Raw genomic sequence first — 230686 nt, 5'->3', positions numbered from 1 at the left:
GGCTGGCGAAGGACCTCGTAATCAACCGTGTGACGGAGATCACGAAGCGCGGTCTCCACTTCGTGGAGCTCTTTCCGCCATTCGATGTCCGGGTCGTCGGGATCGCAGCCCACGACGACGAGGACCCGGATTGGCCACTCCGGGGTGGGCGTGGGCCTTTCGAAGTCAATCGTGCCCAGCGCCAACGGATGAGCGTCGCTTGCGAACAGGCGCCGCGCATTGTCCCGCATGATCTCCCAGGGCACCACCTCGAGCTCTACCGGCCGGACATCGAGGATGGTGCGAATCCTCTCCGGGCGCTTTCGCAGCTCTCGCCAGGTTGCACCGATTCCGCTCCTGTCCAGAAGCAGGTGGATGTACTCACCGATCTTCTCGAACACCGCCTCGGGCGTCGTGTTCGGATCCGGCAGCGTGTTCAGCGCCGGTGGGGGGAGCGGGCCGTCCTCCAGCATTAGGGTCTTCGGCAGCCGACCTTGCGCGGTGGACTGGGTCCGCCAGTCCTGCCGGCCGTCGTCGAAGAGCAGCTCCACCGGGTAGTCCGACGAAGCGTCGCTCGCTTCTCCGATCCGGATAACCAGTGTCTTCATCTCCGCTCCCCGGTGGCCCTCGAGCGTCTGGTGCCGTTCGTCATTATGTTCATGTACGCGAGGATCCTTGCCGGAGCGCGCCGACGACGTTCGCGAGCCCGCGCAGTGAAGCATCCATTCCGAACCCCCAGAGGAACGCTCCAGCGTAATCGCCGAAGGTGCCGAAGAGCTTGCCGTTGTAATACGTCGTCGTGAGGGCCGAGAGGGTCGCGATTCCCAGTGCGAGCGTCGAGACCCCGAGATCCACCCACTTCATGCGCCGGTCGAACTGCACCATCGCTCGGTCGCGGGCGGACGGCGCCACGGAGATCGACGTCTCGACCTTGGCAACTTCGGCGCCCCCAGCGAGCACAGAGACCTTCACCGCAAAGCGGCCAGGGCGTCCGTACTCGTGTGTCGCCCGCGGCCTGGATGTCGTTTCCCTTGCACCATCACCGAACTCCCACGCGAACTGGTCGCCCGCGATCTGGGTGGCATCGCTCGCCGCAAGCACGAACGAGAGCCGCGAGCCTACGACACGCGACGCGTGCGAGTCCTTCACGTCCAGGGTCGGGCCCTGCTCGCGGGGAGTTGCCGCTCCCGACTCGGGTGCGCGCCCGAACCGCGGTCCGCCCGCCGGTGCCGCCGCCGCGAGGTCCTCGCATTTTTTCACGGACTCCTCGGCGGGGTCGACCCGTTCGGCGAGAAGGAACTCGCGTGCCTTCTTCGTCTCGTCGACGAATTCCGGCATGCTGGCGAGCGTTGCTGCGGATCTCCCGAGCACGTCGAGCCGGTTCCACAGATCAAGGATTTTGTCGTGCTGCTGCGTTTGCAACGCCGACAGCCGGTTCTCGATCTCGTCGAGCTCTTCGCCCGACTTGCTCGAATCAGCCTGCGTCTCGATTCTGGAGAGCCGTTCGGCGAGCGCGGTGAGCTCGGTGGTGTTGGGAGGTTTTTCGACCAAGCGCCGCAAGCGCTCTAGCTGGGTCGAGAGGCGCAGGATCCGGAGCATCGTCTCCTGCGCCGGACGCCAGCGCTTGTTCAGATAATCGAGCCCGAAGGCTGCCCCGACGCCCAGGGTGATGACGGCGAGCGGTGCCCAGACGTCGTCGGTCACTTCGATCAAGAGCGGAATCCGGGTCGGTCCCCGGCCAAGCGCGGGGGCTTCGAGTACGGCGGCGCTGGCGAACTCGCCGGTGCGGTCGAATCCCTCGAACACGAGCTTCAACGTACCTGCCTTGCATGCGCTGGAATCTGCATCGACCCGCACCGTCCCTGGACCGAGGAGCCGCTCTCCCTTGTCGAACCGAGTCCGCTCGTAGACCGATTCGAGGGTTGCCGCGCACGGTTCGATTGTCGTCCCCCGTTTTGAGCGCACCTGCCAAGAGATTGTCGTGGCGGCGGAGGAGAACGGCGTCGGGCGCAGGAGCCGGACCACAAGCGGGCTCGCTGATTCGAGTGTCTCGGGACGCTTCAGGGTTACGGTCGTGGCGATGCTCTCGGATGCCGAGGGCATGCCGGCATCCGAGGGAGCGCTGGCGTCCATGGCGACACCAGACAAACGGAGGGTTACCTGGTAATTGCCCGGCGATGCGAACACGTTGTCGTCGGTGACGAGCTTGATCATCCAACTCGTTTCACGGTCGGAGGCACGCCTCTCCGCGGTCGCGACGATGCCCGCCGGCGAAGCTAGCGATTTCCCATCGGGGCCATAGATCTCCTCGACGAGGACCTCGAAGTCCTTGATCTTCCCTTCGGCAGAGACGACGAATGCCAAAGGCTCGGCGGGCGCCCCGAGCGGCCCGAGGTTGAACGCAAGCCCTTCCCTCACGCGAAGCTTCGAAGAAGGCGCCGCGGCTGCCGGGTTCGCCAACGCGGCGATGAGCAGCACAGCTCCGGCGGGAACGAAGGACCATGAGCGGACCATTCGCTGACGATGCACTGGGAGGAGCATGCAGATCAAGCTGAACGGAGCCGTCGCCGGCCAGCTTCACGCCCGGCTCGACGGTGTTCTCCACACCGGGGACGCCTCGTACAGGATCTGCAGCGCCTAGAGTAGGTGCGGGCCGGGCTTGGTACGTTGCCGGAGGGCCTGGAGCGTAGGCAGACCTAAACTGGGGCCCGTCGGAGCGCAAGGCCCGGGGGCGAGCGTACCAAGCCCGGCCTGCACCCGCTTGCATATTATTGAAATCATTGCGAATTTTGCGGAATAAGAATTGCGGAAGGTCGCTCCCTCCCAGGAGTACGATGTATGTGAACGGCCCCTAGACTTGGCTCAAGGCCCTCGCATCGCCGCCGTCCTCATGACGATCGCCGAGGTGATCGCCGCCTGCGTGGGGTGGCCGCCCGCCGTCCCCGCGGCGCATCCGTGCCTGCGGGGTTCATCTTCGTTCCCCCACTTGTTCCCGTTTCCCGCGCCAATCGGGCGCCAAGGAGATCCCATGCCCACCCCGTCCGTCTCGTCTCCCACCCCGTCCAACGCCGTCCCCACCACGCCCTTCATCATCCGCGTGATCAGCGCCGACTCAACCAAGAAGGGCGCCGCCGCTGCCATGGCCGGCCTCCTGGTCGCGGCCGTCTCGGAGGCAATCTGGCCGTCGCGGTGAGCGAGCTGATCGGCGAGGCCCTGCTGGAGCTGTTCCGGCAGGGGCTGCCCCGGCGCGTGCCCACGGCCGCGGAGATGCTCGACTGGCTCCGGGAGGCGGCGACCCCGCCCCCGGGCGTCGAGCTCTTCAGCGCCGACGGCGCAGCGTTCACCGGCCTCCTGATCGTCGACCGGAACCGGCCCATCGTCATGCTGGCGGCACGGCAGGCTCCGGCCCGGCGGATGCCCGCGAGCCCGCCCGCGCCGCCTAGCTCACCGTGCTGCGATTCGCCATACGGCCAGCGGTCCCTGTTCGACGAGGACGACGAGCCCTACTGGCGTGATGGCCATGCCGGCCGGCCGCGGTGAGGCTGGCCTCGGGGCTGAACACCCAGCCGTTCCGCTCGGGGGCCAGCTCGCGGCCCCGGAGGCCGAGCTGCTCCGCACCGTCCTGCGGAGCCAGCGCATCGCGGACCGGCTCGCCCGCGCCCCTGGCGGCTGGCGAGACCTGAGCGAGCACGAGCTGGAGCAGCTCCGGCTCACGAAGGTCCAGCGCCGCGCCGTCCTGGCGTTGCAGCAGCTCGTCCGCAGCGGCTACCCCGCGCTGCCGAAGCACAAGTTCTCGTGCTCGGCGGACGTCGCCCGCATCTATGCCGACCGGCTGGGCGGGCTCGTCTACGAGGTGATGCTTGGCCTCGCGCTCAACGGCCGGAACGAGTTCATGGCCGAGCTCGAGCTGGCGCGGGGCGGGAGGCACGGCGCCGCGCTGACCGTGGCCGATGCGCTGCGGCCGATCGTCCGTGCCGGTGCCAGCGCGTTCGTCCTCGTGCACAACCACCCGAGCGGGGATCCGATGCCCAGCCCGGAGGACATCGCGCTCACGACGGCGATGAAGAGCGCGGCTGACCTCGTGAGCATTCCTCTGGTCGACCACATCATCATTGGCGGTCGCGGCGGAGGGTTCAGCTCCATGCTCGACCTCGGCATCATCCAGTAAGCAGACTGCCGACAAAACGTATCGACTGCATCGTCGTGCTGCGCTGGACCACAGCAGCGCTGACGCCCCCTCTTGCAAACCCTGCCCCCACAGGGCGCCCGCTGGCACGAGCTCTCGTGCTCCGGGCGCCTTTCCATTTTCAGAGAAAGGAACATCTCATGCGCATCAACGGTCGTACGCTCCGCCCCTCGACCCTCGCCGAACGCCGTCTGCTCCTGTCGCTCGGCACCGCCTCCCTGCGCGTGCCGCGCAGCATGAATCCGTTCGCCGTCGCCCGGCGGCTGCGCCGCGCTGCGCTGGGCAACAGCCCCGATCACGACTTCGCCCGCGACCTGGTCAAGGCGAAGAAGCGGACCGACCAGCTTCCGGTGCCCTCGCCGGACCTGGATCTTCCCGAGCCCACGAACCCCGACGAGGGCGTGATCGTCCATGGCCGGGCGGCGTAGCGGCCTGGCTGGCTTGGAGCGCGTTCTTCGCGCGTTCGAGCCCGGGTCGCACAACATCGGGGATTACGTCGCCGAGCACGACGAGGAGCTCGCGGTGCTGCTCGGCGTCGACGCCAGCGAGCTCCGGGCGCTGGCCGGCCGGCTCGACGAAGAAACGGCTCCACGGGTCCGCGCGCTCCTCCAGCAACGAGCTGAAGCCCGCACGCTGCGCCATCAGGCAGCCCGTCGCGATGCCGTCCTGGCAGCAGCCCAGCGGCTTGCTATGACCGCAGTCTGGCGGGAAAGCGCGGCTCTGCTGGACATGAGTCTCCTCGGTGACCTGCTCGCGGATGTGACGGTCCAGCACATCAGCCTGGTGAGCCGTGTCTTCGCGGTACATCTGCCCCGCAAGAAGCTGGTCGAGGTGGCAGAGGTGCTTCCAAGGCAGTTCGCGGATCTGGTGAGTTGGGTGGACCGGGCTGGGCTCCACTTCCGCTGGCATCAGGGGCGGGGCGGGCTGAGCCTCTACTCGCAGGTGGTGCCAGCCAGCGAGTCCGCCCACGTCCTTCACGTCAGCATCCCGGCTCCTGGCATCAGGAAGCACCGGCCAGCTCCAGCTTCAGCTTCCCCGGCGCATCGCAGCCAGGACGCCCCTCGCCCGGGGCCCGCGAATGCAGCGCCCGCTGCGGCTCGCACCACGGGATGGCTCGCCGAGGCTCTCACCGAAGCTGCGTTCTCGGCCTAGCAATCATCGCGGTCCATCATCTTCTGGTGGGCCGCAGCTCTGGGCAGCGTGCGGGTCGAGCCGCGCAGCGCCCGCTTCTTCTCCGACACCACACACTCACTCTCCACGACAAGGAGTCGACACCATGAACAGCGCACCGGCGACGCTCGAGCGCGCCCAGCGGCGGCTCGCTGCCGCGGGAGGTCGCCACATCGGCGATCTCATCTCCTGGAACACCGACCGCATCGATGTGACGCGCGAGGCCGCGCGCCGCGTCTTCGCGACCGAGGGGCTCGGCCACCTCATCCCGGACATGGATCCGGCCACAGCGCTCTCGCGCGCCGCGGCCGAGGTGAAGCGCCCCTCCGGCATCCTCGTCCGGCCCTTCGCGCGGCCCAAGGGCGACACGAGCGCCGCGGTGGGCATCTACGTGCAGAAAACCCGCGAGGGCGAGGCCGGTGATGAGTACGTCTGCGGTGCGCGCTGCCGGGTCGACCGGCACACGGGCACCATCGTGGGCCTGCCGCCCGACGGCGCGTCGCCCATTACTGAGGCGCTCGCGCACGCCGAGGCCATGGCCGCCCACGGAAACCACCTCGTCACGCACGCCGAGACGCGGGACATCTCCTTCGCCATGGTCGCGACGGCCAAGGCGCTCTCCGGCGTGCCGCTACGGGATCGAGGTGGGTTCTACCTGCTGCCGCCGTCGACATGCGGTGCCTGGCTCCGGCTCCGGCCGGGCATCGAGCAGCTCGGGGTGAAGCCGATCCGGATTGAGATGCACGACGCGCCCGACAACGTCGCCGTCGCCAGGGCGGCGGCGCAGGGCGCGCTGGAGGCGGACGTCGCGGAGCTCATCGCCGACCTCGACAAAGCGGCGTCCGAGGGCATGCGCCAGAACGCCCTCGCGCGGCGGGTCGAGCTCTGCAAGGAGCTCACGGCCAAGGCCGAGCTCTACCGCGGCGTGCTGGCCGGTGTCGCCGACCGGATCACTGCGCGGGTCAAAGAGCTCCAGCACAGCTTCCAGCTCCAGCTCGACGGCGGAGATGGCGTGTCGTTCACCATCCCCGTGGTCAACGACTGAGAAGGCCGAGTTCACCAAAGGGGTCGCCTCGCCGTGGGTGACGCCGCGGCGAGGCACCGGCGCAGCATACCCGCTGCGCAGATACACGAGGTGATGATGAAGTCGACAACCAACAACTCGGTGGATATGACGTCTGTGCGGCACAGGTTCCGGACCGCGCGCGACAGTTTGCTTGCCGCTTTCCGAGAGCGCGAGAATGCGGTCGAGTGCATCCTGCTCGCTGCTCTCTCGGGCAATCACGCGCTGCTGGTGGGCCCTCCGGGCACGGCGAAGAGCGCCTTGTTCTTCGGGTTCCTGTCGTGCTTTCCGGACGCGCGGAAGTTCCAGACGCTGGTGACCAAGTTCGGGACCGAGGACGAGTACTTCGGCCCGGTGAAGCTCAGCGCCCTGAAGAACGACCTCTGGGAGCGCAACCTCGACGGCCGGCTCGCCGGGGTCGAGTGCGCCTTCCTCGACGAGGTGTTCAAGGGGTCCGACTCGGTGCTCAACGCCTTCCTGTCAGCGATGAACGAGCGGCTCTACAAAGGCCGGCCCATCCCGCTGCGGATGCTCGTCGGCGCGTCGAACGAGCTGCCCGAGGAGGAGAACCTGGCGGCGGTGTACGACCGCTTTTTGCTGCGGGACTTGGTCGAGTACGTGCAGGCGGACGCCACCTGGATGCAGCTCGTCGCGACGCCGCCCACCTACACGGCGTCGGCCCAGATCAAGCTCGCCGAGTGGGACGCGGCTCGGACGGACGTCGGCCGGGTGGCGCTGCCCGAGCGCATAGTGCAGGAGCTCCTCCGCATCCGGAACGAGCTCAAGGCCAACGGGATCGTCGTCTCCGACCGGCGCTGGATCGCGCTCACCCGCGTGCTCCGCGCCGCCGCCTGGCTCGACGACTGCGCCGAGGTCGAGCTGGATCACCTCGCCGTGCTCCGGTACGGGCTCTGGCAGAAGCCCGACGATCGCGCTCGCGTCGTCGCCGTGCTGGACACGGTGGACAGGAGCGCGGTGGCAAAGGCGATCACGGTCGTGGACGAAGCCCTGCGCGCCTACGCCCACCGGCCCACGGAGGCGGCGGCCTACCTGGAGGCGCTCCCCAAGCTCGCTGCCGACGTCACCGATGCGGCCAAGCGAGTGCAGGAGCAGCTCAAGGAGGGCGTGTCCCGTCGGGCGCAGGCGCGTATCCAGCCGAAGCTCGACGAGCTGAAGAAGGTCCACGACGCGCTCAAGGCCGACCTGGCGAAGCGCTACGCCCTGTAGGAGGTCGCGATGGGGACCTTCCTCCAGGCTCGGCGCGCACACCGCGCCGTGGCGGTCGCAGCGGACCAGGATGCCGCGCTCGCCGGGGACCTCTGGAACGCGATCGTCGGGGCCGGAAGCGAGCCGCTCGCGGGTTCCTTCGCCGAGGCGGTGCAGGACACCGCACCGGTGGAGCACGCCGCGCTGCTCGCGTCCGACGACGTGGCGGCGGCGTATGCCTTCGAGCGGCTGTGGGCCTGCCTCCCTGCCCTGCCCCCCAGGGCGTCGCCCTTCGAACTGCGCGGCGTCGCCCGGGAGAGGTGGGCAGCTTTCGATGCGCAGGCCCGGCGCACCGAGCACCTGGCCGGGGGGTTTGGCTGGGACGTCAGCGCGGCGTGGACCCACGCGCGCGATGTCGAGCTCGCCCACGGGGACCTCCACCAGATCGAGCGCATCGCACGCCTCGCTGGCCGCATGTACGCGGCACTGCGAGGGGCCCGAGCCAGCCGGGTCCACGGTGTGCCCGCGGAAGTCTACTCGGTCGAGCAGGGCAACGACGTGTCCCGTCTGTTGCCGGCCGAGCAGGTCCTGCTCATGGATCCCGTCCTGGAGACGGTCGTCCTGGAGCGGATCGCCTCCCGCCGGGCAGCGCAGTACGCCGTCCGAGGAGAGGCGAAGAAGTCGAAGGGGCCGCTCGTGATCGCACTCGACGAGTCCGGGAGCATGCATGCTGCCCGGAACGAGTGGGCGAAAGCCGCGACGGTCGCGCTCTGCCGGGTCGCGTTCGACGAGAAGCGGCCGGTCGCCGTGGTCCACTACTCGACCTCCACCGTGGTCCAGGCCATCAAGCCCGGCGACACGGAGGCGGTACTGCGGATGGTGCGTCACTTCCTCGGCGGGGGGACGGCCATCGGCCTCGCGCTCGGCATGGCCGTGCAGCAGGTCCGACAGCTCGCCCAGCGGGGCCACCAGGGCGCCGACATCATCCTCGTCACTGATGGCGTGGACGGGGACCAGGCGGCTCAGGAAGCGGCCCTCCGCGAGGGGCTGGCGCTCGGGGTGCGGCTCTGGACGGTGGCCATCGAGTGCGAGGTGGCCGAAACCTCACCGCTCCGGGCCAAGGCCGCGCACTACATGCGCCTCGGCGGCGCAGAGCTCGCGAAAGGCGAGAGCGTCTCTCTCCTGGCCGGCGCCACGTAATCCCAACCGGAGGAAAACAAGATGCCGGACAACGACGAGCTCGAGTTCGAGGTCATCGAGGCGTACACGCGCGCCCAGGCCATCGCGGACGGCACCCTGATGGATGTGACGTCAACGGCCCGGGAGATGGGGATCAAGCTTCCCGTCGCCGTGACGCACTCCGTCTGGGACCGCTACGTGATGCTGACGCCGGCTGCGCTGCGGGCCCGCAACGACGAGCGCGGCAGACTCTGGGATGTTCTCTGGATGTTCCGCGCGGCGGCCCAGCGCGCACCGGAAGCAAACGAGATCATCTTCTCGTTGTACGTGGTCACCGACTCCACCAAGCCGTCGCTTGTGGAGCTCAAGGCGGTCTGCGGTCCCGGTGACAATGCCGAGCCCGTGATCACCATCATGCTACCTGAGGAGGACTGAGACTACGCAGCTTCGGGCTGGTCCCGGAGCTGCACTCTTGCTGCTCGTGCGGTTCTTGCGGGCTGCAGTCTCCCTGTGAGGTAGCAGCGTGCTCATCTCCGCTTGAAGTAGTGCAGCCCGCGGCGACGCCAATCGCCCGGGCTGCGTGGCCGAAACCTCAAGGACCGAGGTTGCGACATGCTGATTGTAATCCGCCCGCTGTCCGCGGGCCAAGGGGGCCGTGCGCCATCGCGCCGGTGCCCTCGTTCCCGTCCGCCTTCCCTGACCGACACCGAAGCGATCCGGCTGCCCGCCGCACCCCGCAACCTGCTGGGGCTGTACGGCTACCGCTCCTCGCCCGCCGGACCTATGGGCGTCCGTGCGCGAAACTGCCGGCACACTGCTGCCGACCCGCACCGCTCGTCGCCAGCCATGGCCAGCCGCGCGGCCCAGGCGACCGGCACCACGGGATGCAGCCGGTTGAGCGCGCCCGGAGCGGCTGACCGCCACCGCACCTCCGAGAGGGGTAGGTGAGCCGCGGGCGGAAAGGGGCCCACCGCCCGCCCGCCGCGCCACATCCCCCGGCCCGACCGAGCATCGCTGCGGTCATGGCGGAGCGGACCTTCATCGTGGCCACGCTCATCTCCTGCGGCGTCCCCGCGCGTGACAGCGCCGACGTCGCGCAGGCTGTCGTCCTGGGCGCGTGGAAGGCCATCGAGGCGGGTCGGTATCGGCCCGACCCAGCCGCGAACGCTCGGCAGGTGCTCCGCCGGTGGCTCCGCGGTGTCGCGTGGCGGCAGGCGACCCACTACCTCGGCAGCGCGTACGTGCGTCACGAGGTCCTGCACCAGGAGCCGCTCGGCCTTCTGCACCAGGTCGTGGGCCTGAATCTCGAGGCGCAACTCCAGGCGCGCGCCGAGATGGAGGCGCTCCTCGCGCTCTGGCAGATGCCGTTCTGGGCGCGAGAAGTGATCGCCCTGGCGGCTCTGGGCCACGGAGGCGCCGAGATCGCGAGCGTGCTGCACTTGCACCTCGGAACCGCCGCCAGCCGGCTCCGCCGGGCTCGCAAGCTGCTCGCTCGCATGCACAGGCGAAAGGGGAGCCGATGAACCTCCGAGATCCCAAGCACCGCATGAGTGTCACGTTCCCCGGCAAGCCAGTCACACGGTGCGTATCTCCACACGACATTGAGACCTACCTGGAGTCGAAGGGCTACCAGTCGGCTCTCTCGGTAGAGCGCAACTGGCCCAGGGACATCCCCTACGCCTGGTTGCCGCCCAGGTGGCCGCACCCGCAGACCCCGCCGATCCACATCCAGCCCCGTGTGGTCGTGGGCGCGCGTCTCTGCTCGCAGCCGCTGGATAAGGTCATTGAGGCCATCGCGCACAACGAGGGGCGCACGCCCGGCGAGGTGCTGCGCGAGATCGCCGTGCACGCCCAGCTGGAGAAGGGCGAGTAGCTTCCTCCGCCCCGCCATCTCGATACACAGGGCGCCCTCCTTCTGAGCCTCGACTCCCATGCCGAGACCCAGAAGGATCGGAGAACCCCCAGCTCTCAACCATCTGCAACGTCAGATTCCGCCTCGGCGCACAGGAATACTGTGCGCCGTTCTCATCTCGCTCAGGTCAACCTGGAGGCGAACCACCATGACAGAGACTCGCCAGTACCCGGCGGACGACGACACGTGGGACGGCCGTACCGAACGACCGCCACCGAACGACGCCATTCGACTCGACGATCCCAGCTACACGCGCAGGTGGCTCACCGCGCTTCGGGAGCAGGTGGACCAGGGCCTCAACGCGGCCGAAGACGCCACGCGCCCCGTCCAGGAGCGCGTTCTCTCCAGGCACGAGGCGCGCCGCCGCATCGAGAAGGCGACGGAGACCATCTACAACCTGCTCGACGCTGCTGAGCGCGGTCTCCCCTGACGACCGCTCACGCAAGGCGCTCGCTTGCGCAGGCATTGCCTGCTGCGCGGCGCTCTCCTGTCTCGGCACCCCCTCTTCAGCAAAGGACCTTCCCCATGAACGCTCACGTCAGCAAGGCCCGCGCCGTCCAATCCGTGGTCGGCGCCATCGAGAAGCAATTCGGAAAGGGAGCCCTCATGGCCCTCGGAAGTGGTGACAGCATCCCCGAAGTCCGGGTCATCCGCACCGGCTCGCTCGCGCTCGACGCCGCCCTCGGCGTCGGCGGGTACCCCCGCGGCCGCGTCGTCGAGATCTACGGCCCGGAGTCGTCCGGCAAGACCACCCTCACGCTGCACGCCATGCGCGAGGCCCAGCGGACGGGTGGCGTCGCGGCGTTCATCGACGCCGAGCACGCCTTCGACGTCGCGTACGCGCGGTCGATCGGCGTCGACACCGACCGGCTCCTCGTCTCCCAGCCGGACAACGGCGAGCAGGCGCTCGAGATCGCGGAGATGCTGACCCGCTCCTCGGCCGTCGACATCATCGTCATCGACTCCGTCGCCGCGCTCACGCCGAGGGCTGAGATCGAGGGGGACATGGGCGACCAGCACCTCGGGCTGCAGGCGCGGCTGATGAGCCAGGCCCTCCGCAAGCTCACGGGCATCGCGCACCGCACCGAGACCACCCTGATCTTCATCAACCAGCTCCGCCACAAGATCGGCGTCGTCTTCGGCAGCCCCGAGACGACCACGGGCGGCAACGCGCTCAAGTTCTACGCGAGCGTGCGCCTCGACGTGCGCCGGATCGGGACCGTGAAGGCGGGCGAGGACACGGTCGGAGCCCGCACACGGGCGAAGATCGTCAAGAACAAGCTGGCGCCGCCCTTCAAGGAGGCGGAGTTCGACATCCGCTGGGGCAAGGGGATCGACGCCGCCGGCGACCTCGTCGATCACGGCCTCACGACCGGGGTGATCCAGAAGAACGGCGCGCACCTGGCCTTCCGCGGCGAGCACATAGGCCACGGGCGCGATCGAGCTCGCGAGGCGCTGCTCGCGAACGGGACGCTGGCCGCGGCTGTGCGCGCCGGCGTCGAGGCGGTCGGGCACGAGCCCCAGGCGCGCCAGCGGGTGGAAGCCGCGGGAGGCTGAGCCCTCAGGCGCGACGCTCGAGAGGAAGTGGACAGCCCGCGGCGCTCGGCGGCGGGCTGTCTCCCAGCCCCCGAGGTCCCGCCCGCGATCATCGCCCGGCGCGAGAGGGCTCCTGCCGGGTGGACTGCACCTCGCTGGAGTTCCCAGCGACGGCCGCCGATCCCGTCGCGCGGCGCAGGCCGCGCTTTCCCATCAGCAACCGAGGAGAAATCATGCTCCAGAAAGTCCGAATCCGCGGCTTCAAGACGATCGTGGACGTCACGTTGGAGCTCGGGAAGTTCAACGTGTTCATCGGGCCGAACGGCGCCGGGAAGACCAACCTGCTCGAGGGAATCGCGCTGCTCGGCGCGGCTGCGCAAGGCCAGGTGGAGCCGGACGTCTTGAACGCACGCGGGGTGCGGGTGACGCGGACCCAGCAACGCACCCTCCTCAGGACGTCAGAGCGCCAGCGGACCAAAATGATCATCGAGGCGTGGGCTGAGGGCGCGTTCTACGAAGCCAGGCTCCAGGAACCCAAGACGTGGTCGTGGTCGTGGAACTTCGCCCGAGAGCGACTGATGGAGAACGGTGAGGAACTTGCCGCCCGAGAGCACAACGCGGGGCGCCTGGTGCTGGGGCGAAAGACCGGGGATCTGGTCACGATCAGGCCGGAGCACGATCGCGGGATCGCTCCGTTGGTGTGCGCGACGCGTGGTGAGGGGCCGCTCAGCAGGCTGCTCCGTGCCCTGGATCTGTTCGCCATCTACAGTCCGCACGGATCCTCCCCTGAGTCGATGAAAGGCGTGCTGTTCGAGTGCGCCCCCGAGCTGCAACGGGAGCGTGTCGTCTGGCGACGGATCGTCGACGAGGTGCGCAGGTTCGCGGAGTGGGCCGAAGATGTGTCGGACGAGGGCGTCAGCTTCGCTGATCGTCATCTGCGCCGCGATGCGCGATGGACCTCTACCGGCGCCGCGGACGACGGCACGCGCCTCATCCTGTACACGATCATGCTGCTACTGCTCCCCGAAGGCCCGTCCGTCTTGGCCCTCGAGAACGCTGACCACGCGCTGAGCCCGCGTCTGGCGCTCCGGGTTGCAGAACGGGTGCAACGTATCTTGCTGGACGAGCCCGGACGGCCGCAGGCGCTCATAGTCACGCAGCGGCCGGAGGTGCTCGACGCGCTCGATCTCGGGGACGACCGCGTGCGCCTCTTCATCGTGAATCGTAACAAGAGCGGGGAGACGGAGGTGGGCCGGGTCGGGTACAGCGACGCGCTCGCCAGGTGCACGAAGAGGGGGATGACTCTCTCGCGACTGTGGCTCTCCGGTGCGCTCGGCGGGATGCCCAACCTGTAAGCACAGACACTCGTACCGCACGCTACGTGGAGCACGTCCACGCTGCCACGCTGCAGTCGGCTGCGTGATCCCAGGCGTAGGGCGTAGGAGGACCCGGAGGTGACTTCCGCCGTTCTCCTTTAACCCCTTGTTGCGGTGTGCTTCGGGAACCAGAAGGAACTATGGCCGGCCCCCTGCTCTGATAGCCCAATCTGGGCCACCTCACATTCTGGTTATGAGCAGGACGCGATCGCCGCGTCTTTCATCGCGGTGAGCAATGAGCCGCGAAATATAGGAATAAGAGCCATGAAGGAGAGCCCCTCCACAGAGGCACTGCACCCATGAACAACACCAAGTTTTTCATCAAGGCGCTGCGCATCGCGGCGGCCGTTCTGACGATGCTCGCGCAGGTGATCCTCGCCTGCATGGGCTGAGCTCAATCGCCTCGCGGGCTGCCCCACGCGCCCGCGCTCTGTCTTTCATCCACCCGGTCCTTGTTTCACTGCGCCCGCTCGAGCGCCCAGGAGTCGTCATGCCCAACGTGTCCACTTTCACCCCTCAGAGCCCCGACCCCGCTGTCCCCTACATCATCCGCGTGCTCACCGCGGAGGCGACGAAGAAGGGCACCGCCACGGCAGTCGCCGGCCTGCTTGTGGCGGCCATCTCGGAGGCAATCTGGCCGTCGTCGTAGCGACATCCGTCGTCGTCGCCCTTGCAGAGGTCGCCTCAAGGGCGTTCCGACGCACGCCCAGTCTTCACGCGTAAACCACAACCAGAGAAACAACTGAAGGCGGCGTGCGGGACTTCCGTGCGCCGCCTTCGCTTTTCCAGAGTCATGACATGAAGCAGTCCAAGAACGCGCTGCGTGCTGGCGCGTTTTCAGTGTCACTGACCGGGCTCGACGCGCATCTCGTCCGCATCGAGACGACGATCACGCACGCGCCGGCCTCCTTCGAGATCATCGGCCTCAGCGAGGCGCGCCAGAGGGAGACCCGCATCCGGGTGTGCGCCGCGCTGCAGCAGCTCAACGTGGATCACCACCAGCACGGGGTCTCCGTCCGTGTTGGGCCGGAGGAGGTCGCGAGCAGCGGCACCTTCGACGTGCCGATGGCGCTCACGATTCTCGCCGTGCTGGAGCGGATCGCCACCGCGTCGTTGGAGAACATGGTGCTCCTCGGTGAGCTCTCGCTCGGCGGCGCGATCCGGCCCGTGCGCGGCGTGCTCCCGAGCCTGCGCGGGGCCATCGCCCACGGCATCACCCGGGCCATCGTCCCCAAGGCGAATGCCCGGGAGGCCGCGAGCGTGCCCGGGAGCCGGGTGCTCGTGGCGGACCAACTGGTCGAGCTCGCGCGCTACTTCCGCGAGGGCGTCCCGCTGGAGAGCGCGGGGGAGCCTCCGCCGTTCCCTGTCGTGCCCCCGGCGGCGGCGCCGGACCTGGCCGACCTCCGTGGGATGCATGCCGCGCGGCGGGCGATGGAGATCGCCGCGGCGGGCGGACATCACCTCCTGCTCATGGGGCCGCCCGGGGCCGGGAAGACGACGCTCGCGCGGCGCATGCCGGGGATCTTGCCGCCGCTCTCGCTCGAGGAGGCGGCCGAGGTCACCTCGGTCTACTCCGTTGCCGGGCTCCTCATGCCGGACGTTGGGTTCGTGGGCACACGTCCGTTCCGCGCGCCCCACCACACGGTGAGCGGGGCTGGCCTCGTCGGCGGCGGTGAGCCGGTGCGCCCCGGCGAGGTCTCGCTGGCGCACCACGGCGTGCTCCTCCTCGATGAGCTGCTCGAGTTCCGGAGCAGCGTGCTGGAGATCCTACGGCAGCCCCTGGATGAGGGCCGCGTCACCCTCGTCCGGGGGCGCACGCACACGACCTTCCCGGCGCAGACGCTCGTCGTCGCCGCCATGAACCCGTGCCTCTGCGGTTTCGCGGGGGATCGCATGCGGCGCTGCGTCTGCTCCCCGGAGCGCCTGCGCGTCTACCGGGCGAGGCTGAGCGATCTGCTGTTCGACCGCTTCGATGTCCAGGTGGCACTTCCACCGGTCGACGTTGCCGCGCTCCAGAGCAGCTCGAAGGTCGAGCCCTCGTGCGAGGTGCAGAAGCGCGTCATCGCGGCTCGCGCTGCGCAGGACGAGCGAGCACGAGCAGGCGCGACAGCCCGGACCAACGCCCAGCTCTCCCCCCGGGAGCTCGATCAGTTCGCGACGCCGGACGCGGCCGGGGCTCGTGATCTCGCCGAGGCCACCGCGCGGCTGGGCTTCTCCGCGGCGGCCTACAGCCGCGTGCTCCGGGTCGCGCGCACGATCGCGGACCTCGACGGCAGCGACGGCGTTCACGCCCGGCACGTCGCCGAGGCCGTGCATGCAGTGCTGCTCCCGCCTCGGGAAACCGCGGCCACGCCCCCGGGCTGATCGCCGAGCACGTCGGCGTCCGGAGGGAACCGGACCGCGACAGCAGCGCAGCTCGCTTTCCTTGTTGAGCAACAAGAACACGAGAGCGGCGCGTAGGCACTCCTGCGCGCCGTCCTCTTCGTTGGAGGATTGAATGCTGAGACTCGCGAAGAAGAAGACCGTAACCCCACCAGTCCTGGATCGCGTCCGCCGTCGTCTCACCCGGAGGCTCCTTCGGGCATGCACGGCCGCGGACCCGCAGTGGCGCTACTACCACCAGTTCGCGATCGCGATGATGAAGTCCTACCAGGACCTGCTCGCTGACCTCGGCCTCGTCGGCTACTGGGTGGTGCCGCTCGCCGAGACGGATCACTGGATCGACACCCTGATGCTCGGCTGCCCAGACGGGCGCGTGCTCGACATCCCAGACCCGTTCGAGGAGATCGGCCCGCTACCCTCCCCCTTGCTCCACGAGGTCGTGGACTTCTTCCTGTCGCTCGCACAAGCCGTTTCGCAGAAGTCCCGGATCACGCCCACGGGACTGTCGTCGTGAACCGGAAAGTCGCACAGGCGCCGTTCGCCGTGGGATCGGATGGGGCGGTCTTCGTCAACCTGGCGCACGTGCGCGGTGACGTCGCCATGGTGAAGCTCATCCGAGAGGCTCGACGGATGGCCGGGGTGCTGTTCCTCGGCATCTCCGTCACCGGAGCAGAGAAGGACGTGCTCATCCAGGCCATCGACAACGCGGGCGCCGAGGCGGTCGCGAAGATGGTCGGCCGGCGCCTGCACGAGCAGAAGCAACGAGGCCGGCGCTCTTCGTCGAGGAGGTTGCGGTGAAGGTACTGCGCGTCATCCGCATCGAGACGGCACCGGGCGGCGCGGTGCACCTCATCACGGAAGCGGGCGAACGCGTCATCGTCCGCCGCAAGGAGGCGGAGGGCTACAGCACCGCCCGGGTCGTCAGCGTAGCCGAAGAAGAAGTCGCCGCTCCGCATCTGCTCACCGTCGAGGCTCTCCCTCGGCGCGGAGCGGAGCCGGCGCTCTTCTGAAGCATCAACGTGGCGCGCCTGGGGAGCTTCCCTCGGGCGCGCTTCCACACGCGTCGCTCCGCGGCGCGATGGGAGAGGTCCATGTTCACGGAGAAGAAGCCGGGCGCCCCGCGGGTCGCGCTCGTGGGCTGCTCGGCCTCGAAGCAGAAGCACCCGGCGCCGGCGCGCGAGCTGTACACGTCGGCGCTCTTCCGGGCCGCGTACGACTACGCCGAGAGGACCTGCGACGCGGTGCTCATCGTGTCAGCGTTCTACGGCGCGGTCGCACCGAAGGCGGTGCTCCGCCCGTACGACCGGAGCCTGCGCCTGTACAACAAGCGCGAGCGCGAGGACTGGGGCGTGCGCACGGTTGGCCAGATCCTGCCGTCGTTCGAGCTGCCGCCCCAGCTCGTGGTTCTCGCCGGTACGTTGTACGCCGGCGCGCTCGCGCACGGAGCGCACTGGCACAACCTGCCACGGCCGGAGGAGCCCCTGCGGGGCATCGCCGGCTGCGGCTCGCGGGTAAACTGGCTCAGGGCGAACACCCCGGCCAACCGAACCGACGAGCGGGGCTCGGGAGGTGCGCGGTGATGCCAAGAGACCGCGCGAACGAGCTCGCCGCGTTGGCGGCGCGGGTGCAGCAGCTCTCCGACCGCACGAACACGTCCGAGGCGCTCCGGTGCACCGGGCCGGTCTCGTGCATCAAGAAAGAGCAGGTGCGGAAGCACCGGAAGAACATGCGCCCGCTCCGGGCCTACGACACCGGTCGGCTCCGCCAAGGCTGCCGGGCGCACTGGTACATCACCTTGGCGTCGGTCGACCTCGACTCGCTCGAGGGCGCTGCGGCGGAGCGAGCGCGTCCTGCACGCCCGCGGAGATCGCGATGATCGAGGGAGCCCGGGTCATCGAGTTCGACACGTTCGACAACGCCGTGATGTGCGCCCGCGAGCACGCCGGGAGCATCTGGCAGGGGGACGACGACGGGCGCGTCCTCTGGTTCAACCCGCGCGTAAGCATGTTCGTGATCCTGGCCCACGTCCTCTGCAAGGGCCGCGGGTTCGTCGGGTCGTGGCGTGAGTCCATCGAGCGCCGCCATCAGCGGCTGGCGCTCCACTGATCCGCGCTCCTGGTGGGCTCGAGGAAGCTCGGGCCCGCCAGCTGGCCCGACAAAGACGACAGCAAGAGGCATGCGATGAAGAAGCCGTCGAAGAAGACGACCGGTGTCGCGAGACGCGTACTGCCCGTGGCCGGCGCTGCCGAGGCGCCGCAGCCGGCCGGGCTTTCCACGAATGATGAGCCGTCCGACGACTGGGTGCTGCCCGCCATCCGCGGCGTCCAGGCCAGGCACGAGCACTACGTCATGCTGGTCAAGCCGCGCGCGATGCCCCGGCTCTTGCGTCCGTCGACGCGAAGGTACCGCCCGAACTTCGGGCTCAGCGGGCGCTGAACAAGGCACGGGTGCCGAGGATGGCGGAGTACATCCTCGGCAACCCGAACGACTACCCTTCTCCTCCCTGGTCGCCGTCGTCGACCGGCAGCCACGACGATCTCGACCAACTCGCGGAGCTTGCGGGCGGGCGGTGGGAGACGCCGTCGGAGTCTTCAGGGCTCGGATGCTCAGCTCTCGGGGCAGAGCGCCGAGAGGCAGCCCCTGGAGGTCGCGAACGTCACGCTGCCTAGCCCCAACTCGGTCTGCATCCTTCTGGAGTCTATGATTGATGAGCTCGCCAGCACCGTCGTTCGGCGCCATCCACGGCATTTGCTCATCCAGCCGCATTGCAAACACCATGATTTCGGTGAGAGCCCCGCCGACTCCGCGAGCGAAGAACCACCCTGGCGCGCACCTCGATCGTGCACCGAACGAGCAGAAATGACGACCTTTCTCCAGCACACCGCCTCCCAGGCAACTCCATTCAGGAGTGGTCCTTGGGGACGTTCCGGATGGTGGTTGCCGGCAGTGTGTCGTGGCGCAACTCGATGTTGGTCGGCCAAAAGAACGCCCCGATCTGCATGCCACGTCGCAGGGTCATGGGGCCACCCCTTTGCAAGGTCATGGGGCCAGGGGGAGACGACGTGATCGGCCTCGACCATGCCCGAGACCGCGAAGCGTGTCGAGGTCCCCGGAGCCGGGCGCGAAGCGACCGGCGACGTCCCTCTTTTTTGCAGGGTCATGGGGCCACCCGGGCTCCCTGGTAGGTCCGGCGCAGGAGCCGCGATGCGCAGGAGCAGGAACGTCCACCCCGCCCCCGGTGCCCCTCGCGGTCACGTTGACGAAGTGGGCGAGGCGCGCCGAGTGGAGCGAGAGGGTCAGCGGCGCGGCCCCGGGATCGACGTGCTCGCCGGGGCCGCAGCGGTCATCGCCGCTTGTTGCGTGGATGGGTGGGCGGCTTGCTGCGCGCGGGCACTGGCGCGGCCGTGTTGCTCTCGTCGAGCTTCGGCTTGAGCCGTGGCCTGTACGACTCGCCCTCGACGATGAAGTCGAACGCCGCGTTCTTGAACCGATCGACGGCGCTCTGCGCGAGCAGCACGTCGTCGAACATCGCGAGCCACTCGGCCGTGTCGCGATTGCTCGTGACGATCATCGACGCGTGACCCGTGCGCTCGAGGAAGAGCTGGTAGACGTCGCGGCTCTCTTCCTTGCTCATCGCCTCGAGCGCGAAGTCGTCGAGGATGAGCAGGTCGACGGTCGTGAGCGCGACCATCTCGGCGTCGCGTGAGTTGTCGAGCCTGCTCTGGCGCAGCCTGCGCAGCATCGCGTCGGCGCGCAGGAAGCGCACGCTGTAGCCGTGCTGGCACGCGAGGTGTCCGAGCGCGTTCGCGAGGAAGGTCTTGCCCACGCCGACGGAGCCAAGGATGACGATGTGCTTGTGCTCTTCGAGAAAGCGCAGGCTCGTGAACCCACCGAGCAGACGCTTGTCGAAGCTGACCTTCGCGGTCTTGTCCCAGAGCTCCAGGCGCATGTTGGGATCGAGCCCGGCGTCACGTACGCGGCTCTCCGTCGCGCTCGCCTCGCGGCGCGCGATCTCGTCGGTCAGCAGCATGAGCAACATCTCCTCGTGCCCCATCGACTGCTTCTCGGCCAGCAGCAGCCGCTCACGCAACGTCGCTGCGATGCGGCCGAGGCGCAGTCGCTTGAGCGCCGTGACGAGCGCAGGGTCGACTTCGCTCGAGCTCATCACGCTTCCTCCTTCGTCGCGGCAGCCGCCAGCGTGCGCGTCGCGAAGTGCTCGGTGCTGCGCGCGAACCGCGGCGTGGGGAGCGCGACGACCTTGCGCTCATCCGTGGGCGGTGATGCGGGCGTCTTCGCCGTCTCGAGCATGCGCGCCACGCGCTGCACGTCGACGACATCGAACGCCAGCGCACTCTGGCAGATCGCCTCGACACGCCCGTTGCCGAACTTGTTGCACAGCCGCAGGAGCGCATAGACGAGCCGCATGCGCGTCCACGGGAGCGGCACATCGAGCAGCCGCTCGGCGTAGATGCCGACGTGCACGCCGCACTTCTTCGCGCTCGCGATGAGCGAAACCACATCGCGCTCGGCCGCGATGTCCTTGCCCACGGGGTAGTCGCTCGGGTCGGTGGAGCGCTTGCCCGGCGCAACGCGCGCGTGCACCTTCACGAGCTGCGTGCCGGCGTAGATCCTCACTGACACGCTGTCGGCGCGAACGCGCACCGTGCTGCCGACGTAGCGCGTCGGCACGCTGTAGAGCGACCGGAGGACCTGCACGTGGTGGTCGGGGTGCACCTTCGCGTCAGTCCAGTGCGGTACGTCGAACGGCGCCGTCGGCGCCGGCTTCATGGCGCTCCTCTCGCGCGCCTCGAACACCTCGCGCGGCACTTCGCGCGTCGTGCCGTGGACGCGCACACCGGCGACGTCGCGACACCACTGCTCAGCGGACGCGCGCGCCTCATCGAGGCTGGCGAACAACTCGCCGTCGAACCAGCTCTCGCGCACGTACGCGACCTGATTCTCGACACGCGCCTTGTCTTTGGGCGACCTGACACGCGCGGCATCCACCAACAGCCCGCGTGTCTGCGCGTAGTCGAGGAACGCCGGCACGAGCACGGGGGCGAGCTCGTCAGCGCGCAGCACGATGGCCTTCATATTATCCGGGAGGATCACGCGCGCCATCGCGCCGAAGAACCTCCACGCCGCATCCAGGCCCGCGCATACCGCCGCCGTGGTCTGCTCGAACGACGGCCACACGAACTGGTAGCGGCTGTACGCGAGCGTCACCACGAGCACCCACAGATTTCGAACCCGCTGCGTCGCTGGGTCGAACAGCTTACCCATCAGGCCGAAGTCGATCTGCGCGACCTCGCCGGGCTCGGTGTCCGCGACGCGAACCGTCGGCGTCTTCTTGCGCCACGCGAGCTCCTCCATGGCGAAGCGCCGGAGCGTGTCGTAGCTCGCGCTGAGGCCGTAGTCGCGCTTGAGCAGCGTGTGGATCTTCGTCAGCTTCAGCGGCCGAGGCTGGGCGAGCCAGGCCTTGATGCGTGCGCGATGGGCGCCGATCTCTTTCCACTCCTCGCTCGCGTCGGGCACCGGGCGCGCCTGCACGCGCTGGGCGATCGCGTGGATCTCCTCGTCCGTCGGCTCGCGACCGGGCGGCAGTGGCAACGTCGCAGCGGCCTCGAAGTACCTGCCGACCGTCTTGCGATCGAACCCCGTCTCGCGCGCCACGTGACGCGCGCTCTGCCCCGCCGCACGACGGCGGAGCATTTCCTTGATGTCAACCATGATCAGCTCTCGGTAGGGCATCGGCCTCCTTCCGACGGCGACCCGCGCCGTCGTCGGAAGGAGCCCGTCTCAGATCCCGACCGCGGCGTCCCGAGCTGGCCCCATGAGGCTGCAAAAAACCTCGGAAGGTGGCCCCATGACCCTGCGAAAAACTGGGTCACGCCCCCGCGCGGGTGGCCCCATCCTCCTGCGTTTGGGGTGGCCCCATGACCCTGCAAAAAACGCCGTCAGGTGGCCCCATGAGGCTGCAAACCGGCAATCTGCAGCGAAGAGAACGCGTCATCTCGCTACGTCCTTCTGCGTACACCGGCTCAGCACGTCAGGTCGTCCTGCACCGCGCGTACGCGGCCTCCCATCCCCGATCTCAAGCAGCCGATCAACGTCTTCCATGCACCCTTATCCGGGCTCGCGCGCGTCGTGTTGTTGAGCGAGCCTCGCTGCTGCTGGGCTTCCTGCACGCCAAAGGGGTGTGCATAATACACACCCCTTGGCGATCACTGCGTACCCTGACGGTCGAGCGCGCCTCGCTGCAAGCTGGCTATCGGTACGCCCAAGGGGTGTCCATGACGGACACCCCCTGGCACCTATCGACTGCCTTCGCGCGCGACCAGACGCACTCCTCTAGCCGGTCTGTTATCCAGCGCTCAGGCGAATGTCGTTGGGTCGGGGCATGGTATCGAGGCATAGCATCCGTTGTCCGCCTCGTCCGCGAAGCCCTCCGAGATGATCGCCGGTTGGCCAGGAACCGCCTCTGCGCCCGGAAGTCCGCGGCGACGCCGAGCGCTCCCAAGACGCGCTTGGAGATCGAGTCCGTCACGAGGACCACGTCGCGGAGGACCTTCGAGATGCCGGCCATTTGTTTGTGGTCAGCGATGAAGAAGGAGAGCCGGGCGGCGAGCTGGGCCTGGGTCGCCAGCAGCGCCGAGACGATGGCGACCTCATCGGCGACCGGCTGGCACAAGAGTCGCTCCTCGGGGCCTGCGTCGAGCGAGGCGGCGTTAAGCTCCTTCAGCACGGCTTCTCCACGCGCGACGAACGCGGGATGGAGGGGCACGCTGAGCGGTGGACGTGGCTCGGTCGGCCTCACGGCGGCAGGGATGTGGTCCTGCACCGCCAGATCGTCGGGCCTCGAGGGCGGGAGAGGCCGCTGTTGCACGCTGTCCGCGCCCGTCTCCCGCTCCTGGAGCCGCTCGGACCGCTCGGACGGAGGCGCGCCGATGTTCTTGTCCTGCTCTCTCATGGCAACCCTCTCGATCCCGTTCTGGTGGCTCACGCCGAGCCGACCCACGGCGCTCACGTCCGTGATCTACATCCCCCAGCGCGACATGACCTTCGGCTCGACCACGATCGGCACCGAATCCACGTACTTCTTCATCCCAGCGATCATGCAGTTGCGCATGAGCTCCTTGACCTCCTCGGCGTGCTCCTCGGGCGCTTCCACGAGCAGCTCGTCATGCACGGCGAGGATCATCCGCGCCCCGAGCCGCTGGATGTACGGGGCCAGGAGCACCATCGCCTGCTTCATGCCGTCGGCGGCGGTGCCCTGGACCGGGAAGGCCAAGCGGGCGTTGTACTCCTCATCGGGATCGAAGTAGTAAGAAATCCGGCCGCTCTTGGTGCGCATCTTGGTTGGCATCTGCTCGGCGATCTCCTTCTGCCATGCGGCGACGCCAGAGTAGTTCTGGAAGAACTTCTGCCTGAACTGCTCGGCCTCGTCGATCGTGAGCTCGACACCGTAGTTCTTTCGCGCGTACGCGATGAGCTTGTCCTTGCCCATGGCGAACGAGAAGCCGAAGTTCAACGGCTTCGCGCGGCGCCGTTGTTCTTCCGTTACCTGCTCCTCGGGTACACCCATCACCAGCGACGCTGTGTGCCGGTGCGGATCACCGTTCTTCCGGAAGACCGCCTTGAGCTGCTCGTCTCCCGTCTGGTCGGCGACGACGCGCAGCTCGATCGTGCTGTAGTCCCCCGTGATGAGCTTCTGCCGGGCGAGGCGGTGATGCAGCGGCGGATCATCTTGTCCCGTGGCAGACCGAGGACGTTCGGCTGCTCGGCGGACATGCGGCCGGTGGTGGCCCCGATCTGGTTTATGGTTGCATGTAGCCGCCCATCTTCCGAGCGCTTGAGAGCACGGAGAACACCTTCGCCAGCTCCAGCCACGAAACTGCGCTCGCGCCGGTAGCGGATGAGCTGCCGGACAACGGGCAGATGCATGTAGGGCGCGAGCGCCTCGCCGTTGGTGCGCTCGACCTGAAGACCAAGCCGCCGAAGCGCGGCGAGTACGTCGTCGTTGCTGTCAACGTTCTGCACGCCTATCGCGGCGACCAGGTTCTTCTTGAGCTCGGCGGCCTCGGCGGTCCACAAGTTGACGATCCGCTCCCATCGGCCTCGGTCGACGGGAACACCATTCACCTCCATCTCTGCGATGATGGGGAGCACCTTGCACTCGAGTTCGGCGATGGCTTCCAGGTGCTCCTCAGCGATGTCCTTCTGAAAGATGTTCGCGAGCCGCAGCACATCCCGTGCCTCTTGCGCCAATTCGTCCTGTAGCTCGGGGCTCGGCTCGGTCCACCAGTCAATGTTCTTTCTGCTCCTCTTACCGCCCAAGGTGCGTTCGCACGCGCGCTCGAAGGAGAAGGCCTCCTTGTTCTTTAGGTTCTCGCCGCCGTCGAGCAGCCGCAATGCGATGGCTGTATCGCTGACCACGCGCGGCATGAAGCCGAGGTGATACTGGAGATGTGTCAGCGCGCGTTTGAGATCGTGTCCGACGACGGTGACCTCGCAAAGGGCCTCTGCCACGGGGCCGAGCGGCTCGCCGCCGAATGTATAAAACACACGCGCCTCGCCACCTGGCAGGGCGACGGTGACGATCACGGGACCGTCATCGATGAGGTCGGGCCCGGTCGAGTGGACGACCAGACCCACCCTCCCGGCGCGGAGGATGGCCGTCGCGAAGCGCTCCAGGTCATCGAGCCCCGTTTCGTGCAGGACTCCGCCCCCGTTCTGGGGCGCTTCGGGGCCCGTGTCGGGGCCGGGATCTTGAAGCTGGTCAGAGCGAAAACACGAGCCACTGCGAACATTTACGCTGGCAGGTGCGCGTGGGAGTGGAGTCCTCGCCGCGCGGAGCCCCGAAGCCCCGCAGCGCTCGGGGGAGGGCGCCGAGCCATACAGGCGCTCTGCATCGACATGGCCAGCGTCCACGTCATTCTGCGGCGCATAGGCGTGAGCACTCACCCCTCGAACGATCGGGGCTTCGGGGCTCTGTGAGATTTCGTTGCTATTTAGCCTACTATGACACTCTCTGACGTCCTGGAATTGGTCGGTTTCGTGCGGAGGGAGCGAGACGCGGATGAGCCCCGTTCTGGGCCCCGCTCGGTCTTGAGGAACGGGGCTCCGGGGCGCAGTTCCGGGGCCCGAGGCCAACCCCGTGGGTTCGGGCGAACGGAGGACCGGGAAGCGGAAGCCGAAGTGTGAGCCGAATCCCTGCCCGTCCCCGTCGGCCGCCCCGCCGCCTCCCTGGCTGCCGCCGCCACCGGGATCGTCGTCAGGGTCGTCCTCGTCCTCTCGGGCGGCCTCGTCGACGAGGTCAGCGATCTCGTCGCGCAGCTGGATCGCATCCCGGCGAAGCCACAGCACGCGCTCACGATTGCCTTTCACACCGCCGATGTGCTTCTTGCGAGTCGAGCGCCCTCCGGGCTCCCCGTCGACGAACCCCTCGTCGACCAGCCGCGACCAGAGCATGCGCGCTCCGATGGGCATCGCCTGTCCCCGTGCACGCAGGGCCTCGACCACGGCCGAGTAGGCCGCGTCGGGGACCAGGTACAGGTAGTCCTTGTCCTGCCAGCCGATGCCATGGGCCTCGGCCGTGTCGAGCGCGAACGCGACGTCCACCGTCTTGACCTTGCCCTGCAAGAGGAGCGTACGGAGCACGTCGATGAAACGGTGGACGGGGTTCGCGTCGACAGCGGCACGGCTCTGTTCGGCGGCGTTGGCGAGCAGCGAGGCGCGGGCCCTCTGGACGAGTGTCGCAGCTTCCTCGTCGTCGAGGACGCCGACGTCCTTCGCGAACCCACAGAAGTACTCTATGCCGAGGAGCAGGTGCGCAATCGCTGCAGGAGCGCGCAGGTGCTGGCCCTCCTGGTGTAGCTCCGTGCGCAGTTCGATGAAGCGCGTCTCCATGCGCGCGTGCAGGCCCGGCATCTGCGCCTTCAACCACATGAGGTAGCCCAGCATCGTGTGCGGCAGGCGCCGGCGGCTCTTCTGAAGCTCGGTGAGCTTCGCGAGATCGACGTCGCCCGGCTTCATCCGGACCGTGACGAGGCGCGCCTGGATCGATTCCCCGCTCGGGACATCCTCTCCCGTGCTCAACACGAGCGCCCGCGGCGGGCGGTCCGGGCGCGCCGAGCAGTCGGACTGGAGCCGGCTACGGCTATTGGCATTGCCGATCGCACGCAGGAGCTGCGCCGCCTTGCGGTGCAGGTCATCCCCGGCCTCCGCCTTCGTCGGCGCGAAGTCGTCGACGGCGAGGAGCACGTCCTTGGCCAGGAACGCCATCCGCTCGAGGGCGTTCGCCGTCGACGACCAGCTCGCAGGCAGGTGCTCCGCGTCGAAGTCGCCGAAGTGGCTCATGGCCAGCGCGCTGAGGGTGGTCTTCAGGCTGCCCGTGGTGCCGCACAGCGCGACCGTCGCGTCACAGTACAGGGCATGCTGCAGGGGAGCGCGGAACACCGCGCAGAAGAGCGGGACCGTGATTTGTGGATCGGCCAGAGCAAGGAAGGAGAGCGAGAGCTTCACGGCGCCTGGAAGGTCCTCCGGCACGGGCGGGAGCTTGTACCGGCTGAGCCCGCCATCCAGCTGAACCGCAACGTCTTGGCCTCCGACGGCGCCGTCGGCGTGGAGGAACGTCGCCTCGCCGTTGAGCTCGCGCCAGCCGGTGTGCGTGAACATGTGGGTCTGCGCCGGGTTGGACACCGCCTGGATCGCCGCGAGGAGATGCGCCGGCGCTCGAGCTACTGCGGCGACTCTGGCCGACGCGCCCCAGTGGATCCGCGGCCACATGTCGCTGCTGAGCTCCGAGGTGTTACCGCGCCCTTCCAATAGTGGACTTCCCGCCGATCTCGATCCCCGTTCGTGATGGATATCCGCCGATCGCCCCGTGCCCCTCCATCATGGAATCGGTTCGGACCCGAGAGCAGGAGCCGGGGTGGGCGCAGCGGTCCGCCGCCCGCCAGCGATCATCGGCAACACTTTCCGGTCACGCATCCGTGATTCTCACAAAACCTCGCATCCCCGACCTCCGCGCCTCAGTGGCTGAGCTTTCCTGCTTCACGCCCGAAATTACCACTGCACTTCGCACCACGTCCGCGCCGCCGCTGACCTAAGGCCGGCATCGACGGAGCGGAGCATCGGCGCGGAGCCGGCCACAAAATAGGCGACGAGGGGATGCGTGTTGTGGCGACCCGTCCTCCCCTCGTCGTGCTCCGATCACCTTGGAGGAGCGGAGCCCGTGCAGGATCGTTCAAGCCGATGTCGACATCAAGCGTTGGATGACGGTGCTCCCGATGGTTCAGCACGTGCGGCCGGCCCGCTGCCCCTGCTGCGACGCGGCCAGCCGTCCCGTCAACGGCCCGCTGGGGATGCGCGGTCACGGCCTGCGCGCGCGCCAGGTGTACGGCCCACACGATGCGGGCGACGCGCCCCAGCAGGTTACGGTGCAGGCTCGGCGCTACCGCTGCACCGCCTGCGGCGCGGTCGTGGTGGTCGTGCCCCGCGGGCTGCTGCCGCGGCGGCGCTACTCCGCGGCGGCGATCGGCTGGGTGCTGGCCCGCGTCGGACTCGAGGGCGCCACCACACCGGTCGTCCGCGCCGAGGTCTGCAGCGCCGTGGTCCTGGGCGTCGCGGCGGCCGAGCGGTGGCTGGCGCCGTCGCGATGGATCGACGCCAGTCGCCGTGGCCAGCTCTTCCCCCGGCTCGGACGTCACGGCGCCGACAGCACGCGCGCGCAGGTCGCCGAGCGCACGGCGATGCAGCTCGTGGCGCTGTCGGCTCGGGGCAGCGCCGGCACGCCTGCCCCTCACCTGGCGTTCCACGGCGCCGCGCTCGCAGCGTGATGGCCATTCGCAGGCAAACGCGAGGTCCGGCGACGCCACCCCGTAGGATCGGGCACGACGGCACGGATCCGGGGCACTGGGTTTCCACGGGGCGCCGAAACGCACCCGTGGAAAGGACCGTTCGTGGACCTCCTCAAACCCAGAGATCACGCGGAGGAAATCGCCCTCTTCCGCCACGGCATCATTGGCCAGCTCTGCGCTCGCGACCTCGAGCATGGCGATCTGGTCGAAGCGTTGCGCGCCCTCGCCAAGGAGCGCGTGCGCCCGCCCGGTAGCGCGTGCACGCGCTCCTTCGCGGTGCCGACCCTCGAGCGCTGGCTCTATGCCTACCGCCAGCGGGGGCTCGAAGGCCTCTGCCCTCGCGCCCGTCGGGATCGCGGTCGCGGCCGCGAGCTCGACCCCGTGTTGAGACAGCTGCTGTGCGACATCCGGCGGGAGCACCCCGGGGCCTCGGTGCCGCTCATCCTGCGCACGCTGCGCGAAGACGGACGCCTGAGCGCCACGGTCAGCGCCTCGACCGTGCGTCGCCTCTACCGTCAAGAGGGACTCGACAAGATCCCGCAGCGCGATGGCAAGGGGCCGACGACCCGGCTCAAGTGGCAGGCCGAGCGCCCTGACGCGCTCTGGCACGGCGACGTCTGTCACGGCCCGACGCTTCATCTCGACAGGCGAAGGATCCCCGTGCGGATCCACGCCCTGCTCGACGACGCATCGCGCTTCCTCGTCGCCATCTCGGTCGAGAGCGACGAGAAGGAAGATACCATGTTGCGGCTGCTCGTCCGTGCCGTCCGGCTCTACGGCGTGCCCGACGCGCTGTACCTGGACAACGGCGCAACCTATCGCGGTGACGCCTTGCGCCTCTTCTGCTCGCGCCTCGGGATCACGCTACTGCACGCGCGCCCCTACGACCCGCAGGCGCGCGGCAAGATGGAGAGATTCTGGCGCACGCTTCGGGAGGGGGTGCTCGACCACCTGGGCGCGATCACGTCGCTGGACGATATCTCCTCTCGTATCCAGGCCTTCATCGATGTCCACTACCACGCGTCCCCGCACGCCGGCCTGATGGGGCGCGCGCCGGGGCTTGTTTACGCGCCCGGGCAGCGCGAGATCGACGCGCTCTCCGAGACTCGCCTGCGCGACGCGCTCACGATCCGGCAGCGTCGGCGCGTGCACCGCGACACGACCGTCTCGGTCCGCGGGCAGCTCTTCGAGCTCGACCACGGCTACCTCGCCGGCCGCATCGTGACCGTCGCCTATTGCTTGCTCGACGAGCCAGTCGCCCCGGTCGTCGAGATCGAGGGGCAGCGGATCCCCCTTCGCCCCGTCGACCCGGTGCACAACGCGCACGTCAAACGGCCGCCACGTCGTTCCACGACGAGCGGCGCGTTGCCCACCGAGCAGCAGGTCGCCTTCGACCCAGGCGGCGTGCTGCGCGACAAGGCGGTGCGCGAGGCGGCCCGGGCGGCCGACGCGAAGGACCCCGATGGAGAGGAGGACCTCGATGCGATCTTCTGAGCTTAGCTTCTTCGGCCTTCGCACCGCGCCCTTCTCCAAAGAGCTCGAGGATGCCGAGCTGTGGTTGCCGACGTCGAAGCAGGTGCTCGTCGACGATCTCGAAGCCGCGCTCCTCGAGCGTGCCAGTGTGCTCCTCGTCGGGGAGCCCGGCGTCGGGAAGACGTGTGTGTTGAGGGCCTTACGGCATCGGCTACCCCAGGCAGGATTCCGTCTGACTTACTGCCACAATGCGACGCTCGGCCGCCGCGACTTCTACCGGTATCTATGCCATGCGCTCGGCCTGCAGCCGACATCTAGCGCCGCCAACCTGTTCCTCGCGGTCGAGCGGCATGTCCACGAGCTGCGAAGAGATCAGGTGCATCCGGTGTTTCTCCTCGATGAGGCCCATCTGTTGCACCCGGACATGATGGCGCATTTGCATATCCTCTTGAATCACGAGTGGGACAGCCGCGCCCTCCTGTCGATCATCCTTGTCGGCCTTCCGGAGCTCGAGGGCCGCATGGCCCTGCGGTCGCACCGCTCGCTGCTTACGCGCATCCATCACCGCTTCATGATCGAGCCGGCGACGGTGGAGGACACGGCGGAGTATGTCGCCTTCCGGCTGAAGGGCGCCGGCGCCGAGCACGAGCTCTTCTCGCGGGAGTCGCTCGCCGCTCTGCACGAGGTCGCGTCGGGCTCGCTGCGGGAGATCGACCGCATCGCCTCGGCGGCGATGCGGGAATCGGCGCGCCGGAAGCGGAAGCTGGTCGACCGTGACGCGGTAGCCCGCGTCGCGGAGGCACTCACGCTCTCCTCGGCGCTCGGCTGAACGGCAGCGCGCGGCCCGCGAGGCTCGTCGGCCTCGCGGGCCGTGTCGCGCCAGGCCCACGATGGCCATCGCCTCGCCGCGCCGACGGTGGCCGGCAGGATGCCCATCGCGCCGCCTGGCGCCGGGGGCAACGTCCACGATGGCCATCGGCGGAAAGAGACACTGCCGAGCAGCCGTGAGATGGCCATCGGCCAGGCGGGGCACGGCGCCATCAACGGGGCGGCTCGGTAACACGAGGGGTCGAGCCGCACCGGAGGCAGCGCCCGACCATCCTCGAGCGTCCCCGAGATGATGAACCTGCGCCTCTTCTCCGCGCCGTCGTCGAGGAGCTCGTCCCGATCGATCTGTGCGGTGAAGTTCGTGAGCGGCTGGCAATCCTCCATCACGCCGTCCGGCGAGGTCACCACGCACAGCTTTCGCTCGCGAATCGCATAGGAGGAGCGGGGCTGCGTCTGATCCGCTTCGGCCCTCCGGTTTCGGCTCTTCTCCTCGGCCTCTTTCAACGCACTGCGGAGATCGCTCTCCTTGATGCTGTGCTTGCGCAGCATCAGGGTGACCTGCTTCTGTATGGCGACGCCTCGCTCCTTGAGTGACCACAAGAACGGCAGGTCACCGAGGAGCGGGATGGCTTGCTCGGCGGAGACGCTCTTCGCGCGAGCGACTGGATCTGCGGCCACGGCGGCGTCGAGCACCTTGCGCAGTTCCGAGTTCCCGCTGGCGGCGAGGAGGTCGTCCGGCCCCTGGTCGCCACCGCCTTCGCGCGGCGGCAACGCCGCGAGCCTCACCTTCGCCCCCGCCAGCTCGAGGGCCATCGCCAGCCTGGCCTCGGCCCGCGCCACGTCCGCATTCCATGCCCGACCGGCGTCGGAGACGATGACGACCTCGCGCCGGAAGAGCGCCACCACGTTCCAGGACTCGTTGAGCTTGTAGTCCTTCTTCGTGAGCGTCGTCTGGACCCCGCCCAGGCCGACGGCGTCCCAGCCGTGGTGCTGGAGCGCGAGCGCCTTGCCCGGCGACTCGACCACATGGATCGGTGCGGAGCCCTCCACCTGGCAGCCCGGCGGGATGTAGATAGGGATTTCTCGACCCGCAGGTGCGAGGTAGCGGGGGTATATCTGATCGAGCCGGATTCGTGCATAACCTGGCGCGTTGGCGTACGGGATCGCGATGCCACCACAGGACAGAGGCTGCTCTCGGCCGAGCAGCTTCGCGCCCTCCTCCGCAGTAACCGATCGCCATCCGGCGGAGGCGGCACTTTCGGGATCGACGGCGCGTTCCCGGAGGTACGCGATGTGATGGGACTCAAAAGGTAGTCCGTGCTGCGTGGTGTTCCCGGCATTGGGGTCTTCGACCTGACATGCTACACTCATGATTCCTCCTTAATGGCTCCCTCTGCTTGGCGGCGACGGGAGCCGTTGTTCTTCTGGCTCAGCACAAAATCTTTATTGCCACAACATCCTGCGTCCCGATCCGTTGCGAATTCCGAGCGAGCCGCTGGATCCCGTGGCGCACATGGCGAGCGGTCGCACCGAGGTCGACGATGTTGTTCACCCCAGAGCAACAAGGTCACGCTCAACGAAGCTCCGGGCTGTGCTGCGTCCGTGCGCGGCAGCGCCGCTGGGTCGAAGCCTACGATTTCGAATGTCGCTGTCGAGCTGCCGGCATGACAGCTCAGTTATCCAGGTGACATTTCCTACCTGGTCCGCATGAGCCGCACAGGCGGAACGCCATTCGCTATCCCAGCAAAATAAGTCGCCCTGCGCCACTCCGGCCATTCTCCGGTGCGCCTAACCCGGGCGGGCGACGCAAGACCGCCCGTTTACGCTGGGCCAGCGCGCCCTTCCGCGAGGGCCGAGCTCACGAGAGGCTCGTTATGTTGGTATCAGACTACTCGTCTTTCGCCAGCAACTCTGTAGCCATTTTGCATCTTAATTGGTCGCGCGCAGAACCGAGTCAATCACGCGCACGACGCCCTCGACACCTTCGTTCTCGAACGCGCGTCGCAGCCGATCGCCTCCGAATGTGCCGACGAGCACCTCGTCCACCGAGCGCGGCTTGGGCTTCACGCGCTCCGCCTCGATGGCAGCAATAGCCCTTGCCCGGGCAAGGCGGACCCGCTCGGTGGGCCACCCAGCATTGGTATCTTGGAGGTCAGCTCCGCAGAGTACCTTGATGACTCCAGCGAGGGAGATCTCGTATGCATCGAACCCTGGAAGCTGCTGCACGTCGAATCCTGGGATCAGCTCGAAGTCGTTGGGGACCAGAACGGCTTCGTGAAAGCCGAGGAGGCGGCCATACACCAGTACAATGGGCACTCGCGCTCCATCCCTCGGCGCCTGCAACCGATCGAGCATTGTCAGCAGGTCCGGCGTCCGCTCGAAGTGTTCGAGGTACCGCAGAACGGTCTCTGTCGGAAGCAACGCCGCAAGAGGCTTTCGTTCCGCATATGCCATGAACTCGAGTTTGTCATCGAACGGAATCTGTTCTGCGAGCGGCTCCGTCGGATCGCACACCAGAATCGTGAAACCCGGACCGGTCTCGACGCTCTTGACCATGAGTTCCTTGATTCGATCATCCATCTGGCGCAACATGTGCTCGATGTTCGCGCGCACAACAGGACCCACATGGGTAGATAGGGGGATCCGCTCTTCGGACTTGCTACGAGGGGAATCTGATGGAATCCATCTGCCGTACCGAGGATCGCCGATGATGCCGAGCCCTTCGGCGATCGTCATCACCTCGTCGGCCGTGATGCCATACGTGGTCCCGACCTCCTCGGCGGTATAGACCCCCTCGTCCGCGGATCCGACGGGTTCTCGTGGAGCACCGGCTCTCTCCACCGAGGGGGCTGGACCATCGTTAGCGCGCATACACACAGAACGTGACTCGGTGGTGCAAGTTTCCGCACTCTTGTTCTCCTTGGAATCATCCTTCTTAGACATAAAGATCTCCATGAACAATACGACGTTAGCAGCGTCGTAGCTGTTGGTTACGCACTCCCGCCGTTCACTGTGATAGCGGCGGTCTGTGTTATTGCATTCCAAAGCTAATGTGCGCACTGGCGTTACTTAAGACGGGAGAACCAATACTCCGCAGCAGCACTCGGACCGGAATGGGCCCTACCGGATCCGACGGGGTACCCAGCCAACTTCATCCTTGCCGACGAACACCGGACTCCGCGGCCACGGCGTCCTCAATGTCTAAATCAACGTTACAGAGGTAGAGCTCAGGAACGTGGCCATGGCACTTGAACCAAACCGTTTGACACATCTCGATCCAGCTCCTGATCCAGATGCGGCCATCTCGCGCCGGATCCATCGTCGAGCGGAACTCGGACGCGTCTGGACGCCGCGAAGGGGAAGACGGCGAACGGCTCTACCCGCCGAGCTTGGAGTCGAGCGGACGTCTATGGTCGCCACGGTCAGGTCAGCCATGGACGGCCTCATGGGCTTGCAGAGCCAACTGAACCTTCTCGAGGCGCTCACGGATCGACAGTAGGATATCGGCCTGGATCTCGCCGGGCGTCACCTGGTTCAAAGCTTGCGCCACCTCGGCTAGTGCGCGGATCACCTTAGCCAATGAGCTCTGCTCGACGACATCCAAAGCATCGTTGTTCGCGGGCGAGGCAGAGCGAAGCGCGGTGGTGGTCGGCGACTCCTGTACGTCCACCTGCATCACTGTCGCGTCTGTCAGCGCCTCAGGCTGGATGGCGCTGCAGCCCGTATCCGCCGCCGCTCCGGCTGCCGACGCAGTTGGAGAAGGCCGCTCGCGGCGGCCGGCGGCCGCCAAGGCATCTTTGATCAGCCGAGCGGCCGGCTCGCCTTCCCGGCTCCGCGCGACGATGCGGTCGCGGATCGGCGAGTCGAGCTTGAGGAGCCGGCCAACATCGGTACGCGAGATCTTCGCGTCGCGCGCGAGCACCGCGTGCTTGATGTCCGGGCCGACCGCCTCGGCGAGCTGGTCGAGCTGCTCGGCGAACTGGGCATCCCGTCGAATCGTCTTCTCGCCGACATGATGCGCGGCGGCGAGCTGCCCCGCCGTCGTCAACCTCTGGTCAGAGTGACCAGCAGGCAGGTCCGTCCGGGCCCCCTGGTGCTTGTAGCTACTATAGAGCTTCCCCCGCAGATACGCCAGAGCCTCGGGCGTGAGATTGCGACGGCCCAGCTGGTGTTCCAGAATCCACGTGCGCGCCGTGTCCCGGTCCGACAGATGGATAGTCCGCACGGTGTAGCGGATGCGATGGCGCCGGCAGATTTGGTACCGGTTGTGCCCGTCCATCAAGATCCGCTGCTGCCCGTCGTCCCAGACAAGGAGGGGATCATGACACCCCTCGGTAAGGAGGTGCCGCTCGAGCTGAGCAAGTTCCTCCGGCGAGAGTGGAGGGATGAGCTTCGAGAACTCCTCGTCGACGGTGATCTCGATCTGCGGAACGCTACCCTCGGCCTCATCGGCGCTCTGCCCAGTCGCTGCACCCCAAGGGGGCGAGATAGCCTCGACGTCGGCGCGCACCGGATGTAGACAGCTGGGACACTCGATCATCTCGATCGCCTTCGCCGACGTGCCGCAGCGGGTGCATGTGTGCTCACGAGCAGCCTCGGCCCGGAGGTCCGCTTCCGATGCCGTCGTATTCTCGAGGAGCGCCTCACCGCAGTCCCGTTTCGGGCAGAGCAACGCGATGGTGCGGAGACCGAGCACACCGCAGTTTGCGCAGCGTTGGCTGCCGTCGTGCCCGTCGATCGCGTCTGCCGTTCGAGGCGCTCTGGCGTCGCATCCGTCGACCATCGGCGTCCTCATCGGGCAGTCCCCGAGAGCGAGCGGCCCGACTCGTCAAAGCGATGCGGGGGCGACGGTTGACGGACGATGCCCTGACGCAGGGTCGCCCTTGGCGCTGCACAGATGTTCAAGCTCACCTCCATCGTCGGCTGCTCCTACCGGACCACTATCTGGTGTCGCGTGGTGTTCCACGCTGGCGGGGGAGCGTTGCCGTAAACGGAGCGGTACAAGTTGCGGTACTTCTAGCTGGAGGAAGCCACTCAATGACGACGGGTAGAGGGAACGGCGAGACGACGAGGACGACCCCGCAGGGCTCTGGCCGGCCCCGGCGCCCGACGCGCGAGCACGCGGAGCATTCCTACGAGCTATCGTCGGAAACGCTCAGGGAGGCGGTCCTGGAGCTGCTTCGACTCGCGGTGGAGTACGAGACGCCACACGCACCGATCGACCCGCACCTGGCCGTCAGCGACCGCGCGATCCGTGTGGCAGTCGGGAAGCTCAGCGGCACGCCCACCGTCTTGAAGAAGGTGGTCCAGACCGTCCTTCGCCACCGTGATGAGCGCCGAAAGCTGGTCAAACAGGTGCGAACCGCGCAGGCGTTGCGCGAGGTCGCCGACCTTGTCCGGAAACGCAGGCAGAAATGGAACTCGGAGCAAGCTGACAGAAAAAGGAAAGGCTTGCCGAGCCGCTCCCTGAATCACAATGAACCGTTCCGGCGGGAGCTGACCGACTTCGTGCGGAGCCGCTTTGCTTGGTGGGAGGTGCCCCTGCCCAGCACGCTGCTCACGCGCGTGGTCGATGCGGCCGTCCCGCGCTCCACGTTCGATTTGGCCGACAAGGACGAGGGCTTGTTGCGACGACTGGCCAACGTGGTGGGCCACGAGGTGACTGACGTCGGTCCTGAGACGCTCGAAAAAACCTCCGCAGCGCTCGGCGGCCGTAAGCAGCGTGCAGGCCATTTCAAGCGGCCGTTGGACGCCAGGTGCATGCTCGACGACGAGCCGGTCGGTGGCTCGGAGATGCTCGGCTACTTGCTGCGCTTGCTCGCATCAAGAGGCCTCCCGGAACGACTCGTGGACGCGGTCATGAAGGTATGGAACGAGGAACTGCTCGCGATCGTGCGCCGCTACGACGCAGGGGCGCCCCCTTCGCGCGAGAGCCCGACCGATCCGTCCTGACATCCACCGTAAAGGCCGGACGCGCATTTGCGGCAAGAGCGGTAAGCGCCCGAGGTAACACGCGGGCATGCACGACGACGGTAGCTCGAGCAGCCAAGCACCGCTCGGCATGTACCCGCCGCATGCGGCGCCGCGGAGCGGCCGATGAGCAAGCGCCCCTCCGCCCCCGTCCCCCGACGCCCACGCGGCTGGCTCTCCTTGAAGACCGCCGCCGGGTACCTCGACATGCCGCCCGACGCGCTCCAACGCGCGCTCGAGTGCCGCGCCGTTCGTACGGCCGACGGCGACATCGAGGCGAACATCGGAGGCATCCGCGCCGGGAAGCTCGGGCCCTTCATGAGCAACCCCTCCTCCGAGCGCTGGCTTGCCACGGAGGGCATATGACCCGCGACATCCGCGGCGATGCTCGTCCAGTCGACGCGCCGGACGCGCCGGCGCCGCCGCCTACCGGCAGGCGAGCGATGACAGGCCCGACCACTCGGGATGAGCTGCCGCTGCTCCTCACCGCCGACGAGGTCGCGACCCTCCTCCGCACCACCCGGAAGGCCGTCTACGCGATGGCCGAGCGCGCCGCCCTCCCCGGCGCCGTCCGCATCGGCCGGCGCCTCCTCGTCCACCGCGACGACCTGCTACGCTGGCTCGACGAGAGGCGAGCGCCATCGCCGGGGAGAACCCGACGATGACGGTGAAAGTACGGCCGTACACGCGGTCGAAGAGGGAAGGCTGGGAGGTGGACATCTGCGTCACGATGCCGGGCGGCAGGGAGGTGCGCGAGCGCCGACGGGCCCCGGTGTCGACGAAGCAGCAGGCCCAGCGCTGGGGCGAGGCGAGGGAGCGGGAGCTTCTGCTCGAAGCCCTCACGAAGCCCGAAACCGAGGCCACGACGAAGGAGGTGCCCACGCTCAGCGAGTTCGCCCCGCGGTTCATCGAGGGCTACGCGGAGGCGAACCGGCAGAAGCCGAGCGGGATCGATGCGAAGAAGCGGATCCTGAGGCTCTACCTGGAGCCCGCCCTCGGATCGAGGCGGCTCGACGCCATCAAGAGCGAGGACGTGCAGCGGCTCAAGGCGCGGCTCGGCAGGCTCTCGGCGAAGACCGTCAACAACATCCTGTGCGTCCTGGGCAAGATGCTCCGCGTCGCGGTCGAGTGGGAGGTCATCCCCGCCATGCCGTGCCGCGTCGCGCTGCTCAAGGCCCCGAAGCCCGACAAGGGCTTCCTCGAGTTCGACGAGCTCGACCGGCTCGTCGAGGGCGCCCGGAAGGTCGGCTGGGGCGCGCACTTGATGGTGCTGCTCGGCGCCGAGGCGGGGCTCCGCCGGGGCGAGATGATCTCGCTCCGCTGGGGCGACGTCGACCTGGTTCGCGCCCAGGTCCACATCCGCCGGGCGGACTGGAACGGCATCGAGTCCACCCCGAAGGGCGGGCGCGGCCGCATCGTCGACCTGACGCAGCGGCTCGCGGCGGCCCTCAAGGCGCACCGGCACCTCCGCGGCGACCGCGTGCTCTGCGAGGACGACGGCTCGCCCATCACGGGGCGGACGGTCGCGCGCTGGATGCGGCAGGCGACGCGCCGAGCCGGGCTCGCCGTGCTGGAGGGCCCGCACATCCTCCGCCACACGTTCTGCTCGCACCTCGCGATGCGGGGGGCGCCCGTGATGGCGATCAAGGAGCTCGCCGGGCACCGCGACGTCTCGACGACCATGGGCTACATGCACCTGTCGCCGAGCGCGAAGCGGAGCGCGATCGCGCTGCTCGACGGGCCGCCCGCCGGGGCGGTCCGTGGAGAAATACTGGAACAGGCGGGGGTGCTGGTCGGAAAGGTCAGCAGTTCCGCGTAGTTACGTAGTGGGTCGACAGGGACTCGAACCCTGGACCTACGGATTAAAAGTCCGCAGCTCTACCGACTGAGCTATCGACCCGATTCAGCGGCCGGCGAAGCTAGCAGAAGGCCCTGGTAGGTTCCACCTTTCCTTTCCCGCCACGCCCGCCCGGCGTCTGCTTCCTGCCGGCTCCGCCTGAACTCGCCGCGGCCGGCGGGTGCGCTCTACGCGCACCCCCAGGCACAACGCTGCCCCTTCCGTCCCGTCCCGGCCCACCTCGTCCTCCCGCGCCTCCGCCCGCCCTCGGCTCCCCGGCTCCTCTCCCATCCCCCAACAGCCCGTCCTCGCCCATCCGCCCGTCCTTCCCCTCGCTTCCCCTCACGCCCCGCCTTCCTCACGCCCTCGCCTCGCGCTATGAGGTGCCGCCATGTCGCCGCCGCGTCCTTCCGCCGCCTCCAAGGAATCGTTCGCATCGCTCTTCGAGCAGTCCGAGGGGGCTGGCAAGCAGCGTCGCCGCCAGTACCACACGGGCGAGACCGTCGAGGTGACCGTCGTGGCGATCGCTCGCGAGGCCGTCTTCGCGGATCTCGGTGGCAAGCAGGAGGGCATGTTCGAGCGGCCGGCCCTGAGCGACGGCGATGGCAAGCTCCGGGTCGCGGTCGGCTCGCGCGTCTCGGCGGTGGTCTCGGGGGTCGATTCAGGCACCGGCCAGGTGCGCCTCACGCCGGTCGTCGTGCGCGCAAACGACGACGGCGACAGCGGGGCCTCGCTCGCTATCTCGGCTCCGGCCGCCGGCGGTGCGCCGCTGCTCGTCGAGGGAGCGCGGGTCAAGGGCAAGGTGACGGGCATCGAGCGCTACGGCGTCTTCGTCCAGATCGCTGGCACGTCGGGCCGCTCGGGTCGCGGCCTCGTCCCGACGGCCGAGACGGGGACGCCTCGCGCGGCCGACCTGAAGAAGCACTTCACCGTGGGCCAGGACGTCGAGGCGAAGATCCTCAACGTGGACGAGTCCGGCAAGATCCGCCTGTCGATCGCCGCGCTTCGCGTCGACGAGGAGCGCGGGCAGTTCGAGTCGTACGCCAAGGCCGAGCGCTCCGGCGGCAGCGCCGGCGGCGGCAACGACAAGGGCGCCAAGCCTGCCCCTCGCAACTTCGGCACCCTGGGCGACCTGCTGGCGAAGAAGGTCAAGCGCTAGGCGGACGCGTCAAGCGCCAGGCGGACGCATCAAGCGCCAGCCGAACGCGCCCCTTCGCGCGCTCGTCCCCCGTCCCGCGGCAGGAGATTGCATCGCCCCCGCCGTTGGGCGTACACCTCGGCCGCTCGGCTGCTCCGGGCTCTCGCTCCAGCTTTTCATGGCTCGCTGATCGCGCTCTCGCGCTCTCGCGCCTTCGCGTCCTCGCGTCAGTGCTCTCGCGATCGCGGTCTCGCTTCGCCCTCTCCGCCTCCGCCTCCGCCTCCGTTTCGCGTCGATGCCTTCCCTCGCTCGCACCTCCGCCCCCGGGTCCCTTCTCGCCGCTGGCTCCACGCTCGCTCTCCTGGCCGCCGCCTGCTCCCCAGCCCAGGACCCGCCCGGCAGGGCGACCGACGATCGCAACCTCGCTAACTCCGCTCCCCCTGCGGCCGCCGCCTCCCTCTCCTCCCCCGCTTCCTCCGCTGCGCCCGCCGTCCCGGCGCTCCCCTCCGCCGCTCCCGGCTCCTCGTCCACCGGTTCCGCCTCCCTCGCTTCCTTCGCCTCCGGCGCCTCCTCCGCGTCGCCCAAGGAGGCCACCCTCCCCGGCCAGGGCGCCAAGATCGCCAGCATCGCGATGCGCACCTGGATCTACGTCGCCCCCGACGAGCGCTCGACGAAGCTCGGCTACCTGCGCGCCGGCGCGGTCGTCGACCGCGCCGAGCTCCCGGCGGGCACCGAGGGCTGCGCTGGCGGCTGGTACCGGATCGCGCCGCGCGGCTACGTCTGTGTCGGCAAGGGCGCGTCGCTCGCGCTCGAGCACCAGGTGGTCGCCGCCGCGGTGCGCGGCCCGCGCCGGGGCGCGCCCGTGCCGTACCACTACGTCATGTCGGGCTCGCCCCCGCCGCACCTCTATTTCCGGCTCCCGACCGTCGAGGACCAGCGGCGCGTCGAGGGCTCCACGCTCAACGTCCACCTCGCCCGCGCCGCGATCGCGCCCTCGTCCTTGCCGCTCGACCCAGTGCCGGCCTTCCTGCTCGCTGGCCGGGATCTCCCGAAGCCGTATGGCGCCGAGGAGAAGCTCCACTACTCCGTGCACACGGGCCGCGCCAAGGAGAGCTCCGCCTTCGGTCTCATCACCACCTTCGAGTGGACCAACCGCCGCTTCGGCCTCACGACCGAGCTCGACCTCATCCCGCTCGATCGCACCCGCCCGGCGCGCCTCAGCGCGCTGCGCGGCATCGTGATCAAGGATCTCGACGCCGAGGCCCCCGCGAGCGCCTCGGACGCCGCCCCGCCGTCCGATCCCTCCTCCGCCGCCTCCGCGTCTGCCCCCCCCAGCGCCACCGCGCCCGCCGCCAGCTCTGCCGCCGCCGAGCCGCCGACCGACGGCGCGCCTCCCTCACCTCCACCGCCCCCTCCGCCGGGCACCGATCCGCGCATCGACCCCGCCCTGAAGGGCGCCCCTGCGTTCGTCCGCGTCCATGGCACGTCCCGGCATCGCCCCTCCGCGTCGGGCGGCTCGCTCGTCGACGCGGGCGTCGCGCCGTTCCGGTCGGGCTGGGTGCTCACCGGGCGCACGCGCGGGGGCGCGAAGGGGCTGCTCGAGACGACCGAGGGCTCGTGGCTCGCCGGCGACCACCTCGTCATCGCCGAGCTGCGCAAGGACCCGCAGGGGTTCGCGCGCGACGGCAAGAAGTGGATCGACATCTCGATCCGCCGCCAGATGCTCGTCGCGTACGAGGGCACGCGCCCGGTGTTCGCGGCGCTGATCTCCAGCGGGCGCAGCGGCATGGCGGATCCCGAGGAGACCGACGCCACCGTGCGCGGCTCGTTCTACATCCACGCCAAGCACGTCTCGACGACCATGGACGGCGACGACGAGGCGTCCGAGGCGTTCGACCTGCGAGATGTGCCCTACACGCAGTACTTCCACGAGGGATACGCGCTACACGGCGCCTACTGGCACGACGAGTTCGGCAAGGCGCGCAGCCACGGCTGCATCAACCTGGCCCCCGCCGACGCTGCCTGGCTCTTCGAGTGGACCGAGCCCGCCGTCCCGCCCGAGTGGCACGGCGCCGTCAACATCGAGGGCGGCGGCACGCTCGTCTACGTGCACGGCTGAGCTCCCTCGTGCGCGCCTGACGCCGCTCGTGCGGCCGAGATCCCTCGTGCGCATCTGACGGCGCTCGTACGACCGCTCCCTCGTACGCGCCTGACCGAACCCGATCCAGGGCTCCCGGCCAGGTTCCGCTCCGCCGGCGCGTCCGGCGGAGCGGCCAGCGCCCGCTCTCCCGCTGCTGTCTTGCCGTTCGCCCTGCCGTTACTGACAGGAGGCCGGCATCTGCGCGCCGAGCAGGAGGCCGCGCAGCGTCGAGAGCGCCTGCCGGCCCTGCGGCGAGTTCGCCAGACCGTCGCACGCCGAGGCCGCCGCGAGGTACCCGCCCTGCTGCTCCGGGGGCGCCGACTTCGCGTTCTGGCGCAGCGCCGCGCAGCACTTGCGGATGCCGCTCGGGTCGCCGGTTCCGACCACCTTCTTCCCGGCGTCTGCGTCCGCGACATCGGCGTCGGCCGCGTCCGCCCCGGCGTCCTCCTCGGGCACGATCTGCGTGGTGGGGGTCGGCGTCGGCGCCGGCGTCGGCACGGCCGGAGCCGAGGGCACCGGCGGAAGCTCGTCCTCCTCCTTCTTGCACCCGTTGCTGACCAGAGCCACCGCGAGGGGGAACGCCAGCGCCCCCAGAACCGTGAAGAGCCGTGTAGGTTTCATCTCACCTCAAGTATCCGATCCGCGTTTGCGTGGGAACTTCTGTTCGACGAGGGACGCCCCGATCGCAACCAACTTCCCCGAGCGCACGCGGTCATGATACCCGCCGACTGCACGCCCTCGGCGATCCGAGCGCTGGAAGTATGGGCGGCGCGAGTCCGCTCGCAAGACGGCGAACGCCGCCGACGGCGCTCGCCTCAGGCGCGCCCCGATCTCGTCTACGGGCGCGTCCGTCGCAGCGTACGACGGCGCGCGCAGCAAGCGCGGCGCGGAGCGGAGCGACGTGTGACCGCCGTCGCACCGCGCGCGCGCCTCTGGCCCAAGCGCCTGCGCGTGCGCATGTCCAATTCATGAAAGGACACGCCGACCGGCCGGCTGAGGGTCACGACTCCAGCGCTCGACCGATACGGCTGAAACAGAAGCAACCATGAAGAGCACGCAGCACAAGGAGTGGAGGAACGAACATCGATCCGCCGTCACCAGCCCCGCTGAAGACACCTCGGTCGCTTTCGCGCTGGACGCGCAGCCGCCCACCGAGAACGCCGTCGCCGCGCCCTCGCCCGCGGCGGCCGCCTCGGACGACGATCGCGGCCCGCCCTCGGGGCTCATCGACCTGATCGCGCTGAGGCCCAGCGACGAGAGCGCTCAGCCCCGGGTCCTCGACCTCTTGCCGGTCTTCCCGTTCGGCGAGCCGCCCCCGTCGGCCCGCGCGCCCGTCTCGGCCAGCGCGCCCGTCTCGGCCAGCGCGCCCGCGACGCCGTCGCACGACGCCCCGCGGCGCGCGTGGCACGCCCGCTCGACCGCCGCCCTGCTCGTGGCTGCCGCCGCGGTCGTGGCCGTCACCGCGGGCCTCGCGGCGACGCGCGCCGCCGACCCCGGGCCGCCTGCGACGGCCGGGCTCGCCGCTGCGGCGCGCGACGCCGAGGCGCGGCTGCCGCGCCTCGCGGCGCCCGCTGCCGAGCCCGAGGAGCGCGCGCAGATCGCGCCTCAGGCCGAGCGCACGATCGCCAGCGTCGCCGGCGACGAGCCGGACTCCGCCGTCGCCGCGCGGCGCACGCCTGAAGGCCGCACGCGTGTCACCGGCACGGCGGCCCCGCAGAACGGCAAGAGCGGCCCCGCCGCGCCGGACGCCGCCGACCGCCGCGCCCCCGCCGACCCTTGCCGCGGCGACCTCATGTGCGCCATGCGCCGCGCAGCAGGCGGCTGATCCCACGTCGCTCCGCGGCGGCTCCACCGCCGCCGCGGAGCGCCCGCCCCCTCACCGCTCCGCTCGGCATCCTCCACCGCACTCTCGCCGCGGAGCGCCCGCCCCCTCACCGCCCCGCTCGCCATCCTCCACCGCGCTTTCGCCGCGGAGCGCCCGCTCCCTCACCGTTCAGCCCGCCACCCTCCACCGCGCTCTCGCCGCGGCGCGACCGCCCGCTCATTCACGCGGAGGCGGGGCTCGATCCGGTCGCGGAGCCGGCGTGCACGGCGATCGAGTCGAGCAGGCGGTTCAGGTCGAACGGCTTCGCGACCGACGCGCACGCGCCGACCTCGCGGGCCCAGGTGCCGGCGTCCACCGCCGCCGTCATGACGAGGATCGGCGCGCGCGGACCGGGGCTCGACGCGTACGCGCGCGCGAACCCCCAGCCGTCCATCACCGGCATCCGCATGTCGAGCAGGATGAGGTTCGGCCTGTTGCGCTCGAGCAGCGCGAGCGCGGCCTCGCCGTCGCTCGCCGAGAGGACCTCGTAGCCCTCCTCGATCAGCGTGATCTCGAGCATCTCCCGGATCTCCTGGTCGTCGTCCACGATCAGGATCTGCTTGCGCCGTTTCACGCGGCTCCTTTCGGTTTGCAGCTTGGCTCGGGGCTCGTCGTTCGCCGTCCCCTCCACCCCGGTTCCACAGTACCCGTCTGCCACGTTAACCCCCCACACGGGCGCTTCCCCTGCGATCGTCACCCCACGCAAACGATGTCACGCCCGCGTCCCACGTCGCACGTGACAAGCGCAATCTCGACCGCGGAACCCGTTCGGGTCAGAAGCTCACGAACGTGGACGCGCGATCGTGGGCGCGGACGGCGCGGACGACGCGGCCTCGCCGTGAGCCTCCATCCTGGGCAGAAGCGACGCGTCGAGCTCGGTCCTCCCTTCGCTCGCGAGCCGCTCGATCGCGCTCGCCGCGCGCGCGACGTCGTCCAGGAGCAGCCCGATCGCCACGCCGCCCGTGCCATCCGGCACGCCCGCGAGCCGAGCGTGCGCCTTCCTGAGCAGGCGCACCGCCCCGGACGGGCTCCGCATCCTCGTGAGCTTGTGCATGGCCGCGGCGACGAGGATGAGCCCCTGGAGGAACGCCTTCCGCACCGGGTGCGGCTCATCGCGCCACCCGACCTCCCACAGCTCGTGCGCCTCGAAGAAAAGCCCGGCGCGATACGCTCCGAGCCCGCGCTGGACGATCGCTTCGAGCTCGACGTCGGCGGATGTCATGGCGCGGGGCAGCGGGAGGCGCGGGGAAGATAGCACGCCGATCCGCGGGCACCGCGCCGCGCTCCGTCCCCGCGGTGCTAGGCTCGGCGCGTGCAACGGTGGATCCTCGTCGCGGTGATCGCTGGGCTCCACCTGCTGGCGTTCTCGATCGGCATGTTCCTGCGCCGCCGCCGGCGCCGGCGCCGCCCGCCGCGCTGACGCGCCGCGCGCGCTCAGCGCGCGAGCAGGCTGCGCAGCCGATCGAGCGCCGCGGGGTGGACCCGCACCGACAGCCGGCCGCCCTCGTCGCCGTACTCCTCCGAGACCACGCGCGCGTTCTCGTAGATCTCGCCGATGAGGCTCTGCTTCGCGTACGGCAGGAGCAGCTCGGCCTCCACCATCGACTCCTCGAAGAAGGCGATGATCGACTCGCGCAGCGCCGCCACGTCGGCCGGGATCTTCGCCGAGAGCAGCGTCGCCTCCGGGAACTCGAGGCGCAGCGCGTCCCGCTCCTCCTCCGACAGCCGGTCCACCTTGTTGAGCAGGAGCCGGCTCGGCACCTCGCTCGCGCCGATCTCGGAGAGCACGCCGCGCGTCACCCCGAGCTGATCGCGGAACGTCGGGTCCGACGCGTCGGCCACGTAGAGCAGCAGCGACGCCTCGAGCGCCTCGTCCAGGGTCGAGCGGAAGCTCGCCACGAGATCGTGCGGCAGCTTCTTGATGAAGCCCACCGTGTCCGAGACGAGGATGCGCGGCCGCACCTCCGGGTGGAGCGCGCGCACCGTCGTGTCGAGCGTCGCGAACAGCTTGTCCGCGACGAGCACCTCGCTGCCCGTCAGCGCCCGCATCAGCGACGACTTGCCGGCGTTCGTGTAGCCGACCAGCGCGACGCGGCGCTGGCCCTGCCGCAGCGCGCGGCGCGTCGACTGCTCGCGCTGGACCGAGGCGAGCTCGTGCTTCAGCTCCGCGATGCGATCGCGGATCTTGCGGCGATCGAGCTCGAGCGCGCTCTCGCCGGCGCCCTTGCCGCCGATGCCGCCGCGCTGCCGGTCCCCGCCGCCGCCCGTCTCGCGCAGCCGCGGCGCGACGTAGTTGAGGCGCGCGATCTCCACCTCGAGCTTCGCCTCGCGGCTCCGCGCGTGGCGGTGGAAGATCTCGATGATCACGCCGGCCCGGTCGAGCACCTGCGCGCCCGTCGCGCGCTCCAGGTTGCGCGCCTGGCTCGGCGAGATGTCGTGGTCGACCGCCACGATCGTCGCCCGGCGCGCCGCCGCCTGCTCGGCGCCGCCCGCGCCCGGCGCCGCATCGCCGTCGTCGTCGTCCGCTGCGTCGGCGTCGTCTCCGCCGAGCTCGCCGTCGCCCTCGTCCTCGCCGCTCTCGGCGGCCCGGCGCGCGCGCGCCTTGTTCTTCCGCTCCGGCGCGCCCGAGGGGACGACGCCGCTGCCGCCCGTGAGCTCGGCGAGCTCCTTCAGCTTCCCCTCCCCGAGCACCGCGGCCGCCGCGAGCGCGCTGCGGCGCTGCGACACGGTCGCGATCACGTCGAAGCCGAGCGTGTGCACGAGGCGGCCCAGCTCGGCCAGATCAGCGGCGTGCTCGACATCGTCGACGCCGGGGAGCTGCACCCCGACGAGCACAGCGAGAGGACGTTCCTGGTTGGTCGTGGTCATAGATTGCGTAGGAGCGCGGGAGCTTCGCCCCATCCGGCCCCGCGACGCAAGCCGCCGCGCGCGCCAGAGAGCGCCCTACGGCGATCCTCGGAGCTCACCTCGGCGCCGATCACGAGCTCGCGAAGGCCCACCCCGACGCCGGGTCGTCACGCCCGCGGGACGCGCGCTCGCCCGCGCTCGCCGTCACCCCCGCGGGGCGCGCGCTCGCCCGCGCTTGCCGTCACCCCCACGAGCGCGCGCTCGCCCGGGGCGGCTCACCTCGACCGCGCCGCCTCGCGGTGGAGGCGCGCTGTCTCGATCGCCAGCGACGCGAGGCGCCCGAGCTCCGCGGCGACGTCCGTGTCGTCCTGCCGGAGCTCGCGGTCGACCGTCCAGAGGCTCAGGAGGCCGAGCTTGCGGCCGCGCGCCGCGAGCGGCACGAGGATCGCCGAGCGGGCGCCGAGCTCCCGCAGCGCCGACAGGTGCTCCGGCCCGCGGGCGACGCGCTGCAGCCACGGGTCGGTGACCAGCGGGACCAGGGTGACCTCCTTGCGGGCCAGCGCCTCGGCCAGCGGGCCGGTCTCGCCGAGCAGCAGCGGCGGGTGCTTGAGGAGCCGCGGCAGGAGCGCCCGCGCCTCGGGCAGGCGCGCGGACGCCACGAGCCGCGGCAGGCCGCCGCCGTCGTCCAGGTCGAGCGCGCAGAGGTCCGCGAAGCGCTCGCCGCCGAGCCGCACCACCTGCTCGACCGTCCCGTCGTGGTCGAGCGACTCCGCCATCAGCGCGCTCGCCTCGACCAGGAGCTCGCGCGCGCGCTCCGCCTTCCGGAGCTCGGTCACGTCCTCGACCACCATCACCGCCGCGGTGATCCGCCCCTCGCCGTCGCGCACCGGCGTGGCGCTGAAGCTCCCCCGCCGGGGCTCCCCGTCGCCCCGGATGAACTCGAGCTCCTCGCGGACGACCGTCTCGCCGCCGTGCAGCGCCCGGAAGAGCAGCCAGCGCGCGCGCTGGTCGTCGTCCGCCTCGCTGAGCAGCGTCCGCAGCGGGGCGTTGCTCGGCGTCTCCTCGGGGCCGCGGACGATCTCCGCGAACCGCCGGTTGCTGAGCGCGATCGCGCCCGACGCCCCCTCCGCGACGGCGATGCCGACCGGGAGCCGCTGGATCGCCGTCTCGAACCGGCCGCGCTCCGAGGCGAGCTGCTCGCGCAGCTGCGCCTGGGTCGCGAGCGCGGCCGCGCGCTCGGCCGCCTTCCGGAAGAGCAGCCGGTCCCCCTCGGAGAACTCCCCCACGCGGCGGGAGCTCACGACCGCCACGCCGACGAGGCGCCCCTCCGCGAGCATCGGCACGCCGTAGAGCGCGTGGAGCGCGTCGCTCGGGCGCTCGCCCTGCGCGCCCGACTCGGGCCCCGCGGCGCCGCCCCCGGCGTCGGTGGCCAGCGGGTCCGGCGCCGCCGAGCGCAGCGCCACCGGGCGGCGCTCGCGGACGACGCGGCCGATGAAGCCCTCGGCGAGCCGGAAGGCGCGCAGGCCCCACAGCGCCTCGTCGACGCCCATCGCCGCGCGCATGCGCAGCACCTCGCCCTCGAGCAGCAGCATCACCGCCCAGTCGACCGACCGCGCCGACTCGAGGAGCACCTCGAGCAGCCGCCGCAGGAGCCGGTCGATGTGCGCGTTGCCCATGCCCTCGGCCGAGACCCGATCGAGCGCGCCGAGCGCGCGCTCGCGCGCCGCCGCGCTCCGCGTGGCCGGATCGATGATCACCTGATCGAGCGCCTCGTGCAGGACGGTCATCTCGAGCCACGACGGCTGCGTGCCGGTCCGCTCGATCGCCCGCAGCACGCAGCGGCGCAGCACCGAGTAGTGCGCGGTCACGTCCTCCAGATCGAACCCATCGCGGAGCCGGTCGAGCACGCGGAAGCCGAGCAGCGGCTCGGGGAACTCGGCCGACAGCGACTCGACGCCGGTCCACGAGTCGCGCGCCTCGTCGCCCTGCGGCACCACCGCCGCGGACACGGCCGCGTCGAGGCGCTCGGCGATGCGCTCGAAGACGGCGGGCAGCTCCTCGCGCAGCGCGAGGTAGCCCGGGGATTGCTCGCCCGGCGCGCGGCGTCGCTCAGCCCGCTCCCACGCCTCCAGGATCCCCGCGCTGTGGTTGCGGAGGAAGGCGGCGAGCGGCGACTTGGGAAGGTCTCTAGGGGCCATTCACGCGCTGGCCGGAGCCGAGGCACCCTCAGTCTACGTCAGCCTGCGATGACGTAGATCCAGAAACGAACGTGATCGCGTCCCGTCCGCCGGCTCTCCCGGGGACGGCTGGCCGCCGCCGCGGCGCGCCTCGTCCGGCGCTCGGCCGGATCCCTCCGCCAGCGCTCGCGGGCGCCCTTGCATAAGCGGTTATGAAGCGCTCATCGAGCGCGCTCCGGCGCGCCGGCCTGCGTGCGCTGGCGCGCCGCACGTCGGCGCACCCACGCGTCCGTTCGCGCCGCCTCAGGGGCCGCCCCACGCCGGGTCCCCGAGCGCGCGCTCAGGCGGCGCCCGCCCGCGCGCCCGCGTTCGCCCGCCGCCGCCCGATCGCGAACGCGCCGGCGACCGCGAGCGCGAGCCAGATCGCGCCGCCCCTGCCGGGCGGCGCCGCGGCCTGGGCGCCCGCCGCGCCGAGCTTGCACCCGCACCCGCCCGGCTCCTCCGCGGGCGGCGGGCCGGATCCTCCGCCGCTGCCCCCGCTGCCGCCGGTCCCGGCGCCGCCGTCGCACTGCTGCGAGCCGATGGTGAGCTCCGTCGCGCCCCAGAGGGCGGTGCAGGTCGACGCCACGCCGCTCTCGGGCGCGCACTCGAGCGGGCCGCAGAGCCCGTCGAGGTGCATGAGGGCGGTGAAGCTCTCGCCCTCGTCGCTCGACCTGCCCACGGTGAAGCCGTCGGTGAACTCGTCGCCGCAGGCGAAGACGCCCTCGGCGGTCCAGGTCAGGCACCGCGCGCCGACGTCCGAGATCTTCTCGAACTCGAGCGAGCTCGTCGACGCGCGCCAGATCCCGTCCTGGGGGCCGCCCACGATCACGCTCGCGCCATCCGGCGACAGCGCGAAGCCGAGGAGGTTGCCCTGGCCCTCGAAGATCGTGGTGAAGGTCTGCCCGCCGTCGCGCGTGACGAGCAGCGCGTCGCTCGGCTCGCCGTCGAGCCGCACGTAGACCGTGTCGGGGTCGGCGGGATCGATCGCGCCGAGGTAAGGCAGGCGCGTGTCGTCGCTCTCCGGGATGTTGAGCCGCTCCCATGTCTCGCCGCGATCGTCGGTCCGCTGGAGCGCTCCGGCGTAGTCGGGCGCGCCGAAGCGGCCGCTCACGTACACGCGCTCGCGGCGCGACGGGGCCGCGTCAACGGTGTGCGCGAGGAAGTCCTCGGGCAGGTCGACGCCCGCCTTCGTCCAGGTGTCGGCGTTGTCGCGGGTCTCCCAGAGCTGCGTCAGGAACCGCCCCGACCCGAGCCCCGTGCTGACGACGAGCACGGCCCGCGAGGGGTCCGCGCGGTCGGCCGAGAGGTCGATCACGTAGCGGTCCAGGAGGTCGCCCGGCGCGAACGACCAGTCGCAGCCGCCGTTCTTCGAGGCGCTGAGCCCGTCGAAGACGCCGGCGATGATCGTCCCGTCGGCGAGGAAGGCCAGCATCGGGTCCTCGTTGTCGCCGAAGCCCACGACCGGCTCGCAGATCCAGCGCCAGCGCTCGCCGCCGTCCTGCGATGAGAGCAGGCCGTAGGTGGCGCGCACGATGAGGCGCGACGGGTCGCTCGGGTGGGTCGCGATCTGGCCTGCGGCCGGGAAGCGGCCGTTGGCCGAGGCGGGCGCCGCGAGGGCGGCGACCGAGAGCAGCGCCGCGGCCGAGAGCGCGCGGCGCCGCGACGCGCGACGCGCGCGGGGGTCCTTCTCTGCAGGGATGAGCACGGCGCGCAAGCGTAGTAGAACCGCCGCGCGGCCGCACCCGAGCCCCGCGCGGCCGCGAAGCGGACGCTGGGGTTCGGGGCGAAGCCCCGAGGAAACAAAGCTAGGGCCGCCCGCGCGAAGCCGCCGCGAAGCGGCGCAGAAGTCCGGCCATCTATGGCCGGACTTCTGGCGGGCGGAACTAGGGCACCTCGTACTCGAACGCCGTCTCGTCGATGAGGGAGGAGTCGAGGGCGCGGAACTGCACGTCCCAGAGGCCTCCCATCGAGAACGGGACGTCGGCCACCTCGTAGAGCCCGGGCTCGATCTCCTTGCCCTCGTGCGTCGACGACCCGTGGGCCATGCCCAGCATCATCGCGAGGGCGCGCAGCCTGATCCGCTTCACCGGGTTGCGGGAGTCGGTCCAGGTGAGCCGCACATAGAACGTGTTCTTGCCCCGGCCGATCGGCGCGATCGGCTCCACCGCGAACTCGACGCGACCGTTCCGGCCGACGCCCGCCCGGCTCCCGGAGTCCTCGCCCTGGTCCGCGTGCGGCGCCCCGCAGCCCTGCGCCAGGCCGAGCACCAGGAGGGCGATCACGGCGCGGCGCGCTCGCGCCGCGGTGCTCGCCGGGGACGATCCTGCCGGCGGCCGATCATGAGGCTCAGTCATGTCTCCCCCACACGTGACGGAGGCCGGCGGACAGGGCGACGAACGCGCCCTCGTTGCGGCCGATGCCCGAGATGGGCAGGTCCACCTCGACGTTGCCCACCGCGGTCCAGCGCGCGCTGAGGTCGTGGGCCAGCACGGCGAGCACCGCCGTTCGCTCGCGCGCCTTGCCCCGGAGGAGGTGGCCGCCCTCGCGCGGCGGCCCCTCGCGCTCGTAGAGCGCGCCCGCGGCGAGCGAGGTCCCGGACGACCACACGGGCCCCGCCGCCGCGAGCAGCTGCGCGCGCTCCCCGGGCGTGATCTCCTCGCCGCCCGGGAGGTGGTAGCTGGTGCGGACGCTGGCCGAGGCGGAGAGCAGCGCCTGGAACGAGCCCCACGACTTCTCGAACAGCATCCCCGGCCGGAACTCGGCCACGCCGAGGCCCGTCGCGTCGACGCCGAGCGGATCGAGCGCGGCGTCCTGGATGCGCCCGGTCGGGATCGACACGCCGAGCGTGAACGCGGCGGCCGGGATCCACGGGGACGCTCGATCGCCGACGAGCGTGATCCGGCCCGCGACGTTGACGTCGCCCAGGCCGCCGCCCGACGGGTTCCCGCCACCGGGCGCGCCGGCCCACGCGACCCTCAGCGGCACGGCGACGCCGAGCTGGACGTGCTCCTTGACCCGCACCATCCACCCGACGTCGGCCCTCAGCTCGCGGTGGTAGATGCCCTCGCCGGAGGGCTCGAAGCCCCGGTCCACCGTCCACGCCCCGATCTGCTCCGTGAGCCGGAGAGAGAAGCTCGCGGCGGCGCGCTCCGACGGGGCGAGCCACTGCGCCGCCCCGTGGCCCGTCCCGCAGCAGGCGGACGCGCGCGCCGCCGTCGGAGAGACCGCGAGCGACAGCAGCACCGCGGCACAAGCGAGGGCTCTGGGCAGCACGGCGCTGCTATAGGCGACGCCGCCGCCCGTCGCCAATGCGTCATGTTGTCGCGCCGGAGCTGCCTGATCAGGCCTCAGGCGCCCCCCGCAGCGCGCCGTCCAGGCTGCGCGGCCTCAGCCCCCGAGGGTTTGCCGGTAGACCTGGACGTAGCGGCGCGCGGGCCGATCCCAGCCGAGGTCGAGGCGCATGATGCGGCGCTGGACCGCGGGCCAGCGGGGCGACGTCCACGCGCCGAGCGCCCGCTGCACGCCCCCGAGCAGCGAGGTGGCCGTCGGCTTGTCGAAGAGGAACCCCGTGCCCGTCTCGAGCTCGGCGTCCAGGTCGACGATCGTGTCGATGAGGCCTCCGGTCCGGCACGCGATCGGGGCGGCGCCGTAGCGCTGCGCGTAGAGCTGCACGAGGCCGCACGGCTCGAAGCGCGACGGCACGAGCACGAGGTCCGCCGCGGCCATGAGCCGGTGCACGACGGCCTCGCTCACGCCGCCGAGGAACTTCGCCCGCTCCGGCGCCTTGGCCGCGGCGGCGGTGAGCTTCTCCATGAGCTCGGGGTCGCCCTCGCCGGCCACGACGACGCTGACGTCGCCCTTCAGGATCTTCGGCATGGCGCTCGCGAGCAGGTCGCTGCCCTTCTGCGCGACGACCCTGCCGATGGAGACGAGCAGCGGGCGCTCCGGCCGGATCTCGAGCCCGAGCTCCTGGAGGAGCGCGCTCTTGCAGCGGCCCTTGTTGCTCACGTCCTCGGCGTCGTAGCGCGCGATGATGGCCGGGTCGGTCATCGGGTTCCAGACCGCGTAGTCGATGCCGTTCACGATGCCGGTCAGCTGGCTCGCCCGGGTGCGGAGGACGCCGTCGAGCCGCTCGCCCTGCTTCGGCGTGAGGATCTCGTTCGCGTAGGTGGTCGAGACGGTGGTGAGCGAGTCGGCCGCGAGGATGCCGCCCTTCAGGAAGTTGAGCTGGCCGTAGAACTCGAGCCGGTCCGGCCGGAAGTGGTCGTTGTCGAGGCCGAGGTACGGGAGCGTCTCCTTCGGGAAGAGGCCCTGGTGCGCGGCGTTGTGGAGGGTCAGCACGGTCCGGCCGGGGCCGGGGACGGGCTGCTGGTGGCGCAGCAGGTACGCGACCATGGCGGTGGGCCAGTCGTGGACGTGCACGATGTCGAACGGCGACCCGGACCGGGCGCGCTGGCGGACGAGCTCGACGACGGCGCGGGAGAACAGCGAGAAGCGGCGCCCGTTGTCCTCGTAGTCGCGCCCGTCCTCTCCGTAGATGCCGGACCGATCGTGGAAGCCTGGCACGTCCAGGACGACGAGCTCCACGCCGGTGCTGAGCCGCCCGTCGAGGAGCGTCACCTGGATCGGCCCGGGCGCGACCTGCGGGTCGACCTCGAGCGGCATCGGGGTGAGGCGGCGCGCCATCATCAGGCCGCTCGACTCGAGCGCCCGGTAGCGCGGCAGCGCGATCGTCACCTTGTGGCCGAGCAGCCGGAGCGCCTTCGAGAGCGACGACACGACGTCCGCGAGCCCGCCGACCTTGATGATGGGCGCGATCTCGGAAGCAGCGAAGAGGATGTCCATGCGGGCGCCGTGTGTAGCACGAACCGGGGGGCGTACGGGGCGGGTTCCGCACATGCGGGCGGGGGGTTCTCGCGGGCGGACGAGCCAGATCATGAGCCCGCGGGCGCACGAGGGGGAGGCCTCGCCGAGCTGCCCGGCCCGAGGAGGCCCTGCTCGCCGCGGGGGACGTGCCCGGCCGAGACACGCCGCCCCGGCCTGTGTATCTTTTTCTTGTGAGAAGCACGCTTATCTTCCCCAGACTCTCTCTGCTCCTCGCCCTCCTGGCCGCCGGCATCGCCGTGAGCTGCGGCGGCAAGGGCGACGGCGACAGCAGCTCGTCCCAGGGCTCCGGCGCATCCGACGGCGACGGCGGCGGCGGCGGCGCGACGGGCAGCAGCAGCAGCGCCAACACCGGCGGCTCCGAGCCGATCTTCGTCGGCAGCGGCGGCGGCCTGATCACCACCAGCGGCGGCGGCGGGGCCGGCGGCAGCTGCCAGCAGCTCGACATCGCGTTCGAACCGCAGACGCCGACCGTGATGATCGTCGTCGATCGCTCCGGCAGCATGTACGACAGCGGCTACTGGGATCCGCTCCAGACCGCCGTGCTCAACGTCGTCGAGGCCCTGCAGGCGAAGGTGCGCTTCGGCTTCCTCACGTTCACGGGGATCGCTCCGACCCAGTGCCCCCTGCTCACGGGGACCGACGTCATCGCCCTCAACAGCCACGCCGACATCGCGGCCGCGTACGAGGAGGCCTCCATGCGGCCGGGCCAGAAGCTCGAGACGCCCACCGGCATGACCTTCAACGAGACGATCATCCCCGATCTCGTCGCCTTCGGAGAGCCCGGCCCCAAGTACATCCTCTTCGTCACCGACGGGGAGCCCGATCGCTGCGACGACGGTCCCGCCGTGTGCGCGCGCGACGACGTTGTAGCCGCGGTGCAGTCCGCGTACGCGCAGGGCATCGGGACGTTCGTCTTCGGCCTGGGCGAGGGCGCGTTCGCGGAGCACCTCCAGGACGTGGCGAACGCCGGCGCCGGTCAGCCCGTCCGGCGACCCCAGAACACGACGCAGGACTGCTTCGACGGCGCCGGCACCTACGCCGACGTCGGCGGCTCGGCGATGTACTACACGCCGGACCCGACCAACGCGACCGCCCTGGAGAACGAGCTCAACGCGGCCATCTCCGGCGCCAAGAGCTGCACGTTCGACCTCCAGGGCTCGATCGCGGTCGATCTCGATCACGCGTCGGAAGGCCAGGTGCTCATCGACGGCACGCCCGTGCCCTACGACGCGCAGAACGGCTGGACCATGGAGAGCCCGACCCAGCTCGTCCTCGTCGGCGACGCCTGCGAGCAGCTCAAGAGCGCGACGCAGGGCATCTCGTTCAACTTCCCCTGCGAGATCATCGACCCGCTGTGAGCAGCGGCCGCCTTTTCCGCGCGCCCGGCCGGCGCTTTTGCTAAAGGCGTACGGCAACCTCGACCCATGACCAGGATCAGCGCGCGGGAGCTCGCCGGCACGAGCGGCCCCTTCGGCCGCGGCACCCCGGTGGTGCGGCCCGAGGAGGTGCCGGAAGGGTCGGTCGTCACCGTGCTCCGCGTGCCGCCCGAGTCGGCGGGCATGCGGCTCGACCGGTTCGTGCAGACCCAGCTCAAGCGGACGAGCCGCACGCGCGCCGCCGAGATCGTCGCGCGCGGCGCCTACTCCCCCGAGGCGCGGCGCCTGCGCGGCAGCGACCGCGTGCGGCCGGAGCAGTGCATCCTGCTCTGGCGCGAGCCGTGGGACGAGCAGGCGCCCGACACCCCGATCCCTGTCGTCCACGAGGACGAGGCGCTGCTCGCCGTCAACAAGCCGCCGGGCCTGCCGGTGCACCCCACGGCGCGGTACCACAAGAGCACCGTCATCAAGATGATGGAGGCCGCGCGCCCCGGCGAGCGGCTGTTCCTCGCCCACCGGATCGACCGCGAGACGAGCGGCGTGCTCCTCCTCTGCCGCACGCCCGAGGCCGACCGGAAGGTGAAGGCGCAGTTCGAGGAGCGCACCGCCGTCACGAAGCGCTACGCCGCGATCGCGTGGGGCTGGCCAGAGCACGACACCTTCCGCGTCGAGCTGCCGCTCGAGCTCGACACATCGAGCCGCTACAAGGTCAAGATGCGCGTCGCGCCGCCAGGCCGCGGCCTCGCCTCGGCGACCGCGTGCGAGGTGCTGGGCCGCCGCGCCGATCCCCTCACCGGCCGCCGCTACGCGCTGATCGGCTGCACGCTCGAGACCGGCCGGCAGCACCAGATCCGGGTCCACCTCGCGTCGAACGGCCTGCCGCTCGTGGGCGACAAGCTCTACGGGCCGGACGAGGGCATGTTCGCGCGCGGCGCCGACGGCGTGCTCACCGACGAGGACCGCCGCGCGCTCGAGCTCGACCGCCACGCCCTCCACGCCGCGCTGCTGGAGCTCACGCATCCGGTGACAGGCGAGCGCGTGCGCATCGAGGCGCCCCTCTCGGACGATCTGCGCACCTTCTGGGATGCGCTCCACGCGTGATCCACGCGTAAATCACGCGTAACTACGCGCCAAACGCGGCCCCCGGGCCGCGCGCCGCGGCGCCAGCGCGCGGGGGTGGTCCCGGCGCGCCGGATGACGACACCTGCGCGCAAGCTCGCGCAAGCTCGCGCAAACTGACACCCGCGGGCCGGATCAGGCTCGTGTGGCGAAACGGTGGAGCGGCGAGAGCCCCTCGCCAGCGGCTCCGGATCTTGTGCCGCCTCGCCGACTTACGTACGATGACCCGGATGACGCGTGCGCGAGACGACCTCGAGGCGCTGCGGGATCCAGCGCTTCGGTCCACACCGCTCGAGGCCGAGAGCTCCGCCCAGAGCACGGCATCCGGGCCGATGGATCCAGGTCCGGAACAGACGAGCGGCGCCCCCGAGGCGCCCTCTCCAGCAGAGCGCCAGGGCGCCGACGAGCCGCAGCAGGCGGGCTCGGAGCGGCCGGACGCGGCCGAGCTGCCCGCGCCCTCGGTCGGAGAGCCGCCGCAGGCCGACCCGCGCGCCCGGGGCGACGAGAGCCTGGATCGCGAGCGCTACGAGCGGTACGCGATGCCGGCGAGCGACCTGCCCGCGGCCAACGTGCAGGCCTTCCGCGGGGACGCGGCCGGGGTGCTCGCGATCGTGCGGCGCGCGGTGCAGTCGGTGACGCGCGATCCGGCGCGCCACCGGCGCCGGCTGCCGAAGTCCCGCTTCGACACGATCCGCAGCTTGCCGGAGCTCGCGATGGCGCTCGACCACGCGGTGACGCGCATGCAGCCCGAGAGCGCGCCGCCGCCCGAGGTCGCGGAGCGGCTCGACCAGATCTACGAGGCGCTGCGTCCGACCCTCGCCGCGGCCGAGGTGTGCTTCCCGCGCGGCATCGTCCCGGAGACGTACGGCATCGTCCGGCGCGCGCTCGTCGCCGGCGACCCCGCGAGCGCGGCGGCCACGATCACGAACCTCATCCTGGACCGGTGGGGCCACGTGCAGAACCGGATCTCGATCACCAGGGACGAGGTGACCCGGCTGAACAGCACCGCGAAGTGGCTGCTCAGCAACACCCGGCCGCCCGAGCGCCTCGACTCGAGGGACATCCGCGACCGGCTCTGGTCGCTCCTGCGCGAGCGCTACGAGCAGCTCCGGGCGATCGCCCAGGAGGTCTCGGGCGACGACTCGCGGGAGTACGCGCCCGAGCGGCTCGCCGCGGACTAGCCCCGCCCGCCAGAAGCCGGCGGGCGTACCGCCGCGCGCGCGCCCGGTCTAGGCTGCCGCCATGCAGGAGATCCGCAAGACCGTCTGCAACCGCGACTGCCCCGACGCCTGCAGCATCGTGGCCACCGTGGAGGACGGCCGCGTCGTGCGCCTCGGCGGCGACCCGGCCCACCCGATCACGAGGGGCTTTCTCTGCCACCGGACGTCGCGCTTCCTGGAGACGCAGTACTCGCCCGAGCGCCTCACGGCGCCGCTGCTCCGCAAGGGCGGCGAGCTCACGCCCGTCTCGTGGGAGGAAGCGCTCGACACGGCGGCCGAGCAACTGCTCCGCATCCGGAGCGAGTCGGGCCCCGCCGCGATCTTCCACTACCGCAGCGGCGGCTCGCTCGGGATGCTCACGGGGATCACCGACGCGTTCTTCGCGCGGTTCGGGCCGGTCACGGTCAAGCGCGGCGACATCTGCTCGGGCGCGGGCGACGCCGCGCAGCTGACCGACTTCGGCGAGGAGGACAGCCACGACCTCGCCGACCTGAAGAACGCCCGCCACATCCTCCTCTGGGGCAAGAACGTCTTCACCTCGAGCCCGCACACCCTCCCGGTGCTCCGCGAGGCGAGGGCGCGCGGCGCGGAGCTCGCGCTCATCGATCCGGTGCACCACCGGACCGCCTCGGTGTGCGGGGCGTTCTACCAGCCCCGCCCGGGCGGCGACTTCGCGCTCGCGATGGCCGTCGCCCGCGTGCTGTTCGACGAGGGGTGGGCCGATCCGCGCGCCGCGGACTACTGCGATCACCTCGACGCCTTCCGCGCCCTCGCGCGCAGCCGCTCCGTGGCGGCCTGGTGCCGCGACGCCGACGTGCCCGAGGCCGCCGCCCTGGACCTCGCGCGCCGCCTCGGCCCCGAGAAGCCAACGGCCATCCTCGTGGGCTGGGGCATGGGCCGCCGCACCTCGGGCGGGGCGATCGTGCGCGCGCTCGACGCGCTCGCGGCCGTGAGCGGGAACCTCGGCATCCCCGGCGGCGGCGTCTCGTTCTATTTCAAGCGGCGCGGCGCGTTCGACCTCTCGCCGTTCCAGGGCGATCGCCCCGCGCCCCGCACCGTCTGCGAGCCCCTCTTCGGGGAGGAGGTGCTCCGGATGAGCGACCCGCCCATCCGCGCGGTGTGGGTCACCGCCGGCAACCCGGTCGCGATGCTGCCCGACTCGGGCGCCGTCGCGGAGGCGCTCGCGACGCGCGACTTCGTCGTGGTCGCCGACGCCTTCCTGACGGACACGGCGCGGCTCGCCCACCTCGTGCTGCCCACGACGACGCTCCTCGAGGCCGACGATGTGATCGGCGCCTACGGCCACCACTACCTCGGCGTCGCCACGCCCGTGGTCCCGCCCCCGGACGGCGTGAAGAGCGATCTCGAGATCATGCAGGCGCTCGCTGAGCGCGCGGGGCTCGGCGGCGCGCTCGACGGCAGCGCCCGCGACTGGAAGCGGCGGGTAACCGAGCCGCGGCTCGCGCCGCTCGGCATCACCCTCGAGACGCTGGAGCGCGAGCCGGTGCGCAACCCGCTGGCGCCGGAGGTGCTGTTCGCGGATCGCAAGTTCCCCACCCCGAGCGGGCGGGTCAACCTCATCACCGAGGCGCCGGCGGAGCGCGAGGATCCGGGCGCGGACGGGTTCCCGCTGCTGCTGATGGCGCTCTCCACCGAGAAGTCGCAGTCGTCGCAGTGGGCGCGACCCCAGCGAGGCCCGGCGGTCGTCACGGTCCACCCGGACGCGGCCGGCGGCGTCGCTGACGGCGAGCTCTGTCGGATCGCGTCGCGCGTCGGCGCGATGACGGTGCGCCTCCGCCACGATCCCGCCCAGCGCCGCGACGTGGCGCTCATCCCGAAGGGCGGCCACCTCCGGGACGGCCGCTGCGCCAACGCGCTGATCCGCGCCCGCACCACGGACATCGGCGAGGGCGGCGCGCTCTACGAGGAGCGGGTGCGCGTCGAGCCGCTCGCGCAGGACGAGCGCCCCGCGCCCGCGCCGTGAGCCCGCCGCGGTGAACCCGCGCGGTGGACGCGGTCCGGGGCGCATGTATCCTCGCAGCCGGCAGGTCACAGCTCATGTCGATCGCACTCCAGGAGGGCACCGTCTTCGCCGGGCGCTACGAGGTCGTCCGCTGCATCGCCACGGGCGGCATGGGGGCGGTCTACGAGGTCACGCACATCGAGACGCAGCGGCGGCGCGCGCTCAAGGTGATGCTCCCGCACCTGCTCCGCAGCGCCGAGCTGCGCGAGCGCTTCAAGCGCGAGGCCCGCATCGCCGCGCAGGTCGACAGCGAGTTCATCGTCGACGTCTTCGACGCCGGCATCGACGACGCGACCGAGATGCCGTTCCTCGTCATGGAGCTGCTCCGGGGCGAGGAGCTCGGCAGGCGGCTCGCGCGCCTCGGGCGGCTGCCGGCGCACGAGGTCGTCGCGTGCCTCCACCAGACCGCGCTCGCGCTCGACAAGACGCACCGGGCGGCGATCGTCCACCGCGATCTCAAGCCCGAGAACCTGTTCCTCGTCCACCGGGAGCAGGGCATCTCCCAGATCAAGGTCCTCGATTTCGGCGTCGCCAAGTTCATGGCGGAGAACGCGACGCAGGCGAACGCCACGCTGAGCGTCGGCACGCCTTACTACATGGCCCCGGAGCAGTTCCGCGCCGGCCCCGTCTCGCCGGCGGCCGACCTCTATGCGCTCGGGATGATCGCCTACACCCTCCTCGTCGGCGAGCCTTACTGGGTGACCGAGGGCCGCCAGATCACGAGCGTCGTCTCGTTCGCGATGATCGCCGTCGACGGGCCGAAGGAGCCCGCGACGGCGCGCGCCGCGCGGCTCGGCGTGGAGCTGCCCCCGGCGTTCGACGCCTGGTTTTTCAGGGCGACGGCGAGCGACCCCGCCGCGCGCTTCCAGACGGCGACGGCGGCCGTCGAGGGGCTGGCCGAGGCGCTCGGGGTCGGAGCGGCCGGGAGGAACCTCCTCCCCTCGAGGGAGGCGCAGAGCTCGCCGCCCCACGCCGCCGCGCCGAGGTCGCCGAGCGAGCCCCGGGGGACCCGCGGCGTCACGCCCGCGGAGCCCTCGGCCGAGAAGCGCCACCCCTCTGGCCAGGAGGTGCTCGCCCTCGGGGCGACGGTGCTGGGGCCCTCGATCAAGCGGAGGGTCCTCGGCGGGGCCGCCCTCGTCCTGGCGCTCGGCGCGGCCGGCGGGGCGCTCTCCTATGCCCTGCGCGCGCTCGACGCCCCCGTGCCTCCCGGCGCCCCGACGCCGTCCACGGCCGGCGAGCGCGGCGTCGCCTCGCCCCCGGGGAGCGGCGCGGCACGCGCGGGGGAGCCCGCCCCGCAGCTCGACACGACCGTGAGGGTCGAGCCTGCCCCGACCGGCGGCGTGCCTTCCGCCGAGCCGACCGCGGTGCCCTCGACCGCGCCTTCCGCCAGCGCCTCCGCGCGGCCGGCGCGACGGCCGGGCAGCGGCGCCCCGCGCCGCTCGCCGGCGCCGCCGCCGGAGCCGGAGTACACCCGCGACTGACCTGGATCGCCGACGCGCGCGGCCGGATCGCCGGCGCGCGGCGCCGGGCTCATCAGAGTTCGCAGCGGCGGCCGAGACGGCTACCGTACCCGGGATGAGACGCTATCGATTCGCGCTCGCCTGCGGCCTGGGCGCAATGACGCTCGCCGCGCGCGCCGCGCCGGCGCGGGCGCAGGACGTCGCGGCGGCGGAGGCGCTCTTCAACCGCGGGCTCGCGGAGATGCAGGCCGGCCGGTACGAGTCGGGCTGCCCTGCCCTGAGCGAGAGCTACCGCCTCGATCCGCGCCCCGGAACGTTGTTCACGGTCGCCGAGTGCGAGGCCAGGCGCGGCCGGGTCGCGACAGCGGCCACCCGGTACGGCGACTACCTCGCCCTCTACGCGCGCCTGACCCCCGACGCGCAGGCGAAGCAGAAAGGGCGGAACAAGATCGCGACCCAGCGAAAGGCCGCGCTCACCCCCGACATCCCCGAGCTCACGCTCTCGCTCCCGGAGGGCGCGCCGCCGGGCACGGTGGTGAAGCGCGACGAGCTCGAGCTGGGGGCGCCGATGCTGGGCGTGCCGCTGCCGACCGATCCGGGCGATCACGTCGTGACGACGCAGGCCCCGGGAGGGCCGCTGACCGAGGCGCGCATCTCCATCGCCAAGGGCGAGAAGAAGCAGATCACCCTCGAGGTGAAGGCCGCGCCGCCGGAGACCCCAGCGGCCGCCGCTCCTCCGGGAGCGCAGCCGCCGCCCGTGACTCCGCCGCCGCCGCCAGCCACCGACACGGCGCGCCGCGGGAGCTGGCAGACAACCACCGCGTTCGTCGTGGGCGGCGTCGGGATCGCTGGGCTGGCCCTGGGCGGGGTCATGGGCGGGCTCGCGCTGAGCAAGAAGGCGACCGTCGACGACAACTGCGACGGGACGATCTGCAACCACGAGGGCAAGCTCGCCGCGGACAGCAGCAGGACGTTCGCGCTGGTGAGCACGATCGGCGTCGGCGTCGGCGTGGTGGGGGTCGGCGCCGCCCTCGTGCTGCTGCTCGCGGCGCCCTCGCCTCCGGCCAGCAGCGCGAGCGCGAGCCTGCCCCGCGCGGCGCCCGCGCCGCGGGTGAGCGCGGGAGCGTGGTCGACCGGAGACGGCGGGGGGATGATCGGGCTCCAAGGAGCGTGGTGATGAGAACGAGAACGATGCTGGTCGGAGCGGGTCTGCTCGCGGTTTCCTCGGTGACGACCGCTGGCTGCGCCAAGATCATCGGCCTCGAGGACGAGTACCAGGAGGCCGGAGGCACGAGCAGCGCGACGGGCACGGGCGGCGGCGGCGCCGCCGGCTCCGGCGGCGGCGGCGGCGGCGGCGGCGGCAACGGCGGCGGCGGCGCCGCGGGCACGGGCGGCGACGGCGGCGGCGGCGCTTCCGGCTCGGGCGGCAGCGCCCCGTACGTGGGCCCGCCGAGCTGCGCGGAGCTCGCGGCGACCTGCGGCGCGAACGCCGACGAGGACTGCTGCGCGGCGGGGCTCGTCGAGGGCGGCACCTTCCACCGCGACAACCACAACGACGACGAGGCCTACGCCGCGACGGTGAGCTCGTTCCACCTCGATCGCTTCGAGATCACCGTCGGCAGGTTCCGCAAGTTCGTGGAGGCCTACCCGGGCAGCAAGCCGGCGGCCGGCGACGGCGCCCACCCGAAGATCCCGGACAGCGGCTGGCTGCAGATCTGGAACACGCTCTTGCCGGCCACCCAGGAGGAGCTGATCGCCTCGCTGTCGGAGCCGTGCGGCGAGACGCCGATGAGGACCTGGACCGACACGCCCGGCGCGCAGGAGCGCAAGCCGATGAACTGCATCAAGTGGTTCGAGGCGTTCGCTTTCTGCGCCTGGGACGGGGGTCGGCTCCCGACGGAGGCGGAGTGGAACCTCGCCGCGGCGGCCGGCAGCGAGCAGCGCGTGTATCCGTGGGGCACGAACGAGGACGAGATCGACTCGACCTACGCCGTCTACAACTGCGTCGGCGACGGCTCGACCGCGGACAACTGCCAGTTCTCGGACATCCTCCCCGTGGGCTCGCGCTCACCGAAGGGCGACGGCAAGTGGGGGCAAGCGGACCTGGCGGGCAGCGTCTGGGAGTTCGTGCGCGACTCCAGCGACAGCGACTACCCGGTGCCGTGCAACGACTGCGCGCTCATCGAGATCGACGGCGCCCGGCGCGCCCGAGGCGGCGCCTGGAACGCGATCCAGTACAACGTCACCACCGACTACTACACGTGGATCGATCCCGCGGGCCGCTTCTTCGACGTCGGGGCCCGCTGCGCGCGGGACGTCTCGCCTTGAGCTCGCGCGGCCCGTGACGCCGCCGCGCGGGCCCGGGGCTGCGCGCGCCGACCGGCACGACGGCGTCGTGAGCAGCCCCTGGCTCGCGCCGTCGGCGTTCACGTAACCTCGCGGCATGGCCAGAGAGCTGCCTGCTCGCTTCGGGATCACCCCTCACGCCGTGCGCCGCATCGCCCACCGGCACATCCTGGTGGGCGGCGTGATGGCGCTGACGGGCGCCGCGGTGAGCGCGTCCGGCGTCGGCAGCGCCGCCGCCGGGGTTCCGCTCGGGATGGCCGGCGCGCTCGTGATCGCGCTCGGGCTCCGCACCCGCGCGATGGGCGTCTCCGTGCAGGTCGTGAACAAGGCCCACAACCTCGCCGCCGCCGGCCAGCGCGAGGCGGCCTCCGAGCTGCTCGACCACGCCGAGGAGACGGCCCGCTCGAGCTACATCCGGCGCGTCATCGACGTCCAGCGCGCGCTCGCCGCCATGCAGCGCGGCGATCTCGCGGGCGCGCTCCGCCGCGCCGACGCCGCGGTCACCCGCCGCGCCGACGTGCTCGCCTGGCACCTGGAGCAGGCGACGATCGTCGCGGCGCACGCGCTGAGGGCCTTGATCCGCGCGTCGATCGGAGAGCGCGACGGCGCCGCGGCGGACATCGCGCTCGTCCGGAGCAGCGCGTTCGCGCCGCCCGAGGCGCTCGCCCGCGCGGAGCTCGCGGCCGCGGTCCTCCTGGAGCGGGCGGGCGATCGCGAGGCGCTGCGGGCGCACCTGCTCCGCGAGCGACGGCTCCTGCTCGAGCACACGCGCCCGCGCGAGCGCGCCCTCGTCCGCGCCTACCAGCGCATGCTCAAGGCGAAGCCGAGCTCGGTCTACCGCACCGGCGCGAAGCGCGACGTGGAGCCCTCCGGAGAGCTCTCGGCGGCGGACTGGGCGGCGCGCGTCTCGCCCGAGGCGGCGCCGTTCATGCGCGCGCCCCCGCCGGACGCGGGCGGGGTGGAGGAGCTGTCGCGCGCGGCGATCGAGCAGGCAGACGCGTCCGCGCGCGCCGCGGCGGAAGGGCGCGCCCGGATCGACCGCCGGCCGGCGGCGAAGGCGGCCGGCCGCAGGCTGCTCCTCTGGGTGGTCCTGGTGATGATGTTCGTGGTGGCGTGGCAGTTCTTGAGCCCCGGGCATGCGCCGGAGGCTCCCCGCGTCGAGCGCGCGCGGGCGGAGCCGCTCTTCGACTTGTTCGCCCTTGTCTGGCTGTCCCCACTCGCGTTCATCGCGATGTTCGTCGGCATCGCGCTCGCCAGCGTGGCGCGCATGCGGAAGGTCTCGCGGCGCTTCGTGGCCGCCCAGGTCGCCCTCGCGCGGGGGGAAGAGCAGCGCGGGAGGCGTGAGCTCGAGGGCCTGACCGCGAGCAGGGCTCCCGTGGTCGCGGCGCAGGCCCACCTCACGGTGGCCGAGCTGTCGGAGCGGCAGGGCGAGCTCACCGCGGCGCTCGCGGCGTGCGAGGCGGGGCTCGCGCGGCTCGACACGGACGTGGCGCGGGTGATGGCGGCGGACATCCTGCTGCCGGGGCTTCTGGCCGAGCGCGCTTTCCTCTTCGCGGCGATGGATCGGAGCGCCGACGCGCGCGCCGAGATGGCGCTGCTCGCCGAGCGGTACGCGTCGTACCCGTACCTCGAGAGGGCGAGGCTGCGGGTCGCGCTCGCGCTGCGGGCGCGCGAGGGGGACATCGCCGGGGCGGCGCGCCTCACCGAGCGGGACGCGGACGTGCCGCTCAACGCGCGCGACGAGCTGCTCGCCGACGTGTGCCGCGCGGCGGCGAGCCCGGGCACCGCGGGTGCCGGCGAGGTGGAGCGGCTCCGCGAGGAGCTGCGCGTCGACGCGGCGAGCCGGCGCTGGCTCGCCGCGATCGCGCCGGCGGCACTCGAGGCGTTCGAGAAGGTCGGCGACCCGGGCGAGGCGGAGGCGCTCGCAGAGGCGGAGGCGCTCGCAGAGGCGGAGGCGAGCGCGGAGCGCGCCTGGGCGCCGGCGCGCGACGCCGGGACGGCGTGATCGCGGCGGCGCGCGGGTCGAGGGTGGGCGGAACGGCCGCGCCGGCTTGAGGCCCGCGCCGAGCGCGTGGCGGCGCAGCTGAGGTCGCTCGGCGTCGAGCCAGACGACAGCGGCTCCTGAGCGGCAGCCTGCCGCCGGGCAGACGTTTCGCGGCTCAGTCCTCCTGCGCGGGCGCCCGCATCGGCTCCCTCGGCGTGCTCTGCTCCGGGGGCCTGGGCGCCGAGCCCTCCACGGCGTCGCCGATGTCGCGCGCCACCTTCTCCACGGTGCGCAAGCTGATCCGCCCCGCGAGCACCAGCGTCGCGCCGAGCTCGCGGCAGTCGATCGGGTCCAGCCGCACGGGGGACGTGAAGGCGTTGACCGCCGCCATCTGCCCCGCGGCGTAATCGAAGCGCGCGCCGAAGACGAGATCGCCGTACCGGGTATACGACACCATGCCGAGCGCCGCGTGCACGCCGCTCATCCGCTCGAGGAAGAGCTTCGACTCCGCCGACACGGGCCCTCGCACGCCGGACAGCGCGTTGAAATCGGAGACGACGCCGCCCAGCAGGCTGAGGTCACGCGTGAGGAACAGCTCGGCGCCGAGCCCCACGTTGACGATGGGCGCCGACGCCTCGACGGTGTCGAGCCGGCTCTGCCGCCGGCTCGACACCGCTCCCCCCTCGATCGCGATCTCCTCCCGATCGGCGGCGACCCGCGCGAACTCGCGCTGGCCCATGTAGAAGAAGCCGTCCAGCTCCAGCCGCAGCCTGCTCCACTCCGCGCTCGCGCCCAGGGCCACGCGGGCCGGAGAGGGAGCCGCGAACTCCCCCTCACCGGCCCAGTAGCGCACGGTCGCCGTCTCGGCGGCGAGCGTGTCCTGGTAGCTCGCGTCCAGCGAATCGAAGACATGGACGCTCGGCGTCCGCAGGCTGATCCCGGCCGAGAACACCCGATTCAGCCGGTACGTGGCCCCGAGGTGCGCGAGGACATCCCAGGAGTCCGCCGACAGCGCCGCCTGGTACGTCGCGCTGCTCGCCGAGCGCGTCCCGGTGTCCTCAACGAGGCTGGCGACGCTGAGCTCGCTCGCGTAGCGGGTGCGCACGACGGAGAGCGAGACGCCCAGCGCGAGGCGTTCGGTCGCGCTGTAGCTCCACGAGGGGCCGGCGCTGTAGCGGCCCCACTCGTAGCGGAGCGTCTGCGCCTGGTTCACGCGGCGCGACGCGGACTCCCCCGAGAACCCGAGCGCGTCGAACCCGAACTCGTTCTGCTCCGTCTTCGCGAGGCATGCAGCGAGGGTGTGGCGACCGACCGGCACGCGCGTCGCGTCCCCCGCTCGCGCGCCGCTCCTCAGGTCGAAGAAATAACAGGTCGCGTCGGGCAAGGTGCTCAGGCCCTGGTCGCTCACCGTCGTCTTGTCGAGCCGGAGCTCCCCGTACCGGGCGGCGTCGACCGGGCCTGGCTGGTGCCACGAATCCAGCGTTCGATGCGCGTAGCGGAAGAACGCCGACGAGAACGCGATGTTCCGGTCCTCGATGCGGACGATCGTGGCCGGGTTCAGGAAGGGCGCGGCGCCGTCGACGCCCAGCACCACCCCCGTGCTCCCCAGGAGCGCCGATCGCCCGCCGAGGAGCGCGGACTCATACCGTCCCTGAGCCTGCGCGGGAGCGACGCCCAGCGCGCCGGCGGCGCCGAGCAGCGCGCCGGCGACGCCGAGCAGAGCTCCGCGCCGTCCGGAGCGGCGGCGAGCGCGCGGCCTCAGCGGCATGGCAAGCGCCAGCATGGATCGCGGCGCCGTGACCGCAACGGCAGCAGCGCCCCGCTGTGGCAGGATGCGACGTGCGCGCGCGTCGGAAGCTCTCTCCGGGCACTGCTGGTGGAGCGCATGCCCCCTGCTAGCGTCGCGCCGCCAGCGCGCCCAGGCCGAAGGCGATGGCGTCCTCGATCATCGCTCCGACCGGGGCGGGAACGCGGGTCCCGCGGTTCAGCCACACGCGGGCGCGATTCCCGATGACGGCGCCCACCGCGGCCGCGACCGCGCCGACCGCGGCGCCAGCGACGCGCATGTTCTTCTCGGGGCTCTGCGAACCGACGGCGGCGCCCAGCAGCGCCCCGATCACGAGGCGTCCGCTGAGCGGACCTCTCGAGAGGCGGCTCGGCGCGGATGGCAGCTTGTCCATCAGGAGCTCGCCGCCCGCGAGCACGCTCATCACGCGCTGCGCGGCGGGCGAGCGAAGCGCGCGCCAGAAGCTCCCGCGCTGCCCGTCGAACGCGCCGCGCTCGGCGCTGGACGCGAGGATCCTCACGCCCAGCATGGAACGCATGCCCGTCACCAGTCCGAGCCCTGCCGCCTGCCCCAGGATGACCATCTCCGAAGAGCGGGGCCACTGGGCGCCTCCCCTCACCGTTGCTGTCGCCATGGCGATCGACACAAGCAACGCACATGCCCCGGTTGAGTGCCTCGACCGGGGCGACGGCCGACCCCGCTGCACCTCTGGCATCGCGGTTGAAGGGGGCGCGGAGTACGCTACGAGAGCCATCTCGCCCGGATCCCGGAGAACGGTCCGCCATGCCCGTCACACCTCTCACCACGCTGAAGACCGTTGATCTCCTCGAGGACGAGCGGCTGAAGCGCCTGAACGCGCTCGGGCACTTTCTGGACAACGCCATCCGCATCCCCGGCGTGGGTTACCGGGTCGGCTACGACGCGGTGATCGGGCTGATCCCGGGCGTCGGTGATCTCATCGGTTTCGGGCTCTCCGTGTACATCGTGCTCGCGGCGACGCGTTACCGTCTCCCCGCGTCGACGTTGCTGCGCATGGTGCTCAACGTGGGGCTCGAGACGCTGATCGGCACGGTCCCCCTCGTCGGCGACCTGTTCGACGCGACCTACAAGGCGAACGCGCGCAACCTCGACCTCTTGCGGGCGCACCTCGCCGCGCGCAGCCAGGGCGGCGCGCTGCCCTCGGACGCCCGCTTCTACGCGGGGCTGCTCCTCGCGCTCGCGGGCGTCCTCGCGCTCGCGGGCTTGCTGATCTTCACGCTGGTGCGAGCGGCGCAGGGCCTCCTCGGCTCCTGAGCGGCGCCGCCGATCGGCCCTGGCGGGGCATCCGCGCTACCGGACCGACACCGACAGGTGCGCCTGAAGCGAGGCCATCTGCGGTGCGTCGGCCCCGCCTCGCGGCTCGAGCGACGTGAAGTAGCTCTTCCAGGAGGGCCCTGCGGCCCAGTAGGTCCAGCCCACGTAAACGTCGTTGTTCTGCTCGAGATAGACCACGACGTTGGCGATGGCCTTCAGGCATACGGCGCCAGATCCGCCGCTGAACTCGCCGAGGAACCCCTTCTTCCCGTGCTTCCGGAGCCACGCCGTGAACACCTTCAGGCGCTCCACCCCGACGGTCTCGCTGACGCAGTCGGGCGATTTTCCCGAGGAGTCGTCGTCGAGGTGCTGGTGGACCTCGAATGCGACGTGGTGCTTCGGGTCGGCGACCTTGAGCAGCGCCTCGGCGTTCGACGTCCCGTAGAACGTCGCCTCGAAGCTGTGCGCCCCTGACCACCCGTTGCCGGGGACGATGATGAGGTTCGTCGCCCCGGCGCTGCGGATGGAGACGATCGCGGCGTTGGCCGCCTCGATCCACTGCTCGGTCGGCATGTCGTGCGGCTCGTTCATCAGGGCGAAGACGACCCTCGCGTTGCCCTTGAACTCCACGGCCAGCCGCCCCCAGAACTCGGCGAAATCCGCGACCGGGATCTCTGCGCCGACGACGCCCGTTCCGTAGCGACCGTAGTTGTGCACATCGAGAACCACGTAGGCGCCCTTCGCGACCAGGTTGTTGACGGTGGTCTTGAGCCGGTTCAGCTCCGCGGCGTTGAGCGGCTGGTTGCGCGCGGGCTGGAGGCGCTCCCAGCGGAACGGCACCCGGAAGGTATTCATCCCCTTTGCGAGGAAGTAATCCGCGGACGTGTAGCCCTTGGAAAAGGAGGGATCCGGATAGGCATAGTGGACCCCCGGGGTCCCTGGCAGGGTTCCCTTCCCGAAGGGGTCGACCGCGAACTCTGCCCCTGCGAGGCTGATTCCCCGGAGCGAGAGCGGCTGCGCGAGCAGATCGACGCCGGCCGCGCCGCTCACGTTGACGGCGGCGTTCCCGGCGGCGGCTGGCGCGGCCTTCTTCTCCGAGTCCTGCCCCCGGCACCCCGTCGCAACGGCTCCGAGCCCCACCAGCCCCCACGCCAACGCTTTCCTCAACAGCTCCACCTCGGCCCGCATCAGACCCCGGCGTGAGCTCCCCCGCAAGCGCCCCCGCCCCTCCCGCGCCAGCAAACGCCCTCCCTCTTCGCCCCCCGCAGCGCCCTTCCTCCCCCGCCCCCGCTCCTGCGACGACGGCGAGCGGGTCGCGCCCGCACAGGAGACGGGCCCAGATCGGCGTTTTCGGCGCGGAGGCGCACTCCTGTGCGCTGAGCACCGAAAACGTCGAGGTGGGCCCGTATCCGAAGCGGGCGCGCCCCGCTCAATCGCGGGAGCTGATGAAGAGGCGGAGGATGTACCAGAAGAGCATGGCGACGGACGCGAAGAGCTCGAGCGCGGCGCCGACGTACCGGTCCTCGGGGAAGTGGTGCAGGACGTTCGACGTGTCGTAGAGGATCGCGGCGCCGGCGAACGCGACCATGGCGACGCTGAAGAACGTGCCGAGCTGGAAGCCGAACACCGCGCCGGCCACCATGCAGAGGATCGCGCAGATGCCGCCCCAGCGGAGCAGAGCGCCGAGGAACGAGAAGTCCTTGCGGGTCACGAACGCGATCGCGGTGAGCCCGGCGAAGCCGGCCATCGTGGCGAGCCCGGCGCTCTGGATGGCGCCGGGAGCGACCATGTCCGCGATGTAGAGGAGCGGCACGAAGAGGATCGCCTGCGCGAGCACGTAGGCGAACAGCGCGGCATACTGCGCCGGCTTCGACACGGAGGTGTGCGCCGCGCGGCTGGCCAGCCAGCTCACGACCATGAACGCCCCGAGCACCAGCAGCCAGCTCGTGCCCATCATCGCCCTGGCGATGACCGAGGCGACGCCGGTCCTGAAGAGCGCGAACTCGATCGCCGCGAAGAGAACGATCGCCCCGAACAGGTGATTGTACGTTCGCACGATGAAGCGCTCGCGCGAATCGGCGCCGGCACGGATCGCCGAAGAACGGCTCCCGTATCCTACGTAGTTCTGGTCCATGTTCCCTCTCGTCGGTAGTAGGCCTCGACCCTGGCGACAGTGACGATAGCACGCCGCATGCCGACGATGCCGCCGCGGAGCGAAGACGCGTTGCGCCACGGTACAGCGAGCGCAGGCGCCTGTGTACCGCCTTTTCCGGCGCTCGCCCGTCGCAAGAAGCCGGGCAGGTTCCATCAGCGCCGGCACCGCTGGAGGCCGTCCGTGGACTCCCGCGGCGCCGCGGCGGATGATGGAAAGGCTGACGTAACTCCGTCCGGGGCCTCGTCGAGGTCCCTCTGACGATCTGACTTATATCCCCTTCGGGATCTTGTCGAGGTCCACCTGGGAGAGCGCGTGCCGGATCAGCGCGCTCCGGTTGGCCTTCGTCATCCCGCGCCCTTTGAGCGCGCTGACCATCTCGTCCAGGCGCTCGAGATCCTCGGTGTACATCGAGATGCAGATGACCTTGTAGTGCTGCGGCCTCTCGGGCGCCGCCGCGGCACCTGGCTCGGACGCGGCGCCCACCCCGGCTGGCCGGCTCTTCGCGCGCGAACGGGGCCCTTCCGTGGGCGTATAGAATGCCCCGGACAAAACGCCTTCCACCTCATCGCGATCGAGCAGCGCCCGCGCGGCGCCCCCGAGATCGCCTTCGCTCTTCATTGCTTCCTCCAGCTCCCTGCCCGCTCCAACCCCGGCCGGGACTCCGCGTCAGCGGGTCCCTTCATCCTGCGGGACTCCGCGTCCGCGGGTCCCTTCGTCCTGCGGGACTCCGCGTCAGCGGGTCCCTTCGTCCTGCGGGACTCCGCGTCAGCGGGTCCCTTCGTCCTGCGGGACTCCGCGTCCGCGGGTCCGCTCACGCACCCGCCGCCGCGCCCGGCCGCTCCGTCGCCGCGCCCGGCCGGTCGGTGCTCCACGACCCCCCTGCCTCGGAGCCGACCACGCCGCGCTCGCGGCTCTCGATGATGCGATCGACCACGGCGAGGTAATCGTCCGCCGCCGGAGTCCCCGGCGCATACTCGAAGATCGTCTGTCCCTGCGCGGGCGCCTCCTTGACCTTGATCGCCTGGCGGACCGGCGCGAGGCAGCGCTCCCCGAAGTGCTGTTTCATCGTGCTCACCGCCTCGCGCGCGATCTTCGCGCGACCGTCGAAGAAGGTCGGAAGCACGCCCCAGATCTGCACCGGATGGTGCAGCAGCGCGTTCACGTTCTTCACCGTCTTGATCACCTGCCGGACGCCGACGAGCGACAGGTAGTCGCACGCGACCGGGACGAGCACGCTGTCGGCGAACACGAGCGCGTTCTGGTTCATCAGCGAGAGGCTCGGCGAGCAGTCGAGCACTACATAGTCGTAGTCGACAGCGGCGGCAGAGAGCCGATCCGAGAGCACGCGATCCCGGTTCTGGCGACCCGCCAGATAGAGCTCGGCCGCGGCCAGCGTCTCGTTGGAAGGCAGGAGATCCAGGTTCGGGCGAACCGTCTTGATCGCGTCCGAGACCCGGAGCCCCATCACGAGCACGTGGTAGAGCGACCGCTCCGCGCCGGCGCCGAGCGAGACGGAGACGTTCCCCTGTGCGTCGGTGTCGACGAGGAGCACCCGCTTGTCGCGCGCCGCGAGCCCGGCCGCCACGCTCACGGCCGTTGTCGTCTTGCCCGTGCCGCCCTTGTGGTTGAAGACGGCCAGATACCGCGGCACACCGGCCGGGCGCGGCGGCGGCGGCGCCGCCGCCCGCTTCGCGCTCCCCGCCGGCGACAGGGACACCGCGACAGCGCCCTGCTGCCCGCGAGGCTCCGCCGGGCGCGCAGCAGACGCGGCCGGAGCGGCCGGCGCCGCGACCGCCCCCTGCGCGCTCGCCCAGGCTGCGGCCAGCTCCGGGGATGCCGGCTCGCCCGCATCCGCGGCGGCGCGGGCCGCCGGCGCCTCACGACGGGTCGGCGGCAGCCCTTCCGCCGGCGCCGGCGCCGGCGCCGCGGCCGCTGCCGCGATGTCGCCGAGGCGCACCCCCTTCGACTCACGGATCAGCTGCGTCCGGCACCCCAGCGAGCACGCGTAGTGCCGCCGCCCGGCCACATAGAGCACCTGCGACACGAGATCCGGGGTGAAGCGCTTCGCGCACGCGTCGCACGTGGCGAGCGCGGCGCCGGTTTCCCCGCCGAGCTGGCTATTTTCCAGGCATTTCTGCGAGCAGAAGAAGGAGAACCCGCCGTCCTTCTCCTCCATCTGGTACCGGAACTGGACCTCGAATCCGGTCCCGCACACGCTGCACGTCTCGCTGATTCCGCCCACAGCTAGCTCCTTCGCGCCGCGCACAGCGCTTTGCCCAGGCGCAGCGTTGACCATCATCACAGTCAAGGACCAAAGGTCAACTTTTCTGCGAGCGGTGCACACGCTTCCCCCGGGAGGAGCGCGCAGCGCGCCTCCGCCTCATGGCGAGCCTCTCCAGGGCGCGCCGGGCGCGGCGGGCCGGCGCGGCGCCAGGCCGCGCGCCGCGCCGGGGCGTGCCGGGGCCGCGCGCGGCTCTGGCGCCGCGCCGGGCCCGGCTCAGTGACGGAAGTGCCGGGTCCCGGTCAGCACCATCGCGACCCCCGCCGCGTCGGCGGCGGCGATGACCTCCGGGTCCTTCACGCTGCCTCCGGGCTGCGCGACAGCGGTGATCCCGTGCTCGGCGGCCACCATCAAGCCGTCCGGGAACGGGAAGTACGCGTCTGACGCGAGGACGCTCCCGCGGGCCCGCTCGCCCGCCTTGCTGCAGGCGATGCGCACGCTCTCGACCCGCGACATCTGCCCGGCGCCCACGCCGACCGTGCTCCCGGGCACCGCGAGCACGATCGCGTTGGATTTCACGTGCTTGCAGACGCGCCAGGCGAGCTCGAGCGCCTCGATCTCCCGCTCCGTGGGCGCCCGCTTGGTCGCGACTCGGCCGCCGCGCACCTCGCCGGCCGCGGTCGCGTCCCGGTCCTGGACCACGAGCCCCCCGCCGACGCGCTTGAACGTCAGCTCCCGATGGTCCGCGGGCAGGAGCGCGCCAGTCGCGAGCACCCGCAGGTTCTTCTTGGTGCGGAGCACCTCCAGCGCGTCGGGCGCGTAGGCGGGCGCGATCACGCACTCCAGGAACGTCTCGACCAGCACCTCGGCGGCCGCGCGGTCGACCTCGCGGTTCAGCGCGACGATCCCGCCAAAGGCGCTCACGGCGTCCGCGTTGCGCGCCGTCCGGTAGGCGGTCGCGAGGTCGCTGCCTGTCGCGACGCCGCACGGGTTCGTGTGCTTCACGACGACGGCCGCGGGCTCGCTGAACTCCCGCACTGCCTCGAACGCCGCGTCCACGTCGACGAGGTTGTTGAACGAGAGCTCCTTGCCGCCCGCGCCCAGCGACTCCGAGAGCGCGAGCGAGCCCGCGGCCGCGCCCCGCTCGCGGTAGAAAGCGCCCGACTGGTGCGGGTTCTCGCCGTACCGGAGCGGATAGGCCCGCTCGAGGGCGAGCGTCAGGAAGCGCGGATACGTCTCGCGCTCCGCGGCGTTCGGCTCGCCCTCCTCGGGCAGCGAGGAGAGATAGCCGGCCACCATCCCGTCGTAAGCCGCCGTGTGGGCGAACGCCTTCGTGGCGAGCCGGCGGCGGGTGGAGCTCGACACCGCACCTTCCCTGTCGATCTCAGCGAGCACGGCCTCGTAGTCGGCCGGGTCGACCACCACCGCCACGCGCGCGTGGTTCTTGGCCGCGCTCCGCACCATCGACGGGCCGCCGATGTCGATGTTCTCGATGATCTCCGCGTGCGAGACGCCCGGCCTCCGGACCGTCGCCTCGAAGGGGTAGAGGTTGCAGATCACGAGATCGATCGGCTCGCCCCCGAGCCGCGCGAGGTCCTCGTCGTCGATCGCGCCGCGCATCAGGATGCCGCCGTGCACCCTCGGGTGGAGCGTCTTCACCCGGCCATCCATCACCTCGGGAGAGCCGGTATAGGCCTCCACGCCGACGACCGGCACGCCCGCGTCCTGCAGCGCCCGCTGCGTCCCCCCGGTCGAGAGGAGCTCCACGCCCTTGTCCGCGAGCCGCCTGGCCAGCGGGAGCAATCCCGTCTTGTCGGATACCGAAATCAGTGCGCGTCGAATCATCGCGACGCCAGCTAGTGCGTCTCGGCGCCCGCCGCCAGTCTATCCGTCCAGCGCCGCGCTCGCGCGACGCTGGAGCGATGGGCGGCGCGCGAGCGCCCGGCGCCGCTCAGGCGGCGGGCGGCGCGGCCGGCGTCGGCTCGCCCGCCGGGGCCGGCGGCGCCATGACCGGCGCTTCCTCGGAGACGAGCTCGCCGTCCCGGTACTCCAGGACGCCCTTCGGAGGCCCGAAGACCGCGTTGGGATCGGGCAGCATGAGCGCCTCCCGGAGCACGTCGTCGACGTGCTCGACGAGCACCAGCCGCAGCGACTTCAGCACCCGCCGCGGCACGTCCCGGAGATCCTTCCGGTTCTCCTTCGGCAGGATCACGGTCTTGATGCCCCCGCGGTGCGCGGCGAGCAGCTTCTCCTTGAGCCCGCCGATCGGCATCACGCGGCCGCGCAGGGTGATCTCGCCCGTCATCGCGAGATCCCGCCGGACGGGCACCTTCATCAGCGCGCTCACGAGCGCGGTCACCATGGTGACGCCGGCGCTGGGCCCGTCCTTCCGGACGAAATCGGGGAAGTGGATGTGGACGTCGACCTTTTGATAGACGTCCGCCTCGAGCCCGAGCCGATCGAGCCGCGAGCGCACGTAGCTCATCGCCGCGTGCCCGCTCTCCTCCATGCCCTTCTCGAGCAGCCCGGTGATCACGAGCTTGCCCTTGCCCGGGACCACCGTCGCCTCGGCCGGGAGCAGGTCGCCGCCGACGTTGGTCACGGCCAGGCCGTTCACGAGCCCCACCTCGTCGCGCTCCTCGCGCCTGCCGAGCCGGTACTTGGGCACCCCGAGGTACTTCGGGATGCTCTTCGCGACGACCTCGATCGGCTTGTCCTTGCCGTCCGACACGACCTTCCGGGCCACCTTGCGGCACACGCTCGCGATCTCGCGCTCCAGCGAGCGAACGCCGCTCTCCTTCGTGTAGTGGTGGATGATCGTCCGGAGCGCCCCCTCCGTGAAGTCGAGCGACACGTCCTCCAGCCCGCACTCCTTGCGCTGCCTGGGCACGAGGTACTTCACCGCGATGTTCAGCTTCTCGAACTCCGTGTAGCCCGAGAGCTGGATGACCTCCATGCGATCCTGGAGCGGCACCGGGATGCCAGAGAGCGTGTTCGCCGTCGTGATGAACATCACGTCGGAGAGGTCGTAGTCGAGGTCCAGATAGTGATCGTTGAAGGTGTGGTTCTGCTCCGGATCGAGCACCTCGAGCAGCGCCGCCGCCGGATCCCCGCGGAAGTCCGTCGACATCTTGTCGACCTCGTCGAGCAGGAAGACGGGGTTGTTCGTCCCGACCTTCTTGAGCGACTGGATCAGCTTGCCAGGCAGCGCGCCGATGTACGTGCGCCGGTGGCCGCGGATCTCCGCCTCGTCGCGCACGCCGCCGAGCGACAGCCTCACGAACTTGCGCCCCGTCGCGCGCGCGATCGACTTCGCCAGGCTCGTCTTGCCGACGCCGGGCGGGCCCACGAAGCAGAGCACCGGGCCCTTGAGCTTCTTCGTCAGCGCCTGGACCGCGAGGTACTCGAGGATCCGCTCCTTGATCTTCTTGAGCCCGTAGTGATCCTCATCGAGGATCCGCTCGGCCTCGACGAGGTCGTAGCGCTCCTCGCTCTTGTCGTACCAGGGGAGCTCGAGGATCCAGTCGATGTAATTGCGCACCACGGTCGCCTCGGCGCTCGTGGGGTGCATCATCTTGAGCTTCTTGAGCTCCTTCTTGACCTTCGCGGCGGCCTCCTTGCTCATCCGCTTGGTCTTGAGGGCCTCCTCGATCTCCTGGATCTCGTTCTTGAACTCGTCGCGCTCGCCGCCGCCCAGCTCCTTCTGGATGGCCTGCATCTGCTCGTTGAGGTAGTACTCCTTCTGCGTCTTCTCCATCTGCTTCTTGACGCGACTCCGGATCTTCTTCTCCACCTGGAGAATCTCGATCTCGGCCTGCATCAGCTCGATGAGACGCTCTAGCCGCTTCTGCGGCTCCTCCATCTCGAGCAGCGCCTGCCGGTCCGTCAGCTTGATGGTCGGCAGGTTGGCGATGATGGTGTCGGCGAGCCGCGAGGCCTCGTCGATGGCCTGCACCGCCATCAAGACCTCGGGCTGGATCTTCTTGTTGAGCTTGACGTACATCTCGAACGTCGACTGGACCGAGCGCATCAACGCCTCGACCTCGACGCTCGCGACCGAGCTCTCGACGATCTCGTCGTACTCGACCAGGAAGTACGCATCGCTCTGGACGTAACGGCGGATGCGCGCCCGGCGCTTGCCCTCGATGAGGACCTTGACCGTCCCGTCCGGCAGGCGGAGCAGCTGCATGATCGCGCCGACCGAGCCGACGCCGAAGATGTCGTCCGGCGTCGGATCGTTCGTCTTCGCGTTCCGCTGCGCGGCGAGGAAGATCTCCTTGCCGCGGTTCATCGCCTCGTCGAGCGCGGCGATGCTGCGCTCGCGGCCGACGAACAGCTGAGAGACCATGTGTGGAAAGACGATGATGTCGCGTAGCGGGAGCAACGGGACGATCCCGCGCTCGGGTGCGTTCTTGCCGCGATCACTGTCGTTCTTGAAGAACATCCGCCGTCTTTCCGGGAGTGTCAGGAGGCCGGGGCAGCCCCGCCTCGGTTGTCACGAGTGTCCTGGTCTACTGCTGATCCGCCGCCGGGTCGGCCCGCATCCCCGGGGGACGCGCGCGGGGCCGGCGTGCTCAAGGGGCTCTGGGGGGCGAAGGCGCGCTGCGCGCGCGCCCTTCATCGCGGTGACCGCGGCGCGGGCTCGCGCCGCGCGCCCTGGCCCACGACCCCCCGGGGAAAGCGCTACGCGAGTTCCGCCTCCTTCGTGTACACGATGAGCGGCGGCTCGTGCTTGACGATCACGTCCTCGCTGACGACGACCTCCTTGATCCCGGTGCGGGACGGGACGTCGTACATGATGTCGAGCATCGCCGACTCGAGGATGGCGCGCAGGCCGCGGGCGCCGCTGTTCCTCTCGAGGGCCTGGCGGGCCACCGCCACGAGCGCGCCCCGGGTGAACTTGACCTTCACCCCGTCCATCTCGAAGAGCTTCTGGTACTGCTTGACCAGGCTGTTCTTCGGCTTCGTGAGGATGTCGATGAGCGCCTCCTCGTTGAGCTCGTGGAGCGTCGCGACGACCGGCAAGCGCCCGATGAACTCCGGGATGAGCCCGAACTTGAGGAGGTCCTCCGGCTGGACGACGCTGAGCAGGTCGCCCAGCTTGAAGTCCTTCTTCGCCTTGATGTCCGCGCCGAACCCGAGGGTGTTCTGGCCAATGCGCCGCTGGATGATCTGGTCGAGCCCGACGAACGCGCCGCCGCAGATGAACAGGATGTTGGTCGTGTCGACCTGCAGGAAATCCTGCTGCGGGTGCTTGCGGCCGCCCTTCGGGGGGACGTTGGCGATCGTCCCCTCGATGATCTTGAGCAGCGCCTGCTGCACGCCCTCGCCGGAGACGTCGCGCGTGATGCTGGGGTTGTCGCTCTTCCTGCTGATCTTGTCGATCTCGTCGATGTAGACGATGCCGCGCTGCGCGCGCTCGACGTCGTGATCCGCGTTCTGCAGGAGCTGGACGATGATGTTCTCGACGTCCTCGCCCACGTAGCCGGCCTCGGTCAGCGTCGTCGCGTCCGCGATCGCGAAGGGGACGTTGATGATCTTGGCGAGCGTCTGCGCGAGGAGCGTCTTGCCGGAGCCCGTCGGGCCGAGCAGGAGGATGTTCGACTTGGACAGCTCCACGTCGTCCGAGGAGACCCGGCTGTCGATGCGCTTGTAGTGGTTGTGCACCGCCACAGCGAGGATCTTCTTGGCGCGGTTCTGGCCGACGACGTACTCATCCAACGTCGCTTTGATGTCGGCGGGCTTGGGCACCGGGGTCGACCCCGCGTACGGCTCGTCCTTCTCGACCTCCTCCGCGATGATGTCATTGCAGAGCCCGATGCACTCATCACAGATGTACACCGTGGGGCCCGCGATGAGCTTCTTCACCTCTTTCTGCGATTTGCCGCAGAAAGAGCAGCTTAGATTGCCATTCGAGTGATCGTCCCGCCTTCGCTCCACTTCGACCCTCAGTGCGGTCTGCCGACGCTGCCGCTTCAACGAGAGGTGGGGTTCCGCCGTCGCGGCCCCGCCAACTTGGGACGGGGACGGCTTCCACCGTCCCCTGTATTTTCAGCGATGCGCAGCCAAACGCCGCGCTCGGATTCTAGTCCGGTGCCCGTACCGTCGCAAGCTAACGGGGGTGGTCTCCAGCCTGTGGCCGAAGTCAGGGAATCGCCCGATGGCGCCCCGGCGCGGGCCGCTGATGAGATCGCGCGCCACGGGAGGAGCAGCGGATCGAGCGAGCGCACCGCGGCGCGCCGGGCGCCGCCGGGCGCCACGAGCCCGCGCGCTGCGTACGTCGCGACGCTGTAGCGCGGCGCGAAGCCGCCGCGCGGCCCGACGTGGCGCCGCGGTTCGACGCGGCTCCGCGCCGCCCCTCCGTCCCAGCACGCCCGCCAGCCGAGGGGGCGCAGGCACCTACTTGTTCCGCTTCGGGAAGACCTCGTCGATCAGGCCGTACTCCTTGGCCTGCGTCGCGCTCAGGTAGAAGTCGCGCTCGATGTCCTTCGCCAGCTCGTCCCGGTTCTTGCCGGTCGCGTCGACGAGGATGTCGATCAGCGTCTCCTTGATCTTCTTGATCTCGCGCGCCTGGATCTCGATGTCCGTCGCCTGGCCCCGCGCGCCGCCGAGCGGCTGGTGGATCATCATCCGCGCGTGCGGCAGCGCGAAGCGCCGGCCCTTGCGGCCCGCGCTGAGCAGCACGGCGCCCATCGACGCGGCCTGACCGATGCACATCGTCGACACGGGGCAACGCACGTACTGCATCGTGTCGTACATCGCGAGGCCCGACGTGACCACGCCGCCCGGGCTGTTGATGTAGACCTGGATCTCCTTCTCGGGATCCTCGCTCTCCAGGAAGAGGAACTGCGCGATCACGGCGTTCGCGACGAAATCATCGATCTCCGTGCCGATGAAGACGATGCGATCCTTGAGGAGGCGGCTGAAGATGTTCCACTCCCGCTCGCCGCGGTGGGTCACCTCCGTGACCGTCGGGAGGATGTAGGCCTTCTCGCGTTCGAGAAACTCGATGGCTTGGGTGCGGGTTTCGACTCGTCGGGTCATCCGGTGCTCCGGGGGGTTTCCTGCCGCGCGGCAGGGTCTCTACTCCTGGGCCAGACTGCGTCCGATCGCAAGACCGAACGCGCCCGAGGTTACCGGAAATCTCGGCCGCTCGCCGGGCAACGCACGGAACGCGCGACGGTGCGTCGCGCGTTCTGTGCGTCGATGCGCGTCGACGCGCATCGACGCACAGAGCGCGATGGACGCACCCGATGCCGTTCGGTGAGGGCGCCGCGACCCGGACGATCAGCGCGGGTCGCGGCAGGTCGGCCAGCGCTCGGCCGCGGCTAGCCCGCGTCCGTGACGTTCGCCGCGGCCTCGATGATGTCGAGGATCTTGTCCTCGAGGATCATCCCGGCGAAGAGCTCGCGCTTCTGGGGCTCGCGGTACTCGGCCTTGATCTTCGCGACGTTCTTGCCCGTCTGCTCGGCGAGCTCCTCGTAGCCCTTCTCGAGGTCGGCCTCGGTGATCCTGACCGCCTTCGCCTTCGCGATCTCGGCCATGACCAGGCCCGCGCGCACCTTCATCTCGGCGTCGAGCCGCACGCGGGCGCGGAACTCCGGCGTCGGATCGACGCGCTGCCCCTGGCGGCGCGCCGTCGCGAGCAGCTCGCGCTCGGCGAGCTGCGCCTGCTGATCGACGAGCGACGGCGGGACCGGGATCGGGTTCGCCTTGCAGAGCTCGACCACGAGCTGCTCGGCGACCGCGTCGCTCGCCCGCTGCGTCAGATCCTTCTCGATCTTCTTGCGGACCGACTCGCGCAGCGCGGGGAGGCTCTCCTCGCCGCAGTCCTTCGCGAACTCGTCGTCGACCTCGGGGAAGATGCGCTCCCGGACGTCCTTCAGCGTGATGTGGAAGATCGCCTCCTTGCCCCGGAGGTCCGCGTTCGAGTGCTGCTCGGAGAACGTCACCGGCACGTCCTTCGACTGCCCGGGCGTCATCCCGTGGAGGGCGTCCTCGATCTCCTTGAAGATCTGCCCGCTGCCGAGCTCGGTCTCGATCTCCTGCGCCTTCGTGTCGCGCAGGGCGCCGCCGATCTCCAGCGTGAACGAGATCGTCGCCAGGTCCCCCTTCGCGGCGGGGCGCTCCGGCTCCGGCGCCTGCAGCGTCGAGTGCTCGCGGCGCAGGGCGGTGATCTCGGCGTCGATCATCTCCTCGGTCGGCGTGGTCGAGGGGCGCTTCACCTCGAAGCCCTCCCACTTCACCTCGGCGATGTCGGGGCGGACCTCGAACCGGGCCTTGTAGGAGAAGTTGTCATCGGGGCGGAGCTCGGTGGGCGCGATCGCCGGCTGGGACAGCGGCTGCACCTGCTTGTCGGCGAGCGCCTGGTTCAGCGTGGCGTCGACGAGCCGCTGGGCGACATCGGCGTGGATGCGGCCGCCGTAGAGGTGCGCGAGCACCTGGCGCGGCGCCTTGCCAGGCCGGTAGCCCCGGACCCGGGCCGTCCGCTGGAGCGCCGTATAGGCCTTGTCGACCTCGCTCCGGACGCGGTCCGCGGGGACCTCCACCTGAAACTCCATCAGCACGGGAGAAAGCTTTTCGACGTTGACTTGCATGGCGTTCTTTTCGAAGGGCGGCACTCGTGCCACGCGTCGCCGGGGGGGTCAAGACGACCGACAGGACGCTGCTTTAAAAAAAGGAGCCCCGGCGGAGAGGCGGCCGCCGGGGCTCGGGATCCCGGGAGGGATCGTGCAAGCTGATGTGCATCGCCGCGCCGCGCGGCGATGCAGCGCGGGCGCGCGCGGGGAGCCGAAGGGGCTCGTCCGCGCCGCGCCGTCGCGCTCAGTCGTCGTCCGAGACGTCGAAGGGATCCTTCTCGAAATCGAGCTCAGCGTCGAAGGATCCTTCGTCCTCGACGATGTCCTCGAGCGAGAAGCCCACGCGGCTCGGGCGAAGAATCTCCCGCTCGAACTCGGCGAAGTTCTGATACGACCTGGGAAGCGGCATCTGTCCTCCTCACATGTGCCGAGGCGACGTCGGGGCGTCGGTCTGCTCGGCGAAGCTGGGCGTCACGTCCGTGGATCAAGGGCGGTCAGCGCCGGCCCTCGACGCGCGTCGAGGGCGGACGGCGGAGCGGAACCGATCGCCGACCTGCGTTGAAGCGAAGGCGAAAGCACGAGGACCTGCGCAGGAGCGAGCAAGGCAGGCTCGCGCCCGTCGCACCAGAACGCGCGGGCAAGGACGCGATCGATCGGGGCGGCGTCGCCGCAAGCCAGCAGCGCCCCTCCGAGGCCGAAGCCATGGCCCCGCCTCGAGGCGCGCCCGCGGGTCGACGGCCCCGTCGTTCGCTTACCCTTGCCTACATCAAGCGACATGTGGGTCACTGTAGATGGCCTCGCCGTTCAGGCCAACAATCCGGCGCGCGGAGGGCCAGCCCACGGCGAGGGTTCGGGCGATCTGGCGGTGGGAGCGCCAGGGGAGCGCGGCGGGCGGGGAGGCCGCCGCGGGTCGGTCGATCGCTTCCTGGGCGGGACCGTTCCCGCGCGTCCGGTCGAACCTGCAGCCGAGACACCCGGCTTCTCTCGACGTGCCGATAGGGGTCGTGTAAGCAGCCGGGTCGGACGCGACACAGCACGATGCCATCGCCGCCACCGCCCAAAGAGGGGGGCGCTCCCGGCAAGCCCGGCGCCGCCTCCAAGCCTTCGCCTGTCGTCTTTGCCGTCGCCAACCAGAAGGGGGGCGTCGGCAAGACCACGACGTCGGTCAACCTGGCCGCGAGCTTCGCCGCGGCGGAGCACCGGACGCTGCTCGTCGACTGCGATCCGCAAGGGAACGCGTCGAGCGGCGTCGGCGTGCGGCGCGGGAGCTTCGAGCTGTCGCTCTACGACGTCCTGATCGGGCAAGCGACGCTGAAGGAGGCGATCGTCGCCACCGAGGTGCCGCTGCTCGACGTGGTGCCCGCGACCCAGGACCTCGTCGCGGCCGAGCTCGAGCTGGTCGACGCGGACGATCGCGCGGTGCGCCTGCGCCACGCGCTGCGCCCGCACCTCGACGGGTACGCCTTCGTCGTCCTCGACTGCCCGCCCTCGCTGGGGCTACTGACGCTCAACGCGCTCACCGCGGCGCACCGGGTGCTCGTGCCGCTCCAGTGCGAGTACTACGCGCTCGAGGGGCTGACGCACCTCATGGCGACGATCGACAGGGTGCGGAGCGCCTTCAACCCGGAGCTCACGGTCGAGGGCGTCGTCCTCACGATGTTCGACGGGCGCAACTCGCTCACCCACCAGGTCGCCGACTCGGTGAAGGCGCACTTCCGCGTCTTCGACGCGATCATCCCGCGCAACGTGAAGCTCAGCGAGGCGCCGTCCCACGGCAAGCCGGCGCTGCTCTACGACGCGCAGTCGAAGGGGGCGCAGGGCTACCTGAGCCTCGCGGCCGAGATCCTGGACGGCGCGCCCGCCGCCGCGGCGGACGCGAAGAAGAGGCAGCGCGGGGACGACGCCGAGGCGGAGCCGCAGGCCGAGGCCTCGCCCAACACCGGAGCGCGCGCGAGGGACGCGCGACCCAGATCATGAATGCCGATCAGAAAGGGGCGCGGCGCGCGCTCGGACGGGGGCTCGACGCCCTGCTCCCGGCGCCGCCGCCGGCGACAGCGACGGCGGCCGAGGGGCGCAGCGTCTTCGTGTGCGCGATCGAGAAGATCGTCCCGCAGAAGGGGCAGCCGCGGCAGCACTTCGACGAGACCGAGCTGGAGGAGCTCACCGGGAGCATCCGCGAGCACGGGCTCATCGAGCCGCTCATCGTGCGCAGGACGCAGTCCGGCAACGACAGCTTCGAGCTCATCGCGGGCGAGCGGCGGTGGCGCGCCGCGCAGCGCGCGGGGCTCCGGGAGGTGCTCGTCGTCGTCAAGGACGTCTCGCCCAAGGAGGCGTTCGAGCTGGCGCTCGTCGAGAACGTGCAGCGGGCCGACCTCAACCCGATCGAGATCGCCGAGGCGTTCGATCGGCTGCTGCGCGAGCACAGCTACACGCACCAGACCCTCGCGGAGCGCGTCGGCAAGGACCGCACGACGATCGTCAACTCGCTCCGGCTCCTCCGGCTGCCCCCGCGGATCCGCACCATGGTGATCTCGCGCGAGCTCAGCGAGGGCCACGCGCGCGCGCTGCTCGGGGCGCCGAGCGACAAGGTGATGGCCGACGTCGCCGAGCGGACCGTCCACGGCAAGCTCCCGGTCCGCAAGGTCGAGGCGCTGATCAAGGCGGCGAAGGAGAAGGAGAGCCGGTCGACCGAAGGCGGCGAGGAGCCCGGCGAGAAGAAGCGCGGGGGGAAGTCGCCGGCGATCAAGGACCTGGAGGCGCGCCTCATGCGGCGGCTCGGGACCCGGGTCGAGGTGCGCGACGAGGGCGGCCGCGGCGAGCTCGGCATCACCTACGGCTCGCTCGACGAGCTGGACAGGATCATCGCGCTGCTCGGCGCGTGAGCTGCCGCGGGCGGCCCGCCGGGCCGACGCTCGCCCGCGTCCGCCCGGCGCCGGCTCGCGGGCGGGCGCCGGGCCGACGCCCACCCGCGACCAGCGCTCCTACTTGATCCGGGCGCTGAGCTCCTTGACCTTCGCGCGGGCGCGCTTGCCGATCTCGGTGTCGCCGCCGTGCTTCCCGGCCTCCGTGAGCGCCGCGAGCGCGCTCTGGGGCTTGTGATCGGCCAGGAACGACAGGCCGAGGTAGTAGTGCGCGGCCGCGAACCGCGGCTCGACCTTGATCGCCGCCTGGTAGTCCGCGCGCGCCCCCGGCTCGTCGCCGAGCTCGTGGCGGCACGTCCCGCGGCGCACGTGGAACTCGGCCTCCGGCTTCAGCTTGATGGCGCGGTCGAAGGCCGCCACGCAGTCGGCGTAGGCCTTCGCCGGCCCGAGCATCCGCCCGATCGTCGCGATCGTCGCCACGTCGTCGCCCGTCGCGGCGAGCGCCTTCTTGAGCTCGGCCGCCGCCCGGTCGAGCTCCTTCGCCTCGAACAGCATCGCGCCGTAGGCGAAGCGCGTGGCGGCCGTGTCCTCGGCCTTGAGCGCCGCCTCGTAGTGCTTGCTCGCGTTCGGGACGTCGCGCTTCAGGCCGTACGCGTAGCCGAGGTTCTGGTGGAGCGCGGCCCGGCCCGGCGCCTGCTCGAGCGCCTTCGAGAGCACGGCGATCGCCTCGTCGGGCCGCGGGGGCTCGTCCAGGTAGAGCGCCGCCAGGTTCAGCGCGGCGGCCTCGAGCTTCGGGTCGCTCGCGAGCGCCTTCTTGTACGACGCCTCGGCGCCGGCGCGGTCGTTCGTCTTCTCGCGCGCGAGCCCGAGGTAGTAGTGCGCCTCAGCGCTGCCCGGCGCGTGCTCGATCGCCTGGAGGAGGTGCTGCTTCGCCTCCTCGTACTTCTCGTTCTTGATGTAGGCGATGCCCCGATCCAGCGCCGTGGACGACGCGCCCTTCGAGGTCGCCTCGTCGCTGCCCTCCGGGGGATCGGCGGAGAGCTGCTCGCGCGGGGGCTCCTGAGCTCCACCACACGAAAGGGCGCACGCCGCGACGCCCGCCGCGAGCGCCACGACCGCCATGACCTGCCGCGCGGACGCCGCGCGCGAGAACCACATCTCGTTCATCCGACACTCCCTTCGCCGTCCAGGCCCTGGAGCACCGCATGGAGCCGCTCCTCGACCTCTTGCATCCGCTTGCCGTTCGCGAGCTTCGCCCCGTCCGCCTCGCTCACATAGAACACGTCCGCCACGCGCGTCCCCTCCGTGTTGATCTTCGCGACCGAGATCGAGAGGCCGAGCTGGTAGAGCGCGTCCGAGATCGCGAACAGCAGGCCGGGCCGATCCCGCGTGAGGACCTCGATCACCGTGTGGTGGGAGGCGCGGTCGTCGATGGAGATCTGCGTCCGGACCTTCGGCGTCGGGCGCTCGCGCATCGCGCCGCCCCGCCGCTTCTTGGCCAGCTCCGCGCCGGAGATCTGGCGCGAGAGCACCGCCTGGATGTCGGTCATGAGCTTCGGGATCGCGCGGGCGACCCCCCCTACCCCCTCGCCGCGGTCGCGCACCCAGAACAGGTCGACCGCCTGCAGGCGCACGCCCGCGGGCGGAGACGAGCTCGCCCTCGCGCGGATGACCCCGCCCTCGTCGGCGCCCGCGTCGTCGCACGCGCGCGAGTGGATCTGCGCGCCGTGGACCTCGAGGCGCGAGGCGGCGAGCGCCGCCGTGATCGCCGCGAGCAGGCCGGGGCGATCCGGCGCGACGACGCAGAGCTCCGCGGCCTCCGGGTGGCGCGACGGCACGAGCGCGACCGACACGCTGTTCCCGCCGCGCTGCTGCTGCCGCGCGAGCTCGGCGTGCGCGGCGATCGCGGCCGGGCTGTTCGCGAGGAGGTAGCGCTCCGGCATCGAGGCGAGGTAGCGGGCCAGGAAGTCCCGCTGCGCGCGCCGCTCCGCGTCGTTCGCGGCGGGGAGATCCTCGAGGGCGCCCACCGTGCCGCTGATCGCGCGGGCCATGCGCTGGTCGTCGATGCCGAGCGGCCCGCCGTCCTCCCGCGCGCCGCGCAGGGCCGCGTCCGCGGAGAGGTACAGCTCGTCGAGCATCCGCGCCTTCCACGACGTCATCGACGTGGGGCTCGTGGTCGACAGATCGGCGACCGTGAGCAGGTACAGGTCGCGCAGCCCCTCGCGGCCGTGCACCTCCTGGCAGAACTCCGAGATCGTCGCGGGGTCGTCGAGATCGCGCCGCGTCGCGATGAGGTACATCACGAGGTGCTTCAGGATGAGGTGACACGCCTCGTCGACGTCCTCCGGCGGGAAGCCGAGCCGCTCCAGGATCTTCCTCGCCATCTCCGCGCCGCGCCGGCTGTGATCGGTGCCGCCGATCGCCTTGCCCACGTCGTGCAGGAGCGTCGCGAAGAACAGCATCGTCGGCCGCGTCGCCTCGGCGGCGAGGCGGCACGGGAGGCCGAACTCGCCCGCGAGCTCGCCGCGCGCGAGCGCCGCGAGCCGATCGACCGCGGCCACCGAGTGCACGTCGACGGTGTACACGTGGTAGACGTCGTGGTGGACGCGCCCGACGACCGGCAAGAACTCGGGGATCATGGCGAGCAGGAGGCCGAGGTCGTGCAGCTCGCGCACGACCGAGCCGCTCTGCAGCGCCGTCTCCTTGCACGTGGCGACGAGGGCCCGGAACCGCTCGGCGGCCTCGGGGCTCTCGCGGAGCGCCGCGCAGAACGCCGGATCGCCGGCGGCGCGGACGATCGCCCCGCGGGCGTAGGGCAGGAGCGGGACGCCGCGCTCGACGGCCTCGGAGACGAGCCGCAGCGCGATCGCCGGATCGGTCCGGAGCAGATCCGGATCGCTCATCGTGATGCAGCCGTCGAAGAGGCGGACGCCGCGGCCGAGGTCCTCGTCGCGGCGGCGGCGCCGCGTGAGCGTCGGCGTGGCGCGCGAGACGATGACGTCCAGGGCGCGCGAGATGGTCCGCGCGCTCCGGTAGTAGTCGCTCATCATGCGCTCGATCGCCTCGGGCGAGACGGCGGGCTCGTCGGGCGACGGCGCGGCCTTCTGGCCGTCGCTGGCAGGCCCCGCCGGCCCCGCGGCCTTGCTGTAGCCGAGCGCGCCCGCGCACAGCTCCTGCTCGTCGAACGTGAGCCGATCGGTCCGCCGCCCGGAGTGGGCGTGGAGGAGGTTGCGGACGCGCCAGAGCATCTCCGCCGCGCCGCGGATCTCCTCGGCCTCGCGGGCGACGAGCGCGCCGAAGCGGACCAGCGCGTCGAACTCGCCGACGCCGTAGCGCGCCTTCGCCGCCCAGCGGGCGACGTCGAGGTCGCGCAGCCCGCCCGCGCCGTTCTTTACGTCGGGCTCGAGCAGGTAGACCGAGCCGCCGAAGCGCTCGTGGCGCTGCGAGATCTCCTTGCCGAGCCGCTCGATGAAGCGGGGCAGCTCCGAGTGCGCGAAGATGCCCGCGGCAGCGCGCTGCCAGAGCGACTCGGACAGCGACGCGTCGCCGACGACGTGGCGCCAGTCGAGCAGGCTCGTCGCGGTCGGCAGGTCCTCGCGCGCCCCCTCGACGAGGTCGTCGATGGTGACGACCTGGTGCCCAACGGTGACCCCCATGTCCCAGAGCGGGTAGAGCAGCGCGTCCGCGATGGCGCCGGCGCGCTGGGCGTCGCGCGCGAGGATGCGCACGTCGAGGTCGCTCCGCAGCGCGACGGCGCCGCGGCCGTAGCCGCCGACCCCGGCGATCGCGACCGAGTCCCACGCCGCGCGGCTCGGGGTGCCGGACTCGCGCAGCAGCTGGAAGAGGCGGACCAGGAGGTCGTCGAGCAGGCGCGCGTGGCGCCGCCCGAGGGCGACCCCGAGCGCGGCGGGATCCGCGGCCGGCGTGGGGCCGCTCGGCACGGTGCGATCGAGGTTCGCGCGCTCGCGCGTGTAGGCGGCGCGGAGCTCGGCGAGGCCGCTGGGCCTGGACGTGGGGGAGAGGTCGAAGCTCATGCGATGTGTGGTTCCGTCTCAGGAGCCCGGGGCGCGGAAGGCGGTGACCTGTGCGTTGACCCTGACCGGGGTGAGGCCCGCGCTGCAGAGCCGCGGCGCCTCGCTCGCGGCCGAGAAGAGCAGCCCGCCCGGGCCGAGCTCGGCCGCGAGGCGGCGGGCCACCGCGTCGCCGGCGGGCTCGGCGAGGTACAGGAGCACGTTCTTGAAAAAGATGATCTGGAAGCCGCCGCTCGGCACGGCGTGGACCAGATCGCAGACCTCGAAGGACACGACGTCGCGGAGCTTCTGGCAAACGTGCAGCGCTCCGCCCTTCTGCTCACAATAGCGCTGAAGCATGGCCGGGGGGAGCTGGTCGGCGGCCTCGGCGGAATAGACGGCCTCGCGCGCCGCCTCGATCGCCGGGGCCGCGCGGTCGACGCCGAGCACGCTGAAGCGGCGGCCGGCGCTGGCGAGGAGCATCCCCAGGGTGTAGGCCTCTTCGCCGGTGCTGCAGCCGGCCGAGAGGCCGGCGATCGGGAGGTCGGGCGGGAGCCTGGGCAGCACCGAGGAGGCGATCGCCTCCCAGATGATCGGATCGCGGTAGAACCGCGTCTCGCCGACGCGGAGCGCGCTCACGACCTCCTCGATGGCCTCCCTGTCGTCGTGCAGCCGCTCGGCGGCCGCGAGCGGGGACACGCCGTGGCGCGCGGCCATGCTGCTGAGGACGGCGAGGACCCGCTCGCGCACCCATCCGGGGGCGGCGAGGCTGCGGCCGAGGCCGAACCGGCGCTCCAGCTCGGCGAGCGCGAGATCGACGGCCCGCTCGGCGGACCGCGCCGCAGGACCCCCTCCCGCTCTCGGCGACCTGGCCATGGGATGCGCCGCGATCAGCCCAGGAAGCCGGCCTTCCTGGCCTGCGCTCCCTTGCCGCCGCCGTCAAGGGCGATGGCGAACACGTCCTTCAGCGCGAGCACGAAGGTCTCGCCCTTGGTGCTGCGGGCCTTCAGGAGCCCGCCGACGCTCGACACCGCCTCGATCTTGGTCACCGGGAGCGACACGCCTTCGTGGGCGGCGTAGAGCGTGAACACCCGCCCTTCGGGGAGCTCGGCCCAGCCATCCTTGTCGATCTTGGCCTCGGCCGTGTCGAGGGCTGCCTTGAGTATGTCGTCGGTCATGAGCAACGTTTCCGTCCCACGCCCGGCCGCGTCAAGCGCGTGCTGAGCCTTACGGCAATGCAAGGGGATCGGCGTCCCGCGGGGGGCCCCCTCCGTGGTACCGTGAGCCGCCGATGTCGAGAAGGCCGCCCAGCCAGGCCCCCCAGAACGGGCAGCCCTCCCAGAACGGGGCCTCCGCCGCGCCGGATGGGGGGCAGCAGGCGCGCGAGATGCCGCCGGGGTGGCAGCCCGGGGATCACCTCTTCGTCGACGACCTCAAGAAATCGTTCGGGCCGACGAAGGTGCTGCACGGCATCACCATGCACCTCCGGCGGAGCGAGACGGCGGTGATCATCGGCGGGTCGGGCGCGGGCAAGACGACGCTGCTCCGGCTGCTCATCGGCCTGGAGCGGCCGACCAGCGGGCACATCTGGGTCGACAGCGTGGATATGGGCGCGCTCCAGGACTACGAGATGAACCGGATGCGCCAGCGGTTCGGGATGGTGTTCCAGTACGCGGCGCTGCTCGACTCGCTCACGATCTTCGACAACGTGGCGTTCCCGCTGCGCGAGCACCGGAAGCACATGTCGAAGAAGGACATCCGCGACAAGGTCGTGGGCATGCTGAACTCGCTCGGCCTCGAGAACAAGGAGGACCGGATGCCGTCGGAGCTGTCGGGCGGGCAGCGCAAGCGCGTGGGCCTGGCGCGCGCGCTGATGCTCGAGCCCGAGATCCTCATCTACGACGAGCCGACGAGCGGGCTCGATCCGCTGACGAGCCGGATGGTCGACGACCTCATCGAGGAGACGCGGGCGCGCTACAAGGTGACGAGCGTGGTCATCTCGCACGACATGGCGAGCACGTTCCGCATCGCGCACCAGGCGTTCCTCGTGATCCAGGGGCGGGTCGTGGCGTCGGGGACGCCGGACGAGCTGGCGTACGGCGACAACGAGCAGGCGCGCCAGTTCATCGCGGCGGCCGGGGTGGCGCCGGATCAGGTCTCGCGGGTGAACCGGCCGGCGCTGGCGGACGGCGGCAAGGGCGACGGCGGGCAGGTGATCGAGTTCAGGAAGGCGGCGGAGTAGCCGGGGCGAGAGCGCGGGGCGACGAACGCCCTCTGCTCGGGCCTACCCTCTTCGTGAAGCCAGGGGCGAACCCCTGGCGGCGCTCTACAGGCGGAGGACCGCGACGCGACGGCCTCGCGGTGTCGTGGCCTCGTCGAACCGGGGCGCGCTCCGGGCCAGGCGCCCGCGGGCGTCGAAGATCACGAGCGTGCCGCGCCGCAGCCGCAGGCCTGCGAGGTAGTCGTCGATCTGGGCGAGGCCCTCGCGCAGCGGGTCCTTCTGCCCATTGCGCCACACCTTGAGCTCCAGCGCGCGCCGCTGGACCGCCCGGGAGCCGTCGGGCTTGCAATAAGGGAAGCGCACGAGCAGGTCGATGCGCCCGCGGCCGACGCCGTACTCGCGGTCGATGAAGCCGCCGCCGTTGCCCACGTTGATCACGCGCTGGAGGAAGGCCATCAGGACGAGCTGCGGGGCGACCTCGGGGTACGGCATCCCGGAGGCGAGCACCTCGCCGTGCTCGTGCCAGAAGGCGGCGAACGCGCGCAGGAGGCGCCGGAAGGCGAGGCGGCCGTCGGGCAGGAGGAAGCGCGCGGGCGGGGGGTCGAGCCGCTCCTCGGCCGACGACGAGAGCACGCGGGCGATCACCTCGCGGTAGATCGGGTTCGCGATGCGCAGCGGCTTGCCCTGGGCCACGAGGCCGAGATCGCGGACGTAGGAAGCGTCGTCGTCGTAGGTGTCGCCGCCGCCCTCGTACGTTCCAGCGAGCATGGGCTCGAGCACGCGGCGGACGCGGGGCTCGGCGAGCTTGCTGACGAGCGAGTCGAGGTGGGTAGCGCGGGCGATGATGAGGCGCTCCTTGGCCTGCTCGACGTGCGCCCGGGTGACGGGCTCGGTGGGCGGGACCGGCATCTTCTCGACGATCTCACGGCCGAGCGCGTTGACGAGCCAGGGCTGGCCGGCCGTGACCTCAAAGGCCCGGGCGAGCGCCGCGTCGAGGAAGACCTGGCCGGTGTCCTCGGTGTGCTGGGCGTAGAGCGCGCGGAGCTCTTCCTCGGAGAAGTCGCCGAGCCGGAGGGACTCGAGCTTGATGTTGAACGGGCTCGCAGTGCCGAGGCGCTCGGGGTCGCCGCCGCTCGCGGCCTTGTAGTCGCGCACGTCGCGGAGGCCGCACAGGACGACCGACGCGGGGAAGTGCTCGGGGCGGCTGGGGAAGCCGGCGCGGAGCTGGCGCAGGACGCTGAGGAGACTCTGGCCGCGCAAGGAGTCGATCTCGTCGAAGATGAGGGCGAGCGGAAGCGGGCAGGCGCGCGCCCAGCTGGTGAGGGCCGCGGAGAGGAGGCCCTCGTGGCCTTCCAGCGAGAAGGGTGGCGGCTGGAGCTCGGGCGGCAGCGCGATCTGCGCCGCGCGCGTGAGCTCGCGCAGGATGGCGCGCTGCGCGGAGCCGTAGTCGTCGCCGGCGGCGCTGCCCTCCTCGCAGGAGAAGAGGACCGCCGCGTGGCGGCCCGAGGCGGTGAGCCGCTGGGCGACGGCGCGCAGGGCCGTGGTCTTGCCGGTCTGCCGGGGGGCATGGACGACGAAGTACCCCATCTGCTCGACGAGGCCCGGGGCCTCGGGCAGCCGGCTGTCGGCAGGGATCATGTAGTGCAGATCAGGGCGGCACGGGCCCGTCGTGTTGAAGCGGCGCTTCACCCGGCGAGCCTTGGGCCAGCGGCGGGTCAGAAGCAAGCGAGCTGCCGCGGATCGCAACGGCCGTGACGCGCGCGATAGAGTGAAACGAATGGAGCGGTGGTTCTGGATCGGTCTCGGCGGCGCGGCGGGCACCCTCGCCCGCTACGCGCTGTCGATGTGGTGCGAGGAGCGCTTCGGCGCCGGCTTCCCGTACGGGACGCTCGCGGTCAACGTGCTCGGGTCGTTCTTGCTCGGCGCCATCGGAGAGATCGCCGCGACGACCGAGCTCCTGTCGCCGACGCTCCGCCTCGGCCTGAGCACCGGCGTCATGGGCGGCTTCACCACGTACTCGAGCTTCAACAACGAGACGCTCAGGCTCATCCACTACAAGTCGTGGGCGGCGGGGCTCGCCAACATCTCGATCACGCTGGTCAGCTGCTTGATCGCCGGCGTCCTCGGGATGGTCGTCGCGAGGCGGCTCGTCGCGAGCTGAAGCGGGGAGGCGGGGCGTGTGGCTCCGGGCGCCATGGTCCGCTAGCTCCGCGCGCCACGGTCCGCCTCTGGGCCGGTGGGACGGGGATCAGCCGTCGGCGCCGAGGATCGGCGTCGTCTCTCCCTGTACCGGAGGTGCGTCCCCCGGCGTTCCACCTCCGCCGGGCGCGGGCTTTTCTCCGCCGGGCGGGGCCTTCTTGCCGGTGCTGCCGGAGCGGGCCTCGAACATCCACGCGGCCCTGTTCAGCTCGGGCACCAGGATGGTTCCATCGACCCGACGCGCGGCCCTGAAGGCGCGGAGGACCTTCTCGATCAGCAGCGCGACCCTGCCGTCCTGCAGGTCGAGCGCGCGCTGGGTCACGCGCCGTCCAGCGGCGATCTGAACGCTCGCGGTCTCGCGCACCTTGCGCGCGGTGGCCTGAAGCGTCGCGGCGCAGTCGGCGCCGACGTCGTAGTCCTCGAGGAGCTGCGCGTCCTGCACCGGATCGGCCTTGCGGGTCTCCTCGATGAAGGCCGCGAGCGCCTCGAGGCCCTTCGCGAGGTTCTCCGGGGAGTCCGCGCGCCCCACGATGGCGTCGACCCGCGCCATGCGGCGGGCGCCGAGCGCGTTCCGGAGGCCGTCGTAGCAGAGGTCGCGCTCGCCGATGCCGTCGCGCATCGCGCTCCGCGCCTGCGCCTCGAGCGCGACCCGCGCGCCGGCGGCCTCGACCGCCGACGCGTCGTGCGACCGCTTCATCGCCTGGAGCCTGGCCGCCTCGGCGACGAGCAGCGGCAAGAGCGCCGCGGGCATGCGCAGCTTGCCGCGCTGCTTCTCCGACAGCGAGCCCAGGATGCGCCGCGCGGAGGCGACGAAGTACGGGACGTCATCGATGAGGCTCTGCGAATCGATGCGCGTCCCCTCGGCGACGAGGTCCTCCTCGGCGATCCCCGCGAACGTGCGCTCGGCGAACGCGCCGTCGGCAGGGCCGAGCTCCTTCGCGAGCGCGTCGAGGGTGATGGTGGTGGATGAGACGATCGGTACCTCGGCCGGCCTGGCGGCCGGCGCGGGCTTCTTGGTCTTGGAAGTGGCCATGAGAGGGGAGGCTACGGGGGAGCGTCAATGAAAGGAACGTGGGCACATCGCGGGGCAAGATCGCGTCGCGACGACGCGAGCCTGAGCGGCGCACGCTCCCGGGGACACGACGCACAGCCGGCGGCGGGTCCGCGCGAGGAGGGGCGCGAATCAGGCGCGAAGCCGGGTGGACGGAGCCACGACGGCGCGCGGCGCGCGCGAGACAGGCGGGGGGCTGCGCCCAAGCCCGGTCGAGCCAGCGCACCACCGGGCTGAGGGGTGCGCACGGCGCTGCGAGACGCGCGCACAGTCGGATCGAACGCGCCGCACGATGCGGGGTGGCGTGCGGAAGGCCTGTCGTCCCCGCGCGCCATGGACCTCAGGAACGCGCACAACGGTCGGGAGCGCGCGCACGACGCACCGGGAGCGCGCGCACGACGCACCGGGAGCGCGCGCACGACGCACCGGGAACGCGCGCACGACGCACCGGGAACGCGCGCACAACGCAACGCGTCAATCCACTCCTCTGACCTCCGGCCGGCGGCGGCCGCCCCGGCGAGCTCGTCGCCCGCAGGGAAGCTCAGCGCGATCGTTCCGCGGCGTGGAGCAGCTCATCCCACGCTGGCACACCGAGGCCGCCGAGGGGTTGTGCGAGCGCCGCAGCGCGGTGCGCAGCCGAGCGGGCATCGCTGGCGCCGACACGCGCGAGGCGATGCGCAAGCTCGCGGTGCGCCGCCACGGCGAGCACGCGGCTCACGTGATCCTCGGCCGTGTCGCCGAGAAGCGCCTCGGCCTGGCGGGTGAGGTCGCGCGCTGTTGCGACGGTCTGATCACCGTCCGGCAGGAGCGCGGTCCGAAGAAGCTCGACGACGGAGTGCGCGCGCAGGCGTGATCGCCGGTCCAGGCCAAGGCGACTCCAGTCGGCGATGAGATCGCGCGCGCGCTCGAACCACGTGCAGGCGCCTCCAGGATCCCCCGTGACCATCGCGAGGAGTCCGGACGTCACCGCGTGGAAGGCCTCTGCCCGGATCCCCCCCTCCGGCTCGGGCTCCCTCCAGTGCGAGGGAGCCTGTGGATTCCTCGGGTGCCCGAGGAGCTTCGAGGCTCGCTCCTCGTTTCCGCGCGCGATCTCGACAAGCGCCGTGGCGACCTCGCAGCGGCGAGGGAGGCTCCCGTGCTCCTCCGGCCAAGCAGTGCCCTCGGCGCGCGCTTGATCAAGCTCCCGAATCGACGCATCGAGGTTGCCGGAGAGAAACTGGAGCTCCGCGATGATGGTGCGTGCGATCGCACGGTCTGCCACAGACTGATTCTGGGAAGATCCCGTGTGCGGTCCGGAATCGAGCAGCGCGAAGGCCAGCTCTCGCGCCGTGGCGATCTGGCCGCGCTCGGCGAGCCGTAGAAGGCGCGATCGAGCGACGAGGGGACGAAGGAACCGTTGGAAGATCGCTGCCGGCGCCTCGAGCCCGGCGGCGAGCGTCTGGTCGAGCTGCTCCGCGTAATCGAGATGACCGAGGCACCAGTGCACGAGCGCGTTGGCCCGCAGCACGCACGCAGTCACGTAGGGCGATACAGCCGTCCAGGCGCTCCCTCCGCCGGGCACGGCGCCGACGAGGGACATCGCCCGATTCCCATGGACGGCAGCGACGTCCGCGCGATCCTGCGCGGCGACTGCGATGGCGAGTTCCGAAAGCGCGACGGCGGTCAGCTCGGTGTCGTTAGCGTCGGCGCGCTCCAGGAGACCCTCGAGGAGCACCTCGGCAGCGAGGAACCACCGCACGGCAAGCATGTCATCGGCTCGGCGCAGCTCCCGTTGCGCCAGAACGGACGGCGCAACGCCCCATAGCCCGCGCTGCTGGATCTGATCGCTCATCGGATCAGCGGCCCAGCGCGCGGCGAGGAGGTCGTCAATCCAGGGCCTGACAACGAAATCGCCGCCGAACAGCGCCAGCGGCGAGGCGGCACGCAAGAGCAGCAGCGCATCGTCGCCGCGCCCTCTCACGTTCCCCGGTAACGTGGCGGTCGGTGAGGGTAAGGTCCCACGGGCAGCACCCACAAATGAGATGGATCCCTGCGCCGAAACTTCCAGGCCGGCTATCCGTGCGCTCCGGTCCTCCTCGACGGCGTACTCCCCGCTCCGGATCGACCACACGTCCGGCGCCGCAGCCGCGAACACGGGCGCGAGCGCGGCCGGCAGCATCACCACGACCTCGCCGCGGGACGGACCGAGAACGTTGCGCTTCTCGTTCCAGAGCGCGAAGAGCCGCGCCCACGCCTCCGTGTCCGCATAGGCCGCGCGCGACGCGTCGACGAGGTGGATCGCGCCGCGAAGCTCCTCGGGCGGGTCGAGGAGCGGGAGCAGGACGCGCTCCGCGAGCTCGCCGTCGGTGAGCGGCGTGTCATCGGGCCGCCCGCTGTACGGCTCCAGCCGGACGAGGCCGACCCCGGTGCGACCGAGCTGCGGGAGCTCGGGCAGCAGCTCCGCGACCAGCTGATCCGCCGCGCGAGGGCTCGCGCACCGCGCGAGGTACAGATGGAACCGCCGCGAGAGCGCGAGCGCCCGGAAGAGCCGCGAGCGCTCCCCGCCCGCGGCGCCGGTCATGCGCCCTTCTCCGCCGCGGCGTCCTTCATCGTGTCAGGTAAGGGCCCGGCGAGCTCCTGCATCCCGGCCACCGACGGGTGGAGGTCGACCCACTCGTCGTCGTTGAGGTAGCGCAGGATGACGTTGTTCTGGAGCAGGTGGTCGGCAGCCTCGCGCTCCTGCTCGTTGCTGGTGATGAGCCTCTTCGTGCGGTTCACCGTGGCGAGCCACGGGATCGCGCCGCTGTCATAGACGATGCTCCGGTACGCATTCCCCGCGCGGTGGAGCTCCCGCTCCAGCGTCTTCCCGTCGACGGGGAACGTCTCCAGCTCGAGCAGCGTCTGGAGCAGCCGCACGATCTCGCGCGGGTATCCACCCGACCACAGCGCGATATCGCGGATGCGATTCCGGAGCGCAGCCTTGCCGAAGAGCTCCTCGAGGGCGGCCTCGTCGATGCGCTTCTTCATGAGCTCCGTGATGACCTCGACGCCCTCGGGGTGGAGCGTACCCGCGGCGTCCCGGACCTTGATCATGGGCAGGAACGCCACGGGCGGCTCGACCATGCGGCGCGCGAGCGCCGGCGGGATCGTGTAAATCACGTGCACCGGCAGCTGGAGGTAGGGCGCGCCGGTCGAGAAGATCCGCTCGGCGCTCTCGAGCACCGGCTTCCACGTGAGGCTTGTACCTCGGAGCTTTTCCAGCGAGTCGAAGAGGATCACGATGCCCGAGCGACCGAGCTTGCGCGCGCGCCAGTCGAGCTCCCGGAGCTCGTCGTGAACGAACCGGACAAAGGTGGACAGGTGCCTGGCCACGATCTCGCGGACCCGGTGGCGCACGGTCGGGTTGGTCTTCAAGTTGAGCTCGACGCCCAGCTTCGCTCCCGCCTCGACGCCGGAGGTGAGCTTGCCGATCTCCACGTCGGTCCGCGAGAGCCACGCCCAGAGCCGCCGGTGAGGCCCATCCGTCAGGGCATCGGTCGCGTTGCCGCCCTCGGCTGCCAGAACAGCGCGCTCGGTATGCTGCAGGACGAGCGCGAGCACGTCCGAGATGTCGATCTCGACGGTGAGGTCGAGAACATCGTCCGCGTCGATCAGGACCGTGAGGAGGTTACGCCGCTTCGGATCGGAGAGCCTCACCTCGAGTCGCTGGATCTCGGTGCTCTTCCCCGTGCCGCGGAGGCCGGTGAAGAGCTGGCAGACAGGCGTCCTGGAGAGCTCGATCTGGCGCGCGAGCTTGTTCGTCCAGTGCGCTCCGCGGACGCCGCGGACGTCGATGTCCACGTTGCGCTCATCGCCCGGCGCCAGCGGCTCGTCCGGGTTGCAGCGGTTGTAGAGCTCCTGGAGGCGCTCGAACTCCATCGCCGGGAAGGTACCCGACGACACCATGCTCGTCAGGGAATTCGCGCCGCCAGCCCGCGCCGCCCCCTCGTCACGCGATGAGCCCGCGCTCCCTCGCCGCCTCGTCCAGCCGCACGAACCGCGCGCCCCGCCGCGCCGTCTCCTCCACGAACGCCCCCAGCGCCTCGAGCCGCCTGGCCAGCGGGACGCGCAGCTCCGGCTGGTACGGCGCGAGCGCCTCGAGCCCGTCGCTCCGGTCGAGGAAGTCCATCCCGTGCAGCTCCAGGTTGACGAGCGCCTCCCCGGCGCAGGCCCGCGCCAGCAAGCGCGCCCCCGCCGCGCCAGCGAGCCCAACGCTCGCCCCGATGACCGGCAGCCGCGGCCCGGGCGTCACCTGGATCGGCAGCTCGACGAAGCGCCGCCCGCCCCGCCGGTACCACGGTCGACCCGGCCGGTACGGACGGCGCGGCGCCGCGAGCACGCGCGGGGTGTCCAGGATCGCCGCCGATCCCCTCCCCTGCGCGCGCTGCACCCCCATCGCGAGCGCCTTCGCAGCGTAGTACGGCGGGCAAGGGAACACCGAGGAGTCGAACTCGACCCCGATCGTGTCGAGCACGTCGAACAGCGCGTCGCTCACCGTGTACCCGGGCGCGCGAAAGCCCGTCGGACGCCGCCCGACCGCCTCCGCGATCGCCTCGGCGCCCAGCAAGACGTCGCGCGCTATATCGGGGCGCGGGAGCCGCGACAGGTCGTAGCGGTGCCCGTACGAGTGGTTCTCGACCGCGTGGCTCGCGTCGCTCAGCGCGCGCAGCGCCGCCGCGCTCGCCGGGCGCGCGAGATCGCGGCCGATCGCGAACAGCGTGACTGGGATGCCGTGGGACGCAGCGAAGACCGCGACGCGCGGCAGCGCCTTCTCATAGACGGCGTGCAGCGCGCCCGCCGCCCCGGAGCGCTCCGGGACGGCGAGCCCGTGGAGGGCGAAGTAGTTCGGGACCTCGTCGAGGTCGATCGAGACGGCGGCGAGGCGCCCCCCCATCGGACCGCTTCAGCTCGCGGCCATCTTCGCCACCTCGGCGGCGAAGTCGTCCTCTTTCTTGGCGATGCCCTCGCCGCGCTCGTACCGCACGAAGCGCGTGAGCGTGAGCTCGCCGCCGGCCGCCTTCGCCGCCGCCTGGAGCAGCTTCTCGATCGTCTGGCCCGACACGCCGCGCGACGCCGCCTCCACCGACTCCTGCTCGAGCAGCGCGACCTCCGAGTACCACTTGTTGAACTTGCCCTCGATGATCTTCGGCCACGCCGCCTCCGGCTTCGGCTTCGGATCCTCGCGCAGCTGCCCCTCGAAGATCTCCTGCTGCTTGGCCTTCTGCTCCGCCGTGACCTCGTCGCGGCGGAGGACGAGCGGGCTCATCGCGGCGGCCTGCATCGCCGTCTCGTCGATGAACTTCTGCACCTCGGGGTGCTCCGCGACCGCCTGGCTCGACGCCTCGACCGCCACGAGCACGCCGATCTTGCCGCCCAGGTGCACGTACGCGTGCGCCACGCCGTGCTTGCCCTCCGGGATCGACACGCGATCCCAGCGGCGCACCGCGATCTTCTCGCCGATGCGCGCGGTCAGCTCGGTCGCGGTGTCCGCGACCGACTTGCCGCCGATCGAGAGCTGGCTCGCGTCCGCGCCCTCGGGCGCCTTCTCGGCCGCGGCGAGCACATCGCCGACGAACTGCCGGAACGCGTCGTTGCGGGCCGCAAAGTCGGTCTGGATGTTGACCTCGACCATCGTCGCGCTCCGCCGATCGGCCGCGACCGCCGCGCGAACCTCGCCCTCGGTGGCGGACGCGCCGGCCCGCTTGGCGCTCTTCGCGAGACCCTTCTTGAGGATGATCTCGACCGCCTTCTCCATGTCGCCCTCGGCCTCCGTGAGGGCGCTCTTGCAGTCGCTCATCCCCGCCTGGGTACGCTCACGAAGCTCCTTGATCGCCTGAGCATTGATGCCGGCCATGGCTCTATTCTCCTTCAACCTGGATAGAGAGGCCGCGCCGAGCGGCCCCTTTCATCGCACTTCAGACTGGTGATCACGTGGGCCCGGGCGCCGCACCGGTCGAGCCGCAGAGGCACAAAGGGCGCAGAGCGGTGAAATTTGCATTTCTGTCCCTGCGCCCTCTGCGCCCCGCGGTCCACCGGACCCAGGCGGGAGGTGACCTCATCGCCCCGCTGCCCGGGCGCCGAGCCGCTCCGGTGCGGCTCGCGCCGCCGCTAGGACGGCTGCTGCTGGCGCGGACCGCCGCCGCGGCCGCCGCGGCCGCCCTGGTACACGTTGATCTCGTCGCGCTGGCCGCGACCGCCGCCGGCCGGCGGCTGCGAGCCGTGCGCGCCCTCGCTGTGATCCTTGCGGCGCTGCGCGCCCTCGACGCACGCGTCCGCGACGCGGGCCGTGATCAGCCGGATCGAGCGGATGGCGTCGTCGTTGCCCGGGATCACGAAGTCGACGAGATCCGGGTCGCAGTTCGTGTCCGTGATGGCCACGACCGGGACGTTCAGCTTGCGCGCCTCGCTGATCGCGATCGACTCCTGGTGCGGATCGATCACGAAGATCGCCGCCGGGAGCCCGCCCATGCCTTTGAGGCCGCCCAGGTACTTCTCGAGGCGCTCGCGCTCCTTCTCGAGGCGGACGACCTCCTTCTTGAGCAGCTGCTCGTAGGTCCCGTCCTCCTTCATGCGCTCGAGGGTGCGCAGGCGATCGAGGCCCTGCTTGATCGTGCGGAAGTTCGTCAGCGTGCCGCCGAGCCAGCGGTTCGTGACGAAGTACATGCCCGCGCGCCGGGCCTCCTCCTGCACGATGTCCTGCGCCTGGCGCTTCGTGCCGACGAAGAGCACGTGGCCGCCGCGGCCGACAGCGTCGGTCAGGAAGTCGTACGCGCGCTTGAAGAGCCGCGTCGTCTGGTCGAGGTCGATGATGTGGATGCCGTTGCGCGCGCCGTAGATGAACGGCCGCATCTTCGGGTTCCAGCGCTTCGTCTGGTGGCCGAAGTGCACGCCCGCGTCGAGCAGCGAGCGCAGCGGGAGCGGGAAATCCCCCGGCTGGGGGGCAACGGCCTGCATGGTGTCGGCCGCGGGAGCGGATGCGGAGAAGCTTGTATCAGTCACGGCAGTGTCCTTTCGGTTGGTCCGCCGCTCCCCCTCTCGCGACCAACCCCATGCGCGGACAGGAGCGTCCGCGTCGATGGGGCACCGGGCCGCGAAATGCCGTGGGTGCCAGGAGAGCGTGTGGATTCAGTCGCAGCGACGGCGAAGGCGAGGATTCAACCTCCGCTGTCCCCCTCGTCACGAGACCGCTGGAAGGGGGCGGTTTGCTACCCCGGTGCGCCTCGCTTGTCAAGCGGACGCGGCGCCGCGTTGTCGGTCGCTGTTCCCGCGATTTCTGCCCAGATTCGCCCTGGGTTCGAGGCGCTCGATCGTCCCGAGGCCGCCCCGAGGCCGCCCAGGGACCGCCCCGGAGAGACGCGCCGCGCAAGGCGGGAGCGCCCGAGCGCGGCGGGAGCGCCGCGCTCGGGGCCGCGCCGTGTGCCGGCATCCGCGATGACGTACACTCCCCATCGTGCGAACCGCCTTTCTTAAAGCACGCTTGGCCCCGATCTGCGCGGGCCTCGCGGTCGTGTCCGCCTGCATCGCCTCGGCGCCGGAGGGCATCCGCCGGCAGACCGACGACGGAGGCGACGGCGGCGACTTCGGGGTGGACCCGCAGACCACGTCGTCGTCCACCAGCGCCGGGCTACCGAGCGCCGACCCGCACGCCCTGCTCGGCGCCGACCCGACGCACGGCCCGTTCAACGGCGGCCAGCGCGTCCTCCTCCACGGAAACGGCTTCAGCTCCAAGGTCCGCGTCTGGTTCGGCGACGTCGAGGTCGAGCCGTCGGCGATCGTGCCCGTCGATCCCAGCCGGGTCCAGGTGGTGGCGCCGCCCGGCGCGGCAGGCCCGGTCGAGCTCACGGTCCAGAACGGCGACGACGAATCGACCCGGAGGGCGCTGCCCGGCGGCTACGTCTACGACGCGCTCTACGCGTCCCCGTCGAGCGGGCCGATCTCCGGCGGGACGACCGTCGAGCTCATCGGACAGGGCACGCAGTGGGACGCCACGACCGTCGCCAGGGTCGATCAGAAGCCGTGCACGTCGCTCGCGGTCGAGGGGCCGACCCGGCTCCTCTGCACGGTGCCCCAGGGCACGCCGGGCGCGAAGACGATCTCGGTGACGACCGGCGACGAGACGATCCTCGTGCTGGACGGCTACACCTACGAGGACAGCGCGAACGGCTACAAGGGCGGCCTCAGCGGCGCGCCCCTCGCCGGCCAGCTCAAGGTCCTCGTCTACAACAACTTCACCGGCGACCCGATCCCGGGGGCGCGCGTCGTCGTGGGCAGCAGCATGACCGCCGCGCTCACCGGCGAGGTGGACGCGTCCGGCGTCGCCGTGTTCAACGACGCTTCGCTCGACGCCCCGCGGACCGTCACCGTCGCCGCGACGTGCCACAGCCCGATCTCGTTCGTCGACGTGCCGGTCGACACGGTGACCGTGTACCTGGATCCGGTGCTCACGCCCGCGTGCGGCGTCTCGGGCGATCCGCCTCCCCCGGTCGGCGGCAAGGTGGGCACCGCCGGCGTGCTCTACGGCGAGCTCGTCTGGGACCAGTCGCTGGACCCCGGCGCCGGCGTGTGGGGCAACGTCCCGAACCCGCAGCGCGAGACCGAGCGCCGGGTCGCGTACGTGTTCACGACCGGGGGCGATCCGCTCGCGACCTTCCAGCTGCCGCCCGCGATCCAGGCGATCACCCCGGAGACGCCGGGCGAGCTCGGGCACGGGTTCACGATGTACCTCGCGCCAGGCAACCGCTCGATCTACGCGCTGGCGGGCATCGAGGATCGAACGCCGAGCCCGCCTCGGTTCACGGCGTACGCTATGGGCGTCGTCCGCGGGATCCCGCTGCTCCCGGGCAAGGTAACGGAGGACGTGTTCGTGCGGATGAACCAGCCGCTCGATCACGCGCTGGCGATGGACGTCGCCGCGCCCGCGAAGGGGCCGAAGGGGCCGGATCGCATCCAGGCGAACGTGTCGCTGATGATCGGCAATGACGGGTTCGCCACGCTCCCCGTCGGCGCCCAGAGCCCGCTCATCCCGTTCGACGGCCGGCTGATGTTCGTGGGCGTCCCGCCGCTCAACCGCGACCTGCTCGGCGCGCGCTACCACTCCTCGGCGCGCGCGGTCACCGGCCAGGCCGGGCTCGCGCCGCTGTCCGTCGTCGGGCGGGTCCTCTCGACCACCACGAGCGAGCCGGTGCGCATCGGCGATTTCGTGGGGGTGCCGACCCTGGAGGCGCCGGCGCCGAGCACCGCGTGGGACGGCGCGCACCTCGCGACGTCGTTCAGCGCGGGCGCGCCGGTCGACCTCAGCGTCTACGACATCGCGAGCGGCAACGGGCTCATCCGGTGGACCGTGGCCGTGCCGGCGGGATCGCACGCCGTCGAGGTGCCGGACATCCGGCAGCTCGGGGTCGAGCACGGCGCGCTGCCGCCGGGACCGCTCACCATCGGGGTGTACGGGGCGCGGATCGACGGCTTCGACTACGGCAAGCTCGTCTACCGGCAGCTCAAGCCGCAAGGGATGACGGCCTACGCCCTCGACAGCTTCAGCGCGCACCTGTGATGAAGAAGCCGCTCCACACGACGCGCGCTCGCCGGCCCGGCCGCCGCGCCCGGCGCTCTGCAGCGGCCGCGGCCCTCACCGCCGCGGCCGCGTGGCTCTCGCTCGCGCCGAGCTGCTTCGACAGCGGCAGCCGGTGGGGCGACATCCCCGAGGCGCCGCCGCCCGAGCCGCCCTGCGCGGCCGGCGCGACCCGGTGCGGCGCGGAGCTCGTGCGGTGCGAGGAGACGGCGGCCGGGCTCGCCTGGGTGACGATCGACGACTGCGCCGCCCAGGGCCTCGTGTGCGCGTCGGTGGAGCTCGGCTGCAGGCAGTGCGTGCCCGGCACGTCGTCGTGCCGCGGTCAGGAAGTCGTGGCCTGCGAGCCGGACGGCAGCTTCGGCGGCGTGCTCGACGCGTGCGACGTGGTCGCCGGCGAGGCGTGCCGGGGCGGGAGCTGCCTCCCGCTCTGCGCCGTCGCCGAGGTCGAGCGGAGCAACGTGGGGTGCGAGTACTGGGCGGTCGATCTGGACAACGCGCGGATCGACGCGACGAGCAACGCGGCGGCGCAGCAGTTCGCGGTCGTGATCTCGAACCCCCAGCCCGACGTTCCGAACGAGGTCCACGTCTTCCAGGACGACGGCGCGCCCGGCGATCCGCCCGCGCTCGTGGAGGTCGGGAGGGTGCTCATCGCGCCGCTCAACCTCCATGTGTTCAAGCTCGGGCCGCGCGAGGTCGATGGCAGCCCCGAGGGGGAGTACAACACGGGCACGCACACGGCGCTCACGCGCCACGCGTACAAGATCACGTCGAAGTTTCCCGTGGTCGCGTATCAGTTCAACCCGCTGGAGAACGTCAACGTGTTCTCCAACGACGCCTCGCTCCTCAAGCCGCGGGAGGCGCTGACGTACAACCCGGGCACCCTGTCGACCGCGTACGTCGTGTCCGGGTGGCCGCAGACCATCGCGAGCACCGACGATCCGGACACGAACTTCGACCCGCTGAACCCGACCGATCTCCGGGCGTTCCTGACCATCGTGGGCACGCGCGACGACACGACGGTGCAGGTGCGGACGACGGCGCGGGTCGTCGGCGGCGGACCGGTCCCGGAGACGCCGGCTGGCGGGTCGATCGAGCTCAAGATCGGCGCGTTCGACGTGCTCAACCTGGAGACCGGCGGGTTCAACGCGGACTTCACCGGCTCGGTCGTGAAGGCCGATCAGCCGATCGCGGTCTTCACCGGCGGCGAGGCGTCGGACGCGCCGCACTTCAGCAAGCTCGCGGACCGGCGCTGCTGCGCCGACCACCTGGAGGACCAGCTCGACCCGATCCGGGCGACCGGCAAGCGGTTCGCCGTGCCGCACACCCCGAACCGGTCGCAGACGGCGAAGCAGGCCGGCGCGCAGATCGAGGTCGTGCCCGAGCCGGAGTACGTCAGGATCATGGCCGTGACCGGCAAGGGCGCCGAGATCACGACGACGCTGCCGCCGCCGGACGACCGGATCGCGCTGACGTCGCTGGGCCAGTTCCACGAGGTGACGGCGTGGGGCGACTTCCTGATCGAGAGCTCCGAGCCGGTCGCCGTGTCGCAGATCATGGCGAGCCAGAACGCGACCGGGGTCAAGCAAGGGCTGCCGGGCGGAGATCCGAGCCTGATCATCCTGCCGCCCGTCGAGCAGTTCCGGCAGGACTACGTGTTCCTGACGCCGGACAAGTACGCGTTCGACTTCATCTCCGTGATCGCGCCGCCGTCCGCCGTCGTGCAGCTCGACGGCGTGACGCTCGGGCCCGAGGAGTGCGAGATCGCGCCCGCGGACGGGCTCACGGACGAGCAGCGCGGCGGCGGCGGCGCGCCGCCGCTCGTCGTCTACCGGTGCCAGCTCAGCTTCGCGGCGATCGATCCGGAGAAGCAGGCGCCGGACAACGTGCTGCCCGGGAGGCAGCGCGACGGCGTGCACCGGATCGCGGCGTCGGCGCCGGTGGGGCTGCTCGTCACCGGGTTCGACTCGTTCGTGAGCTACGCGTACGCGGGCGGCACCGAGCTGCGGGAGATCGCGGCGCCGGACTGAGCCGGCGCGCGGGTGACGCCGCGGTCACCTGTGTCTGTCACCGCGTCTCACCGCGCGCTGGCGCCGCCGCCGCCGCCGCCGCCGCCGAGCAGCCCCTTCAGCTTCACGACGAGCTTCAGCGCGTCGAGGGGCGCGAGCCGGTCGACGTCCACCGTGCGCAGGGTCTCGATGACGGCCGTCTGCTCCGGCGGCACCGCCGCCTGCGCCGGGGCGAACAGGTCGAGCTGCGCGGCGCCCGCGCGCGTGCGGCCGCGCAGCGACGCGTGCTTGCCGCCCGGCAGCGCGGCGCCCGACTCCAGCGTCGCGAGGATGGCGCGGGCGCGCGCGAGCACGCCCTCGGGGACGCCCGCGAGGCGCGCGACGGCGACGCCGTAGCTGCGGCTCGCGGGGCCCGCCTCGAGCTTGTGGAGGAAGATCACGTCGTCGCCGTGCTCGCGCGCGGCGACCGAGTAGTTCGCGATGCCCGGCGAGCGCGCCGAGAGCTCCGTCAGCTCGTGGTAGTGCGTCGCGAACAGGGCGCGGCAGCCGATCGCGTCGAACAGGTGCTCGGCCACCGCCCAGGCGATCGCGAGGCCGTCGTACGTGCTCGTGCCCCGGCCGATCTCGTCGAGGATCACGAGCGATCTCCGCGTCGCGTCGCGGAGGATCTCGGCCGTCTCCCGCATCTCCACCATGAACGTGCTCTCGCCGCGCGCGACGTTGTCGCTCGCGCCCACCCGCGAGAGGATCCGGTCGACGAGGCCGATCTCCGCCTCGCGCGCGGGCACGTAGCTGCCCATCTGCGCGAGGACCACGATCAGCGCGACCTGGCGCATGAGCGTCGACTTGCCCGCCATGTTGGGGCCCGTGATCAGCCAGAGCCGCTCGCCCGAGAGGTCGAGGCGGGTGTCGTTCGGCACGAAGTGCCCGGCGGCCGCGAAGCGCTCGACCACCGGGTGGCGGCCGTCGCGGATCGCGATCGCCTCGCCCGAGGTGACGTGCGGCCTCACGTAGTCGTTGCGGTGGGCGACGTCGGCGAGCGCGGCGGCGACGTCCCACGCCGCGAGCTTGCGCGCGAGCGCGCGGAGCCGGCCCTCGCTCTTCGCGACGGCGGCCCGCAGGCGCTCGAACAGCGCCGTCTCCCGCTCCAGCGCGCGCGCCCCGGCGTGCTCGATCTTGTCGGCCAGCTCGTCGAGCTCGTCGCTCGTGTAGCGCTCGCCGGTCGCGACGGTCTGCTTGCGGCGGAAGCTCTCCGGGACCTTGGCGATGTGCGCGCGCGTCACCTCGATGTACCAGCCGAACACGCGCGTGTACTTGACCCGGAGCGACGGCGCGCCCGTCTGCGAGCGCAGCTTGGCCTCGAGCGCGAGGATGAGCTCCGTCGCGTTCTTCTCGACGGCGCGCGCCTCGTCGAGCTCCTTGTCGTAGCCCTCGCGGAAGACGCCGCCCTCGCGCGTGTTCGGCGGCGGCCGCTCGACCAGCGCGGCGGTCAGCTCGGCGCGCGCGTCGGCGACGACATCCAGCGCCGCCGCCTCGGCGATCAGCGGCTCCGACATGTCGGGGATCGACCGGATCGCGGCGATCGCCGCCGGGGCCGCGGTGAGGCCGTCGCGCAGGCAGCCGAGGTCGCGCGGCGTCGCCTCGCCGAGGAGCGCGCGGACGCTGAGGCGCTCGAGGTCGCCGACGCCGCCGAGCGCCTCGCGCAGCTCGCCCCGGGCGCGCGGGTGCGAGACGAAGAGCTCCACCTCGTCGAGGCGCCGGCGGATGGCCGCCACGTCCGCGAGCGGCGTGAGCAGGCGCCGGCGCAGCAGCCGGGCGCCGCCGGGGGTGACCGTGCAGTCGATGACGTCGAGCAGCGTGCCGCGGCGGCCCCCGTCCGCGGCGCGCGCGAGCTCCAGGTGCGACTGGGCCGTCTCGTCGATGCGCAGCGTGCCCGAGGTGTCGTGCGGGGCGATGCGGCGCACCGGGATGCGCGCGCCGGGGCTGCAGCGGCGCGCGAAGCGCAGCGCCCGCGCCGCCGCGCGCACCGCCGGGAGCGGGTGCTCCTCCAGCGCCGCCGCCGAGATCGGCTCGAGCGCGGCGTCGTCGAGGATCGACGCGATCTGCGCGCTGTCGAGGTCGTCGTCGTCGCGCAGCGCCGCGCGGCAGGCGAGCGAGGTCGCCGCGGCGCGGACGTCCGGCAGATCCCGGGCGATCAGCGCCTCGCGCGGATCGGCCCGGGCGAGCTCCGCGAGCAGCGTCGCGGCGTCCGGGATGGAGGTGGCCGAGAGCTCGCCCGTCGAGAGATCGAGCAGCGACAGGCCGTACGGTCCGCCCGCCGCGCCGTCGTCCCCGCGGGGGACGCCGCCGCCGTCGACGGCCGCCAGGTAGTGGTTGGCGCGCGCGTCGAGCTGCTCGGAGTCGGTCACGAGCCCCGGCGTGACGACGCGCACCACCTGCCGCGGCACGAGCCCCTTGATCTTCGACGGATCTCCGCACTGCTCGCAGATCGCCACCTTGTGGCCGAGCGCGAGGAGCCGCGCGATGTACCCGTGCGCCGCGTGGTGCGGGACGCCGGCCATCGGGACCTCGTCGGGCTCGCCCTTGTTGCGGCTCGTGAGCGTCAGGTTCAGCGAGCGCGCCACGAGGACGGCGTCGTCGTTGAACATCTCGTAGAAATCGCCCATCCGGAAGAAGAGGATCGCGTCAGGGTGGAGCGCCTTCGCCTCCTCGTACTGGCGCATCACCGGCGTCAGCTTCTTCCTGGCCGCAGGCTGCTCGGACGGATGCATCGCCGGCGTCTTAGCCTCGACGCTCGGTGAGGTCTACGCGGGACTCGCGCGTTTATCCCGCAGTTTTTGTGGAAATATCGGGATCGAATCCGGAATGAACCGCGTGGTCGGCAGCCTGCCCGCGCGCGCTCGGCGCGCCGATCAGTGGAACCGGCGCGCGACGCCGACGCCGCGCGCGCTGAGCAGGATGAGGCCCTGGAGCGAGCCGTCGGTCACGGCGAGCTCCCCCGTCGCGGGGACGAGCCGGATGGCCTGCGGCTGCAGCTCCACGCTGTCGCTGAGCTCCACGAGGAGCGGCGTGAACGCCCCCTGGGTGGTGAAGCGGAACTGCATGTCCTGCTCGGGCGCGCCGCCCGTGATCGCGAAGCGGAACATCGGGCTGGTGAACGCGCCCGGCTCCCCGTCGGTGACCCGCCCGTCCTCGGGCGTGTGCACGACGCGCCCGTTGAGCCGCGCGAGGCGCTCGTCGCACGCGTCGCGGCACCGGCCCGTGTCCGGGTCGGCGACGACGTGGTGCAGGAAGCCGACCGCGTTGCTCCGGACGACCCACTGGCCCGCGGCGCGGACGCCGAGCTGCACCTCGCCGGGGAAGCAGCACGCCGCGAGCGCCACCTCGTCGACCGCGGGGTCGCGCGACTCGAGCGTGAGGTGATCCTCGTAGGCCTCGGCGACGCGCAGGCCCGGGCGCGACGTGATGACGCTGCCGTACCGGGCGTCGCAGGACTCGAACGAGCACCCGGAGGACGTCGCCCAGTGGTCAGCGTCCTCGCCCGGGAGCGCGGACGTGATCTGCACGAAGTCGGCGAGCTCTGCGGCCCGCGCGGCGGCCTCGCCCGCCTCGACGCCGGCGGCGAGCAGCTTCTCCTCGACGCTGGCCCGGCTCTGCACGCCGCGGCGGCAGAAGCGCGCGTCCGCGCTCCGCACGGAGGCGGCGTCCCCGTCGAAGTGGACGAACGTCCGGGTGAACCCGGGGAGCACGCCCTCGTACGTCGCGATCCACGTCTCGTTGACGAGGTGCACCCGCGGGTCCTCGAGGTTCATCGTGAGCGCGTGCTGCGGCTCGCCGGACCTGAGCACGAGCCCCTGATCGTCGACGTCGGTCTCGCCGCGGTCGGTCGCCACGATCGTCTCGCGCTGCGCCCCCACCGCGAGCGCGAGCGCCGGCGAGTCCGCGCCATCGGACGGGAACGTGGCGCGCATCTTCGGGCTGGTCGCGGAGAGCGGCACGACCGTGCCGGTCCGATCGTAGAGGATCGGCAGGCCCTGCACGCCGGGCTCGAGCTGGCCGGAGCCGTCGCTCGTCACGACGTAGTTCGCCGAGCGCAGCGTGTGCGGGATGACGACGTTGCACGAGGCCTCGCCGCTCGTGACGAGCGGCTTGGCGCTCGTCGGCGCGTCGCCGCCGCAGCCCGCGCGCGCGCTGCCGACCGCGGGCCCGCGGCAGGCCGCGTCGAGGTCGTCCACGTCGACGATCGCCACCTGGCCGTTCGTGAGCACCAGGTAGGCGAACGAGCCCCGGAGCTTCAGCGGGCCGGCGCCGGCGTCGCGCTCGGCCGACGTACGGTACAGCGTCTCGATGTCGCACGAGGCGACGCTGAGGTCGCACGTCCTGAGGTTCGGATCGGGGTCGCACCGGATCCCCTGCGGCGCCACGCCCGTCGCCGGGAGCGTGGCCGGGGCCTCGCGCTGCACGACGGCGAGGTCGCGGACGGGCGCCGGCAAGCGGATCCGATCGGGCGGCTGGAACGGGTTCCACTCCGCGTGAGGGCGCGAGATCGGCGCCCGGCCGAGGGCGCCGTCGCTGACGTCGAAGACCATCACGCTGCCGTCGCCCGCGTCGACCGCGTAGAGGTAGCGGCGGAAGTCGGGCGGCGCCGCCTGGCTCACCGCGACGCGGCTGGTCGTGACGACGCGCTCGGGGTCGAGCGTGGACGCGGGCAGGAGCGGGGGCAGCTCGAGCGGCTCGCACGGCGTCGGGAGGTCGACGACGTGGATCACCGGCGCGTCGAGATCGGCGACGAACAGCCGGTCGCCCGAGAGCGCGAGCCCCGCGGGCCGGGGCTTCTCGACGGCCTGCGCCGACGTGACCGAGGCCGCAGGCGCCGCGCACTCCGGGCCGTGCGGCGCGCCCTCGGGCGGCGCGGCCGGCGGGAGCGAGACCTGGAGCGGGACCCACCGCTCCACCTCGCACGGGGCGAACCCGCCCTCGGCGTACCGCTCGTCCTCGAGGAGCGTCTGCGCGTCGATCACGGCGAAGCCGCCGAGCTCGGGCATGCTCACGATGAGCTTCTGCCGGCCGAGCCCTTCCTGGCTCAGGTCGCCGTTCGCGCCGCACGCGTCGCCGCCGGCCGCGGCTGCGTCGGGGCTCGTCGGCTCGACGTCGTAGTCGCCCGAGCACGAGCTCCGCAGCTTGCCGTCAGGGCCCGGCGGATCGGAGACGAGCAGGATCTCGCCCGGCGTCGAGCCGAGCGAGCAGGAGGGCCAGGAGCTGAGCGACGGGACCGGGCAGCCGCCGCGCGGCAGCACCTTCGCCGACGGGAGCGCGAAGATCCCCGCGCGCCCCGGCTCGGCGACGGCGACGAACGACGCGGTGCCGCCCGGCGTCGCGACGATGTCGACCGGCTGCGCGCCCACCGGGAGGAAGCTCGCGCCGGGCGTGCCCGTGTCGTGATCGAGGATCGGCGAGTGCTCGGTGGTCATGTCGATGACCGCTACCTCGCCGCGCGACGTCTGCGTCACGAGCGCGTAGAGGTGCGGCAGCTTGGCCGCGCCCCCGTCGGCCGCGTCGACCTGGAAATCGCTGGGCGAGTCCGCGGTGCGGTACGAGCAGTCCGTGATCGGCAGCGAGCGCGTCACGCCCGGCTTCTCCGGATCCGGCCGGTCGATGGCGAGGCAGACGAAGGCGCTCCGGCCGGACTGCGCCAGCGCTTCGACGGCGACCGGCGTGGACTCCTCGGCGCACCCGGCGAGCACAAGGACGGAGGTGGGGGCGAGGAGCGCGGCGCGCAGCTTCATTGGGACTCCCGGGGCGAGACCGGCTTGCCCACCGTGAGGATCATCGTTGCGGGCGTGTTCGCCTTGCGCATGTCGAGGTTGACGACGCCGACGTACGAGTCGGTGAAATGCGCGATGTACATGAGGGAATAGGGTTCGCAACCGTCGCTGCCGGGCGTGCAGTCGCAGCGCTCCCTGTCGTCGCTGCACGTGTGGCCCGTGTCGAGCGCGATCGCCTGGGGACCGCGCCCGGTGTTGATGACGGCGTCGATGCTGCGCGCCGCCGGGTCGTAGGAGAACGCGAGCCCCGAGTCGAAGGCGACCGCGAAGACCCGCCGGTGGCGCGCGCCGTCGGCGCCGATCACGTCGCCGATCTCGACGCGGGACGGGTAGGCCGCGAGCGGCGCGGCGTCGCGGATCGCGAGCGTCTCGTACGCCGCGATCCACCTGTCCTCGGGCTGCTCCGCGTCCTGCTCGATCAGCGTCGTGGTCACCTCGCCGATGAGCAGCGAGTTCGGGAAGCGGTGCGCCACGTACGCCGGGATCGGGATCGCCGCGCACCGCGCGAGGCACTCGTAGTCGACGTCGCCGCAGCCCGCCTCGCACGCCTGCCGCTCGCTCGCGTCGACCGCGATCCCGCGGGAGTCGGTGCCGCTCGCGAGCGCGGTGATCGGGGTCGTGGTCGACTGGTACAGGAGCGCCGGCGCGGTCGACATGGGCTCGGCCTCCTGGTAGCGGATCAGGTCGAGCTGCGACGACGCCACGTACGTGAGCACGAACGCGGGCTGGTAGTCGATCGCCCTGTCCGCCCGCTTCAGCTGCGTGACCAGGCGCGGGCGCGGCACGGCCGCGAGCTCCGTCGGTCCAGAGGCGAGATCCTCGAGGATCCCGGCCAGCTCCGGCCGCTTGCCCTCGTTCCACGAGTTCTCGATGACGCTGGCGGAGTTCAGCGTCTGGTGCGAGACGACGATGCTCGTCCCGTCCGGGCCCGCGGCGATGCCGAACGGCTCGAGCGGGAGCTTCTCCCTGACGCGCCCCTGGCCCGGGTCCTCGCCGATGCGGTGGTCCCTCGGGCAGCGCCCGCCCGACTCGGTCGCGCCGCAGTCGAGCTGAAAGCAGGCGTCGCCCTGGCAGCGCTGCGCGTCGGGGGCGTCGAGCCGGTCGTCGGCGACGTCGAAGTAGGTCACCGAGGGGTCGCCCCGGACGGGCACGAACAGCCGCGCGTTCTGCTGCGCTGTCTGGCTGGGCGTGGCGCCTGGCTCGGGGAGCGGCCTGTGCGCGAGGACGAGGTTCGACGCGAACGCGCCGATCACGGCCGAGCGCCGGACGATCTCCTCGTCGCCGTCGAGGGCGGCGATGTCGAGCGGCGCGCACGGCCCCGGGTAGAGCAGCGGCGCGGGGTTGGCGCCGAGGCCCACCTGCTCGCACGCCGCGCGCACGCTCGCGCCGGCGGCCGCCTCGCGCGGATTGAGCGCCTCGAGGAGGCCGAGCGCCCTGCGGCGCAGCCGCTGGAGATCCAGCGCCTGGACCGTGCCGCCGTTGTACTGGAGATCGAAGTCCGAGTTCGCGACGTAGAGGACCCGCCCGCCGGGGGACGCCACCATGCCTGCCGGGAAGTAGAACCCCTCGACAGGCGGCGGGAGGCCCTCGCTCTCGACGAAGCAGCCGGCCACCCCGAGCCCGCCCAAGATCGAGGCCGCGAGGCCCGCACCAAGAATGCGAGGTGTCCGGAGAAGTGTGCAGGCGAGCGTCATGCGGGCGCGGAGACTAGTCAGCGCCACGGGCACTGGCAACCCGCTCCAGGAGTTCGTTTGCGGCGGACGCGCGACGAACACGCCGGCGCACGTCCGCCGCGAGAGGCCGGCAGCGGGCAGAGGGACGCGCAGCGCGGCCCGGGGGTGAAGGGAGCGCCCTGCCGGGAGCGCGGGGGACGCCTCCGGCGCGAGCGCGAGTCGCCTCGAGCCTCTCTAGAGGAGAGCGACGAGAGCCCCGGAGCGCCAGGCCGTGCGCGGCATGACCTCGTGCTCTCGCCCCGCGGGGCCGATCTACGCCGGGGAAGCGAAGGGGCGCGCTCTCCTGCACAGCCTGCCGCAACGCAGCACACGCACGGGCTGGCCCGGCCCACGTGCAGCCCGGCAGACGCGGCCTCATCGCGGAGCTCGCTGCGGCGGCCGCTCGCCACGGGCCTCGCCTCGCGGGCGGGGTGGGGGCGCATCTCTGCGCTGGCAGGCGCCGAGGTGCGCCTCAGGTACGCGCCCAGCGGACGAGGCCGAAGCCAGGAACGATCGCCGTCGTCCGTCTCCCTGCACGTTGATCTCGGAGACGCGGCGCGCCTTTGCTACGTTGGTCGCCGGGACATGGCCGATCTCGCAGCCGCCCTTGTCATGGGAATCGCCCTTCTCGGGCTGATCTATTGGTATTTTCGTTCAAACAACGGCGACCGGGCCCGGCCCCGCGCGGCGATCGCGCCGTCGCAGGGTGGCCCAGGAGCCCAGGCCCTCGACGAGGGGGAGGCAGATCTCGAAGGTTCTACGACGGGTCAGGACGCAGTCGGCTCGCAGGACGTCGCGCGCGCGCCCGCGAGCGAGGTCTCCCACGCGAAGACCACGGGAGGACAGGGCCGCGCGGAGCGGGTCTCGAGCGCCGAGTGGAAGCGCCCGAACGGGGCGTCGCGCCGCGACGACGACGATGACGCCTTCGACGACGATGACGACGATCTCACGCTGATCACGCTGGCGCCGCCGGAGGTGCTGCAGAACGCGATCAAGCGCCCGAGCGCACCGTCGTACGGCGGCGACGAGGAGGACGACGACGACGACGACGACCACGAGCGCGAGGAGCCCTCGGCCGTCCCGATCATCTACGACGACGAGGCCGCCGTCGACGAGCCGACCAGCTCGTCGCCGCTGCTGCTCATCAGCGCCGTGGGACAGACGGACCCCGGCCAGAAGCGCAAGAAGAACGAGGACTGCTATCTCTGCCTGGACGAGCACTACCTGTTCGCCGTGGCGGACGGCATGGGCGGCCACGCGGGCGGCGACGTCGCCAGCCGCCTCGCGGTCGACACGATCGCGCGGGCCTTCAAGGACCCGTCGTTCGTGGACAACGACGCGGAGAGCCCCTACCCCGATGTCCCCCGTCGCGGCAGCGAGCTCGCGGTCGCCATCCAGCGCGCGAACCAGGCGATCTACGAGCGGGCCCACGCCGAGCGGAGCCTCACCGGGATGGGCACGACCCTCGTCAGCGCCCGCTTCTCCCCCAACAAGCAGCGCCTCTACATCGGCCACGTGGGCGACAGCCGGTGTTACCGCCTCCGCGACAACGAGCTGACGCAGCTGACCACCGATCACACGATGGGCGCCGCGGGGATCACCGGGCCGATGGCGAACCACCTGAGCCGGGCGATCGGCATCTCGCCCGCGGTCAAGGTCGACCTGATCATCGCGCGCCCCCACCCCGGCGACGTCTACCTCCTCTGCTCCGACGGCCTCTCGAAGATGGCGACGCACGAGGCCATCCGCGACATCCTCCTCGCCGAGCCTGACCCCGAGAAGGCGTCCCAGGCGCTCATCGAGAAGGCGAACGCGAGCGGCGGTCGCGACAACATCACCGTCATCCTCGTCCGGGTCAGCGATCCCAAGGACCTCGCGCGGCTCGCCTCGCGCGCAGGCGCCATCGCGGGCGCGAGCGCGGGCTGACCGCTCGCGGCGCGCGCCCTCCTCTCTCTCCTCTCTTCTCCCCTCTCACTCGAGACCGATCCCCGCCCGGCGCCGGCCGAGCGCCTGCGCACCAGGCGGAGCCCGCCTGTCGTGCTCCGTCGGCCCGCGCGGTTGTCGCGAGCACGCTCGCGACAACCGCGCGGGCCCGCTCGCGAGCACGATTACGGACAACGTGTTTCGATTGCCACGGATACAGACATGCTCGCGCGTGAGGCCGCGGAGCAGTGATTTACAAGCAGCTGGCTCAAATCGTCACGAATAACGTGCGCGCTCGCCTTTGTAATCGAATTGAGCGCCCATTACGACGCACAGTATTCGATTATCATGCGCAGGCAGCATAAATGGCTCGAGATCGCGCGAGGAGAAGCGTCATGAGCTCTTGACGCGCTTTGGCTCGAGAGCGCTCAATGGCCGCCACGAACGACTCGCTCAGCGGAGCTATTGACTCGGGATGCAACGATCTCTTCTCTGCAACATTGTTTTCGCCTCTCTCCTGCTCGGCGCGCCGGCGCTCGCCGCAGAGCCGACGCGCCGCGTGCTGCGGATGCGCTACAGCGAGGATGCGCCGGCGGCGTCATGCCCTGGAGAGGCCGCGCTGCGCGAGCAGATCCAGCTGCGCACCGGCTACGACCCTTTCCGTGAGGACGCGCCCGAGGAGGTGGCCGTCGCGATCGGCCCGCGCGGCGACGACCTCGTCGCGACCGTCAAGTACCGAGACGCCGGCGGGGAGGTCTCCACCCAGCGCGAGTTCGACGTCCCGAACAGCGACGCGGCGTGCGATCTGCTCACCAGCTACGTCGCGCTCTCGATCGCCTTCACGCTGACGCCGTTCGGGCTCGACGGGCGCGCCCCGGCGGCGGCCCCGCCACGCCCCGCGGCCCCGCCGCGCCCCGCGGCCCCGCCGCCGGAGCCGCCGCGGAGAGGGCCGCCGCCGCGCCCGAAGCCCGCGAGCGCGCCCGGAAGGCCGTGGAAAACGATGCTCGCCGGCGTCGGCGCGCTCGCGCGGCTCGGGACGGGCGGCGAGCTGCTCGGCGGCCTGTCCTGCATCGTGCGCGCGCGCTGGTCGAGGCGCGTGACCTTGTCGCTGGAGAGCCGCAACGTCTTTCTCCCGCCGGCGGTGGACGCGCAGAAGGTCAGCGGAGGGGCGGCTCCGGACACCTCGGCCCCCGGCGGGAGCTCGAAGGCGCGGACGCTGTACGCGCGGTCGATCCTCTCGGGCGCCCTGGCCTCGTGCCTCCACACGAGCGACCTGTTCGTCACCTGCGGCCTCGCGGAGGCCGGCACGCTGCTGTTCTCCGCGCGGCCGGACAGCAGCCCCAACACGGCCTTGCTGATGATGGCGCTCGGGCTGCGCGGCGGGATCGAGCTCGCGCTCGACGACACACTCTGGTTCTACACGCACACGGAGCTCCTCGCGGCGTTCAGGCTCGAGGACGCCCCGACCATCGGCGCGCTGAGGACACCTCACCTGACCGCCTCGGTAGGCGCCGGGCTCCTCGCGGCGTTCTGAGGGCGCGGAGGGCGGCTCGGGCGGGCGGCGATCGGCCGATGGCCTGACGGCCGACGGCCCGGTTCGTGGCTGGAATTTTCGAGCGCCCGGCCTGCCTCGACGCGCCCCTCCCAGGGCCGAACGGCGCGCGACGCGAACGTCAGCCGCGCGGCCCCGGGAGGGCGCGTCAGCCCAGGTCGCCTGGCGGCGCGCGCGGCGTGCGCGGCGCGCTGCCAGCGCGCGGAACGCCTTCTCTCTGGCACGAAGCTGCGAAATTCGCGTAGCCTTTCCCGACGGTGCTCCCGGAGTTCACCGATCCGACCGACCGCTTCATGATCGAAGCCCGCAGCCGAAGCGGCGGCATGGGCGATATTTTCAAGGGCACCGATCAGACCACCGGCGCCCCGGTCGCGATCAAGATCCTGCGCGCCGCCGCGTCGGACCAGGAGCGCGCCCGCTTCGCGCGCGAGATCGCGATCCTCGCCGATCTGCGGCACCCGAACATCGTCCAGTACATCGCCCACGGCACCTGGCTCGACGGGCGCCTGTTCTTCGCCATGGAGTGGCTCGACGGCGAGGATCTCGGGCAGCGCCAGCGGCGCGCGCCGCTCGGCCTGCGCGACTCGGTGGAGGTCGTCCGGCGCAGCGCTGCCGCCATGGCCGCCATCCACGCCCGCGGGGTCGTCCACCGCGACCTCAAGCTGTCCAACATCTTCCTCGTCCGCGGCAAGGGCACGGCGATCAAGCTGATCGACTTCGGCGTCGTGAAGCTCGCGATCCCGGACGACTGTCCCACCGAGCGCGGCACGATCATCGGCACCCCGCACTTCATGGCGCCCGAGCAGGCGCGCGGCGAGCCGGTGGACGCGCGGGCCGACGTCTACTCGCTGGGCTCCGTGCTGTTCCGCCTGGTCACCGGCCGGAACGTGTTCGAGACCGAGCACGCGATCGCGCTGCTCGGGCGCCTCGTGCTCGAGGATCCGCCCCGCGCACAGCAGGTCCGCTTCGACGTGCCGGAGGCGCTCGACGAGGTGATCACGCGCGCGATCGCGCGCGATCGCGAGAAGCGGTACGAGAACGGCGGCGAGCTGGCGCGCGCGCTCGCGCGGGTCGGGGAGCTCAGCAACGACCCCCCCGCGACCGACAGGTCCGCGTCGGCGGTCCAGCGGGCGGCGGCGCCCGAGATCAAGCCGAGCCCGGCGAGCCCCGCCGGGCCGAGCGACGAGCGGCCGCAGGTGCGGCTCGCGACGAGCGAGCGGCGCGTCGTCGCCTGCGTGCTCTTCGAGCTCGGCGCGGGCCCGCTGCGCCCCGACGTGGACGCCTCGCTCCGCGAGGTCCTCGGCGACGACGCGCGGCTCGAGCCGCTCCTCAGCGGGAAGATGGTCGCGGTGCTCGGGGTGGAGCGCTCGCGCGGGGACGAGGCGATGCGCGCCGCGCGGGCGGCGCTGACCGTCGCCCGGTCGACGGCTGGCGCGCGGGTCTCGGTCGCGGTCGGTCACGCCGTCCGCGGCCGCGCGAACCTCGCCGGCGAGGCGCTCGAGCGCGCGGCGCAGCAGCTGGAGTCCGCCGTGCCCGGCGCGGTCCGGATCGACGTCTACGCGACCGCGGCGCTCGAGGGGCGGTTCGTGGTCCAGGAGGACGCGCGCGGCGGCGTGCTCCTGCACGAGGACGCGACCGGCTTCGACGCGCGGAAGCTGCTCGGGCCCCCCACGCCGACCGTCGGGCGCGAGCACGAGATCGCGAGGCTCCAGGGCATCTTCAGCGAGATCGCCGAGGACGGCGCCCCGCGCGCCGCGCTGGTGACGGGCCCCGCCGGCATCGGCAAGAGCCGCGTCCGCGCCGAGCTGATCCAGCGCCTCGACATGGCGCCGCACGCGCCGGTCATCCTGCTCTGCCGGGGCGATCCGATGAGCCAGGGCTCGGGCCTGTCCGGGCTCGGCCGCGCGCTGCGCGCGCTCATGGGCATCCACGACGGCGAGCGCCTCGAGGACCAGGTGCAGAAGGTGAACGCCCACGTGGCGGTGCGCCTGGCCCGCCCGCTCCGCTTCCTCGCCGCCTTCATCGGGGAGCTCACCGGCGTGCCGTTCCCGGACGAGGGCAACGAGCCGCTGCGCGCCGCGCGCGAGAGCCCGCAGCTCATGGAGTCGCGCATGCGGATGGCGATCGAGGCGTTCTTCCGCTCGAAGTCCGAGAGCACGCCGCAGATCCTGGTCATCGAGGACATGCACTGGGCCGACAGCACGACCGTCGACCTCGTCGACTGGCTGCTCGGCTGCACCGACCTCCGCTTCGGCGTCTTCGGCTTCGCGCGCCCCGAGATCGGAGGCCGGTTCCCGGCGCTGTGGGCGCAGCGCAACGTGACCCGCCTGTCGCTCTCCCCGCTGTCGCCGCAGGCCGCGGACCGGCTCGTGGCGACGGCGCTCCCCCAGGCCGACCCGGCCACGCGCAGCGCCATCGTGCGGCGCGCCGGCGGCTACGCGCTCTTCCTGGAGGAGCTCATCCGGTACGCCGCCGACGGGCGCGACGACGTGCCGCTCAGCGTGCAGGCGCTGGTGCAGCTCCGCGTCGATCGCATGTCGAAGGGGGTACGCGAGGTGCTGCGCGCCGCGTCCGTCTTCGGCCCGGTGTTCTGGAGCGGCGGCGTCGAGGCGCTGCTCGAGCGCGCCGTGGGCGCCGAGCTCGCCGAGCTCGAGGCGGGCGAGATCATCGCGCGCCAGCTGGAGCTGGAGCCCCGCGTCGCGGGGCAGGCGCAGTGGACGTTCCGGCAGGCGCTCGTGCGCGACGCCGCGTACGCGTCGATCCTCGAGGAGGATCGCGCCGCGCTGCACCTCGCCGCGGCCGCCTGGCTCGAGTCCGCGGGCGACGCCGACCCGGGGCTCGTCGCGCGGCACGCCGAGGCCGCCGGCGACAAGGCGCGGGCCGCGCTGCTCTACGCCCGGGCGACGCGCGGCGCCGTGGCGACCGGCGCGGAGCTCGACGTGGCGCTCGAGCTCGCGACGCGCGGGCTCGCCTGCGGGGCGGAGGGGACCACGCGCGCGACGCTCCTCGTCCACCGCGGGGAGATCTGCGAGCTGATGGGCCGCGTCCCGGAGGGCCTCGACGCGGCGGAGGAGGCCGCGCGGCTCGCGCTGCCCGGGTCGGATCTGTGGGGCGAGGCGCAGGTGCTGGCGGTGACGTGCATGATCGAGGCGGGCCAGAGCGCCGACGGCGACGCGCGCGCCGCGTCCGCGCTCTCGCCGCACTTCGCGGCGGCGCTCTCGCCGTCGATCCGCGCCATGCTGCTCGCGTCGCGCGTCCGCGGCCTCGTGGACCAGAGCCGGCCCGCCGAGGCGCTCCGCGCCGCGGAGGCGGCGATCGAGGTCGCGCGCGCGAGCGGCTCGACCGGCGCGCTCCTCCGCACCCACGAGGCCCACCTGGTGGCGCTGATGAACGTCGGGGACCTGTCCGCCGCGGTCAGCGCGGGCACGGCGCTGACCGCGGCGGCCGACCAGGCCGGCGACGCCGTCGTCGCGACGAAGGCCCGCCTGAACACCGGCTCGGTGCTGAACCACCTCGGCCTGTTCGAGGACGCGCAGGCGATGCTCGAGCGCGCGCTGCTCGACGCGCGGAGCCGGAAGCTCCGGGCGCTCGAGGGCTTCGCGCTCCACAACCTCGGCATGTCGTACGCGCGGCTCGGCAACATCGAGGAGGGCGTCGCGCACCAGCGCCAGGCCGGCCGCATCGCCGACGAGTGCCAGATCGCGCGCCTCAGGATCGTCGGCCGGCTGTACGAGGCGCTGTTCCTCGTCTGGCGCGGCGCGCCCGGCGATCACGGGACCGCCCACTCCATCGCCCGCTGGCTCTGCGAGGAGACGGCGCGCCACGCGACGTCGCTGCAGGCGATGGCGAGCTTCGCGCTCGCCCGCGTCCAGCTGGCGCGGCGGGAGCTCAAGGCCGCGGTCGACGCGGCGCGCGAGGCCTCCCGCCACCTCGACGGCGGGCCCATCGAGGAATGGAACGACGCGATCCGCCTCACGCTCGTGGAGGCCCTGCTCGCGACAGGGGACGAGGCGGCCGCGAACGCCGCGCTCGACGCGGCGTTCACCGCGCTGGCAGCGCGCGTCGAGGCCCTGCGGGATCCGCGCCACCGCGAGGCGTTCCTGCGCGGGAGCGACGACATCGGGCGGCTCATCGCCCTCGCGCGCGAGCGCCTCGGCCGATCGCTGCCCGCGCCCTCGGCGCCGCAGCGCGCGTCGACCTCGCGCGCGGAGCCGGCCGCGCGGCGCAATGCCGCGACCGCCGCGACCGCCGCGGACGCCGCGGCGCCGTCGCGGAGCAAGGTCGCGAAGACCGCCGGCGCCACGGCGCGGAAGGACCGCGCGGAAGCGCAGGGCAGCGATCCCGCGGCGCCGCGCGGCGCGGGCCCTGCCCAGAGCAAGGACGCTCACGGCGACGGCGCGGCGGCTCCCGCGCGCGAGAAGGACGCGCCACGTTCTTGACGTTGGGTGGCCGGGTAGCTAAGGCCATCCGCGATGCAAAACAACGTTTCTGAGCGGTCCAGCGCGCGCGGCTCCACGTCCTCCAGCCCCGCGCGTCCGGCTGGCCCGCGCCGGTTGGACCGGCGCATCGCGGGGCGCTTGCTGCCGCTGCTCGCCGCGGCGGCGATGGGCGGGGCGGCGCTGCTCTCGTCCGCGCCCGCGTCGGCGCAGTCGAAGATCGCCGTCGTCGACGTGCGCCGCGCCATGCTGGAGACCGAGGAAGGCCTCCGCGTCCAGGCGACGCTCAAGAAGCTGTTCGACAGCCGCCAGGTGGAGCTCGACACGAAGCAGCGCGCGCTCGCCGACGAGCGCGACAAGCTCGACAAGGAGGCCCAGGCGGGCAAGACGCCGAAGGACGCGCTCCAGCGCCGCTTCGAGACCTGGCAGCGCCAGGCCGCGGAGCTCCAGTCGACGATGGTCGACTACCAGCGCGAGATGCAGCGCAAGGAGAGCGAGATGACCACGCCGATCCTGCAGAAGGTGCTCGGCCTGCTCCGCCGCCTCGCCGCGCAGGAGGGCTACGACCTCATCCTCGACAAGTCGGCCGCGCCGTACTACCGCGCGGATCTCGAGCTCACCGATCGCGCCATCCAGCTGTACAACAGCGGGCAGACCGGCGACGCGACGCCCGGGAAGGCTGCGCCGCCGGCCAAGGGCGCGCCGCCCGCGGCCCCGGCGAAGCCGGCAGGCCCGGCGCCCAAGCCGGCCGCGCCCGCCGCCCCCGCCAAGAAGTAGCTGCTCCCCGCCGGCGCCGCGCGGTCCGCGCGCGGCGCCGCTCAGCGGCCCTGGCGACTCCGCATCTCCAGATCTCCGACACCCCACGACGGGTGACTCCATACGGCACGATCGCGTCGAAGGTGGTATCGCGCGCCGCGGTGTCCGCCCGCTGGCTCGCGCCGAGCCTCGCGCGCGATGGGGCTCCCGCGCATTGCCATCCCGCGCCGGAGAGACGTAGAGTCCATCGTGCGAGCTGCTCTCCTCGCCCGCCTCGAGCGGTCGCGCACGCTCTGCCGCAGGAGGCACGGCGCGCGGCTCCGCGCAGCGGGCAGCCTGCCAAGGAGGTGATTCGGTGAGCTCTTTTCTCGTCGGCCGGAGAGCGCACCTCGCGGCCTGGCTCGGCCTCTGCGCTTCAGGCGCGCTCGCGGCGCCGGCGGCGTGCCTGTACCCCGAGTACACCTTCGATGAGCCCGAGCCCTCGGGAGGCGCCGGCAGCAGCTCCGGCGGGGACGGGGCGGAGGACTGCGTGAACGGCGACGACGACGACGGCGACGGCCTGGTCGACTGCGCGGATCCGGCGTGCGGCGACTTCGTGTGCACGACCGCCGTGCCGGAGGGCTGGAGCGGTTACTTCGCGCTGTTCGATGGAGAGCCCGCCATGGACCCGGGCTGCCCTGCCAGGTTCGCCGCGGGGCCGCCGTTCGTCGGGAACCGCGGGCTGTCCGCGCCGCCGGCGGCCTGCGCGTGCTCGTGCGGACCGGCGCAGGGGCAGGCGTGCGGGCCTCTGAAGATCAGCGTCAGCGACTCGCCTTGCGACGCGAGCTGGCATTGCGCCTGGAATCTCGCGCCTATCTCCGGCTGGAAGGCCGGCGAGTGCGCGGGCCCCGACGGGGTCTTCGGCGGCGGGGTCGCCTGCGAGCCGGGCGGCGACAGCTGCGACGCGAGTCTCGAGGCGCATCCTTGCGTCGCCTCGGTCTCCGCCGAGGCGATCGTGGCGACCGGCGGCAGCTGCGCGCCGACGCCCGTGCAGATGCAGAGGCAGGACCCCACCTGGACGGGGCTCGGTCGCGCGTGCGCCGCCGCAGAGCGGACGGGTGAGGGCTGCAACCTCGGCCGGGTCTGCGCGCCCAGGCCGGCCGCGCCGTTCGGGGGCGGGCTCTGCATCGCGAAGGACGGCGACAACGCGTGCCCGCCGGGCGCGTACACCGAGAAGCACGTCTTCTTCACCGGGATCGAGGACACCCGCGGCTGCGAGGACGACTGCGCGTGCGGCGCGCCGTCGAACGGGACCTGCCCGACGACGCTCGCCCTCTACTCGGACACGCCGGAGGACACGTGCGAGACGCTGCTCGTCGAGCTGCCCGCCGGCGGGTGCCAGGACCTCACGGGGAACCCGTCGATCGTCGGGCGCATGGCGATGTCGCCCGGCACGCCCACCGGCGGCGCGTGCACCCCGAGCGGCGGCACCGCGACCGGCGCGGCGCGGGGCGCATCCCCGAGGACGTTCTGCTGCCAGGGCCAGAGCTGACCGGCCCGCGAGCCCCGAGCGCGCCCGCGCGTGGCTCGGCCGTGGCGGCGCCGAGGGCGGCCCGCCTCAGAACCTGCCGGCGACGCCGAGGCCCGCGAGGTCGGCGCCGGGCGCGTGCGGCACGATCGCCGCGCGGGGAACGCCCGCGCCGGCGGTCCGCCTGGCCGCGGCGGCGCCCGCGCGCGGCTCGGCCGCGGCGGCGCCGCGGCCGCTCGTCACGAGCAGGGCGATCCCCGCGGCCACGCCGGCGACGCCGAGCCCGATCCCGACCTCGGCGACGCCCGTGTACAGCCGGCCCCGGTCGGCGGTGGGCCTGGCCGACGGAGGGCAGCTCCTGTCGCCGCCGCACAGCGCGTCGAGATCGCTCAGCGTGCCGGCGCGGAGGCCGAGGAAGACGCCGCCCACGACGCCGCTCGCGATCCCCGCGCCGAGCACCACGAGGCCCGGCACCTTCGACGGCCGCGCCGCCGGCCTCGGGGCCTCTGGCGGGGCGGTGTCCGGCGGCGCGGCCGCGCGCGGCGGCGCAGCCGGGCGCGGCGGCTCGGTGACCGCAACCTCCACGGTCTTCTCGTCGCGCTCCTCGAGCGTGACGGTCTCCCGCACCACCTCGCGATCGCCGATCCTGGCCGAGACGACGTGCGGCCCCGGGTCGACGGGGATGTCGGCGCTCATCTCCGCGGCGCCGAGCGCGGACCCGTCGAGCAGGATCGTCGCCGTGAGCGCCCCCTGGCCGCGGCGGATCGCGAGCCGCGGGATGCGCTGCTCGAGGTCCTCGATGCGCGGGCCGACGTTCGCGGTGACGTCCCTCGCCTTCGGGTCACCGTCGGCCGCGGCCGCGGCGATGCGGTAGTTGCCGAGCGCCGAGACGAGCTTGCCGAGCCGCGCCTCGCACTCGGCGATGTTGAACAGCACCTGCGGCGTGCGCCGCACGTTCGCGACCGCGTGGAACTTTGCGAGCGCCGCGGGGCAGTTGTTCGCCGCGCTGAGCGCGACGCCCTGCTGGAAGAGCGCGCGCGCCTCCGCGAGCTCCTCCTTCGTCTGGGCCCCCGCCGGGGGCGCCGCGAGCAGCGCGGCGCCGAGCGCCGTGGACGCGATGATCTGCCTGCCGGTCTTCCGAAGTCCGCCGTGCTTCATGCTCCCCCTTGGCGCTCCCCCTTGGCGCTCCCCCTCGGCGGGCGCAGCGCCCGGGCCAGGCCATGCGCCAGCCGCCGGGGCGCGGCAAGGCCGGCGGAGCGCGGCGGACACGGCTCGCCGTGACGAGCGGCGGCGCCAGCGCCGCGCGCCGCAGCCGGCCTCATGCGGCGCGCCGGCGCGGCCGGATCCAGCGGCCCGGCGCGCCCGAGGCGCGCGCGGCGATCGGTCGCCAGGCCGCGATCGCCTCCTCCTGGTCGACCACGAAATCGTGCGGATCGAAGCGCACGAAGTGCCCGGTGCGGACGATGAGCTCGCGCTGGAGCAGCCGGCGCTCGGCCGGGGTGACCCGCCCCGTGTCGAGCTCGTCGAGCACGACCTCGGGGGTGTAGGGGAGCCCGCGCCGGTACCGCGCGCCCAGGTCCCAGCCCTGGCAGCGCTCGATCCAGAAGGCCCGCCAGCGCGCGGCGTCCACCGTGGGCTGCTCGACCATCTCCGGCGCCGGCGCCGCGGGCGGATCGCGGGGATCGCTGACCAGCTGCGCGAGCTTGAGCTGGCGTGGCTCGCCCACGTCCGGGTCGGGCGGGTCGGCGACGGCGATCTCCTCGTCCTCCACCGCGACCTCGTCCCACATCCCGGCGCCGGTGATCCGATCGAGCGCGTACGCCGCGGTGAGCTTCGCCGCCTTGTCCCCGTCGCGCTCGAGCAGATCGATGAGCAGGGGCACGGCCGACGCCGCGCCGGTCCAGCCCACGGCGGCGATCAGGCCGCGGCGCGGCGCCTCGAAGGCGCGGGCGACGAGGTGCCGCGCGTCCGCCTCGTCGCCCGCGAGCGCGAGCAGGAGCGCCGCCGCGTCCCCGCCCTCCGGCTCCTCCATCGCGGCGCGCAGCGCGATCGAGGCGTGCGGGTGGTCCGAGAGCGCCATGGCCGTCCAGGCGGCCTCGCGCAGCTCCGGATCCCCGGCCGCGAGGGCCCGCTGGATCAGCTCGGGCAGGCGCTGGCCCGGCGCGCAGCCGAGGTGGTGGAGCGCGCGCGCCGCGACGGCGGCCGCGTCGTCCGAGGCCGCCGCCGCGAGCTCGTCCTCGGTCGCGAGGCCCCGGTAGGCGAGGACGTCGATCGCCATCGCGCGGAGCAGCGGCTCGGGCTCGCGGAGCAGGCTGCGCAGCGCGAGCGGCAGGAGCTCGTGCGGCGCGAGCTTCAGGGCGGCGCCGAGCTCGTCGATGAACGCCCGGTCCCGCTCGCTCCGGAGCAGCGCGTGCTCCGCCGCGGCCAGCGTGTCGCGGCCCGCGAAGCAGCCGAGCACCATCGCGCTCGCGAAGGCGACGCTCGGGTCCTTCACGGGGGCCTCCGCCACGAGGCGCGGCACGTGCTCGAGCGCCGGCGCCCCGATCGCGGCGATCACGTCGATGGCCGCGAGCATGCGCCGCTCCAGGACCAGCGCGCCCCGGAAGGGATCGCCGAGCAGCGGCGCCCGCTGCATGCCGACCATCGCGACCTCCTCGAAGCACTCGCGGGCGCGGGCGCGGAGGAAGGCGACGTCGTCGATCGCGGCGCCGATCTCCGGCGCGAAGCCGGGCGGCGGCGCGGGGCGCGCGGCCTGCTCGTCCTGGCGCGGCGGGAGCGGCCGCGCCTCCGCGGCGGTGGGGAGCACGCCGGGCGCGGGCGCCCGCTTCTTCAGCGCCTCGACCGCGGCCTTGAGCTCCTCGAACGTCTTCGGCGGCGCGATCGGCGGCGGCGGCTTCGCGACGACCTCGGCCGGGGCCGGCTCCGGGACCTTGAGCCTCGGCACGAGCGACGCGCGCTGCACCGCGTGCAGCCGCGGCCGATCGCGGCTCGCCATGATCGGCGGCGGGGCGAGCGGCGGCGCGGGCGGCACGGCGGCGAGCCGCGCCTCGGCGCGCTCCAGCCAGCCCCGCGCGCTCTGGAGCAGATCGCTCACGGCCGCGAGGCCCACGTCGAGCCCCTTCGCCTCGCCGATCGGGACAGCAGCGCTGTCAATTTCCACCATGGCAGCGCGCGCGGCGCCCAGCGGCTCGGCGCGGCCGTCGAAGGCGTCGTAGATCGCGCCGAAGGCCCGCTCGAGGGCGCGCGCGGGCCCGGTCAGATCGATCAAGGGCTCGACGTCGTGCTCGAGGGCCAGCGCAGCGCGGCGGAGCGCGGCGTGCGCCCTGTCGAGCTGGTCGTGAGCGGAGCGGGCCATCCCGGCGGGCGCCGAGGGCTGCCCGTCCTGACCGCCGGGCGTGACGAAGGGCAGGTACGAGAAGGACACGCGCCATGGATACACCTGCGCGGAGGAGGCCCCAAGCAGCGCGCTGGGGTAGCCTGGCGGCGCGATGAACGAACCTCCGCGCGACGCGCTCGACGCGCGCGACCTCGATGACGTCGAGGTCTACGCGACGCTGGCCGCCCAGCTCGCGGACCCGAGCGCCGACCGCGCGGCGCTCCTCGCCGCGCACGGGCTCGACGAGGAGCGCTGGGAGGCGCTCGACGACGCCTGGCAGGCGCGCCTGTCCGAGGCGGACGACGAGGACGGCGAGGACGTGGGCGTGCCGCCGCTCGTCGCGGCCTATGCCGAGACGTTCGCCAGGGTGCAGCGCGCCCGGGCGAGGAGCGAGCTGACGTTCGACCGCTTCCTCGAGGCGGCGCGCGCGATGAAGCGGGGGACGGACATGGCGACGGTGCTGAGCCGGCTCGACCTGACGCTCGAGGATTACCTGAGCGCGCAGCAGCGCTGGACCGCGGCGATGCTCGAGGACGAGGAGCTCATGGCGCGGTTTCAGCGGGCGATGAAGTAGCAGGGACGGCCGCGCCGCGAGATTGGTCGGAGCTGCGGCCGCGCTGCGGGCGCGGCCTCGGGAGTAAGCTCGGAGGGGCATGGTGGAGAGCGAGGGGAACAGCCGATCGATCACGCTCGAGGAGCTCGCAGCCGTCGCCGGGGCGCTGGAGGCCGGCGTCCCGCGGGACGAGGTGCTCGCGGGCGCGGGGCTCTCGGGCGAGGCGTGGGAGGCGGCGCGGGAGCGCTGGCTGGCGAAGCTCGCGGCGCAGGCCGCCCGGGGGCAGCTGCGCTCGAGCCAGCGTTACCTGGAGCTCGTCGCCGGGCAGAAGGGCCGCGCCCAGGCGAAGCTGCGGGAGGCGCGCAGGAAGCTCGAGGGCCCGATCCCGGTGGCGCCCGAGGCGCACCTCCCGGCGCTCTCGGCGGCGCCCTCGGAGGGGGCACCGGCGGAGGGGGCGACGCCGCTGCACGCCGCGGGAGCGAGCGACGACAGGGCGGCGCGCTCGCCCTGGGCCAGGGCGAGCGCGGTGGGATCGCCGGCGCTCCCCCTCGCGGATCGGTCGCAGCAGCCTGGGGCGACGCCGTCGCCGCCGCCTGCGGTCGCGCCGACGCCCGTGCCCCTCCCGGAGCCGCCGGCGACGGCGCCGCCAGGCCTCCTGAAGCGCGTCGACAGGCGGACCGCCGAGATCCCGGAGATGCCGGAGGCGCTGGCCGTCAGCCAGGGCGGGTCGAGCGCACCCCCGCTCGGGACGACCGCGGCGCCAGCCGCAGCGAGGCACGACGGCGCCACGCGCATCGGCGCGGTGAACGCGCCGCCGGCGGACAGGGCCCTGCCCTTCTCTCGCACCGCCGATGTGCCTCCGGGGGACAGGGGCCTGCCCTTCTCTCGCACCGCCAATGTGCCTCCGGGCGATAGCGCCCTGCCGTTCGCTCGCCCCACTCCTTCGCCTCCGGCCGACAAGGCCTTGCCCTTCTCTCGCACTGCCCCTCTGCCTCCGGCCGACAAGGCCCTGCCGTTCGCTCGCCCTACCCCTTCCCCTCCGGCCGACAAGGCCCTGCCGTTCGCCCGCCCCGCCCCTTCTCCTCCGGCCGACAAGGCCCTGCCGTTCGCTCCCCCCGCTCCTTCGCCTCCGGCCGACAAGGCTCTTCCCTTTTCACGCCCCACCTCTCCTCCTCCGGCCGACAAGGCTCTTCCCTTCTCGCGCCCTGCCCCTCCGGCCGCGTCCTCGCGGACAGTCAAAGACGAGACAGCGCCGCTGCCGCCCGTCGCCGAGAGCTGGGCCCTGCCGTTCCAGCAGCCGAGCTCCACTGGCGGCCTCCCCTCGAACGCATCCCACGCCCAGCCCGCCGCGCGGGTGAACGCCGGCGTGGACGCGGAGACCACGCGGCGCGTGGAGCGCATCTCGTTCGCGCAGTACGCGCGCATCTGCGCCGACATGCGAGACCATCCCAATCACATCGAGCAGATCCGGAGCCACTACGGGCTCGACCCGCAGGGCTGGGCCGCGCTCCACGCGATGTGGCACGAGCGCTTCCAGTCCAATCCGACGCTCAAGGCGCGGTGGCAGGCGCTCGTCGAGCAGAGCGCGCGGCGCTGAGACGTGAGCACGGCGGCGCGGCTTCCAGAGCCGCCGCCCGCGTGAGACCATCGACCGGCAATGGGTAAAGTCACCGCCCTTCACCTGGACACCATCACCGAGAAATCCGGGCATCAGATGACCGGCATGGCGGTGAGCGTATGCCTTACCCCCGCCGCCCCGAGCCCGCTGCCGATCCCCTATCCCACGATGGGAACGGTGGCCGAGGGGATCATCGATCCTTGCATGCGCACCAAGATCGAGGGCGCCAAGATCCTCACCGTGGGCGGCTGCATGAAGGCGTGCCACGGCAACGAGCCAGGCACGCTGAAGGAGGTCGTCAGCCTCAACACCGGCGGACCGTGCTTCCCGTGGCTCGGCGCGCCCAACGTGCTCATCGAGCTCGGCATGGCCGGCATCACCGGCAGCATGGGCCAGATGAACAAGTCGATCACCGTCGGCGCCGGCGCGACTGCGAGCAGCGCCGGAGGCGGCGCCGGCGGCGCCGGCGGCGGTGGGGGCGGCGCCGGCGGGCCGGGCGGCGGCGGGCCGCAGGGCGGCGGCAACGGCGGCGGGGGCGGCGGCGGAAGCAGCCAGGGCGCGGGCCCGCCCAGCGCGCCGGCGCCGCCAGGCACCGAGGGGCAGGCGGCCGGCGGGCACCCCGTCGACGTGGTGACAGGCACGCTGTTCACGGAGCCGGCCGTGGACTTCCAGCTGCCCGGCTTCCTGTGGGTCACGATGGTCCGCCACTACCGCACCTCCTCGGTCTCGCTCGACGCGGGCATCGGGCGCGGCTGGTCGCACAGCCTGCTCTGGTACGCGGAGCGCCACGGCGACCACCTCGTGCTCGTCGATGAGACGCTCCGGCGGACCACGATCGCCCTGCCGGACGCCGAGGAGACGCTGCTGCTCCCCTACGGGCGGCGCCTCTGGCGCGAGCAAGACCGCCTCGTCGTCGACCTCCAGGACGGCCTCCTCCGCGTGCTCGCGCCGTCGTCGACGCGCCATCGCTGGGAGCTCGCGGAGCTGCGCGACGCGAGCGGGAACATCGCCGAGATCCGGTGGCGTGACGGCGCGGTCGTCGAGATCGTCGACTCGGTGGGGCGCCGCGCCTGGCTCGAGCGCGACGACCGGTTCGCGAGCTGGTGGGTCGTCGCCTCGGACGAGCAGGGGCGCGAGCACCGGCAGCGCCTCGTCACGTACGAGCTCGACGAGCGCGGGGACCTCGTCCGCGCCGTGGACGCGGGCGGCGCCGAGACGCGCTACGCCTACGATGAGCACCATTACCTCGTGCTCGAGGAGCGGCCGGACAAGGTCAGGTACCATTTCGTCTACAAGACCGTCTTCGGGCAGCGGCGCTGCGTCGAGACGTGGGGCGACCTGGAGGGCGAGGACATCCTCGCGGCCCTGGGCGCGCCGGAGGCGAGCGCGCCGGACCGGCCGAAGGGCATCTTCCACACCCGCTTCACGTACGGTCCCGGCCCCCACGAGACCACGATGGTGGACGCGTGCGGCGGCATCCATCGCTACTGGGGCAACGAGCTCGGGCTGATCAAGCACTACGTCGATCCGTGCGGGTACGAGACGCGCTTCGCCTACGACGAGGCGGGGCGGGCCACCTCGTCCACGCAGCCGAACGGGCTCCGATGGTCGCGCTCTTACGACGCCACCGGCGCCCCCGCGCGCACGAGCGCCGACGAGGCGCGCGCGCAGGTGAGCGACAAGGACGGCGCGCGGGTCCTCCGGCTGCCGAGCGGGTTGACCATGACCGAGCGCACCCGCAACGGGCGCACGATCGAGCGCGTCGCCCCCTCGGGCGCCGCCACGCGCGCGTCCTACGACGATCGCGGCAAGAACCGCGCGATCGCGTGGCCGGACGGCTCCACGACCAGCTTCCAGTACGATGCGCACGGCAACGTGCGCGAGGTCGTCGACGCGGCGGGAGCCGTCTGGCGGTACACGTTCGACGTGTTCGGCCTTCCGGTCCGGCTCACGCTCCCGACCGGGGCCACGTTCGAGCTGTCCTACGACTCGCGCGGCGACCTCGTCGCGCTCGAAGGCCCCGAGGGGCAGCGGACGAGATGGACGCTCGACGCCGCGCAGCACGTCGTCGATGTGGAGTGGCCGGGCGGCGGCCGCGAGTCGTTCCGCCACGTCGCCGGCGCGCTCGTGGAGCGGCTCCGGCCGGACGGCGCGCGCATCCGCGCGGGCTACGACGCCCTGCTCCGGCTGCGCTGGGTCGAGAACCCGGCCAGCGAGCGCCACGAGCGGCAGTACGACGCCCGCGGGCGGCTCGTCAGCGAGCGGTCGTTCGCGGGCCTCTCGACCCGCTACGACTACGATGGCGGAGAGCGGCCCGTCGCGATCTCGCGCCCGGACGGGTCGTTCATGCGCTTCGTCCTCGATCAGCTCGGCCGCGTCGTCGAGCGCCAGCACTCCAGCGGCGAGCGCGCGCACTTCGAGTACGACGCCTTCGGCGAGGTGCGCCGCGCCTCGAACGCCTCCACGTCGGTGCTCTTCGAGCGCGACGCGCTCGGCCGCGTGGCGCGCGAGGTCCAGGAGTGCGGCGGCCACCGCTTCACGGTGGAGTACACGCACGATCTCCTCGGCCGCGTCGTGGCGCGCCGCTACTCGACCGGGTGGTCGGCGGAGCTCGGGCGCGGCGCCGGCGGCTGGCTCGCCCGGGTGGGCTTGCGCGAGGACGAGCGCGGCGCGGCGCCGCTCGACGTGTCGCTCGAGCGCGACCATGAGCGCCGCGAGATCGCCCGCTCGCTCGGGGATCTCCGCCTCGCGACCGAGCGCAGCGCCCTCGGGTTCCCGACGCGCGTCTCGCTGCAGCGCGCCGAGGAGACGCTGCGCACGCGCGCGTACGCGTGGGACCCGCGCGGCCCCGTCCATCACATCGACGACGATCGCCACGGCGCGCGGAGCTACGTGCTCGATCCGGTCGGGCGGCCGCTCGCGGCGCGCGGGCTCGGGGCGAGCGAGGCGTTCGAGATCGCCCCTCAGGGGACGCCCGTTCCGCGCGGCGCCGGCTGGCAGCTCGGCCCGGGCGGGCGGCCGCTGCGCACCACCACCGCCGAGCTCTCCTGGGACGACCGCGGCCGCCTCGTGCGCAAGGCGACAGGCAGCGCGGCGAGGAGCTGGACGTTCGAGTACGACGCGGAGGACCGGCTCGTGCTCGCGCGCTCCGACGCCGGTCAGCGCATCCGCTACGTCTACGATCCCTTCGGCCGGCGGCTCGCGGAGCTCGGCGACGACGGCCGGAGCACGTTCTTCCTCTGGGACGACGAGTCGCTCGTCGAGGAGGTCGACTCGGGTCACGCGCGCTCGGTGAGGCGCGTCTTCGACGACGACGGCTTCACGCCGCTCGCCGAGCGCACCGTGGAGGGGCAGTGGCGGCTCCTCGCCACGGACCTGACCGCGACGCCGTGGCTCTACGCGGCGCCGGACGGCGAGATCGCCGACGTCGACCTGTCGGCGTGGGGCAGCGTCGCGCGCTCGAGCGGCGCGATCGGAGCGCTGCGCTTCGCGGGGCACCGCGCCGACCCGCGGACCGGCCTGCACTACAACCGGTTCCGGTACTACGACCCGGAGCTCTCCGTCTACCTGACGCCGGATCCGCTCGGCTTCCCGGCCTCGTTCCAGGACATCGGGTTCCTGCCGAACGCGACCTTCTATGTCGACCCGCTCGGGCTCGTCGTCATCGTCCAGGGGAGCAACGACAAGGTCATCAACGACTCGGTGGCCATGTACAAGAAGCAGTACCCGGGGGCGACCGTGGTCCAGGGGCACGAGCTGCCGAGCGCGAACCTCGCCGGCGAGGACCACGTGATCGTGGTCTCGCACGGAGACCCGGGCTCGATCGAGTGGAACGGCAAGAAGAAGAGCATCGGCGGCAAGGAGCTCGGCAAGCAGCTCAACGCGGCCGGGTTCAACGGCGCCGCGCCGGGCGCGAAGGTCGAGATCGCGTCTTGCAACGGCGCCACCAAGCCGATCTTCGGGCCCAGCATGGCGCAGGGGGTGGCCGACACGACGCTCGCGCCTACCTCGGGGGGCAAGGCGGACAGCCGGGTCGGTGCCTACCTCGGGTCCGACATGGTCATCGGGAAGATCGTGCCGTCGTACGGCGCGACGATCACGAAGCCCGGCCCGCCGGTCCACGAGAAGGTGATCAAGGGCTCCTGGGTCACGGTCGATCCGCGGCCTTTCTAGGGAGCGGCGCTCACGCGCTTCGGATACGGGCCCATCTCGACGTTTTCGGTGCTCAGCGCACATGAGTGCGCCTGCGCGCCGAAAACGCCGATCTGGACCCGTCTCCTGTGCGCGTAAGCACCGCTCTGGGTGCGCGTACGGCGCCAGAGCGCGCTCAGGGGGGATCGACCGGGAGGAACGCGGCGCCCGACTGCAGCCACGCGGCAAAGTACGGCGCCTGCGCGCCTGCGCGCCGCAGCGCGAGCAGGAACGGCCCGTCGCACACGAGCTCGCGCCCTCGGCGGCGGCGGCTCTTCACGCCCAGCGCGAGCGCCTCGGACACGATCCGCGCGCCGCGCTCGTCCACGTCGAGCTCCATCGTCTGGCACGCGGCGACGAGGACGCGATCCCCCGGGACGATCGGCCTGCCGAGGAGCCCCTCGAAGGACGCGTCGGCGCGCAGCGACACGACCGGGACCTGGAGGATGTCGTCGTCCTGCAGCGAGGCCTGACCCCACAGGCGCGCCCACCGGCCAGGCCCGCGATCGACCGCGGCGAGCGCGTCGTGCGTCGCGTCCGCGAGCGTCGACCAGCCTCCGCGGCGAGCGACGACGATCGAGGCGCCGCCGCGCCCGCGGAGCTCGACGACGAAATCACCCGGCGACTCGTGGCGGTGTACGGTCGCGGCGCCCGCGTAGACGCCTGCACCCGAGCCGCCCCAGTGGCCGAAGCACTGCACGCGGGACCCCCGGAACGCGAGCCCCTGGGCGCGATCGCGGAGGAAGGGCCGCTCGAAGGCGATCGTGGCCCGCAGGAAGGCGAACGCCACGAGGGCGTGCGCCGGCACGCTCTGCGGCAGCAGCCGCGTCTGCGCCTCGCCGAACCGGCGCGCCAGCCCGGCGCGGATCGCGGCGAGCGCCGCGCCGCCCTCGCCCGCGCCGGCGAACGACTCGGCTGGATCCAGGGCGTCGGCGGCGAGGAGAGCGGCGCGGCTCAGCGAGCGAGAGAGCTCGGTGGGCTCGACCAGCACGTCCTCGGAGCCGAGCAGCCGCTGGAGCTCCGCCCACGCGAGCGCGAAGGTCGCGCAGTGGACGAGGTCGCGATCGACCGGCAGCGCGTGCTCGAGCGTGGGGGTCAGGAGGGGCGCGGTCATCGGCCGCTCGTGATGCATCGGATATCGACGAGGGGGAAGAGCAGAGACCTCCCCGGGTCGCCGAGCTCCCTGCGCGCCGCGCTGGGCTCGGCTCGAGCGGGCGCCGGGCTCCATCGCCCCGCCGCAAGTCCCGCCGCGCGAGCCCGTCAGTTCAGCCGGAGCAGCCTCCCCACGATCCGGAACAGCCCCCGCGACGCGGCGCTGATGCGGCTGCCCACCACCTCGATGTCGCCGTCCTCGCGGATGCGGATCGCGCCCCGGCCCGAGCGGAGGAGCAGCTCCTGCGCGCCCTCGACGGTGATCGTGTCCGCCTTGAGGTGCAGCGCCTTCGGCCGCTGCGTCGTCAGGGCCCCGACGATCAGCGGCAGCGCGCCCTCGCAGAGCTCGATGAGCACGGCGTCGCCGCGCGCGTGCGCGTCGGCGATCACCTCGGGATCGACCTCGGGCGCGATCTGGGCCGCGACCGGCCCCTCCGCGCCCCGGACGAGGATCCGCGCCGTCCGCCCGCTGACCGAGGCGACGCGCGCGGTCCGCATCGCGGCGCCGAGGAGCTGCGCCTGCCGCGCCGGGAGCGGCGCCGCGGCCGGCTCGGCGGGCGCCGCCGGCTCCGCGAGCACGTCGTCCAGCGTCACCCGCCGCGCCTCGAGCGCCTCCGCGGCCTCGGCCTCCGCCTCGATCTCCTCCGCCGCGGGCGGCGCGCCGGCCTGCGCGGAGCCGCCGTCGAAACGAGCCGTCATCACACCTCCGAGACCTTCTTCGGCAGCTGGATCTTCGGCGCCAGGAAGGCCACGAGCGGCGAGCTGATCGTGACGCCGCCGCCGTCGATCACCACCTCGCTGCCGCCGCACTTGAAGACGATGGCGCCCTTCGCCTCCACCTTGTGGAAGGCCCCGATGAACGTCGCGGGCCCCACGGCCTGCACGACGTGAGACCCCTTGAGCTTGTCGACCACCGCGCCGCCCACCATCGCCGTGCGCGAGCCCGTGACCGTCTCGCTCTCGCCCGCGTTGCTGAGCACCACGAGCCCGGTCGCCTTCTCGTTCTTCGAGCCGGTGACGCTCTCCGAGTAGCTGCCGAAGGCGACCTGCACCGTCGCCGCGCCGACGTCGATCGTCTTCTTGCCGGTCACGTTGTTGTCGATGTCCCGGATCGCGCCGAGGACCTTCATCGACCCCACGTCCTCCTTGTGGGTGCCCGCCACCTTCGCGGTCGAGTGCCCGGGCCCCTTCTCGCGATCGGTCGCGTCCACGCCATCGACGCTGCCCTCCGGCCCCGCGGCGTTGGCCATCGACTCGCCGCCGCCGCCCCCCGAGTCCATCCCGAGCGCCGAGGCGAGCGCCTCCGGCTTGACGAAGATCCCCCCGGCGAGCGCGTTGTGCGCCGCGTTCGAGGCGATCGCCGCGAGCATGTTCGGTGGGCCGCCAGCGCCGGCAGCGCCGCCGCCGCGACCGGCAGCGCCGCCGCCGCCGCCGCCGGCAGCGCCGCCCCGTCCACCATCGCCGCCCCGTCCACCATCGCCGCCCCCTCCACCGCCGCCGCCCCCTCCACCGCCGCCGCCCATCGAGGCGGCGAGCTGGCTCGCGCCGGGGATGCCCGACGCGCCCGCGATCATCGCGGGCATGCGGCTCATGTCGCCACCGGCGACGGCCCCCATCGCGCCGGCGACCCCCTGCACCTGCTGCGTGAGCCCGTTGATCGGCGCCATCACCTGGTTGATGGCGCCGTCGACCTGCCCCTGGATCGCCGAGATCGCGTTGTTCGCCATCACGCTCGCGAACTGCACCGCCGCCTGCGCGGCGAGCGCGAGCATCGCCTCGAGCGGGTTGCCGTCCATCTCGAACTGGTTCCCGCCCACCGTGGTCGTCGCGTTGCCCTTCGCCGTCAGCGCCGACACGGCGTTCACCTCGACCGTGCGGTTGCCGCCCACGCTGATCGTCTGATCCGCGCCCACCGTGTTCGAGGAGCCCTTCGTGATCTTCGTCGTCTGGTTGCCGCCGACCTCGAGCGACGCGTTGTTCCCGATCACCGTGGTCTCGTTGTTGCCGATGTTCTTCTTGGCGTTGTTCGCGGCGGCCGTCTTCATGTCGTGCTGGGCGTGCATCATGATCTCCTCGGCGCCCGCCTTGTCCTCGAACCGGACCTCGTTGACCCCGCCGCCGCCCGGCGTGCTCGCGGTCCGCATCGCCGTGCGCGTCTTGCCCTCGGGCAGCGCGTAAGGCGGCATGAAGACGCCGTTGTAGAGGCGCCCCGTGACGATCGGGCGATCGGGGTTCCCCTCGAGGAACTCGACGATGACCTCCCAGTCGATGCGGGGGAGCATCATCGAGCCCGACGTCTGGAGCTGCGCGACCCGCATCCAGCACGAGGCCTTGTCGTCGGCAACGTCGCTCCGGTCCCAGTGGAACTTGACCTTGCACCGGCCGTGCTCGTCGGTGTGGATCGCCTCGGGCTGCGAGCCGGCCGGCGCCACCACCGTCGCCGTCTGCGGCCCCTCGATCACCGGGATCGGCGTGATGCGGCGCGGCCGGTACTTCACGTCGGCAGGCACGAGCCGCGCCCGCGCCTTGGAGCGCGCAGCGCCGCCGCCGCCGCGCTCGCCGTCCTCCTCGTGGACGAAGGTGTGCGTCACCGAGAACAGGAAGTACTCGCCGTCCAGCTCGCCAGCGTCCGTGATCGTGAGCTTCTGCCCGACCGCGAGGCGCGGACAGACCGCCTCGATCTCCAGCGTGCGCCGCTCGACATGCTCCTCCTCCAGCCGGATCTGCGCGAGCCGCGACCCCTCGCTCGGCTCGAAGTAGCCGCCCGGGTAGTCGTACCGCTCGAGCGCCGGGCGCTCGCTCGACGCCGCGGTCGCCGTGAGGTCGAGCTGCGGCCGCTCGAAGTCGAAGTCGCGGAGGACGAACTTGCCGGAGCGCACCCGCTCCCGCTCGCGGATCGCGTAGATCGCGTCGCGCTCGTCGGCCGCGCTCAGGCCGGTGCGCCGCCGGAACGGCAGCGCGGGGTCGCCCTGGATCGGCCCGGCGGCGGCGCTGTCGTCGTCGAAGACGAGGATCTCCCCCTCGTCGTCGACCTCGACGAAGCTGTAGATGCCCTCGTGCTCCATGAGCCGCGAGATGAACGCGAGCGCGCTCTCCTGGTACTGCACGCAGTACTCGCGCTTCGGGCAGTCGCCGCTGAGCCGCCACGCGACGCGCGCGACGCCGTGCTCCGAGAGCACCTGCGCCACGATCTCCTTGGCGCTCATCTCCTGGAAGATGCGCGAGTCGACGCTCCGCGCGAGGAGCGCGAGCGAAGAGACGACGCGCACCGCGTAGCGCGCGCCCAGCCCGAGCGCGCCGAGCTCGGTCGAGCCGATCGAGGTCGCCGCCTCCACGGTCCCGGCGATGACGCGCGGCGGCTCGCCGGGCGCGCCGAAGGAGAGCGCCGCCCCCTTCCCGATCATCGCGTCGAGCTCCTGGAAGGCGTAGAGGATCACCTCGACGTCGAGCACGAGGGGCCTGCCCGCCTCGTGGATCGAATCGAAGCGGAGCACCCGGGCCGCGGGGACCTCCTCGATCGTGAAGTGCGCTACCGTCTCGCGTGCCACGTTCGCCTCCTCCTCAGTTGTCGAGCACCAGCGCGGCGGTGTCGGCGACGTCGCCGTCGAGCTTCGCGGACAGGCCGAGGATCGCGACGCTCGCGGGCGTCAGCGAGACGATCGACGCGCCCATGACCAGCGTGAGCGCGCCCGTCGCCTCGAAGACGACGTTGTTCGCCTTGACGATGTGCGCGCCGCCGGCAAGCTCGGTGTAAGCGCCGAGCGAGCTCTCCACCCGGTCCCCGTTGGCGACGTTGACGATCGCGCCGCCGACCTTCACGTTCATCGATCCGCCGACCTCGACGCCGCGCCCGGCCTTGACCGCGATCACCTTCGCGCCCGTGGCCGTCTCGCTCCGGTCGCCCTGGACCGTCACCGTGCGGTGGCCCAGGGAGAGCTCGACCAGCGCCGCGCTGACCTCGTGCTTGAAGGCGGCCAGCGTCTGATCCGTGACCGACCCGACCACGAGGTCGATCTGGTTGCCGGAGACCGTGAGCGAGCTGTCGCCGGTGACGTCGCGCTTGTGGTCGCCGCCGACCTTCATGTCGCGGTTGCCGCCGATCGAGAGCGTGTGGTCGCCGCCGATGTCGTCCACGTGGAAGGTCTCGACCTTCATCGCCTGGTTGCCGGCGACCGAGACCTTCTGGTTGGCGCCGACGCTGCTCGTCATGCTGTTCGTGACGTTCGTCGACTGGTCCGCGCCGATCTTCTTCGAGTGGTTGTTGCCGATCGACTCGGTCGCGTTGTTCTTCACCTCGGTGGACATGTCCTTCGAGGCGTTGATGAACATCTCCTCGCCGCCCTTCGCGTCCGACATCCGGAGCTCGTTGGAGCTGCCCCCGCCCGGCGTCGTCGCGGTCTGGAGGGAGCTCTTCCCGGCCTCCTTCGGCAGGGCGTAGGGCGGCGGCGTGAGGGCGTTGTACATGCGCCCCATCACGAACGGCCGGTCGGCGTCGCCCTCGACGTGGCGCACCGTGACCTCCCAGCCGACGCGCGGCAGCAGCATGGAGCCGCCCGTCGGCACCTGGCTCGTGCGGATCCAGCGGCTCGACGTGTCGTCCTTCTTGCCGGAGCGATCCCAGTGGAACGAGACCTTCACGTGCCCGCCCGCGTCCGTGTGGATCTCCTGCCCCGAGGGCCCCGTGGTGATCGCCGTCTGCGCGCCCGGGATGACCTGCTCGCGGGCGCGCCGCGGCGGCCGGTAGCTCGTGCTGCCGGTGGGCACGCCCCAGAACTCGCAGCTCATGCGCAGGTCGCGCGCGCCGTCCTCCGCCGCCGCGCGGCCGGAGAGCTCGAAGCTCCGCGGCCGGCTGCCGGCGATGCGCGAGCGCACGACGAGGTACTCCTGGTTGAGCGGGTCGTACGTGTGGCCCTCCACCGAGAAGCGCCGTCCCGGGAGCAGCGCGAGCGAGCCGGTCTCGCCGCGCACCACGTCGCGCTCGGCCTGCACGGCGTCGAGCAGCACCTTGGCGAGCCGCTCCGCGACGCTCACGTCGGCGGTGCGCGCGGGGTACTCGTAGATCTCGAGCGCGTGCTCCCCGGGGTCGCTCCCCTCGGCCGACGCCTCCAGCTTGAGCGAGGGCTTCTCGGGGTTGTAATCGCGGACGAACACCTTGTCGCTCCGCACCGAGACCTCGCGGGAGAGGCGGACGACGCGGTCCGCGAACCCGTCGACCCCGAAGTCCTGGAAGAACGGCAGCGAGGTCGTCCCCTCGATGTCCTCGAGGCCTGCCGGCGAGTCGCTGAAGACGAGCACGTCCTCCTCGTCCTTCGTGTGGATGGCGAAGTAGATCCCCTCCTCCGCGAGGAGGCGGTGGACGAAGTCGAGGTCCCGCTCGCGGTACTGGACCGTGTAGACGCGCGCCGGGTGCGGCTCGGTCAAGCGCCAGTCCTGCTGGCCCGCGGGCACGCCCGCCCCCTCGAGCACCTCCTTCACGATGTCGACCGCGCTCTTCTCCTGGAAGATCCGGCAGTCGGCGCGCTGCCCCAGGTTCCAGAGGGCCGGCGCGACCTGGACCCGCAGCGTGGGCACGTCGTCGCTGTCGGGCAGGAGCTCGGCGAGGACGATGGTGCCCGCGAAGGCGCGGGTCTGCGTGTCGTCGCTGCGCGAGAGCGTGAACACCGCGCGCTTGTCGAGGACGTCCTTCGGCCTCGGCAGCGCCGCTTCGTCGTCGAGCAGGTCGCACTCGAGGTGGGTGAGCTCCGAGAGCTGCTCGGAGAGCTCGAAGCGCAGCACCCGGTAGACCTTGCCCTCCACGGTGACGGAGGGGATCGCGAGGATATGATGATCAGCCACTCTTCACCTCACAAGCGCCCGTGAGACTCACGATCCCAGCTTCATCGACGCGCCCATCTTGACCACCAGCGCGCCCTTGACCGCGATCTTGGCCCCCTTGATCACGATGGGTCCGCCGCCGAGCTTGAGCTCGCTGCCGCCGCCCTTGAACGAGCCGACCGCGCCGAGGAGCGTGATGAGCGGCGCCTGCACGACCAGATCGCCGTTCAGCTTCTGGTAATGGAGGCCGCCCACCAGGTTGGTGACGCCGGTCGCCACCTGGGAAATAGAGCCCTTGGTCAGGTGGAGCTCGGCCGCGAGGGAGGTCTGGTCCTTGTTGGCGGTGATCTGCTCCCCGTGGCTGCCGTTGATGAGCTGCGCCTTCACGGCGCCCACGGTCTCGGTCATCCCGCCGAGCACGTTATCGTTGATGTTCGCGAGGCTGCCGGCGATGTGCACGGCGCCGACCTTGCGGCTCATGTCCCCGGTGATCGACTGCTCGATGCCGTTCGATATCGTGATCTGATTGCCGCTCACCGTATACGAGCGGTTGCCGGTGACCTTCTCGACGTGATTGCTGATCGCGTTGCTCGTGTCGTTGCCGCCGACCGAGATGGACTGGTTGCCCGTGATCTTGTGCGAGAGCACGGCGCCGACGTCGAGCGATTGATTGCCCGACACGGTGATCGACTCGTCGACCTTGACCGAGCGGGAGCCGTTCACGCTGATGTGGTTCTCCTCGTTGACCGCGACCTCATCGACCTTGTCGTTCTTGACGGTGACGTTGAGATCCTTCTGGGCGTGGACGCCGAAGCCCTGGCTCCCCGAGCTGTCGGACATCCCGATCTCGTTGTGACCGCCCGCGCCCGGCGACGACATGCTCTTCAGCGAGCCGGACGCCTTGGCGGCGGGGAGCGATTGCGGCGGCGTCTTCTCGGCGTTGTAGGTGCGCCCGAGGGCGAGCGGCCGGTCCGGGTCGCCGTCGAGGAAGGCGACGGAGACCTCCCAGCCGACGCGGGGGAGGATCATCGAGCCGCCCATCGCGAGCTGCGAGACGCGCAGCCAGCAGCTCGCGGTGTGGTCCTGCTGGCCCTGCCGGTCCCAGAAGAAGCGCACCTTGATGCGGCCGTATTTGTCGACGTGGATCGCCTGCTCCTGGGTGCTCGACCCGGTGACGACCGCCGTCTGGATGCCGCGGATGCGCGGCCGGCGCGCGCGGCGCTCGGCCGCGAAGGGCGCGCCCTTGGGGATGCCGCGGAAATGGTTCTCGACGTCGTAGTTCGTCTCTCCCCCGGTGAGCGTCTGGTTGCCGCGCGAGACGAGGTGGGTGACGACGAACTCGCCGTTCAGGCACGGCTCGGCCGCGCCCTCGACGGCGAACGGCTCGCCGACCTTGATGCCCGCCGCGCGGCTCTGGCCCTGGCACACGTCGGCGTCGGCGGCGAGCTCGCGCATGCGGGCATCGGCGAGGCGCGCGCCCACGCTCCCCTTGGTGAAGCCGCCCGGGTACTCGAAATAGGGCAGCGCCATCGCCTCCTTGCGGGGCAGCGACGACTCGGGCTTCACGGCGGGCTTCTCGAAATCGAAGTCGCGCAGCTGGACGCTGCTCGTGCGCAGGGCGCGCGTCCTCGTGAAGGTGGCGAGCGGCAGGGCGCCGGGGAGGCCGCCCTGCGCCATGCGGAAGAGCACCGGCGCCCCCTCCTCCACCTCGAACGAGGCGGGGTCGTCGGTGATGATCATCGTGTGCCCGGAGACCTCGTGCCGGAAGTAATAGAAGAGGCCGTCGTCCTCGAGCAGGCGTGAGACGAAGTTGAGGTGCGACTCGCGGTACTGGACGATGAACTCGCGCGGCTCGTATTCCTTCGCGGTCCGCCACTCGACCTTGTCGCCGAAGCCCGCCTCCTCGAAGACCGTCTGCGCCACCTGGACGATGGTCTTCTCCTGGAAGATGCGGCACCCCTCGCGGTGCGCGAGGGCCGCGAGCGCCGGCCGCAGGCGGACGTCGAACTGGCGGGCCTCGCCCACGACGCGCGCGAAGCCGGCGCGGTCGACGATGCCGTCGTACAGCCGCTGCGCGCCGGAGGAGTCGATGACCCGCAGGCACAGGCGGCTGCGCAGGCAGTCCTCGACCCGGAAGGCGGCGTCGAACGTCGAGAAGCGCACCTCGACGGCGTACGGGGTGGAGATGCCCTCGACGGCCTCGAACCCGGCGACGACGATGTCCGCGGGGAGCTTGTCGCCCTCGAGGGAGAAGGTGGCGAAGGAGGCGGGCATTGGAGCCATGGTAGGCGATCGGCGGGCGGTGCCAAGCCCCATCGCCGGGCCGCGACGCGGGACGGACGCGGGGGCGGGGCGCGGGAATCTTGCGGAGCTCAGGGCGGTGCGCCGTCGCGGCTCCACCGCGCTCGCCCCCTCGGCTGACCGCTCCCAGCGGTCGAGCACGCCGCCCGCCGTCGCACCCTCGAGGAAGCCCGCCTCCTCGGACCAGGCGACGAGGCGGCGCGGCTCCGGGAGCAGATCCACGCGGCCACCACGCTGCGCAGGCTCGGTGTTTCGGTGTCGAGGGGCCGCGTCACCACCGGGCAGCACGCGCCGTCCTCCCACGGGCCCCGCGAGGCCCGCGATCTGCTGAACCAGCTCCGGCTGACCGCGCCCCGGGAGCGGCCCGTCCTCCTCCTGGCTGACGAGGGCGAGCTCGAGACGCCGATCACCTCGCCCGCGGCGAGGAAGCTGCGATGGCTGGCGGCGCAACGCGAGGAGCGCGCGGAGGTCGTCCCGAAAGGGTGCGCCCTGGCTTTGCATGGATGGAGACCGGCTTACCAGGACTGCACCTTGCCGAAGAGGGCTCGAGACAGCATCGTACGGGCACGAAGGCACTCGAGCTCGCGGGCAATATGGCGCTGAGCAGAGGAGCCTCGATGGGCATCAGCGAAGCGTTCGCCCGGCCCGCGACAGGTGATGAAATGGCGCCGAGCCTCGACGGGCTCGCGACGGACGAAGAGATATTCTCGATAGAAACACAGGAGGCCACATTGAATTCCTTCATGTCGAAGAGCGGCTGGACCGCCACCATGAGCGCGCTGGTCTTCGGATGCTTGGCTGCTTGCAGTGGAGGCGATGGCAGCCCGACGCCGGACACCACGGCGCCGCTGGCGGTCCGCTGCGCGCAGCTCGCGAACATGCAGATTCCGAGCGCCTCCATCGGGTTGCCCACGACCGGCGGCGTCGTCACATCGACCCAGCTGATCGCGGCAGACGGCGCGGTCGGCGAACATTGTCTCGTGTCCGGCGACATCATGCCTGTCGATCCGACGGCCCCCAGCATAAAGTTTCGGGTCGCTCTACCCGCCGACTGGAACTCGAAGGCGGTCATGCTGGGCGGGGGCGGGTTCTCCGGGATCATCCCGGACGTGGCCGGCAATCCGCTGAACACCACGCCCGACGCGGTGACGCCGCTCGGGCGTGGCTATGCGGTGTTTGCCAGCGACTCTGGTCACCAATCGAATCCCCTCGACGGATCCTTCGCCGTGAACCAGGAGGCGTACGCAAACTGGGTGGCCGACGCGCTGAAGAAGACACGCGACGCTGCCATGGCTGTGGTCGAGGCGAGCTACGGCAGCGCCCCGACCAAGGCGTACTTCCTGGGCAGCTCGACGGGGGGACGGGAAGCCCTGGCGGTCGCGGGTCGCTGGCCAGATGATTGGGATGGATGCGTCGCGCTCTACCCCGCCCGGAACGTGACGGCCTCGATTGTCGGTGGCCTCGCCATGCTCCAGGCGTTCGCGGCGCCCGGGGCCTACCTCGACCCCGAGGAGCGCGGTGTGCTGTACCGCGCCGCCGTGGCCGCCTGCGACGCGCTCGACGGCGCGAGCGACGGGGTGATCAGCGACGTCCGGGGTTGCAACGCGAGATTCGATCCGTCGACCGCGTCGCTGAACGGCGTGCCTGTCCGGTGCCCGGGCGGCGACGACACGGGGGACACGTGCCTGTCGGACGTCCAGCTCACGGCGCTCATCGAGGCGAACGGAGAGGTGCGCTTCGATTTCCCGCTTGCGAGCGGCGAGGCAAGCTTCCCCGGCTTCAACGCGTTCATCTCGGACCTTGGCATGGCCAGCAGCTCGCCGCTCCAACCGCACGTCGCCGCAGTTGGGTTGGGGAGCGCGCCGCCCGGGTTCCCGGTGACCGAGAGCATGTCGTACGGCGCCCATTTCGCAGACGGCTTCATACGATATGCCGTCACCAGGGACGCCGCGTTCGATTACTTGATGTTCGATGTATCGAACGCAGGCGCATTTGCATCACGGATGAACGAGCTCTCCGCGCTGGACGTCGCGGACGCCGATCTGACCGCTTTCGCCGGGAAGGGCGGGAAGCTCTTGATGCTGCAAGGTACGGAGGACCTGCTCGTCAATCCGCGCGCCGTACAGGCCTATTTCTCGCGCCTGCGGGCCGACATGGGAGCAGAAACGGTCGACTCATTCCTTCGATATTATGAGGTTCCTGGGTTTGGCCACTCCCTGGGCTCGGCCTTCACCGCAGCGTGGGATTACTTGACCGCGCTCGAAAGCTGGGCCGAAGAGGGAGCGGATCCAGCAACCGACCAGATCGTCACCGACACGACAGGCGTCCCGGGCCGGACCAGGCCCCTTTGTATGTACCCAACATGGCCCCGGTACATAGGCTCGGGCAATATCGATAGCGCCGCGTCCTTTGAGTGCGCGGCGAACTAGTGGCCACGGCCGAGAGCCTCGGTGTCGAGGCGAGCGCAACGCTCGCCTGAGCGCTACAGCAAGAATTAACTTTTCAACATGCCATGCCGGAGGGTGAGCGCCGATTCCTGCCATCCCTCCATGGCACATCGGCCCCCCGGCCCGCGCTCCGCCGCCCTCGCCTTCACCCCGGCGTCATCACGACCACCGCCGCCCGCTCCCCGCCGTCGCTCCCCGCGAGGGACACCGCGCACGGGTGCGGCGCGAATCCGCGCGTGAACGCCTCCGCCGCGATGCAGAGGTGCAGCGGTATGGCCGCCGCGCCGAGGTGGCCTATCCGCTGGGCGGGGCTCTCCACCTGCTGCGGGTCGCAGAAGAGGTGCTGCGTGCGCGTCGCGGCGGCCTGGAGCTCGAAATGGCGGAAGGTCTCGAAGGTGAGATCGGTGAGCACCCAGCCGGCGCGCAGCCCGCGCTCGGACAGCGGCGCGAGCGCGGAGCGGAGCGCGGCGGTGAGGCCCGAGGCCTGGAACGCCGACTCGTCGTTGTCCGGGCGGGCCCGCTCGTGCGCGGTGGCGAGGCCGACGATCTGCCCCTGCTCGCGGAGCTGGGCGCGGCGCGCGACGTCCGGGCGCATCAGCACCACGAAGGCCGCGCACTCGCCCGGGATGAGCGCGTCGAGGTTGTCCGGCCGGAAGATCCGCCCCGCGGCGTCAAGCGCGGCGATGCGCGCCGGGTCGTAGTCGGTGTGCACGCCGCCGAGCACCGCCGCGTCGATCGCGCCGCGCGCGAGCGCGTCGCACAGCTCCGGCAGCACGAGCCCCGCCCCGGCCGGGCCCCGCGTCGAGACCTTGACCGCCATCTCCGGCGCGTGCGCCTGCGCGCGCGCCGCGAGCTCGGCGGCGAGCCGCTGCGCCGGGACCTCGCCCCCCGGCTGCCGCTGCCCGAGGTGCTCGTCCAGGCACAGGGTCATCTGCACCCGCAGCGCGCGCGCCGCGGGGCCGAGCTTCTCGAGCGCCTCGCCGAGCGCGCGGGCCCCGAGCTCGGCGGCGCGCTCCGCGCCGGTGACGAGCGGATCGAGCGTGGGGAGGAAGCACATCGTGACCGGCTCGCCCTGGCCGTCCACGAGCGGCGCCGCGCGCATCGCCGCCGCCGCGGCGCGGTGCGAGAAGGCGGTGTCGATCGAGCGCAGCCCGATCGGCGTGACCGCGCCCGCGGCCACCAGGGCGGCGAGGGGCCTCACGCGAGCCCCCGCTCGCGCACGATCACGCGCGCGTCCCGCATCCGCCGGGGCGCCTTGACGTGCGCGCGCCAGACCATCTCGACGGCCACCGGCTTCTCCGGGCCGGTGGCGTAGAGGTCGACCAGCACCGTGTCGAGGTGGGGCGCGAACGCGACCGGCGCGCGATCCTTCACGTGGAACTCGATCTCCACCTGCGCCCTCGGGAGCTCGAAGCTGAGCGCCCCCTCGGGCGTGAGGTTGAGCGTCCGCACCGGCTCGCCGCCCGCGAGCGGCGGGTCCGCGATCAAGCCGGGCGAGGCGCAGAGGTTGAAGCGGTGGTCGAAGTCCTCGGGCAGGAGCGGCGCGCGGAGCTCCTGCCACGTCTGATCGTAGGTCCCGGCGTACCTGCGCCGCGGCTCCCAGTGCCGGCCGATGGCCCCGATCCCCGCGGGCGGCGGCGCCGTCTTCGCGCTGCGGATCGGGTACGCGGGGTCCTCGATGCTCGGCGCCGCCTGATGGGTGAGCGACGCCGGCGCGCGCGTGACGCCCGTGCCGATGGGGTTGCGCGGCTCCTCGAGGAGCGCCGCGGGGTCCTCGTCGTCCGTGCCGCCCCAGGCGTGGTCGTAGCGCATGTCGATCTGCTCGATCGGCCCCGGCGCGGTGAGGCCGGCGCCCTTGTCCACCCAGAGCCGCCTGCCGAACACCACCAGCGACTTCCGGAGCGGGCCGACCTCGACGCGCACGTCGAAGGAGGGCACCGCCTTGCCGTTCGGCGCGTACGCCCTCGCCACGAAGATCACGTCGGTGGCCGGCTTGAACAGGCAGATGTCCGCGGGATAGGCGACGCTCTCGGGCTTCTCCTTTTCCCACGGCAGATCGGCGAGGCGGACCCCGCGCGTGCGCTCGGGCGGCGCGAGCTCGAAGCCGCCGTCCTCCTGGAGCTCGAAGCTCGCCTTGACGATGGTGACCAGCTTCTCGCCGTCCCGATCGACGAGGAGCTGCGGGTGCGCGGCGAAGTCCGTCCTGTTGTCGAGCGGGGGCTGGTCCATCGCGGGCGCATTATCGGCAAGATCGGGCGCGATGTCTCTCCGGCCGGCGCGATCACGACGCCCGCGCCACGTCGGCGGCGTAGGCGTCGAGGCCGTGGCCGCGCAGCGCCGCCTCGACGAGCGCGATCGGCTCGGCGCAGGCCGGGTCGTCCGCGCCCGCCTCCGCGCAGACGAGCGGCAGCGCCCGGGCCACGACGAGCCGCGCCGCGCGGTCGCGCAGCGCGAGCGAGAGCGGCAGCGCCCCGAGCAGGCGGTGGCCGTGCAGCGCCGCGCGCAGGTAGAAGCGCTCCCGGTCGGGGGCGGGCGCCGGCGACAGCAGCAGCGCGGCGAGCAGGTCGGGCTCGGCCAGCGCGAAGGTGGCGGCGGCGATCCACTGCGTGGCCTTCCGGGCGAGGTCCCGCTCGCTCCTCCAGGCGGCGTCCTCGCGCGCCCGCCGCGCCGCGCGCGCGTGGAGCGCCGCGAGCCACGGCGCGAGCGCCGCCGGCTCCAGCGGGTCGGGCCGCTCGAAGCGCGCGATCGCGCCGCCGGTGAGCCCCTCGGCCTCGACCGCGGCGGCGAGCGAGAAGAGGCCCGCGGCGACGTCGGGCGGCGGCGCCGCCGCGGCGAGGCGCCGCGACCACGCGACGAGCTCGGCCCGGGCCGCGGTCGCGCCGGGCGCCACCTCCGCGCGGTCCGGGAGCCGCGCGACGTCGATGCGCTCGTCGAGGTCGCGCCGCGCCCGCAGCCGCGGGTCGATGAGCGGCGAGCCGCCGGGGCGGCCCACGCTGGCCAGCACGCAGGCGCACTCGGTGGCGACGGAGACGCGGATCGACTCGCCATCGTCGATGAAGCTCGTCGGGAAGGTGCGGCACCCGAGCGGCTTGGCCTCGGGCCCGCCGATCGCGTGGAGCGAGCAGCGCGCCTCGCCCCCCTCGCCCTCCAGGTAGGCGCACCGGCCGTCCCGCATCGCCACCACGGAGGCGGCGCACGGCCACGCCCCGCGCTCCGGCGTGAAGGCCCGCTCGTGGCGCGCGCCGCCGCCCAGCACCTCGGGCCGCAGCGCCCGCGCCCGCGCGGCCTCCTCCGGGTCGAAGAGGATCGACGCGTAGATGCGGCAGCAGCTCCCGCGGCCGTCGCAGCGCAGGCTGAAATCGGGGAGCACCTCCAGCGGGCGCTCGCGCGGATCGCCCTCGCCCGGGCCGAGCGCGGGCGCAGCCGGCGAGGCGGGCTTCGCGGGCGCCCAGGGCGACGCTTCCTCGCCGGCGTCCTCCGCCCCGAGCAGCCCGGCGGCGTGCAGCTGCGCGAAGAACGCCTCCGCCGCGGGCACGCGCGCGGGCGCGCCCTCGCGGGCGGCGGCGATCACGATGCCCTCCACGTCGCGCGTCCCGTCGGCCGCGGAGAGCAGGACCCACTCCCGCGGGCCGAGCTGGAGCAGCTGTCCGGAGCGGAGGTCGTGCAGGATGACGCGCTCCTCGTCGCCGACGAGGTGGCGCCGCGCGAGCACGTGCGCGGCGAGGCGAGGGCGCGCCGGCAGCGCGTTCGGGCTCACCAGGGCACGCTATCCGACGCGGGCAGCGGCGCGCCACCGAAACGAGGCGCGGGCGCCCCGCCGGCTCGCGGCGCGCGGCGGCCGCGGAGGCGCGCTCAGCGCACGCACTTCACCCACGCCGAGGTGAAGTAGTTCCACTTGCCGCTCGCCCCGGCGTTGAACCCGGTGAAGCCATCGTCGAAGTTGAGCGCCCAGGCCGCCGGCGCGCTCCTCACCGCCTCATGGGAGCCCCAGTACCAGTCGTTGCTCCGGGCGCCATACTGCGTGTCGGGGAACATCGTCCGGTTGATCGACGGCGCCACCTGGGCTTCATCGACGAGCGTCGCGAGCTCGCGGATGCTCGGCAGGCGCCAGGCGCGATCGTTGAGGTCGAGCGTCGCGCAGTAGCTCGCCGCGTCGGCCCAGCTCATCGTGGTCGGCGAATAGCCCTGCTGCCATACCAGCCCGGTGTAATTGTCCATCACCTCTCCGGGCGACACGACGGTGTACTGGTCGGGCGGCGCCACGGCCGGGCTGCTCGGCGCCTCCCCCTCGCCGTTGCCGCGCACGCAGCGCAGGCTCGCCGCCGTCGCCTTGGAGTAGGCGTTGCTGACGATCCCGTCGCTCATGTTGAAGGCCCAGGCGTAATCGCGCCCGGCGCCGGCGCCTGCCTGCCGGATGGTGAGGATCCAGTCGGACGCCGTCTTGTGGAAGCCCCCTCGCGCCCCCGGGAAAGCGCCGCTATCGATGGCCGGGCTGCGGGTGAAGTCCACGATCGACGTCATCTCGATCCGCGTGGGCAGACGCCAGTCGGAGTGCCCGCCGAGCGTCAGGTTGTCGCAATAGCTGATCGCCTGCTCCCACGTGTACGCCTCGGAGGGAGGGCTCTGCTGCCAGTCGAGGCACGTCACGTTGTCGTGCACCACGCCGCCGCCGACATCGGTGGTGCTCGCGGCGTTGGGCAGGCCGCTGCCCGCCGGGTTCGGCATCGGCCAGCACGCCCACTTGTGCGAGCCGCACGCGGCGGCCCTGCTGCACGCGTCGGGCGCCCCGTCCGATCCGCCGCCCCCTCCCGGCGAGCCGCCGCCGCCCCCTCCCGGCGAGCCGCCGCTGCCCTCTCCCGGCGCTTCGCCGCCGGCGCCCGCGGTGCTCCCCGGGCCGCTGGCCCCGGCGCCCGTCGTCTCCGAGGCTCCCCCTGTCGCGAGCGCGCCGCCCGTCCCCGAGGCGGCGCTCTCCGTGAGCGCATCGCCCTGGTCGCCGCCATCCACGCTCGCCCCTGCGTCCCCCGTGTTCCCGGGGGAGCACGCCGCCGCTGCGAGCGCCAGGCCGAGCGCCATCGCCTTCCGGGAATACGCGGCCGTCGTGGACACCCCCGAGGTCGCGCGAAGGACCCACGCCTTGCTTCGATTCACAGGCACCTCCGTACATTCAAGTCAATGTCACAAGCCAAGCTGTTCGAACGCACCCACCTATCACACGCTGCGCGACGATCGTCAATGCGCTGACCGGAACAATCATCCTTGATCGCTGACACACCTCAAGACCTCTGCGCTGCGCAGGGTCGCAGAGAGGACGCACACCGCGCATGCGCACCGACCCTCGCGCGGTGCAACATTCCACGCCACGCGCGCTGCGGACGACCGCAGGTTCCCGTGCGCTGCCAAATCTTCAGCCAGCCGACAAAACGCCCGCGCATCGCGCTCGAGGTGATTGAGATCGAGGCCCTCGAGCAACCTGATCAAGACGAAAGGAAACCTATAGATCCTCGAGCATGGCCGGCCGGCGAATCGCCATGACCGGACGGGAGGGCTCTGCCAGCGACTCCATCTCACGCGCTGACGCGCCGGGCGTCCGGGTGAGCTCGTTCCAGGCGAGCTCGCTCATCGCACATCGCTGGTCGTATCGAGGGAGCGGCTCGCCGCGATCGCCGCGGGTCCCCCTTCCTCTCGCTCCTTCCCGGCGCCATGGAGGGCGCATGTCCTCGCCGACGAAGAAGACGTCAATCGGCCTCTCCAGCAACAGCAGGCCGAAGAACAAGAACAAGCGACATCACTGGAAGCGTTACCGCGGCCAGGGCAAGTCGCACCACGGCTAGCCGTGCCAGCGCGCGAGCCCCGCCGCCCGCGCCGCCCAACCAAGCAGCGCCGCGGCGGCGACCACGCCGCGCGCCCGCAGCGTCGCGCGGGGCAGGCGCGCCTCGAGCGGCGGCGCCACGAACGCCTCCAGCCAGGCCTCGGCCGGCGGCCGCGCCAGCACCCCGCCGAGGTCGAACAGCGCGAGGTCCGCGACGCCGGCCGCCGCCGCGACAGCGACGTCCTCGCGGAGCTCGTCGACCGACCGGTAGACCGGCTCGTCGCCGAGCGCGCCCTTCCCCACCGCGCCCAGCGAGACGCCCGCCCTCGGACCGAACCGCCGCGCGGCGGCGCGGCACGCCCCGGCGAGCAGCGCGACCGCGTCGTCCCGGCCGAGCGCGCCGCGCGAGTAGCCCTCGAACAGCGAGGTGTAGAGCATCGCGCTGACCCGCCCCCACGGCGGCGCCGACACGGGCGTCCCGAGGATCCGCTCCCAGCCGCGCGCCGGCCCGTCGGCCAGGACGAGCGGCACGATCGCGGCCGAGGTCGCGACCCCGCGCGCGTGGAGCGCGGTCGCCATCTCGACGTACGCGCGCTCCGCGTCCCGCCACCGCGGGCCCCCTGGCGCTCCGGCGCTCCGGCCGCCGAGCAGCTCGAGCGCGCCGCGCCCCCCCGCGAGCGCGCGGCGCACCTCCTGGATCGGCGGCTCGAGATCGAAGACGACCTCCGCCGCGGAGGCCCCCCGGCCGTCGAGCGCGCCGAGCAGCCGCGCGACGAAGGCGCCGAACGCCGCCGCGTTGCCCGCGCTCGCCCAGCGCCCGTCCTCGTCCGCGATCATCGGCCACACCGCGACCGCCACGCCCGCGTCCGCGCACGCGGCCACGAGATCCGGCAGCCCCGCCGCCGTCTCGGGCCGCACCGCGATCGCGAGCTCCAGCGCGTACCGCCGCAGGAGCGCGAGCGTCCCGGGCGCCCGCACGACCTCGAGCGGCAAGAGCTCGCTCCAGATCCGCCGGCGCGGCGTCACGCTCGCCTCCCGCGCCGCCGCGCCGCCGTCCGCGCTGGCCCCGGCGGGCCGCCGCCCGCGCCGCGGCGGCGCCGTTTCCTTTCGAACCCCGGACAGCCCCCGCTACACTCGCGCGTCATGAAGATCCTCTATGGCGTCGTCGGCGAAGGGATGGGGCACGCCATGCGCTCGCGCGTCGTGATCGAACACCTGCTCGCGCAGGGACACGAGCTCGAGATCATGGCGTCGGGCCGGGCGACGGACTTCCTGTCGAAGCGCTTCGCGGGGGTGAACCGCATCCACGGTCTCCACATGATCTACGAGGAGAACCGCGTGCGGCGCGGCAAGACGCTCTGGTCCAACGTGCTCTCCGGCGCGACGGGCACGCCGAAGAACATCGCCGCGTACTTCGAGCTCATCAAGGACTTTCGCCCCGAGCTCACCGTCAGCGACTTCGAGTCGTGGACTTACCTCTACGCCAAGCTCCACCGGCTGCCGATCCTCTCGGTCGACAACATGCAGATCATCAACCGGTGCACCCACGACCCGGAGATCGTCGCGGGCCACGAGGCGGGCTTCCAGCTCACGCGCGCGTTCGTGAAGAGCAAGCTGCCGTTCTGCAACCACTACGTGATCGCCACGTTCTTCCGCCCCCCCGTCCGCAAGCAGGACACGACGCTGGTGCCGCCCATCCTCCGCCCGGAGATCATCGCCGCGAACCGCCGCCCCGGGGAGCACCTGCTCGTCTACCAGACCGCCGAGGGGAACGACGCGCTCTCGGAGACGCTCGCCAGGACCGGGCTCGAGTGCCGCATCTACGGGATGCGCCGGAACATCGCCGAGGAGCAGGTCGAGGGGAACCTGCGCTACCGCCCCTTCAGCGAGGAGGGCTTCATCGACGACCTCGCCTCCTGCCGCGCCGTCATCGCCGGCGGGGGGTTCACGCTCATGGGCGAGGCGGTCTACCTGCGCAAGCCGATGCTCGCCGTCCCCCTCGGCCGCCAGTTCGAGCAGGTGCTCAATGCCCGCTACCTCGAGCGCGAGGGGTTCGGCCGCGCCGCCGACTCGCTGGACGACCCGGCCGTGATCGCCGACTTCGTGAAGGCCATCCCCGCCTGCGAAGAGAAGCTGGCGGGCTACTCTCAGGACGGCAACCGGCAGCTGTTCGAGGTGATGGACGGCCTGCTCGACCGCGCGCAGGCCGGCGTGCTCTGAGCGCAGCGCCGGCGTGCCTCGACGGCGGCGCCGGCGTGCTCCGAGCGCGCCCCGCACCGCCGCGCCGTCGCGCTTACTTCGGCCTGCAGCCCTTGACGTCCGAGCCGGAGATGCCGTTGCACTCCTGGTCCGCGGGGCAGTCCGTCTGCTCGACGCACGTCTTGAGACACTGGAGCGCCGCGCTGTCGTCGGGCTTGCCGCACACCGACCCGTCCTCGCACTCGCCGTCCGCGCCCTCCGCCTCGCACGCCTCGCCGAGCGCCGACTCGCCGCCGCAGCCCCAGGCGAGCAGCGCGCCGACCATGAGCCCCATCCCGATCCACGTGGTTCGCATTCGATGACCTCGCTTTCTTCCAGCCGATCGCGCACGGCGAGCACGCGGCCGCGCGCCGAGCGCAGATCACGCGCTGAGGCGCCGCGCTCCCCGACCCCGCCGAGCGTCTCCGGATGCTACCGCGCGCTGCGGCTCTTCGCGCCCTGGCGCGGGGTCCACGACGCCGATGCGGTCTCCTCGATCCGGATGAGGACGGCGGTGATGTTGTCGCGGCCACCGTTCTCGTTGGCGCAGTCGATGAGCTTGCCGCACGCGTCGTCGAGCGCGGCGTTGTCCTCGATGATGCGCGCGATGTCGCGATCGTCGACGAGCCCGTGGAGGCCGTCGGAGCAGAGGAGGAACACGTCGCCGGGCTCGACGCGCTCGGCGCGCAGGTCGACGTCGACGCTCGGGCCGATGCCGAGCGCGCGCGTGATCACGTTGCGGGGCAGGTACGCGAGGTCGCTCTCGGTGAGGTCGGGCCGCTCGAGGAGCGCGTCGGCGATGAGCGAGTGGTCGCGGGTCAGCTGCGCGAAGCCGCCCTTGCGCAGCAGGTAGCAGCGGCTGTCGCCGGCGTGCGCGACGTAGAACTTCCGCTCTCGCGGCGCGAACGCCGCGGCGACGACCGTCGTCCCCATCCCGCGGTAGTACCGGGAATCGTCGGCGTGCGCGAAGATCCGCGCGTTGGCGTAGGTCACGGCGGCGCGCAGCCGGTCGCCCGTGGACGCCTTGCGGCGCTTGCCGTTCGCCTCGCGGAAGTAGCCGGCGATGGCGCTCGCGGCGATCCGGCTCGCGACCTCGCCGGCCTCGTGGCCGCCCATGCCATCCGCGACGACGTAGACGTTGAACTCGGGGAGGAGGATGTATCGGTCCTCGTTGTGGACCCGCTCCCTGCCGACGTCCGATAGACCTGCCGCGATGGCGCGCATTCGCCCAGAGTCTAGACGACGCTTGGCCCTCCAGGGAACTGAGTTAATCTCCCCGGCCATGGCCGACCTGGTGATCGACAACCCCTATACCCTCGAAGAAGCCGTCCGCCGGCCCCTCGCTGATGAGGCCGAGGTCAACCGGCTCCTCGACGCCGCGACCGCCGCCGCGCGGAGCTTCGCGCGCACCCCCCTCGCCGAGCGCGCCGCCCTGTGCCAGCGCGCGGTCGAGCGCCTCGAGGCGAGCGCGGCGTCGATCGCCGCCGACGTCACCCGCATGGTGGGCAAGCCGCTGCGCCAGTCCCGCAACGAGGTCGCGGGCATGGCGAAGCGGGCCCGGCACATGATCTCGATCGCGGAGGCCTCGCTCGCGGACGTGGTCCTCCCGGAGCTCCCCGGGCAGGAGCGTCGCATCGTCCGCGCCCCGCTCGGTGTGGTCTTCAACCTCCCCGCCTGGAACTATCCGCTCCTCACCGCCGTGAACGTGGTCATCCCGGCGGTGCTCTCGGGCAACGTCGTGCTGCTGAAGCACTCGCCCCGCTCGCCGCTCTGCGGAGAGCACTTCGCCGCGGCCTTCGCCGAGGCCGGCGCGCCGCCCGGCGTCGTCCAGGCCTTCCACTGCGACCACCCCACGTCCGAGCGCATCGCCTCGGACCCGCGGGTCAACTTCGTGGGATTCACCGGTTCCGTCGAAGGCGGACGTCGGATCTATGCGGCCACGTCGAAAAAGGTGGCCGTCGATGCCGGCCTGGAGCTCGGCGGCAAGGACGGCGCGTATGTCGCGGCCGACGCGGACCTCGAGAAGGCGGTGGACGGGATCGTTGACGGCGCCTGCTACAACGCCGGACAGAGCTGCTGTGCGGTCGAGCGCGCGTATGTCCACCGCGATCTCTATCCGAAGTTCGTGGAGGCCGCGCTGGAGCTCATGAAGAAGTACGTCCTCGGTGATCCGACCGCCGAGGGCACGAACATGGGTCCGATGGCGCAGCCTCACGCGCCGGCGTTCCTGGAGGCGCAGGTGAAGCAGGCGCTCTCCCGGGGGGCGCGGGCGCTCTGCGGTGGGCGGGCGATCCAGGTCGACGGCCGCGGGCGCTTCTTCCAGCCGACGCTCCTCGTGGACACGGCGCCCGATCTCGACGTGATGCGCATCGAGTCGTTCGGGCCGGTGCTGCCGATCGTGCCCGTCTCATCCGACGAGGAGGCGCTCGCGCTGATGAACGACAGCGATCTCGGGCTCACGGCGTCGGTGTGGACGCGCGACAGGGAGCGCGCGACGCGGCTCGCGGCGGAGCTCGACGTGGGCACGGTCTACATGAACCAGTGCGACACGCTCGATCCGGCGCTCCCGTGGACGGGCGCGAAGAACAGCGGCAAGGGCGCGACGCTCTCGGCGCTCGGGTTCCTCCACCTGACGCGGCCGAAGTCGATCAACTTCAAGCTCGGCGGCTGAGCAGGCACGAAGACGCAAACAGAACAGACTCGGTGCGTCTTTGTGTCTTTGCGCTGTCGGCGGGCATTGCCTCTCTCGCTCCAGCCCAACCTGGTTGAGCCCGAACCCGCCGGCGCTCTCGCTGCGCTAACCCAACCTTGTTGAGCCCGAGCCCGCCGGCGCCTGCGCCAGCCCCTCGCCGAGCACGTCGAAGACGGCCTCGGTGAGCTCCATCGCGCCCTCGCGCGGCAGCTGCCCGTCGAGGAACATGCGCGCGAGCCCGTAGACCATCGCGCGGCCCGCGACCTCCGTGACGATGGGGTCGGTGGGGCGCAGCTCGCCGTGCTCCCGCGCCTCCTCGATCATCCTCCGCAGCCGCGCCTGCGCCTCGTCCTGGGCGGCCAGGAGCGCGCGCGCGCCCTCCGGGTCGCCGCGAAAGGCAGGGCCCTTCAGGAGCTCGAACAACGCCGGGTGCTCCAGGGCGAACCGGACCGACGCGAGCCCGTGCGCGCGGAAGCGCAGCAGCGGGGAGGTCGCCGCCGCGATCTCCGCCGCCGAGGCGAGCTCGAACCGCTCGACCCCGGCGAGGGCGACCTCGCGCAGGAAGTCCTCCCGCGAGGGGAAATGGCGGAACGGCGCGGCCGGAGAGACGCCGACCCGCCGCGCCGCCTCCCGCACCCGCACGGCGTCGACGCCGCTCTCCTCGAGGAGCGCCAGCCCCGCGTCCACGAGGGCCCGCTTGAGGTCGCCATGGTGATAGCCGCGCGCCGCCCGCTTCGAGGGCGCCCGCCCGGCAGGTGGCTTCACCGTCTTCTTCGCAGGCGTCGCCCTCTTCTTCGCAGGCGGCTCCTCGGCGCGCTTTCGACCCGGAGGCATGCCGCGGTTTCCCGGGTACGGAGGGCGGCGTCAAGCAGGAGACCGCCGCTCCGACGCGATCCACCGCGGCGCAGGAAGGCCCAGGACGCCCGGCGACGCCGCCGCGTACGATCCAGCTTGCGCTAATGTGATCGATGATTACATCATCCGAACGCGATGTGATCGCCGATCACATCCGCCCTACCGGAGGTTCCATGTCCATCGCCCTGTCCGCCCCCGTCCCCGACGCCGCCCTCGACGCTGCCTTCGCCGGCGCGGGCCGCGCTGCCCCGGAGGCGGCGCGCGCCTTCGACCACCTGACCGACCTCGAGGCCGAGTACGGCTTCACGCCGCTCGCGGTCGAGGGAGCGCTGCCCGAAGGCCTCGAGGGCACGCTGTTTCGCGTGGGCCCGGCCCGCGCCACCCTCTTCGGCGTCCGCGTGCTGCACCCCTTCGAGGCGGACGGGGGCATGCTCGCCGTGCGGCTCTCGGGCGGCCGGGCGGAGGGCGCGCACCGCCTGGTGCGCAGCCGTCAGCTCGTCGAGGAGCTCGCGGCCGGCCGGCGCCTCTACGGCTCGTCGCTCTCCTGGCCCACGCGCGTGCTCCGCGCCCTGCAGGGCAAGGAGCGCAAGAACGTCGCGAACACGAGCCCCTTCGTCGCCGGCGGCCGTCTGTTCGCGCTCGTGGAGAGCTCCAGGCCGACGGAGCTCGATCCGGCGACCCTCGACACCCGGGGCGAGAGCGATCTCGGCGGCGCGCTCGGCCCCACCTTCTCGGCCCACCCGCACCGCGTCGCCGCCCGGAAGACCAGCTACAACTTCGGCGTCCGGTACGGCCGCACGCCCCAGCTCGACCTCTATGCGGTCGACGACGACGGGCGCGCGCGGTCTCTCGGCGCGGTGCCGCTCTCGGCGCCGGTGATGCTCCACGACTTCTGCGCCACCCGGCGGCACCTCGTCTTCTTCGTCTCGCCCGCGGTCATCCGGGTGGGGCGCGCGCTCCTGCGCTGGGGAGGCTTCGACTCCTGGGTGCGCTACGAGCCCCGCCGGGGCACGGAGGTGATCGTGGTCGACATCGACGACGTGTCCCGCGTGCGCCGCTTCCGCGTCGACGCGTTCTTCCAGTGGCACTTCGCCAACGCCTACGACGACGGCGAGGACCTCGTCGTCGACCTCGTCCGCTACCCCGGGCTCGGCACGCTCGGCGCCATCGGCAAGGACACGGACCGCCCCGAGCTCTCCTCGGTCGAGGGCGGCGTCCTCGTGCGCCACCGCGTCCGCGCCGCGCGCGAGCAGCTCGTGGTGGAGGACCTCGGCGGCGTCCGCGGCGAGTTCCCGCGCTGCGACCCGCGGGTCGAGGGGGAGCGGCACCGCGTGGTCTTCCTCGCCGCGGAGGGGCGGGCCGATGGTGCGCAAGGGAACGCCGTCGCGCGCGTCGACATCGGCACGGGCGCGATCACCCGGGCGAACCTCGAGCGCCACGAGCTGCCCTCGGAGCCGGTCTTCGTGCCGCGTTCTCCCGGCGCTCCCGAGGGGGACGGCCACGTGCTCGCCCTGGTCACCGACGTGAAGGCCAGGAAGAGCGCCGTCCACGTCTGGGACGCGGCGCACCTCGACGACGCGCCGCTCGCGCGGGTCCACCTGCCCCATGCGTCGCCGCAGACCTTCCACGGGACGTTCCTGCCCGCGAACAGCTGAAGACCGGGCAGCCAGCGCGCCCGCTCGTCCTGGCCGATCGCGCGGCAGCGGGAGGCTTGCTGCTCGCCGCGCACGCCGCCTGCTCTTCCGCCGCGCTACGCCGCCTGCTCTTCCGCCGCGCTACGCCGCCTGCTCTTCCGCCGCGCTACGCCGTCCTCTCTTCCGCCGCGATCCGCTTCCTCGCGACCGGCCTCGGCGAGACGTCGTTCAGGAGCACGCCGAGGATGCGGCGCTCGCCGAGCTGCTCGGCGGCCCTCGTGAGCGATGACGCGCGCGTCAGCGAGGCGCGCGCGACGAGGAGGACGCCGTCGGAGGCGTCCTCGATGACGTTCGCGTCGCCCGAGCCGAGGACCGGCGGGCCGTCGATCACCACGTAGTCGTAGTGGCGGCGGAGCGTGCGCAGCGCGGCCTCGAAGTGGACCGAGTGGAGCGCCGCGGGGTAGCTCGCCTCGAGCGACGGCTCCGCGAGCACCGAGAGCGACGGGCTGACGGCGACGACGCCGAGGGGGCGCGCCTGGCCGGCCATCCGCCGCCGGAGCTGCTCCGAGAAGCCCGCGTGCGCCGGCAGCCGGAGCCCGAGGAGCGCCGCGACCCGCGGGCGCGCGAGGTGGCCCTCGACGAGCAGGACGCGCGCGCGCTCGGCCTCGGCGAGCGTCATCGCGAGGCGGACGGCGAGCGCTGTCTTGCCCTCGGCCCGGCCGGGGCTCACCACCGCGACGGCGAGCGGCTCGCCGCCCCGGCGCTGATCGAGCCGGTGCCGCAGGACGCGGAGCGCCCCGAGCGCCGGCGCGGGCGCGCCCCTGAGCAGCTCGAAGACCCCGTACCCCTCGGGGTCGACGTCGGCGCCGAGGATCTCCACCTCGGGCTCGCTGAACGCCGCGCCGCCGGCGTACGCGAGGTGGCGTGCGCCCACGCAGGCGAGCGACGCAGCGGGCGCGCTCCAGGAGGCCTCGGGGAGGACATCGGCGTCGTCGAGATCCAGGTCGTCCGGGAGCGCTTCCTCCTGGGCAAGGTCGGGCGGCGCGGCGTCCGGCTCCGCCGGCGCGCTGGCCGGCTCTCCGCCGTATGCGGAGTCGCCGGCCGCCTCAGCGCCATACGCGGCCTCGCCGACCGCCTCGGTGCCATACACGGCCTCGCTGGCCGCCTCAGCGCCATACGCGGCCTCGCCGGCCGCCTCCGCCCCATACGCCGGCACGATCGGCCGCTCGCGGAGCGGCGGGCACGCCGGGAGCTCCGGCATCTCGGCCAGCAGGGACGGGCCGCCGAGCGCGTGGATGTCGCCGCCGTCGTACAGCGTGTCGTTGAGCAGCACGCGGGTCCCGGCCACGCCGAGCGCGAAGAAGAACGTCACCGCGGCGCCCGCGAAGAAGACGCGCCCCCGGCCGCGATCGGGCCGGCTCGGCAGGTAGGCGGGGTCGAGGATGTCGAGCTCGGTCTCGCTCTTGTTCTCGGCGGCGTCCGCGGACAGGTCCGCGGCGCGCTCGTTCGCCTGCACGGCCTTCAGGTACTCGCGCGCCCGCTCGAGCTCGAGGCGGAGCCGGTGCCACTCCGTCTCGAGCTCGACGACGCGCTCCTCCGTGCCCGCGTCGACCCCCGCCGCCGCGCGCCCGCCCTCGCCCCCCGCCGCGCGCCCGCCCTCGCCCCCCGCCGCGCGCCGCGCCTCGCCGCCCGCCGCCGCCCTGACGCCGCCGCCACCGCGCGCCCGCAGGCCCGCGATCTGCCGGAGCAGCGCGCTCCGCTCCGCCTCGAGCGCCGCCCGGCGCGCTGGCGTGAGCGCGCGCGCCTCGTCGCGCGGCACCTCGGTGAGGCCCGCGCGCACCAGCCCGAGCGCGCTCTCGGCGGCCGCGAGCTGGCTCCTGGCCGCCTCGGCGCGGCGCTTCGCGGTGATGGCGTCCGGGTGGATCGGGGTCACGGTCGTGAGCTTCTCGGCGAGCGCCGCCTCGGCCGACGCGACCGCCGCGGCGGCCGCGTCGCGGGCCCGCTGCGCCTCGACGACGCTCTGGGGCAGCGGCTGCCCCGGCGCCGCCGCGGGCGACCGCACGACCCCGAGCAGCGCCTCGACCCGGGCGAGCTGCCGCTCGAGCGCCGCGAGCTGCGGGTCGACCGGACGAGCCGGCGACGCGGGCGCGAGCCGGGCGGCCGCGGGCGCGGGGGCGCCGGGCGGGCCGAGCGGCTGGGGCGCGGGCGCGTAGGGCGAGTCGTTGAGCCCCCACTGGAACTGCGGGTTCCTGGCGAGGAACGTCGCCAGCGCGCGGCTCGCCTCGTCGACCTTGGCGCTCGCCTCGGCGAGCTCTCGCCGCAGGAAGTCGCGGGTCATCGTGGCCGCGCCGAGGCTGTCGCGGCGGTAATCGTCGACAAGGATCTGCGTGAGCCGGGCGGCGACCTGCTGCGCGACGCGCGGGTCGTCGTGGGTGAAGGAGATCACGTACGTGTCGCTGCTCTGCGCGCGGAAGCCCACGTGGTTCTTGATCTCCTCGACGGCCTCGACCATCGAGCGGGCGGTCTTCTCCGGGTACAGCCCGAACGCCTCGATGACGCCGGCGAGCGTCCCGCGCGCGGTGAGCGTGTCCTTGAGCTTCGGCCCGAGGCGCGCCGCGCGCGCGGTGCTGCTCTGCGGGTCGCGGCCGGTCTGGATGGTCTCGCGGTAGAGGATGGTGGCCTCGCTCCGCCACACCCGCTTGGTGACGAGCGCCAGGGCGAGGGAGATCGAGAGCCCGACCGCGATCATCGCGGCCGCCCCGCGCCAGTACATCCGCACCCGGCCGAGGACGCTGATCGCGCGATCCAGGCGCTCCCGGGGTGTGCTCTCCGTGCTCAGGCTGGACATGAGGTTCCTCGCCCCGTGGGCAGCGCGTCCCTCGCCGCGCGGCGCAACGGGCGCGCACGGCGGTGCTCCGACCCCGCACGGCAAGGCGCGTGCTCGCGGGCGCGTCACCCAGGGACGCACCCGCGAGCACACGGTGCGGGTGCGCGAGGCAGACATGGACGTTCCGCCCCCGAGAGAGACACTTCCTTCGTGGACACCGGCGATCCTCGGGCCCATGTCATGACAGCTCCTCGCAAAAGCTGTTCGATGACGGTGGACTGAGCGCTCGCCCGGCGCCGGTCGCCCGAGCAGCAGTGGGTCCGTCCGACGTCTGCCTCGGGCGGCTCCGCAGCTGGTTCGACGCGTCAGCGGTGTCGGGACAGAAGCTCGACTACCAGCGAAGCACCGTCAGCCCCGGAATCCTCGGAAAGCTGCGCTCGTCTCGAGTCGCCACGTCATACCCCACAGCGAGCGCGGTCGCCGCAATCAGCAGATCGTGCGCGCCGACGGGCGAGCCCTTCGCCGCGAGCTCAGCGGAAAGGCGGGCGTGCACGCGCGCGACCACGAGGTCGAACGGAATCAAGGACAGTGGCCAAGCAGCCGCTCGACGAACGCTTCTCGTCGGGCGCGTTGAGAGGGTTCGACCGCTCGATGGACTCCATGCAAGAGCTCCGACGCGGTGATCATCGCGATGGCCACAGGCTCGTCCCCGTGGTCACGGAGCACCTGCTCGAGATCGAGCTTTCCACGCTCGGCCGCGATGAGCACGCTGGAGTCGATCAGCGCTCCCATGGCGTCTCCGGCAGCGTCGGCTGGTTCTGTGCGATCTCCTCGACGGCATCGAGGTAGGCGTCATCCGGAGGCGGCGCGGATTGTAGCAGCCGAACGAGATCCCGGACCGTGCGCCGTGCGGGGGCGATGGGCTCGATCCGACAGATCGGCTCACCTTCGCTTTCGACGACGAACACCTCTCCCTGCGAGCGGACGCGCTCGATCACGTCGGGGAACATCTGGGCGGCGTCAGCTGCGGAAATGTGCGACTCCATGAGCGTCATGGTACCCGCGCTGGTCCATCTGACAACCCGCCGAGCGCTCCCTCTCGTTCGATCGGGGTCCAGCTCTGGAGCCCCTTTTCCACGGCTCGCCACGAGCTGCGGCTCGTCGTCCTACGTGGCTTACGTAGTACGTGCCAGTCACGTTCCAAGGTTAGCTGGACGTCAGTCGGTGATCGCGGCGAACTGCTCGATCACCTTCGGCAAGCTCAGGTTGACCGAGGTGCCGTGGTCCACCTCGTCGTGCCGCAGGGTTTCCAGGAACTGCGGCGTGAACAGCTCCTCGAGCGTCTCCACGGCCGCCGTCGCCTCGGAGGCCGCGTCGTCGTACGGATCGGACGGTCGGCGCCGTCATCGCCCCCGCGCCGCGCGCGATGCCCGCGCCGCCCTTCGCGCGCAGACCTCCTCGTAGGCCGCCTGCAGCTGCTCGGCGACGGTCGGCCCCACGCGGTTCGCGGGCGCGCCGAGGTGGGCCTCGCGCAGCTCGGCCATGAACCGGTCCCACAGCGCCGGGCCGCCCTCCTCCAGGAGCTGCGCGCGGATGCTGAGCTCCTCGCTGGCCGGCAGGTGCCGGCGCCCCCACGCGCCCAGGTGCGCGAAGATCGGCACCAGCTCGATCGCCCTCTCCGTCAGGCTGTAGACCGCCTTCTGCTTGTGCGTGGGGTCGTCGGCCTTCGTGATCATCCCCAACTCCAGCAGCGACTTCAGGCGATCCGCGAGGATGTTCGAGGAGATCCCCTCCTCCGACCGCGTGAGCAGCTCACGGAAGTGGCGGCGACCGCCGAACATCATGTCCCGCAGGACGATCAGGCTCCAGCGGTCCCCGAACACCTCGAGCGAGAGATTGATCGGGCAGCCCGATCGGTGGGTGGCGCTCATCCAGCGGCTCTCCGAAAACCGGTTGCACTTTCGCACCAGTGGTTCTACCCTGCAACCGGTTGCTAAACGAAACTGGTTCGCAAACGATATCAGCAGGTGACCCTGCGCGGTGTGCGGGGTGACGGCGCGGGCGCGAGATTGCGGCGCGTCGATCGTCACCGGGCGCAGGCAGGGATCGCTGCGCTGGTGGCCACAGGGCTCGGGGGCGCATGTCGCCCCGGTGCAGAGGAGGAGCGGGCGATGGGCGAGAGCGGGTTCTCCGAGGCGGGGCTGGGGCGGATGCGCGCGGCGATGGCCGCGCACGTGCAGCGGGGCGATCTGCCCGGCGTCGTCACGGTGGTCAGCCGGGGCGGCGCGACGCACGCCGAGGCGATCGGCAAGATGGCCTTCGGCGACGCCGGGCCGGTGCAGCGCGACACGATCTTCCGGATCGCCTCGCTCACCAAGCCGATCGCCGGCGCGGCGGCGATGATGCTGGTCGAGGACGGGACGCTCCGGCTCGATGAGCCGGTGGACTCCTTGCTACCGGAGCTCGCGAACCGCAGGGTCCTCAAGGCCCTGAACGGCCCCGTGGACGACACCGAGCCGGCGCGGCGCCCGATCCTCGTCAGCGACCTCCTCACCCTGCGCATGGGCATCGGCGCGATCATGGCGCCGGGCGACTACCCGATCGTCCAGGCCATGAGGGAGAAGGGCGTGGCGGTCGGGCCGCGAATCCCGGAGGCGCCGAGCCCCGACGCCTGGCTGAAGGGCCTGGGCTCGCTGCCGCTGATGCGCCACCCGGGCGAAGCGTGGATGTACGACACGGCCCTGACCGTGCTCGGCGTGCTGCTCTCCAGGGCCTCGGGCCAGCCGCTGGAGGCCTTCCTCCGCGAACGGCTCTTCGAGCCGCTGGGGATGAAGGACACCGGCTTCAGCGTGCCGGCGGACAAGCTCCATCGCCTGCCCGCCTGTTACGTCCGGAACCACGGGACAGGGCAGCTCGCGATCTTCGATCCCGCCGGCCCCGAGAGCCGGTTCAGCCGCGCGCCCGGGTTCCCGTCGGCCTCCGGGGGCCTGGTCTCGACGGCCGACGACGTCCTCGCGTTCGCCAGGATGATGCTGAACAGGGGCGCTCACGGGGGCAAACGGGTCCTCTCCGAGCGCTCGGTCGAGCTGATGACCACCGACCACATCACCCCGGAGCAGAAGGCCATCTCGCCCTTCAGCCCCGGCTTCTGGGACAGCCGCGGCTGGGGCTATGCGCTCTCCGTCGTCACCCGGTCGAAGCCGGGCGAGCCGCGCGGCCTCGGCTGGGACGGCGGCTATGGCACCTCGTGCTACTGGGATCCGGAGACAGGCGTGATCGGCGTGCTGATGACCCAGCGCCTGATGGACTCGCCCACCGCGCCGCCGGCCTTCGTGGACTTCTGGCGCTCGACGTACGAGGCGGCAGGAGCCTGAAGGGCGGCGCGGCGGAGCGATGCCGGCGCAGCGGCCGCTCCCTCCGGACCGTCAGCGTCCGAGGAAGCTCATGAGCCAGCTCATGGCCGGCCGCATGGCGCCGCTCGACTGCTGGAGGCCGGTGTTGTCCCTCCAGGTGGCGCCGACGATGTAACCCCAGAGCGTGATGCCCTTCACGGAGGGGTGGTTCCAGAACATCGTGAACTGCTCCTCCATCACCCGCTTCTGCTGGTTGTCGTCGGCGATGCCGATGTCGTACTCGGTGATGTAGACGGGCTTGCCCAGCGAGGCGAGCTTGTCGATGTACCCCTTCACGGTGGTGGTGTTGATCCTGTAGGCGTCATGGGCCTGCGCGCCGAGCGCGTCGACCGGGGCGCCCGCGTTGATCACCGCCCGCGCGATCTTCATGAAGTTCTGGTGCTCGCCCTCGTACTCGATGTTGTTGTAGTCGTTGAGGATGAGGACCGCGTTCGGGCAGTACTCGCGCGCCCACTTGAAGGAGTTGACGATCCAGTCGTAGCCGCTGGCGCCGTCGCCGCCGATGCCGTTCTTGTAGGAAGGCGTGGTGTGGGGCGGCGGCTCGTTGACGACGTCGATGTACTTGGTGTCGGGGTAGCGCGCGCAGAACGACCGCATCCAGTCCTTGACCGCCGCCTGCTGATCCGCCCCGGAGAGACCCGAGAGCCAGCTGGGCTGCTGGGCACCCCACACGAAGACGTGCTGCTTGAAGATGACGTTGTTCGACTTCGCGTAGTTGTAGATCCGGTCGAGCGCTGCCCAGTTCTTCGAGCCGCGGGAGCTCTCGACGGAGCCCCACTTGCCCTCGTTCTCGGGCGTGATCTGGTTCCAGTAGCGCGAGAAGCCGTCGCGCACGGCGCCGTTGGTCGTGATGTTGCCGACGAACTTCGTGCCGGTGCCGCCACCGCCGGAGCCACCCGAGCCGCCGGAGCCGCCGGAGCCGCCGGAGCCACCGGAGCCGCCCGCACCGCCGGAGCCGCCCGCGCCGCCCGCGCCGCCCGCGCCGCTGCTCGACGAGGAGCTGGAGCTGCTGCTCGAGCTGGAGCTGCTGCTCGACGAGGAGCTGGAGCTGCTGCTCGAGGAAGCGCCGGTACCCGTGCCGCCGCTGCCGTTGACCGAGACGAGCCCCGGCCTGCCGCTGCCGTTCGCACAGAAGCCAAAGGACGTCGACGCGCCCGCGTTCAGCGCGCCGTTGTAAGACTCATTGGTCGCGGTGAACTGCCCGCCCGACGAGGCGAGGCGCGCGTTCCACGAGTTGTTCACCGTGGAGCCGTTGAGCCCGACGGTCACGCCCCAGCTGGTGGTCCGGGCGGTGCTCGTGTTCTTGATCGTCACGCTCGCGCAGTACCCGCTCCCCCACTCGGATTGCAGCGCGAGCTCCGCCGACATCGTGGAGTCAGCGCTGTTCAGCGCGGAGTCCAGAGAGTCGCTGTGCTCGTCATCGAGAGGCTCGACGGTACATGCAAGCAGGCAGCACGCGAGAGAAGCCGAGAAGTAGCCAAGCGAGCGGGCGATGCTCATGAAGATCCTCCATGGTCCGACCGGCCGAGCCGCAGAATTCTACCAGAGATGAATAAGCGAATCCGGGGGGAGCCTGCGAGCTCTGCCGATCAAGTGCTTCAAGTCGTCAAGTTTCCCAGATAGCATGTTTTTGCTCCCGGTCATATCCATTTTAATCGCGGATGTGTCTGGCGGATTTTATCGGTACCATTGCCCGACCGTGCCGTGGATAGCAGAACAATCCTCGCTCACCGCTGCTGCCGCGTGTGCGAACCGCGCTCCCATGAAAAAGTGAAGCGCAGAGACACCGGTCACGTATCAAGGGAGCCGCAGCGCACCACCGCCTCCAGGCTCGGTGACGCCGCAGCCGGGCGTGAGGCGGTGGCGAGCGGGTCGCGCGCTGCCCCGGAGCTCGTCCGCTCGCGGGGCGGCTGGAGCGACGACCGGGTTAAAACTGCATGAAAGAGCAGAAATTTGAACCGCCAAGACGCCAAGAACGCCAAGAACGCCAAGAAGAGAATTATATCTTGGCGTCCTTGGCGTTCTTTTGGCGTCTTGGCGGTTAACTTCTCGCTTGTTCAACGAGATCGGTCGTCTAGAAGTCCTTGTAGTCGACCTTCATCTGATCGTAGGGGGCGATCATGGCCTCGATGATGTCGCCGTCGGGCTCGAAGATGCGCTCGTGGTACTCGGTCGGCTCCCAGATGAAGGTGCCGAGCCCGCGCCGGTCCGGGATGTTGAACATCAGGTCGTTGGCGGCGCGCTTCTCCCACGAATACTCCGCCACGACGAACTTCAGGGCCGGGTAGCGCGTCACGAGGTCATCGAAGTTCGCCTGCCACTCCGAAGGCGGCCCCTGGTACTCGGTGTAACAGGACTGGCCGAGCACATCGAACTCGACGCCTTGCCCGAGCACGCCGTCGACCCACCAGCGCGTGGCCGCGTTGTCGTTGCAGCGGTCAAGGTGGAGCATGATCGTGATCGCGTCGTCGACGTCCTTCACGCCCTGGATGCCGGCCTTCAGGAGCGAGCCGAGCCCCTCGAACGCGCGCCCCGTGACGAAGCCGTCGGGCCACAGCAAACCTTGCGGGATCTCGTTGCCGATCTGGACCATGTCCGGGCGCGCCCCGGCGGCGCTCAGCTGCTCGATCGTGTCGCGCGTGAACTCGCGCACGGCGCTCGCCAGCGCCTCGCCCTCGAGCTCCGTCCAGGCGACGGGCTTGTGTTGATCGTCGGGGTCGGCCCACACGTCGCTGTAGTGAAGGTCGAGCAGCAAGCCCATGTTCGCCCGCTTCACGCGCTGCGCCATCTCGATGGTGCGCGCGAGACCGCAGAAGCCCTCGCGCGAATAGGGGTCGTCGTCGACGGCCGGGTCGGCGTAGATCGCCGTGGGGTCGTTGAACAGGCGCAGGCGGATCCAGTTGAACCCATGCGCCTTCAGGATCTCGAGGATGTCCTTCTCGACGAGCTGCCCGGTCATCGGGTCGACGTCGCGGAACACCTTGCCTCCTGCCTCGCGCTCCTGCACCCACGAGATGTCCGCGCCGAGGATGAAGCCCTCGGGCGCGCCCGGCGCCGCGCCCCCGCTCCCCCCGGCGCCGGAGCCGGCCCCCGCGCCGCCCGCGCCCCCGCCGGTCCCGCCGCCAGCAGCAGCGCCGCCGCCGCCGCCGGCGCTCGCGGGAGGATCACCGCCCGTGGCGCCAGCGCCCGTGGCGTCACTGCCTGTCGCTGCGGCCTGGCCGGCGCCACCGTCGCCGGCAGCGCCGGCGCCCGAGCCCTCGCCACACGCGATCAGCGCGGTGAGCAGCGCTGTCACCCCGAACACGCTCGATCTCTGTCGCAGCATCGCTGACCCCTGCGGCGACGCTACCACGCGACCTTCGCTCGATCATCGGGCTCGAGACCGGATCGCCCGCGAGGTCGGCATCACCGGAGGAAAGATCCAGAGTCGCGGTGAGCGCTCACCGCGGTCGTTCGCGGTCCGCGCTCACCGCGAACGACCGCTCACCCGCTCACCCGCTCACCCGCTCACGCGGGCGTGGTCGGCTTGCTGGCCGGTCTGGGCGCGAGCTTGCGCGTCGCCTCCCACAGACCGTTGAGGTAGACGAGGCCCAGCGCGCGGTCGTAGAGCCCATAGCCCGGTTTGCCGGTCTCGCCCCAGATCATGCGGCCGTGGTCCGGGCGCACGTAGCCGTCGAAGCCGACGTCGTGGTACGCCTTCACGATGGCGGCCATGTCGAGCGAGCCGTCACAGGACAGGTGGGCCGACTCGAAGAAGGTGCCGTCCTCCTGGACCGCCACGTTGCGCAGGTGGCCGAACGGAATGCGGCCCATGCCGCCGAACTCGTGGACGAGCGACACGATGTTGTTGCACAGGTCGGCGCCCAGCGAGCCCGAGCACAGCGTGATGCCGTTGGCCGGCGCGTCGACGATCTTCACGAGGCGCATCAGGTCGTCGCGGTTCTTGATGATGCGCGGCAGGCCGAAGATCGGCCGGGGCGGGTCGTCCGGGTGCATGCCCATGCGGACGCCGACCTCCTCGGCGACAGGGATGATGCGCTCGAGGAAGTAGGCCAGGTGCTCCCAGAGCGCCTCTTCACGGACGCTCCGGTACTCGTCGAGGATGGCGCGGAGCTGCTCCGGCCTGTAGCTCGTGTCCCAGCCGGGCAGCGCGATGCCCTGCTCCGGGTCGATCTTCGCCACCGCGTCGGCGTCGAAGGCCAGGGTCAGCGAGCCGTCGGGCAGCTCCCTCGCCATCTCGGTGCGGGTCCAGTCGAACACCGGCATGAAGTTGTAACAGATCACCTTCACGCCGACGGCCGCGCAGTTGCGGATGTTCTGGCAGAAGCTCTCGATCAGCCGATCCCGGGTCGGCTTGCCGAGCTTGATGTCCTCGTGCACCGGCACGCTCTCCACCACCTCGAACCTGAGGCCGACGCCCTCGATGCGCGCCCGGAGCGCCTCCAGCCGCTCGAGCGGCCACACCTCCCCGACCGGCACGTCGTATATCGCCGAGACGATGCCGTAGATCCCGGGGATCTGGCGGATGTACTCGAGCTTCACGGGGTCGTTCTCGCCGTACCAGCGGAAGGTCATCTTCATCGTTGCGATCTCCTCGGGCGACGTGTCCGGCTCGCGAGCGGCCGTGGCACGAGCGACCTCCGGGGCAGAGGGCGCCGCCCCGGGTCCGCTCGCGCGGCATCGTACCGCCAGCCGGGAGCAAAATAAAGGCGCCAGCGCGCCCCGCACGCCGCGCAGGCCCTGGACTCCCGCGCGGCCCGCGGGGCGCGCGTGCGTCGCTCGCGATCGATCACCCGATCACGCAGGCGCAACATTACTTAGGAGTAATTAACATTCACAACCCACGTTGGCCCACGTTGGATCGACCGATCACGTCGACCACGTGAGCTTGACAGTCCACCGGAAGACACCTATCGAGCTGGCTGCCGGAGGCAGCCTCGCGATCCGGCCACTTCGATCGAGGAGAAGTCGAATGCGTCATCTGATTGCATCAGCGGCAGTCTGGGGGAGCGTCCTCCTGTCCGCCTGCTCGGGAGAGGAAGTCGCCACGTGGGACGACAGCTCCGATGCCGCCTCGGCCCTGAGCGCCGGAGCGGCCGCGGCGCTCGGGTTCGAGTCGCTGAGCGGCTGGACGGCCAGCGCGGGCACGCTGTCGCTGAGCGCCACGCGGAGCGATGGCGAGCACGCCCTCTCGGTCGCGGGCGCCGGGTACACGGTGATCCAGCGCGCGCCGCTCGCGATCGACGAGCCGATCAAGGGCGCTGTCTCGCTCGACGTCCGCGTGCCGGCCCAGCAGCCGAACCCCTGGTGGGCCGGCGAGGTCTCCGTGGCCGTGCAGGCGCCCTCCAGGGGCGTGTCGCAGAGCCTGGGCGCGAGATCGCTGACCGGCCTCGCGCAGGGCACCTTCCACCGGCTCTCGTTCACTGTCCCGCCGGCGGTCCAGCAGGCCCTCTCCGCCGGAGCGCCCGACGTGTCGTTCTCGATCACGCTGAACGTGCCGTCCGGCAGCGGCCCGCACCTCCTGGACCGGCTGGACGCCTTCGACACCAGCCCGCCTGTCGCTCAGGCGCCGCTGCCGCCGTGGCTCGAGTACTGCGACGCGGCCCCCTGCGCGACGGCCGCCCCGGTCGTCGTCTACGTTTGCCCGGCGAGCAACCCGCTGTGTACGCCGGTCCGGCAGACAACGGTGGTGCCGAACGTCGACGGCACCCCGATCAGCGGCGTTTTCCTGCCCCTGACGCTGCCCGAGGGCGCCACGCTGCGCCTCGCTTCCGGCTCCGCCACGGTGAACGCCAGCTTCGTGACGTACTCGTATGCGCCGCGCCTGGTCCTGCACTCGGACCTCGACGTGCTGCTCAGCTACTACGACGTGGCGCCGGTCTGGAACGGGACGACGCCCCTCACGTTCGAGAGCACGCTGACGAGCTCGGCGGTCATGGACAGCGCGTTCTTCCGCCACCCTTCGTACAACACAGGGACCGCCGCGGCGGATCTGCACGCGCAGGGGCTGGACGCCGTCTCGATCGAGCGAGAGATGACCGACATCACCTCCGAGAAGCTCCATGCGTTCTTCGTGCCCTCCGAGCTGGGCGGGGTCATGGGCGAGGGCAACTTCTCGTACGGCAACGGGACCATCACGATCAACTACGGGAACCCGCCGTTCATCGCCCACAAGGGCGGCATCCCCAACGCGGCGATGCCGCGGTTCGCGCACGAGAACGCCCACGAGCTGTACGATGAGGTCACCTCCTCCATCTCCGGCGACGACTCGTGCCTCAACGAGGGCATCGCCGATGCGCTGGCGTTCCTGACGGAATACCTGCCGGTCGAGGACTTCGGCCCGCTCGGCCTGACCGGGATCGACTTCGATACAGGGTGCACCGAGCTCACGAGGACGCACGACGTCGGCAACTGCTATTTCTGGCACGTGAAGAACGCCGGGCTGCTCACCGAGAGCTTCATGCACGGAATCTTCCATCCGCAGCACCAGTACGATTTCAACAGCTGCACACAGAACGTGGAGCGGACCGGCAACAGCATCCTCGTCTACTTCACGGAGGCCGCGGGCGGCGCCAACATGGTGCCGGTGCTCGACGCGATGGGGATCCCGCACGCCGGGTCGTACGCTGCCGCGAAGCTGGCGCTCGGACTCTGAGACTTCCGCGCCGGCGGCGCTTGGCTCGGTCGCTGGACGGCAGTATCGTCCGGCAGCCGCATGAACATCCGCCTTCCCTTCTCCCTCCTGCTCGCTGCTGCATCCGTCATCTGGCTGGCGAGCTGCGGTGACGACGAAAGCGCCTCGACCTCCGCCGGCTCGACCGCTGGCGGGGGCGCCGCGGCGGGCGGCGCCACGGCGAGCAGCGGTGGCACGGGCGGGACGACCTCGGGAGTCACCGGCGCGAGCAGCGGCACGACGGGCGGAGTCGCCGCGGGGGGCGCGGGGGACGGCGGAGCGAGCACCGGTGAAGCGGGCACCGGCAGCGGTGGCGGCGTGGAAGACGTCGCGCCCGGGATCGTCAAGCGCTCCGAGGGGAAGCTCGCGGAGTCGGGGCTCACCGTGGTGTCCTATGGAGGGTACCTGAACGGCGAGTCCTTCCAGCAGGACGCGATCGTCTCCTTCGGGCGCTACCAGTACACGGCCTTCTGGAACACGAGCCGCAACGTCGTGCTCGCGCGCCGGCAGCTTCCGACGAGCCCCGGCGGGGCGGCCGGGCCCTGGCAGAAGTTCGACTTCAAGGACTACCGGCTGAGCGCGGACGACGCCCACAACACGATCTCACTCGGGATCGCGCCCGGCGACGGCACGCTGCACCTCGCCTTCGACCATCACGGCAGCGACCTGCACTACCGCCGCTCCGTCGCGGGCCTGCTGACGGACCCGGAGGGCGCGAGCTGGTCCGCCGCGAGCTTCAGCGCTGTCTCGAGCGCGCTGGTCGGCTCGGCCACCGTGCGGCTCGTCACCTACCCGCGCTTCGTCACCGAGCCCGGCGGGGACAGGCTCCTCCTGAGCGCCCGGATCGGCGAGAGCGGCAGCGGCGACGAGCACCTGTGGGAGTACGACGCGGCGACACACGCCTGGAGCTCGCTCGGCGAGTACATCGAGGGCACGGACGCGAGCATGAACGCCTACCTGCACGGCCTCGCGTACACGCGCGGCGGCTCACGCCTGCACGCGGCGTGGTGCTGGCGGGACACGCCCGACGCGACGACGAACCACGACCTGCTCTACATCTACAGCGACGATCACGGGCGCACCTGGCGCAACAACGCGGGTGACAAGGTCGCGACGAGCGGCGCCACGTTCGTGGCCCGGGACACGGCAGGCCTCTCCGTGTGGTCGATCGGCCAGAATCGAGGCCTCATCAACCAGGAGCACATGGCGGTCGACGCGAGCGGCCGCGTCCATGTGCTGCTCTCGCACCTGCCCGACGCCGAGGCCAGCAACGCGAACTTCACGAACGCCCGCACGCGCAGCGAGTTCTTTCATTATGTGAGAGCCACCGACGGGACCTGGACGCGCCACGGCCTCGGGCTGCGGGTGGTCCAGAACTTCCGGGGCAAGCTCGCGATCTCCTCCACCGAGAACGTCTACGCGATCCTGCCCGATCTGCGCATCGCCGGCGCGTCGCCGCGCGACGGGTACGCGACCTGGACGCTCCTCGACGACGCCGACTCGGGCCGGTTCTTCTCCGATCCCCTGATCGACGCCGCCCGGCTCGAGACCTCGGACGAGCTCACCGTGTACTATCCCCAGCGGAGCTCCGTGGACATCTGGGGCCTCGAGTACGCGCTCCAGTGAGGCGCGAGCACGCGCTCCAGTGAGGCGCGCGACGGGCGCGCAGGCGCGCGCCGTCCGCCTCCCGGCAGCAGCAGGGCGCGCCGGTCCGGCGTCGGCGCCGCGGCCCGTCACCTCGCGACCGGCCTGCCCGCCCCTTGACCGCCGGCGGTCCAGAGCTATCTTCTAGATATATCTTTTAGACTATCGGATCGGCGCCACGGGGGTGCCCGGTCCGCCAGGCCGGGGAGGTCTGCCCACGCGCGCGCGGCAGCTGAGTGCTCGCCGCCGTGGCGATCCGCCGCCTGGCAAGAGAGGGGTTTCAGCGATGTTCTGGGGATGCGAGCACCATCATCATCATGGCCACCACCATCACGCGGGTCCGCGAGGGCCGAGGGGTCCGTTCGGGCGCGGTCGGCCCGGCTTCGGCGGCGGACCGCCCGGCTGGTGGGGCGACTGGTTCGGAGCGCCGCCGCTCCGCGCGGATCGCGGCGGCGTGCGCTACCTCGTCCTCGACGCGCTCGCCGAGCGAGCGCGCCACGGTTACGAGGTCATCCAGGCGATCGAGCAGCGCAGCGGCGACGCCTACCGGCCGAGCCCCGGCGTCATCTATCCGACGCTGCAGATGCTCGAGGAGCTCGGCCACGCGCGCGTCACCGAGGCCGAGGGCCGCAAGGTCTACGAGATCACCGACGCGGGGCGCGAGGACCTGAAGGCGAACCGCGATTACGTCGACGCTTTCTACGAGCGCTTCGCCGAGACCTCGTGGGAGAGCTTCGCCGAGGACATCGGCGACGTCATGAAGCGCGTCGGCTCGCTCATGAAGATGCTGCGCCACGCGATGCGCCGCGGGCGCCTCACGCCGGCCGTGCTCGCGCGCACCGTGAAGGTGCTCGACAAGGCCGCGGCCGAGATCGAGGAGCTGCTCGGCGAGGACGACGATAGGCGCGGCGGCCGGCGCCCGTGAGCCGCGCGGCCGGGAGCCGCCCGCGGGCGCCCGGCGCGCGCTTCGCCGCAGCGCGCGCGGCCGAGATCAGGCGAGCGGCGGCTTGCGGCAGCTGAGCGCGATCGCGTGCTGGTTGGCGAGGTAGTCGCGCCAGAACTCGACCTGCTCCGGCTCCGGCGAGCACTCGAAAGGGTGCCAGCGGATGTCACCGAAGCCGGCCTCCGCGAACGCCTGCTCGTAGGTGGAGCGGCTCCAGTAGATGAAGCGGATGGTGAGCGGGGGATCCATGAGGAGGTCGAGGCTCATCACGCTGCCTTCCTTGCGGTCCTCGGGCGGTCGCATCGCGATGCCGTACTTGACCGAGCTCGGCACCGCCGGGTCGAAGTCGGCGTTCGGCACGACGGCGACGAGCCGGCCGCCCGGCGCGAGGTTCGCGAACATGCCCTGACACATCCGCAGCATCTGCTCCTTGGTCGCCGCGTAGTTCAGGAGATAGACAGCGGTGACCTGATCGAAGCTGCCGAGCACCGGCAGGTCGGCGGCGTCGTGCACCCTGTACTCGACGCCGAGCCCCGCCCCCTCGTCGTGGCCCCGAGCGGTCTTGATCATCTGCTCGGAGACGTCGACCCCGACCACCCTCGCGGCGCCGCGATGCCGGAACAGGCGCGCATAGTAGCCGTCACCGCAGGCGACATCGAGGACGCTCTTCCCCTCGACCGGGCCGATGACCTTGAAGAGGGTGTAGGACTCGACGGCCCGCTTGAAGACAAACTGGCCGGCCGCCTTCGAGTAAGCGTCGCTGATCTGATCGTATTGCATCGCCATGGAAGGTACCTTCTGAATCGAGGTGCCGGGATGCCCCGCTCGACGCTCGCGCCTGTTCTGCCCGGCGCACCGTTCAGGTGAGGTGAGCGCCGTCGTGTTGGCCGTTCACGATCAGGTAGACCAGAAAGGCACAGGAACATCAAGGTCCGCTGTGGAGGAGATTCAGACGGTGACGCGACCAGGCGCGGCCTCGAAGGAGAACACGCGCCAGGCATTCGGCTGGCCAGGACGCCTGGATTCTGTCGCGGCGCCGCTCGTGAGCTCCGCGATGACGCCGCTCCAGAACGCCATGGCGCCTCGATTCCCCTCGGAGACGCGCACCGTCCACCTGCCGGGGAGACCGCTCCAGAGGAGGAAGGCCGCGCGGCGACCCACGCCGGAGCGGCGGTATCGACGGAGGACGAAGAACTCGGCGACGTCGAGCACGTCCGGGTCCTCCACCGCCGGCGAGCCGCGCGTCGCCAGGACGAACCCGGCGACACGCCCGCCGCACCTCACGATGAACGCGAACCGGCGCTCCCGCTCGGACCAGTAGAGAGGAAGCCTGGGATAGCCGAAGCGCCCGTCCGCCCCCAGCTCGACGTCGAACACGTCGCTGAGGTCGTGAATGTACAGCTCGAGGAGGTTCGACAGCAGCTGGGCGTCGGCCGAGGTCGCCGCTTCGAGAGAGACCGCGTGAGAATCTGTCATGTCATGTCAGCCCTTCGTGCGCGACCGACGCTGTAGCTCGGCGTCTCCTCGGAGAATAGCGAAGGGCACGGCCGGGCGCTCCGAGACGGCGCTCCGAAGACGAGAGCGGCTGATCGAAGGGCGCGCCGGCAGGCCCGCGCCGGGGCACCTTCGGCCCTGTCGCGCGCGGCGCGCTGCGCCCCTCGGCTCAGCCGAGGAAGCCGCGCGCCCGGGCGATCGCCTCGATCGCCGGCCGGCGCCGCTCCATCTCCTCGACGTCCTTGACGGGGAGGAACCGGGCCGCGAGGCCCTCGCGCGGGACGCGGAGGAACCTGGCCTGGAGGCCGAAGGTGACCTCGTTGAGGATGCGCTCGAACTGGATCGCCTTGCGGTCGCCCACCTTCTTCTCGACCTCCACGTAGACCCAGTCCATCGCGAGCGCGCTGAGCGCCTCGGCGCTGGCCAGGAACGTGTTGGTGTTGAAGACGGGCACGACCTTCGGGTCGAAGCTGGTCGGCAGCCGGAAGTCCTCCGCGATCACCGGGCGGCCGTTCCATCGCATCGGGCCGCCGCCCTTGTCGCCGCCCTTGTCCACCACCTCGACCGTGAGGGGCCCGCCGTGCCCGAGGTGCCAGCCGAGGATGACCGGATCCACCGTCGCGCCGAGGTTGTCGAGGTTGGCGATCCAGACCGTCTTGCCGCCGCGGGCGATGAAGCGACCGAGGATGCCGCTCTCCCGGAGGGCGTCCGGGAGGTCGCCGTGGCCGGTGGCGTAGACGCTCGGCTCGCCGTGCTCGTCCACGAACAGCCCACCTTCCGGGGTCAGACGCAGGGAGACATGCTGCTCGAAGGTGGTGCAGAGATCGCCCTGCTCGTGCTCGCCGAGCCGCGGCCCGAGCGCCTCGCGGATCGGGCCGTTGGTCGCCTCGCTGGTCATGAGCCACAGCGGCACCGGCACGCCCGTCGTGCGCCGGAGGTGATCGCTCTCGGCGAGGCGCAGGTCGAGGAACGTCCGGCCGGGCAGCACCTCGACGAGCGCCTTCACCACGCCGCCCATCCGCGTGGCCATCCCGCCGGCGAGGACGCAGAGGGCGACCTCGCCGCGGCGGAGCGCTGCCAGGCCCGCCTCGCGGCAGCGGGCGTGCTCGGGCGTGCCCTCGGCGGGCAAGTCGACCACATCGCCGGGCGCGGGCGGCTCGACCGTGCCCGGGAGGCGGTTGCGGGCGTCCCGGTCCTTGCCGATGGACGCGGCCCACCGGGCGACGCGATCGGGGTCGAACCCGCGCGCCCGGAGGCGAGCGAGGAGAGGTGCAGGCAGCGCGGCGATCTGCTGGGCGAGAGAAGACACGGTATCTTCCAGAGCACGGTGCGACGCGCGAGGCAACGCCCTAGTGCGGCGCTCATGTGGCGAGCTCATGGGATCGGCCAGGGTCATGCAGCGTCGCGCCGCGCGACGCGCGCGCAGGGCTCACCCGATCACGGATGCTCCCAGCCGGTGAGCGAGGCCGCGGTGCCGCCGGACATGATGCCGTTCACGAGCCCCTCGTTCTTCCACATCTTGCCCGGGAACGAGGGCTCGATGGCGCTCGCCGCGTCGAGGCGCGCGAGGTGCGCCGCCGAGAGGACGAGCTTCAGCGAAGCGAGGTTGTCGGCGAGCTGCTCGTTCGTGCGCGCGCCGATGATCGGATAGACCTGCGGTCCGCGCTGCCGCACCCACGCGAGCGCGACCTGCGCGGCCGAGACGCCGAGCTCCCTGGCGACCGCGAGGACCACGGGCACGACCGCGTCGGCGCGCGCGCCGAGGTAGCCCTGGGCCCAGTCGCCGCGCTTCGATCCCTGCGTGCCGTCGTGGAACTTGCCCGCGAGCACGCCGAAGGCGAGCGGCGACCAGGCGAGGACGGGCAGGCCGAACGCCCGCGCCATCGGCAGGAGCTCGTGCTCGACGTGCCGCTCGAGCAGGCTGTACTCGATCTGGATCGCCGACAGCGGCGCCTTCCCGTGGTCCGTCGCCCAGGTGTTCGCCTGCGCGACGACCCACGCGGGCGCGTCGGAGATCGCGACGTGGAGCGCCTTGCCGGAGCGGACCACGTCGTCGAGCGCGCTCATCACCTCGGTGACGGGCGTCGTGTGATCCCAGAGGTGCACCTGGTAGATATCGATGTAGTCGGTGCCGAGCCGCTTCAGGCTGCCCTCGAGGGAGCGGCGCAGGTTCTTGCGGTGGTTGCCCCAGCCGTTGGGGTCGCCGGGCGCGCCGCTCAGCGTGTACTTGGTGGCGACGACGTAGCGATCGCGGTCGCGCGCGATCAGCTCGCCGAGGCTCTTCTCGGCGGCGCCGCCCTGGTAGTTGCAGGCGGTGTCGAAGAAGTTCCCCCCGGCCTCGACGAAGGTCTCGAACATCCTCGACGCCTCCGCGTGCGGCGCCCCGAAATCCCACGCCTGGCCGAAGGTCATCGTGCCGAGGCACAGCTCCGAGACGCGCAGACCGGTGGAGCCAAAGAGCTTGAGGTGCATGATCGTTCTCTCCCCGCGCGGCGGAGCGGGCGTGCTCCACGGCGCACCGGGGAGATGCGCCTCGCGCGCCGCGATCGGTAGGCGGGCCGCGCGAAACGCCCCGTTCAGCGCTGCTATACAGTCGGGCCATGAACCGCGCGACGGACCGCTTCGAGGGTCTGACCGTCTTCCTCACCGTGGCGCGGCGGCGGAGCTTCCGCGCCGCCGCCGCGGAGCTCGGCGTGACCGCGGGCGCCGTGAGCCAGTCGATCCAGGCGCTGGAGCGCCGCGTCGGCCTCCCGCTCTTCGCGCGCACGACGCGCCGGGTCGGCCTCACCGAGGCCGGCGAGAAGCTCCTCGAGCGCCTCGCGCCCGCGGCCTCCGAGATCGGCGCCGCGCTCGAGGCGCTCGGCGAGCTGCGCGAGCGGCCCGCGGGGCTGCTCCGCCTCACGGTGCCGCGGATGGCGGTGCCGTTCGTGATCGAGCCGGTCCTCCCGCGCTTCCGCCGCGCGCACCCGGGCGTGGACGTGGAGATCTCCGTCGACAACACCTTCGTCGATCTCGCGGAGACCGGCTTCGACGCCGGCGTGCGCATCGGCGAGGCCCTGGCCAAGGACATGATCGCCGTGCGCCTCACGGGCGATCTCCGCTGGATCGTCGTCGGCGCGCCCGCCTACTTCGCCGCCCACGGCCGGCCGGAGGTGCCCGAGGACCTGCTCGCGCACGCGTGCATCCGCTACCGGTTCCAGAGCGCCGCGCTCTACCGCTGGGAGTTCGCGCGCGACGGCCGCGAGATCGCCGTCGACGTGCCCGGCGCCATCACGGTGAACGACGGCGAGCTGGCGCTGTCCCTCGCGCGCGAGGGGCTCGGGCTCGCGTACACGGCCGAACCGTTCGTCGCCGAGGATCTGGCGCGCGGCACGCTCGCGACGGCGCTCGACGCGTACGCGCCGGCCGGTCCCGGGCTCTTCCTCTACTTTCCGGCCCGCGCGCAGGCGCAGGCGAAGCTGCGCGCGTTCATCGACACGGCGCTCGCGGTGCTGGCGCCGGCCGGGAGGCGGGCGAGGTCGCGGCGGTGAGCGCGCCCCTGGCGAGCAGCCCACAGCGCGCCCGCTCGCGCTAGGACGCAGGCTCCCGGAACAGATCGTCCGCTGTCGCCGCGGTCGCTGCCCGCTCGAGCCATCGATCCAGCACGCCGAGGTCGGTCTCGCGGAGGATACGGCTCCTCGCCTCCTCGCTCGTCGGCACGCCGCGCACGCCCAGGATCACCAGGATCGCCGCGGACAGGTTCCCCACCGCCCGCTCCGCCCGGGCTTGCTCCTGCTCGACAGGCGCCTGCTCGTGATCGCTCCGGGCCTCGACGGGCTCCATCATCAGGCCGAGCTCGTCCACCGGCTCGCCGGCGCCGGCATCGAGGCGCGGCTCCGCGTGCGTCATGGCCTCACCCTGCGCGAGCGCCTTCTCCGGCTCGGAGCTCACGAGCGCCCCGACCGCCTGCTCGCTCCCGGCGGGCGACATCGGAGCCCACTCGGCCTCGGCGGTCGCCCGGGGCGCCTCGGTCGCGCCCGGCGACGCCGCTGGATCGCCGGGCTTGTGGACGGGAGCCGACATGCCGTCCAGCATACCACCGTTCGCTGTTGCGCTCGTCGATACGACCGGCGAGTGACCGCGTGGGCTCCCTGCGGCCCGACGCGCCCCCGAACGTCCAGCGACGGCTGATATCCCCTTGTTGTGCAGTGTTCGTTCGCGGGCTCGTCACACATTAGATGAGGATGGCCGGCCGTGTGCTCGCGGCGCGTCATCGCGGCGCGCGCTCACCCGAGCAGCCGCAGAAGGACGTTGAGCAGCGCGAGCACCGCGAACATCCCGCCGCAAACGAGCGCGGCCTCCCGCGCGGACACGCGCACCGAGACGCGGCCGTCCTCGGCCCGCGCGGCGCCGTACAGGGCGGCGGAGGCGCCGAGCACCATGTACAGAACGTCCTTGTACGCCCACGACAGGAAGAAGATGCCGATCAGCGCGCCGCACAGGCTCACGAAGATCGCCGGCGCGAACCGCCGCGCCGCGGGGCCTACCTCGACGTCGCCCAGCCAGATCGCGAGAGGCACCTTGAGCGACGCGTAGAGGACGAGGGCGAAGAGGCACATCCCGAGCAGGCCCGTCTCGGCCGCGGCGAGCATGTAGGAGTTGTGGGCCGTCAGGCCGAACGACGACTCGTCGCCGAACTGCCCTGCGCCGACGCCGATCCCCCTGGTGCGCCGGATCATCTCGAAGGCCTCCCGGAGCAGCGCGGCGCGCTCCTCCGAGCTCTCGGTCGCCTCGTCGCCGCTCCGGCCTCCGAGCAGGAGCATGGGCGGCCCGACGAAGCAGGCGGCGATGACGCCCAGGGACCCGCTCCGCCGGATGAAGCTGAGGCCGAGGACCGCGAGGTACACGATGAGCCCCGAGCGCGAGCGCGACATGACGACCATCGCGCCGATCGCCACGATGACGGCGGTCACGGGGAGCGCGCGCAGCGCGGCGCAGACGCGCGAGAGCAGCCGATCGGTGAGCAGGAGGGGCAGCGCGGGCCTGGCGCGCGGCGGACGGCCCGCGTCGGCCCTGCCCGGCAACGGCGGCGGACGGCCGTCGCGACGCCGACCCGCGTGCCGCTCGGCGAGCGCGATCGCGAGGGGGATCGACATGCCCGCCATCAGGGAGAGCTCGTTCGGATCGGCGAGCGACCCGCGGTAGCGGACGCGGCCATCGATGGTCGACGTGCCGAGCGGCCCCGGGCGCTCACACCGGTAATTGCCGTCCGGGACCGGCGGGTCCTTGCGGCAGTCGAGGTTGGTCTCGCAGGGGCGTCCATCCGGCTCGAGCTCGCCCTTGCCTTCCCAGTCCTCGGGCGCGGCGAGCATGCAGCCGTAAGGCTGGAACGCCTGCACGATCGCGACCGCGGTGGTGAGGGCGGCGCAGCCGACGAGCGTGATCGCGAGGGCGCGCAGCCCGCGCGGCGAGGCGGCGGCGAAGCTGACCGCGAGGAAGACGCCCGCGACGGTCGCGAGCTGCAGGCCGCGCTCCTCGAGCGCGGTCGGGCGCTTGAGCGCCGTCGTCAGGGCCGCCCAGGCGAGGAACGCGAGCGCATAGACGACCTGGGGAGCGAGCGCCGGCTTGAGCCGGCGCCACACGACGTCGAGGGCGACGCAGAGAAGGGTGAGCCCGAACGCCGCGTGAACCAGCGGAATCCCCGAGAGCTCGGGGATGAACTCCTGGGGCTTGATGATGACGAGCGCGCACAGCGCGCACACGACCCACGCTGCCATGGTGTGGCGCGCCGCGACCGCCGCGCGCGGGCCGCCCGCGCCGCCTCGCCGTGAGGGTCGCGGACAGGCGCCCTTGCGCAGGCGCGGTGGGGCGCGGCGCGCATTCCCCCCTTCAGCGCGACGGGTCTAGCACCTTGGTCTCGACCGGCACGCGCCAAGCGCGCCGGTGCGCGCGCGAGGAGCAGGCGCGGCGCGCGGCCGCGGGATCGGCGCTTGCTGGTGCGCGGTCTCGTCAAGGAGGCTGGAAACCGCATGTGGTCCCGCTGTATCCGGATTGCCCTGCTGTCGTCTGCGCTCGGGGTCCTCGCGGCGCTCTCGGGCTGCGGCGCGAGCGCCCCGCGGGTCGACTTCGAGGCGGAGCGCCGCGCGACGAGCGCTTACGCTGTCGGTCCTGGCGACGTGCTCGAGGTGCGCGCCTGGAAGAACGAGGCGCTGAGCCACCGCGTCACGGTGCGGCCTGACGGGTTCATCACGGTTCCGCTCGTCGGCGACATCATGGCGTCGGGGCGGACCGTCATGGGCATCGCCGAGGAGATCGCGAGTCAGGCGGCCAGGTTCTATCATGAGAAGCCGGTCGTCAGCGTGGAGGTGGCGGAGCTCCACAGCTACCGGGTCTACGTGATGGGCGAGGTGTCGCGCCCGGGCGAGTTCACGCCGAGGGCGCAGATCACCGTGCTCCAGGCGCTCGCCCTCGCGGGCGGGTTCACGCGCTTCGCCGATCCCGACGAGGTGGTGATCGTCCGGCGCGACGCGCTCGGCGAGCGCCGGATTCCGTTCGTGTTCGAGCAGGTCGTCGGAAGAGGCGACCTCCGCGGGGATCTGCCGCTGCAGACGAACGATACGGTGGTTGTGCCGTAAAGGGCTCGGTAGTTCCTGGGCAAAGGCCAGCAGGATCCGTCTGTGCGACGCGGCACGTCGAGCGTGCTGGAGCTAGCCTGACCGCTCCCGCTCGGCGCGAGAGAGGATGCGGTGGAGGAGAGCGGCGAGCTCGGGCGGCGGCTCCCGGCGCTGATCCAGGTAGCGCTCGGCCAGATCCACGCGCTGCGGACGCTGACGCTTTGGCGCGCAGGGGATCGTGCGGTGGAGCTCCTGGAACACGAGCTTCCCGGAGACGTGCTTCTGCAGCTCGTCGAGATCGTCCTCGCGGGCTCGCAGGAACGCCAGGCGCTCTCGGTACACCTCGCGCGCAGTTTCTTGCGCTCCGAACGCGCTCGCCCAGGCAGCGAGCACGTCCTCGGCGTTCACGCTCGCGAGCGCCTGCACGGCAGTGAGGTAGCTCCGGCCGACGAAGTTCGGCTGCCCGGCGTGGAGCTCGGCCAGGCGTTGCGCTGTCCAGTTGTGCGCCGCGATGGGGAGCGCCTCGCGATAGAAGCCGCGGATTCGATCGGTGACGCCTTGCACCGTGTCCCATCCCTCGAGCACGCGGCCCTCACGACGCCACAGGACCCTCCGCAGCACGCCCAGCCACCCTTCCGGATCGAGCAGGTAGCTCTCCAGGTCGTAACGAGGCAGCCGGTAGCAGTAGCCCTCGAACGACGGCTCCGACTGGCGCGCGATCTCCTCGTCCGGTGTGAAATCCCTGTCCAGCAGGCCGTACACAGGCACCGGCGTGCCACGTCTCCTCAGCTCCTTCACGGCGTCCTGCACGTACTCCCAGCCATCCTGGGCGTGGAACGTGACCATCCTTCCGAGATCGCCGAACCACTCCTTGTAGAAGAACTCGTCCTCTCGGTAATCCTCACCCTCGCAGATGATCGCGATGCCGGCGCCGCTCCGCAGGACGACCTCGAGCTCGTCGAGGCTCTTGTAGCCGCTCACAGGGCGTCCTCGTCGGGCGCGTCGAAGCGGCTCTCCGGGTAGTCGAGGCTCTTCACGTCCGCCGACGGGACGCTCCGCACGATCTCCGGCGAGTGCGTCGCGAGGAAGACCTGCATCTCGAGGAGCCGCGCGACGCGGCGAAGCTGAGAGAGGAGCTGCCGCTGCAGCGTCGGGTGCATGCTGATCTCGGGCTCGTCGATGAACAGGACCCCGTGTTGCCGCTTGCGCCGCGCGATCTCGCCCAGGAGCATCACGCACTGTCGCTCGCCCGAGGGGAGCTGATCGAGCATCACCTCCGCGGGTTTCCCCGATAGGTCGTTCCAGGGAGCCGTCACGCGCACCCTGCCCTCGCGAACGAAGACCTTGCGCCCGGAGCCGAGCGCTTCCTGGAGCAGCGCGACCGACCCCGCGAGCTCCCCGGCGGCCTCTCCCCGGCTCCTCCGCTCCAGATCCAGGTAGTTCTGCCAGACCCAGAGCTGCTCGAGCGAGCCTGTCCACTGGTTCGTGGGAGAATACCGGGAGATCCACTGATTGTCCTCGGGCGGGGGCTCGATGGTGCCGCCACGTGCGGGGCGGAGCTCGCGGTCATGCGGGAAGTAGATGAGACCGCCGAGCGGCTGGGCCTTGCCCTGCTCCACCTGCATTGCGTGACCACGCAGAGCTTCGGTGTAGTTGTTCTCGGACCACCGGCGCGCCGCGTCGCCGTCGTTCATCTTGAGATAGACTGTGCCACCGGTGACGCGGACGTCGCTCTCGGAGCGGTACGATGCCTTCCCGTAGACGATCAGCTGCGGGTACTGCTCGCCCTGAACGAGATTGCTCAGGGGTTGCTCGAGCGTCAGCGCCACGAGCCCCGCCTCGTCCAGGATGGGCGCTGGCCTCTGCGGATCGACGACGAAGGCGAGCATGGCTTCGATGACGTCGAACACCGTCGTCTTCCCCGACCCGTTGCTCCCGACGAGGACGACCCGGTCCCGCGCGTCGCCCGTGACCGGATCGGTGAAGTCGAGGACGTGCTTACCCCGGAAGCGACGCAGGTCATGGATCTCGAGGCGCTTCACGCGCATGGCGGTCCTCCCTCTACCCCAGGCAGTACCACGGCAGAAGGGGGCATGGATCGAGCGAGTGCGACATGAACGCCGATCGGGAATAGACGAAATTCTCGCGGCAAGTGGACGCTCGGCCAGGTCGCGCGAGCGCTGGCCGCTGCGCGAGTGTTCCCGCGACGCCGCGACTCCTCGACGACTGCACCGCGTCTGTTGGTGATGTGCGGCCGGCGTTCTGGCATCCTGGTGAGCAGGATGCGCCCGGACGCCGCGCTGTCGCTCCTCGCCGCGTTGACCCTCGCGTTGCCGGCGCTCGCCGCCGCGTGTGCCCCCTCCAGCCCCGGCAACGCGGCGCCCCCCGGCAAGGCCGCGGCGCCCCCCGGCAAGGCCGCGGCGCCCCCCGGCTCACAGGCGCCCGCGGCGGCCGGCGCGCCGCTCGCGCGTCCTGGCGCGGGCGGTCCTCCACCTGCCGGCCCGGCCGCTGCAGGCGCAGCGCCGCCGGGCGGCGCCGGCGGCGAGGCCCCCTCCCCGACCGCGGCCGCGCCGGCGCCCGTCATCGCGGCCGACGAGGCCGAGGCGATCCTGTTCCCGGAGGACGCCGCCGCGCACCAGGCCGGCATCGACGCCTGCCGGCGGGGGCTCGCCGGAGCCGCCGGCGCCCCCTCGGCAGGCCCGGAGCGCGTCCGCTGCCTGCTCGAGCTCCGCTACGAGGGCGACCAGCAGGCCGCGGCGAGCGCGACCGCGCTCTTCGACCGGAGCGGCAGCGTCGCCGGGCTGGAGCGGGAGCACCTCATGGACGGCGGGTACCGCGGCACGCTCCACCTCGTCCCGGAGCTGCCGGTGCGCGCCGAGCGCCGTCACCTCGAGTGGACGGCCGCGGCCCTGGCCGACTTCGACGTGTTCGCCACGGAGCTCGCCGCCGCTGCCAGCTCGCCCGTGCGCTACCGCCACCGCTCCCTGGCCCTGCGGTACTTCCGGTCCGTGCGGGCGCGGACGCCCTCCGCATACGCCTCCGGCTGGACGGTCGCGTACAATCTGGCCGGCTCGCTCCACCGCTCCGCGGACGAGGTGCGGGAGACGCTCTTCCACGAGATCTTCCACCTGAACGACAGCGCGCACGGCGCGTGGTCGCAGGCGGCGCTCTCGCCGATCTACGACACGATCGTCGCGCGCTGCGGGACGCGGATCCCGTGCCTCGCGCCGTACTCGCCGAACGGGACGATCGTGAAGGGCGGGACGTATTACTCGTTCCAGCCGGGCAACGGCGTGGGCGAGTACGCCGCCGAGCTCGCGATCCGCTACTACCGGGAGCAGCGGGCGGCGCTCCGCGGCGAGCGGCTCGGGAAGCCGCCGTTCAAGTGCGGCCCGCCGGAGAACGCGCGGGCGTGGTCGCTGCTCGCGGGCGAATTCTTCGGGAGCGCGGATCGGGTGGCGCCCTGCCCCTCGGCCCCCGCCGGGCGCGGCGCGCCGGGGCCCCTCACGGCCCCCGCCGGGCGCGGCGCGCCGGGGGCCCTGACGGCCCCGTGACGAGCCGCGAGCCGTGGCTGCTCACCAGCGGCTCCGGCTCCTCCGTGTAGACCACCTCGCGTGTAGATCACCTCGCTCGCACCGCCGAGTTTCGCATTGGCGGCGGGCCCGGATGTAGGCAGACTACGCGCCCTGCATGGCCTACGACCGTTCCACGCAGCGCAGGAGAGGCTCCCGCGCTCACCTGATCTCCAGGGCAACGAGGCGCCGTGGCACCGCCGCGGCCGCACTCTGGGCGGCGCTCGCGCCCTCCTCGGGCGCGCGCGCTGACGGGGGCGCCGCGCGGCTCGGCGCCCCGATCGAGGTGCCTCCGGGAGCGTGGCTCGATCCGGCGGGGCCGGCGCCCCACAAGGCCCTCGCGGGCGCCTGGAACATGGCCGCGCCGCCGCTCTCGGTCCTGCTCCCATCGCAGTCCAGCGGCGAGCCGCGGGAGAATCGGCTGCGGTTCGCGCTCGGTATCCACGGGTCCCTCGACGGCGGGTCGGCCCCCACGCTGAGCCCCGCGATAGCGCTGTTCGCCGACGTCTGGTACCGCACCGGCGAGGTCTTCTCTCCCTCGCTGCGTGTCTGGTTCTCGCATGCCCGGAGCAGCACGACTCCCATCGGCATCGCGGGCGCCCGCTTCCAGCTCACGAAGGGACGACTCGACGTGTGCCCGGTGGACCTGCCGCTCTTCGCCAGCGCGGGCATCACGCCCTGCGCCACGTACGAGCTCGGCGTGGTGCACGCCGAGGCCGACTACGCCCCCGACGCACCGAGCGACTACACCGAGCACACCCGTCCCTGGTCCACCCCGGGGCTCCTCGGCCGGTTCCACATCGAGCCCACCGACTGGCTCCGTATCGAGGTGCAGGGAGGAGCAATCTTTCCGACAGTGCGCGACGTATACAGCTATATCCCGGATGAAGCGACGTACGAGATCCCCGCGGTGGGCGGCTTCTTCGGCGCGGGCGCAGGCGTCTCGTTCCCTTGATCGCGGAGCGCAGCCCGGGCTGCGCGCGCCCGTGCACACCGGGGGCGCGCCGCATGTCCGCGCGCGACGCGAGCGTTGGAGTCCGGCTCACGGGATCGCGACGTCGTCTGTCCACGCGCACGCGCACGCGCTCGCATCGTGGGCAGTCGACGCGAGCGCGCGCATACGGACGTCGATGAGAAATTCCACGTGCGCTATGCTCCGCGCTCGCCATGCCTGACGGCGAGCTCGTGTTCGCATCCATCCCCGCCGCGCTGATCGCCTTCGCTTCCTCGCGCGGCGTCCCGCACGGCGATCTCGTCCGCGCCGCGGGTGTTGCGCCCGAGGCGCTCGCCGCGCCCGACGAGCTCGTGCCGTATGCCTCGCTCCTCTCGCTGTGGGATCTCCTGCTCCAGCGCCTCCCCGGCGAGCCGCTCGGGCTCCAGTACTCGCGCTGGATCCCGGTGTCGGTCGTGGGCGTCGTCGGGCACGTCCTCCGCCACAGCGAGACGTTGCGCCAGGGGATCGCCGCCTATGGCCGCTTCTGCCGGCTCATGGACCCCTACCTCCGCGTCACCGTCGAGGAGCGCGGCGGGGCCGCCCACCTCGCGCTCGAGCACGAGCCGCGCGTCGTCGCCATGGCCGAGCCGATCGAGCTGATGGTCGCGGCGCTCGCGCGCTTCATCGCCCTCTACCTCGACGGCGCCGCGCGGCCGATCGAGGCCGGCGCCGCGCGGCCGATCGAGGCGGTGTTCCGCCACGCCCGGCGGCACCCGCCGGCGCTGTACGAGGAGGTGCTCGGCGCCCCGGCTCGCTTCGAGGCGCCCGCCACGGGCCTGGTCTACGACGCGCGCGTGCTCGACGCGCCGGTCGTCGGCGCGGATCCCTCGGTCCGGGACTACCTCGTGCGCCACGCCGAGCAGCTCCTCGCCGCGCGCGCCGCGCCCCCCGGCAGCGCCGCGTCGCCCGGCAGCGACGCGCCCCTCGACGCGCGCGTGCGCGCCCGCATCGACGAGCGGCTCGACCGCGGCGACGTGGACCAGGAGCGGATCGCGCGCTCGCTGGGCATGAGCACGCGCTCGCTCCAGCGCGCCCTCAAGGACCTCGGCACGTCGTTCACGGCGCAGCTCGACGAGGCGCGGCGGGGCAAGGCGCTCGACCTCGTCCGCCGGCGCGATCTCGCGCTCCAGGAGATCGCCTTCCTGCTCGGCTACGTCGAGACGCGCCACTTCTACCGCAGCTTCCGCCGCTGGACAGGCACCACGCCGGGCGAGTACCGGCGCACCGGGGGCCGCTAGTCCCGCCCGTCAGCGGTCCGGCCACGGATGGCCGGAGCTGTACGCCGCTTCGCGGCGGCTTCGCGCGCGCAGCCCTGGTGGTGGCCGGATTTGAACATGAAGGCGGGAAGGCGGGAAGAAAAGATCAATAATCTTCCTGCCTTCCCGCCTTCATGTGAATCACTCCGAGGCAAATTGGGCCACCACCGCAGCCCTGGTGTTGTTGCTTCGGCGTGGTGGGGTGCCGCGCGAGGTGCGCACCACCGGCGGTGGAGGCCGGCACGTGCCTACCGGTGGTCACGTAGTGTCATTTCGCAGGCAGATCTGTAAACGGATGGGCACACGTAGTGTCATTTCGCAGGCAGATCTGTAAACGGATGGGCACACGTAGTGTCATTTCGCAGGCGGTGCTGTAGGCGGGTGGTCCCACGTAGCGTCACCCGACGTGAAGCGTCGGTGGTGGCGGAGGCAGCCACACCCCGTCCGGTGCTGCGTGACGCCGCCGAATACCGGCTGCCTCGGGACGGCCACATCACCTGCCTCGCCCACGTCGCTGCGGGGCAGCCACGAGCTCAACCCGGGTCGGGTCGCCGCCAGGCTGGACGGGCCGCACGACGAGCGCGGGGCGGTGCTCGTCATCGAGCCCGCGGGCGGGAGCGCGGCCACGGATTGGCCGGGGGAGGTCGTGCGGTAGCCGATCCCGTCCCATCGACGCTGCGCTTGTTCCGTCCTTTCCGCCGCTGTAGCGTTGCCGCGATCTCCCTCGCTTCCGTACGGCTTTCACGACGGAGGATCCTGGAGGCATGATGTCCCGACCAGCGACGAGCCAGCCGCCCGTGGTGGCCTATCTGAAGCCGATCGGGGATGGGTTCCTCTGTCCTCCTGGAGGCCTGTGGACGAATGAGGTCACGCCGCACCGCTTCGTCATGCTTCCGCTCCCCGGTGTTGAGCAGGACGTTCAGTTTTTTCGATACAGTGCTGCGCTCCCGGACGGACCTCGTGCCGCGGAGCACTTCGTCTTGATGGCCACGCCCGGAGGTGGTCCGTCAGCCGCGGCTCAAGCCCTCCCCCATCTCGAGCGCGCATTCCCGTCCGTCACGGTGACCCTGCTGCTCGATGCTCGGACGGGCTGGGCCCGCGCCAGGCTCTCCGGACCAGGGGCTGCAAGCCGCAAAGATCTGGCTGCCGGCTGCGTGGCCGCCGTCCTCGCCGGTGCCAGCTGGGACGACTCCGACCCGATCCTCGTGGACCTGGGCGACGAGCACTTTGCGGTAAGCCTTGTCCACCAGGAGCAGCACTGGCGCGCCGTCATTCGCGCTCGAGGCAATGAGCCCGGAGCGCCATAGGCTCGAGCGTTGTCGATGACGAGATCGAAGTAGCGTCGTCCACGACTTCGGTAGACCTTCATCACCGCGACTTTGCATCCGCCCTGCAGGGGGCGAAGCCCTCGGCCGCGAGGCCGCTCGCGATCGCCTCCGCCAGCCGCTCCTCGTCTTCCACCAACAGCACGCGCATGGCCCCCGAGGATGCCAGAAGATCCTGAGAGCTCCCTGAGAACTCGGCCTCTGCGGGAGGTCGAGCTCCGAGACTGCAGCTGCACCCGCGGGCTCGGCGGCCTGCCGACGCCGAGCGCCGCCGCTGCGGTCGCTCGGGCTTCACCCACGCCGCCTGCGCCCGCTCGTTTCGTGCTGGCGAGGCTCGGACCGGGATGGTTGACCCATACTCGAGCAAGCGCTGCGGCGAACGCTCCCTGAAGGCGCGGGACTCGCGGTCCATCGCCGGAGACGAACCATGTCGAAGTACGCGAAAAGGATGGTGCTCTTGCTCATTGGCCTCGTCGGCCTCGCCGGCGCGGGCTGTGGCAAGAGCGATGAAAAGATCCAGGAGGAGTTCGACGCGATCGTCGCCGCGTCGAACGCGTGCAACGACGCCTCTGAATGCGTCCATGTGTCGCCCGGCTGCCCGCTGCAGTGCTCCGTGGCCGTGAACAGCGCCAAGAAAGAGTATGTGGAAAAGGAGGCGCGCGCTCATCGACGACTCCGACGGCTCGGGGCGTGCTTGCCTGGAGGGATGTGCCGAGCCCGGCCCGCTCGAGTGCACCGAGGGCCGCTGTCAGGAGGGCGCCTCGCCCTGACTGCGTGATCCGCGCAAGAAGCTCGCTCGTCGTGAGCGCCCCCTCGATCCCGGTGAGCGCGAAGCCGAAGTTGCCGGGCGGCCGGAGCAGCCCTTGAGCCGGACGGCGTTCCTTGATACGATCGGAGCCTATGTGTTCGGCGGCGTACGCGGAGTTGCAATGACCAGCCTCCCCGTCGATCTCTTGACCTGGCGCCGCGTCGAGCTGCTCCAGCGCATCATCGACGCCCTGCCCGATCCCATTTTTGTCAAGAACCGGGCGCATCGCTGGGTCGCCGTCAACGAGGGGTACTGCAAGCTCATCGGGCACCCGCGGGAGGAGCTCATCGGCAAGGACGACATGGGGTTCTGGCCCGCCGAGCAGGTCGAAGTCTTCTGGGAGCACGACGATCTCGTCGTGAGCACGGGCGAGCCCGACGAGAACCAGGAGGTGGTCACCGGCGCCGACCGCGTCGAGCGGACGATGTGGACACGCAAGTACCCCGTGCGCGACGACGCCGGGCAGGTGGTCGGGCTCTGCGGCATCATCACGGACATCACGAACATGAAGGGCAAGCTCGTCGCGGCCGAGCGGCTCGAGGCTGAGAATCGCGCGCAGCTCGGGATCATCGAGGCGCAGCGCACGCTGCTCGAAAAGCTCGCGGTGCCGGTCGTGCGCATCTGGCAGGGTGTCTTGCTCCTGCCGCTCGTCGGCGCGCTGAACCAGGAGCGGGCCGCGCAGGTCACCGAGAGCGTCCTCGCCGCGATAGGCGGCGCCTCTGCGCGCTTCGTGATCATCGACGTGACGGGCGTCCCGCTCGTCGACACCATGGCCGCCGAGGCCCTGCTGCGCACCGTGCAAGCCGCGGCGTTGCTCGGCTGCGAGAGCGTGCTCGTCGGCATGGGCCCCGCCGCGGCGCAGACCCTGGTCGGGCTCGACGTCGACCTCGGCCGCATCACGACGCGCGGCAGCCTCGAGCGCGGGCTCGAGTATGCGCTCCGCCGCCTGTCCTACCGGATCGTCGCGGCGAGATAAGATGGGCACCTGCGGGGAGCGGTGATATCGCGGGCCCGTCCGCGCCCGGCCGGCGGGCAGGAGGGGTGCGGCTGAATCAAGCCGCGTCGCGAAGCGGCGTCGGCTTGAATGAATCGTCAGGCCCCTAGCGGTATGAGTGAAATTGCACCTGCGACCCGTAGACGATCTCGCCTTTTTTGATTCGATGCTCCAGCTCGTCAAGCTGGCGCATGACGGCCCTGTAGTGTCGCACCCAATGAACGACATGAAATAGGCCAAGAACAACAGATACGCCACCGGCTATGCATGCAATGACGACGCGCACGGGCCCATACAGGGCATAAGCAAACACCGCCATCAAGGCAGCGATAGCAAGCCAGGACAAGGCGACTGTCACAAGAACGCGCCGAGCGGTGCGGGCCGCAATGCTTCGCACCCGGTCCAAGTTATCAAGCTTGATGATGTCGCTGTCTTCCATGGCGGCCTCACTTTCAGTCTATGGCGCAACCGAAGCCGCCGGACCAGGTCTGGTCAGCATACTCCACCTCGCGGTCGTCTTCACGCGGCGGTTATCGACCAGTTCTCCTGGCCGAGTTTCTGACGCACGACACCAGCGCTGCCCCCGGCACGTGACGGCTCGCTCCGCGCGCGGTAGCCGTGAGCCGCCGACACGAGCATCACGACCGACCGCCCCGGCCGCTGGGCCCGCCTCGGCCGCGGGCCCCCGCGCGCCGGCCTCGCGCCCGCCTGGCGCGATCCGTCGCAACGTTGGCGCCCGGCGCCGCTGCCGCGCCGCCGCGCCGGACCCATCGTTCGGTCGATCCCGTCGAGGCGCCGCGCCCGCCGCGATCGAGCTCCTCCCGAGGTATGCCATGAGCCACCTACCCCGAGGCCCGCAGGGCCGAATCCTGACGACCTACCAGTTCCTCACGCGCCCGCTCGAGTTCCTGTCTCGCTGCGCCGCCACCTACGGCGACGTCTTCAACATGCCGATGTACAACGGCGACGTCGTGATCGCCGGCAGCCCCGCGTCGGTGCAGGACGTGATGACCGCGCCGCCGGAGACGTTCGTCCCCTACGCGGTCAAGTCGATCGCCCCCCTCCTCGGGGAGCACTCGCTCCTCATGCTCTCCGGCGAGCGCCACCGGCGCGAGCGCAAGCTGCTGACGCCGCCGTTCCACGGCGATCGCATGCGCGCCTATGCGGCGGCCATGGCGGACGTCGCCGCCCGCCGCTTCGCCGAGGCGGCGCGCGCGCCCCGCGCCGTCGCCCAGGAGATCACGCAGGCCGTCTCGCTCGACGTCATCATCCGCGCCGTCTTCGGGGTGGAGGAGCCGCACCGCACGCGCGCCTTCGCCCGCGCGGTCGTCGCCATGGGCGACGCGGTGACCCCGGCGCTCGCCTTCCTGCCGATCCTCCAGCGCGAGCTCGGCGGCTTCGGCCCCTACGCGCGCTTCCGCCGGCGCGTCGGCGACCTGGAGGCGCTCCTCCGCGGGCAGATCGAGCGGGCGCGCGCGGCGCCGGGGGACGACATCCTGAGCCTCCTCGTCTCGGCCCGCTACGAAGACGGGTCGGCCATGACCGAGCGGGCCATCTTCGACGAGCTCCGGACGCTGCTGTTCGCCGGGCACGAGACGACGGCGCTCGCCCTCGCGTGGGCCCTGGATCACGCGCACCGCGACCCCGCGGTCCTCGCCCGGCTGCGCGACGAGATCGACGCCCTCGGCCCGGAGCCCGACCCGGAGCGCCTCGCCGCGCTGCCCTACCTGGAGGCGGTGTGCAAGGAGGCGCTGCGCCTCTACCCGATCGCCACCGAGGTCCCGCGCCTCGTGGCGCAGCCGTTCCGCCTCGGCGAGCACGAGCTGCAGCCAGGGACGGGGGTGGCGCCGTGCATCCTGCTCGTACACCACCGCCCCGACCTCTACCCGGAACCGCTCCGGTTCAGGCCCGAGCGCTTCCTGGAGCGCAAGTTCTCCCCGTTCGAGTACCTGCCGTTCGGCGGCGGCAACCGCCGCTGCATCGGCGCCGCCTTCGCGCTGTTCGAGATGAAGATCGTGCTCGGCGTGGCGCTCTCCGCGTGGCAGTTCCAGCTGCTCGACCAGCGGCCGCCGCGCCCCGTGCGGCGCAACGTCACGCTGGGCCCCTCGGGCGGCGTCCCGGTCGCCCTGCGCGCCCGCGCCCGCAGCGCCCTCCGCGCCGCATAGCGCGGCGTCCGCCCAGGCGCGTCACGGGCTCCCCGACGCGGAGAGATCACGGGTGCGCCACCGTCACCATGGTCCGCGCCCTGCGCTGCACGCATCGCATCACGACGTCGACCGTCTCCGGATCCAGCGCGGCGAAGCTCTCGTCGAAGATCGCGATGCTCGAGCCGCGGAGGAGCGTGCGCGCGATGAAGACGCGGCTCCGCTCGCCGTGGGACAGCCGCCAGCCGGACTCGCCCACCATCTCCTGGAGGCCGAGCGGCATCGCGCGGAGCAGCGGGCCGAGGTTGAGCTCGTGGCACACGTCCTCGGCGAGCTCGAGATCGCGCGGCGTCGGCGGCCAGCGGCGCGACATGAGCAGGTTGAACGCGAGCGTGTCGGAGAACAGGAAGTTCTCGTGGAACTGCGGGCAGTAGCCGATCGAGCGCCGCCACTCGGAGAGCGGCAAGCTGCGGCGATCGACGCCGCCGTAGAGGAGGACGCCGCGCCCGGGCACCCGGAGGCCGGCCATGACGCTCGCCAGCGTCGACTTGCCCCCGCCCGACGGCCCCTCGAGCAGCACCCAGTCGCCCGGCGCGACCCGCAGGCTCACGCCCGACAGCGCGCTCGCCGCCCGGCCCTCGTAGCGGAAGCCCACGTCGACGATCTCGAGCGCGGCGCCGCCGCCGTCGGCGCCGTCGGCCGCGAGCAGGCGCTGATCGGCGGCGGCGCCGTCGAGGCGGATCAGCGGCCGCAGCTTTTCCCAGGCCACGAGCGCCGTGCCGATGCTCCGCAGCGAGTCGAGGACCTCGCTCAACGCGGAGAACCCGACGAGCAGGCCAGCGACGCACGCGAGGTCGTCCGCCGGCGAGCGCGGACCGGCCCCCGCGGACGTGAGGACGAGCAGCGCGATGCCGCCCAGCATGAAGACGCACGCGATGGTGGAGCTCGCGATCGAGAGCGCGTCCACGCGCCGGAGCTCGCCGCCGTAGACCTCGAGCCCCGCCGCCTCCCGGTCGTGCCAGCGCTCGGGGCGCTGCTGCACGAGGCGGGTGCGGTGCCCCACCATGGCGGAGACGAGCTCGCTCGTGACGTCGAGCCGCGCGTCGGTCCAGCCGCGGATGCGCCGGGTGTACTCGCGCCCCACGAGCACCACGACCGCCATCGAGAGCAGGAGCCACCCGACGAGCCACGGGTGCGGCGCGAGCAGGACTACCGCGGCGAGGAGCTCGAGCGCGCCGACCACCGCGCGCAGGCCGCCCGCGAGCGCGGCGCCCTCGAGGCGGTCGACGTCGATCGCGCGCGCGAGGAACGTGCCCGAGCCCTGCCGGCGCGCGCCGTCGATGTCGAGCGAGAGCGCGCCGTCGAGCACCGCCCGCCGGAGCCACAGCCCCGCGCGGATCGCGATCGAGTAACGCAGCGAGCCCGACGCGACGTCGAGCACCGTCTCGGTCGCGAACGCGAGCGCCCAGGCAGCGAGCAGGCCCGCCGACATGGCGTCGCGATCGACCGCGGACGCGAGGAGCGACCATTTCGCGATCGCGAGGCCGATCACGACCGCGCGCAGCGCGAGGAAGCCGATGGCGGGCGACAGCAGCCGGGCGCGGGAGAGCTGCGCCCGGAGCCCGCCGCCGCGGGCGTCCCGCAGCAGCCAGCCGTGACCGACCCGCATGTCCGACGTGGCCTCGGACCGGAGCAGCCGCTCGACCGCCCGGCCCCGCGCGGGCTCGGCGCCGCAGCCGAGCTCCTCGAGCATCCCCTCCACCGCCGCGACCCACGGCGACAGCGGCGCGGCCAGCGCGCGCCGGACCACCTCGTCCGGCACCTCGCGCCGCTCGCCCCGCGCGTCGATCGCGACGAGCGCCCCCTCGCCCCGGCGCGCCACGACGAGGAACCGCTCGCACGCGGGGTGGCCAAGCGGCAGCACACACGGGGCTCCGCGCGCCATCAAGGCGTCGAGCTCGGCGTACTCCACGTCGACCTCGATCACCTCGCGCCCCATGACCGACGCGGCGCGGCTCAGCCACACGTCGAACGCGTCCGCGTCCCCCGGGGCGCCGCCGAGCAGCTCCAGCGCCGGCGCGCTCGCCGCCGCGCCGAGGTGGAGCGACAGGTGCGCGAGCGCGGCGTGGAGCTCCGCGCGCGGGACCGCGGCCCGATCAAGCGCCGAGCTGCTCATCGACCAGCGCCCCGCCTTTCTCGTCGACCAGCGCGCCCCCGTCGAGGCGCGCCCGCCGCCAGCGCGCCGCGCCCCAGACAGCGCGCGTCGCGAGCTCCTCGGCGGCGAGGAGCTGCGCGAACCGGGAGCCGCTCCGGGCGGCCAGCGCGCGCGGATCGCCGTCCTCGACGAGGCGCCCCTCGTGCACCACGAGCACGCGCGAGAACGAGAGCGTCTCGTCGATGTCGTGCGTGACGCAGAGGAGCGTGGCGCGGCGCCAGCGCTCGCGCGCCCGGCGGAGCAGCCGGGTGCGCTGCGCGCGGTCGAGGCCGCGGAACGGCTCGTCGAGCAGCACGAGCGAGGGCTCGCCCCGCCCGAGCGCGCGCGCGAGCCGGATGCGCTGCCCCTGCCCTCCCGAGACGCTGCCGCCCGACTCGCCCGCGACCGTCTCCATCCCGTCGGGGAGGTGCCGCAGGAGGTCGACGAGGTCCGCCGCGCTGATGGCCGCGGAGAGATCGCGCTGCTCCTCGGGCGTGAGGCCGTACGTGACGTTGGCCATCACCGTGTCGTTCCAGAGGTGGACCGTGGGATCGACCCACGCCGTCCGCTGCCGCAGGAGCGCGAAGCGCCGGGCATCCATGGGCGCGCCGTCGATCGCGATCTCGCCCCGCGCCGGCGGCTGGAGGCCGAGCAGGAGCGCGAGGAGCGTCGACTTCCCCGCCCCCGACGACCCGACCACGGCGACGTGCTCGCCCGGGGCGACGTCGAGCGCGCCCACGTGGAGCATCGTGTTGCCGCGCTCGGCCGCGTCGACGTCGCGCAGCGACACGGCGACCGGCCGCCGGAAGGTGTCCGCCTCCGCCGCGGGCGGCGCCGCCGGCTCGGCCTCCCGCGCGCGCAGCGGCTCGAGGACGCGCAGGATCGAGGTCTTCACGGCCGGCAGGTCGAGCCAGGTCTGCGTGAGGTAACGGACCGCGCCCGTCAGCCGCATCAGCCAAAAGGCGACGACGGCGGCGTGGAGCGCGCTGCCGGTCGAGGCCCACGCGCCGCGCACGACCGCCGCCGTGCCCGCGAGGCCGAGGAGCGACTGGGCGGCGTAGAGGCCGAGGCTGGAGGTCCGGTGGCCGGCCATCGCCTGCGCCCACGCCACGAGCACCGACTCGTGCTGCGACGCGAGCGCGCGCTCGGCGCCGTGCGTGCGCAGGGGCATGCGGCCGAGGAGCGCGTCGAGGAAGGTGCGCCCCATGGCCGCCGCCTGCGTCCGCACGCGCCCCTCGCGCTCGGCGAGCCGGCCGCTCGCGAGCAGGGAGAGCGCCGCGGCGGACGCGGCCATGGCGGCGGCGACGAGCCCGTAGGAGGCGTCGAGGCGCGCCAGCATGGCGAGGACGAGCAGCGCCTCGGCGACGCGGAGTACCACCTCGAAGGCGAGCGCGGGCAGCTCCCGGATGAGGTGGATCTGGTGGGCGCGCTCGGCCATGTCGGAGGCCAGCCGGGTCTTGAAGTACCGGTCGCCGAGCCGCGGGATCTTCATCGCGAGCGCGACGCGGAAGCGCATCTCTAGCACGCGACCGAGGCGGCGCAGCGCGACCACGGCCGCCGTCTCGACGCCGAGGAGGCCGAGGATGAGCACCCCCGCGGACGCGAGCGCCGACAGCCGCTGCCGCGGAACGCTGAGCGCGGAGAGCACGGTGACCGACGAGCTGATGACGAACGCCTCCACGAAGACGATGGCGCCGAGCAGCAGCGCGAGCGCCGCGAGCGCCGGGACCACCCGGCGCGCGTGCTCGCCCAGGAGGTCCCGGAGGACGCGCGCGATGCCCTTGCCCGTCCCGGACGAGGACGATGACACGAGCGCGAGCCAGCCCTCCGGCGCCGCCGCGGCATCGCCCCCGCCGCCCTCGTCGCGCGGCGCTGTCACGGCGGGCCCGGTCATGCGCAGGATGACCGCGCCGCGCAGCGCGACCGTCCCTTCCGCCTCGTCCACGCGGGCGTAGCGGAAGGCCCGCGGGATCGCGGCCGCGGCCTCCTCGCTCGCGGCGAGGCGCCGGACGAGCGCGCACACCCGGGCGGGCGGCGGGCCCCCGGCGGCCTCGGCGAGGGCGCGCGCGAAGCGGGTCGCGGCGTCGAGGCGCGCCACCGCCGCCGCCGAGGGGTCGGCCAGCGCCTCGGCCAGCAGCGCCTCGCCGCCCGGGCCGAGGCGGAGCGCGCGGAGCCGCTCGCGGAGCGGCAGCAGCACGAGGTCGGTGCGCGCGAGCGCGCGCCACGACGCGAGGTCGATGGTGTGCTCGTGCGTGCTGCAGACCGACCGGAGCTCGGCCGCGCGGAGCCACGCGCGGCCGTCGGCCGGGTCCATGACCTGGGCGAGCCGCGCGGTGCGGCCCCAGAACACCGCGAAGTGCTGGTTGCCGTTCGCCAGGCGGCGCACGAACAGGCACGGGCAGAACAGCCGCCAGTGCTCGACCAGGGTGTCGGCGGGGAGCACCAGCTGGCCCATCGGGCAGCCCAGATCCGAGGCGACCTGCTCCAGGTCGTCGATCGAGGTGCCGTCGACGTCCGTGCGGCAGAGGTCGCGCAGGAACGTCGTGTCCGCCGGGATGCCCACGCCCTGGAGCAGGCAGCTCAGCGCGGCGGGGCCGCAGTCCATGGCCGACGTCTGCAGCACGTCCGGGGCGAGCCAGGCGCGGTGCGGGCGGCGTCGGTCGCGCGCGGGTGAGCTCACGGCAGCCTCATACGGGCACCGGGTGGCGGAACGCGGCGCCGAGGAGCCGCCGTCCGCCGGCGCTGTCGGACGCGCTGCCGTGGCACGTGGCGCCGGGGATGAGGACGCGCACCGCGCTGAAGCCCACGACCGGGCAGGGGAAATCCTTGACGAGCAGCGCGCCCACGCGCGCACGGAGCCGCGCGTAGAGCGCGTCGTCGTCCGGGAGATCGTCGAGGCGGCCCGCGGGCCCGAGCCGGTCCAGGTAGGCGCGGATCTCGCCGATGACCTCCGGCGCCGACCAGGCCTCGTAGCCCGCGTCCGCGGGGCTCGACGGGCCCTCCTGGGCGAGGAGCGCGAACTGCTCGCGCAGCTGCACGGCCTCCAGGAGCGCCTTCACCGCCGCCGTCGCCCAGCTGTGGGCCGAGCCCGCGCCGCGGCTCATGGCGGCCCCCGCCGCGTCGAGCAGGAACGCGTGGACGATCGGCAGCTCACGCTCGTCCGGGTACCGCACGAGCCACCACGTCATGCCGAGGCCGCGCAGCGCGCCGGCGAGGTCGCGGAGATCGCCGGACCTGGGGGCCCCGGGGAGGTCGTCGAGCGCGATCCGCTCCCCCGGGTGCAGGTGGAGGAAGTTCGGGTAGAAGTTGTCGCGCTCGAGCGTCTCCAGCGCGCCGCGCAGCACCGCGCCGCGCCGGCTCGTGTACGCGGCGAGCCCGCAGCTCGTCGATCCGGTGGTCGCCGCAAACGGCGGGGCCGGGGTGTACGGCTCGTGCACGAGGGCGGCCGGGGCCCAGACGTCGCGGCCGGAGATCTCGTCGCGCACCTGCGTCATCGCGTCGGCGGGCTCGCCGCGGGCGCAGTACGCGTCGTACGCGGGCCCGAACGGGTGGAAGTAGCGCAGCGGGTACTGCTCCGCGCCCGCGGGCGCCTCGCCCACGGCCTCGCTCCGCACGCCCAGGAACGCGCCGAAGCGCTCGATGGCCTCGCCGACGGCCGTGGTGCGCGCCTCCTCCGGGGACGTGCCCTTGCCGAAGTTGCCCTCGAGGTAGGCGTCGGCGCCCGCCGGCGAGCGGCACGACGCGACCCACACCGGGCCGACGTCGACCGACCGCTCGAGCCGGAGATCCGCGAGCATGCCCTTCGACCACGTCTGCGCGGACAGGAGCGCCTCGCGCGCCTCCGGGGCGGACTCGAGGGCGGTCCAGAGCCGCACCTCCCGCATGCCGTCCACGAGCACGCAGGTGCCAGCGGGGGCGCGGAGCACACGCGCCGCCGCGGCGGCCGCGGCCGCCGCGTCGCGGCGGATCGCGGGCACCAGGGAGAGCGGCCAGCCCTCCGCGAAGCCCATGCGCTGGAGCTCCACCGCGAACGCCCAGCCGTGCGTCGCCTCGAGGTAGGCGTCGAGGTCGCGCGGCGAGCGCAGCAGCGGGCCGACGTGCAGCCCCTCGCTGCACTCGCCGGCCCAGAGGATCGCGACCCCGGCAGAGAGCAGCGCCCGCGCGGCGTCGGGGCGCCGCGGCTCGACGGCCTGGAGCACCAGCGCGAGCGCGCCGGGCGCGCGCGGCGGCTCGTCGACGACCTCCCACGCGCGCTCGGGCGCGAGCGCGTCGAGCTCCCGGGCGAGGGCGTGCGCCTCGCCGGCGAACTCGCGCGCGACGAGGGCGCCGGTCGCCGTGCCCGGCGCGATCGGTGCGATCGGTGCGATCGGTGCGATCGGTGCGATCGGTGCGATCGGTGCGATCGGTGCGATCGGTGCGATCGGTGCGATCGGTGCGATCGGTGCGATCGGTGCGATCGGTGCGATCGGTGCGAATGGCGCGGTCGGCGCGGTCGGCGCGGTCGGCGCCGGGCGATCGTCGCGCGCGCCCTCGCGCGGGGGCTCGTCGGCGAACCCCATGGCGCGGAGCTCGTCCCACGCCCCGGGGGCGATCGTGTCGAGCCGCATCGAGGAGAGCTGGACGACGCTCAGCCGCGGCCCGAGCACGAGGGTGCCGTCCGCCGCGGCGCGCGCGACGGTCCACGGCGCGAGGCGCCTCGCTGTGCTCATCGCTCACCTCCGCGCTGCGGCTCGGCCGGGCCCGCGCCGGGCTTCGACAGGCCCGCGTACGCCTGGCCGGCGAGCCGCAGGGCGAGATCGACCGGCGAGGTCCGCGCGACCTCGACCTCGACCACGCCGGTCTGTCCGTGGACGAGCGCGAGCGCGCCCCGGTCGCCGTCGAGCTCGACGCGCAGCCGGCCTTCGCGGGCCACCTCGGCGACGCTCGTCACCTGGAGCGGGACCATGGCCCGGCCCGCCGCCGCGGCGCTGTCGAGGCGCATGACCGCCGGCTGGCCCGGGCGCACGACGCCCGCCGCGCCCTCGGCCGCGAACTCCGCCACGACGCGCAGCGGCCCCTCCGGGACCACCGTCCCGAGCCGCTGGGCCGCGGTCACGTAGTCGCCCGCGGGCGCGGGCACGACGTCCCCGAGCACGCCCGAGGCGGGGGCGCGCACCGTGTGCCGGTCCACGTCGTGCTCGAGCCGCGCGATGAGGGCGCGCGCGAGCTCGAGCCGGCCGTCGAGATCGACGATCTCCCGCTCGAGCTCCTGCACCCTCGCCTTGCCGCCCCGATCGGCCGCCTTGATCTCGGCCGCCGCCCGCTGGGCCGCCGCGGCCTCGCGCGCGACGCTCGCGGCACGCTCGACGTGGCTCATCTCGCGCTCGATGCGCTGGAGCGTGGGCAGGAGCGCGGCGTCGTTGAGCGACCGGACGCGGGAGAGCTCGTCGTCGCTGAGCGACAGCAGGCTCTTCGCCGCGTCCCGCTGCACGCTCGCCGTCCTCGCGTTCGCGGCGGCGACGGCGACGTTCGCGTTCGTCAGCTCCTCCTCGATGCGGAGCGCGAGGCGCGCCGAGCCGAGCGCGCTGGCCACGGCGTCCCGGCGCGCCTTCTCCTCGGCGAGCTGGAGGCGCGCGGACGTAGGGTCGAGCTCGAGGAGCACGTCGCCTTCGGCCACGCTCCGGCCGAGGACGAGGCCGCTCGTCACCACGCGCCCGGCCGCCTCTGCGACGAGGGGCCGCGGCACCACCGACGCCTCCACGCGGGCGGCGTCGCTCCCGCGGAACACGGCCACCTCGCCGCCGAAGAACCAGGCGGCCCACCCGGCCAGGAGCGCGCCGGCCAGCGCCGACGACAGGTGGCGCGCGCGGCCGCGCGGCTCGATCGACTCGAGGCAGCGGGCGAAGGCGGCGGGCACGGCTACGCTCCCCTCGCGGCGCGCTCCGCGCGCTCCAGGAGGGCTCGCCGGCGCAGCGGCACCTCCCGCTCCATCATGCGCTCGAAGAGCGTGGTCCTCTCGAACGCGAAGTCGACGGCCGGCGCCGGCAGCTCGGGGAGCGCCGCGGCGGCCCGCAGCAGCGCGCGCGCGTCGCGCGCCTTGAGATCGACGTCCTCGCCCGCGACAAAGGCCGCGAGCGCCCGGCGCGCGCCCTCGCCGAGGCCCGCCCGCGCGGCGCGCTCGAGGATCGCCGGCCAGATCCGGTCGGGGTAGAAGAGGCGGCGGGCGGCCTCGATCGTCGCCGCCGCGGCGAGCGGTCCGACGACCCCGCGCTCGACGGCGAGATCGAGCGCGAAGCGCACGTTCACGAGGGCCTGGGAGAGGGGGCGGTAGCCGAGCTCCGCGGGGGCGTGCGCCACCGCGACCTCGTCGTCGTCGTTCAGCGCGCCTGCGGCGAAGCGCTCGTAGATGCTGCCGACGCCGACCATGCCGAAGCGGCGCAGCTCCACGGCGCGCAGCGCGCCCATGCTGGCCGCGCCCCACACCGGGATACCGCGGCTCAGGGCGAAGAGGATCTCCTTGTGCCAGACGGCGGGGCGCGAGTCGAAGTACCCGTCGATGATCAGGACGCCCCGCGGCGGCTCGGGGAGCGTGGCCAGCGCGCAGACGTCGCCCATCTCGGCGGGCGGGAGGACCTGCGCGTCGAGCAGCGCGCGCGCGTCGTGGGCGCGCAGCGTCGGTCCGAGGAACACGTAGAGCGTCATGCCGCCCCCGTCGCGCGGAGGAGCCGCTCGCCCGGCGCGGCGACGTCCGCGCCGGCCTCGAGCCCGGGCACGACGACCCGCACGACGGGGATCCCGAGCTCCGACTTGCTGAGGTCGACGGCGACCGCCTGCGTGATCCCGGCGGCGCGGAGGGCCGCGAGCAGCACGTCGAGGTCCTGCTCGAAGGTCTCGTGGCGCCGCGCCGGCGCGGTGGGCCACGCGAGCCGCCCGGCGGGCGCGCGGCACGCAGCCCAGGTCGCCTCGAGGACCGCGAGGTCCCGGGCCTCGTCGTACCCCGCCCGAAACAGGTCGTCGCGGCTGCCGGCGATGAACGTGAGCCGCGTCTGCACGGCCTCGGTGATCGCCCGCGAGAGGGCGATCGCCGGATCGAGGTGCGCGCCTGCGCCCCCGTGGATGCCGGGCACGCGCAGGCCCTCGGACGGCGGATCCATGATGAGTGCGGTGAAGGTCGGCACGCCGACGCCCGAGGTGATGTCGAAGGCGAAGCAGCCGACCTCCGCGCGCTCGAGGGCGCCGAGCACCTCGCGCAGGTACGGCTCGCGCACCGTGGACAGGTCGATCTGCCGCACCTCGCCCGCGGCGCCCCAGAGCGCCTCGGCGTCCCGCTCGATCGCCTCGCAGAGCGCGTGGACGACGGCCTCGACGGGCTCGTTGCCCGAGGCGAGCCCGATGCTCGACTGCGCGTAGGGGCTCCTCTGCTCCGACGCGACGTAGAGCGACGTCACCACGTCGAACGGGACCCAGCAGGCGGCGTCGCGGAACAGGTCCACGCCGGAGACCCAGAGCTGCGGCGCGTCGAGGCGGAGCGCGGCCCCGGGGCGCCGCGGGAGCCTCGTCATGTCGGCCACCGCCGCGCGCCGCCGCAGCGACTCGTACGTGTCCCAGCGGAGGGGCAGATCGATCCACTCGGCGTGCCAGCTCTCGATCGCCTCCATCATGGCGGACGCGCGCGCCGTCGCGTGATCGATGCCCTTGCCCTGCGCGGTGGAGATCGAGCGCGCGGCCGGCCGGATGGCGGTGTAGACGGGGATGCCGATGTGATCGAGCCCGGTGATGTTCGCGATCCGGGTGATGCCCATCCGCTCGAGGTGCGGGGCGTGCCGCGCCAGCGTCTGCTCGGGCGGCAGCGCCCGGTGGGTGCCTGCAAAGAACTGCTTCGGGGTGTGTCGCGTGTGGTCCATGGCTCTCCTCGCGCTCTCGCTAGGCCTGCGGCTCCCGCGGGGCAGCCTCGGCCCGGGGCGCGCGCGCGGGCGCGAGCACGCCGACGTCGAGGAGGGTCGAGAGCAGCGTGCCCACGTCGACCCGCTGGAGCCCCGCCGCGTGCCGGAGCACCTCGCGCTCGCTCACGGCGCCGCGCTGGGCGAGCAGCCACCCGCAGAGCGGCTCGAAATCGGGGGAGAGGTCGAGCTCGACCTCTCCGTGCGGCGCGGTCGCGACGCGGACGCGGTAGACGGCGTGCTCGCCCGTCCCGGCGCGCGCGCCCTCGGCCCGCGCGCCGGTCCTCTCGAAGCGGCGCCCCGCGCGGGGCACGAGGCTCGGGTTGATCGACGCGACGGCCCGCTCGGGGCTCGCGCGCAGCGCGTCGACGATGCGCGCGAGGTCGTCGATCATCGCGGCGAGCTCGCGCGCCGGCGCGGCCGGGTCGTCGCCGCCGAGGCCCGGCGCGAGGCGTCGCCAGCGCGCGTGCCGGTTCAGCTCGCGCGCCACGTGGGCGCGGACCACGTCGCACCACGTGGGCATGACGAAGTCGAACGTGATGGCGAACGAGTGCGCGTGGGACTCCGTCTGGTGCAGGAAGCCGCGGGGCACGAACAGCACCGACCCGGGCGCCGCCGTGATCTCCCGCGCGTCCTCCGGCATGCCCTGCGGCAGCGGGCCGTCGTAGTACGCCGCGAGCTGCACGCGGTGCGAGCCGCAGGCGTAGTTGTGCAGCGGCTCCGGCACGGCGGGCGAGCGGGCGAGGCGCCACGTCTTCTCGCCGCGTAGCTGCACGGTGAAGGCGGGGTCGTTGTCCCAGTGCGGCACCGCCCCGGCGCCCACGGTCGACGCGAACAGCTGACACGTGGCCGTCCCGGCGGGCAGGGCGAGCTCCTCCTCCAGCGACCGGAGCAGCGGGTCGAGCGCCGGGACCCAGCGCTCGACGCTGTTGAACTGGAGGAGCGCGCCCGCCTCGTACCCCGCCAGGCTCTCCGGCGCGCGGACCAGCTCCCCGGTGGAGCTCTGCCCGGACGGGTCGTTCCGGAAGTAGACGGTCACCGGATCGTGGAAGACCCGGGCGAGCGCGTGCACGCTCGCGAGCTCGGGCATCTCGAGCAGCGGCGCGAAGCGCGAGAGATCGCCGTGCGTCACGTGCGCCTCTCCGGGGAAGGTCGCGAAGAAGTCCGGGCGGGACAGCGGCGCGATAAGCGCGTCGAGCAGCGAGGCCACGCGATCCTCCTCAGGCGACCAGGGCTGGCGCGCCGGCCGCGTTCGACTCCAGCGCTCCGCTCTCGAGGAACGCCTCCACGATGGCCTGCACGTCGAGCCGCTGCAGGCCCGCGGCGTTCGCGAGCAGGTCGCGGTCCTCGAACGGCGCGCGCTGCGCGGCGATCCACCGGCAGAGCGGGACGAGCTCGGGCGGGACCTCGATCTCGGCGCGGCCTCGCCGCGGGTCGGTCACCGCGACGTGCCAGCCCGGATCCGCCCCGGAGGCGCGCGACCGCACGTCCACGGCGGCCTCGCCCCGCCGGTAACGCCGCCGAGGGCCGGGCAGGAGCGGCGGATCGAGCACCTCGAGGATCGCCGCCGGATCGCGCGCGAGCCGGTCGAGCACGCGGCGGGCCTCGGCGAGCAGGCTGTCCAGGTCCTCGGCGCGCGCGCGCTGGCCGAGGAGCGGTCGCCGGAAGCGGGGGCTCCGGTGGAGCTCCGCGGAGAGGAGCTGCGCGAGCCCCTGCGCGTACGACGAGAACTGCAGATCGAAGGTGACGGCGAGCGAGTCGGCGTGCGACCGCGTCGCGTGCAGGGTGCCGCGCGGGAGGAAGAGCACCGATCCCGGCCGCATCTCGATCTCCTGCGCGTCCGCGGGCATCCCCTCGGGCAGCGGCCCGTCGTGGTAAGCCCCGATGAGGCTCGCGGGGGTCCCGCAGACGAAGTTGTGCAGCGGCTGCTCGACCTGGGTCTGGGGCGCCACCCACCAGCGCTTGCTCCCCCGGAGCTGCACGCTGAAGGCGGGGTCGGTGTCGAAGTGCGGCAGCACGCGCCCGCCCACGGTGGACGCGAACAGGCTGCATGTCGCGGCGCCGCTCGGGATCCCGAGCTCCCGCTCGAGGGTGCGGAGGACGGGCTCGAGCGCGTAGACCCAGCGCTCGACCTTGTTGAACTGCAGCAGCGCGCCGCGCTCGTAGTAGTCAATCGTGTCGGGCGCCCGGAGCAGCTTGCCGTAGGTGCGCTGCTCGAGCGCCTCGTCGTCCGGATACCACACGCTCACGGGGTCGTTGAACGCGCGGACGAGCGCGCGCACGTCGCCGAGCTCGGGGATGTCCGCGAGCTCGCCAAGCCGGTCCAGGGGCCCGTGATGCACGAAGAATTGGTCAGGGAAGCTCTTCAGGAAGCTGTCGCTCTGCAGGGGTGGCACGAGCGCCGCGAGCACCGAGTCCATACCGTCTCCTTGCGCAGTCCTATCTCGACGAACGACGGAGAAAAACGGCGCCACGAGGTGCCCCCCGTGGCGCCGCTCAGCTCAGGTGACCGTGGCGTACCTGTTCTTGCCCTGGCCCGCGCGAATCGCGGTCTTGATCACGATCTTGCGGACCTCGGCGGCCTCCTGCTTCGGCTCGCTCTGGACGGCGGGCTCGCTCGGCTGCTGCGCGACACAATCGTTTTTGATGTCCGACATGGGATATCTCCTTGAATGGATATTGCTGACTCGCCACGTCCAAGCGGATGCGGCATCTCCATTTATGGTGACACCCGGTCGACCCGCCATCCATTTCCGCGATCCCTGATGCCTTGATCAACCGGTCGAGGTGGTCGTTCGCCCGCGATCCCTGATGCCGTGATCAACCGGTCGAGGCGGTCGTTCGCCCGCGATCCCTGATGCCTTGGTCAACCGGTCGAGGCGGTCGTTCGCCCGCGCCATCCGCGCAAGTTGCGCCGACAGCTATCGAGTCGAACTGCGGCGCTCCGCCCCGCGTCTTCCGGGCCCGGCAGCATCCCGGGCTCGCGACGCTTGGCGAGCGGGCGCGGTTGACGGCGATGGTCCTCGTGGAGTGCAGTCCTCGCTGACGAGGGCACGGAGCAGCACAGGGCGGCGTTCGACACGACAGAGTGGAGTCGATCTCCTTGCTCCGGCGATAGCCGGCGGATGGAGAGAAATCGCGACATAAAACCACCACGCCTCCTGCGCCGCGGCGATCCGGCGGGGCGGTTCCGGAATACAAGGGCTCCCCCGCTCCCCGGGCTGACCCATGCTGAGACACCTCGCCGATCGATCGACCTCCTTCTCTTCGTGCAACCCCCCATCTCCGCCGGTCGTCCTGCTCGACGCGAGGATGGGTATCCGGCCCCAGCACCCCCGCGGCACGACGCTGCGCCCGCGGCCGCTCGCCTGGCTCGCCTGGGCTGCCGCGCTGCTCTCGGCGGCGTCGTCCTGCGAATCGGTCTCGCCCTCTGCGCCCCCGCGCCCGGCCCCGGCGACGCAAGCCCGGCTGGAGCTGCACGCGGGCGACGCCGAGGTCTGGGCCTGGAGCGCGCGCGTCGAGGGCGCCCTCGCCGGGCCGGGCACGCTGGAGGACTGCGTCGTCGAGGTGGGCGGCGAGGCGATCCCCGCGGCGATCGAGCACCCGCAGCGGTTCTCCGCGGACGTCCCGCTGCGCGAGGGCGAGAACGAGATCGCCGCGCGCTGCCGGGAGGCGAGCTCGGGCGAGCTCGCGTCGCCGCCCGTCACCTACGACGTCAAGCTGCGCGACGCGCCCCGGGCCCGCGCCCGCGCGGCGCTGGCCGGCGACAGCCTCGTCCTCGACGCGGCGAGCAGCGAGCCGAGCGAGCTCTCCCGCGCCGAGCTCGTCGACTTCGCGTGGTTCCGGCGGCGCCACCGCGCGGCGCCGGAGTGGATCGGTCGCGGCCCTCGCCTCGAGCTGCCGGCGCCGGACGCGGTCGACCGGGCGCTGTACGAGCTCCGCGTGCGCGACGAGCGCGGCCGCAGCGACGCCGCGCGGATCGCGCCGCCGCCCGACGCGCGGGTCGCGCCGCCCCCCGACGCGCCCGCCGGAGCGGGCGCGCGGACCTGGATCGACGACGCCATCGTCTACGGGGTCGTGCCGCCCTTCTTCGGCGACCCGCCGCTCAGGAGCGTCCGCGCCGCCCTCCCTGCGCTCGAGGAGCTCGGCGTCACCGCGATCTGGCTATCCCCGCTCTTCGGCGCGCCGCCGGGCGACTTCGGGTACGCGGTCACCGACTACTTCGCCGTGCGGCCCGACTACGGGACCGAGCGAGACCTCCGCGAGCTCGTCGACGAGGCGCACCGGCGCGACATCCGGGTGCTGCTCGATCTCGTGCCGAACCACACCTCGGTCGAGCACCCCTATTTCCAGCAGGCCGAGCAGCGGAGCGGCCGGTCCCACACGTTCGCTTTCTACGATCGCGACCCCGGCGGCGAGCCCACCCATTACTTCGACTGGGAGCACCTGCCGAACCTGAACTACGACAACGCCGAGGTCGAGCGGTGGATGCTCGAGGTGTCGCTGCACTGGGTGCGGCGGTTCCAGATCGACGGCTATCGCGTCGACGCCGCGTGGGGCATCAAGGACCGGCGGAGCGCGCTCTGGTCCGCCTGGGCCGAGGAGCTCCGGCGGGTCAACCCGGAGCTCTTGCTGATCGCCGAGGCGTCCGCGCGCGACCCCTACTACCTGCAGCACGGGTTCGACGCGGCCTACGACTGGACCGAGGAGCTCGGACGCTGGGCGTGGGCGGACGTCTTCAGCCCGCCGCGCGGCATCGCGGCGCGGCTCGGGGCGGCGCTCTCCGCCACCGCGGCGCGCGCCCCGCGCCCCGAGCGCACGCTCCGGTTCATCAACAACAACGACACAGGCGCGCGCTTCATCGCCCGCCACGGGCCCGGGCTGACGCGCGTCGCGGCCGCGGCGCTGCTGACGCTGCCGGGCATCCCGTGCGTCTACTCGTTCGACGAGCTCGGCGCCGAGTACGAGCCTTACGGCGGGCTGGATCCGGTCCCGCGGCCCGCGCGCGGCCCCCTGGCACGGCACTACGAGCGGCTGATCCGGCTCCGGCGCTCCACCGCGGCGCTCCGGGCGCCAGGGCTGCTGACGGTGCACGCCGGGCAAGACGACGAGGTCTTCGCGTACATCCGGCACGGCGACGACGCCTCGCGCTTCGCCCTCGTGGTCCTGAACTTCAGCGATCGGCCGGCGGCGACGAGGCTCGCCATCCCGGAGCCGTTCGCCGCCCACGCGCGAGGCGGGCTGCGCGACGCCCTGAACGGCGCCGCCGCGCGCGTGGCCCCGCGGCGCGGCTCGCTCGCGCTGGACCTCTCGCCCTGGGACGTCCGGGTCCTCGTGCCGCGGTAAGGCGTCCCCGCGCGGCGGCCGGGCATGTGCCCCGCCGCAACCATCTGCTATAGCGGACAACCATCCAACGTTTGCACGGCGGCGAGGCGCCTTGCCCGGAGCGGACGCCCGATACCCCATTGTCGGACGGGCTCCGCTTCCACACAAGACGCTCAGCTCAACCGTGGGAGGCGGCCCTCGGCGCCGTCGTGAAGCAGGAGGACTCATGAGTCAGGAGCGATGGTCCGCCGTCGATCGTTACATCACCGATCTGCTCGTGCCTTCCGACGCCGCGCTGGACGCGGCGCTCGGGGACAGCGCCGCGGCCGACCTGCCGCCGATCAACGTCGCGCCGAACCAGGGCAAGCTGCTGCACCTCCTGGCGCGGATCCAGGGGGCGCGCTCCATCCTGGAGATCGGCACGCTCGGCGGGTACAGCACGATATGGCTCGCGCGGGCGCTGCCCGCCGGCGGCCGCCTGGTCACGCTGGAGCTGGATCCGAAGCACGCCGAGGTCGCCCGCGCGAACATCGCGCGCGCCGGCCTGGCGGACGTCGTCGAGCTGCGGCTGGGGCGCGCGCTGGACACGCTGCCCGCGCTCGCCGCCGAGGGCCGCGGGCCGTTCGACTTCATCTTCATCGACGCCGACAAGCCGAGCAATCCCGACTACTTCGCGTGGGCGCTCAAGCTCTCCCGCCGCGGCAGCGTGATCGTGGTCGACAACGTCGTGCGCAAGGGCGCGGTGGCCGACCCCGAGAGCGCCGACCCCAACGTGCAGGGGGTGCAGCGCCTGAACAAGCTGATCGCCGCCGAGCCGCGCGTGAGCGCCACGGCGGTCCAGACCGTGGGCAGCAAGGGGTACGACGGCTTCGCCATCGCGCTCGTCACCGCGGACGCGTAACCGGCTGCCCGCATGCCAGCCGGGGCTCCCCGGCGCTTGCCTTGCCGGAGGCATGCCGGGAGCCCAGCCGGGGCTCCCCGGCGCTTGCCTCGCCGGAGCACAAAAAAAAGAGCGCCCATTCGACGGCGGGGGGGGGAAGCCGTCACGGGCGCTCTGCCATACGACTTAGCAGGACGCGGGCCAGGGACTTTCTCTAGTACCTTCGCGGTGTTACCCGTCAGGATTACCCCGTGGCTTTCGATCCTGAGATCGCTGCTTGCAAACCTGACAGCTGCTCAGGCTCCGGCTGAACCGCCGAGCGCGAGACCGCCGAGCGCGAAACCGCCGAGCGCGAGACCGCCGAGCGCGACCCCCGTCATCACGCTTGCCCCGCGGGCGGCCGCTCCCCCGCGACGAGCGGGCGGAGGGTGTCGTCGAGCTGGCCGGGCGTGCCCGGCGCCGCGAGCCATCCGATGTGGCCGTCCGGGCGGACCAGCACGAGCGCGTCGCCATCGACGTCGTACCCGGCGCGCGCGTGCCCGCCGGCGTCGACGAGGGAGCGCGGGGCGGCCGGCTCCCCCGGCCGCACCACGGCGCGCGCGCGCACCGCCGGGCCGTACCGGGCGTTCACCCGGGCGACCGTGTCCGCGTGGGCCGCGCCGAAGGCCAGCAGCGTGAAGTGCGGGCCCCGGAACACATCGAAAAGGCGGACCGGGGCGCCCTCGCGGTCCTGGCAGGGCGCGTCGGGCGCGCGATCTCCCGGGAGGACGCGCGCCGCCGCCCCGCCGCCACCCCCGCGCTCGCCGCGGGCGAGCGAGCTGCCCCGGTAGGTGATGTCGAGCTGCCGCGTCTCCGCGCCGCGCCGCAGCGCCCCCGGCTTCCCGTCCGCGGCCTGGTGGTGCAGCTTCGCTGTCAGCCCGAGCACCGCCCGTGCGACGGGCAGCCGCTCCTCCTCGTAGGTGTCGAGCAGCGCCTCGGGCGCTCCGGCGAGCACCTGGCCGAGCTTCCAGCCGAGGTTGTAGGCGTCCTGGATGCCTGTGTTGAGGCCCTGCCCGCCCGTCGCGGGGTGCACGTGCGCGGCGTCGCCGGCCAGGAACACCCGGCCGACCCGGTACCGGTCGACCATCCGCACATTCGGCCGGTACAGCGAGAGCCAGCTCGCGTCGCGCAGCCGGACGTCGGAGCGCCCGGTGCGCGCCTCGAACAGCCGCTGGACGGCCTCCACCGTGAGCTCGACCGCCTCCTCGCCGGGGAGCGGCACCATGATCTGGAAGCGGTCCGTGCCGGGCAGCGGGCACAGCGCCACCGGACCGCCGCTCGCCTTGGGCCACACGTGCCACCGATCGCGGTCGAGCCCGTCGGCGCGGACGTCCCCCACCAGCGCCCGGTGCGCCTCCAGCGTCTCCCCCTCGAAGCCGACGCCGAGCGCGCGGCGCACGAAGCTGCGCCCCCCGTCCGCGCCGATCAGGTACGCGGCGCGGAGCCGCTCGGTCCCGCCCGCGCGCGCCAGCGTGGCGGTCACGCCGTCGCGGTCCTGCTCGAAGCCGATCAGCTCGGCGGCGAGCTCGACACGGACGCCGTGCTCGGCGAGCCGGGCGCGCAGGATCTCCTCCGTCCGCCACTGCCCGAGGAGCAGGAGGTTGGGATACGGCACGTCGGGCGTCGGCTCGCGGCGCTCGAACATGACGTGATCGCCCAGCACCGTCGCGCCGTCATGGGCGCGCATGGTTGGATAGGGCGCGCCGGCGGCCATCACCGCGTCGAGCACGCCGAGATCGTCGAGGACCTCCAGGGTGCGCGGCTGCAGCCCCTTGCCCCGGGAGCCGGCGAAATGGGCAGGTGTCCTGTCGATGATCCGGCACGCCACGCCCCGGCGGGCCAGGTCGCACGCGAGGGTCAGGCCGGTGGGCCCCGCGCCCACGATGAGGACTTGCGCGCTCAGCGACTGATTCATGGCTGTCTCCTGTCAGGTGAAGTCACCTGATCTTGGAAGCTGTCGCTTGCCTCGTCAGCTTGCGTTCTGCGAGCATGGTTCCATGCGCAAGCGGGCCGCCATCGCGCCTCGGAAACAGCCGACGCAGGACCGCTCCCGCGCGACGGTCGAGGCGATCCTCCAGGCGACCGCTTACATTCTGGTCCGCGACGGGTACGCGCGGCTGACGACGAACCGCGTGGCCCAGCGGGCCGGCGTGAACGTCGCCTCGCTGTACCAGTTCTTTCCTGGCAAGGAGGCGCTGGTCGCCGAGCTCCACCGCCGGCACGTCGAGCAGGGGCGCGAGGCCGCGCGCGCGGTGCTCGTCGCGCACCGGGGGACCTCGCTCGATCGGCTGCTGCGGACGCTGGTGGAGGCAGGCATCGCCGCCCACGCGGTGGAGCCCGAGCTCCACCGCGTGTTCTCGGAGCAGATGCCGCGGATCAAGGAGCTCCGGTCCGCGGCGAGCGAGGGGTTCCTGCTCGAGGAGGCCAGGCAGCTCCTCTCGGGCTGGGGGTGCGCCCCGCCGGACGTGGAGCTCGCGTGGTGGATGATGCAGACCGTCGCGCACGCGGTCGTGCACCAGGCGATCGTGGAGCGGCCCGGTGACCTGCGCTCCGGGGCGCTGGCCGCGGAGCTCGTGCTGCTGCTCGAGCGCTACCTGCTCGCGAAGAAGGCGTCGCGCGCGGGCTCGGGCGCGGGGCGCGAGATCACGTGATCTCGGCGCGCTGTGGTCGCCGGCGCGCGGCGCCTCACCTCGGCGCCGGCGCCGGCGTCAGGACATTGGATGTGCCGCGCTCGGCGCGGGTCGCATAGGCGATGCCGGACTGGAGCGTCCCGCGCATCACGATGTTGCCCCAGGGGACATCCAGCTTCACCAGGGTCTTGGCCACCTCGGGACGCAGGCCCGTGAGGACGACCTGGGCCCCGAGGAGCCCCACCGCCTTCGCCGCGTTGACGAGGACCGACGCGACATGCGAGTCGATGAGGCTCACTCCGGTGACGTCGAGGATCGCCACGCTCGCCTGGGCCCGGCTGAGGCCATCCAGCAGCGTGGCGAGCACCTGGTCCGCGCGCTGCGCGTCGACGATCCCGATGAGCGGCATCACCACGACCTTGTCGGTGATCGGGATCAGCGGGGTCGACAGATCCATGAGCCGCCTGGACTGCTCCTCGATCACGAGCTCGGCCTCCCGCCGCGCGGTGATGTCGACCTCCATCCCGACCATGCGCAGCGGCTTTCCGCTCGCATCCCGGGCGACGATCCTGCCGCGATCGATGTTCCACCGGTACTTCCCGTCCTTCATCCTGAGCCGGGTCTCGCACTGGTAGATCGGAGACTTTCCCTCGAGATAGGCGTTCACGTCCTCCATGACGCGCGCCACGTCGTCCGGATGGAGCAGCTTCACCCATGCGCCCACGTTCGGCTCCAGCTCGCCCGGAGCGTACCCGAGCGACTCGCACCACCGGTCGCTGTAGTAGACCGCGTCGGTCGCGGTGTTCCAGTCCCAGTAGCCCTCGGGCAGCATCTCGAGCACGTAGCTCAAGCGCTCCTCGGCGTCGCGGCGCGCGGCAGCGAGCTCTTCCCGGTCGGTGACATCGTAGTGGGTGATCAGCGCTCCGACTCCATCGTCGGCCGGGAGCGCGCTCGCGACGAGCTCGAAATGGCGCGAAGGCGCCGCGCTGTCGCAGCCGTACTCCAGCGTGGACGACTGCGCTCTTCCGGCCAGGACGTCGCGCACCCCTCGCGCGAGCACCTCGACGAGCTCCACGCTGCGCACCTCGGCGCAGCGCGCCAGGTAGTCGCACGCGATGGCGAAACGATGACCCGCGAGCGCCTGCTCCACGTCGAGCCGCGACCACGCCGTGTTCACGGCGCGGACGTGCCCCTGATGGTCCAGCATGGCTGCGGGCTCCCTCATCGAGCTCAGGAGTGCTTCCGGTGAGACGGCGGACATGGGCTCCCCTTGCATCGTGACGCGCCCGGCAGGGCGCCTCGTCCATGGTTTGTATACCAACGATGCAGAGCCCTGGCGCAAGGATCTGCTGTCCTGTGCCTCACCGAGAGGTTGAATTGCCACGGCCGCGCGAGCTCGGCAGTTACTGTGCTTGCGAGCTCTGCAAGACGGGAGGTCACCCCGGGGCTGCCGCGCCGCCGCCGGGGGCCGAGGCCCTCGCGGCCCAGCAGGCGAGCAGGTGGGCGAGCAGGTCGGCGGTCGGATCCGGCGACGGCGAGCCGTTGCCTGAGAACGGGACCTGCCGCCGCGGGCCGGTCAGGCGCTCGTCGTGGACGGCGCCCGGAGCGCGCTGGCGGAGCAGCGCGACCGTGGCCGTGAAGTTCTGGAGGCTGGAGGGGGCCATCGTCCCGCCGAGCCAGCCGTAGCTCGCGCCGCGCTCGCGCAGGAGCCAGGGGCGCTCGCCGCTCTTGCGGAAGAGGTAGAGGACCTCCGAGCGCTCGTCGTTGACGCGGGTCTCCTCGCGGGTGACGGTCTTCGACATCACGAGCCCGCCGGTCATCATCGTGCTCCCCGGCGCGAATTTGCGCTCCTTGACGTCGACCTTCGACGTGACGCGCTGCCGCTGGGTGGCGCGGATCAGCGCGAGGACGTCGTCGAACGGCAGCCGCTCCGCCGCGGCCGCCGGCGGCGCGGCCACGCCTGACGCGGCCGGGTCCTCGGCCACGATGCAGCCCGGCTCGAGGCGGCCGCGCCGGAGCAGGACCATGTCGCCGCTCGACACGACCGCGGCGGCGTCGACGGCGAGGGCGCCGTGGCCGCGGGCGCGCAGCGAGCGGAGCAGCGCGCGCGCCGGCGCCGGATCGGCGGTGGTAAGCACGACGGCCGGCAGGCCGGCGACCAGGTGCAGCCGCTGCTCGTACGCGGTCGACCCGAGGTCCACGGCCAGCGCCGCCGCCTCGGCCTCGACCGAGGTGGCCAGCTCGAGGATCGCGACGACGAACATCGTCCGAGGCTATCACGCCGCGGGAAGGCGGTCCTGCGGGGCCGCGGCGCTCGCTGCGGGGCCAGCCATCCGGTCACCTGAGGAGTCTCCTCATTTTGCAGCCATTTTCAGCGGGGAAATTGAACAGGGAGGCGGGGAGACGGGGAGTATCTGGAGATTTCCCTCCCCGTCTCCTCGCCTCCCCGTGAATTTTCCGAAGAATTTGAAGGGATGCCTCAGGCCGGTCAGCTCATGGCATCCGCAGAGCGCCGCGGAGCGTGGAACCGGGGAGGCACTGCCCTCGAGTCCCGTTCGACCCGTTCATGCAGTGTTCATGGTTCTGACACTGGCAACTTCCGTGACAATAGCTTGATGAGTGCAGCGAGCGCAGCGGACCGAGATTGACGTCATTGCAGTCCAGGCGCGCGCTCAGCCGGGCGTGGCGATCTCATCGTAGCCGCGCCCGCTGAATTGAAGAAGACAGACGCCATGGCCGAATGGATCGGCCAGGCGGAGCATGCGCCCCCACGCGGCGACCTCTATATCGGCCTCAGGGACCGCGCCCGCCTCTTGCGCGCGGCGCGCGGCGGCCTCGAGATCGTCGACGACGAAATCGAGGTGGACCGGCGTCCAGTGGCGCCGGTAGTCGCGCGGGGGCGCACCGGCGGCAGGTCCGCTGCCGGCCGACTTCACGAGGAGGTAAATCGGGGCCGCCGCGCCGAGGAGCTCGACGAACGAATCACCAAAACGCCGCCCGACGCGCAGGCCGAATGCGCGGGTGTAGAACGCGATGGCCGGGTCGAGCTCCGGCACGTCGATGTTGACGAGCAGGTCGGACATGCACTCAGGGTAGCTGCAGAGCACGTCGCATCACAACGCGGACGCGACGTGAACGCGGCGCGGAGGCGCGAGCCGAGAATCGGACGGGACGCCCACCCATGCACGACGAATGCCCCTCTCGCATCCAGGCCGAGCGCGAGCCCTGCTCACCGCGGTGTTCAGGAGAGTCGTACTGGCCAGCCCCTCGCCGTCACGCCTTCGCGGCGCGGTTCTTCGCGCGGATGCAGTCGAGCAGCGCGTCCCGCAGGCCGTTGCGCGTGGGCACGCGCGAGAGATCCACGCCGAGCGCGACGATCGTCCGCGCCACCTCCGGCCGGATGCCCGCCAGCACCCCTTGCGCGCCGAGCATGCGCACGGCGTCGAGCATCTTCATCAGGTGGCTCGCGACCGCGCTGTCGATGATGTCCACCGCCGTCAGGTCGACGATCACATGGCTGGAGCCGCTCCTCACCACCGCGTCGAGCAGCGCCTCCATCATCTGGCCGGCCCGCTCCCGGTCGATCGAGCCCACGATCGGCATGGTGAGCACCCCCTCCCACACCTCGATGATCGGCGTGGAGAGGTGGCGGATCGCCTGGGCCTGCGCCTCGATGATGCGCAGCTTCTCGGCCAGCATGCGCTCGGCGTTCACGCGCTCGGTGACGTCGGTCACGTACCCCTCGAGCGCGAGCAGCGCGCCGTCCTCGGCGTGGACGCCGCACCCCTGCTCGTAAACCCACCGCTCCTCGCCGCTGGCGGTCCTGATCCGGTAACGCAGCGTGAACGGCTGGCGCACCGCGAGCGCGGCCTGCACCTCGTCCCATACCCGCCCCTGATCCTCGGGGTGGATCAGGTGCCCGAACATCACCCGGTGCTGGACGTACTCCTCCGACGCGTAGCCGGTGAGCTGCTCGCACCCGGCGGTGATGAAGTCCAGGGGCCAGTCCGGCTCGTTCCGGCACCGGTACACCATCCCGATCAGGTTGCCGAACACCGACGAGAGGAAGCGCTCCCGCTCGCGCGACGCGCGCTCGGCCTCGCGGAGCTCGTGCACGTCGTGCAGGACCACGTGGACGATCCCCTCGCCCGCGGGCGCCGCCGCGCTCCAGTCCATCCAGCGCGCACCTGCGCCCGCCGGCTGGAGGCGCGCGCGCCACGTGCGCGCCTGCTCGCCCTGCCCGAGCTCGACGAGGCACGCCTCGACCTGCCGACGATCGTCGAGGTGCACCAGCTCGGCGATGTGGACGTCCTGTACAACGGCGCGGCCGACGTTCGCCGCGCGCGCCAGCGCGGGGTTGGCCGAGGCGATCGAGCCGTCGGGACGCAGGAGCGCCTGCGGCGCGGGATGGAGCGTGAAGCAACGTTCGGCAAACCCTTGGAAGTACACCATTCGAATCTTATCCCATCACGCGCCGGCTGAGAGCCCCCCGTCGACGGCGCCCGCGCGCGTCGCGCTGGCCTCCGGGGCTGTCTGCCCACAGCCGCGCCCGCGTCACCGAACAGCTGTCCAGGTCTCCTCCGGGGGACAGGAGGCTTTCCCCGTGGCGATCGCGGCGCGCGTGATCGGCCAGCGGGCCAGATCCAACAGCGATGGTCCAGCGCCTCAAACCCGCGTCGTCGGCGCGCCGTCCGTCCCGCGCCGCAAGCCATGTTGTCCGCGGACGCGCGTCGTCACGACACACCCATCTTGTCCGCGGACGCGCGCCGTCTCAACACGTCAATCGACGACGCTCTCCGCGTCTCGCCGCCTCTCTCCACCTCGCGCGAGGCCGCCGCGGCCGACAGGGGCCGCGCGGGCCCGCGGCCACGCCCCCGCCTCGTCCCATGCGGCTTTACGCCCTGGCGCGGATAGGGCACGTCGCTGTCGCATGGAGGAACCTCGCACCCCGACCGCCGCGCCGCCGCCCGCCCCCGAGGCCGATCCGCCTGAGCCGCCGGCGTCGATCGAGGCGCTCGTGCCGAGGCGCAGGCTCTGGCCGGTCTTCGCGGTCATCGGGCTCGCGATCGCGGCGGCGGGCCTCGCCGCGTTCCGCTCGCTCACGGCGACCGATCCGCTGCGCGTCCTCGTGGCGATCGATCTCGACGGGTACTGGTGGGAAGGGTCGCAGCCGGCGGCGAGGCTCGCCGACGAGCTCGGCGCGCAGCTCGCGGAGCTCGGGTTCGATCCGGTGAAGGGCGGCGACCCGAAGGTGGTGAAGGCGCTGGAGAGCGCCGGCGACCCGAAGGAGGCCGGAAGGGCCCTCGGCGCCGCCTTCGTCATCGAGGCGCACCTCTCGCCCGAGGTCGTGGAGCACCCGGTGAAGGAGGGGTATTTCGAGCTCCGGGCGGACGCGCCGGTGACGCTGACGTCGCTCGACAAGGGCACGTCGACCGAGGGGCGCATCAGCGGCTACTCCGGCGCCACGAAGAAGGATCGGGCCATGGCGCTGCTCGCCGACTTCATGGCCTCCCAGGCGCTCGACGCCGTGATCGCGCAGCTCATGGACCACCCGTCGGTGCGCGCGATCACGGAGGGGACGGACATCAAGCTGCTGGAGCGGCTCGCGCCGGCGCGGAGGTTCGCGAAGGAGCGCGCCGCGGAGGCCGCCCGGGCCGCCGAGGCGTACGCCGCGCGCGCGAAGGAGGCCGAGGCCGAGGAGCAGGGGCGCGTGACGTTCCTGTCCCCGCCGTCGGCCGAGGACCTGCTCGTGGGCACCGCCGAGGGCGGCTATTTCATGAAGACCGCCGACGTCTCGGTGTTCTTCTCGGCGCGATCGAGGGGCCTCGTCCGCAGCGTGGCGCTGGAGACGGTCGCGTGGCGGCCGCTCGACCAGCAGGCCCCGCCGACCACGGATCCCGGCGCCCCGAGGCCGATGTGGCGGGGCTATCACGTGTACTCGTATCCATCGTCGCAGCGCGACGGCGACCGCGTCGCGCTCGTGGAGGACTTCTACGGCTGGGCGAAGACGATCACGATCGTCGACAGATCCGGGCAGAGCCGGCGCGTGCGCATCGACCCCGAGCACCGCTTCGTCGATCCGCGGCTCGCCCCGGGCGGCAGGTTCGTGGCGGTCTACGATCGGCCGGAGGCGGACGCGGAGGCCGATCTGATGGTGCTCGACACGGAGACCGGCAAGGAGGTGTTCGGCCTCCACACCGAGAACGAGTCGCTCGGCGGGTTCACGTGGCTCGACGAGAAGCGGCTCGTGTTCGTCTACGTGCCCGACACGTCGACCGACGAGGCGCAGCACCTGGCGGTCGTCGACGTGACCAGGCAGCCGATGACGATCGAGCGCCCGTTCCGCGCGAGCCCCGGTGAGGACCTGCGCAGCCCGGCCGCGTCGAGGGACGGCACGAAGATCGTGTGCGTCGTGAGCGGGGAGGAGCCGGGGATCGCGGTCGTCGACACGGCGACGTGGCGCCGAAAGGTGTACGGCGCGCCCGGCGGCGCGGCGTGGCCCACGTTCTCGCCCGACGGCGCGCGCGTCGCGTTCGAGGCGCCGGGCGCGGGCGGCACGGACATCGCGGTGCTGGCGCTCGCCACGGGCGAGGTGAAGAAGATCACCCAGGGCTCCGCCGAGGATCGGGTGCCGCGGTTCTCCGCCGACGGCAAGCGCGTGCTCTTCGAGGTGCGGTACCGCGACCCGGTGTTCCCGCGCCAGCGGTGGATCTCGCGGATCGCGAGCGCGGCGGTCGAGCCGTGAGCGCGCCCGGCGGCCCTGCACGCCCCGGCGCGGCCGCGCCCTCGCGCGACGAGAGCGCCGCGGCCGCGCCCTCGCGCGACGAGAGCGCCGCGGCCGCGCCCTCGCGCGACGAGAGCGCCGCGACCGCGATGTTCTACCGCATGTCGGCGGAGCGCCTGCGCGCGCGCTGCCTCTGGAGCGGCCTCGCGCTCGCGCTGTCGGTGCTCGTGCCGTACGAGGTCGCCCACGGGCACGGCATCTTCGTGTGGAGCGTGCTCCCCGAGCTCGCGCCCGCCGCGCGGCTCGCCGCGCTCGCGCCGGCGGCCGCCGGCCTGTGGCTGCTCTTCCTCGGCGCGCGCACGAAGCAGCGCGCCGGCCTGCTCATCGAGCGCCCGACGTCGCGCGCCATCGCCGTGCTCGCCGCGCTCGTGGCCGTGAACGTCGCCGTGTGGATCGGCCGCCGGAGCTCCGCGTGGGACATGCTGCCGCTGCCGGACAGCCTGATCACGCGGCCGGCGCCGCTCCTCGCCGTCTTCGCGCTCACCGCGGCGGGCGTGGTGCTGCGCTTCCACGCGCGGGCGCGCCGGGGCGGCAGCGCCCTGCTCGTCGCGTCGGTCGCCGCGGCGCTCGTGTTCTATCTCTGGCCGTCCCGCGGCGAGATCCCCGCGCAGACGGTCGCGCGCGCGGCCGTGCTCGTGGCGACGCTGCCCGACGTCCGCTTGCAGCTCGGGTACGGCATGGTCCTGCTCTTCGTGCTCGGGCCGCTCGCGATCGCGCTCCTGGGCCTCGCCCACGTGCGCCGCGTGCCCGCGCGCGAGCACCCCGGCCTCGCGATCGCCGCGGTGTGGGCCATGCCCGGCCTGATGCTGCTCTCCGTGTACCGCGCGTTCCTCTCGGGCGGCCTGGGCGTCGAGGCGGGCATGGTCGCCTTCTTCGCGCTCCTGCTCGTCGCGGTCGTGGCGGTGCTCGCCTCCGCGCTCGAGGTGCTCGTGCTCGGCGTGACGGTGCCCGACGCCGAGCTGGAGCCAGACCACGGCCCCGGCGGCGCGCGCGGCGCCCGGCCGATCGCGGCGGCGGGCGCCGCCGCGGCCGTGGTGGCCGCGCTGCTCGGCGCGCTGCTCGTGCTCGGCCGCCCCGCGCCGAAGGGCGTCGACTGGCGGCTCGGCGCGCCCACGGCCGAGTGGAACCGGGTGTTCGGCGAGCTCGTGCCTGGCTGGGAGCGAGCGCGCCTCGCCCGCGACGCGCACGCGCGCAACGCGCGGGGCACGGGCGCGGAGGCGCAGGTGCTCACGAAGGCGCGCGGCCGCGAGATGCTCGCGGCCGCGCGGGCGCAGCCCGACGGCAAGGACTTCGCCGCGGCGCTCGCGGCGCTGGCCGGCCAGGTGGACGACCTCGAGCTCTCCGGCCGCGCCTTCGGCCGGCTGGTCGCCGAGGCGAACGACGCCGCCCGGCGCGCCGGGCTGCCGTATTACCTCGACGCTTCCGTCATCCTCGGCGTCTCGGCCGAGGGCACGATGCGCCGGTTCTACACGACCCCTTACCGCGTGAAGGAGGTCCACGTCTTCCGGGTCGGCGAGGACCGCTTCGCGACGCTCCTCGTCGAGCCGATGACCGAGGGGGGCCGCGTCCATCTCGGCTTCTCGCGCGATCAGGACCCGTTCGCGCTCGTCCTCGGCTCCGAGGTCCGGTCGTATGCCGAGCGCGCCGGCCAGGAGGGCGGCGCGTGCCACGCGGCGGCCGGGGGCGCGCCTGGCGCGAGCGCCGGCGCCCTGGCGCGGTGCGACGCCGCGCTCGCCGCGCTGCGCGGCCGCCTCGGCGCCGCGCTGGAGCAGGCCGTGCTCGCCGGCACCGAGCGGCACGAGCTCCAGCACCAGATCGACGGCCCTCACCTGCCCCTCTCGCCCGCGGTGGCGGAGCTGCTCGCCGGCTTCTCCGACGAGGCGCAGGACCGCGCCAACCGCGAGCTCTCCGCGTACATCGCCGAGATGACGGCCCGGGACCCGCCGCCCCAGCTCACGCTCGTGCACCTCTTCCCCTTCGGGGTCGTGGCGCGCGGCGGCGCCGAGCACCGGGTCGCCACGATCCTCCTGGAGACGCTCGCCGGGAAGAAGCTGCGCTTCGGGGCGCGCGAGGTCGACCTGGAGACGTACGCGCGGGCGTTCGAGGCGCAGGTGAGCCGCGGCGACGACGAGCTGCGCGAGGCCGCGCGGCGGGCGTACCGCGAGCACTTCGGGGTGGACCTGGTGGAGCCGGTGCGGGAGTGACGCGCTCCGGGCGCCGCGCTCACGGGGCGGGCGCGAGGCCGGGGCGGAGCAGCGCGCCGGCCCTGACGGGCTCTGCCGGGCTCATCGCCTCTGCCGGTCTGCTCGGAGGGGTCTCCCCGGCGCGACGAGCCCGCCGGATCGCGGTCTTCTGTGGGCTCTCGCTCGCGCTCGGAGGGGCTGCGTGTGAGGACCAGCGGGTCGTGATCGGCGCGTTCGTGCCGGAGCGGCCGCGGTTCACGGCGCCGGAGAAGGTCGCCGCGCTGAACGACGACGGCGCCAGGGACGAGGACCCGACGCTCACGGGCGATCTGCTCGAGATCCACTTCATGTCCGAGCGCGGCGGGAGCCAGGATATCTGGGTGTCGCGCCGGGCGGACCTGGGCTCCCCCTGGGAGGCGCCGACCGTCGAGCTGCTCGAAAAGCTCAACAGCGCTGACAACGAGGACACACCCGCCATCTCGAACGACGGGCTCAGGCTCTGGTTCTTCCGCGGCGGCGAGCAGCAGGCGGGTATCTGGATGTCGGAGCGCCCGAGTCGGGGCGACCCGTGGCGAGACCCTTTCTTCGTCGAGGCGCTCAACCCCGGCCACGAGGACGGCACGCAGGCGATGAACGCTCACGTCGACCTGCCCGAGCTCCGCGCCGTGGTCGGCCTCAACGGCCCCGGGACCCAGGGCTGGGATCTCGCCATCGCGTCCCGCGAGAGCCCGGAGGAAGCGTGGGGCGAGTTCGTTCCGCTCGCCGAGCTGAACGACGCGGGCGACCAGCTGGCGCCCTTTCTTTTCGATGACGGGCGGCAGCTCTTCTTCCGTTCCGGGGACGACCTGTTCTGGGCCCGGCGGCAGGGGCCGAACGACGCCTTCGAGGCGCCTGAGGCGCTCGAAGAGCTGAACTCTCCGGACGCGCGCGAGAACGACCCTTACCTGTCCCCGGACGGTTCCGTCGTGTTCTTCTCCTCGGAGCGGAGCGGCGGGACCGACATCTACGAAGCGCGGCGCATCGCGCCATGATGGACCGGGCCGACCGGGCCGACCGGGCCGCCCCGCGTTGAGGCCTTCCTCGTTATTTTGGAGCGCCGACCAGGCCCGGGGAGTGATAGCCTCATGGGCCATGACAGGACTTCGATTCGCGACTCGTCTCTGCGCTGTGCTCGCAGCCCTCTGGCTGCCCGTCATCGCTTGTTCGGGGGGCGGCGATGGCCCGAAGGGCAACACCACGGGGAACGGTGATGGCGGCCAGAGCGCTGGCGGCATCGGCAGCAACAACAGCAGCAGCAGCAGCGGCGACGACATCGGCGGCGACATCGGGCTGACGAGCTCGGTTTCGACTGGCCCGCAGGCTGACGCCGGTCACGAGACGACCTGCGATGACGCGGGCAACTGCACCTGCATCAACATCGCCTCCATCGGCCGCGAAGGTGTCTGGGGTCCGTGCAGCAGCGACAGCACCACGGCGCTTCAGAATTGGCTGAACACGCAGAGCACGGCCCAGGTCGACAACTACAACACGGAGAAGCCCACGCTCACGCCGGAGTTTCTCGCCAAGTACGACGTGATCCTCCTTCAGTGGATGGTGACGAAGGGCGCGCAGAACGACGACGGGGCGCCGTGGCAGTTCACGGCGGACGAGGTGAATGCGCTCAAGGACTGGGTGAACAACGGCGGCGGCCTCATCGCGCTGAGCGGATATCAGTGCAGTGGACAGGGATGCACCGTCCACGACGTCACGGCGACCAACCAGCTCCTCTCCTTCACCGACATCCAGTTCAACACCAACGGCGTGCTGGATCCTGCGCAGAGCGGCTGCCCGAATTGCAACTGCTGGGGCGGGTCGTTGCCGCTCGGCGGGCCCCTCCAGGGGAGCGTGGGCACGTGGAACCAGGACACGCCCATCGGCAAGGACATCCAGAGCGTGGGCGCATACATCGCGCGGCCGATCAAATCGACGACCGCGACCGTCGATTGCACGGACGGCACCAACAATTTCGCGGTGCACGAGGAGGTCGGCAAGGGCCATGTCGTCGCGTACGGCGACGAGTGGGTGACCTACTCTGGCCAATGGCTCGGGACGGCGGAGTGCCTCGATCCCCGGCTGTACACGGACCCGAACAGCGGCTGCTACGAGAGATCAGCGGCGCAGGTCTTTCAGATCTCGCAGTTCTGGTACAACGTGATCAAATACGCGGCGTCGTCGGTCGAGTGTTTCACGATCGAGGATCCGGTGATCATCAAGTGATACCGGGCGGTCGCACCTGCCCTATCAGGCGAGCGCGCTCAGCCCGTCCGGGAGCCTGACGCCTCTCCGTCACCAGAAGCCCGAAATCTCGCCGTGTGTGCAGGACGCGCGCAGCGGTACCATCGGGGCGTGCACAGGGCGACTCCGGAGAAGGTCCTCGCCGGTCGGTTCGAGCTCGAGCGCATCGCCGGCAGCGGGGGCATGGGCGACGTCTACCGCGCGCGCGACCGGCACGACGGCGAGCCTGTCGCGCTCAAGCTCCTGAGGAGCTCGGACGTGCAGCTCGTCGCGCGGTTCCAGCGGGAGGCGCGGCTCCTGGCCGAGCTGCGGCACCCGGCGATCGCGCGCCACGTCGCCCACGGCGTCTCGGAGCAGGGCCAGCACTACCTCGCCATGGAGTGGCTCGAGGGCGAGGACCTCGCCGCGCGGCTCGCCCGCGGGCCGCTCGGCGTCGATGAGGCGCTCGCCCTGGTCCACCGCGTGGCCGAGGCGCTCTCGCTCGTGCACGCGCGCGGCGTGGTCCACCGCGATCTCAAGCCGGCAAACCTGTTCCTGCACGGCGGCCAGCTCGACCAGGTGAAGATCCTCGATTTCGGGATCGCGCGCGACGCGGCCGCGACCGGCGGGCTGACCGAGCCCGGCGTGGCCATCGGCACGCCGGCCTACATGGCGCCGGAGCAGGTCCGCGGCGAGCTGGACATCGACGCGCGCGCGGACGTGTACGCGCTCGGGTGCCTCCTGTTCGAGTGCCTCACCGGCAAGGCACCCTTCTGGGCGGAGCACGCGTTCGCGGTGCTCGTGAAGGTGCTCTTCGAGGACGCGCCGCGCCCGAGCGCGCTGCGCGCCGAGGTGCCCGAGGCCATCGACCTGCTCACGGAGCGGCTCATGGCGAAGGAGCGCGCCGTCCGTCCGGCGGACGCGGCGGCGGCCGCGCGGGCGCTCGCGGCGCGCTCGCCGGAGCACGCCACCGACGAGCTGCCCGCCCCCTCGCTCACGCGCCGCGAGCGAGGGCTCGTGAGCGTGGTCCTGGCCAGGGTGGAGGCCCCGCGCCTGGCCGCCTCGCTCCCTGCGTTGCGCGCCGAGGCCGCCACGCTCGAGGTGGGCGGGAGGATCGCGGCGCCGACAGGGCTGGCGCCGACGTTGCCGGACCTGCGCCGCGCCGCGGCAGAGCACGGCGGCCGCCTCGAGCCGCTGCGCGAGGGCGGGGTCGCGGCGATCCTCACGGGCGCGGCGACGCCGACCGATCTGGCCGCCCGCGCCGTGCGCTGCGGCCTTGCGCTGCAGAAGCTCCTGGCCGGCGCTCGTCTGGCGGTCGCGACCGGCTGGGACGCGCTGGACGGCGGGCAGCCCCTCGGCCCGGTCATCGACCGCGCCTCCGCGATCCTCGTCGGCGGCGGCGGCCGCGACGCTGCGTCGTCTGGTGACGGCGCTGGCGTCGGTGCGCCGGAAGCGCCGGCCCCGGTGCTCGTGGACGCGATCACGGCCGGTCTCCTCGGGCGGGTGTTCGAGATCGCGCCGGGGTCCCGGGCGGCCGCGGTCGTCGGCGAGCGGGAGCCGTTCGAGGAGGAGCGCACGCTGCTCGGCAAGCCCACCCCGTTCGTCGGGCGCGACCGGGAGCTGCGCGCCCTGGAGGACCTGTTCGACGAGTGCGCCGACGAGCCGTGCGCGCGGGCGGGGCTCGTGATCGCGGCGGCGGGGATGGGCAAGTCGCGCCTGCGCCTCGAGTTCGTGCGGCGGCTCAGGGGGCGCAGCGAGCCGGCCGAGATCTGGATCGCGCAGGCGGATCCGGCGCGCGTGGGGGCGCCCCTCGGCCTGCTCGGGCAGGTGGTGCGCCGCGCGGCGCACCTCGTCGACGGCGAGCCCCTCGAGCGCCGCCGCGAGCAGCTCGCCGCGCGCGTGGCCCGGCACGTGGCGCCGGACCTCCGGGAGCGGGTGACCGAGTTCCTGGGCGAGATGGTCGGCACGCCGTTCCCGGACGAGGCGCGGGTGCAGCTGCGCGCGGCGCGGCGCGATCCGCTGCTCATGGGCGACCAGATCCGCCGAGCGTGGGTGGACTTCGTCGACGCCGAGTGCCGGGCCGGCCCGGTGCTGCTCGTGCTGGAGGACCTGCACTGGGGGGACCTCCCGACCGTGCAGAGCGTCGACGCGGCGTTGCGCCTGCTGGCGGAGCGCCCGCTCATGGTGCTCGCCGTGGCGAGGCCGGAGGTGCGCGCGACCTTCCCCGCCCTCTGGGCCGAACGGGGGACGATGGAGCTCGGGCTCGGCGAGCTGCCTCGCCGCGCGTGCGAGCGGATGGTGCAGGCCGCGCTGGGCGAGCGCGCCTCGGCGGAGCACGTGACGGAGATCGTCCGGCGCGCCGCGGGCAATCCGTTCTTCGTGGAGGAGCTCGTGCGCGCGACCGCCGAGGGCCGGGACGCGCGCGAGGCGCCGGAGACGGTGCTGGCGATGGTGCAGGCGCGCTTCAAGGACCTCGACGCCGAGGAGCGGCGGCTCTTGCGCGCCGGCAGCGTGCTCGGCGAGGTGTTCTGGCAGGGCGCGGCGGCGCGCCTGCTGGGGCTGGGGCAGGACGGAGGCGCGGCGCTCGGCGCGCGGCTCGCGGATCTGGAGCGGCGCGAGTGGATCGTGCGGCGGCCCGAGCCACGGTTCGCCGGCGAGGCGGAGTTCGCCTTCCGGCACGGGCTCGTGCGCGAGGCGGCCTACACCATGCTGACCGAGGTGGATCGGCGGCTCGGCCACCGGCTCGCCGGCGCCTGGATGGAGGAGGCCGGCGAGCGCGACGCGCTGGTGCTGGCGGAGCACTTCGAGCGCGGCGAGGAGCTCGCGGCGGCAGCGCGGTGCTACGAGCGCGCGGCGGAGCAGGCGCTGGAGGCGAGCGATCTCGATGGCGCGCTCGCGCGGGTGGACCGGGCTTTCGCCTGCGCGCCGGGAGAGGACGCGGCGGGGCGGCTCCACGCGCTCGCGGCGACCGCGCACAACTGGCGGGGGGCGTTCATCGAGGCGGAGCGCGCGGCGAAGGCGGCGGTGACCCTGGCGCCCGCCGGGGGCAAGGCTGCCTACACCGCGCTGGCGATGCTCTCCTGGGCGAGCGGGGCGCTCGGGAAGGCGGAGCAGATCGAGGCGGTGGCGTCGTCGCTGCCGCTCGACCGGAAGGGCACGGCGCTCGACCGGGATTTCGTTCTCGCCTGGTACAGCACCATCGTGTCGCTGCGGGAACTCGGACGTCACACCACGGCTGCGGCCCTCGAGCGGCTCATGGACGAGGTGCAACCGGAGTATCTGGAGCCCGGCCTGGCGGGGCACGTCTACGCGACGAGAAGCGTTGCGGCGTGCTACCCGCCTCGCCGACTCGATCTCGCCCTGCGCTTCATGGTTGCTGCATGCCAAGCCTACGAGCGCGACGGCGCGCGGCGGGACGCGTGCCTGATGCGCGTCAACTTGAGCGTGCTGCACCAAGAGTTGGGCGCTTACGGACCAGCAGAGCCCACGCTCCACGAAGCGAAGCGGGTCGCAGTTGAGCTCAACCTGCCGTACGTGGCGATTTCAGCCACCATCCAGCTGGCGCGCAACAGCCTGGCACGGGGACAGAGCACCACGGCCAAGGCGCTGGCGGCTGGGGTCGTCGAGGAGGTGCGGGCGCTTGGCAATGGCAGACAGATGGGCCAAGCCTTGGTGCTGATCGCGCAAGCTCTGCTCGATCTTGGAGAGCTCGCAGAGGCGCGCGCACAGGTAACGACGGCGATCAACGAGACGCAGGCATATCCCGGTCCGCACGCCCTCGCACAAGCCACGCTCGCCCACACCCTGCTCCGACAAGGGCACGCGATCGAGGCGCTCGCAGCGGCGCGCACAGCGATCGAGCTCCTGGAGCACATCGGGGGCCTCGAAGAGAATAATGCGCCCGTGCACCTCGCCTGGATCGAGGCGCTCCACGCCTGCGGCGACGGCGACGCGGCCCGGAGAGCGCTCGCCTCCGCCCGGGATCAGCTGCGCGCCGAGGCGGACGCCATCGAGTCCCCCGCCCTGCGCCGCAGCTTCCTCGAAGCCGTGCCGGAGCACGCCCGCATCCTTGCGCTCGCGGAGGAATGGGGGTTGGCGGACGGGTGACAGGCACGGCTGGCGCTCAGCGCGCTGCTCCTCGTCCGTTGTCGATCCAGCTCGAGATCTCCTTCCGCGGCTCCGCTTCGCTCTCGAGCAGCTCCCTCAACCTCGACGCGAAGGACACGGGCGGCCGCCCGAGCACCGCCCCGAGGAGCGGATCCACGATGGCCGCCTCGCCCGCCTCCAGCGCCGGATACGTGGACGCCCAGAACCTCGCGACATCTCCGTTCGCGCTGTTTCGCCGCACGAACTCGTCTCGGCTCACCACCGAGAAGCGTATCTCGCGGCCGACGATGGTCGAGAGGAGCGCCGTCGTCTGCTCCAGCGTGTACGCCTCCGGCCCGGCGAGGGTTATCGTCTCGTCTTCATATCCGCCGCCCGCGATGATCCTCGCCGTCGCTTCTCCGAGGTTGTCCCGCGCAGCCCAGGCGACCGCCCCGTCGCCCGGCACGACCACCTCGTCGTGCCCGGCGCCGAAGAACCCGAGAAAGACGGGGTAGCTCTCCATGTATACGCCTTCTCGGATGATCGTGTAGGTGACCCCGCGCGCTCTCAGGTAGGCTTCCGTATCGAGGTGCGCCCTCATCACGGCTGCCTTGCTGTCTTGCCCGAAGGCGAGAGAGGTGTAGTAGATGTGCCTCACCCCCGCCTTGACCGCCGCGTCGATCGCGTTCTTGTGCGCCGTGACCCGCAGCTCGTCGGAGAAGGAAGGGTGGGAGACGATCAGCAGCTTGTCTCCACCTCGGAACGCGTCTTCCAGGGATCCGGGATCGCTATAGTCCCCCGCCCTCACCTGCACTCCCGCCTTGGCGATCTCTCCGTGAGCCAGGCGGTTGTGGAGGGAGACGATGATCTCGGACGGTGGGACCAGCTTGAGGATGTGCTTGAGGACGGACGAACCGAGGTGCCCCGTTGCGCCAGTGAGGATGATCATGGCGGAGAGTCTATGGTCGCGCCCGGGCGTGCGGCGAGGGCGAGAGCTGCGCTTCTCTTGCCAGATCCTGCGATCAGGCGCGCTACGGCTTCCGGAAGCGCGCCGCGTAGTCGCCGGGAGCGGCGCCGAAGTGGCGCTTGAAGTCGCGGGTGAAGTGCGAGGCGCTCTCGTACCCGGCGCGCTGCGCTGCTTCGCTCCCGCGCAGGCCAGAGAGCAGGAGCGCCCGCGCGTGGTCCAGGCGCAGCTGCTTCAGGTAGCGCATCGGCGAGACGCGAGCGACGGCGCGGAACCGATGAGCGAAGTGCGAAGGGCTCATGGCGACGTGCCGCGCCACCTCCTCCACGGACAGCGGCCGCTCGACGTTCGCGCGGAGGAAGCGCATCGCCGCCTGGATCTTGTCCGCGTCACGATCGCGCCTCACGGCGCCTCGAACCATCGCGGCGGCCTCCGAGCGGAGCAGGCGAAAGACGAGCTCCTCGAGCGCCAGGGGCGCGACGATCCGGCGCTCCACCGGGTCGCGGATCGCGCGGAGCAGCCGCACGACGGCGTCCTCGATCGGCGTATCGAGGTCCGAGACGAGCGCGGAAGCCGCCTCGGCCGCGGGTTCGGCGCTCACGTCGGCCAGCGCGAGCAGCATCCTGGCGATCGCGTCCGGTGGGATCTCGAGGCTCATGGCGAGGTAAGGAGAGGAGCTGTCGGCCTCGGTCACCGCCTCTTCGAAGGCCGCCTCCCTCGCCACCACGGCATAGCGCGAGGCGTCGTACTCGAGCTCGACGTCATCGAACCGCGCCGTCGTCCGGCCTTGGCCCACCACCGTGAGCGTCGGACCGAGGGCGTGCAGGATCCGACAGGTCGAAGGGCGCGACACGCGGACGAACTTCAGGCCGGGAAACGCCGCGTCCGTGCACCCTTCGGCTTCCGCCTGGCTGGCGATGAGCGCCGAGCGTTCGCCGACTGGCGCCGTGCGATGGAGCCCTGCGGCGTGCGGGCCCTTCGATCCGTGCCGGAGCCGAGCCGTGGATGTTGGCAGCATCTGCCAGCGTACACCGCGCCGCTCATCGACGCACGAGCGCTCCGGAGCCTGCGGGCCAGGCAGCTCGGCGGCATCCCCCCGGTGAAGCCATGCGAAACGCAGCGCTCGACCTCACTTGCGCAGAGCGCTGGCGACCTGGCCGACGAGCGTGGCCCACGGCATGTCGAGCGCGGCGTAGACGGCGCCCGCCTCCGGACGGCCGTTGTCCTTGAGGATCTCGACCATCAAGGTCGCGTAATCGGACAGGGTGACGCCGGCCTGCTGCATGCGGAACAGGTTCACGTCGTGCTTGGTCTCGCTGAACGTCCCGGAGGCGTCGACGGCCACGTACGCGTCCAGTCCGCGCGCGACGGCCGTCATCGCCGGGAAGCCCGCGCACACCTCGAGCGAGATACCGGCGAAGATCAGCTTCTTGCGGCCGGTGGCGTCGATGGCCCTGGCGACGCGCGGGTCGTCGTAGGCGTTCACGGTCGAGCGATCGATGATCTCGACGCCGGGCAAGGCTTCGACGAGCTCGGGGAAGGTCGGCCCCCACATGCTGTCGCGCGCCGTCGTGGTGACGACGATCGGCAGCTTGAGCGCCCTGGCGGCCTTCGCCAGGGCGACGACGTTGTGCTTCAACTCGCCCGTCGAGTAGTCGCGGACGCCGGTCATGAGGCCGACCTGGTGGTCGACCAGGATGACGGCGGCGTTGTCCTGGGTGAGCGGCTCGTACTTGCGATTGGTCAATGGGTCCTCCTGCGTTCGTCTCTGGATCCGGGTGGGTCCGGAGCTTCAGGGTCACGACCGCTTGCCGTGACGACGCGAGGACTATCCGCTGGACGAGCATCCCAAAAGACGTCAAATTTCGAACTCAGCGTCCAGTCGATTGGACGATGGGTGGAACATGCTGGATCTGAACGATTTTTTCCTGTTCGTGCAGGTGGTCGACCGGGGGGGATTCACGGCCGCGAGCCGCACGCTGCGGACCCCCAAATCGACGCTCAGCTACCGCATGCAGCAGCTCGAGAACAACCTCGGGGTCCGGCTTCTCAACCGCACGTCGCGCAAGTTCGGGACGACGGATGCGGGCGATGATTTCTATCGGCACGCGGTCAGCATGCTCCGCGAAGCCGAGCTGGCCGAGGCCACGATCCGCCAGCGCCTGGGCGAGCCGAGCGGCACGATACGCTGCACCGGCGGCGTGGCGACGATGCAGTTTGCGATGTCCGACATCGTCGCGGATTTCCTGGTGCAGTACCCGAAGGTCAACGTCGTCGTGCACGCGGTCGACCGCGCCGTCGACATCGTCGGGGAGAGCTTCGACGTCGCGATCAGAGCGCACTCCGATCCGCTGCCGGACTCCACTCTGGTCCAGCGGACGCTCGCGCCCGCCCCCTGGTACCTGTTCGCCGGCTCCGACTACCTCGACGAGAAAGGCGAGCCGCAGAGACCCCAGGACCTGCGCGAGCATCCATCGCTGTTCATGATGCGGACCGGGGTCGAGCCGGTCTGGCGACTGCGCCACGCGCGTCAGGCCAGGAACGAGGCGGTGGTGCCGCTGAAGCCGCGGCTGTTGAGCGACGACATGGTCGGCCTGCAGCAGGCGGCGATCCGAGGTCTCGGGATCGTCGCCCTGCCCGGCTACATCTGCCGGGCGGCCGTGAAGTCCGGCAAACTGCGCCGGGTGCTGCCGAGCTGGATCGCGGGCGACTCCACGATCACCGCGCTCATCCCTTACAGGCAGGGGCTGCTCCCATCGGTGCGCGTCTTCCTCGATCACCTGGCGGCCGAGCTTCCGAAGACCGTGCTGGTGTAGGTCGTCCAACCAGCTGGACGCTAAGTCTCAAACTCGGCGTCTTTTCGGTCGACGTCTCCCGCCCCTAGATTGGCCTCCAGGGACGCAGATGTCTGGAGGACGATCGATCTCGGGAGCGTCCCGACCTGGCCACTTCTTGTAGATCAAGGTCCCACGCCACGCGCGACACGTCGCTCTGCGCGGACGGCGGAGCCATGTCCAGCGACGGAGAACGACGATGACGGAAACGCAGTTGCAGGATCATCAATGGAGCAAAGCGGAGATCATCAAGCTCTCGTCCGAGGAGCGGCAGCGCGAAGTCGCCCTGCGCGAGCGGTTCGCCAGCTTCTGGGCGACGGCGACGGGAGACCAGAGAGCCGTCTACGATGCTTTCATCTCCGGTTCTCCTTTGACCAGCGACGTCACGCTCGAACCTGTCGACGAGGCGAGCGCGCGGGGCTTCTTCATCCGTCCGCAGCTGGCCGAGCCGAAGCGCGCGATCCTCTTCCTGCACGGCGGCGGCTACGTCCTCGGCTCGGCGAAGGCATACCGCGGATTCGTCAGCCAGATCGTCAGCCGCACGAAGGTCCCGGCGCTCGTCATCGATTATCCTCTGGCGCCCGAAGCTTCGCTGCCGGCCGCTCCGGACGCGGCGCGGGCCGCTTACCTGTATCTGGTCGCCAAGGGCTTCGACCGCATTGCGATCGTCGGCGACTCCGCGGGCGGCGGCCTCACGCTCGTGACGCTGGCGGGTTTGACCGGGAAGCCCGCTGGCCCGGCGCCGGTCGCGGGCGTCGTGTTCTCGCCGTGGGCAGACCTTTCCTTCACCGGCGCGTCGATGACGGATCCGGGCATCGTCGACCCGTTGATCAGCCACGACTACCTGCAGGACTGCGCCCGCAAGGTTGTCGGCGCCCACAGCGCCTCCGATCCGCTCGCCTCGCCACTGTTCGGCGACCTGAAAGGCCTGCCGCCGCTCCTCATCCAGGTCGGCACCGACGAGCGCCTCCTCGA

Annotated in this window: 175 protein-coding genes, 1 tRNA gene and 3 pseudogenes (2 of these 179 running past the window's edge); 84 read left to right on the top strand and 95 right to left on the bottom strand. The window is 72.0% G+C overall.

From position 1 onward, the window contains the following. Both WME85_RS19135 and WME85_RS19130 read right to left on the bottom strand, forming a co-directional pair. On the bottom strand, positions 1 to 587 hold the start of the coding sequence (locus tag WME85_RS19135) for a CHAT domain-containing protein (RefSeq protein ID WP_437840057.1). Its footprint begins 1402 nt before the window's first position; only the first 587 of its 1989 coding nucleotides appear in the window; it begins with the start codon at positions 585 to 587; the stop codon falls past the left edge of the window. Positions 588 to 636: 49 nt separating this feature from the next. Further along, positions 637 to 2457 carry a PKD domain-containing protein gene (locus WME85_RS19130; RefSeq protein WP_437840056.1) on the bottom strand — a complete coding sequence of 607 codons (1821 nt, stop codon included), beginning with the start codon at positions 2455 to 2457 and terminating at the stop codon, positions 637 to 639. A 550-nt stretch (positions 2458 to 3007) separates the two neighbouring features. On the opposite strand from WME85_RS19130, the gene WME85_RS19125 reads away from it, so the two are divergent. The 24 genes and pseudogenes from WME85_RS19125 to WME85_RS19010 form a co-directional block, all read left to right on the top strand. Beyond that, positions 3008 to 3172, top strand: coding sequence for a hypothetical protein (locus WME85_RS19125; protein WP_437723729.1), 165 nt, complete (start codon positions 3008 to 3010; stop codon positions 3170 to 3172). Next, positions 3169 to 3519: a hypothetical protein gene (locus tag WME85_RS19120; protein WP_437840055.1), complete on the top strand. Its 351-nt coding sequence runs from the start codon at positions 3169 to 3171 to the stop codon at positions 3517 to 3519. Before WME85_RS19125 ends, WME85_RS19120 begins: the two co-directional genes overlap by 4 nt. Further along, complete coding sequence (locus WME85_RS19115) at positions 3494 to 4147, top strand: JAB domain-containing protein (RefSeq protein WP_437840054.1); 654 nt, start codon at positions 3494 to 3496, stop codon at positions 4145 to 4147. The genes WME85_RS19120 and WME85_RS19115 overlap by 26 nt, the downstream gene beginning before the upstream one ends. 158 nt (positions 4148 to 4305) lie before the next feature. Beyond that, positions 4306 to 4593 (top strand): hypothetical protein, encoded by a 288-nt coding sequence (locus tag WME85_RS19110; RefSeq protein WP_061607368.1) that lies wholly within the window; start codon positions 4306 to 4308, stop codon positions 4591 to 4593. Between the two features lie 13 nt (positions 4594 to 4606). Then, positions 4607 to 5317, top strand: a complete 711-nt coding sequence (locus tag WME85_RS19105) for a hypothetical protein (protein ID WP_437840053.1) — start codon at positions 4607 to 4609, stop codon at positions 5315 to 5317. Positions 5318 to 5441: 124 nt separating this feature from the next. Then, entirely contained in the window at positions 5442 to 6380 is a 939-nt protein-coding gene (locus WME85_RS19100) for a hypothetical protein (RefSeq protein WP_437840052.1), read from the top strand. Positions 6381 to 6506: 126 nt separating this feature from the next. After that, positions 6507 to 7625, top strand: a complete 1119-nt coding sequence (locus WME85_RS19095) for an AAA family ATPase (protein ID WP_437842319.1) — start codon at positions 6507 to 6509, stop codon at positions 7623 to 7625. 9 nt (positions 7626 to 7634) lie between these two features. Further along, positions 7635 to 8804: a vWA domain-containing protein gene (locus WME85_RS19090; protein WP_437840051.1), complete on the top strand. Its 1170-nt coding sequence runs from the start codon at positions 7635 to 7637 to the stop codon at positions 8802 to 8804. 21 nt (positions 8805 to 8825) lie between these two features. Then, on the top strand, positions 8826 to 9218 hold the full coding sequence (locus tag WME85_RS19085) for a DUF6573 family protein (protein ID WP_437840050.1): 393 nt from the start codon (positions 8826 to 8828) through the stop codon (positions 9216 to 9218). A 587-nt stretch (positions 9219 to 9805) separates the two neighbouring features. Further along, positions 9806 to 10306, top strand: coding sequence for an RNA polymerase sigma factor (locus WME85_RS19080; protein WP_436606757.1), 501 nt, complete (start codon positions 9806 to 9808; stop codon positions 10304 to 10306). Beyond that, positions 10303 to 10656, top strand: coding sequence for a hypothetical protein (locus WME85_RS19075; RefSeq protein ID WP_155798244.1), 354 nt, complete (start codon positions 10303 to 10305; stop codon positions 10654 to 10656). The genes WME85_RS19080 and WME85_RS19075 overlap by 4 nt, the downstream gene beginning before the upstream one ends. A 187-nt stretch (positions 10657 to 10843) precedes the next feature. After that, complete coding sequence (locus WME85_RS19070) at positions 10844 to 11125, top strand: hypothetical protein (protein WP_020741401.1); 282 nt, start codon at positions 10844 to 10846, stop codon at positions 11123 to 11125. 95 nt (positions 11126 to 11220) lie between these two features. Next, the gene (recA, locus tag WME85_RS19065; RefSeq protein WP_436606758.1) at positions 11221 to 12252 is read left to right on the top strand and encodes a recombinase RecA; all 1032 of its coding nucleotides are present in this window, start codon (positions 11221 to 11223) and stop codon (positions 12250 to 12252) included. A 212-nt stretch (positions 12253 to 12464) separates the two neighbouring features. Continuing rightward, a complete protein-coding gene (locus tag WME85_RS19060) occupies positions 12465 to 13586 on the top strand; it encodes an AAA family ATPase (RefSeq protein WP_437840049.1) in 1122 nt (373 codons plus the stop codon). A gap of 520 nt (positions 13587 to 14106) precedes the next feature. After that, positions 14107 to 14256, top strand: coding sequence for a hypothetical protein (locus WME85_RS19055; protein WP_437840048.1), 150 nt, complete (start codon positions 14107 to 14109; stop codon positions 14254 to 14256). 149 nt (positions 14257 to 14405) lie between these two features. Continuing rightward, positions 14406 to 15971: a YifB family Mg chelatase-like AAA ATPase gene (locus WME85_RS19050; protein WP_437840047.1), complete on the top strand. Its 1566-nt coding sequence runs from the start codon at positions 14406 to 14408 to the stop codon at positions 15969 to 15971. 133 nt (positions 15972 to 16104) lie between these two features. Further along, positions 16105 to 16503: a hypothetical protein gene (locus tag WME85_RS19045; RefSeq protein WP_437840046.1), complete on the top strand. Its 399-nt coding sequence runs from the start codon at positions 16105 to 16107 to the stop codon at positions 16501 to 16503. Continuing rightward, on the top strand, positions 16500 to 16787 hold the full coding sequence (locus WME85_RS19040; RefSeq protein WP_437840045.1) for a hypothetical protein: 288 nt from the start codon (positions 16500 to 16502) through the stop codon (positions 16785 to 16787). The genes WME85_RS19045 and WME85_RS19040 overlap by 4 nt, the downstream gene beginning before the upstream one ends. Beyond that, positions 16784 to 16999, top strand: coding sequence for a hypothetical protein (locus tag WME85_RS19035; protein WP_437840043.1), 216 nt, complete (start codon positions 16784 to 16786; stop codon positions 16997 to 16999). The genes WME85_RS19040 and WME85_RS19035 overlap by 4 nt, the downstream gene beginning before the upstream one ends. An 81-nt stretch (positions 17000 to 17080) precedes the next feature. Further along, positions 17081 to 17569, top strand: coding sequence for a DUF6884 domain-containing protein (locus tag WME85_RS19030; RefSeq protein ID WP_437840042.1), 489 nt, complete (start codon positions 17081 to 17083; stop codon positions 17567 to 17569). After that, positions 17569 to 17865 (top strand): hypothetical protein, encoded by a 297-nt coding sequence (locus WME85_RS19025; RefSeq protein ID WP_437840041.1) that lies wholly within the window; start codon positions 17569 to 17571, stop codon positions 17863 to 17865. Before WME85_RS19030 ends, WME85_RS19025 begins: the two co-directional genes overlap by 1 nt. Further along, on the top strand, positions 17862 to 18095 hold the full coding sequence (locus tag WME85_RS19020; RefSeq protein ID WP_437840039.1) for a hypothetical protein: 234 nt from the start codon (positions 17862 to 17864) through the stop codon (positions 18093 to 18095). The genes WME85_RS19025 and WME85_RS19020 overlap by 4 nt, the downstream gene beginning before the upstream one ends. A gap of 75 nt (positions 18096 to 18170) precedes the next feature. Next, positions 18171 to 18425 (top strand): hypothetical protein, encoded by a 255-nt coding sequence (locus WME85_RS19015; RefSeq protein ID WP_437840038.1) that lies wholly within the window; start codon positions 18171 to 18173, stop codon positions 18423 to 18425. Further along, positions 18383 to 18481: pseudogene (locus WME85_RS19010) on the top strand (DNA sulfur modification protein DndB); the annotation flags it as partial. The gene WME85_RS19015 and the pseudogene WME85_RS19010, both read left to right, overlap by 43 nt. Positions 18482 to 19332: 851 nt before the next feature. On the opposite strand, the gene WME85_RS19005 reads toward WME85_RS19010, so the two are convergent. From WME85_RS19005 to WME85_RS18990, 4 genes and pseudogenes are all read right to left on the bottom strand, one after another. Further along, positions 19333 to 20154, bottom strand: a complete 822-nt coding sequence (locus WME85_RS19005) for an ATP-binding protein (RefSeq protein WP_104978789.1) — start codon at positions 20152 to 20154, stop codon at positions 19333 to 19335. Next, a complete protein-coding gene (gene istA / locus WME85_RS19000) occupies positions 20154 to 21740 on the bottom strand; it encodes an IS21 family transposase (protein ID WP_437840036.1) in 1587 nt (528 codons plus the stop codon). Before istA ends, WME85_RS19005 begins: the two co-directional genes overlap by 1 nt. Positions 21741 to 22257: 517 nt before the next feature. Continuing rightward, on the bottom strand, positions 22258 to 22992 hold the full coding sequence (locus tag WME85_RS18995; RefSeq protein ID WP_437840034.1) for a hypothetical protein: 735 nt from the start codon (positions 22990 to 22992) through the stop codon (positions 22258 to 22260). A gap of 33 nt (positions 22993 to 23025) precedes the next feature. Next, positions 23026 to 26666: pseudogene (locus WME85_RS18990) on the bottom strand (DNA polymerase). Between the two features lie 599 nt (positions 26667 to 27265). On the opposite strand from WME85_RS18990, the gene WME85_RS18985 reads away from it, so the two are divergent. The 3 genes and pseudogenes from WME85_RS18985 to WME85_RS18975 all read left to right on the top strand — a co-directional run. Further along, the gene (locus tag WME85_RS18985; RefSeq protein ID WP_437833804.1) at positions 27266 to 27829 is read left to right on the top strand and encodes a DUF6431 domain-containing protein; all 564 of its coding nucleotides are present in this window, start codon (positions 27266 to 27268) and stop codon (positions 27827 to 27829) included. 123 nt (positions 27830 to 27952) lie between these two features. Next, positions 27953 to 29344, top strand: a complete 1392-nt coding sequence (locus WME85_RS18980; protein ID WP_437828968.1) for a DDE-type integrase/transposase/recombinase — start codon at positions 27953 to 27955, stop codon at positions 29342 to 29344. Further along, positions 29313 to 29786: pseudogene (locus WME85_RS18975) on the top strand (AAA family ATPase); the annotation flags it as partial. The gene WME85_RS18980 and the pseudogene WME85_RS18975, both read left to right, overlap by 32 nt. 98 nt (positions 29787 to 29884) lie before the next feature. On the opposite strand, the gene WME85_RS18970 reads toward WME85_RS18975, so the two are convergent. The 3 genes from WME85_RS18970 to WME85_RS18960 all read right to left on the bottom strand — a co-directional run bounded on the left by WME85_RS18970 (position 29885) and on the right by WME85_RS18960 (position 34934). Further along, the gene (locus WME85_RS18970; protein WP_437840033.1) at positions 29885 to 31201 is read right to left on the bottom strand and encodes a DUF3854 domain-containing protein; all 1317 of its coding nucleotides are present in this window, start codon (positions 31199 to 31201) and stop codon (positions 29885 to 29887) included. 879 nt (positions 31202 to 32080) lie between these two features. Next, complete coding sequence (locus WME85_RS18965) at positions 32081 to 33094, bottom strand: hypothetical protein (RefSeq protein ID WP_437840032.1); 1014 nt, start codon at positions 33092 to 33094, stop codon at positions 32081 to 32083. Between the two features lie 484 nt (positions 33095 to 33578). Beyond that, the gene (locus tag WME85_RS18960) at positions 33579 to 34934 is read right to left on the bottom strand and encodes a hypothetical protein (protein ID WP_437840031.1); all 1356 of its coding nucleotides are present in this window, start codon (positions 34932 to 34934) and stop codon (positions 33579 to 33581) included. A gap of 254 nt (positions 34935 to 35188) precedes the next feature. On the opposite strand from WME85_RS18960, the gene WME85_RS18955 reads away from it, so the two are divergent. From WME85_RS18955 to WME85_RS18940, 4 genes are all read left to right on the top strand, one after another. Further along, positions 35189 to 36103, top strand: a complete 915-nt coding sequence (locus WME85_RS18955; protein WP_437840030.1) for a hypothetical protein — start codon at positions 35189 to 35191, stop codon at positions 36101 to 36103. A 144-nt stretch (positions 36104 to 36247) separates the two neighbouring features. Further along, complete coding sequence (locus WME85_RS18950; protein WP_437840029.1) at positions 36248 to 36487, top strand: hypothetical protein; 240 nt, start codon at positions 36248 to 36250, stop codon at positions 36485 to 36487. A 77-nt stretch (positions 36488 to 36564) separates the two neighbouring features. After that, positions 36565 to 36786 (top strand): helix-turn-helix domain-containing protein, encoded by a 222-nt coding sequence (locus WME85_RS18945; RefSeq protein ID WP_063815747.1) that lies wholly within the window; start codon positions 36565 to 36567, stop codon positions 36784 to 36786. After that, entirely contained in the window at positions 36783 to 37940 is a 1158-nt protein-coding gene (locus tag WME85_RS18940; protein ID WP_437840028.1) for a tyrosine-type recombinase/integrase, read from the top strand. The genes WME85_RS18945 and WME85_RS18940 overlap by 4 nt, the downstream gene beginning before the upstream one ends. A gap of 8 nt (positions 37941 to 37948) precedes the next feature. On the opposite strand, the gene WME85_RS18935 is transcribed toward WME85_RS18940, so the two are convergent. Then, positions 37949 to 38021 (bottom strand) — tRNA-Lys (locus WME85_RS18935). A 328-nt stretch (positions 38022 to 38349) separates the two neighbouring features. Here WME85_RS18935 and WME85_RS18930 point away from each other — a divergent pair. Together WME85_RS18930 and WME85_RS18925 are read left to right on the top strand one after the other, a co-directional pair. Next, positions 38350 to 39117: a S1 RNA-binding domain-containing protein gene (locus WME85_RS18930; protein ID WP_437840027.1), complete on the top strand. Its 768-nt coding sequence runs from the start codon at positions 38350 to 38352 to the stop codon at positions 39115 to 39117. Positions 39118 to 39727: 610 nt separating this feature from the next. Beyond that, entirely contained in the window at positions 39728 to 41215 is a 1488-nt protein-coding gene (locus tag WME85_RS18925) for a L,D-transpeptidase (RefSeq protein WP_437840026.1), read from the top strand. A 198-nt stretch (positions 41216 to 41413) separates the two neighbouring features. Here the strand turns inward: WME85_RS18925 and WME85_RS18920 are convergent, their stop codons facing one another. After that, entirely contained in the window at positions 41414 to 41857 is a 444-nt protein-coding gene (locus tag WME85_RS18920) for an acyltransferase (RefSeq protein ID WP_437840024.1), read from the bottom strand. Positions 41858 to 42281: 424 nt separating this feature from the next. On the opposite strand from WME85_RS18920, the gene WME85_RS18915 reads away from it, so the two are divergent. Further along, positions 42282 to 43061: a hypothetical protein gene (locus WME85_RS18915; protein WP_437840023.1), complete on the top strand. Its 780-nt coding sequence runs from the start codon at positions 42282 to 42284 to the stop codon at positions 43059 to 43061. Between the two features lie 220 nt (positions 43062 to 43281). On the opposite strand, the gene WME85_RS18910 is transcribed toward WME85_RS18915, so the two are convergent. After that, on the bottom strand, positions 43282 to 43674 hold the full coding sequence (locus tag WME85_RS18910; RefSeq protein WP_436617843.1) for a response regulator: 393 nt from the start codon (positions 43672 to 43674) through the stop codon (positions 43282 to 43284). A gap of 207 nt (positions 43675 to 43881) precedes the next feature. Then, the gene (locus WME85_RS18905; RefSeq protein ID WP_437840022.1) at positions 43882 to 44322 is read right to left on the bottom strand and encodes a DUF309 domain-containing protein; all 441 of its coding nucleotides are present in this window, start codon (positions 44320 to 44322) and stop codon (positions 43882 to 43884) included. A 90-nt stretch (positions 44323 to 44412) separates the two neighbouring features. Here WME85_RS18905 and WME85_RS18900 point away from each other — a divergent pair, with 90 nt between their 5' ends. After that, on the top strand, positions 44413 to 44520 hold the full coding sequence (locus WME85_RS18900; RefSeq protein ID WP_436617841.1) for an LPXTG cell wall anchor domain-containing protein: 108 nt from the start codon (positions 44413 to 44415) through the stop codon (positions 44518 to 44520). A 14-nt stretch (positions 44521 to 44534) separates the two neighbouring features. On the opposite strand, the gene hflX is transcribed toward WME85_RS18900, so the two are convergent. The 6 genes from hflX to glgA all read right to left on the bottom strand — a co-directional run bounded on the left by hflX (position 44535) and on the right by glgA (position 53011). Beyond that, complete coding sequence (hflX, locus tag WME85_RS18895) at positions 44535 to 45968, bottom strand: GTPase HflX (protein WP_437840020.1); 1434 nt, start codon at positions 45966 to 45968, stop codon at positions 44535 to 44537. A gap of 254 nt (positions 45969 to 46222) precedes the next feature. Continuing rightward, entirely contained in the window at positions 46223 to 48145 is a 1923-nt protein-coding gene (locus tag WME85_RS18890) for a GAF domain-containing protein (RefSeq protein ID WP_437840019.1), read from the bottom strand. A 319-nt stretch (positions 48146 to 48464) separates the two neighbouring features. Then, positions 48465 to 49871 (bottom strand): WD40/YVTN/BNR-like repeat-containing protein, encoded by a 1407-nt coding sequence (locus WME85_RS18885; protein WP_437840018.1) that lies wholly within the window; start codon positions 49869 to 49871, stop codon positions 48465 to 48467. A 178-nt stretch (positions 49872 to 50049) separates the two neighbouring features. Then, complete coding sequence (locus WME85_RS18880) at positions 50050 to 50520, bottom strand: FixH family protein (protein ID WP_437840017.1); 471 nt, start codon at positions 50518 to 50520, stop codon at positions 50050 to 50052. Then, positions 50513 to 51439, bottom strand: a complete 927-nt coding sequence (locus tag WME85_RS18875) for a hypothetical protein (protein WP_437840016.1) — start codon at positions 51437 to 51439, stop codon at positions 50513 to 50515. The genes WME85_RS18880 and WME85_RS18875 overlap by 8 nt, the downstream gene beginning before the upstream one ends. A gap of 114 nt (positions 51440 to 51553) precedes the next feature. Then, on the bottom strand, positions 51554 to 53011 hold the full coding sequence (gene glgA, locus WME85_RS18870) for a glycogen synthase GlgA (protein ID WP_437840015.1): 1458 nt from the start codon (positions 53009 to 53011) through the stop codon (positions 51554 to 51556). 212 nt (positions 53012 to 53223) lie between these two features. On the opposite strand from glgA, the gene WME85_RS18865 reads away from it, so the two are divergent. The 8 genes from WME85_RS18865 to WME85_RS18830 all read left to right on the top strand — a co-directional run bounded on the left by WME85_RS18865 (position 53224) and on the right by WME85_RS18830 (position 64602). Next, positions 53224 to 54411, top strand: a complete 1188-nt coding sequence (locus tag WME85_RS18865; RefSeq protein ID WP_437840013.1) for a vWA domain-containing protein — start codon at positions 53224 to 53226, stop codon at positions 54409 to 54411. A gap of 66 nt (positions 54412 to 54477) precedes the next feature. Then, positions 54478 to 55530, top strand: coding sequence for an RluA family pseudouridine synthase (locus tag WME85_RS18860; protein WP_437840012.1), 1053 nt, complete (start codon positions 54478 to 54480; stop codon positions 55528 to 55530). Positions 55531 to 55778: 248 nt separating this feature from the next. Then, complete coding sequence (locus tag WME85_RS18855) at positions 55779 to 56729, top strand: hypothetical protein (RefSeq protein WP_437840010.1); 951 nt, start codon at positions 55779 to 55781, stop codon at positions 56727 to 56729. A 61-nt stretch (positions 56730 to 56790) separates the two neighbouring features. Then, positions 56791 to 58752: a molybdopterin-containing oxidoreductase family protein gene (locus tag WME85_RS18850; RefSeq protein WP_437840009.1), complete on the top strand. Its 1962-nt coding sequence runs from the start codon at positions 56791 to 56793 to the stop codon at positions 58750 to 58752. Positions 58753 to 58826: 74 nt separating this feature from the next. Continuing rightward, on the top strand, positions 58827 to 60272 hold the full coding sequence (locus WME85_RS18845) for a protein kinase domain-containing protein (RefSeq protein WP_437840007.1): 1446 nt from the start codon (positions 58827 to 58829) through the stop codon (positions 60270 to 60272). A gap of 94 nt (positions 60273 to 60366) precedes the next feature. Beyond that, entirely contained in the window at positions 60367 to 61428 is a 1062-nt protein-coding gene (locus WME85_RS18840; protein WP_437840006.1) for a tetratricopeptide repeat protein, read from the top strand. Next, the gene (locus WME85_RS18835; RefSeq protein ID WP_437840005.1) at positions 61428 to 62579 is read left to right on the top strand and encodes a formylglycine-generating enzyme family protein; all 1152 of its coding nucleotides are present in this window, start codon (positions 61428 to 61430) and stop codon (positions 62577 to 62579) included. Before WME85_RS18840 ends, WME85_RS18835 begins: the two co-directional genes overlap by 1 nt. Before the next feature lie 115 nt (positions 62580 to 62694). Further along, a complete protein-coding gene (locus WME85_RS18830) occupies positions 62695 to 64602 on the top strand; it encodes a hypothetical protein (protein ID WP_437840004.1) in 1908 nt (635 codons plus the stop codon). Between the two features lie 154 nt (positions 64603 to 64756). Here WME85_RS18830 and WME85_RS18825 read toward each other — a convergent pair whose 3' ends face one another. Together WME85_RS18825 and WME85_RS18820 are read right to left on the bottom strand one after the other, a co-directional pair. After that, entirely contained in the window at positions 64757 to 66364 is a 1608-nt protein-coding gene (locus WME85_RS18825) for a hypothetical protein (protein WP_437840003.1), read from the bottom strand. Between the two features lie 112 nt (positions 66365 to 66476). Continuing rightward, positions 66477 to 66950, bottom strand: a complete 474-nt coding sequence (locus WME85_RS18820) for a DUF4126 family protein (RefSeq protein ID WP_437842317.1) — start codon at positions 66948 to 66950, stop codon at positions 66477 to 66479. A 200-nt stretch (positions 66951 to 67150) separates the two neighbouring features. Between WME85_RS18820 and WME85_RS18815 the strand changes: the two genes are divergently transcribed. Beyond that, positions 67151 to 67660, top strand: a complete 510-nt coding sequence (locus tag WME85_RS18815) for a DUF4112 domain-containing protein (protein WP_437840002.1) — start codon at positions 67151 to 67153, stop codon at positions 67658 to 67660. 36 nt (positions 67661 to 67696) lie between these two features. On the opposite strand, the gene WME85_RS18810 is transcribed toward WME85_RS18815, so the two are convergent. The 10 genes from WME85_RS18810 to WME85_RS18765 form a co-directional block, all read right to left on the bottom strand. After that, entirely contained in the window at positions 67697 to 68827 is a 1131-nt protein-coding gene (locus WME85_RS18810) for a glycoside hydrolase family 5 protein (RefSeq protein WP_437840001.1), read from the bottom strand. A gap of 262 nt (positions 68828 to 69089) precedes the next feature. Next, complete coding sequence (locus tag WME85_RS18805; RefSeq protein ID WP_437310724.1) at positions 69090 to 69794, bottom strand: Bax inhibitor-1/YccA family protein; 705 nt, start codon at positions 69792 to 69794, stop codon at positions 69090 to 69092. Positions 69795 to 70082: 288 nt separating this feature from the next. Continuing rightward, positions 70083 to 70433 carry a hypothetical protein gene (locus WME85_RS18800; protein ID WP_437839999.1) on the bottom strand — a complete coding sequence of 117 codons (351 nt, stop codon included), beginning with the start codon at positions 70431 to 70433 and terminating at the stop codon, positions 70083 to 70085. A gap of 193 nt (positions 70434 to 70626) precedes the next feature. Beyond that, complete coding sequence (locus WME85_RS18795; RefSeq protein ID WP_437839998.1) at positions 70627 to 72057, bottom strand: AAA family ATPase; 1431 nt, start codon at positions 72055 to 72057, stop codon at positions 70627 to 70629. A gap of 255 nt (positions 72058 to 72312) precedes the next feature. Then, on the bottom strand, positions 72313 to 73881 hold the full coding sequence (gene purH, locus WME85_RS18790; protein ID WP_437839997.1) for a bifunctional phosphoribosylaminoimidazolecarboxamide formyltransferase/IMP cyclohydrolase: 1569 nt from the start codon (positions 73879 to 73881) through the stop codon (positions 72313 to 72315). A 106-nt stretch (positions 73882 to 73987) separates the two neighbouring features. Next, entirely contained in the window at positions 73988 to 76480 is a 2493-nt protein-coding gene (gene lon, locus WME85_RS18785; RefSeq protein WP_437839996.1) for an endopeptidase La, read from the bottom strand. A gap of 239 nt (positions 76481 to 76719) precedes the next feature. Continuing rightward, positions 76720 to 77976: an ATP-dependent Clp protease ATP-binding subunit ClpX gene (clpX, locus tag WME85_RS18780; protein WP_012235779.1), complete on the bottom strand. Its 1257-nt coding sequence runs from the start codon at positions 77974 to 77976 to the stop codon at positions 76720 to 76722. Between the two features lie 459 nt (positions 77977 to 78435). Then, a complete protein-coding gene (locus WME85_RS18775; protein ID WP_061626654.1) occupies positions 78436 to 79080 on the bottom strand; it encodes an ATP-dependent Clp protease proteolytic subunit in 645 nt (214 codons plus the stop codon). A 284-nt stretch (positions 79081 to 79364) separates the two neighbouring features. Then, positions 79365 to 80633, bottom strand: coding sequence for a trigger factor (gene tig, locus WME85_RS18770; RefSeq protein WP_437839995.1), 1269 nt, complete (start codon positions 80631 to 80633; stop codon positions 79365 to 79367). 226 nt (positions 80634 to 80859) lie between these two features. Then, entirely contained in the window at positions 80860 to 81024 is a 165-nt protein-coding gene (locus WME85_RS18765; protein WP_433936287.1) for a transcriptional regulator, read from the bottom strand. 629 nt (positions 81025 to 81653) lie between these two features. On the opposite strand from WME85_RS18765, the gene WME85_RS18760 reads away from it, so the two are divergent. Next, positions 81654 to 82592, top strand: a complete 939-nt coding sequence (locus WME85_RS18760) for a ParA family protein (protein ID WP_437839993.1) — start codon at positions 81654 to 81656, stop codon at positions 82590 to 82592. Continuing rightward, positions 82589 to 83497: a ParB/RepB/Spo0J family partition protein gene (locus WME85_RS18755; protein ID WP_437839992.1), complete on the top strand. Its 909-nt coding sequence runs from the start codon at positions 82589 to 82591 to the stop codon at positions 83495 to 83497. The genes WME85_RS18760 and WME85_RS18755 overlap by 4 nt, the downstream gene beginning before the upstream one ends. A 99-nt stretch (positions 83498 to 83596) precedes the next feature. Here the strand turns inward: WME85_RS18755 and WME85_RS18750 are convergent, their stop codons facing one another. From WME85_RS18750 to WME85_RS18735, 4 genes are read right to left on the bottom strand one after another with little or no spacing between them, the layout of a single operon-like run. Then, a complete protein-coding gene (locus WME85_RS18750) occupies positions 83597 to 84643 on the bottom strand; it encodes a tetratricopeptide repeat protein (protein WP_437839990.1) in 1047 nt (348 codons plus the stop codon). Beyond that, positions 84640 to 87510 (bottom strand): bifunctional uridylyltransferase/uridylyl-removing protein GlnD, encoded by a 2871-nt coding sequence (locus tag WME85_RS18745; RefSeq protein WP_437839989.1) that lies wholly within the window; start codon positions 87508 to 87510, stop codon positions 84640 to 84642. Before WME85_RS18745 ends, WME85_RS18750 begins: the two co-directional genes overlap by 4 nt. Positions 87511 to 87528: 18 nt before the next feature. Beyond that, on the bottom strand, positions 87529 to 88362 hold the full coding sequence (locus WME85_RS18740) for a CheR family methyltransferase (RefSeq protein ID WP_437839988.1): 834 nt from the start codon (positions 88360 to 88362) through the stop codon (positions 87529 to 87531). A 14-nt stretch (positions 88363 to 88376) separates the two neighbouring features. Beyond that, on the bottom strand, positions 88377 to 88664 hold the full coding sequence (locus WME85_RS18735) for a hypothetical protein (protein WP_437310713.1): 288 nt from the start codon (positions 88662 to 88664) through the stop codon (positions 88377 to 88379). 113 nt (positions 88665 to 88777) lie between these two features. Here WME85_RS18735 and WME85_RS18730 point away from each other — a divergent pair, with 113 nt between their 5' ends. After that, on the top strand, positions 88778 to 89728 hold the full coding sequence (locus tag WME85_RS18730) for an ABC transporter ATP-binding protein (protein WP_437839986.1): 951 nt from the start codon (positions 88778 to 88780) through the stop codon (positions 89726 to 89728). 84 nt (positions 89729 to 89812) lie between these two features. On the opposite strand, the gene WME85_RS18725 is transcribed toward WME85_RS18730, so the two are convergent. Then, positions 89813 to 91396, bottom strand: coding sequence for an ATP-binding protein (locus tag WME85_RS18725; RefSeq protein ID WP_437839985.1), 1584 nt, complete (start codon positions 91394 to 91396; stop codon positions 89813 to 89815). 88 nt (positions 91397 to 91484) lie between these two features. On the opposite strand from WME85_RS18725, the gene crcB reads away from it, so the two are divergent. After that, entirely contained in the window at positions 91485 to 91868 is a 384-nt protein-coding gene (crcB, locus tag WME85_RS18720) for a fluoride efflux transporter CrcB (RefSeq protein ID WP_437839984.1), read from the top strand. Between the two features lie 87 nt (positions 91869 to 91955). Here crcB and WME85_RS18715 read toward each other — a convergent pair whose 3' ends face one another. The 6 genes from WME85_RS18715 to rpsB all read right to left on the bottom strand — a co-directional run bounded on the left by WME85_RS18715 (position 91956) and on the right by rpsB (position 99974). Beyond that, on the bottom strand, positions 91956 to 92939 hold the full coding sequence (locus WME85_RS18715) for a hypothetical protein (RefSeq protein WP_437839982.1): 984 nt from the start codon (positions 92937 to 92939) through the stop codon (positions 91956 to 91958). Positions 92940 to 93498: 559 nt separating this feature from the next. Further along, positions 93499 to 95121 (bottom strand): hypothetical protein, encoded by a 1623-nt coding sequence (locus tag WME85_RS18710; RefSeq protein WP_437839980.1) that lies wholly within the window; start codon positions 95119 to 95121, stop codon positions 93499 to 93501. Positions 95122 to 95513: 392 nt separating this feature from the next. Next, positions 95514 to 96881, bottom strand: a complete 1368-nt coding sequence (locus tag WME85_RS18705) for a hypothetical protein (protein WP_437839978.1) — start codon at positions 96879 to 96881, stop codon at positions 95514 to 95516. A gap of 43 nt (positions 96882 to 96924) precedes the next feature. Beyond that, positions 96925 to 97869: a polysaccharide deacetylase family protein gene (locus WME85_RS18700; protein ID WP_437839976.1), complete on the bottom strand. Its 945-nt coding sequence runs from the start codon at positions 97867 to 97869 to the stop codon at positions 96925 to 96927. Positions 97870 to 97878: 9 nt separating this feature from the next. Beyond that, the gene (gene tsf, locus WME85_RS18695; RefSeq protein WP_437839975.1) at positions 97879 to 98829 is read right to left on the bottom strand and encodes a translation elongation factor Ts; all 951 of its coding nucleotides are present in this window, start codon (positions 98827 to 98829) and stop codon (positions 97879 to 97881) included. 254 nt (positions 98830 to 99083) lie between these two features. Next, entirely contained in the window at positions 99084 to 99974 is an 891-nt protein-coding gene (gene rpsB, locus WME85_RS18690; protein ID WP_437839973.1) for a 30S ribosomal protein S2, read from the bottom strand. Positions 99975 to 100452: 478 nt separating this feature from the next. Here rpsB and WME85_RS18685 point away from each other — a divergent pair, with 478 nt between their 5' ends. Together WME85_RS18685 and WME85_RS18680 are read left to right on the top strand one after the other, a co-directional pair. Then, entirely contained in the window at positions 100453 to 102525 is a 2073-nt protein-coding gene (locus tag WME85_RS18685) for an IPT/TIG domain-containing protein (protein ID WP_437839971.1), read from the top strand. Beyond that, complete coding sequence (locus tag WME85_RS18680) at positions 102525 to 104570, top strand: IgGFc-binding protein (RefSeq protein WP_437839970.1); 2046 nt, start codon at positions 102525 to 102527, stop codon at positions 104568 to 104570. Before WME85_RS18685 ends, WME85_RS18680 begins: the two co-directional genes overlap by 1 nt. Positions 104571 to 104617: 47 nt before the next feature. Here the strand turns inward: WME85_RS18680 and mutS are convergent, their stop codons facing one another. The 3 genes from mutS to WME85_RS18665 all read right to left on the bottom strand — a co-directional run bounded on the left by mutS (position 104618) and on the right by WME85_RS18665 (position 112002). After that, on the bottom strand, positions 104618 to 107320 hold the full coding sequence (mutS, locus tag WME85_RS18675; protein WP_437839969.1) for a DNA mismatch repair protein MutS: 2703 nt from the start codon (positions 107318 to 107320) through the stop codon (positions 104618 to 104620). A 141-nt stretch (positions 107321 to 107461) separates the two neighbouring features. After that, positions 107462 to 110335 (bottom strand): hypothetical protein, encoded by a 2874-nt coding sequence (locus tag WME85_RS18670; protein ID WP_437839968.1) that lies wholly within the window; start codon positions 110333 to 110335, stop codon positions 107462 to 107464. Then, complete coding sequence (locus tag WME85_RS18665; RefSeq protein ID WP_437839967.1) at positions 110332 to 112002, bottom strand: hypothetical protein; 1671 nt, start codon at positions 112000 to 112002, stop codon at positions 110332 to 110334. Before WME85_RS18665 ends, WME85_RS18670 begins: the two co-directional genes overlap by 4 nt. 696 nt (positions 112003 to 112698) lie before the next feature. On the opposite strand from WME85_RS18665, the gene WME85_RS18660 reads away from it, so the two are divergent. The 5 genes from WME85_RS18660 (at position 112699) to WME85_RS18640 (ending at position 122284) form a co-directional block, all read left to right on the top strand. Beyond that, positions 112699 to 114012: a PP2C family protein-serine/threonine phosphatase gene (locus WME85_RS18660; protein WP_437839966.1), complete on the top strand. Its 1314-nt coding sequence runs from the start codon at positions 112699 to 112701 to the stop codon at positions 114010 to 114012. 472 nt (positions 114013 to 114484) lie between these two features. Further along, complete coding sequence (locus tag WME85_RS18655) at positions 114485 to 115543, top strand: hypothetical protein (RefSeq protein ID WP_437839965.1); 1059 nt, start codon at positions 114485 to 114487, stop codon at positions 115541 to 115543. 275 nt (positions 115544 to 115818) lie between these two features. After that, positions 115819 to 120000, top strand: a complete 4182-nt coding sequence (locus WME85_RS18650) for a serine/threonine-protein kinase (RefSeq protein ID WP_437839964.1) — start codon at positions 115819 to 115821, stop codon at positions 119998 to 120000. Positions 120001 to 120138: 138 nt separating this feature from the next. After that, on the top strand, positions 120139 to 120774 hold the full coding sequence (locus WME85_RS18645) for an OmpH family outer membrane protein (protein WP_437839963.1): 636 nt from the start codon (positions 120139 to 120141) through the stop codon (positions 120772 to 120774). Positions 120775 to 121108: 334 nt separating this feature from the next. Next, positions 121109 to 122284 (top strand): hypothetical protein, encoded by a 1176-nt coding sequence (locus tag WME85_RS18640; RefSeq protein ID WP_437839962.1) that lies wholly within the window; start codon positions 121109 to 121111, stop codon positions 122282 to 122284. 66 nt (positions 122285 to 122350) lie between these two features. Here WME85_RS18640 and WME85_RS18635 read toward each other — a convergent pair whose 3' ends face one another. After that, complete coding sequence (locus WME85_RS18635) at positions 122351 to 123418, bottom strand: tetratricopeptide repeat protein (protein ID WP_437839961.1); 1068 nt, start codon at positions 123416 to 123418, stop codon at positions 122351 to 122353. Positions 123419 to 123578: 160 nt separating this feature from the next. Further along, complete coding sequence (locus WME85_RS18630) at positions 123579 to 125684, bottom strand: hypothetical protein (protein ID WP_437839960.1); 2106 nt, start codon at positions 125682 to 125684, stop codon at positions 123579 to 123581. Between the two features lie 64 nt (positions 125685 to 125748). Between WME85_RS18630 and WME85_RS18625 the strand changes: the two genes are divergently transcribed. The 3 genes from WME85_RS18625 to WME85_RS18615 all read left to right on the top strand — a co-directional run bounded on the left by WME85_RS18625 (position 125749) and on the right by WME85_RS18615 (position 131980). Beyond that, entirely contained in the window at positions 125749 to 126210 is a 462-nt protein-coding gene (locus WME85_RS18625; protein WP_437310691.1) for a hypothetical protein, read from the top strand. A 79-nt stretch (positions 126211 to 126289) separates the two neighbouring features. Then, positions 126290 to 127786 carry a hypothetical protein gene (locus WME85_RS18620; RefSeq protein WP_437839959.1) on the top strand — a complete coding sequence of 499 codons (1497 nt, stop codon included), beginning with the start codon at positions 126290 to 126292 and terminating at the stop codon, positions 127784 to 127786. Between the two features lie 60 nt (positions 127787 to 127846). Next, positions 127847 to 131980 carry a PAAR-like domain-containing protein gene (locus WME85_RS18615; RefSeq protein WP_437839957.1) on the top strand — a complete coding sequence of 1378 codons (4134 nt, stop codon included), beginning with the start codon at positions 127847 to 127849 and terminating at the stop codon, positions 131978 to 131980. Positions 131981 to 132134: 154 nt separating this feature from the next. Here WME85_RS18615 and WME85_RS18610 read toward each other — a convergent pair whose 3' ends face one another. From WME85_RS18610 to WME85_RS18590, 5 genes are all read right to left on the bottom strand, one after another. Continuing rightward, positions 132135 to 133112: a hypothetical protein gene (locus tag WME85_RS18610; protein WP_437839956.1), complete on the bottom strand. Its 978-nt coding sequence runs from the start codon at positions 133110 to 133112 to the stop codon at positions 132135 to 132137. A gap of 146 nt (positions 133113 to 133258) precedes the next feature. Continuing rightward, positions 133259 to 133849, bottom strand: coding sequence for a hypothetical protein (locus tag WME85_RS18605; protein ID WP_437839955.1), 591 nt, complete (start codon positions 133847 to 133849; stop codon positions 133259 to 133261). Continuing rightward, positions 133849 to 136698, bottom strand: coding sequence for a type VI secretion system Vgr family protein (locus WME85_RS18600; RefSeq protein WP_437839954.1), 2850 nt, complete (start codon positions 136696 to 136698; stop codon positions 133849 to 133851). Before WME85_RS18600 ends, WME85_RS18605 begins: the two co-directional genes overlap by 1 nt. 13 nt (positions 136699 to 136711) lie before the next feature. Beyond that, a complete protein-coding gene (locus tag WME85_RS18595; RefSeq protein WP_437839953.1) occupies positions 136712 to 138985 on the bottom strand; it encodes a type VI secretion system Vgr family protein in 2274 nt (757 codons plus the stop codon). A 27-nt stretch (positions 138986 to 139012) separates the two neighbouring features. Further along, entirely contained in the window at positions 139013 to 141238 is a 2226-nt protein-coding gene (locus tag WME85_RS18590; protein WP_437839952.1) for a type VI secretion system Vgr family protein, read from the bottom strand. Between the two features lie 644 nt (positions 141239 to 141882). Here WME85_RS18590 and WME85_RS18585 point away from each other — a divergent pair. Further along, positions 141883 to 143694 (top strand): tannase/feruloyl esterase family alpha/beta hydrolase, encoded by a 1812-nt coding sequence (locus WME85_RS18585; protein WP_437839951.1) that lies wholly within the window; start codon positions 141883 to 141885, stop codon positions 143692 to 143694. A gap of 163 nt (positions 143695 to 143857) precedes the next feature. Here WME85_RS18585 and WME85_RS18580 read toward each other — a convergent pair whose 3' ends face one another. The 5 genes from WME85_RS18580 to WME85_RS18560 form a co-directional block, all read right to left on the bottom strand. After that, entirely contained in the window at positions 143858 to 144913 is a 1056-nt protein-coding gene (locus WME85_RS18580; protein ID WP_437839949.1) for a beta-ketoacyl synthase N-terminal-like domain-containing protein, read from the bottom strand. Beyond that, positions 144910 to 145941, bottom strand: a complete 1032-nt coding sequence (locus tag WME85_RS18575) for a DUF2169 family type VI secretion system accessory protein (protein ID WP_437839948.1) — start codon at positions 145939 to 145941, stop codon at positions 144910 to 144912. Before WME85_RS18575 ends, WME85_RS18580 begins: the two co-directional genes overlap by 4 nt. A 52-nt stretch (positions 145942 to 145993) precedes the next feature. Next, positions 145994 to 147469 (bottom strand): YkgJ family cysteine cluster protein, encoded by a 1476-nt coding sequence (locus tag WME85_RS18570; protein ID WP_437839946.1) that lies wholly within the window; start codon positions 147467 to 147469, stop codon positions 145994 to 145996. A gap of 95 nt (positions 147470 to 147564) precedes the next feature. Continuing rightward, complete coding sequence (locus WME85_RS18565) at positions 147565 to 148860, bottom strand: DUF1566 domain-containing protein (RefSeq protein WP_437839945.1); 1296 nt, start codon at positions 148858 to 148860, stop codon at positions 147565 to 147567. Between the two features lie 679 nt (positions 148861 to 149539). Then, positions 149540 to 150547, bottom strand: coding sequence for a hypothetical protein (locus tag WME85_RS18560; protein ID WP_437839943.1), 1008 nt, complete (start codon positions 150545 to 150547; stop codon positions 149540 to 149542). Positions 150548 to 150664: 117 nt separating this feature from the next. On the opposite strand from WME85_RS18560, the gene WME85_RS18555 reads away from it, so the two are divergent. Continuing rightward, the gene (locus tag WME85_RS18555; RefSeq protein ID WP_437839942.1) at positions 150665 to 151741 is read left to right on the top strand and encodes an MJ1255/VC2487 family glycosyltransferase; all 1077 of its coding nucleotides are present in this window, start codon (positions 150665 to 150667) and stop codon (positions 151739 to 151741) included. A gap of 73 nt (positions 151742 to 151814) precedes the next feature. On the opposite strand, the gene WME85_RS18550 is transcribed toward WME85_RS18555, so the two are convergent. Then, positions 151815 to 152075 carry a hypothetical protein gene (locus WME85_RS18550; protein ID WP_437839940.1) on the bottom strand — a complete coding sequence of 87 codons (261 nt, stop codon included), beginning with the start codon at positions 152073 to 152075 and terminating at the stop codon, positions 151815 to 151817. 116 nt (positions 152076 to 152191) lie between these two features. Further along, positions 152192 to 152983, bottom strand: coding sequence for a Stp1/IreP family PP2C-type Ser/Thr phosphatase (locus WME85_RS18545; RefSeq protein ID WP_437839939.1), 792 nt, complete (start codon positions 152981 to 152983; stop codon positions 152192 to 152194). Between the two features lie 58 nt (positions 152984 to 153041). On the opposite strand from WME85_RS18545, the gene WME85_RS18540 reads away from it, so the two are divergent. After that, positions 153042 to 154430 (top strand): aldehyde dehydrogenase family protein, encoded by a 1389-nt coding sequence (locus WME85_RS18540; protein ID WP_437839937.1) that lies wholly within the window; start codon positions 153042 to 153044, stop codon positions 154428 to 154430. A 126-nt stretch (positions 154431 to 154556) separates the two neighbouring features. Here the strand turns inward: WME85_RS18540 and WME85_RS18535 are convergent, their stop codons facing one another. Then, positions 154557 to 155285, bottom strand: a complete 729-nt coding sequence (locus WME85_RS18535; RefSeq protein WP_437839936.1) for a TetR/AcrR family transcriptional regulator — start codon at positions 155283 to 155285, stop codon at positions 154557 to 154559. A 194-nt stretch (positions 155286 to 155479) separates the two neighbouring features. On the opposite strand from WME85_RS18535, the gene WME85_RS18530 reads away from it, so the two are divergent. Beyond that, positions 155480 to 156961 carry a carotenoid oxygenase family protein gene (locus WME85_RS18530; RefSeq protein ID WP_437839935.1) on the top strand — a complete coding sequence of 494 codons (1482 nt, stop codon included), beginning with the start codon at positions 155480 to 155482 and terminating at the stop codon, positions 156959 to 156961. Between the two features lie 145 nt (positions 156962 to 157106). Here the strand turns inward: WME85_RS18530 and WME85_RS18525 are convergent, their stop codons facing one another. The 6 genes from WME85_RS18525 to WME85_RS18500 form a co-directional block, all read right to left on the bottom strand. Beyond that, positions 157107 to 159788 carry a hypothetical protein gene (locus WME85_RS18525; protein WP_437839934.1) on the bottom strand — a complete coding sequence of 894 codons (2682 nt, stop codon included), beginning with the start codon at positions 159786 to 159788 and terminating at the stop codon, positions 157107 to 157109. A gap of 370 nt (positions 159789 to 160158) precedes the next feature. Continuing rightward, positions 160159 to 160350: a PIN domain-containing protein gene (locus WME85_RS18520; protein ID WP_437839933.1), complete on the bottom strand. Its 192-nt coding sequence runs from the start codon at positions 160348 to 160350 to the stop codon at positions 160159 to 160161. Then, positions 160347 to 160559, bottom strand: a complete 213-nt coding sequence (locus WME85_RS18515) for a hypothetical protein (protein WP_437839932.1) — start codon at positions 160557 to 160559, stop codon at positions 160347 to 160349. Before WME85_RS18515 ends, WME85_RS18520 begins: the two co-directional genes overlap by 4 nt. Continuing rightward, positions 160547 to 160822, bottom strand: coding sequence for a hypothetical protein (locus tag WME85_RS18510; RefSeq protein WP_437839931.1), 276 nt, complete (start codon positions 160820 to 160822; stop codon positions 160547 to 160549). The genes WME85_RS18515 and WME85_RS18510 overlap by 13 nt, the downstream gene beginning before the upstream one ends. A 162-nt stretch (positions 160823 to 160984) precedes the next feature. Then, positions 160985 to 161116, bottom strand: a complete 132-nt coding sequence (locus WME85_RS18505) for a hypothetical protein (RefSeq protein ID WP_437839930.1) — start codon at positions 161114 to 161116, stop codon at positions 160985 to 160987. Between the two features lie 54 nt (positions 161117 to 161170). Further along, positions 161171 to 161698, bottom strand: coding sequence for a winged helix-turn-helix transcriptional regulator (locus WME85_RS18500; RefSeq protein ID WP_437839929.1), 528 nt, complete (start codon positions 161696 to 161698; stop codon positions 161171 to 161173). 240 nt (positions 161699 to 161938) lie between these two features. Here WME85_RS18500 and WME85_RS18495 point away from each other — a divergent pair, with 240 nt between their 5' ends. Then, a complete protein-coding gene (locus tag WME85_RS18495) occupies positions 161939 to 163141 on the top strand; it encodes a serine hydrolase domain-containing protein (protein ID WP_437839928.1) in 1203 nt (400 codons plus the stop codon). A 51-nt stretch (positions 163142 to 163192) separates the two neighbouring features. On the opposite strand, the gene WME85_RS18490 is transcribed toward WME85_RS18495, so the two are convergent. The 3 genes from WME85_RS18490 to uxuA form a co-directional block, all read right to left on the bottom strand. After that, entirely contained in the window at positions 163193 to 164680 is a 1488-nt protein-coding gene (locus tag WME85_RS18490) for an endo-1,4-beta-xylanase (RefSeq protein WP_437839927.1), read from the bottom strand. Positions 164681 to 165254: 574 nt separating this feature from the next. After that, a complete protein-coding gene (locus tag WME85_RS18485) occupies positions 165255 to 166505 on the bottom strand; it encodes a glycosyl hydrolase 53 family protein (RefSeq protein ID WP_437839926.1) in 1251 nt (416 codons plus the stop codon). A 182-nt stretch (positions 166506 to 166687) separates the two neighbouring features. Next, on the bottom strand, positions 166688 to 167761 hold the full coding sequence (gene uxuA / locus WME85_RS18480; protein WP_437839925.1) for a mannonate dehydratase: 1074 nt from the start codon (positions 167759 to 167761) through the stop codon (positions 166688 to 166690). A gap of 391 nt (positions 167762 to 168152) precedes the next feature. Between uxuA and WME85_RS18475 the strand changes: the two genes are divergently transcribed. The 3 genes from WME85_RS18475 (at position 168153) to WME85_RS18465 (ending at position 172422) form a co-directional block, all read left to right on the top strand. Beyond that, positions 168153 to 169835 (top strand): hypothetical protein, encoded by a 1683-nt coding sequence (locus WME85_RS18475; RefSeq protein WP_437839924.1) that lies wholly within the window; start codon positions 168153 to 168155, stop codon positions 169833 to 169835. 60 nt (positions 169836 to 169895) lie between these two features. Further along, positions 169896 to 171479 carry a BNR repeat-containing protein gene (locus WME85_RS18470; protein ID WP_437839923.1) on the top strand — a complete coding sequence of 528 codons (1584 nt, stop codon included), beginning with the start codon at positions 169896 to 169898 and terminating at the stop codon, positions 171477 to 171479. A 304-nt stretch (positions 171480 to 171783) separates the two neighbouring features. Continuing rightward, positions 171784 to 172422, top strand: a complete 639-nt coding sequence (locus WME85_RS18465; RefSeq protein WP_437839921.1) for a PadR family transcriptional regulator — start codon at positions 171784 to 171786, stop codon at positions 172420 to 172422. A gap of 66 nt (positions 172423 to 172488) precedes the next feature. Here WME85_RS18465 and WME85_RS18460 read toward each other — a convergent pair whose 3' ends face one another. The 4 genes from WME85_RS18460 to WME85_RS18445 all read right to left on the bottom strand — a co-directional run bounded on the left by WME85_RS18460 (position 172489) and on the right by WME85_RS18445 (position 176406). Further along, a complete protein-coding gene (locus WME85_RS18460; RefSeq protein WP_437839920.1) occupies positions 172489 to 173226 on the bottom strand; it encodes a class I SAM-dependent methyltransferase in 738 nt (245 codons plus the stop codon). Positions 173227 to 173388: 162 nt separating this feature from the next. Beyond that, positions 173389 to 173916 carry a GNAT family N-acetyltransferase gene (locus WME85_RS18455; protein ID WP_437839918.1) on the bottom strand — a complete coding sequence of 176 codons (528 nt, stop codon included), beginning with the start codon at positions 173914 to 173916 and terminating at the stop codon, positions 173389 to 173391. Between the two features lie 187 nt (positions 173917 to 174103). Continuing rightward, positions 174104 to 175243, bottom strand: a complete 1140-nt coding sequence (locus WME85_RS18450; RefSeq protein ID WP_437839917.1) for a UTP--glucose-1-phosphate uridylyltransferase — start codon at positions 175241 to 175243, stop codon at positions 174104 to 174106. 128 nt (positions 175244 to 175371) lie between these two features. Further along, on the bottom strand, positions 175372 to 176406 hold the full coding sequence (locus WME85_RS18445; RefSeq protein ID WP_437839916.1) for an aldo/keto reductase: 1035 nt from the start codon (positions 176404 to 176406) through the stop codon (positions 175372 to 175374). Between the two features lie 128 nt (positions 176407 to 176534). Between WME85_RS18445 and WME85_RS18440 the strand changes: the two genes are divergently transcribed. Next, positions 176535 to 177464, top strand: coding sequence for a LysR family transcriptional regulator (locus tag WME85_RS18440; protein WP_437839914.1), 930 nt, complete (start codon positions 176535 to 176537; stop codon positions 177462 to 177464). A gap of 40 nt (positions 177465 to 177504) precedes the next feature. Here the strand turns inward: WME85_RS18440 and WME85_RS18435 are convergent, their stop codons facing one another. Beyond that, a complete protein-coding gene (locus WME85_RS18435) occupies positions 177505 to 177996 on the bottom strand; it encodes a hypothetical protein (RefSeq protein WP_437839912.1) in 492 nt (163 codons plus the stop codon). A gap of 203 nt (positions 177997 to 178199) precedes the next feature. Continuing rightward, the gene (locus WME85_RS18430; protein ID WP_437839910.1) at positions 178200 to 179690 is read right to left on the bottom strand and encodes an O-antigen ligase family protein; all 1491 of its coding nucleotides are present in this window, start codon (positions 179688 to 179690) and stop codon (positions 178200 to 178202) included. Between the two features lie 252 nt (positions 179691 to 179942). Between WME85_RS18430 and WME85_RS18425 the strand changes: the two genes are divergently transcribed. Beyond that, the gene (locus WME85_RS18425) at positions 179943 to 180548 is read left to right on the top strand and encodes a polysaccharide biosynthesis/export family protein (RefSeq protein WP_437839908.1); all 606 of its coding nucleotides are present in this window, start codon (positions 179943 to 179945) and stop codon (positions 180546 to 180548) included. 72 nt (positions 180549 to 180620) lie between these two features. Here WME85_RS18425 and WME85_RS18420 read toward each other — a convergent pair whose 3' ends face one another. Both WME85_RS18420 and WME85_RS18415 read right to left on the bottom strand, forming a co-directional pair. Beyond that, on the bottom strand, positions 180621 to 181508 hold the full coding sequence (locus tag WME85_RS18420; protein ID WP_437839907.1) for a hypothetical protein: 888 nt from the start codon (positions 181506 to 181508) through the stop codon (positions 180621 to 180623). Further along, positions 181505 to 182575 (bottom strand): AAA family ATPase, encoded by a 1071-nt coding sequence (locus WME85_RS18415; protein ID WP_437839906.1) that lies wholly within the window; start codon positions 182573 to 182575, stop codon positions 181505 to 181507. The genes WME85_RS18420 and WME85_RS18415 overlap by 4 nt, the downstream gene beginning before the upstream one ends. Positions 182576 to 182809: 234 nt before the next feature. Between WME85_RS18415 and WME85_RS18410 the strand changes: the two genes are divergently transcribed. The 5 genes from WME85_RS18410 to WME85_RS18390 all read left to right on the top strand — a co-directional run bounded on the left by WME85_RS18410 (position 182810) and on the right by WME85_RS18390 (position 189458). Continuing rightward, positions 182810 to 184081, top strand: a complete 1272-nt coding sequence (locus WME85_RS18410; RefSeq protein ID WP_437842316.1) for a hypothetical protein — start codon at positions 182810 to 182812, stop codon at positions 184079 to 184081. 136 nt (positions 184082 to 184217) lie between these two features. Beyond that, entirely contained in the window at positions 184218 to 185054 is an 837-nt protein-coding gene (locus WME85_RS18405; protein WP_437839905.1) for a hypothetical protein, read from the top strand. A gap of 212 nt (positions 185055 to 185266) precedes the next feature. After that, positions 185267 to 186331 carry an AraC family transcriptional regulator ligand-binding domain-containing protein gene (locus tag WME85_RS18400; RefSeq protein WP_437839904.1) on the top strand — a complete coding sequence of 355 codons (1065 nt, stop codon included), beginning with the start codon at positions 185267 to 185269 and terminating at the stop codon, positions 186329 to 186331. A 472-nt stretch (positions 186332 to 186803) separates the two neighbouring features. After that, on the top strand, positions 186804 to 187004 hold the full coding sequence (locus WME85_RS18395; protein ID WP_437839903.1) for a hypothetical protein: 201 nt from the start codon (positions 186804 to 186806) through the stop codon (positions 187002 to 187004). Between the two features lie 1599 nt (positions 187005 to 188603). After that, the gene (locus WME85_RS18390; protein WP_437839902.1) at positions 188604 to 189458 is read left to right on the top strand and encodes a PAS domain-containing protein; all 855 of its coding nucleotides are present in this window, start codon (positions 188604 to 188606) and stop codon (positions 189456 to 189458) included. Between the two features lie 124 nt (positions 189459 to 189582). Here WME85_RS18390 and WME85_RS18385 read toward each other — a convergent pair whose 3' ends face one another. Beyond that, positions 189583 to 189915 carry a hypothetical protein gene (locus WME85_RS18385; protein WP_437839901.1) on the bottom strand — a complete coding sequence of 111 codons (333 nt, stop codon included), beginning with the start codon at positions 189913 to 189915 and terminating at the stop codon, positions 189583 to 189585. A 394-nt stretch (positions 189916 to 190309) separates the two neighbouring features. Here WME85_RS18385 and WME85_RS18380 point away from each other — a divergent pair, with 394 nt between their 5' ends. Next, positions 190310 to 191641, top strand: a complete 1332-nt coding sequence (locus WME85_RS18380; RefSeq protein ID WP_437839899.1) for a cytochrome P450 — start codon at positions 190310 to 190312, stop codon at positions 191639 to 191641. Positions 191642 to 191687: 46 nt separating this feature from the next. On the opposite strand, the gene WME85_RS18375 is transcribed toward WME85_RS18380, so the two are convergent. The 9 genes from WME85_RS18375 to WME85_RS18335 all read right to left on the bottom strand — a co-directional run bounded on the left by WME85_RS18375 (position 191688) and on the right by WME85_RS18335 (position 204390). Then, complete coding sequence (locus WME85_RS18375; RefSeq protein ID WP_437839898.1) at positions 191688 to 193796, bottom strand: ATP-binding cassette domain-containing protein; 2109 nt, start codon at positions 193794 to 193796, stop codon at positions 191688 to 191690. Next, complete coding sequence (locus WME85_RS18370; protein WP_437839896.1) at positions 193777 to 196494, bottom strand: ATP-binding cassette domain-containing protein; 2718 nt, start codon at positions 196492 to 196494, stop codon at positions 193777 to 193779. Before WME85_RS18370 ends, WME85_RS18375 begins: the two co-directional genes overlap by 20 nt. A gap of 7 nt (positions 196495 to 196501) precedes the next feature. Then, entirely contained in the window at positions 196502 to 198523 is a 2022-nt protein-coding gene (locus WME85_RS18365; RefSeq protein WP_437839895.1) for a YcaO-like family protein, read from the bottom strand. After that, positions 198520 to 199710, bottom strand: coding sequence for an HlyD family efflux transporter periplasmic adaptor subunit (locus WME85_RS18360; protein WP_437839893.1), 1191 nt, complete (start codon positions 199708 to 199710; stop codon positions 198520 to 198522). The genes WME85_RS18365 and WME85_RS18360 overlap by 4 nt, the downstream gene beginning before the upstream one ends. Before the next feature lie 2 nt (positions 199711 to 199712). Next, on the bottom strand, positions 199713 to 200495 hold the full coding sequence (locus WME85_RS18355) for a TfuA-like protein (RefSeq protein ID WP_437839892.1): 783 nt from the start codon (positions 200493 to 200495) through the stop codon (positions 199713 to 199715). Next, entirely contained in the window at positions 200492 to 201697 is a 1206-nt protein-coding gene (locus WME85_RS18350; RefSeq protein WP_437839891.1) for a YcaO-like family protein, read from the bottom strand. The genes WME85_RS18355 and WME85_RS18350 overlap by 4 nt, the downstream gene beginning before the upstream one ends. Before the next feature lie 19 nt (positions 201698 to 201716). Then, positions 201717 to 202943 (bottom strand): JmjC domain-containing protein, encoded by a 1227-nt coding sequence (locus WME85_RS18345; protein WP_437839890.1) that lies wholly within the window; start codon positions 202941 to 202943, stop codon positions 201717 to 201719. 10 nt (positions 202944 to 202953) lie between these two features. Further along, positions 202954 to 204153 carry a JmjC domain-containing protein gene (locus tag WME85_RS18340; protein ID WP_437839889.1) on the bottom strand — a complete coding sequence of 400 codons (1200 nt, stop codon included), beginning with the start codon at positions 204151 to 204153 and terminating at the stop codon, positions 202954 to 202956. An 81-nt stretch (positions 204154 to 204234) separates the two neighbouring features. Beyond that, positions 204235 to 204390 carry a hypothetical protein gene (locus tag WME85_RS18335; protein WP_437839888.1) on the bottom strand — a complete coding sequence of 52 codons (156 nt, stop codon included), beginning with the start codon at positions 204388 to 204390 and terminating at the stop codon, positions 204235 to 204237. 571 nt (positions 204391 to 204961) lie between these two features. Here WME85_RS18335 and WME85_RS18330 point away from each other — a divergent pair. Further along, the gene (locus tag WME85_RS18330; RefSeq protein ID WP_437839886.1) at positions 204962 to 207079 is read left to right on the top strand and encodes an alpha-amylase family glycosyl hydrolase; all 2118 of its coding nucleotides are present in this window, start codon (positions 204962 to 204964) and stop codon (positions 207077 to 207079) included. 205 nt (positions 207080 to 207284) lie between these two features. Then, entirely contained in the window at positions 207285 to 207959 is a 675-nt protein-coding gene (locus tag WME85_RS18325) for an O-methyltransferase (RefSeq protein ID WP_437839884.1), read from the top strand. A 358-nt stretch (positions 207960 to 208317) separates the two neighbouring features. Here WME85_RS18325 and WME85_RS18320 read toward each other — a convergent pair whose 3' ends face one another. Next, entirely contained in the window at positions 208318 to 209892 is a 1575-nt protein-coding gene (locus WME85_RS18320; RefSeq protein ID WP_437839882.1) for an FAD-dependent oxidoreductase, read from the bottom strand. Positions 209893 to 209974: 82 nt separating this feature from the next. Between WME85_RS18320 and WME85_RS18315 the strand changes: the two genes are divergently transcribed. After that, a complete protein-coding gene (locus WME85_RS18315; protein ID WP_437839881.1) occupies positions 209975 to 210628 on the top strand; it encodes a TetR/AcrR family transcriptional regulator in 654 nt (217 codons plus the stop codon). 34 nt (positions 210629 to 210662) lie between these two features. On the opposite strand, the gene WME85_RS18310 is transcribed toward WME85_RS18315, so the two are convergent. From WME85_RS18310 to WME85_RS18295, 4 genes are all read right to left on the bottom strand, one after another. After that, entirely contained in the window at positions 210663 to 211832 is a 1170-nt protein-coding gene (locus WME85_RS18310; protein ID WP_437839879.1) for a PAS domain-containing protein, read from the bottom strand. 211 nt (positions 211833 to 212043) lie between these two features. Continuing rightward, the gene (locus tag WME85_RS18305; RefSeq protein WP_437839878.1) at positions 212044 to 212871 is read right to left on the bottom strand and encodes a hypothetical protein; all 828 of its coding nucleotides are present in this window, start codon (positions 212869 to 212871) and stop codon (positions 212044 to 212046) included. A 408-nt stretch (positions 212872 to 213279) separates the two neighbouring features. Further along, complete coding sequence (locus WME85_RS18300; RefSeq protein WP_437839876.1) at positions 213280 to 213690, bottom strand: VOC family protein; 411 nt, start codon at positions 213688 to 213690, stop codon at positions 213280 to 213282. A gap of 190 nt (positions 213691 to 213880) precedes the next feature. Beyond that, a complete protein-coding gene (locus tag WME85_RS18295) occupies positions 213881 to 215059 on the bottom strand; it encodes a PAS domain-containing protein (RefSeq protein WP_437839874.1) in 1179 nt (392 codons plus the stop codon). Positions 215060 to 215537: 478 nt separating this feature from the next. Between WME85_RS18295 and WME85_RS18290 the strand changes: the two genes are divergently transcribed. The 5 genes from WME85_RS18290 (at position 215538) to WME85_RS18270 (ending at position 225934) form a co-directional block, all read left to right on the top strand. Next, positions 215538 to 217352 (top strand): hypothetical protein, encoded by a 1815-nt coding sequence (locus WME85_RS18290; protein WP_437839873.1) that lies wholly within the window; start codon positions 215538 to 215540, stop codon positions 217350 to 217352. Beyond that, positions 217349 to 219595, top strand: a complete 2247-nt coding sequence (locus tag WME85_RS18285; protein WP_437839871.1) for a hypothetical protein — start codon at positions 217349 to 217351, stop codon at positions 219593 to 219595. The genes WME85_RS18290 and WME85_RS18285 overlap by 4 nt, the downstream gene beginning before the upstream one ends. Before the next feature lie 200 nt (positions 219596 to 219795). Continuing rightward, the gene (locus tag WME85_RS18280; RefSeq protein WP_437839869.1) at positions 219796 to 220605 is read left to right on the top strand and encodes a hypothetical protein; all 810 of its coding nucleotides are present in this window, start codon (positions 219796 to 219798) and stop codon (positions 220603 to 220605) included. A 100-nt stretch (positions 220606 to 220705) separates the two neighbouring features. Continuing rightward, entirely contained in the window at positions 220706 to 221830 is a 1125-nt protein-coding gene (locus tag WME85_RS18275) for a hypothetical protein (protein ID WP_437839867.1), read from the top strand. Positions 221831 to 221959: 129 nt separating this feature from the next. Then, on the top strand, positions 221960 to 225934 hold the full coding sequence (locus tag WME85_RS18270; RefSeq protein WP_437839866.1) for a serine/threonine-protein kinase: 3975 nt from the start codon (positions 221960 to 221962) through the stop codon (positions 225932 to 225934). A gap of 16 nt (positions 225935 to 225950) precedes the next feature. On the opposite strand, the gene WME85_RS18265 is transcribed toward WME85_RS18270, so the two are convergent. From WME85_RS18265 to WME85_RS18255, 3 genes are all read right to left on the bottom strand, one after another. Further along, complete coding sequence (locus tag WME85_RS18265; protein ID WP_437839864.1) at positions 225951 to 226862, bottom strand: SDR family oxidoreductase; 912 nt, start codon at positions 226860 to 226862, stop codon at positions 225951 to 225953. 82 nt (positions 226863 to 226944) lie between these two features. Beyond that, entirely contained in the window at positions 226945 to 227895 is a 951-nt protein-coding gene (locus WME85_RS18260; RefSeq protein ID WP_437839863.1) for an AraC family transcriptional regulator N-terminal domain-containing protein, read from the bottom strand. A gap of 111 nt (positions 227896 to 228006) precedes the next feature. After that, positions 228007 to 228624 carry an isochorismatase family protein gene (locus WME85_RS18255; RefSeq protein ID WP_437839861.1) on the bottom strand — a complete coding sequence of 206 codons (618 nt, stop codon included), beginning with the start codon at positions 228622 to 228624 and terminating at the stop codon, positions 228007 to 228009. A gap of 157 nt (positions 228625 to 228781) precedes the next feature. Between WME85_RS18255 and WME85_RS18250 the strand changes: the two genes are divergently transcribed. After that, positions 228782 to 229693, top strand: coding sequence for a LysR substrate-binding domain-containing protein (locus WME85_RS18250; protein ID WP_437839859.1), 912 nt, complete (start codon positions 228782 to 228784; stop codon positions 229691 to 229693). A 217-nt stretch (positions 229694 to 229910) separates the two neighbouring features. Next, a protein-coding gene (locus tag WME85_RS18245) for an alpha/beta hydrolase (protein WP_437839858.1) crosses the window boundary here: on the top strand, positions 229911 to 230686 show its 5' portion. The gene runs 172 nt beyond the window's last position; only the first 776 of its 948 coding nucleotides appear in the window; the start codon lies at positions 229911 to 229913; its stop codon lies off the right edge, out of view.

Source organism: Sorangium sp. So ce1153 (assembly GCF_051521595.1).
Taxonomy (GTDB): Bacteria; Myxococcota_A; Polyangia; order Polyangiales; family Polyangiaceae; genus Sorangium.
Note: the sequence above shows the minus strand (reverse complement) of the source record. Positions and strands in the feature narration are given on the sequence as shown.

What these genes read in the sequence shown, in the direction of transcription:
- WME85_RS19125 (WP_437723729.1), top strand. Translation starts at nt 3,008, where the DNA reads ATGCCCACCCCGTCCGTCTCGTCTCCCACCCCGTCCAACGCCGTCCCC.
- WME85_RS19115 (WP_437840054.1), top strand. Translation starts at nt 3,494, where the DNA reads ATGGCCATGCCGGCCGGCCGCGGTGAGGCTGGCCTCGGGGCTGAACAC.
- WME85_RS19110 (WP_061607368.1), top strand. Translation starts at nt 4,306, where the DNA reads ATGCGCATCAACGGTCGTACGCTCCGCCCCTCGACCCTCGCCGAACGC.
- WME85_RS19100 (WP_437840052.1), top strand. Translation starts at nt 5,442, where the DNA reads ATGAACAGCGCACCGGCGACGCTCGAGCGCGCCCAGCGGCGGCTCGCT.
- WME85_RS19095 (WP_437842319.1), top strand. Translation starts at nt 6,507, where the DNA reads ATGACGTCTGTGCGGCACAGGTTCCGGACCGCGCGCGACAGTTTGCTT.
- WME85_RS19090 (WP_437840051.1), top strand. Translation starts at nt 7,635, where the DNA reads ATGGGGACCTTCCTCCAGGCTCGGCGCGCACACCGCGCCGTGGCGGTC.
- WME85_RS19085 (WP_437840050.1), top strand. Translation starts at nt 8,826, where the DNA reads ATGCCGGACAACGACGAGCTCGAGTTCGAGGTCATCGAGGCGTACACG.
- WME85_RS19080 (WP_436606757.1), top strand. Translation starts at nt 9,806, where the DNA reads ATGGCGGAGCGGACCTTCATCGTGGCCACGCTCATCTCCTGCGGCGTC.
- WME85_RS19075 (WP_155798244.1), top strand. Translation starts at nt 10,303, where the DNA reads ATGAACCTCCGAGATCCCAAGCACCGCATGAGTGTCACGTTCCCCGGC.
- WME85_RS19070 (WP_020741401.1), top strand. Translation starts at nt 10,844, where the DNA reads ATGACAGAGACTCGCCAGTACCCGGCGGACGACGACACGTGGGACGGC.
- recA (WP_436606758.1), top strand. Translation starts at nt 11,221, where the DNA reads ATGAACGCTCACGTCAGCAAGGCCCGCGCCGTCCAATCCGTGGTCGGC.
- WME85_RS19060 (WP_437840049.1), top strand. Translation starts at nt 12,465, where the DNA reads ATGCTCCAGAAAGTCCGAATCCGCGGCTTCAAGACGATCGTGGACGTC.
- WME85_RS19050 (WP_437840047.1), top strand. Translation starts at nt 14,406, where the DNA reads ATGAAGCAGTCCAAGAACGCGCTGCGTGCTGGCGCGTTTTCAGTGTCA.
- WME85_RS19045 (WP_437840046.1), top strand. Translation starts at nt 16,105, where the DNA reads ATGCTGAGACTCGCGAAGAAGAAGACCGTAACCCCACCAGTCCTGGAT.
- WME85_RS19030 (WP_437840042.1), top strand. Translation starts at nt 17,081, where the DNA reads ATGTTCACGGAGAAGAAGCCGGGCGCCCCGCGGGTCGCGCTCGTGGGC.
- WME85_RS19025 (WP_437840041.1), top strand. Translation starts at nt 17,569, where the DNA reads ATGCCAAGAGACCGCGCGAACGAGCTCGCCGCGTTGGCGGCGCGGGTG.
- WME85_RS19020 (WP_437840039.1), top strand. Translation starts at nt 17,862, where the DNA reads ATGATCGAGGGAGCCCGGGTCATCGAGTTCGACACGTTCGACAACGCC.
- WME85_RS19015 (WP_437840038.1), top strand. Translation starts at nt 18,171, where the DNA reads ATGAAGAAGCCGTCGAAGAAGACGACCGGTGTCGCGAGACGCGTACTG.
- WME85_RS19005 (WP_104978789.1), bottom strand. Translation starts at nt 20,154, where the DNA reads ATGAGCTCGAGCGAAGTCGACCCTGCGCTCGTCACGGCGCTCAAGCGA.
- istA (WP_437840036.1), bottom strand. Translation starts at nt 21,740, where the DNA reads ATGCCCTACCGAGAGCTGATCATGGTTGACATCAAGGAAATGCTCCGC.
- WME85_RS18985 (WP_437833804.1), top strand. Translation starts at nt 27,266, where the DNA reads ATGACGGTGCTCCCGATGGTTCAGCACGTGCGGCCGGCCCGCTGCCCC.
- WME85_RS18965 (WP_437840032.1), bottom strand. Translation starts at nt 33,094, where the DNA reads ATGTCTAAGAAGGATGATTCCAAGGAGAACAAGAGTGCGGAAACTTGC.
- WME85_RS18960 (WP_437840031.1), bottom strand. Translation starts at nt 34,934, where the DNA reads ATGGTCGACGGATGCGACGCCAGAGCGCCTCGAACGGCAGACGCGATC.
- WME85_RS18955 (WP_437840030.1), top strand. Translation starts at nt 35,189, where the DNA reads ATGACGACGGGTAGAGGGAACGGCGAGACGACGAGGACGACCCCGCAG.
- WME85_RS18950 (WP_437840029.1), top strand. Translation starts at nt 36,248, where the DNA reads ATGAGCAAGCGCCCCTCCGCCCCCGTCCCCCGACGCCCACGCGGCTGG.
- WME85_RS18945 (WP_063815747.1), top strand. Translation starts at nt 36,565, where the DNA reads ATGACAGGCCCGACCACTCGGGATGAGCTGCCGCTGCTCCTCACCGCC.
- WME85_RS18940 (WP_437840028.1), top strand. Translation starts at nt 36,783, where the DNA reads ATGACGGTGAAAGTACGGCCGTACACGCGGTCGAAGAGGGAAGGCTGG.
- WME85_RS18930 (WP_437840027.1), top strand. Translation starts at nt 38,350, where the DNA reads ATGTCGCCGCCGCGTCCTTCCGCCGCCTCCAAGGAATCGTTCGCATCG.
- WME85_RS18925 (WP_437840026.1), top strand. Translation starts at nt 39,728, where the DNA reads ATGCGCACCTGGATCTACGTCGCCCCCGACGAGCGCTCGACGAAGCTC.
- WME85_RS18920 (WP_437840024.1), bottom strand. Translation starts at nt 41,857, where the DNA reads ATGAAACCTACACGGCTCTTCACGGTTCTGGGGGCGCTGGCGTTCCCC.
- WME85_RS18915 (WP_437840023.1), top strand. Translation starts at nt 42,282, where the DNA reads ATGAAGAGCACGCAGCACAAGGAGTGGAGGAACGAACATCGATCCGCC.
- WME85_RS18905 (WP_437840022.1), bottom strand. Translation starts at nt 44,322, where the DNA reads ATGACATCCGCCGACGTCGAGCTCGAAGCGATCGTCCAGCGCGGGCTC.
- hflX (WP_437840020.1), bottom strand. Translation starts at nt 45,968, where the DNA reads ATGACCACGACCAACCAGGAACGTCCTCTCGCTGTGCTCGTCGGGGTG.
- WME85_RS18890 (WP_437840019.1), bottom strand. Translation starts at nt 48,145, where the DNA reads ATGGCCCCTAGAGACCTTCCCAAGTCGCCGCTCGCCGCCTTCCTCCGC.
- WME85_RS18880 (WP_437840017.1), bottom strand. Translation starts at nt 50,520, where the DNA reads ATGACTGAGCCTCATGATCGGCCGCCGGCAGGATCGTCCCCGGCGAGC.
- glgA (WP_437840015.1), bottom strand. Translation starts at nt 53,011, where the DNA reads ATGGACATCCTCTTCGCTGCTTCCGAGATCGCGCCCATCATCAAGGTC.
- WME85_RS18860 (WP_437840012.1), top strand. Translation starts at nt 54,478, where the DNA reads ATGACCAGGATCAGCGCGCGGGAGCTCGCCGGCACGAGCGGCCCCTTC.
- WME85_RS18855 (WP_437840010.1), top strand. Translation starts at nt 55,779, where the DNA reads ATGACGCGTGCGCGAGACGACCTCGAGGCGCTGCGGGATCCAGCGCTT.
- WME85_RS18850 (WP_437840009.1), top strand. Translation starts at nt 56,791, where the DNA reads ATGCAGGAGATCCGCAAGACCGTCTGCAACCGCGACTGCCCCGACGCC.
- WME85_RS18845 (WP_437840007.1), top strand. Translation starts at nt 58,827, where the DNA reads ATGTCGATCGCACTCCAGGAGGGCACCGTCTTCGCCGGGCGCTACGAG.
- WME85_RS18840 (WP_437840006.1), top strand. Translation starts at nt 60,367, where the DNA reads ATGAGACGCTATCGATTCGCGCTCGCCTGCGGCCTGGGCGCAATGACG.
- WME85_RS18835 (WP_437840005.1), top strand. Translation starts at nt 61,428, where the DNA reads ATGAGAACGAGAACGATGCTGGTCGGAGCGGGTCTGCTCGCGGTTTCC.
- WME85_RS18830 (WP_437840004.1), top strand. Translation starts at nt 62,695, where the DNA reads ATGGCCAGAGAGCTGCCTGCTCGCTTCGGGATCACCCCTCACGCCGTG.
- WME85_RS18825 (WP_437840003.1), bottom strand. Translation starts at nt 66,364, where the DNA reads ATGCTGGCGCTTGCCATGCCGCTGAGGCCGCGCGCTCGCCGCCGCTCC.
- WME85_RS18820 (WP_437842317.1), bottom strand. Translation starts at nt 66,950, where the DNA reads ATGGTCATCCTGGGGCAGGCGGCAGGGCTCGGACTGGTGACGGGCATG.
- WME85_RS18815 (WP_437840002.1), top strand. Translation starts at nt 67,151, where the DNA reads ATGCCCGTCACACCTCTCACCACGCTGAAGACCGTTGATCTCCTCGAG.
- WME85_RS18805 (WP_437310724.1), bottom strand. Translation starts at nt 69,794, where the DNA reads ATGGACCAGAACTACGTAGGATACGGGAGCCGTTCTTCGGCGATCCGT.
- WME85_RS18800 (WP_437839999.1), bottom strand. Translation starts at nt 70,433, where the DNA reads ATGAAGAGCGAAGGCGATCTCGGGGGCGCCGCGCGGGCGCTGCTCGAT.
- purH (WP_437839997.1), bottom strand. Translation starts at nt 73,881, where the DNA reads ATGATTCGACGCGCACTGATTTCGGTATCCGACAAGACGGGATTGCTC.
- lon (WP_437839996.1), bottom strand. Translation starts at nt 76,480, where the DNA reads ATGTTCTTCAAGAACGACAGTGATCGCGGCAAGAACGCACCCGAGCGC.
- WME85_RS18775 (WP_061626654.1), bottom strand. Translation starts at nt 79,080, where the DNA reads ATGACCCGACGAGTCGAAACCCGCACCCAAGCCATCGAGTTTCTCGAA.
- tig (WP_437839995.1), bottom strand. Translation starts at nt 80,633, where the DNA reads ATGCAAGTCAACGTCGAAAAGCTTTCTCCCGTGCTGATGGAGTTTCAG.
- WME85_RS18765 (WP_433936287.1), bottom strand. Translation starts at nt 81,024, where the DNA reads ATGCCGCTTCCCAGGTCGTATCAGAACTTCGCCGAGTTCGAGCGGGAG.
- WME85_RS18760 (WP_437839993.1), top strand. Translation starts at nt 81,654, where the DNA reads ATGCCATCGCCGCCACCGCCCAAAGAGGGGGGCGCTCCCGGCAAGCCC.
- WME85_RS18755 (WP_437839992.1), top strand. Translation starts at nt 82,589, where the DNA reads ATGAATGCCGATCAGAAAGGGGCGCGGCGCGCGCTCGGACGGGGGCTC.
- WME85_RS18750 (WP_437839990.1), bottom strand. Translation starts at nt 84,643, where the DNA reads ATGAACGAGATGTGGTTCTCGCGCGCGGCGTCCGCGCGGCAGGTCATG.
- WME85_RS18745 (WP_437839989.1), bottom strand. Translation starts at nt 87,510, where the DNA reads ATGAGCTTCGACCTCTCCCCCACGTCCAGGCCCAGCGGCCTCGCCGAG.
- WME85_RS18740 (WP_437839988.1), bottom strand. Translation starts at nt 88,362, where the DNA reads ATGGCCAGGTCGCCGAGAGCGGGAGGGGGTCCTGCGGCGCGGTCCGCC.
- WME85_RS18735 (WP_437310713.1), bottom strand. Translation starts at nt 88,664, where the DNA reads ATGACCGACGACATACTCAAGGCAGCCCTCGACACGGCCGAGGCCAAG.
- WME85_RS18730 (WP_437839986.1), top strand. Translation starts at nt 88,778, where the DNA reads ATGTCGAGAAGGCCGCCCAGCCAGGCCCCCCAGAACGGGCAGCCCTCC.
- crcB (WP_437839984.1), top strand. Translation starts at nt 91,485, where the DNA reads ATGGAGCGGTGGTTCTGGATCGGTCTCGGCGGCGCGGCGGGCACCCTC.
- WME85_RS18715 (WP_437839982.1), bottom strand. Translation starts at nt 92,939, where the DNA reads ATGGCCACTTCCAAGACCAAGAAGCCCGCGCCGGCCGCCAGGCCGGCC.
- WME85_RS18705 (WP_437839978.1), bottom strand. Translation starts at nt 96,881, where the DNA reads ATGGTGTCGTCGGGTACCTTCCCGGCGATGGAGTTCGAGCGCCTCCAG.
- WME85_RS18700 (WP_437839976.1), bottom strand. Translation starts at nt 97,869, where the DNA reads ATGGGGGGGCGCCTCGCCGCCGTCTCGATCGACCTCGACGAGGTCCCG.
- tsf (WP_437839975.1), bottom strand. Translation starts at nt 98,829, where the DNA reads ATGGCCGGCATCAATGCTCAGGCGATCAAGGAGCTTCGTGAGCGTACC.
- WME85_RS18680 (WP_437839970.1), top strand. Translation starts at nt 102,525, where the DNA reads ATGAAGAAGCCGCTCCACACGACGCGCGCTCGCCGGCCCGGCCGCCGC.
- mutS (WP_437839969.1), bottom strand. Translation starts at nt 107,320, where the DNA reads ATGCATCCGTCCGAGCAGCCTGCGGCCAGGAAGAAGCTGACGCCGGTG.
- WME85_RS18670 (WP_437839968.1), bottom strand. Translation starts at nt 110,335, where the DNA reads ATGAAGCTGCGCGCCGCGCTCCTCGCCCCCACCTCCGTCCTTGTGCTC.
- WME85_RS18660 (WP_437839966.1), top strand. Translation starts at nt 112,699, where the DNA reads ATGGGAATCGCCCTTCTCGGGCTGATCTATTGGTATTTTCGTTCAAAC.
- WME85_RS18655 (WP_437839965.1), top strand. Translation starts at nt 114,485, where the DNA reads ATGCAACGATCTCTTCTCTGCAACATTGTTTTCGCCTCTCTCCTGCTC.
- WME85_RS18635 (WP_437839961.1), bottom strand. Translation starts at nt 123,418, where the DNA reads ATGAAGCACGGCGGACTTCGGAAGACCGGCAGGCAGATCATCGCGTCC.
- WME85_RS18625 (WP_437310691.1), top strand. Translation starts at nt 125,749, where the DNA reads ATGAACGAACCTCCGCGCGACGCGCTCGACGCGCGCGACCTCGATGAC.
- WME85_RS18620 (WP_437839959.1), top strand. Translation starts at nt 126,290, where the DNA reads ATGGTGGAGAGCGAGGGGAACAGCCGATCGATCACGCTCGAGGAGCTC.
- WME85_RS18615 (WP_437839957.1), top strand. Translation starts at nt 127,847, where the DNA reads ATGGGTAAAGTCACCGCCCTTCACCTGGACACCATCACCGAGAAATCC.
- WME85_RS18610 (WP_437839956.1), bottom strand. Translation starts at nt 133,112, where the DNA reads ATGACCGCGCCCCTCCTGACCCCCACGCTCGAGCACGCGCTGCCGGTC.
- WME85_RS18605 (WP_437839955.1), bottom strand. Translation starts at nt 133,849, where the DNA reads ATGACGGCTCGTTTCGACGGCGGCTCCGCGCAGGCCGGCGCGCCGCCC.
- WME85_RS18590 (WP_437839952.1), bottom strand. Translation starts at nt 141,238, where the DNA reads ATGCCCGCCTCCTTCGCCACCTTCTCCCTCGAGGGCGACAAGCTCCCC.
- WME85_RS18585 (WP_437839951.1), top strand. Translation starts at nt 141,883, where the DNA reads ATGGGCATCAGCGAAGCGTTCGCCCGGCCCGCGACAGGTGATGAAATG.
- WME85_RS18575 (WP_437839948.1), bottom strand. Translation starts at nt 145,941, where the DNA reads ATGGACCAGCCCCCGCTCGACAACAGGACGGACTTCGCCGCGCACCCG.
- WME85_RS18555 (WP_437839942.1), top strand. Translation starts at nt 150,665, where the DNA reads ATGAAGATCCTCTATGGCGTCGTCGGCGAAGGGATGGGGCACGCCATG.
- WME85_RS18550 (WP_437839940.1), bottom strand. Translation starts at nt 152,075, where the DNA reads ATGCGAACCACGTGGATCGGGATGGGGCTCATGGTCGGCGCGCTGCTC.
- WME85_RS18545 (WP_437839939.1), bottom strand. Translation starts at nt 152,983, where the DNA reads ATGCGCGCCATCGCGGCAGGTCTATCGGACGTCGGCAGGGAGCGGGTC.
- WME85_RS18540 (WP_437839937.1), top strand. Translation starts at nt 153,042, where the DNA reads ATGGCCGACCTGGTGATCGACAACCCCTATACCCTCGAAGAAGCCGTC.
- WME85_RS18535 (WP_437839936.1), bottom strand. Translation starts at nt 155,285, where the DNA reads ATGCCTCCGGGTCGAAAGCGCGCCGAGGAGCCGCCTGCGAAGAAGAGG.
- WME85_RS18530 (WP_437839935.1), top strand. Translation starts at nt 155,480, where the DNA reads ATGTCCATCGCCCTGTCCGCCCCCGTCCCCGACGCCGCCCTCGACGCT.
- WME85_RS18525 (WP_437839934.1), bottom strand. Translation starts at nt 159,788, where the DNA reads ATGTCCAGCCTGAGCACGGAGAGCACACCCCGGGAGCGCCTGGATCGC.
- WME85_RS18515 (WP_437839932.1), bottom strand. Translation starts at nt 160,559, where the DNA reads ATGGGAGCGCTGATCGACTCCAGCGTGCTCATCGCGGCCGAGCGTGGA.
- WME85_RS18510 (WP_437839931.1), bottom strand. Translation starts at nt 160,822, where the DNA reads ATGACGCTCATGGAGTCGCACATTTCCGCAGCTGACGCCGCCCAGATG.
- WME85_RS18500 (WP_437839929.1), bottom strand. Translation starts at nt 161,698, where the DNA reads ATGAGCGCCACCCACCGATCGGGCTGCCCGATCAATCTCTCGCTCGAG.
- WME85_RS18495 (WP_437839928.1), top strand. Translation starts at nt 161,939, where the DNA reads ATGGGCGAGAGCGGGTTCTCCGAGGCGGGGCTGGGGCGGATGCGCGCG.
- WME85_RS18490 (WP_437839927.1), bottom strand. Translation starts at nt 164,680, where the DNA reads ATGAGCATCGCCCGCTCGCTTGGCTACTTCTCGGCTTCTCTCGCGTGC.
- WME85_RS18485 (WP_437839926.1), bottom strand. Translation starts at nt 166,505, where the DNA reads ATGCTGCGACAGAGATCGAGCGTGTTCGGGGTGACAGCGCTGCTCACC.
- uxuA (WP_437839925.1), bottom strand. Translation starts at nt 167,761, where the DNA reads ATGAAGATGACCTTCCGCTGGTACGGCGAGAACGACCCCGTGAAGCTC.
- WME85_RS18475 (WP_437839924.1), top strand. Translation starts at nt 168,153, where the DNA reads ATGCGTCATCTGATTGCATCAGCGGCAGTCTGGGGGAGCGTCCTCCTG.
- WME85_RS18470 (WP_437839923.1), top strand. Translation starts at nt 169,896, where the DNA reads ATGAACATCCGCCTTCCCTTCTCCCTCCTGCTCGCTGCTGCATCCGTC.
- WME85_RS18465 (WP_437839921.1), top strand. Translation starts at nt 171,784, where the DNA reads ATGTTCTGGGGATGCGAGCACCATCATCATCATGGCCACCACCATCAC.
- WME85_RS18460 (WP_437839920.1), bottom strand. Translation starts at nt 173,226, where the DNA reads ATGGCGATGCAATACGATCAGATCAGCGACGCTTACTCGAAGGCGGCC.
- WME85_RS18455 (WP_437839918.1), bottom strand. Translation starts at nt 173,916, where the DNA reads ATGACAGATTCTCACGCGGTCTCTCTCGAAGCGGCGACCTCGGCCGAC.
- WME85_RS18445 (WP_437839916.1), bottom strand. Translation starts at nt 176,406, where the DNA reads ATGCACCTCAAGCTCTTTGGCTCCACCGGTCTGCGCGTCTCGGAGCTG.
- WME85_RS18440 (WP_437839914.1), top strand. Translation starts at nt 176,535, where the DNA reads ATGAACCGCGCGACGGACCGCTTCGAGGGTCTGACCGTCTTCCTCACC.
- WME85_RS18435 (WP_437839912.1), bottom strand. Translation starts at nt 177,996, where the DNA reads ATGTCGGCTCCCGTCCACAAGCCCGGCGATCCAGCGGCGTCGCCGGGC.
- WME85_RS18430 (WP_437839910.1), bottom strand. Translation starts at nt 179,690, where the DNA reads ATGGCAGCGTGGGTCGTGTGCGCGCTGTGCGCGCTCGTCATCATCAAG.
- WME85_RS18425 (WP_437839908.1), top strand. Translation starts at nt 179,943, where the DNA reads ATGTGGTCCCGCTGTATCCGGATTGCCCTGCTGTCGTCTGCGCTCGGG.
- WME85_RS18415 (WP_437839906.1), bottom strand. Translation starts at nt 182,575, where the DNA reads ATGCGCGTGAAGCGCCTCGAGATCCATGACCTGCGTCGCTTCCGGGGT.
- WME85_RS18410 (WP_437842316.1), top strand. Translation starts at nt 182,810, where the DNA reads ATGCGCCCGGACGCCGCGCTGTCGCTCCTCGCCGCGTTGACCCTCGCG.
- WME85_RS18405 (WP_437839905.1), top strand. Translation starts at nt 184,218, where the DNA reads ATGGCCTACGACCGTTCCACGCAGCGCAGGAGAGGCTCCCGCGCTCAC.
- WME85_RS18400 (WP_437839904.1), top strand. Translation starts at nt 185,267, where the DNA reads ATGCCTGACGGCGAGCTCGTGTTCGCATCCATCCCCGCCGCGCTGATC.
- WME85_RS18390 (WP_437839902.1), top strand. Translation starts at nt 188,604, where the DNA reads ATGACCAGCCTCCCCGTCGATCTCTTGACCTGGCGCCGCGTCGAGCTG.
- WME85_RS18385 (WP_437839901.1), bottom strand. Translation starts at nt 189,915, where the DNA reads ATGGAAGACAGCGACATCATCAAGCTTGATAACTTGGACCGGGTGCGA.
- WME85_RS18380 (WP_437839899.1), top strand. Translation starts at nt 190,310, where the DNA reads ATGAGCCACCTACCCCGAGGCCCGCAGGGCCGAATCCTGACGACCTAC.
- WME85_RS18375 (WP_437839898.1), bottom strand. Translation starts at nt 193,796, where the DNA reads ATGAGCAGCTCGGCGCTTGATCGGGCCGCGGTCCCGCGCGCGGAGCTC.
- WME85_RS18365 (WP_437839895.1), bottom strand. Translation starts at nt 198,523, where the DNA reads ATGAGCACAGCGAGGCGCCTCGCGCCGTGGACCGTCGCGCGCGCCGCG.
- WME85_RS18355 (WP_437839892.1), bottom strand. Translation starts at nt 200,495, where the DNA reads ATGACGCTCTACGTGTTCCTCGGACCGACGCTGCGCGCCCACGACGCG.
- WME85_RS18350 (WP_437839891.1), bottom strand. Translation starts at nt 201,697, where the DNA reads ATGGACCACACGCGACACACCCCGAAGCAGTTCTTTGCAGGCACCCAC.
- WME85_RS18340 (WP_437839889.1), bottom strand. Translation starts at nt 204,153, where the DNA reads ATGGACTCGGTGCTCGCGGCGCTCGTGCCACCCCTGCAGAGCGACAGC.
- WME85_RS18335 (WP_437839888.1), bottom strand. Translation starts at nt 204,390, where the DNA reads ATGTCGGACATCAAAAACGATTGTGTCGCGCAGCAGCCGAGCGAGCCC.
- WME85_RS18330 (WP_437839886.1), top strand. Translation starts at nt 204,962, where the DNA reads ATGCTGAGACACCTCGCCGATCGATCGACCTCCTTCTCTTCGTGCAAC.
- WME85_RS18325 (WP_437839884.1), top strand. Translation starts at nt 207,285, where the DNA reads ATGAGTCAGGAGCGATGGTCCGCCGTCGATCGTTACATCACCGATCTG.
- WME85_RS18320 (WP_437839882.1), bottom strand. Translation starts at nt 209,892, where the DNA reads ATGAATCAGTCGCTGAGCGCGCAAGTCCTCATCGTGGGCGCGGGGCCC.
- WME85_RS18315 (WP_437839881.1), top strand. Translation starts at nt 209,975, where the DNA reads ATGCGCAAGCGGGCCGCCATCGCGCCTCGGAAACAGCCGACGCAGGAC.
- WME85_RS18310 (WP_437839879.1), bottom strand. Translation starts at nt 211,832, where the DNA reads ATGAGGGAGCCCGCAGCCATGCTGGACCATCAGGGGCACGTCCGCGCC.
- WME85_RS18305 (WP_437839878.1), bottom strand. Translation starts at nt 212,871, where the DNA reads ATGTTCGTCGTCGCGATCCTCGAGCTGGCCACCTCGGTCGAGGCCGAG.
- WME85_RS18300 (WP_437839876.1), bottom strand. Translation starts at nt 213,690, where the DNA reads ATGTCCGACCTGCTCGTCAACATCGACGTGCCGGAGCTCGACCCGGCC.
- WME85_RS18295 (WP_437839874.1), bottom strand. Translation starts at nt 215,059, where the DNA reads ATGGTGTACTTCCAAGGGTTTGCCGAACGTTGCTTCACGCTCCATCCC.
- WME85_RS18290 (WP_437839873.1), top strand. Translation starts at nt 215,538, where the DNA reads ATGGAGGAACCTCGCACCCCGACCGCCGCGCCGCCGCCCGCCCCCGAG.
- WME85_RS18275 (WP_437839867.1), top strand. Translation starts at nt 220,706, where the DNA reads ATGACAGGACTTCGATTCGCGACTCGTCTCTGCGCTGTGCTCGCAGCC.
- WME85_RS18265 (WP_437839864.1), bottom strand. Translation starts at nt 226,862, where the DNA reads ATGATCATCCTCACTGGCGCAACGGGGCACCTCGGTTCGTCCGTCCTC.
- WME85_RS18260 (WP_437839863.1), bottom strand. Translation starts at nt 227,895, where the DNA reads ATGCTGCCAACATCCACGGCTCGGCTCCGGCACGGATCGAAGGGCCCG.
- WME85_RS18250 (WP_437839859.1), top strand. Translation starts at nt 228,782, where the DNA reads ATGCTGGATCTGAACGATTTTTTCCTGTTCGTGCAGGTGGTCGACCGG.